Source organism: Thermomicrobiales bacterium, assembly GCA_037045155.1.
Classification (GTDB): Bacteria; Chloroflexota; Chloroflexia; order Thermomicrobiales; family CFX8; genus JAMLIA01.
Genome location: JBAOIG010000002.1, coordinates 57,672 through 288,357 on the forward strand (window position 1 = coordinate 57,672; position 230,686 = coordinate 288,357).

Here is a 230,686-nt window from a genome sequence, read left to right on the forward strand (position 1 = left end):
TGCTGCCGCCATAGTTGACATCGACGACAGCAAGACCGCGGCTGGTCCAGTACTGAATGCTCAGATTGAGCGCCCCGGTCGTCTGTCCCGTCGGGCCGCCATGGCTGAAGACGAGCAGCGGCGGCAGCTCGCCCTCCGGCGCGGCGGCATCCCGATTGCGCGGCGCATAGTAGAGCGCGTGCGCAGTCTTCCCGCCGGTCGTCGGGAACTCAATCGGTTGGGCCGGCGAGAGATATCCAGGGTCGATCTCGGCCGCGTTGCTGCGCTTGACGACCTCGGTCGCGCCGCTCGCCATATCGATCAGCGCGACCGAACCAGGAATTACCGGACCACCAGCAACGACCGCGACGCGCTCTCCGCCGTCCGTGTCGATGCTGGCGAACGCGGTGAACGGCGTCGCCACTTCGCGGATCTCCGGCTTGCCCGGCTCGATGACACCGAGGTGATGGATGCCATCCTGTCCATAGACACAGACGATCCGTCCCCCGGAGAGGAACGCATATTGCCCCGCGTCGAGCGACCAGGCCGGCCCGCCGAATTCGGCATCCATCGGGGTCAGGGGGATCAGATCAGTTCCATCGAGCTGGTAGAGGTTCCACCAGCCTGTCCGGTCGGACACGAGATACAGCACACCCTCTGGCGACCACTCCGGCTGATAGATCGACTCGGCCGGCCCGCCGGCCATCCTCCGCGCGTTCGACGCCGTGCCGTCCGCAGCCAGGTCGGCGACAACGAGCTCCGTCCCGTCCCACGGCATATTCGGGTGATCCCACTCCACCCACGACACCTTTGCGCCGTCCGGACTGACACGCGGGAAGGCGTAGAAATCTCGACCAGACCCGATCACGACCGGCTCGGTCGTGCCATTGGCCGGGAGCGTCACGATCTCGTTGACCGCCTCACCCTCGGTTGCATGCCGCTCGCGGACACAGACAATCGTCCTGCCGTCCGGCGTCAGTTGCATGTCGGCGTAGCGCAGGCCGGCTGGGACCTCCGGCGCGGGGGTAATCGCGATCGGATCATCGCCACGATCTCGACGGTAAAGCCGCTGGTCGGCGTAATTACTGAAGAACGCGACATCCTCCGCGACCATATACGACGCTCCGCCATATTCGTGGACGCGCGTGCGGGCATTCGTATCGGGCGGGTTGATGTCTTCGCAGTCTCCCCGGGAGTCCCGGCGGACGACAACGTAACGCCCACCCTCCGTCGGGCGCGACTCGAGCCAGCAGAGGTCATCGCCGCGCAAGGACACTTCGCTGAGTCGGATCGAGCCCGTCGCAATCAAGTCGGCTGTGATCGGTGACGACCATGCGCCAAAAGAAACGGGAGTCCGGTCGGTCATGCAATCTCCTCCAAACTGTCGTGCCAAGTTCGCGCCGTGGACAGGGTACCGCCAGTTGTCAACGCGCGCACCAGCCTCTGACAACAAGAAACCGGCGCGAGACGCCGAGCGTTTATTTCAGTAGCACCCACCGATGTCGGAAGCGGCGTACCCGCCCGTTCGATAGCCGGTGGCCAAGCTCGCGAAGGGAGACTCCATCATGGCCAGGAAGCGATCGCTCGCCTTCCTCCTCTCCACCGCGCTCGTGCTCCTGCTTGCTGCGTGCAGTGGAACGACACAATCGACCGCCACTGCGCAGCCCACCGGCACGTCAGGGCCAACGGCAGCCCGAACTGAGACTCCGACCAGCGCTCCCACCACCACAGCGCTGCCAACGGCGACTGAGACCGCGACGAGCATCCCTGCCACCGCAGCGGCAACCTCGACGATCATCTCGACCGGACCAGTCCCGACCGATTCCGCAGCTTCCACCCCCGTGTCCGGACCGAAGATCTACCCGGCCAACTACCAGGACGATCGCAGCACGCCGATCACACTGCTGGAATCGCTCTACAACGCGATCAACAGCAAGCAGTACGCCCGCGCCTACTCATACTGGGAGCAGTCAGAGAATGTGCCGCCGTTCGATCAGTTCTCGAAAGGGTATGCCGATACCGACCATGTCGACCTGACGACCGGCACATTCGGGGTCGGCGCAGCGGCCGGCAGCCTGTACTACGACGTGCCGGTTATCCTGCACGTCGATCAGACCGACGGCAGCCAGCAGATCTTCGTCGGTTGCTACCTGTTGCACCTGGTCCGGCCCGAGATGCAGATACTGCCGCCCTATCACCCGATGGCAATCACGAAGGGCGACCTCCAGCAAGCCCAGACCGACGCCGACGCCACCGCCATCTTCAACAAGGGCTGCCCGCCGGGCTAAGAAGGGAGTCAGACGGGATAGCCGGAACCCTTGCTATACTTGCGTGATTGCGTCCCCGGCATGGGCGCGGCAGGTTCGTCATCCTCTGGAGCCAGGTCCGGCATGCATCCAGCTGATCGCCGACACAAATCACAGGCGCCGCTCGCCGGCCGCTCCGATCGACCATCGTCGGATGGTCATTCGTTGCGTATCTCCCAGCGCCTGTTCGACGAGATCATCGAGCATCTCGAGCTCATGCGCCCGAACGAGGGTTGCGGGCTGATTGCGTTCACAGACGACGAGCCGGTGCAGATCTACCCCGGCACGAACATCCTCGACAGCCCGACTCGCTACCGGATGGACGACGCCGAGGTTCTCGAAGCAGTAGCCGACATGAACGCGCGCGACTGGTGGCTCGGGGCGATCTTTCATTCCCACCCCACTTCGCCGCCGGTCCCGTCGTCAACCGATCTACGCGAGGCCAACTGGCCCGATGCGCTGATGATCATCGTCTCGTTTCAGACAGACGAGCCGGAAGCCCGCGCCTACGCGATCCACGACCGGGGATATACCGAGATCGCAATCGAGGTTATCCCGGATCGTCTCGACTGGCTCGCGCCACTGCGCCGCTGGTCGACCGCGTACGCCGGCCGCTGGCCCGCCCAATCTCCTCTCTGGCAACCGGTTGTCGCTGGCTTTTCGACGACAAACGAGGATCTTGAGGATGACCCGCTCATCGACACCTTCGAGCCGCCTCGGCGCGCGGTCATCGGCATCCTCGGCGGCATGGGACCACTCGCGACAGCTGACCTGTATCGGAAGATCATCGAGCTAACCCCGGCCGATCGCGACCAGAGCCATATCCCCGTCATCATCTACGCCGATCCACGCGTCCCCGATCGAACCGACGCGCTGCTGCACGGCGGCGAGAGCCCGATCCCGTGGCTTGTGCGTGGGGCGCGAGCGCTGGACGCGCTCGGCGCGGACTTCATCGTCGTGCCGTGCAATACGGCTCATGCGTTTCTTGACGAAGTCCAGCCACGAGTGGAGCCGCCGATTCTGAGCATGATCGACGCCGCCGCCGATGAGATTCGTCTCGATTGGCCAGACGCCGAGATCGTCGGGCTGCTGGCGACAAGCGGCACGATCTCCGCCGAGATCTATCAGCAAGCGCTGCTGGCACGCGGGATCGACGCAATCGTGCCGGATGACGACATCCAGGAGCGCTGCGTCATGGCCGCGATCCGGGCAGTCAAGGCCGGTCGGTCGGTGGACGAGGCGACCGCGCTGCTCGTGGAAGCAGCCGAACATCTCGCCGACCGTGGAGCTGAGGTGCTGCTGGCGGCCTGCACCGAGATTCCGGTCGCGCTCCAGCAGCCGAATATCGAAACACCGCTGGTCGACGCCACGCTCGCGCTAGCACGCGCTGCGGTGCAGACAGCACTCCATCTCGACGGTTCGGCCCAGTGGGAGACATCGACAACGGGTTGGGGGCTGCCGGACAACGCCGGATAGCCAGCGCACGAACGAGCCGAACAGACTACAATGGGTGCCAGCGGTCGTCGGATGAACGAGGCGAGGATGGGGAACCTGCCGATGATGGACGAGTACGAGCAGATTACGATCCGCCTGGCGCACATGATCAACTACCTGTCGAAGCGGGTTACACCCCAGCGCGACATGTCACGCGTGGATCGCGCTCCCGAGCGCGGAGAGTGGTCGGTTCGCCAGATCGTCGCTCACCTGCGCGACACCGAGGCACGCGTCTATCCAAAGCTGTTTGCAATCGCAAACTACGACTTCCCCGACCTGCGAGAGCTACCACCTCCAATCGTCACCACGGACAATCAGGAGATCTCGATCTTCACCGTCATGAGTCAATTCCGACGGCTCAGGCAGAGCACACTCTCTCTGTTGCGGGCGCTACCGGATGACGCCTGGATCCGCGCTGGCACTGATATCGATAACCGCACCGTAACGATCAGGGATCTGGCTCTCTCCCTGCAGACTCACGATGCCGAGCATCTCGCTCAGATCGACCAGACACTGATCGCACGCGACGCCCTGCCGCACCACGTCACGCCGCTCGTCCTCTCCTGAGCCTGGAAACGGCCGGATGCGCCAACAACGGACCGGAGGTTGCGAATGAGCTCGCAGCCGTTTCGCCATACTGCCGAACAAGTCGACAGGGTCAAGCAGTCGATGCGTCAGGCCTGGAATTTGCCGGGCGCCGGATACGGTGAGATGGCGGAGACGCTTCGTCCAGCCGTCGAGCGACTGATCGACGCCGCCGGAATCGCGCCGGGCGCACGCGTGCTCGACGGCGCGACCGGCGCCGGGATCGCGGCGATCGAGGCGGCCCGTCGTGACGCTATCGTCACTGGCGTCGATTTCGCCGAGGAGCTGATCTCGGTGGCGCGAGAGCTGGCTGGCGCGGCCGGCCAGCCAGCGATCCATTTCGATGTCGGTGATATCGAGGATCTCCCGTACGACGACGCGTCGTTCGATGTCGTGATCTCCTCGTTCGGCTCAATCTTCGCCCCGCGTCATGATGCCGTCGCGTATCAGCTCTGCCGGGTCTTGCGGCCGGGTGGCCGGCTGGCCTTCACGGCGTGGCTGCCGGAGGAGCCGAACTGCCGGCTGATGACGATCACCGCGAGGTACACCCCGCCGCCGCCACCGGGCAGCTTCAGTGTTTTTGACTGGTCAGATCCAGCCCACCTCGACGCGATGCTCGGCCCGTACGTCGAAGACATTTCATTGATCGTGGACGACGTGCCGTGGGTGGCGTCATCGCCGTCGGACGCCTGCGACTTCCTGTTCCAGCGCGCGCTCGGTCCGACGATGTTCGTCTTCCAGCGGCTTGATCTACCGCAGAAGCTGGCGCTGCATTCGGATGCGATCGAGCTGCTCAGCACCTGTATGCAGGCGGACGGCACGGTCCGCCTCTCCCGGCCTTATGTCATCGTGACCGCTCGAAAGCCCGCATGAGCGGCCGGCACGAACTCATGGCAACCCGGCGATTTGGCGCTATCGCCAGCCAACGTTCATAGCGCGAACGCTCGCTGGCGGGATGCCTGCCGGCACGGCCGGACATCCTGTCCCCCGTCCCCATTCCCGACACGATATAATGAACGGTCGCGGTCCGTGCGGGCCGCAGTCGTATGTCAGCGCCAGCCGAACGGGGACCCCTTTACAGATGACAGCATCCTCCACCACCTCGACTCAACCGACGACGGGCCAGGCCCGCCAGGACCTGCGCAATATCGCCATCATCGCCCACGTCGATCACGGCAAGACGACCCTGGTGGACGGGTTGCTGAAGCAGACCAATACGTTTCGTGATCCGGACGCCGCTGGCGAGCTGATCATGGACGCCAATGACCTCGAACGCGAGCGCGGTATCACGATTCTGGCCAAGAACACGTCGATCCACTGGCGCGGCGTCAAGATCAACGTCATCGACACTCCCGGCCACGCCGACTTCGGAGGAGAGGTCGAGCGCGTGCTGAACATGGCTGACGGGTGTCTGCTGATCGTCGACGCCGTCGAGGGGCCGATGCCGCAGACGCGGACAGTTCTCCGGCAGGCGCTCGGCCTCGGATTGCGGCCGATCGTCGTCATCAACAAGATCGATCGCCCGTTCGCCCGCATCGCGGATGTCGTCTCGCAGACTCAGGATCTGTTCCTCGACCTGGCAATCGACGCCGAGCAGCTCGACTTCCCTGTCATTTACGCGATTGCCAAGCAGGGCCGTGCCGGCTTTACGCCGGACGATCTCGCTCCCGATTTCGTGCCGCTCTTCGACACGATCGTCGATCACATCCCCCCGCCGATTGTTGACATCGACGGGCCACTCCAGCTACAGGTCGCGTCGCTCGATTACAACCCACATCGGGGCCGGATCGCGATCGGCCGCATCCGCCGTGGCCGGCTGCACGCCGGGGAGACGCTCGTCCAGCTCGGCGCGGGCGGAGAAGAAGATCGACAGAAGGTGACATGGCTGGCAACCCACGAGGGGTTGACGCGGCTCGAGGTTGCCGAGGCGCAGGCCGGCGACATCGTCGCCCTCACCGGCTTTCCTGCAGCACACGTCAGCGCAACGCTTGCCAATCCGGCAGCGCCAGAGGCACTACCCGGCATCGAGATCGATGAGCCGACACTGAAGTTGACGTTTGGGGTCAACACATCTCCATTCGCCGGCCGAGAGGGGGACTACCAGACCTCCCGCCAGCTCGGCGAGCGGCTACGACGCGAGCTGGAGACGAACGTCGCCCTGCGCGTCGAGCCGACCAGTCTGCCAGATGTGTTCTCCGTTTCCGGCCGCGGCGAGCTGCACTTGTCGATCCTGATCGAGACGATGCGCCGCGAAGGGTACGAGTTCCAGGTCTCGCGTCCTGAGGTCATCACCCGGGAAGAGGACGGCGAGACTGTCGAGCCGGTCGAGCAGCTGGTGATCGACACGACCGAGGAGTTCGTCGGCGCGGTCACCGAGCTGGTCGGCGGACGTCGAGCGCGGATGGTCGACATGGTCAACGACGGGCGTGGCAATGTCCGACTGGAGTTCGAAATCCCGACACGCGGGCTGATCGGGCTGCGCAACGAATTTCTCACGCGGACAAAGGGGAACGGATCGCTCTCCTCTCGTCTGATCGGCTTCGAGCAGTGGCAGGGGGCAATCTCCTCGACGCGGACTGGCGCGCTGGTCGCATGGGAGGCCGGCACTGCCCTCTCCTATGGCATCGCTGGCGCACAGGAACGTGGCATGACCTTCGTGTCTCCTGGCGAGGAAGTCTACGAAGGCCAGATCGTCGGCCAGCACGCGCGTGGCAACGATCTGGCGGTAAATATCTGCAAGGCCAAGAAGCTGACCAACATGCGTGCCGCAAGCGCCGACGCCAACATTCGGCTGACCCCGCCCGTCATCCTCTCACTCGAGCAGGCACTCGACTTCCTGGCCGACGACGAGCTACTCGAAGTCACACCCAAGGCATACCGCCTGCGCAAGCGCATGCTGAAGGAGCACGAACGCGCTCGCGCGAAGAAGCAGGCCGAGTCACGCGAGGCGAACCGGGGGTAGCGGGAATCACAGCGGGAGAAACACGACGCGATTCACGAAATCGGGCTGATTGCCGGCCTTAGCAATCAGCTCCAGATCAGAGATACATCCCGCAACCGACACTCGCAGTTGGTGAGCGAAGATAACGCCTCCGAACGAAACGCCATCGCGCTGTCGTCGTGTTGCTTCGACGAGCAGATCGGTATCTTGCGAGAACAGAACACGTCCAAGCGCTGTCGCACGGTCGAGCAACCGTGAGTCGTCAATCTCTGTTGCCGCATTCTCGGCAGCTGTGATGACGTCAACTCGCCGCGATAATAACGCCGACGGCACTGCTCGTGGAACGTGGTGATCCATATAGAGAGCGATCAACTCAGCGCAATCGGAAATCGCGAAGTGCGGCGACGAATGGTGGTTCCACCGTCTCCCGACAAAGTTCGTCCACCAGAGCCAGGCCGCGCGCGATCTCGTCATCGAGCTCCTGCTGATGATCCCAGTAATAGGCCAACGCCGAGTGAATCTGGCCGAGCGTCAGATGAGGGAACTGAAAAGCCAACTCATCCGGGCTCCAGCCATATGCTTTCTGTGCTGTCACGAGTTCGGAAACCTTCATCGTCGTGCCAGCAATGCGTGGTACCCGGCCATCATCAAGGACGATGTGCTCATAACGTGTTTCTGTTGTAGACACGCCCATCGCTCCTCTCTGAGATACACGATTCGCTGGGCAACACTCGTCTGGGTCCAAGTATAGGATTCCAACGCAACGCTCACCGAATCCGTATCAGCGATTATGTCCGCTGATACGTCGCCACCATCATCCCGTAGTACGTCGGGGCCTCGTAGGACAGGAATGTCCCCTTCATCGGCACGACCTGCTTGACTCCCTCCAGCATCAGCAGCTGCCAGAGGCCGTCGATGGCGGCGTTGGAGATCGTCTCGTCGTCGAGCTTCAGCAGACCGAGGATGTCGTCATCCTTGATCGCCTGGACGACCGCGTCATCGACCCGCTTCGCGTCAGGGTGATAACCGTTGGCGTGATTGGGGTCGTGGCGGTGCGCCCAATCGCAGGAGGCAATGAACGCAATCCGGCGCTCGTCTGCCTCGGCCGCCTCAGCGACCGCCTTGCCGAACGCGATGTTGACTTCCTTCGGCAGCAGCCGCGATGGCTGGACGACAACGGCGGCCGGCCCCTCATCCTCCGGCAGCCCATCGAGGAGGGCAGCGAGGACATGCCCCTTGCCCGGCAGGTTGCGATCCTGGCCGGCAAACCAGAGCGGGGTCATCGTGCCCCAGTCCAGCGGCATGATGCTCTGAGTCCGGTTCGAGCCCCCGTAGCCGACCTGGGCCACCGGTATCTCCGCCGCCCGCGCCCGCTCGACGATCGCATCGGCCAGCCGCAGGTCGAACGGCACGTTCATCTCGACCTTGCGGTCGCCGAGCGCCATCGCGCCGGCTCCGCGGGCGCAGTCTGCAATCGAGATGAAGCCATTCACTCGAAACCCGTGTGGTGTCGAGATAACGACGACATCCGGCTTCGCCGCGGCGAACTCGCGCTGCATCTGCTGCATCGACGCGCGTGTTGTCAACGCCCCCTCGGCGTCCTCGCTCAGTTCGGGGATAATCGGAAATCCGTGTGGCGCTACCGCGCCGGCAACAATCGGCATCTCGCTCTCCTCTGTGTCATGTCACGGCAGCGTAATCACCCTGGTCTACGGCGTCCGGGCTTCAGGATGGTCGTCATGGCTCACAGACCACCGCGCGGCGTACGAGTCCGGTTCTGTCCCTACGCCACCCGATGCGTCCATCTGTCTCGCCTCATCCCCCATCCCTCGGTCACAACAACGTTACTCCGTTGATTGTGATGTGGAACTCGCAGCCGAGGAACTCAGCGGCGCGGCGGCTCATCAGCATACGCGGCAGGAAGATCTCGAAGTAGTGCATCACCTGGGCAACCGAGGTGTCGATCGCCAACTCCAGCGTGATTGTCTTCTCCGGCTCGTCTACTCGCAGAAACGACGTCTGGGCAGCGTAGTTGACGCGGTCGTGCTGGTCGAACGCATTCAGATCCGGATTGCGGACGCGCGAACGATGCACGTCGGATTTATCGGCCAGGATCAGTGCCGCGCCGACCGGGTGAACCGCCTCGCCAAGCCGGCCGGAATCATCGCCGTGGCTGCCGATCGCGCCCATGATGATGGCCACGTCGGTCGGCGGCATACCCATCCGGATGAGAATATCGTGAGCAAGCAATGCGCTCGTATACGCGTGGTCGTAGCGGCTGATGACATTGCCAACATCGTGCAAGTAGCCCGCTATTGACGCCAGCTCCTGATACTCGCTGTCGTAGCCAAGATACCGCAGCACATTCCGAGCGATCCTGGAGACCAGCGTCACATGGCGAACGCCGTGCTCGGTGTAGCCCAACACGCCGAGGCTCTTGTTCGCCTGCTCGATCAACGCGACGACTTCGGGATCGCTGCGGACGAGATCGAACGTGACGATGTCTGGCGCGGGGTCAGGGCGCGGCGCAAGCTCCGGTCGGACCGGACGCTCCCCCAGCCGAGGGCTGCGCGCTGGCGAATCCGGCGGGTCCTGGTCTGCAGTCATAACGCGATCCTTCCACGAACAGGCCATTGCCTGCTCGATATCGTACCGCGTTGGCCTACCAGCTCCAGCGCTCCCAGGCACGCACCTCCTCGCGCGGCTTGCGGGTCCGCTCGCGGAGTTCGCGCTCCAGAGTGCGCTCGTCGAGATCCTCCAGCCGGCCAGCGTGTCCGATGCCGACCAGTGCCAACACCCGGACATCCTCCGGAATGCCGAGCGCGGCGCGAACCTTCCCCTCGTCGAACCCACCCACCGAATGCGCATGGAGGTCCATCGCGAACGCCTGGAGCAGCAGGTTCTCGATACCGAGGCCAGCGTCGAGCAGATAGTACTCCTTGCCGTCGACGATCTGGGCATCTTCCGGCCGGCCGCAAACAGCGATCAGCACCGGCGCGGCGCGCAAGTAGGCGTTGCCGCGGGTCAGCGCCTCGTGGACGGCGGCCAGCGTCTCCGGATGGCTGGCGACGATATACCGTGTCGGCTGTCGATTGCCGTAGGAAGGGGCCCAGCGCGCCGCCTCCAGCAGCGTCTCAACGATCTCCGTAGCCAGCGGCGTCGCCGCGAACCGACGGCTGCTATAGCGATCGACGATCGGCCCCAGCAGCGGTAGCGTGTCGTCGCCAGGATTCATCGGGCCACGCCAGTCGGTGAGTGCGCGGCGGATCGGTGAATCATTGCCCTGCTCCCTGGTGTTGCCGGCAAAGATCGCTGGCTCGCGGCAGAATAGGACGCTCCCGAACAAAGGTCAACCCGGATGTGGCTGAGGTCGACGCTTGCGTAAGAACGATCTCGCTGTACACTGGGAGAAACTATGCTCATCGTAGATTAGAAGCGATGGAGGAGCGCTATGTCTTGGCGTTTCCGAGCTCCGTCGACCGCTGCGCTGGTTGCGATCTGCCTGGCTATGACCTTCGCCTCGTGCGGCGGGTCGTCACCCGCGCCGACCGCACAGCCCAGCCCTGCGCCTACTTCTACCGCTCGGCCGGCCGTCGTCACCAGCGTCCCCCGGCCTGTCGCAACCCGGCCACCGACCAGCGTTCCTATCCCAACAGGCGCCACTCCTGGTCCAACGCCCGGCGGATCGCCAACCGCCGTGCCTTCCGGCAGCCCCACCACCACAGCGGAAGATCGCCAGGTCCTCTACGTCGACTTCTCCAACGGCCCCGGCCCGTTCCCAACGAACACCAGCGACAACTCCAGCCTCGCGATCGCCGTTGCAAGCTATATGGCGTCGGTCAACGATGGCTACTGGGTCAGCGCTGTTCCTCAGTCACCAACGCTCGATCTACAGGATGGCGTCGTTCACACCGAAGTCCAGCTCACCGGCAGCGGCTTCGCGGGCGTAATCGGACGTCACGTAGTCAATAATGACAGTAGTGAATCGTTCCTGCTCTGCGGCATCGGCGACGATGGGTCGGCCAGTTGCTGGGAATGTGTCGCTGACCACTTCACGAAGGTGCTCGCCGTCGATCCCGGCGCATTCACCCTTAGGGACATCAACTTGTTGACGATGACGATCGTCGATACGTGGTTTGCCTTCGATATCAACCAGCAGATGGTTGGCGAGGGGTCGATGACCCGCGATGAATCCGGCAACTGGGGAGTCTATGCCGAGGGCGAAGGCGGTCAGATTGTCGCCGCCTTCCAGTGGCTCTCTGTCAAAGATCCGGTCGTCGTCAGCAAGAACTTCGACGATGGATCGGCCGACCCGTTCACAGTCGGGACAAACTCCTACGGAATCACCACTTCGATAGAGGATGGCCAGTTCGTCGCCACCATGCCCAGCCTCGACGAACGCATGAGAAGCACATTTAATCCGCCGCCCGAGCAACCGTTTGGCAATGGGCTGATCGAAGCCAGGGTATCGATCGATGGCAATGGCAGTGTCGGGCTATTTGCGCGCTGGGAGCTTGATGCTGCTGCCAACTCAGCCGTGTCCAGTTATGCATGCTATCTGCATTTCGACGGCTCCGGCAGTTGTTCTCGGTATGAATCCGGCAACTGGACCGTCCTGATCACATCGGCTCCCGGCACATTCGTCCCGACCGAGATGAACACGATGACAATGCGCGTGACCGGCACGCGGCTCGAGCTCGTTATCAACGGAAAGTCTGTCGGGACGATCGACGACGATGCACTCAGCTATGGCAAGTGGGGCATGTTCTATGTGACGCACTCCGACGATCCGGCCGAGAACGCCGTCGCCCGCTTCGACTCGATCCTGATCCTCGACATGGATCCGTAATAATCAGGCGAAGCGCGACAGCGCCAGGTCGTCGATCGGGATCGCCGTCGCGCCAGTCGCGACAAGATCCGCCATCAGGACACCGATGTAGGGCGCCAGCGCGAAGCCGTGGCCGGAGAAGCCGCTGGCCATGATGAACCGATCGATCGGCGTAACCGCGCCGAGAATCGGGACGACGTCCTCTGCCTTCGCCTCCAACCCGGCCCAGACACGCTGCACCTGCGTCTGACGCAGGATCGGCCAGACGCCGGAGGACGCCTTGGCGCTGCCGACGATGCTCGAGTACTGGTTGAGGCCGATCGGCTTCGCCTGGTCGAGATAGACGGTCGCCGGCCATCCGCCACCGATCAGGTACTTACCGTTGCTGAGCTGCTTGAGGCTGAGCGGCCGGCCGACGCAGCCGACGACCGGGTCGAGCCCATGCGGTAGCGGCGTCGTCAGCATCATCTGCGGAGCGACCGCCTCGATCGGCACATCGAACCCCGCCATCGCGCAGATCTTCGGGCTCCAGGCCCCAGCCGCGTTGATCACCCAGCCCGCTTCGATCTCACCATCGGGCGTCATAATGCCACGCACCCGGCCGGAATCAGTCAGCAGGCCAATGACTGGAGTGCGCTCGCGCAGCGTCGCGCCTGCGCGAACGGCCGCGGCGGCGAACGCCTTGGTTGCCGAGATTGGGTTGGCGTGGCCATCGGTCGGGCAGTACGCGCCGGCCAGCATCGACTCATGGGCGCCGGGCGCAACCGCGCGCACCTCATCGCCATAGAGCATCTTGATTCCCAGCCCGGCCGCCTGCTGCTCGGCGACGCGTTGTTCGATCTCCGGCAGGTCCGCCTCGCGTTCCACCAGTGTCAGATGGCCGTCCTGGTGGTAATCGAGGTCGGCGCCCAGCTCGTCGGAGAGGGTTGGCCACATGGAGATCGCGCGCTTGGCGATCTCCAGCTCACGCGGGTCGCGGCCTTGCTGGCGGACACCACCGGCGCTTGCGCCAGAGGCAGCACAGGCAACTTCGCGCGCCTCGACAAGCGTCACCCCGATGCCCCGCTTCGCGAGCTGATAGGCGATCGAGCTGCCGATCACCCCGCCACCGACAACGACGACGTCTGCTCCGCTAGCCATGCGCCCCTCCCCCTCATCGTCACTCGCGCGTACGCGCTGGCGGGATAGTCGCACAGCGCGCGCCCGGCGACCAGCCCCCCGTCTGGCCCAGACTCACAGCGTTGGCCCAAGGCCGGCCACGTTCACTGAGACCACGTCTTGCCCACCGTCCGGCCCGCGATGTGCTGGCGCGACTCGTGCGCGGTACCTGCACAGGCGGCTCAGCCCCGAACGAGCGGGGTGAGACAACGCCAACAGTGATGTGAGAATGCCAGCGTGACCAGCATCACGTTCGAACACGTGACGAAGCGCTTCCCCGGGGCGAACGCGCCTGCGATCGCCGATGTTTCGTTTGATGTGCCATCGGGCGCTATCTGCATGCTGCTTGGCACGTCGGGTTCGGGCAAGACGACGCTGCTTCGAATGGTCAACCGGCTAGGGGACCCAACATCTGGTCAGGTCCTGATCGACGGCATCCCGACGGTCGAGCAGGACGCGATCGCGCTACGTCGTCGGGTTGGCTACGTTATCCAGCAGGTCGGACTGTTGCCACACCTGACCGTCGCCGAGAACGTGCGGATTGTGCCGGCGATCATCGGAGACCGCTCGCCGGCCTCGCACCAGCGCGTGGATGCGCTACTGGAACAGGTTGGGCTCCCACCCGACGAGTATCGAGCGCGCTACCCGGCACAGCTGAGCGGCGGGCAGGCGCAACGGGTCGGGCTGGCCCGCGCATTGGCGGCCGATCCGTCCTTGCTTCTGATGGATGAGCCATTCGGCGCGCTGGACGCGATAACACGTCACCGGATGCAGGACGAGCTGCTGAACATTCAACGGACGATGCAGAAGACGCTTCTCTTCGTGACGCACGATGTCGATGAAGCATTCAAGCTCGGCGACCATATCGCGGTGCTATCCGAAGGACGCCTCGAGCAGGTCGGCTCGCCGGTCGAGCTCCTTGCCGCGCCGGCCACGCCCTTCGTGAGCCGCCTCGTCGGCGCCGACAACATTCTGCGCCAGTTCGAGTACTTGCCAGTCACGACGGCACTCGAGCCCGGCATCGCGCCTGATGCCCTCGCCGAGCGCATCCCGGCGAGCGAGACGCTCCTGCCCGCGGTGCTGCGGATGATGCGGTCGGGTCAATCGACGCTGGCGGTTGAAGCGGATGGTGAGATCCGGGGCGTCGTCACGCTGGCCGGTATCTCCCGTTCGGTCCGGGCGCGCGGCGGCGACATCTCCGAATCGGGCCACCTGTGAGCTATCTCCTGGACGCTGGTCACTGGAGCTGGTCCGATCCAACCAGCATCGGCCGGCTGCTCATCGACCACCTCATCCTGACCGGTCTGAGCATGATGATCGCCATGGCGATTGCCGTTCCGCTCGGCCTGATCGCAGCGCGGTACCGGCGCCTCTACCTGCCGGTTATCACCGCTGCCGGGATCATCTACACCTTGCCAAGCCTGGCCTTCATGGCAGCGCTGATACCGTTCACCGGGCTTTCATCGGCGACAGTCGTCATCCCGCTCGTGCTCTACGCACAGGTCGTTCTGATTCGCAACATCGTTGCGGCGATCGACGCGGTTGATCCCGGCCTCGTCGATATCGGACGAGCGATGGGCATGGATAGCCGGCAGATTCAGCGCTACGTCATCCTGCCGCTTGCCCTGCCTGTCATCGTCGCCGGCCTTCGTGTGGCGACAGTCACGACCATTGGCATCGCGACAATCGCGCCGCTCTTTGGGGTTCGCAACCTCGGCTATCTGATCTTCCAGGGCTTCAACACGAGCTACAAGGAGCAGGTGATGGCTGGTGTCATCGCCGTATCGGCGCTCGCCATCATCGCTGACGTGGGGTTGTTGCTGGCTCAGCGGGCGGTCCAGCGAGGTCGACAAACGAGCGTCGTGGCGCGAGGCTGAGAGGCAAACGTGGGACAGATTCTCGATTTTGTGCGTGACCCACAGAATGACTTCATCGGCCACACAGTCGCCTATCTACGCCTCTGCGCGCTGCCAATCGGGTTGGCGATCGTGATCGGGCTGGTATTCGGAGTCGCCGTTGCCCGTCGTCCGACCGCCGCGTTTCTGATTGGGAGCGCCAGCGGACTGGCCCGCGCCATCCCGACGCTTGCCTTTCTCGCAGCAGTCCTGCCCTACCTCGGCATCGGCTTCCGGCCAGCCGTCATTGCGCTCACCGCGCTTGGAGTGCCGCCGGTGTTGCTGAACACCATCGCGGGCCTGCGTGGCATCGACCCTGCGGTTATCGATAGCGCGCGCGGGATGGGTATGACGCCGCGTCAGGTGCTGACGCGCGTCGAGATCCCGCTCATGTTGCCGGTGGTGGCGGCCGGTGTTCGCACAGCAGCAGTCCAGATCGTCGCGACCGCGCCACTAGCGGCACTGATCGGCGCGGGGGGATATGGCGACTATATCCTGGCGGGAGTGAATCTGTTGCAGCGTGTGCCGCTGCTCGTTGGGGCCGGCAGTGTCGCAATACTCGCTCTGGGAGTCGAGATTGCGCTAGCCAGCGTGCAGCGGGCGGTAACGCCGATCGGGTTGCGGATACGGGCGAACGATGAGCGGCCGGCAACGCCGGCCAGCGCGTGAGGATCACAACGGCTCCAGGAGGAGGAGATTCATGGGACATCGACGAATGCAACGCATGGCAGCCATCGCGCTTGCCGTGGTTATGCTGCTCGGGCTGGCAGCATGCGGCAAGGGGGATTCCAGCGCCAGCGCCGTCAAGCTGACGATCGGCAGTAAGCTGGACGTCGACGGCCAGCTCAACGCTGAGATGTACGCGCTACTGCTGAAGGAGAAGGGCTACGACGTCACGACAAAGCTCGGGCTGGGCCAGACTCCCGTCCTCGATCAAGCGCTCAAGAGCGGTTCGATTGACATTTATCCCGAGTTTACCGGGACGGCGATCAGCACACTGAAGCTGCAGCCCACCCAGGATGCGAAGCAAGCCTACGAGGAAGTCAGAACTGCCTACAAGGATCAGTTCAACCTGACAATGCTCGATCCGGCGTACCAGCTGAACGACAGCTACGCGATCTGCACGTCGCAAGACATGGCCGCGAAGCACAATCTCAAGTCTCTCGACGATCTGGCCGCGATGGGAAGCACGTTGTCGATCGCTGCCCAGCAAGACGGAGTCGACGCTGCCGTCAAGCCGGTCCAGGACGCCTACGGTTTCCAGTTCGGCAAGGTGGTGCAGATCAGCGAGCAGCTCTCCTTCGACGCAGTCAAGAAGGGCGATGTCGATCTCAACGTCTGTTACACGACCGACCCGGCCATTGTGGTCGACAACTTCGTGGTGCTGACGGATTCGAAGAACGTGTTCCCGATCTATAATCCCGCCCCGCTCATCCGCAGCGACGTGCTGGCGAAGACGCCCGATATCGCCACAACGCTCAACGCGCTGCAGCCACACCTGACCACCGCGGTCGTCCTCGACCTCATCAAGCAGGTCAGCGTCGATCACAAGTCGGTAGAGGAAGTTGCGCGCGCGTTCCTCCAGCAGCAAGGGTTGCTGAAGCAGTAGTCAAATCATCACGACCGGGACCGCCCGCGTGGTCCCGCGACGCGCGATCGCGTACGCACGGAACCGAAAGGCGGCTGACAATGGCGGCGGCGCCGACCTGTTCACATGTTGCCCAGATACAGGACGTTGAACCCAGTGGGCAGGGGTGTGAGGAATGTCTGAAAACGGGCGATTCGTGGGTGAATCTGCGTATCTGCCTCATCTGCGGCCATGTCGGCTGCTGCGACTCGTCGAAGAACAAGCACGCAACCAGGCACTTTCGCGAAACCGGACACCCGATTATGCAGTCGTTCGAGCCGGGTGAGGACTGGCGCTGGTGCTATATCGACCAGATCTATGTGTAGCCCCGGCTCCCGTCCGCCGATTCGCCGCGTGGCCGGCAACAGTCGCGCTATCGGAGCGGGGGGCGCGGGCTGGCTGCCCAAATCCAAGGCGCTGACGTTGGCGGACAAGCGAAACGTTGCGATCCCGCCTGACAGCGGCGTTCAGTGGATCCGGCGCGTTACGGCTCTTCCAGCGAGTCGCGGAGGATGTCGAAGTATTCCAGCGCGAGGCCGGTGCCGACAGCAACAGCGGAGAGGGGATCGTCGGCAACGTAGCAGGGGACACCGGTGACCTCGGTCAGCAGGTCATTGAGGTGGCGCAGGAGCGCCCCACCGCCGGTCAGGATCATGCCCTTGTCGATGATGTCCGAGGAGAGCTCGGGGGGCGTGCGCTCCAGCACGTCGCGGACAGCGCCGATGATCGCCTCCAGCGGCTCGGTGATCGCCTCGACGATCTCGTTGGAGTGGACCCGGATCGTTCGTGGCAGGCCGGCGACCTCGTCGCGGCCGCGGACGTCCATCGCCTCGTCCTCCTCTAGCGGCATCGCCGAGCCGATGGCGATCTTGACCTCCTCGGCCGTGCGTTCGCCGATTCGGAGGTTGTACTTGCGCTTGATGAAGCTGGTGATTGCCTCGTCGAACTTGTTACCGCCGACGCGGATCGAGTTGGCGACGACGATACCATTGAGCGAGATGACCGCCACCTCGGTCGTGCCGCCGCCGATGTCGATGACCAGATTGCCGCTCGGGTCGGCTACCGGCACTCGCGCGCCGATCGCGGCGGCCAGCGGCTCGGAGATGAGGTAGGCGCGACGCGCCCCCGCCGCTAGCGCAGCGTCGCGGACAGCCCGCCGCTCGACGCCGGTGACGCCGGCCGGCACGCAGATCATCACGTCCGGGCGAGTCAACGAAAAGCGCCCGACCGCCTTGTTGATGAAGTAGCGCAGCATCTCCTGGGTAACGACGTAATCCGCGATTACCCCATCGCGCATCGGCCGGACGACCTCGATCGTCTCGCGCGGCTCGCGCCCGAGCATGTTACGCGCCTCAAGCCCGACCGCCTTGACCTTGCCGTCGCGCGCCGAGATGGCGACGACGGATGGCTCGTTGATAACGATGCCCCGCCCCCTCAGGAAGACGAGGACGTTCGCCGTGCCAAGGTCGATTCCGAGCTGCTTGCCCAAGTAGGCTCCCAGGGATTCGCGAGGTCACTCGCGATACACACATGTACGGACACCCCGTGACGAGCATCCATAATCATGGATTCTATCATAGTATGGTTGCGCATCGTGCCGCGTACGTACGCGTGTGGAAGCAGTGCGATCTCCGCCGAACAGCCACAGATCCTGTTGCGTGTCCGGCGTCACGGTGCTCCGGAAGAAGCCTGCTCTTCGAGCGGCTGTCGCCTACTCGTAGCGTATCCGCGCGCCGAGCTGCTGGAAGCGTCCGACGATGTCCTCGTAACCACGACGGACGTGGTGGATATCGTGGACACGGGTCTCGCCCTCGGCGACGAGGCCGGCCAGGATCAGACAGGCGCCCGAACGAATATCCAGTGCGCGGACATCAGCGCCGCGAAGCGGGCTTGGGCCAGTGATGCTCGCTTCCTGCGAGTTGACCAGTGTGATCTTTGCGCCGAGCTTCTTCAGCTCGTCGGTGTAGCGCAGTCGGTCGTTGAACACGCGCTCGAAAATACGGCTGGTCCCCTCGGCCTGAGTCAACAGCACAGCGAACGCGGCCTGCAGATCCGTCGGGAAGCCCGGGAAGGGCAATGCCTGGATCTCCAGTGACTCAAGCTTTCCGCGTGGTCGCACCATCATCGAGTCGTCACTCCACCAGATCCCCGCGCCGGCTTCACGCAGCTTGTGGGTCAGCGGCAGCATGTCCCGCTCGTTCACTCGGTTGAGAATGATCTCGCCGCCGGTTATGACGCTGGCGATCGCGAACGTCCCGGCCTCTAACCGATCGGGAAGGATCGATGTATGGAAGCCTCGTAGCCGCTCGACTCCCTTGACGGTGATATATGGGGTGCCGATCCCCTCGATCCTCGCGCCCATCTCACGCAGCATATGGCCGAGCGCGACGATCTCCGGCTCCGAAGCGGCATTGGCGATCGTTGTTGTTCCCCTCGCCAGCGTCGCTGCCATCAGCAGATTCTCGGTGCCGGTGTGGCTGGGGTAATCCATATAGAGGTCAGCGCCCTCCAGCCGCGGCGCGGTCATCCGATAGAACCCGTCACCGACGTAGACGCTGGCGCCCATGCGTTTGAATCCACGGACATCGACATCCACCGGCCGACTGCCAAGCTTGCAGCCACCGGGAGCAGGAGTCTCCATCTCGCCAGCGCGAGCCAGGACAGGGCCGGAGACGAGAAATGATGCTCGCATGCGTTCGACCAGCTCGGCCGGTGCAATCCGATTGGCAAGCTCGGCAGCATGAATGCGAACGCGGTGCTGCTCGGTGTCCAGCTCGACGTCTGCTCCGAGGAATCGGAGCAGATCCACCATGACGAAGATATCTTCAAGGATCGGCAGATTTTCCAGGACGCAGGGCTCGTCGGTCAGCAGCGCAGCCGCCATCATCGGCAACGCGGCGTTCTTTGCCCCGCCGATGCGGATTTCGCCGGTGAGTGGCGTGCCACCCTCGGTGACGATCGTGCGGGCAGAGTTGACGGCGGGAGTGTTGATCCCGCGTGTGGTGGATAGCGTCACGTGGTGGCTCCTCCTGGGTCGCAGCTGGCGGCGTCGTACCGCCTCTAGTCTACGGGTTGTCGCTCATGTTCGTCGGGCCCGGCCGCACACGACCGTGCTGGCGACGCTGGGCTACCCGCAGACGGACCGCTGCGCGCTGGAGCGACTGCTCGGCGCGAGCCAGATCGAGCCCTTCGCCGCGCTGAGCCAGCCGCGCCTCTGCACGCTGGCGGGCGGTCTCGGCGCGCTGCATGTCGATCTCGACGACCCGCTCCGCCGTATCGGCCAGAACGATCACCTGGTTGTTGAGTACCTCAAGAAAGCCGCCGAAGACGACAAGCGACTCCTCGCTGCTCCCGTGCTTGACGCGCATCTCTCCTGCCGCGAGCAGTGAGAACAGGGGCGCGTGCTTCGGCAGGATGCCGAGTTGCCCCTCGGCCCCCGGGGCAACGACCATATCGACGTCGTCGGTCTTGTAGACCACCCCTTCGCCGGTGACCACCTCGACGCTCAGCTTCGCTGGCCTGGCCATGTTTCCTCCGTGTCAGAGATGAGGGACAAGGGCGGGATACCCCAAGTACCCCCCGCTCGCCCCTCGTCCCTCGTGCTAGCCTTCAGCCGCCATCCGCTCGGCCTTCGCAACGGCTTCCTCGATCGGGCCGACCATGTAGAACGCCTGCTCTGGCAGCGAGTCGTGGCGACCTTCGAGGATCTCGGTGAAGCCTCGCACTGTATCCTCGCGGGTGACGTACTTGCCGGACTGGCCGGTGAACGCCTCGGCGACGAACATCGGCTGCGACATGAAGCGCTGAATGCGGCGCGCCCGAGCAACTGTCTGCTTGTCTTCGTCGCTCAGCTCCTCGATGCCGAGGATAGCGATGATGTCCTGCAGGTCGCGATAGCGCTGCAGCAGCCGCTGCACCTCGCGGGCCACCCGGTAGTGCTCCTCGCCAACGATCAGCGGGTCGAGAATACGCGAGGTTGAGGCGAGCGGGTCCACCGCCGGGAACAGTCCTTGCTCGGCGATCGCACGCTCCAGCGAGACAGTCGCGTCGAGGTGGGCGAACGCTGTGGCCGGGGCCGGGTCGGTGTAGTCGTCGGCAGGGACGTAGACAGCCTGCACCGAGGTGATCGAACCCTTGCGTGTCGAGGTAATGCGCTCCTGCAGCTGCCCCATCTCGGTGGCCAGAGTCGGCTGGTAGCCGACGGCGCTCGGCATCCGGCCCAGCAGCGACGATACCTCGGAGCCGGCCTGGACGAAGCGGAAGATGTTGTCGATGAACAGCAGCACGTCGCGGCCCTCATCGCGGAAGTACTCGGCCATCGTCAGGCCCGAGAGCGCGACGCGCAGGCGGGCGCCCGGCGGCTCATTCATCTGGCCAAAGACCATTGCGGTCTTGTCGATGACGCCCGACTCCTCCATCTCGCCGTACAGCTGCGTCCCCTCGCGGGTCCGCTCGCCGACGCCGCAGAAGACGGAATAGCCGCCGTGCTCGGCGGCGATGTTGCGGATCAGCTCCATGATAACGACCGTCTTGCCGACGCCAGCGCCGCCGAACACACCGGTCTTGCCACCCTTGGTGAACGGCGCAATGAGGTCGACGACCTTCATGCCGGTCTCGAATGGCTCGACCGACGTGGACTGATCGACAAAATCAGGCGCCGGGCGGTGGATGCTGTTCGTCAATGACCGATCGACATCCGGATTGCCATCGACCGGCTCGCCGACGACGTTGAAGATGCGCCCCAGCGTCGCCAGGCCGACCGGCACCCGGATCGAGCTGCCGATGTCGACCGCCTTCGCGCCGCGGCGCAGGCCGTCGGTCGAGGACATTGCGACGCAGCGGACCCAGTCATTGCCGAGGTGCTGCTGGGCCTCGAGGGTCAGCGTGTTACCACCGGGCATATCAACCTCGATGGCGTTGTAAATTGCGGGGAGGTGATCCGGTGGGAACTCGACATCCACCACCGCGCCCTGCACCTGGACGACCTCTCCCGTTGCTCCACGTACGGCTGTCGTTGCCACTCTCTATCTCCTGCCTGCCTGCATCGAATCCGGGATGATGCTCCGCATTGCGACCAAACGTCCGTCTATCCGCCGAGTGCCGCGGCGCCGGCCGCGATCTCGGACACCTCGCGCGTAATCTGCGCCTGGCGCGCCTTGTTGAGCGACAATGTCAGCTCGTCGATGAAATCGCGGGCGTTATCCGTCGCCGCGCGCATCGCGACCATACGCGCCGAATGCTCGCTGGCCAGCGATTCGAGCATCGCCTGGTAGACCTGTACCTCGACATAGCGCGGCAAAAGCGCCTCAAGGACTGTCCGGGGGTCTGGCTCGAAGATGAAGTCGGCGGATGCCTGATCGGCCGGGATATCCTCCGGCGGCTCGATCGGCAGCAGTTGCAGCACCTCTGGCCGCTGGGTCAGCGTGTTCACGAACTGCGAGTAGATGAGGTGAACCGCGTCGATCTCGCCCTTGATGAACGCCTCGGTTGCGACACCGATGATCGGCCGCAGAATATCCAGCGACGGGTTATCGCCCAGCTGGGTAAATTCGGCGATCACGTTCTGGTCGGTCCGAGCGAAGAAATCGCGGCCCTTGCGTCCGACTGTGACGAGGTCGGCCGGATGGCCGGCCTCCTGAAGGAAACGCACCGACCGACGGATGATGTTCGCGTTGAACGCCCCGGCCTGGCCACGGTCGGCAGTCACAATAATGACGCCGACCCGGTTGATCGGGCGCTGCTGAAGCAGCGGGAACTGTGAGACATCGACCGACTCGCCAGCGACGGCGAGGCCAGCAATGATCGTGCGCAGGCGCTCGGCGTACGGCCGGGCCGCGCGCACTCGCTCCTGGGCGCGGCGCATCTTCGATGCCGAAACCATCTCCAGCGCCCGCGTGATCTGCGCTGTGTTTCGAACCGAACGTATGCGCCGCCGAATCTCTCGTGGGCTCGCCATCCTGTCTCCTTCAGCGTGCGACCAGCCGCCGGGCCGGCGACTAGATCGTCACCTCAAGCTGATCGACCGAGATCGTTCTGGCGAACTCGTCAGCCGTCTTGCGCATCAGCGCGGTCAGATCGTCGTCGAGCGCCCGCTTCTCCTTGATGGTTGCCAGAATGCCCGAGCCGCTGTTGCGCAGATAGTCCATGTACTGCCGCTCCCACGAACGGACCCGGTCGACCGGAATATTGTCCAGGAAGCCGTTAGTCGCGACCCAGATCAGGGCCACCTGCTCCTCGACCGGCATCGGCTGGTACTGCGGCTGCTTGAGCACCTCGGTCAGCCGCATGCCGCGGTCGATCTGGCGCTTTGTCGCGGGGTCCAGGTCCGACGCCATCTGGGCGAAGGCCGCGAGCGAGCGGAACTGCGCCAACTCGAGCCGCAACGAGCCGGCCACCTGTCGCATCGCGCGAATCTGGGCAGAGCCGCCCACCCGCGAGACCGAGATACCGACGTTCAGCGCCGGCCGGACGCCAGCGTAGAACAGATCAGATTCCAGGAAGATCTGGCCATCGGTGATCGAGATGACGTTGGTCGGAATGTAGGCCGACACGTCGTTGGCCTGCGTCTCGATGATCGGCAACGAGGTGAGCGATCCCCCGCCGCGCTCCTCGTTGAGGCGCGCCGAGCGCTCCAGCAGACGCGAGTGCAGGTAGAAAACGTCGCCCGGGTATGCCTCGCGGCCCGGCGGGCGGCGCATCAGCAGCGAGACCTGCCGGTAGGCCCAGGCGTGCTTGGAGAGATCGTCATAGACGATCAGGGCGTCGCCGCCCGTCTCCATGATCTCCTCGCCCATCGACGTGCCGGAATATGGAGCGAGATATTGCAACGGGGCCGGCTCGGAGGCCGAGGCGGCGACGACAATCGTGTGGCCCATCGCGCCGTGGCGCTCGAGCGTCGCCACGATCTGGGCGACCTGACCCTGGCGCTGGCCGATAGCCACGTAGATGCAGATGACGCCGGAATCCTTCTGATTGATGATCGTATCGATCGCCACCGCCGTCTTGCCGGTCTGGCGGTCGCCGATGATCAGCTCGCGCTGGCCACGGCCGATCGGGATCATTGCGTCGATCGCCTTGATGCCGGTCTGCAGCGCCGTGTCCACGTTCTGCCGCGCGACGACACCGGGAGCGATGCGCTCCATCGGACGGAATGTCTCGGTCTGGATCGGCCCCTTGCCGTCGATCGGCTGGCCCAGCGCGTTGACAACGCGTCCTACCAGCGCACGGCCGACGGGAACCTCGGCGATACGGCCAGTCGAGCGAACCTCGTCGCCCTCCTCAATGCCTGTGTACTCGCCGAGGATGATGACGCCGACCGAATCCTCCTGCAGGTTGAACGCCATGCCAATGACGCCCTGCTTGGTGAACTCGACCAGCTCGTTGGCCATCACGTCGCTCAGGCCATGGACGGACGCGATACCGTCACCGACCTCGACGACGTTGCCGACGTTGGTCACCGTCATCCCGGCTTCGAATGACTGGATCTGATCCTTGATGATGTCGCGAATCTCGGTGGCGCGTACCGCCATATCGGCCTCCTGCTCCCGCACGACCCGTGCGCGCGGTGTCGTTCTCGTCCTGTCCCGCTGCCTCTCGCGCCTCAGCGCGCGAGTGCTGCCCGCATCTGCTGAAGTTGCGACGTGACGCTAGCGTCAATCAACCGATCGCCAATGCGCGCGACAAGCCCGCCGATCAGCGATGGATCGGTCGTCGTGCGCAGCTCGATCTGTTTGCCAACGATCTGGTGGAGCTGTTCCCTGACCTGCTCTCGCTCGGCCGCCGTCAGGTCGACCGCGGTCGTCACATCGGCGATCGCGATCCCCTGGGCATCGAGGACCATGTCGCCGTAGACCGACAGCAGCTCGGGGAGGATGTCAAAGCGGTGACGCTCGATCAGCATGTAGGCCAGGTTGCGCACGTACTGCTGCGTGTCGCCCGGCAACAGCCGGTCGATCGCGGCGCGTTTGCCCTGCTCCGACACGTTCGGGCTGGTAAAGAACTCGCCGGCCACCACATCGCTCGCTGCGTTAGCCAGCGTGGTGAGGTCGGCCTGCCACTGATCCCGCGTGCCGGCCTCCGACGCGATGTCGAAGACGGCCTGCGCGTAGCGCTTGGCTACCCCGCGAATCGCCATCGGATGCCCCTCCTCTCGCGCTGGCGCGTGTTGTTAGTCATCCGTCACCGGCGCGCTGCCATTGCTGCTGGCCGCGCTAGCCTCGGCCAGCGCCTCCTCGATCAGCTGCGACTGTGCGTCGCGGTCGAGGTTGGCGCGGACAATCTTCGAGGCCGCCAGCACGGCAAGGTCGCCGACCTCGCGTCGCAGGTCGGCTCGCGCCTGGGCAGTCTCGGCGATAATCGTCTCGCGAGCCTTGGCGATCAACTCATCGCCCTGCGTCTGTGCCTGCTCCTTCGAGCGGGCGATGTGCTGGTCGCCGACCTCGCGAGCGCGGGCAATCAACGCCTGCCCCTCGCGCCGGGCCTCGGCCATGATCTCTTCGTTTTGAGCACGGGTTTTCTGGAGCTCGTCCTCCATGCGTTGGGCGGCCTCGATGCTCTCGCGGATGCGCTCCTGGCGCGTGTCGAGCATGCCGGTGATCGGCCCCAACGCGAACTTCCAGAACAGCCAGATAAAGATCAGGAAGGCCACGATCTGGACGAGCAGATTTGCGCCGTTAATACCTAGTGCGCCCATGAGTCCCCTCGACCTGTGTGCAGTCGATCTGCCAGCCAGGGTTGTTAAGCCCCAGCCGTTCGACGCATGCGTCGAACGCCCTGCCGGCTCGCCAGCGTCTCGCTATGGCGGAGAGGGGAGGCAATGCCGCCCCTCCAGCCCGCGTGCCAACGACGGTCGTCAGCACGTCACATCAGATGCTAGATCACGAACGCGATGATGATGGCGATAACGAAGGCGTAAATTGCGACGGCTTCGGCCAGACCAGCGCCGATGATCATCGTCGTGCGGATATCGCCGGCAGCCTCAGGATTGCGACCGAGGGCCTCCATCGCCTTGGCAACGGCCATGCCGATGCCGATGCCAGGGCCGATCGCGCCCAGGCCGATCGCCAGCGCCGCGCCAATCGCCTTGGCAGCGCTTACGGCATCGGGACCGGTAACACCACTGAACATGCTGCAGTTCTCCTCTCGCCGGAAGGGCCAGTCCCCGACCCGGCTCTCCAATCGATCGGAGCCACCCCCAACGGGGCGCCCCCTCCGCCCAATAACCCCTTGGGCCGGTTGGCCCGCAGACCCGTGATCCTGGAGAGAGCATGCTCTCTCCGGTTGCTAGTCACCCGCGCTCGTCGCGGGGACTGCCGCTCGATGCGGCTCCTCACCAGGCTCGTGTACGTGCCCGTGCTCGTCACTCCCCGCTGTTGCCAGCGCAATGTAGACCAGCGTCAGCAGCGCGAAGATCAGCGCCTGAATGAAGCCAAAGAGAACCTCGAGCAAGAGGAAGATCGTCGGCAGGCCGAACATGATGACGACCAGCCACTTCGTCTTCTCGAGGATCGCCGCGGACATGGAGATCATGACCCCGACGAGCACCTCGCCCGCGAAGATGTTGCCAAAGAGACGGAACGAGAGCGAGATAATGCGCGAGACCTCGGAGATCACTTCGATCGGGAACATGAACGGCGGATCGGCCATGTGCTTGATGCGCCCACCAAAGCCATGCGCTGCGATGCCAGCGATCTGGACTGAGACGAACGCGATCAGCGCCATCGCCAGAGTCATGTTCAGGTCCGCGTTCGGCGCGCGCAGCAGCGGGGGCGCAGGCTCGTGCTCGGCCTTCGTCGAGGCCAGCGTCACAACGCCGTCGCCGGGGTGTTGGGCCGAGGCGACCATCGCCGATGTTTCGTTGCTTTCCGACCAGCCACACAGGCTCTTGCACTGGATCGTGCCGACGCCCGGCAGCAGGCCGGAGTAATTCGCGAGAATGATGAAGATGAAGAGTGAGCCGATCAGCGGGAAGATCTTCCGGCCAACCTGCCGGCCGGCCGCGCCCTCCACCAGACTGAGCAGGAAGTCAGCGACCATCTCGAAAATGCTCTGCGCGCGACCGGGGATCAGGGTGGCTTTCCGGGCGATCAGCGCGCCGACGATGATGATCACCGCCATGACGATGACCATCTGGAGGAAAGAGTTCGTGATGTTGAGCGTGCCGAGTGGCCCGAGGTCAGCAGACCAGAGCGATTCCGCCTTAACCGAGACGTGGACTTCCACTCAGTGTCCCCCTCCGCGCGGCTTCGCGGCGTCCGTAGGGCGCGACCGCGAGCCTGAATCCCCCTGCGTCTGGGCGTCCGTCTTCGACTTCAGCTGCACTCGTCCCCGTTTGGGATCACCGAGCATAGCCAACTCATAGAGTGAATACCCAGCCGCCCCAAGACCGAGCACTACACCAATGAGTGTAAAGATAGGCATGGTCCCAAGCCAGCGGTCGAGAAGAATTCCTCCCCCGACACACAATAAGAGACTGCCCACGACGGTGAAGCCTAACCCTGAGGCGGCGCCAATCGCTTGCCAGTCTCTTTTAGTCTCCGGACCTAGCGGGTTATCCATGATGGTCCCGCCCCTCACACTCCGTGCAGTGTATCACAATGCCCCGGCACGCCAGAACCCCAGATATTCGCCGATCAATCGTAAACGGAATGCGCTTCGCGCGGCTCGGATCGCTCAATCGGCAACGGCCGCTGCTCGCCCTCACGCAGGATCTTCGTCGCGGCGGCGACAAAGTCGCGGAACAGCGGGTGCGGCCTGGTCGGCCGTGATTTGAGCTCGGGATGGAACTGGACACCGACGAACCATGGGTGATCGATCAGCTCCATGATCTCGGCCAGCCGGCCATCCGGCGACTCGCCGGAGATGATCAGCCCACCCTCCTCCAGCGCGTCGCGATAGGCGTTGTTGATCTCGTAGCGATGGCGGTGACGCTCGGTAACCAGGTCGGTTCCGTAGGCTGCCGCTGCGCGGGTGCCGGGGACCAGCTTGCAGGGCCATGCGCCGAGCCGCATTGTGCCGCCCATCTCGACATCCTTCTGATCGGGCATGAGGTCGATGACCGGGTTGCGGGTCGCCGGGTCGATCTCGGTCGAGTTTGCGTCGGCCAGGCCCAGCACGTTGCGGGCGACATCGATCGCCGCCATATGGAGCCCGTAGCACAGCCCGAGATAGGGCACGTGCTCCTCGCGGGCATAGCGCGCCGCCAGCACCTTGCCTTCGATCCCGCGCGACCCGAAGCCGCCAGGGACGACGATCCCGGCGCTGTGGCTGAGCTGCTCGCGCAATTCCGCCTCGGTAAGCTGCTCGGAGTTCACCCACCGAATGTCGACTGCGACATCGTTGGCCAGCCCGGCGTGCGTCAGCGCCTCGGCGACGCTCATGTAGGCATCGTGCAGCTCGACGTACTTCCCGACGAGGGCAATCTCCAGCCGCTTCCGCGGCGTCTTGATGTGCTCGACCAGATCGGTCCACTCGGCGAGATCTGGCTCGGAGGGCCAGGAGAAGTGCTGGGACAGGTAGTCGCCCAGTCCGGCCGCCTCCAGCATCAGCGGCACCTCATAGATCGTCTCCGCCGTCTCGAGCGGGATGACTGCGTCCTCGTCCACGTCGCAGAAGAGGGCGATCTTGGAGACGATGTCGGGTGTCACCTCGCTATCTGCGCGCACGATGATGACATCCGGCTGGATACCGGCCGCTCGCAGCTCGCGGACCGAATGCTGCGTCGGCTTGGTCTTCATCTCCCCGGTTGCGCCGACACGAGGCAGCAGGGTGACGTGCATATAGAGGACGTTGCGCCGGCCCTCGTCCTTGCGCATCTGTCGAATCGCTTCCAGAAAGGGCTGCGACTCGATATCGCCGACGGTGCCACCCACCTCGACAATGACGACGTCCGGCTGGTGCTGGCGGGCGAGGTGGTGGATGCGATCCTTGATCTCGTTGGTGATATGCGGGATGACCTGGATTGTGCCGCCGAGATAGTCGCCACGACGCTCCTTGGCAATGACCGAGGAGTAGACCTGGCCGGTCGTGATGTTCGACCCGCGCGAGACGTTCTCGTCGGTGAAGCGCTCGTAATGGCCGAGGTCGAGATCCGCCTCAGCGCCATCCTCGGTGACGAACACCTCGCCATGCTGATACGGAGACATCGTTCCTGGATCGACGTTGAGGTACGGGTCAAGCTTCATAATGGCGACGCTCAGACCGCGCGCCTTCAATAATCTGCCGATCGAGGCCGTCGAGATGCCCTTGCCGACCGACGACACGACGCCACCCGTGACGAAAATATACTTGGGCACTACACGATCCTCCGCCCACGCCATTCCGGCAGCCCCGCCCGGAGCGCCGGAGGCTCCTCGGCCCCCACAACCAGACCCGAGCTCGCACTCGCCGGTCTGGCAACTGCGAGCTGATGAACAAACACGCCGCCCGGCCGCGCACTCAGCGCGCGGCCAGACGCTACAGGCTCAGGATGACCACTTCTGGCGACTCGCCGAGATCGCTCGCCCGGACGACGAGCTTATCTCGAGGGGTAGCCGCAGCAGCTCCCATCTCCGCCAGAAACTTTTCCAGCGGGTCTCGTTGCGCATCGCCATTCGGCGTGCGGTATTGCATCGGGATAACGATCTTCGCATCCAGCAAATTGATGACCTCAACAGCCTGCTTGGCGTCCAGAACCGGGCCGCCGCCGACTGGGATGATGACGATATCGGCCGCGCTGAACTTTTCGATTTCGTCCTCACCGGGCTGGTGGCCAAGGTCACCGAGATGAAGGACGACGAGGTCCTCAATCTCAAACAGATAGGCCGTGTTCCGCCCGAGCTCTGCGCCGCGCTTATCGTCGTGATACGTGCGAACGCCGGTGATGAACACATCGTTCATCTCGTATTCGCCGGGTCCATCGACGATCTTCGGCTCGTTGGCAACGATTTCGAGCGCGGTGTGCCCGGGGTGCGCATGAGAGAAGGTGACGATGTCGACCTTCTGCTTCTCGACCTTGTAGCCAAAGGAGCGCGGGACCGGGTCGGTCAGGATGGTCGCATCTCGCGACCGAATACGGAAACAGGCGTGGCCAAACCACTTGATCTCAGCCATCGTCCCCCAACTTACCAGGACGCACTTCAAGTGTTCAGGTGGGCCATACCGATGTTTTCGGGGTGCCTAGACGAGGATATCACACGCCCGTCGGGACGGGCTATTCAGACTCCTCGCCCTCGCCGCCATCGTCCCCTGGTCCATACAGTCGATCCAGTACCGGGCGGATGACGTCCCACCCGTAGCCACGGCGGCCGAGGAAGGCGGCTAGGCGACGGCGCTGGGTCGGCTCGTCGAGCGCGGACAGGCGCGGCAGGCGTTTGCGGGCCAGCGCCAGCGCTGCGTCCTCCTCGCCGAGGTCGATCTCCTCCAGCACGTCGCCGGTCACGTTGCGGTCGACTCCCTTGGCCCTCAGCTCGGCCTCCAGCGCACGCCGGCCACGCGGCGAGTGCTCGGCGCGGTTCTCGACCCAGTATTCGGCGAAGGCGCGATCGTCGAGGTAGTTCCAGCCACGCAGCTTCTCGACCGCCGCGTCGATCGCGGACGGGGCGAACTCGCGCCGCCGCAGCCGGTCACGCACCTCGCGCTCGGAGCGCGGTCGGTAGGCGACGAAGGTAAGCGCCGCTTCGGTCGCTCGCTCCGCCTCGGCCAGCCCCTCCAGCTCACGAACCGCTGCCTCGTCCAGCTCGACCCCGCTCCGCAGCCCGCGCTGGACCGCGACGATGGCCGGCAAGGCGAGGGCGAATACGCCGTCGATGAAGACGCTCACCCGCTCCGGATCGCGCTGAGTCGCCTGCACCTGAGTGATCGTGCCGGCTGCGATCGGGCGTTCCTCGCGCGGTTGCCGGCGCTGTCCCGTCGTGTCTCGTCGCATCGTCGCCACCTGACCTAGAACGAATGTGCTGATTCTACCATGAGCAATACGTGATGTCTGTAGTGGCACGGATTTTCGGTGGCGAACGATACTTGCTAAGATTCTGACGCCATCTACGGTCGGAGGACTGGATGCCCGCCTCATCACTGCCGCCTCACATGGATCGCAACTCCATGATCAGACTACCGGAGAGTCTCGCGCAGAATTTGCCCGCATCGCGAACCCCGATCGTCGGGCGAGATGATGAGCTCGCCGCCATTCACCAGACGCTGGTAGATGGTCGCTATCGGCTGGTGACACTGACCGGCGTCGGAGGTTGCGGCAAGACGCGACTAGCAACCACCGTTGCCGCCGCGATTCACCCCGTCCTCGCCGATGGCGTCTGGTTTGTGGACCTGGCCAGCATCAGTGATGAGGCGCTTCTCGCCGATACGATCGCCGCGGCGCTTGAGCTTCCCTTGCTCGTCGATGGCGCTACCGTCGACGCAGTGATCGTCTTTCTCCGCCGGCGAGCAGCGCTCCTCGTGCTGGACAATTGCGAGCATCTGATCGATGGGTGCGCGGTCCTGGTCGAGCAACTGCTGACCGCCTGTCCCCATCTGCGGGTGCTGGCGACCAGCCGCGAGCCACTGCAAATACCAGGCGAGCGACAACGGCGCATCGGCCCGCTCACTCTCCCCGATCCTGCAGGTGGCATGGAGCTGAATGAGGCGGCTGACTCGCCCGCCGTACAACTGTTCGTCGAGCGCGCGCAGGATGGCGCGCCTGACTTCCATCTGACCGCCGACAACGCCTCGGTCGTGGCCGCGATCTGCATCCGGCTGGATGGCATCCCGCTCGCGCTCGAGCTGGCCGCGGCTCGCGTTCGGATGCTGTCCGTCGAGCAGATCCTCGCGCGACTGGACGAGATGTTCCAGCTGCGATCCGGCAGCAGCCGCACCGCCCCGACTCGCCAGCAAACGCTGCGTGCGACGCTCGACTGGAGCTACGACCTGCTGACGCCGGGCGAGCAGGTTGTCTTCCGGCGGCTTTCGGTCTTCGCCAGTGGCTGCGACATCGAGGCAGCCGAAGCGGTCGGCGTTGGTGATGAGATCAATGCTGCCGTCGACCGGGACGAGGTCGTCGATCTCATCACCAGACTGGTGGACAAGTCACTCATCGGTGTCCACCAACGCCCACCCACCGCGTGGTATCGCATGCTCGAGCCAGTGCGACAGTATGGCATTCAGCGGCTCACGGCAGCCGCCGAGACGGACGCCGCGCTTGCCAGACACGCCGCCTACTATCTCGACCTCGCGCTACGCGCCGAACCAGAGCTCAGCGGGCCGAGCCAGGTCGAATGGCTGGAGCGGCTGGAGGGTGAGCGGGACAATCTCCGGAACGCGCTCCTCTGGGCAGCCGAGCACGACAAGGCCGATATGGCACTGCGCATGGCAGTGGCGCTCTTCCATTTCTGGGAAGCTCGCGACTATCTGACCGAAGGTCGCGGGTGGCTGGAGCAGGCGATCCAGGCATCCCGGTCGAGCAACAGCGCCGAGTCGCGCGACCTTCGCGTGAAGGCGCTGCGTTGCGCCGGCCGGCTCGCACACCAGCAACGCGATCTGAGCGCGGCGGAGTCATTCCACTCGGAAAGCCTCGGCCTCGCGCGGGAACTGAATGACCAGCTCGGCATCGCGGCGGCATTGAGCGAGCTGGCGATGGAGGCTCGCCTCGCCGGGCGGCTGGAACAATCGACCGCGCTCGCCGAGGAGAGTCTGACCCTCTGCGACGAGATCGGGGATCACGCCACAACCGCCTACGCGCTCCTCGAAAGCGGAATCACCTGGAAAGACCGTGACGATCTTGCTCAGGCGCGTCAATATCTCAACGAAAGCCTGGCGATGTACCAGACGCTCGGCGATGTGCGGTTCATCGCCATCACCCAGGCGATGCTCGGGCTGACGGCCCTCAAAGCCAACGAGCCAGCCAGCGCCGAACAGCATCTACGGAGCGCAATTGCCGGCCACCATCGCCTTGGCAACCGCTGGTTTGTGATTTACGACCTGCAGTGGCTTGCCACCGCCATCCTCGCGCGCGGCGAACCGCGCCAGGCGGCGCTGCTCCTCGGCGCGGCCCACGGTCTCGGCGACGCACTCGGTGAGGTGATCACGCCGATCGGCGGCGCGAACGCCGCGGCTCTGGCCGCACAGGCCCGGGTCGCGCTCGGTGACACCACGTTCGCCGCGGCGAGGGGCGAGGGGCTGCTGATGTCACGCGAGCAGGCCGTCGCGACGGCGCTGGCCGCGCCCGACACGCACGAGAAACCGGTTCGTTCGATATCCGGGTCCCCCGCCGACGATACGCGACTGACGCGCCGCGAACTCCAGGTGGCGTCTCTGCTTGCGCGCGGCTACCGTGACCGGCAGATCGCCGACGAGCTGAGTATTTCCGTCGCCACGGTCGGCGTCCACGTCCATCGGGTGCTGGGGAAGCTCGGCATTCGATCGCGCTGGCAGGTAGGCGAAGCACTGGCCGACACCAGCCAGCGCCAGCAGACGACTCAGACATAGTGGGCCGGCCATCGGCACAACCTGCTACAGGAAACCTGTAGCAGGTCGATCCCCAGAAAATACAGAACGTTCCTACATCATCTCTGGACGCGGCCGCGCTGGCGACGGCCTATGCTCCGGGTGATCTCATTCGGACGATCTGTTCTGCCGAGGCGCCGATGCACGCCACGATTCACCGGTACGAGGGACGAATCGAATCACCGGAGACACTCGCTGGACTCACCCGGGGGCTTGCCTCAACGTTGAGCGAGGTCCCCGGCTTCGTCGTCTACCTCGCGCTCGAAGACGACGGCAACGGCTTCTCGGCGCTGAGTGTGTTCGAGGACGCAGCAAGCCGGATGGCCGGTGATCAGATCGCTGAATGTTGGTTGCGTGACCGGCTGGCTCTCCCCGGCCAGCTGTCGCGCGTCTCCGGTGAGGTTGTCGCGCAACGCGGCCTGTAGCGTCGCGCGAGATCAAACACCACAGGGCGGGCACCCGGATCGTAACGCGGACAGGAAATGAAGCATGAAGCACCATACGGCTGTCGGTCGACGCGTCTGGCAGATCGAGGTCCTCGTCGGGCTCCTGCTGGCCCTCGCGCCGATGCTCAGCATGGTTCCGGCCGGCGTAGCGCGGGCAGCGATCGACAACTGCATCGACAACGGAACGACCGTCACCTGCACGTTCGACTACACCGGCGATACGCAGACATGGGACGTGCCGGCAGAGGTTACCCAGGCGACGTTCGACGTCTACGGCGCGAGCGGCGGAGTAGCGGGCGCCGTCTCGGGGGGATCAGGTGGCCGCGCGACGGCGACGATCACGCTTTCACCCGGCGCCGAAATCACGATCGTGGTCGGTGGCGAGGGTGAAAGCGCCGCGAATCCAGGCGGGGACGTCTGTGGCAAGGCATCGACCGCCGGTGGATTTAGCGGTGGTGGCAACAGTGGCATTTCCACGAGCACACCTCCATGCCCCGGTGGGGGCGGCGGTGGCGCTTCGGATATCCGGATTGGTGGGACAGACCTGGCGCATCGTGTCCTCGTCGCTGGTGGAGGTGGTGGCGCGGCAAACTGGAATGTCTATGGAGGCCAGTCCACCGGTGGCGCTGGCGGCGGGCTGATCGGCGGCCCCGGCTTGTCAGCACTGGAATCCGGATTTGGTGGCCAGGGCGGGAATCAGGACTGCAGCGCGGGCAGCGGTCAGGCAGGTGTCGGCAGTGCCGGCGCAGATGCGAACGTCAATTCGTTCTACAAGCTCAGCGGCGGGGGCGGGGGCGGCGGCTGGTGCGGTGGTCAGGGTGGCAGAGTCAGCAGCTACAAGTCAGCGGGCGGCGGTGGCGGCGGCAGTGGTTACGGGCCGGCCGGCGTCGTCTTCGAGACCGGCGTCCAGACCGGAGATGGCAAGGTCATCATCACCTACACGATGCCAGACACCACACCACCGACGACGACCGCAACCTTCAGCAACGGTTACGTCTCCGGCGCCTGGACTAATCAGCCAGTCACCGTAACGTTGAGCGCGGTCGACAACACAGGCGGCAGCGGCGTCGCGAAGACCTACTATGCGATCAACAACCCTGCATGCGACAAGACACACGTCGCGGGATGCACTATCTACTCCGCGCCCTTCACGGTCGGCGCGAGTGGTGGCGACGGCACGACAACGATCATCTTCTTCAGCGTCGATGTCGCCGGCAACGTTGAAACCCCGCAGACGACGGTCGTCTCGCTGGATTTCACAGCCCCTGTCGCCAATCCGACGACCAGCGGTCCGCTCGGCCAGAACGGCTGGCACATCGGTGATGTCACCGTCACCTGGCACTGGAGCGACGAGTCTTCGGGAATTGACGCAACCCAGTGCCCGGCCACCGGCGGCGCTAGCCAGGATGGCGCCACGACCATCACTGGCGGCTGTCACGACAAGGCCGGGAATGTCGGCTCAGCCTCAGTCACGGTTGGCATCGACCGAACACCGCCAACTGTGACCTACGGCGGCAACGCTGGCGTCTACGGCGTCGATCAGCAGGTGACGATCACCTGCCTGGCTGCCGACGCGACCTCGGGAGTCGCCACGACAACCTGCCAGGGAATCAGCGGCCCGGCATGGTCCTTCGGCCTCGGTTCGCACAGCTATTCCGCGACGGCAACCGACAAGGCAGGGAATGTCGGCAGCGGCTCGACGACATTTACGGTCGGCGTGACCTACGACAGCCTGCGCGCGCTCACTCGACAATTCGTCACGAATCCGTGGATGAGCTCCACGCTCACCTATCAGCTCTCTGGCGCTGAATGGGCCGAGCAACGCCACGTCACGCGACTGCAATCCCAGTATCTGGACATCTACAAGACGATGGTCTGGAGCATGCGCGGGCACGGTCTCACGACTCAGCAGGCCCAGCTGCTGATCGCTCTGGCCAACACGCTATAACGTCATGACGGGTTGACGCACTACGTTCGGATGCGTACGCTGGCCGGCGCTACGGCAAATGGGCCGTAGCGCCGCCTGGCACACGAGCAGGAACCGAGTTGAGCGTCGCACCATCGACCACCGCGCCAACAACCAGCGTCCTCCGTAATCGCCCGCTGATCACGCTCTTCCTCGGCCACATGACGATCGATCTCTACGCCGGCCTGTTGCCGGTGCTGTTCCCCGTCCTCTCGCGCAAGTACGGTCTCGACCTGGCGACGGTCGGGCTGGTCGCGCTGGCCTACAGCGGCGTCGGCTCGGTCTCGCAGCCGCTCTTCGGCTGGCTGGCCGACCGCTACGGCACCCGGCTGACCGGTGTGGCGCTGGTCTGGACGGCGGTGATGTTCTCGGCAATCGCCGCCGCGTCGTCGTTCTGGATGATCGTCGCGCTGGCGGGCGCGGCCGGCCTCGGCTCGGGCGCCTTCCATCCGTTCGGCGCGCTCAACGCTAACGCCGTCATCGACGATCGCCGCCGCAACAGCGCAATGTCCGTCTACGCATCCGGTGGGACGATCGGTTTCGCCATCGGGCCACTGATTGGCGTTGCCCTGCTGGCGCTGTTTGGCATCCGCGGTATCGGGCTGATGGTCGTGCCAGGCGCGGCGATCGCGATCTGGCTGTTGCTGGAGATGCGGCAGATCGCCGTCAAGGGAACCGGGTCGCGGCACGGCCGGACTGGCCTTCCTGCCATCCCCTGGGGACTATTGGCGGCCGTCATCATCGTGATGATGGCGCGCTCGTGGACGATGAGCAGCCTGCAGGCGTTCATCCCGACCTGGTACGACGATCTGGGTTACTCGAAGGCGTTCTACGGCTTCCTGGCCACGACGATTACGCTGGCCAGCGCGGCCGGCACGCTCGGCTCCGGCTCGCTGGCCGACCGCCACGGCCGGCGGGCGCTGATCATCGGCTCGCTGATCGCGACGATCCCGGCGATCCTGCTCTTCACCCAGTTCACCGGCGGGATCGCGTTTCTGACCGGCGCGCTAGTCGGAATTCTGGCGGCATCGACCGCTCCGCTGCTGTTGGTAATGGCCCAGCAGTTGATGCAGGGTCGCGCCGGTGTCGCCTCCGGACTGATTCTCGGCCTCGGCTTCGTCACTGGCGCGATCGGCGTCCCGATCACCGGCGCGATTGCCGACGCCTTCAGCATCCAGACCGCCATGCGCGCGCAGTCGCTCGTCATCCTGCTGGCGATTCCGATCGCGCTACTCCTGCCAAGCGAGCTGCGAATGCGCCAGATCCAGGAGCGCGGCAGCGACCGGCCCTAGCGCCGGTCAGGCCGGCTTCCAGTAGTCGTACTCCATCAGCCGGGCAGAACCGGCGGCGACGTCGTGGCCGCAGAGGCGCTCGATGACGTGCAGCGACATGTCGATGCCGGCCGAGACACCGGCCGATGAGACGACCGTTCCGTCGTCGACGAACCGGACGTCGTGGCGCACATCGAGGCTGGGGTAGGTATCGCGCAGCCGATCGATGCTGGCCCAGTGGGTCGTCGCGACGCTGTGTTCGGCCAGCACACCGGCTTCCGCCAGCAGGAACGCGCCGGTGCACACCGACGTGGCCAACTCGGCCTGCTCTGCCACGTCGGCGATCCAGCCAACCAGTCGCGGATTGTTCACCTCGCGCCGCGTGCCCTGCCCGCCGGGAACGACCAGAACGTCGATCTTCGGCGCATCGTCAAGGGTGTAATCCGGCATCACCCGCAGGCCAGCGCGAACCCGCACCTCGTCCAACTGCTCGGCGACCGTGAACACCTCAAACACCTTCTCGCCGGCGCCACCGTAGTTCGCGGCAGTGAACGCCTCGTAAGGGCCGGTGAAGTCCAGCAGCTCCACGTCAGGAAAGATGAGGATACCGACGTTTCGAATCATCTTCAGTCCTCCGGACTCGCGATCGATTTGTTACTGATCGGTATCCACCTATCCTCGTCTATCTTTCGATGACGCGCTGTGACTCAGATCACGCTCCCGAGGACTGGCGCAACGCAACGCCGCTCGCCCGCAAATCGGCGAAGCAGGCAGCGGTCCGGCGCAACCCCTCGGCAAACACTGCAGGATGCTGGCCAATGCCGACACGCAAGTGATGCTCGTAGCCGAACGCCGAGCCGGGCGCAAGCATGACGCTGTACTCGGCCGCGAGACGATCGGCCAGCTCCGACGACGGGATATCGAGCTCGTAGCGCAGCAGCGCCAGCAGCCCGCCGCGCGGCGGCGTCCAGGAAGCGATATCGGCGTGTTCGGCAAACCACTGTTCGGCGGTCGCCAGGTTGGCGACGACGATCCCGCGTGTCCGCTCGACAATCCGGTCACGGTTGCGGAAGGCAAGGACGGCCAGCGCGTCGTTCAGCTTGCCGGGGGAGAGGGTGATGTAGTCGCGCATCCACCAACAGCGCGCGACGATGTCGGCCGGCGCAGCCAGCCACCCAATCCGCAGCCCGGGCAGTCCGAATGGCTTGGAAAACGTGCCGACGCTGATCGCCTGCCCGCCGAGGTCACGCACCGGCGGGGCAAGCACATCGCCGCCCGGCACATCCAGCCAGCGGTAGGCCTCGTCGCACATCACCCAGCAGCCTCGCTCAGCCGCCAGCGCGTGAACTCGCGCCAGATCGTCTGCCGAGAGCATCGAGCCAGTCGGGTTATGCGGCGTGTTGACGACGATCAGCTTCGTGTTCGGCCGCAGGAGCGACTCCAGCTCGGCGATGTCGTAGCGGAAGCCATTCTCCGGCCGCAGTCGCCAGAGCGAGACATCGCAGCCAATCGCTCGCGGGACGCTGTATAGCTGCTGATATGCAGGGTAGACAGCCACGACGTGATCGCCAGGGTCGAGCAGGGTATTGAAGGCCAGGAAGTTCGCCTCGATCGCGCCGGTCGTCACCAGGATCTCGTCCGGCCCGGTGTCAAGGTAGGTTGCGGCCAACAGCGAGCGCAGCTCCAGCGACCCTGGCGCTTCGCTGTAGCCCAGCCGCGTATCGAGCAGGCCGGCCAGTGTCCCTTCGCGTTCGCCTTCTGGCAGCAGATCGAGCAGATCGTTCATCGTCATCGGCAGGATGCCGCTCTCGGCGATGTCGTACTCGACCTGTGTCTCCCAGGTTGTCATCCAACGTTCCAGCTCGAAGGTCTCGATCTTCATGGCAGGCGGTTCTTCCTCATCGTTATCCGACTATCTTCAGCCCTACGCCGGCCGCAATGCGTGCATGAGTGGCTCCAGCTCGTAGAGCAGGAAGCCGAGGACGAACATCAGTCCGAAGTAGATGACGCCGATCGTCAGCCGCTCACTGGGCGAAACGTCGTAGTAGTTCGTCTTGCCGCGTTCGCGGAATATCCGGAACAGCTCGGGTGCGCCGAAGAGAAGGATGAGGAGCAGGATCGGACTGGGCCGCAAGATCATCAGCCCGAGCAATCCGGCGATCCCGACGAGCCACAGCCAACGCGAGATCGCGCCGACTGCCCGGCCGCCATCCAGCGGCAGGACCGGCAAGAGATTGAACAGGTTCAGCAGGATACCGACGTAGGCGAGCGCCAGAAACAGCCGATGGCCATCGAGCAGGTAGATGCCATACGCGGCCAGCGCGCCGAGCGAGCCGATCACCGGCCCACCAAGCCCGACGTATGCCTCCATCACGGCGTTACGCGGCAACTGCTTCATCCCGATTAACGCCCCCATGAACGGGATGAAGATCGGCGCGGTCGCCCGCACGCCGTAGCGACGGAGAACGACGACGTGCCCCATCTCGTGGATGAAGATCAGTGCCACCAGGCCGACGGCAAACTGCCAGGGGAACAGCAGCGCATAGGCCCCGATGCTGACCAGCGCCGTGATGCCGGTGCCGAGAAATTTCACACCCTTCAGCCCGATCAGCAGGAACTTCAACTTGGTAGCGATGAACAGCAACGCCGCGCCAGCGGGACCCAGTACACGCTTCAGCCACGGATCACGCCGGGCCGGCGCGCGAACGACATCCCCCTCGGAGGAGACCCGGTAGTCCGCTTCATAGATTTGATCGGGATCGAAAGACATCACAATCTCGATTCAGCAGGCATCCCGCCATTCACATCGTCGTGTCGCGGGACGCAGAGTTGAGTCAGAACGACTCAAGTATATCATCGCCGGTGACGATATTTCACCAGCCTAGCCCACCTTGCTGAAATCGGCATGAACGGGCGGTGAACGTTTCGGAGGCCGAGCTCGCCGGACACTTGCCGCCGCTGCCGCCTTAGCAGGATGCGGCAGCCAGTAGAGACAACAAAGCGGGCCGCGTGCGCGGCCCGCTTTGCCATCCATGACGTGGGTGAGTGGGGAGAAGGCTAGAACAATCGCCACAGATGCTGGTTAGTCACCTCGTGATGGAACTGAATCTCGCCGGTCTTGATCATCGTCCCGAGGGCCCGAGGAGACCGAACGGCGACAGCCTTCTTGAGCTCGCCGAACCGGTCGCGAACCTCAGGACCGAGCAACTCTGCCGCATGATTGCTGCCACACAGATGTGTGATCGCATCATAGATATTGTCCGGCAGGATCGACGTCGTCCCGCGAACCCCTTCGACCAGCGGCCCTTCGAGGCCGGTGCTAAGCAGCGAGTAGATGACCATGTACGGATTGGCATCCGGAGCGATTGACCGGACCTCGACCCGCGATGATTTCCGGTCGGCAATCGGGATACGGACCATCGAGCCGCGGTCGCTCGGCGAAGCCTTGATCGCGTTGGGCGCCTCGAACGCTGGATCAAGCCGTCGGTAGCCGTTGACGCTCGGGTTCAGCATCAGGCACAGGTCGAGCGCGCTGCTGAGAATCCGATCGACGAACGTCCAGGCGTACTCGGACAGATTCTCTTCGCCGTCTTCATCCCAGAACAGGTTGACGCCGTCCTTCGCCACCGACAGATTGGTGTGCATGCCGTTCCCATTGACGCCGACGATCGGCTTTGGCAGGAAGCTGGCGGTCATCCCGAGCCTGTTGGCCACCTGGCGACAGGCGAGCTTGTAGAGCATCACCTGGTCGGCGGCGATCGTCGCCTCGGTGTACGAGTAGTTCAGCTCGAACTGCGACGGGGCGACCTCGGGGTGGTCCTTCTCGTTCTCGAAGCCCAGGGCCCGCTGCACCTCGGCGGCGGCGTCGATGAACTGGCGCAGGTCATCGCTCGGCAGCGAGTGGTAGTAGCCACTGGTGGTCACCGGGTCAAACACGCCGGTCTCGACATACGTCTGTTCGGCATGCCGACCCTTGAAGAGGATGCCCTCGACCTCGTTCGAAACGTAGCAGGTCAACCCCTCGCGCGCGCGCTTCTCGTCGGTAAATGCCTTGAGCCTGGCACGCATGTCGGCGCGATACGGGGCGCCATCCGGCTCCTGAACCTCGCCAAACACCAGCACCTTGCCAGCCCCGAATGCATCGGCCGGCAGCCAGTAGAACGCCGACCAGTCGATGCCGAGCCGCAGGTCGGATTCCTTCTGGCGCGTGAACCCACGCACCGACGATCCGTCGAAGGTCAGGTTATCCGGGGACTTCAATAGGAACTTCTTGTCGTAGTCCAGCATGTGAAGCCGGCCCTCGAGATCCGAGAACGCGACTGTCACCGCCTTGATACGCTGCTCGCCGGCCAGATAGCGAAGGCGTTGTTCCTTGATCTCGCCCGGGTCGCGCCGAGCCACACGGTCTGCCTTTGCGGCCAGATTGAGCTCCTCGAGCTCATCGTAGTGGATGTGAAGAAAGTCGCGCAGCCCTTCGATCACTGTGTATCCCTTCTCGTCGCGCTGCGATCCAGCCGACCGCTCGTCCGGTCTGGATCGATTCTGCCGGTTTATCAACCCGGCGTGTATGTGCGTGGAAATGAGATTGGCGACGAGTTTTTGTGCATCTCGCACAACCGAGGAGCCGCAGCGTGTGTTCAACGCCTGCATCGACTCGCAAATACCGGGATGAGGTCGAATTCGTGGAGAAATGCCGGTGCCATATGGGCACAACGCACGAAGGCGAGACGAGGCCGGCCCCCAGCGTCAACCCCCTGCCCGCATCAGCAGCACCTCCAGCAGCTGCCGCGTCGTCTGCTTGGCGAAGGGCAGGGCCTCGTCGGTCGGGCGAACTCCCACACAGCTGGGGCAGCCGTCCTGGCAGCCGCAGCCGCGGACGTGGTCGAGGGCGGCGCGGAGCAGGAGATCGTGGGCGTCGTAGAGCTTCTCGGCAAAGCCGATGCCGCCCGGCACCTTGTCGTAGATGAAGACGGTCGAGGAGTCCGTGAATGGCGACTTCACCTGAGCGTAGACGCCGAGGTCACGCGGGTCGCACATCAGGTAAACCGGAGCGATGTTGCCGATCAGGTTGGCCAGGCCGGCCAGCGCGCCGTTCAGCGTCGCCTCGTGCATCCGCTCGGAGAGGTAACGCGGCAGGCTCAGCCAGTATGCCGAGGTATGCATCTGCGATTCCGGCAGGAACACCTTGCCCCAGCCGAGGTTCTCGTGGGTATGCATCCGGATCTTCTTGTACTGGGTGACGATCGCGCCGACCAGCACCTCACCATGGGCGCGCTCCGAATCGGCCGGCCCGTCGGAAAGCTGCTCGATCACCTCGACTCGCACCGACAGGCTGGCGTCGGTATAGTGCTCGACATTGACCGGCCGGATGTACGCCTTCTTTGATTCCCAATCAAGCTCGTCGACGTGGTACTGCTGGCCGTCGTGGATGTAGATCGCGTCGGTGTGGACCAGCATCGGCGCGGAGAAGGCGTCCACCTCGCCGACGACACGCGGGCGCGCCCGGTCACCATGGTCAATGATGACGACGTTCTCCCGCGCCGCCGTCCGCAGCGAGATGTCCTCGGCGGGGTATGTGTCGGACATCCAGTGCCAGACGCCACGCACCTCGTGGAGCAATTGCGCCTCGGTCAGATATTCCAGCGCGTCGGTCGGCTCGTAGTGGCCGAACCACTCGCCACGCTTGAACGGAAGCTCGAACGCAGCGCACTTGATGTGGTTGACGACGATCAGCAGATTGTCGGGATTGATTAGCCCGTTCTCCGGCGAGCCCTCAAAGAAGTACTCGGGATGATGGACGAGAAACTGGTCGAGCGGTGATGACGAGGCGACCATGATCGCCGCCGAGACGTCCTCACGCCGGCCAGCCCGGCCGGCTTGCTGCCAGGCGCTGGCGATCGTGCCGGGGTAGCCGGTCATCACGCAGGCGTCCAGCGAGCCGATGTCGACACCCAACTCCAGCGCGTTGGTCGAGACGACCCCGCGGATCGTGCCGTCACGCAGGCCGGCCTCGATCTCGCGGCGCTGGCGCGGCAGGTAGCCGCCGCGATAGCCACGGATCGCGTTGGCCTGGCCGAGCTTCGGCGGCAGCGCCTCGCGTAGATAGGTCAGCAGCACCTCGGCGGTCGTCCGGGCGCGGGTGAAGACGATCGTGTGGACGCCGGAGCGGATCAGCTCGCTGGCCAGACCACTGGCCTCCAGCACTGACGAGCGGCGGATGCCGAGCGCCCGGTTGACGACCGGCGGGTTGTAGAGGACGAACTCCTTGCGGCCGTGCGGCGCGCCGTTGCGGGTGATGACCTCGACGTCGAACTCGATCAGCTTGCCGGCCAGCTCGCCCGGGTTGGCAATCGTCGCCGAGGCGAGTATGAACTGCGGGTTGGAGCCGTAATGCCGACAGATGCGCTTCAGCCGTCGGATTACGTTCGCGACGTGCGAGCCGAAGACGCCCCGATAGCCGTGCATCTCGTCGATAACGACGTAGCGCAGGTTCTCGAAGAGCTGATGCCAGCGGGTGTGGTGCGGCAGGATGCCGGAGTGCAGCATGTCCGGGTTGGTGATGATGATGTGGCCGGCCTGGCGGATCAGTTTCCGTTCGGCCGCCGGGGTGTCGCCGTCGTAGGGGTACGTCTTGATATCCACGCCGGCGGCGTCAATGATCGCCTGCAGGCCGGCGTACTGGTCCTGGGCCAGCGCCTTGGTCGGGAAGAGGTACATCGCCCGCGCCGTCGGATCAGCCAGCAGCGTGTTGAGGACCGGCAGGTTGTAGCAGAGCGTCTTACCTGAGGCGGTCGGGGTGACGACGACAGTGTGGCGACCTTTCTCGATCGCATCGAAGGCGTCGGCCTGGTGCGAGTAGAGCTGGGTCACGCCGCGCTGGGCCAGCGCCCCCGTCAGTCGGGGGTCGAGCGCCTCCGGCATCGGCGCGGTGACTGCCTCCTGGGCCGGGATCGTCCGCCACGCCGCGATGCACGGCGCATAGCGCGGCTCACGATTCAGCCGGTCGAGAAAGTCGTCGAGCGACATCGGACGTCCTTCGCGGGCGGCGCGTCCGCCCCGATCGCACGAATGTTCTATGCGATCAGTATAGCGGACGCCTCCTGCCGACCGAATCGCCTTGCTACGGCTGGCGCTTGCCGAACAGCTTGCCGGCCAGCGACTGGAGATCATCCACGACGCTGCCGTCCTTGTTGGTGTCGAGGTACTTGCTGACCAGATCCATCATGTCTGGATTGGCGCCCGCCTCCTGCTTTTGCTCGTGCTGAAGCATGCTCGAGAGGTCATTCGCGCTCATGCTCTGCTCGCGCTGACGCTTGGCCAGCATGCCGAGGACGAGCGGCGCGGCGAATTGCAGAAGCTTCGCAACCATCGCCGGGTCGAGGCCGGTCGTCTGGGACATGCTCTGCTCGACCGCGGACTGGTTGCCGCCGAGCGCGTGCTTCACGATGCCAGCCCCGTCGTCGTAGCCTGGGTTGCTGAGGTAGGCCGACAGGTTGTCCAGAACGCTGCCGTCGTGGTCCTTCGCAATCGCCTGATGCAGCGCGTCTGCGCCCTCCGGCGACTGCGCATTGCGCGACAGGGCGGCCATCAGCAGCGGAACCGCCGTGGCCAGACCGGTCTGGGCAGCCTGCGGATCGACGCCACCGGGCAATTGCTGCCCGGGAGTCTGCGCTGCGGCGGTTACCTGCTGGACGAGCATTTCGGCAAGGGATGCCATACTGGACACTCCATCTCTCAATACAGGGCCGGCCTGTTCCTGTCCTGCTATCGTGATAATACTGGCAGGATCGGATGATACGTAGCCGCTACATTGCGACTACGAGCCATCGCGGCAGACACAGACCTTGACGGAGGAAACCACGATGCTCCACGGACCGCGTATCACGCTCCGCGCCATCGGGCGCGACGACCTGCCGCGGCTCTGGCGGTTCAACAACGATCTGGCCGTCGAGCTGGCCGGCGGCGGCGACCCGCCAATGCCGCAGGCGTTCGAACGGCTGGCCGCCGACTTCGAGCGCGACTGGGCAGCCGGAGGGCGTGACGGCTCGGTCTTTGCCATCGAGACAGACGGCGAATTCATCGGCATGTGCCAGATCTCCCATTTCGATCGGACGGCACATACCGCCGAGCTGGGCATCGCGATCGGCGACAAGGACTACTGGAGCCAGGGCTATGGACGCGAGGCTATCGGTCTGCTGCTGGAGTACGCCTTCCGCTACCGCAACCTGCGGCGCGTCTGGCTCTGGTGTCATGCAGCGAACGCGCGTGGCATCGCCGCCTATCACGCCTGCGGCTTCATCGAGGAGGGCCGGCTGCGCCAGCACGTCTGGAGCAACGGCCGCTACGACGACGCCGTCTACATGGGCGTGCTGCGCGCGGAGTGGGAGGCGCGCCAACCCGGGGGCTAACCACCGTCCGCTACGAGCCGTAGCGCCGCGGCCGTCTCGGCATCGGCGGGCAAGAACGACTCGATTGCCAGCTCGGACAGCGTGATATCGGTCGCCGTGCCGAAGACCGTCGTCGCGGTGAAGAACGAGAGCACACCCGCGCCCGTGCGAATACGCAGCGGGAAGATCACCCCACTGTGGACGATCGGCTCGCGATGGCGACCCGCGTCCGGCGTTGAATACGCCCGCACCTCTTCCAGGAGCGCTGTGAGGACCGGGTCGCCGGTCGTCTCGACCTGCTGACGAAGACGACCGAGTGCGTGCTCTCTCCATTGGGCGAAGTTCTCGACCCGAGACGCGATGCCATCCACCCGCAGACTGAGACGCAGCACGTTCACCGGCGGCTCGAGCAGCTCCGGCGCGACGCCATCGAGCAGCAGCGCAACCGCCCGGTTGGCGATGACGAGGTTCCAGTAGCGATCGATCGCCAGCGCCGGGTACGGCTCGTAGCCGGCCAGCAACATCTCGATCGCCTGTCGCGCCGCGGCCATCGCCGGCTCGTCGAGCGGCGTTGCGAGATAGACCGACGCGTAGCCCGCCGCTGTCAGCAACGTGTTGCGCTCGCGCAGTGGCACCTCCAGGTGATCGAACAGGCGCAACAGCATCTCCCGGCTCGGCTGGGCGCGACCGGTCTCGATGAAGCTGATGTGGCGCGTCGACACCTCGGCGTCGAGCGCCAGGTCGAGCTGACTCCTCCTCCGGCGCTGCCGCCAGTCGCGCAACAGCTCTCCGATGGGCCGATTCATCGTCTGCATGGGACGCATTCTACTCGGGTCGCGCCGGCCGGCCATTACCTGTGAGGTAATGGATTTCTATCGTCTTCGGAGAAAGAATCGAACCAGATCGATTGTGACCACTGCCTCGAAGAGACGAGATAGCGACTGTGACCATAACCGGAACCATCATTGAATCGCCGACCGACCGACCCGATTTGCTCCGCAACATCATCATCGCCGACGCGATCGTGACAGGGTCGGCCGCAACACTGCTGGCGCTGGCCGCTAGCCCGCTGGGCAGTGTTCTTGGCTTGCCAGCAACGCTATTGCGCTTCGCGGGGGTCGGCCTGATCCCCTACGCCGCGTTCCTGATGTGGGTGGGGCTACGGAAAGCTTCGTCGCTAGCGCTCGTCCGATTGTTGGTCACCGCGAATCTGCTCTGGGTCGTTGGCAGCGTCGCCCTGTTGTTCAGCAGCAGGATCGACCCAACAGCACTCGGAGTCACGTTCATCCTGATTCAGGCAGCCATGGTCGCAGCCTTCGCCACTCTCCAGCACCTCAACATCCGCAGCCTCCCTCATCCCACGATTTCCCGGAAGACACGGAGATAGTTGAGGCCGAGCAGCTTGCGCAACTCATCCTCGGTGAAGCCGGCCTGGGCGAGGGCGACAGTGATGTTCGGCCAGTCGGCCAGGCTCTCGTAGCCGGCCAGCTGGTACTCGTTGCCGATCCGATGATCCTCGACGCGGAAGCCCATCCAGTTGAACTCGCCGGCCAGCTGGGGGCGCATCGACGTCGGGTACTCGACCTGCGAGCTGGTGCCCGGGCCGGGGCCGGCCTTGTCGGTGCCGATCCCGACGTGGTCGATCCCGCAGATATCGACGAGGTGGCTGATCTGGCGCACGACGTCATCGAGCGACGCGCCCGGCGTCTCGCGGATGAACCCCGGGAGCGTGACGACGCCGAAGTAGCCGCCCTGCTCGGCAACGGCGCGGGCCAGCTCGTCCGACTTGCCGCGGTCGTGTTCGGCGACCGCCTTGCTCGACGAGTGCGAGACGATCACCGGCGCGGTCGAGATCGCCATCGCGTCCCAGCCGATCTGCTCGCTGCAGTGGCTGACATCGACGATGATCTTCGCCGCGTTCAGCCGCCGGACCATCTCCTGGCCGAAGTACGTCAGCCCGCCCTGATATCGGTCGGTGCAGCCATCGCCGACGAGCGTGTGCAGGTTGTAGGTGAGCTGGACCATCCGCAGGCCGAGGCCGTAGAACAGGTCGATGCGGTCCAGGTCGTCGCCCAGCGCCAGTGTGTTCTGGAAGTCGATGATGACCCCGTGGCGTCCCTCGGTGTGGGCGAGCTCGATGTCGGCGGCCTGGCGCACGATCAGCATGTCGTCACGCAGGGCGTCGACGATTGCCTGAGCGTTGGCGATCCGGCGGGTCGAGCGCTCGAATGCGGTCGCCAGCCGGTCCGGTCCAGCGTAGGTGCCGCAGGCGACGGTCACGCCCGAGCGTCGCCACATGTCGAGGTACATGTCGCGTCCCTGCTCGGTGGTCTGGATATCGCGCACCAGCGCGGCCTCCAGCGCCGGCCCGACCTCGGCGATCGTCCGTCCCTGCGCGGCGAGTGCTCCCAGCGTTTCGCGCATGCCGGGGGTGAAGACGATCCCGGAGGTGATCGGTGGTTGTTGGGTGTCGATGACTAGCGATTGGCGATGTAGCGCCCGCGCCTCCTCGGGCGTCAAGCTCGGCGCATGTCCGGCCGGCATAGATGGTTCCTCCTTCTATATCAGTGATATACGGGTTGGGGAAGGCATGGGGTGTGGACCATGTCGACTGGCGCTTCCCTCACCTCCCCGGCTTCTCGGTCAGGGAAGGGTCACACTGGAGCGCCGCTTCCCACCTCGACGAGGATCGCCTCGACGAGCATCGCGGCCCGCCGGCCGACTTCCAGCTCCTGCTCACCCAGCGACGGCCAGCCACGCTCGGTGGCGCCACCGGTCGCCTTGAGCAGCTCGTTATTGGAGACATCCTTCACTGGCAGGAACGGGATGCCGTAGATCGCCGCAACCTGGGCGATGGCGGCCGCCTCCATCTCCTCGCAGAGCGAGTCGTGCAGAACGTGGAGCGAGAGAATCGTCTCGCTATGCTGCGTCCAGATATCGGCCGACGCAACCGTGCCGGTATGGACGCTCGGCATAGTCTCGTAGCCTGGCCAGGCTGGCAGGCGCACCTGCGCAGCGCAGCGCTGTGCAAGCGCGACCAGTTCCGGCGCGGTCGGGATCGAGCCTGTCTGTACCCGTGCGCCATCCGCCACGTAGTCGAACCCCATGTAATCCCGCGTGCCGTCGGGCCGGACAATCTGCGCCGAGAAGTGGACGACACGGTCGCCAATGATCACGTCCCCGGGGCCAAGGTCCAGACGGTGCGCGCCAGCGCAGCCGTAGTTCAGCAGGAGATCGGGAGGATCGAGCAGGCAGAGCGCCGAGGTCGTCGCGCTCGCGCTCACCATCCCGATGCCGGAGACGATCAGGTCGACGCTGACCCCGGCCAGCGTCCCGCGGGTTCTCCGCCAGCGGGCCAGCGGCTGCTCCGCGGCTCCCACCAGCTGCTGGCGGAGATGGGCAGCCTCCGAGTCCATCGCGCAAATGACGGCGACACGGGCGGTCACTTGTAGAGCGCCCTTACGACCGTCGCGACGAAGAGCAGGATCAGCGCGGCGCAGACAGCGATGAAAAGCCTGTCTCGCTGTCGAAGGAACGTCAGCAACGCGGCGGCGACGTAGGCCAGCGGAGTCAGCAGCAGACCGAGCAAACCGATATCAACAAGCCCGCTGGGGTTGAGATTGACAGCCTCACGCAGGACCGTCTCCATGTGGTGCGTCGTGTCATTGATGCCCTCGCCGCGGACGAGGGCAAGCAGCAGGCCGGCGACGATGACGGCGATGCTGGCCCAGAATCCGATCGCCAGGATCTGGGCAATGCGATCGTAGAGGTGCTCGAGCTGCGGATCCGGGGCGTCGGCCGACGATGACTGCGGATCGACCGCCGAATCAGCCATCAGTAGACTCCAAACGCATTGAGCAACATCGAGATCGCCAGGCCGGCGAGGACGAAGACAAAGACGGTATTGAGGTGGGCAGGGTGGATCCGCCGGACGACTCCCGCGCCGACGCGCGCCCCGCTGATGATCCCCAGCACGGCCGGGACAGTCACGATCGGGTTCACCAGGTCGTTCTGGTAGTAGACCAGGGCCGAGGCAGACGCCGTCAGGCCGAACATGAACGCGCTGGTGCTCGTGGCTGCCTTCATCGGCAGTCCCATCACGATCGTATAGAGCGGGACGGTGATCGGGCCGCCGCCGATGCCGAACATGCCGGATGCGACGCCGGCCAGACCCCGCGCCGGGCAGGCCAATCAGAAGCTTCCGCGGCACATAGCGCACAATCCCTCCGGTCGCCGCGTCGAAGTAGCGTCCGCCGAGCCGGTGCGGGTCTTCGGTCGCGGTTGTGTCGGTCGGGGCCGCGCGCGCCGTCCCCCCGCGTCCGCGCCGGAACATGACCGCCGAGACGTAGAGCAGCAGCAGGCCGAACGAGCCCTTCAGAATCGACTCCGGCAGGCTGACGGCCAGGAATCCGCCGGCAATCGCGCCGGCCACCATCGCGACGAGCATGACCAACGCCAGACGGACATTGGTGAATCGCGCCTTCAGATAGACGGCCGAGCCGGACGCGGAGTTCGAGACGACCGCGATCGCGCTGGCAGCGATCGCCGTCTTCAGCGGGACACCGAAGACTAACGAGAGGATCGGCACGAGAAACACCCCGCCGCCGAGACCGAGCATTGAGCCAAGGACGCCCGCGCCGAGCGCAACGGCCGCGATCAGGATTGCTTCGACCAGTGGGAGCCACCTCTCAGCTATCCGGGCTCGCGTCCACCAACGCCGACGCATCTCAGCACCACGTCGGACTCGCTGGTTGTCGTGACCTCCGGGACGAGCATGTCAGGCGCGAACCGGCCACCCCCAGCAGCCCGGAACAGCACGCCTGGGGCAATGGTGCATCCACGGCCGTCAGTTGGCAACTACTCGCCGATTACCACATCGGTTGACCGCGCGAACCGCACGAGCATTGCTCGCGCGGTCGTGATGGCGACGAGGTCATCGCGCCCCTGGCTGACGGTGGCAAACGCGTCGGCCAGCGCCTGCTCGACCGTTGTCGCCAGCGGGGTGGGAGCCAGTCGGATCGTCTCCTCATGTCGCGAGCGACCAACCGGAACCGCGATCAGAAAAAGAAACATCATCATCATCAGGGTCAGAACGAACTCGACACTGATCGACAATGCATAGAGGAGAAAGAAGGAGCTCATCGGATCGCTCGCTCCTCGACGACTGCCGCCGCGTAGCGATCGAGCGCGTCGATCGCCTGGCTGCTGGCCGACCCAGCCTGGCCGGCCGCGACCTCGGCCATCGCGCCGCGCAGCGATCGCAGCGTCGAGTCGAGCAACGCCTCACGCCGGCCACGCGCGGCGGCGGTCCGGAAGCCGCGTCCGGCATCGTGGCGCTCCTCGCCCGGCCGATGTGGCGTGGCGCTATCCAGGACATATTTCAACACCCATGTCGTCATCGCGATCCGGACGAGCTCCAGAAACAGGACGATGCACAGGATCCCAACCCAGAACGTCGGCGTCAGCATGTGCTGCTCCCTCTCAAGCCGCCGTCGATTGACGATACGGCGGCCGCATGCCAGACTGACGGGGCGGCGCCTCAGCGCCTGCAAGAAGATCAATAAGGCGGCAGCGGGTCCTCATCGGCGCGTCCGGTGGGGTCACAAGGGGAAAGCCCGGTGAGATTCCGGCGCTGTGCCGCAACTGTAACGCGTGATTCATCGCGCGGAGCCAGATAGCCCTTCGCTGCCGTTCCAGTTCGCTTCGAGCACGAGTGAGCAGGACGGCCGGACAACCCGAGCCCTCCACTCCCCACCCGCTCGAAGGTGGGTTTTTTCTTTTTGGCGTCTGAGGGCGCTCATCGGTGGAGGGTTTCGTGGCTCATCGTCTCGGTCGCGTAGTACCAATTGTCCTCTTGCTCGCCAGCCTCATCCTGGCAATACCCGTCGCAACTGCCGCGCCGCCATCCGGCGCGGAGGCAAGCGCGACAACGGCAGCCAGCTGGTTGCGCGGACAGATCCAGCCGGACGGCGGCTTCGCCGGCTTCGGCGGCGCCAGCGACCCCGGCGCAACCGCCGATGCGATTATCGCGCTAGCGGCGGCCGGTATCCATCCGGCAACCGTGATCTCCAGCAACAACGTCGACCCGCTGACCTGGCTCGGCACGGCCGCACCCGCTGTGACCGATCCGGGGGTTCTCGCGAAGGTGGCGCTCGCGTTCACTGTCGCCGGACAACCAGTCCCCGATGGGTTGCTCAAGAAGATCGGGCAGAGCGCCGATGCGAAAACCGGCTGGTACGGTCCCAGCTTCTATGGCCACCTCCTGGCCGTCATCGCGCTGAGCGCGGCCGGCGATGATGTGCCCGCTGCCGCGGTCGCGGCGATCCCGGCCGCTCAGGCAAAGGACGGCTCGTGGGGCTTCACCGGTGATCCGGCCGGCGCGGGAGACTCCAACACGACGGCGCTGGCGATCCAGACGTTGGAGCATATGAAGGCCAGCCCGGACTCCGTTGCCTCCGGCCTCGCATACCTCGCCACGCTCCGTGACCCGAACGGGGCGGTTGGTTACGACGCGAACAGCCTTGCTGGCGGTGGAGACGCCAACTCGACGGCGCTGGCGATCCAGGCGGTCATCGCGGCGGGTCAGAACCCGGCGTCATGGCAGGGCGTCGACCTCATTACGGCCCTGCAGTCGTTCCAGAACTCATCGGGCGCGTTCCAGTTCCAGCCGGCCATGCCGGGAGATTCGCTCATGGCGACCGTCCAGGCGATCCCTGCGCTCCTCGGCGAGCTGACGCCGACGCGGCCACTGGTTGCGGCCACAGCGAAGGAGGCAGCAACTGCGGCAGCGCCGTTGCCGGGTTGCGAGCTCTTCGTTGAGACGAGCCACAACCTCTGCGAGCCGTTCGGCGCATTCTGGCGCGCGCATGGCGGGCTGGCAGCGTTCGGCTACCCGATCAGCGAGATGCACGAACAGGACGGATTGCTGGTCCAGTACTTCGAGCGGGCGCGCTTCGAGTGGCACGCCGATCTGGCCGGCACCGAGTGGGAGATCCTGCTCGGCCTGCTCGGCGCGGAGACGCTGACAGCCGACGGGGCGACTACTGCCGCCGCACAGCCGGCCGCCGACTGCGCTTTCGTCGGAAATACCAACCACAACATCTGCGGCGACATGCGCTCGTTCTGGGAATCGCATGGCGGCATCCCGATCCTCGGCTACCCGCTGACCGAGGCAACACAAACATGTGGCACGGAAGGTTGCGTGACAACCCAGGTGTTCGAGCGCGCTCGCGTCGTCCAGCGTGGCGGCGAATTCGATCTGGATCTGCTCGGCATTGGAGCACTCGACCGTGCGCTGGCACGCTAACACTCCACGATGGCTGGCGATCGCGCTAGCCCTGACTGTCGCGCTGCTGCTGGGCGGCAGCGCGACGGCTGCCGGGCCACACAGCGCCGGCATCGTCGTGCGCCACGGCGACGGGACACTGGTCTATGTCTGGGTTTCGTTCGAGGAAGACTCGATCACCAGCGAGGAGCTACTCACCCGGTCCGGGCTGGACGCCGTTGTGACGCCGTTCGGCGGGCTCGGCATGGCGGTCTGTTCCCTGGACGGCGAGGGGTGCCCGTCCGACAACTGCTTCTGCAAGTCATTCTCGAACCCGGCCTATTTCTGGCACTTCTACACATCGCGCAATGGCTCCTGGGTCCAGGAGCTCAGCGGGCCATCCGGCCGCGAGGTCCACGACGGCGATGTCGACGGCTGGTCGTGGACGGCGGGCGACGCCGGCCTGCCGGCAGTGACGCTCGACGAGATCGCCGCGCTCAACGGTGTCCGCTCACCACCCGCCGCGTCCCCGGTTGAAGCAAGCGCCACGACGGCGGCAGCAGCTACGACACAGCCTCAGCCGGCCGCGTCGCCGACTGTCCGCGCGATCGTCATTCCACCCGGCGGCACGCCCGCCACGCGAGTTGTCGCGCCGGAGACCGACACCAAGGGGACGAGTTGGCCAATCTTCGCCGGGATGGCGGCGGCGGCCATCGTCGCTGGCGGGCTCGTGATCGTCCGCCGCCGGAAACCGCGCGGGCCATGAGCGCGGTGAAGCATGTCACCCTCAGCAACGAGGGGACGGCGAACGCGGCGGCGTGGCTCGCCTGGTTCGCCGCGATCGCGCTCGTCCCGATGCTCAGCCGTAATCCGCTTTACCTCGTCATGGCGCTGCTCGTCGCGCTGGCCGTCTACCTCTCGACCCCGCGTTCTAGCTCGCTCGCTCGCGCCTGGCGGCTGGTGCTGCTGATCGGCACAACACTGGCGACGTTCTCGATCGGCTTCAACGTGTTGACCGTCCATGCGGGAGATCGCGTCTTTGCCCGGCTGCCGGACGCCCTGCCGATCGTTGGCGGGCCGCTGACCTGGAACGCGCTGGTCTACGGCGTTAGCTCGGCGCTGGCGATCGGGACGCTGCTGGTCGCCGCCGCGACACTCAGCGCGGCAGTCCGCCAGGCCGACCTGATCCGCCTGCTGCCGTCGCGCGTCGCCACGCTCGGTGTGGCCGGAGCGGTCGCGCTGACCCTCGTCCCACAGACGATCGCCGCCGCCCGCGATATCTACGATGCCCAACGCGCCCGAGGCCATCGTTTCCGTTCCCCGCGCGATGCCATCAGCCTGCTGGCGCCGCTGCTCGGGGCCGAGCTGGAGCGCGCGCTGGTGCTGGCGGAGGCGCTCGAGACGCGCGGCTTCGGCAGCAGCGCAAGGCAGGTCGCGCGTCCACGACGCTGGCCGGCGCTGGCCGGCGCGGCCGGGGTGACGATCGCCGCCGTCGCGCTGATCGGCTTCGGGCGGGTTCTGCCCGGCGTCGCGCTGCTGATCGCTGCGATGGCGCTGGCAGCGGCAAGCGCGCCGGCCCGGTCGCAACGCACGCGGTTCCGTCCGCTCGTCTGGGACATTCCGTCGGTCGTCCTCGCTCTGGTAGCCGGGCTGGCAATCATCCTGCTGGGGCTCGCGCTTATCGACGGGATGCTGACCTATAACCCATTTCCCCGCCTGACCGCGCCCCCGTTCGATCCGTTGATCGGCGGCGCGATCCTTCTGCTGCTGACGCCAACGATCTGGAGCGGCCAGTGAACGCCGTCGTCGCCGAGGAGCTCTCCTACCAGTTCCCCCGCGCCGCGCAGGCCGCGATCGAGCGCGTCTGCTGGCAGATCGAGGCCGGCTCGGTCACGCTTATCGTCGGGCCGTCTGGCGCGGGCAAGACGACGCTGCTGCGCTGCCTGAACGGACTGGTTCCCCACTTCCACGGGGGGCGATTCGCCGGCTGCGTCATGGTGCTGGGCCATGACACCCGCGACGCGGCCCCGCGCGATCTGGCCACCGATGTCGGGTTCGTCTTTCAGGACCCCGAGGCGCAGGTCATCGCCGACCGTGTCGAGGACGAGATCGTCTTCGGCATGGAGAACCTCGGCGTCGACCGACGGACGATGCGTGTGCGGCTGGAGGAGACGCTCGACCTGCTCGGCATCCATCACCTGCGCAATCGCGAGACGGCCACGCTCAGCGGCGGCGAACGCCAGCGCGTCGCCATCGCCGCCGCCGTCGCCACCCGTCCAAACCTGCTGGTGCTGGACGAGCCAACCTCGCAACTCGACCCGCTGGCCGCCCACGACGTGCTGGCCGCCGTGCGGCGGCTCAACGATGACCTGGGGATGACCGTCGTCATCGCCGAGCACCGGCTCGACCGCGTCCTGCCGTTTAGCGAGCGCATCGGCGTGCTCGATCGCGGCCGGTTCAGCGAGGGCGCCGTCCAGGAGATGCTCGACAGGCTCGACGACGTCCCCCCGCTGGTCGAGCTCGCTCGCGCGCTCGGCTGGCGCCCAACGCCACTGACCGTCCAGCAGGCCCGTCGCCGCCTCGATCTCCCTGCGCTAGCCACCACCCCGCCGCGTCCCTCTCCCGCCCCTGGCCCGGAGCTGATCCGGCTGGAGGGTGTTGGCCATCGCTACGACGGCACGCCGGCCCTGCGCGACGTGTCGCTGGCCGGCCATGCCGGCGAGGTCATCGCTCTGATCGGGCGCAACGGCTCCGGCAAGACGACGTTGCTCAAGCACCTCAACGGCCTGCTGCGGCCGGCCAGTGGTCGCGTGCTGCTCGATGGTGTCGACATCGCCCGCCGGCCGGTTCACGAGCTGGCCCGCGAGGTTGGCTACGTCCCGCAGAACCCGACCGCCATCCTCCACCAGGAGACGCTGGCCGACGAGCTCCGCTTCACCCTGCGCGCCCAGGATCGCAAGGCCGACAACGCGCCACTGCTGGCAGCGCTCGGCATCGCCGCCCACCGCGACCGCCACCCGCTCGACCTGTCAGGCGGCGAGCGCCAGCGGGCCGCGCTGGCTGCGATCGCCATCGCGGAACCGCGCGTCCTGCTGCTCGACGAGCCAACCCGCGGCCTGCCCGGACGCGACAAGGCGGCGCTGGCGCGGTTCGTCCGTCAGTACGCCGAGGCAGGACGGCTGGTCATCGTCGCCACCCACGACGTCGAGTTCATCGCCACCGTCGCCGACCGCGTCATCATGCTCGCCGACGGCGAGGTCATCGCCGACGACACGCCGCAACGCACGCTGGCCGGCTCCCTCACCTTCGCCACGCAGATGAATCGCCTCTTCGGCGGCGAGGTGCTGACGATCGCGGATGCGCTGGCGACGATTGGCAGGATGGATCTTACGATCGGCTGATGGCCAAATGAGCCACACGCTCATTAGCATTCCGCGTCGGAATGAGTACAGTGCGTCCTTAGACATGGCAAGCGGATCAAACACATATACAATACCAACAAACTTGAATCGGCAAGGGCGCTCCCCTGCACTCGGACGTCCACCAGTTTACGGTTGTAGTGGCAGATCAGTCTATGGAAGTGAACGGCGTTAAGGCACAGATTTACTTCTCGGACTTCTTCGGCGTTCCGCCGGTAGTCCTCGAGGACTACGGCGCGTTCGACGTGTCTCTGATCAACGACCTGCCACTATTCGTTGATCCCTTCCTACTCTTCAATAGCGATAAGCCAGAGTATCGCGAGTTGCACGAGGGCATGATCAACTACCTTCGCTTCCTGAGGGATCACGCTCGCGAAGCCGAGCGCAATCCCGGGCTGCTGGCGAGTTGGTACCAGTTTCGGGAGATCAAACAGAACTGGCTTGGGTTCTCGCGACAGGGCAACAGTGGCAGTGGCCTAGGGATAACGTTCGCCCGATCACTGCAGCGCAACCTAGGCACGATCTTCAGTTCGTTCGGCGACGAGCGGATCACGCGGGGAAGCCATCTCGAAAAGGTGTGCCTCGTTGAAGACGGCGTCGGTCGTGACAACATCAGCGACTTCACAACCAACCTCATCAAGGAGTACCTGCTCGAGTACACCCAGCGCTTCGCACGCGAGCATCTGCTGTCCGAGCAGCGTAGTTGGTTCAACGTTGAGAAGGTCCGCTTCAACTATCAGACCCGCTCCTGGGAAACACGTCGTTACGAGCTTCCCAGCATCGGCGTCGATTTCGCACTTCTCACCCCGAAGGACATGCTGACCCGCGACGAGACGTGGATCAGCCGTCCTGACCTGCTCCATAACTTCGAACGCATCGCGGCTTCCGTGTCCGATCCCCAGCTTCGGGCGCTGCTCAACGAATACCTCCATTCCCAACTGTCGCGCGATCCGAAGCTGACGGAGAGGGAGAAGGAGAAGGACAAGCAGCGCGCCATCGTCCGCACGATCGCCGCACACCCGCAACTCATCGAGTACTACATTCTGGAAAAGGAAGAGTCCGGCGACGAGGCGACCAGCATCAGTTCAGAGAAGGTCGAAGAAACGGAAGCGTGGCTGGTCGATGAGGTTCGCGCTAACGTCGCGATGTTCCTCACAAACACTACCTTCTACACGATGCCGACGAACACGCGCGACGAGACTCGTGACCGCATCGAGTTCCTCAAGCACGTCATTGAGGACCAAGGAGCCCATCGCCTCTTCTACCACGAAGGAGAGCCAGTCAAGGCTGAGAGATTCCTGCAATTGATCTTCAAGCTCGTCTGGTTCGCCTCCCCTTCCGCTGTGGATGCCGAGGTCAACAACGGCCGCGGTCCGGTCGACTTCAGTATCTCAAGGGGCAAATTGGACAAGACGCTAGTTGAGTTCAAGCTCGCAAAAAACTCGCAGCTCAGGCGCAACCTCGAGAAGCAGCTGAGCATCTATACTGCCGCTGGGGATGCCACGGCGGGCTTTAAGGTGATCTGCTACTTCTCGCAGCAGGAATTAGAGACAGTGAAGACGATCTTGAAGGAACTAGGGATGGAAGACGATCCGAACATCATCTTGATCGATGCCAGAGCGGACAATAAGCCGTCTGGGTCGAAGGCGACCTAGAAAGTGTCTTGACTCTGTCTGAGGAGGCTATTTCCGGACTCTGCGCGCCATGAGATGCATCATTGCGATCAAGATCATGACTTCACTCATCTCGCGATTTGCCTCACAATCCTTACCCAAGCGCCAGTAACGATTCAGCCAGCCAAACGTGCGCTCGACGATCCAGCGCTTTGGTTCGACCCACGCGCCCTCCAGGTCGGTCACCCAGCGCGCGATCTCCAGCGTCCGGCCACCCAGTGTCCGCAGCCAGTCCGCGAGCGGCTGGCTGTGATAGCCGACGTCCGCAAACCGGGTGACGAGCCGGGCGAAGCGCCGACCAAACGCCCGGCCACCAACCGCGCGCCGGTGCGATCACCCACATTCGCGGCCGTGACGACCACCACCAACAGCAGCCCGAGCGTGACCACTTGGCGCGAGCGCGCTGCCGAAGCGGATCTGGCTGGTATCATTAGCAGTCGCGCCCGCGCGCGGGGGTTGGACTCGCCCGCATCGAATGACGCCCCGCGCGAGACCCGCTGTTCATTGAATTCGCCGCTCAACTCAAGGACGATGCATGCCCCGACGTTCGACCGCTAGCCAGACGACTGCCGACCACGAGATACCTGTCATCGACGAGCCTGTCGCCGCCGAAGCGGCGCATGACATCGTCGCCGCGCCGATCAGCACCCTGCCGGTCCTGATCCTCCCGCAGACGCTGCTCCTCCCGCATATGTCGCTACCCTACCCGCTGGACGACAACGAGGAACTCCACGCCGTCGACCACGCCATCGCTGGCGACCGTCTCGTCCTCGTCCTCGCCACCCGTGATCAGGACGAGGAGATCGACGAGGATTTCCTGCCGGACGAGGACAGCCCCTCCGGCGGCTCGACGCAGGACATCGCCAGCTACGCCTCGCTGGTCAGCAACGACGAGCTGTGCGAGGTCGGCGTTATCGCCGAGGTCGGCCACAAGATCAGCCGGCCGGGGGGGCCATCGCACGTCATCCTCCAGGGCGTCGCCCGCGGCAAGGTGCTCGACATCGAGCAGCGCGAGCCGTACACCCTCGCCCGTGTCGAGCGCCACGACGACCCGTCGGTCTCGACGCTGGAGGCCAAGGCGGCGATGTCGCATGTGCTGGAGCAGGTCGAGAATTATGTCGCGATGCTGCCGAACGTGCCGGACGAGGTCCTGACGATGGTGCGCAGCATCGACGAGCCGGGCTGGCTGGCCGATCTGATCGCCTTCTCACCCGAGTTCCAGTCCGCCCGCCGTCAGGAGGCGCTGGAGATCTTCGACCCGGTCCAGCGACTGAAGACGATCAGCGCGATTCTCCACGAACGCCTGGAGTTCCTGACCCTGCGTCACCAGATCCAGAGCGACGCACAGGCCGGCGTGGACCGCCAGCAGCGCGAGTACATGCTGCGCGAGCAGATGCGCGCCATTCAGCGCGAGCTCGGCGAGCTGGCCAGCGAGGAAGAGCTGGTCGAGGAGTTCCGTGAGAAGATCGAGGCGGCCGGCATGCCCGAGGATGTCGAGCACAAGGCGCTGCTACAGGTCTCACGGCTCGAGCATCAGCACCCGTTTTCGCCGGAGATCGGCGTCATCCGCAGCTATCTGGAGTGGCTGACCGACCTGCCCTGGGCGGTCGAGACAGCCGACCAGCTCGACCTGGCCGAGGCGGCCCGCATCCTCGACGAGGACCACTACGGACTTCAGAAGGTCAAGGAGCGCATCGTCGAGTTCATCGCCGTCCGCAAGCTGGCCGGCGACAAGATGAAGGCGCCGATCCTCTGCTTCGTCGGCCCGCCGGGCGTCGGCAAGACCAGCCTCGGACGCTCCATCGCCCGCGCGATCGGCCGATCCTACGTCCGCATGTCGCTGGGCGGCGTCCGCGACGAGGCCGAAATCCGCGGCCACCGGCGCACCTACGTCGGCGCGATGCCGGGCCGGGTCATCAAGGCGCTGCGTGACGCGAAGACGAAAAACCCGGTCATGGTCCTCGATGAGATCGATAAGGTCGGCTCCGACGCCTTCCGCGGCGACCCGTCATCGGCGCTGCTGGAGGTGCTCGACCCGGAGCAGAACCACTCCTTCTCTGATCACTATCTCGAGGTGCCGTTCGACCTGTCGCAGGTCATCTTCATCACCACCGCCAACCTGCTCGAGCCGATCCCGGCCGCGCTACGCGACCGGATGGAGATCATCGAGGTCCCGGGCTACACCGAGGTCGAGAAGCTGGAGATCGCCCGTTCGTTCCTGATGCCGAAGGCGCTCGAGGCGCACGGGCTGACGACGGAGCACCTGGCGGTGACCGACGACACCATCCTGCGGCTCATCCGCGAGTACACCCACGAGTCCGGCGTCCGCAACCTCGATCGCGAGCTTGGCGCGCTCTGCCGCAAGATCGCCCGCAAGGTGGCCGAGACGGACGAGCCGGAGCTGACGATCGTCGAGGCCGGCGATCTGCCGAGCTACCTCGGCATCCCGCGCTTCGAGTACGGGCTGGCCGAGGAGAACGACGAGGTCGGCGTCGCGACCGGCACGGCGGTGACTAGCGCCGGCGGCGATCTGCTCTCGGTCGAGGTGAGCATCACCAAGGGCAAGGCGGAACTGATCCTGACCGGCCAGCTGGGCGACGTGATGCAGGAGTCGGCCCGCGCCGCGATCTCCTACGCCCGCTCGCGCGCCGACGCGCTCGGCATCCCCGAGGGCTACTTCGACACGCACACCATCCACATCCACGTCCCGGCCGGCGCGATCCCGAAGGACGGTCCTTCGGCCGGCGTGACGATGGCCACCGCGCTCATCTCTGCGATCACCGGCATCCGGGTCCGCAAGGACGTCGCGATGACCGGCGAGATCACCCTGCGCGGCAAGGTGCTGCCGATCGGCGGCTTGCGCGAGAAGGTCCTGGCCGCCCACCGCGGCGGGATCACGACAATGATCGCCCCGGCCCGCAACGAGAAGGACCTGGTCGAGCTGCCCGAGTCCGTCCGCGACGTCCTGCCGGTGCGGCTGGTGAGTCACATGGACGAGGTGCTGGAGATCGCGCTGATCAGCGCGCCGCACGCCGTCACCAGCCTGGCCAGCGCCGCCGGCTAGCGAAGCGATCAACCCAACCTGATGCCGCGCCGAATCGGCGCGGCATTGCTATACTCCCGGATACCGGTATAAGCGGTTAGCAGAGGCAGGCGAGATGAAGCTGATCTTCGCGATCGTCCAGGACGAGGATGTTGACAACCTGACCGATGCTCTGATCGCCGACGGCTTCCGGGTCACGCGGATCGGCAGCACTGGCTCGTTCCTGCGCATGGGCAACAGCTCGCTGATGACCGGCGTCGAGGACCACCAGGTGCCGCAGGTCAACGCGATCATCCGGCGCGTCTGCCGGCGGCGCAAGCAGATGGCCGTCCCCTACTCGCCGGCGCTGGAGCCGGGCCTGCTTTACATGCCCGAGAACTTCGAGGTCGAGGTCGGCGGCGCGGTCGTCTTCGTCCACAACGTCGAGCGCTTCGAGCGGTTGATGCCGGCCTGATCTGACTCACCCACCAACGGCCGGCAATTCGACCGGCTCCGGCGCCGGCACAGTCAGACCACCAGCGATGAGATAACCCCCGAAGACCATCAGTGCTGCGGCCGGCCCGGCCAGCCGGATGCCCAGCGGGTTCGCAGCCGAACTGCCCAGCAGCAGCAGCAGCCCGAGGCTGAGCGGCGCCAGCGAGGTCGCCACCTTCTCGACGAACGCCTGCGCACCGTAGAACACTCCCTCGCGGCGAGTCGCCGTGCGAGCCGCGTCCAGATCGCAGAGGTTCGCGATGATCGGACCGGGGAACAGGAATATTCCTGCCAGCGGCGCGCCGACCAGCACCAGCGCCGCCAGCGCCTGCGCCTCGACCGGAATTCCGGGCGCCAGGCCGGAGAGGAAGAGCAGCGGAAACGTCGCCGCCGCCAGCAGCATTGCCGCCCGGTAACCGCGCAGTGGCGTCGTTCGCCGGGCGAGCCGGGTGAATAGCGGGATTGCCAGCACCATCGTCCCCAGCCCGACGGCGGTGAGGATCGGCACCCAGATACCCTCGGCGTCGCGCCGCAGGATCCCGCCGACGTAGTAGGGCAGCAGGCCGATCAGCATCGTCAGCGCCGCCTGGAACAGGACGAACGACGCCATAAATCGTAGGAGCTCGCGATTCTGCAGCATGAGCTGAATTGACGCGCGCAGCCCCACCTGCGACGAAGCGACACTCCTCCGCGCCGGACGCCAGACGCCAAACAGCCCGAGATAGCGGCTCGCGAACGCCAATAGCGCCATCACCGCCGCCATTACTCCAAAGCCGAACCTGGCGACCAGCAACCCGCTCCCGACCATGCCGACCGCTGCGCCGACCACGCCGAAGTAGACGCGCCGCGCCGAAAGGTCGACCCGCTCAGCGTCCGTCGACGCGATCTCCGGCAGGAGCGCGTCGTACGGCGCGCTGGCGAACGTCGCCGAAAGGTAGAACAGCTCGAGTATCAGAAACAGATAGAGCGCCGTCACCACCCCGCCCGAGTGCGCCGGCGGGACGAAGAGCAGGAAGCCGAACAGCGCCATCAGCGGCGTCCCGGCCAGCACGAACGGGATGCGCCTGCCCAGCCGCCCGCCGCTCCGATCGCTCCACCAGCCGATGAGCGTATCGTCGAACGCCTCCAGCAGCTTGCCAGCGAAGATGATGATGCTGATTGTCGAGAGCCGTAGCAGCGCCACGCGATCCGCGCCGGCCGGCGGGGCGTAGCAGTAGAGCAGCCAGACATTCCGCGCCTGGGTCAGCGCCTCGACGCCCAGGTAGCCCATGGGGTAGAAGATGCTCGCCCGGCGAGAAAGCGCCAGCGGCCTCATGCAGCCACCCTGCTCTGTTCCCCGCTGTTCACGAGGCGCAACCAACCACTATCCGGTGACGAATGGGCGTACAATCTGCGTGACAGCGACACTATACGATGCCGCCAGCCATACAGCATCTCCGCCGGGCACAACAGCACAATCGAGCAGCGAACAAATGCCAGATGACCACTCGCGCGCCGGATGTGAAACGCTCGCCGAAATACTTTCGCGTCATGTCGGTGGCCGAAAGCAGATCGACGTTGCGCGCAACGCTGGCCTTCCGCGAGCAACCCTCAACCGCTGGCTCCGAAGTGCGTCGGATGCGCCCTATCACCGCGAAGGGTTACTGCGGCTGCTAGCAGCCCTCCAGCTGAGCCGCGCGCAGGCGAGCCGGGCGCTCCGCGCGGCCGGCCTGCCCACCATCGACGCGCTGGCAGCCGACCCCGAGCTCAGCGCGCTCGTCGCCCGCTGGCGGGTCCGCGCGCCAAACAATCTGCCGGCCGACCTGACCTCCTTCATCGGTCGCGAAGACGAGGTCACCAACCTGGCCGAGCAGCTTTCCGACCCGGCTGTGCGCCTCGTCGCACTCACTGGCGCGGGCGGCAGCGGCAAGACCCGGCTATCGCTCCGCGTCGCTCGCGAGCTGTTCGACGTCTTCACCGACGGCGTGACGTTCGTCGCGCTTGCCAATGTGCGCGACCCAGGGCAGGTCTTGCCGGCCATCGGCGCGGCGCTGGGTCTGGCGGAGACAGCCGGGGCATCGCCGGCCGTGCGTGTTACAGCATGGCTAGCGCCCCGACACACTCTGCTCGTGCTTGACAACCTCGAGCAAGTCATCGACTGCGGACCGGCGCTCGCCGCGCTCCTGCGCTCCGCGCCCCGCCTCACGATCCTGGCGACGAGCCGTGTGCCGCTTGCAATCTCCGGCGAGCACCGCTGGCCGGTCCGGCCATTTACCGTCCCATCGCCCGATCTCCCGTTCGAGAAGCTGGCCAGCAGCCCAGCGGTCGAGCTCTTCACCCAGCGAGCCCGCGCCGCGGACCCAGCCTTCACGTTGACGGCCGCGACTGCTTCGGACGTGGCCGCGCTGTGCGCCCGACTCGACGGTCTACCGCTGGCGATCGAGCTCGTCGCCGCGAGGATCGGCGATTTCAGCCTGCCCGACCTCGTCGCCACCGTGCCAGACCCGCTCGATCTCGCCAGCGACGGGCCCCGCGATGTCGCCCTCCGTCACCGGGCGTTGCGTGAGACGATCGCCTGGAGCGAGCGACTTCTCCCAATCACCGCCCAGCAGCTATTTGCCAGCCTCGGCGTGCTCCACGGCTTCGACGAGTCGCTGGCAGCTGGTGTTGGCAAAGGGCCATCCGTTGCAGCCGAGGCGATCCCCGAACTGCTCGCGACGCTGGCAGACGCGAGCCTGATCGAACGTGTGGGCGACGACAGTGCCCCCCACTACCGGATGCTGGCGACAATCCGCGAATACGCGCTGGAGCGCCTCGACGCCCTCGGCGAGCACGAGGCGGCCGCCGCCCGCCACGCCAGCGCGATGCTGGCGCTGGCTGAGGACGCGCCGCCGTATGTGCCGAAAGCGACGCGCGCTGGCTGGTTCCAGCACATAGACCGCGAGCGCGCAAACATCGATGCCGCGCTCGACTGGGCGCAGTCCACCGGCGACAGCCTGTTGCTGGCCCGCCTCGCCAGCGCACTCTGGCCCTACTGGCTGGAGTACCCGCTCGGGCGCATTGGCTATCACTGGGTCACCACCGCGCTGGAACACGCAGACGACCTGCCGGCCCGGGTCCGCGCGGAATTGCTCACCGGCGCATCCCACTTCGAGTTGACTTTCAATAGCCACGACCTCGCGTATGCCCACGCAACCGAGGCGCTGGCACTCTGGCAGAAAATCAACGACCCAGTCGGCCAGGCGCACATATTCGCGACACTCGGCTGGGCCAGGGCCACCACCGATGGTCCGCGCGAGGCGTTCACCATGTTCCAGCGGCAGCTGGAACAATGGCAGGCGGCCGACAACGAGCTGGGGATCGCAGCCGGGCTGAACGATATCGCCATGCTCCTCATCGCGATCGGCGAATTCGACACCGCGTTGCCCTATCTCCGACAGCAGCGTGAGATTGCCCAACGGACGGGCGACCCGCTCTCCCAGTCACATGCGCTCCACAACATCGGGCTCCACGCCCTGCTGCGTGGCGATATCCCGACCGCACTCAGAGAGCTTGGCGAGGCAGTCACTACGCTCGAAGCCTTGCGCCCGACCTTCCTGACCACCACCTCAAAGCTGTATCTCGCCACCGCGCAGTGTCTCGCCGGGCAACTCGACACCGCCGAGGCCGGCTATCGTGAGCTCCTGAAACTGCACGAGCGTACCGGCGACCACTGGCAGCAATCGCTCGCCATCCTCGGCCACGCCGCCGTCGCGCACCGCCGTGGCCAGGCCGAACGCGCCGCCTGGCTCTGCGGCGTCGCCACCACCCTGCAACACGCCAGCGGCCTCAGCCCAATGCCGGCCGTCCAGGCCTTCTACGAACGCGAAACCCAGCTCGTCGTCGACCAGATCGGCCCCGACGCCTTCGCCGCCGCCTTCTTCCGCGGCGCGGCAGTGCCGGCGAGCGAGGCGCTGGCGGCGGTGCGGATTACCGCTGGAAGAGAATCAGCCGAATTCCACTCTCGTTAGCCGTGCGCTGCCCCGCGCTGGCACCCTTGACCAGCGCTCCTGGCTTCAGCGCTGTTCCAGTTTGTTCCAGTTTTGCGTACAACTGGGGGTGCCCCATTGACGCCGGCCCTGTGATGCGTAGCATGAGCTCATAGGCAAAGCATACGAGAGGGCTCCCGGTGCGACGCAACGTCGGGCCTAGGTAATGATCGATGCCCCGCAAGACGGAGGGGTGTATGACGCATAGTTCATCAGTTTCAGAATACGCCGTTCGCCTGGGACGCCCCGGCGAGCGCGAACCCATCGTGACACACGTCCGACGCGAACGCGAAACAGCACTCATCCACGACAACAATATCGAGCCGGAATGGGTTCTGTTTGTCGAAGGGGTTCTGATCGGATTGTTTTCGCGCCGCGACGAAGCCATCGCCGGGCTGAATCGCTTCGAACGTTTGCAGGCTCAGTTGATGGAACTTGTTGTGTGGGCAGTTCAGCATGTGCTGAGTCGAAGCACAGACCCGACGTATTACGGTGAGAATGGATTCTTCCAACCCGTGCCAGCACTTGCAGCCGCAGTCACGTACCAGCGCGGTATTTATCTGCTCTATGGCCCCGCAATCGATCAGGGCGATGGTAGCTTCCCCGGCACGTCAGATCAGAAGGAGGCGATTTCGGATCTGCTCGGTCTGTGCCTGAGTGAGATTTACGAACGCTACATAAGTTCGACGGTAGCCGGATGGACCATGGCCGACGAGATGGAGCCGCTGCTCAATGTAGGACTGCAGAGGATGCGCTTGCGCAGGGACCTTGACGCTCAGGCGAATTCGATCATCGCAGATGTGATGCGCCGCATGGGACAGGTGTAACGCGGTCGCTCAGGACGAAGAAAGGACGAACTAGATGTGGCTGTATTGTCATCGCTGTGGCCAAGATCGCATCTTCGATCACGTGTTCAAGGATCACGGCATATTCGGTGGCTCGCATACAGATTGGCATTGTACCCATTGCGGGAGTTGTGAGTATGGACCGGCCCGGCAACATTAATGACTTTCGGGGCACCATCTGGCGCACCATTTCAGGACCGCGGCAAGCTGGTGACGTAGACCGGGCAAGTTCTCTCAACATAGGCAATCGATTCACAAGAGAGGACTAGCATCGCTTGAACCTTGTGCTGATCCGACGACAGGCAAAAGGTATGATGGGAGGTGTTTCCTTCGAGATTGTTGGGAAGATCACATTGTCACAGGAAGAAGCTAATCTAGTCAAGCATTACAAGTTGGAAAACGAAGAACTCGTGCGCAAGCCGTTTATCGTATTTGGAGTCGAGACTGGTCGAGTTCTCTCGGTCTCAGTTAAGAATCTCTTAAACGGTGACTCATTCAAGGCCAAAGACCTGAGTGAGGTCGTTGCGCATACGGACAGCCTTTTAACTGCGTGCGAGGCCCTAAAGACCTACCTAGAGGTCGCGCGTAAATTTGGTGGCGAAGAGATTTTGGAGTTTTGATACATGTCTTGCGAGTGTCTCGCCCGGAAAGTATCCGGACGTAATGTCACGACTGAGTCAGCAACTTGCCTATAGCAGACAGATGGCAATTGTCCGGAAGTCGCCTCGTGGCCGTCCCTGCACCCTCCATTATGGGCTTTGTCGGGTTCTGTTTGACATCAATTGCGAAGAATCACTGGGTCTTTCAGAGTGAAAATAACGAACCTCATGCACTCGACACTAAATGGCACGGACGATCCGTAATTTGTGAAAGTTGGGGATAACGAGCTGTCATGAGCAGTCATGTCTTGATCATCTCCAATCCAGAGGACCAGCACACCACAGTGGTCGCAAGCCACATTACTTCGCTCGGGGGTACTGCTACCTTGTTCTACCCTGAGATGCTCGGTCATACCGGACATTATCTTCTTCGTATGAATCACGGCGATCTGTGTCTCAGGCTGTCGCACTCGAGCGCACGTGAAGCAATTGACTTCGACTCTATCGACTCCGTCTGGTACCGCCGTCCGCGCCGAGTATATCGGGCACGAAGCTCGCTCGATGATGAGACAGTTGCATTTATTCGCGATGAGTGGGAAGCGACGCTTGAAGGCGCTTACGCTTTGATGAACGAAGCACTCTGGGTGTCGCATCCAGATCGGCTGCACACCGCAGCAAGGAAGCCTGTTCAACTGCAGCTCGCGCGCGCTCTTGGCCTGCGAGTGCCTGAAACACTCATTACAAATGATGTGGTGGCTGCGTCCAAGTTTGTCAAACGTTATGAGCAGGTAATCGCCAAGCCTAGTGGATCAGGATGGATGTTTGCCAATGAAGGGCAAGATATCTCCTACGTGCTGGCGAACCTCCTTCAAGAAGACGACAACCACTTCGCAGGCTTAGAACTCTCTCCCGTCACTCTTCAGGAATACATTCCTAAGGCGTATGAGGCACGAGTCAATATCGTCGGCCAGGAGGTCATGGCGATTCGGATCGATAGCCAGCGAAGCGCAATATCTCGAGTTGATTGGCGCCGCTACGACTTGGCCAACACACCGTATACACCGCTCCAGTTGCCAGAGCACGTAGAAGCGGCCTGCGCGTCTCTCGCCAAATCTCTTGGCCTGGAATATGGCGCGATCGACCTCATCTGCACACCTGATGGAGAGTACGTGTTCCTGGAGATTAATGGCAACGGCCAATTTCTCTGGGCCGAAGTTCATTCCGGCGTCAGCGTAAGCAACGCGTTGGCGCGCTTGCTAGTGGGAGCTACTCCTCCGCTTTCGTCAACCGCCATCCGAGAAAGGGCAATTGTATGACAGACACCGTTGCGACTGAGCCGTTCCTGCTTCGATTCAAGGAAACCGAGCCAGTAGAGGGTCGTCCGCTCTACGCAAGCCCGGAACAAGGAGGTGAGAGCAATCCCAAGGAAGAGACACCACCGAAGGAGCAGACCAAGAAGGGGCCCTGGGGCGACTAGCTAATCGGCAGCAGCGCGGGAGTAGCTCTCCAAGCATGCAAGCAAATACACCTGTAAGAATGGAAGAATACATCCGGTGATACGAGTCACGATCGTGGCGCTCCTCGTCCTTCTGACGTGCTCTGGTTGTGGCGATGTCATAAGCAACCCGTCTCCATTACCGGCACAACAAGCCATATCGTCATCGACCCCGTCAGATGGTGGCAGCATTCAGTCGGCTGACACCGTGATGTTCTGCCTTGATTCGACTAACACCTACGATCGTGATCTCTTTCGCTCGGCACTGAACTTTGCCGCCGACGGCATAGATGCTCTTGTCCGTCCGCGGGAACAGCGAATAGTGTTCTATTTCTCAGCAATCACCGCCAACTCCTACTCCACCGACAACGACTTGCTCACTGTGAGCATTCCGATCATCGCAGGGCCTCCGGAACCACCCGTGTATGCGACCGCCGTGAATCCCTACGGCTCGGCTGAGAAGACAGCCGTCGCGGAAGACAACAAACGACGCGAAGAGATCTATCAGCAGGCGCTTGAGGAATATCAGCGACATGTCGGGGGAGTGAAAAAGGCTCTTGCTGAAAGGACAGCCGCTTTGCGCCACCTGAATCCGGGCGTTGACACAGGCGGGAGTGATAACTATGGCTGCATTGCTCGCGCGGCCGATCGTTTCCAGGAATCAACCGGCAAACACGTGCTCATCCTCGCTACGGATCTCCTGGGAATCGGACCACAGCAGGATCGTGAGATCGTTAACCTGAACGGTGCTTCCGTGAGTGTGATCTTCTATCCATCCAAATATGCGACTGACAATCAGTATCGCATGGATCTGTGGCGCGGCTACTTCCAACTCAACGGTGCTGAGCGCGTCACCTTCTATGACACGGCACAGTCGCAAATCATCACGTTAGACGACTTGTTCAAGTAAGTAGAAGGAGTTGCTGAACATGGACTTCGACACGCTCATAGTCATTGTCCTTGGCACTCTGCTTTTCCTGATCGTCATTCCTCATTTTCACAAATCAGTCGTGCGTATGTTACAAGCGCTTTTCTCTCTTCCCTTCTATCCAGCGACTCTTGTTGCCAACGCGCTCAATAACATCTGCAATGACGCTTCCGAGCGCATTGAGCACACAGTTCAAGGGATGCGAGATAATTACGGGAAGAACGAAGCACGTCCCGTGAACGACATGTGGCTCGTGATTGAACCACTCCTGCATGCACTGCTCTTTTTCATCCTGTTTACCGGTGACGCGATTCTCGCCATGCTGCGCTTTGCCGGCCTCCTGAACATCCCAGTTCATGACCTCCCGACGAATCGGCTCGACATCATATTCGGGTTCATCTGGACCGTTGCTATCTTCGCGCTTGGAGAGATCTTCCTGCATCCGCCGACGTGGCTCAAAGTCCCTGATGATTGGCAGCGCAAGTTTCGCATCGGCCTGATCGTGACGATTGTTGTCGCAGCAGTGACTACCGTGCTGCTATTTGTCTTTGCGGCGATGGCCATTTCAGGAGAATCATCGCAGGCAATGAACATCAGTATCAACGGAGGTGTCGGGTTTGTTCTCTTTGTCATCACGGGGTTGACCGCACTCTCCATGAAGGCAGCTCTCGCAAGTGTCTGGGTAGTCATCCTATGGGGATTCATCCTGGTGGCTCGGTTAGGTAGCCGGCTACTGGCGCTGTTCGCAACCATTATCGAACGACTCTATTGGCTCGTCGTTCGCATTGTCGAGATTCCGATCGATCTCGGACGCCAGTTTCACAACTACCTATGCCACTATCATGTACTTTCCACATATCTTCATCTAACCGAGATACAAGAACTGGATAAAGAGCAGTATACGTTGAAGGGAGCAGCAACTGAGTGAGACTTTCGAATCGTCTACGAGTATAGACTGATCCTCTTGATTGAAGCGCCACGGAGATCGCCCCTCCTTATGCAGCGAGAAACGACTTGCATTGGAGCATCATCATGTGGTCTATAGCCATTGGCATCTCATCAGGTCTGGCAGCGTCTGCTCTGTTTCTCGCCGCACTCACGCTGATCCGGCCCCGACTCTCTCTCTCCAAGGACATCGCGCGAGAAACGCTGAAGGATGGCTCGCTCTATTATCAAATCAAGGTGATCAACCACACTCGGTTCCCGCTGGCTCGCGTTCAAGCGGAACTGTTACACAGTCACCGAACGATTTTACATAGCGACTATGGTGGCTCGCCTTTACTGCAAACTCGCCCAATTCAGCTCAAGAGATCGTATCTCTTGCGTCTTGCACGATACGATCGACGAGACTGGACTGCCAGTTATGCATTTCGGTTCGTAGCATATGATATAGAGGATCATGCTGACCCTTCCGACCAGTTCCTGTTTCGTATCTATGCCGAGCATACTATTACAGGATTCGGGGCTACATTTGAACATACATATACTTTGAAATCGCTTGTAGATGGGGATTTCGAAGGCGGCGACTCTCTCAATATCGTGCCAGTTACACAGCCGTTCCGAAAACCAACCAGAGTCCAGGACGATACACACAGAATGCTTGGAGAGATTGTTGATTGGATCCGCAGCCAGCCAGGCGCTGGCGTTCTTGTCGACGCACGGACTGACGAAGCAACCGTTACGTCCTCAACGATAGATACCAACTATCCGCGCTGAATGCTCGAGAATCGTCCAGCTCCCAGAAAATGAGCGCGTCACCAGAGAAATCAGCCCTACCTCGATCTGTATCACGACGCGCTTCCATGGATTGAGTACCACTGCAGGGGCCTTCTGAAATGTGGGACACTGCCTCCAATAGCCATTCGCCGCTACTGAAAGGCATACGCAGCATGTCCGAGGCAGTCCCGCAGATCGACCGCGACCGGCTGGTGGAGTTGGTGACCGACCTCGTCAGTATCCCGAGCGTCTCGGGCAACGAGCTGGCGGTTATGCAGCACGTGGCCGGCATCTTCGAGGGGGCGGGCATCGACTACGTCGTCACCGCCCGCGACCAGGACCGGCCGAACGTCGTCGCCTGGATCGGCGATGGCAACGGGCCGACGATCGCGATGAACGGCCACCTCGATACGGTGCCGGTCTCCGATCCCGACCGCTGGCGGACCGACCCGCTGACGGGCGTGCTGTCGGAGGACGGCAAGAAGATCTACGGTCGCGGCTCGTCCGACATGAAGGGCGCCGTCGGCGTGATGATCTACACGATGCTGGCGCTCAAGGATGCGCCGCTGCATGGCACGCTGCAGGCGCATATCGTCTGCGACGAGGAGCGCGGCGCGGACTACGGCACGATCCACGTGCTCGACGAGATCGAGGCCGGCCGCATCCCCCGGCCCGACTATGTGCTGATCGGCGAGGGGAGCCAGCTGAAGGTGCGCAATGCCGAGCGCGGCATCTGCGGGTTCCGCGTGCGCTTCATCGGCAAGGCGTCGCACACCGCCGCCGCGCGGGTCAGCGGGATCAACGCGATCGCGCTGGCAGCCAAGGGCATCCTGGCGCTGGAGGGCGACATCGACCGCGAGCACCCGGCCGTCGGCAAGCCAGTGATCAGCGTCAACAAGATCGAGGGCGGGATCGTCTCGAACGTCGTGCCGGGCGAGTGCACCATCACCGTCGACCGGCGCACGATCCCCGGCGAGACCGAGGAGAGCGTCATGTCCGAGGTGCGCGCCAAGCTCGACGCGGTCAAAGCCGAGGACCCGAACTTCAACTACGAGATCCTGCCGTCGAAGGAGGACGCCTACACGCCGGCCAACATCACCGAGGACACGTCGCCGATCGTCAAGGCCGTGCAGGAGAGTGTCCGCGAGGTCCTGGGTCGCGAGCCGGAGTACTTCGCCACCTGGGCCGGCGCGACCGATGGGCGGCTCTATCGCTTTGCCGGCATCGACACCGTTGGCTTCGGCCCCTCCGGCGAGGCCGCCCACGGCGCGAACGAGGCGGTCTTCGTGGATGACCTCGTCACGCAGGCGCAGGTGTATGAGACGACGATCCGCCGCCTCCTGAGTTGAGCGGCGACTTCAACAGGCGGTATCGGAGTTGGTCGGCCACGGTTGACATGTGAACGTGCGTCTTCACGCATGCTACCCGTGGCCCCAGATGACCTGTTAACAAGAATGCCCGGGAATTACACACTGGGCAGAGGCGCATCTGTCAACCGGAGAAGTCCGTCTCACAACCGAACATAGTCTTTGTGAAACAGCACGAGATCCTGGAACGGATTGCCAGCCGCGCCCTCGGGGAGGTGCTCGACCAGCGTCAGGCCGCGTTGCATCTGTTGCTGGACGTAGGCGGGCGGGTGGAATGTCGTGCAGCGGTTCGTGCCTGCGACGATTGCGTGACGGACCACGAGATCGTCAGCGTCGAATACTGCCCGTTCGGCGTCAGTCAGCTCCGGCCGGTAGTGCTCGCCGTGCAGCGTCAGCAACAGATGGCCGCCGGGTCGCAGGACGCGAGCAAGCTCGTCGAGCCAGGCATTCTGTAGCGCCTCGGGCAGGTGCGTGAACACCGAGAGCGCGTAGACCAGATCGAAGGACGCATCGCCGAATGCCAGCGGCGGCGCGAGCTGATTGACTTGAAACGCGCCGAACGGGAGATTCTTCCGGCACCAGCCGATCAGCTCCGGATTGTAGTCGACGCCCGACATGGTCGCGCCGCTGACTCCCGGCCAGTGACGAACCACCCGCCCGCAACCACAGCCAAAGTCGAGCACTGTGTCGAGGTTGCCGGCCGCAACCCCCTGACGGTCGAGCGCGTCGGTGATGCTCGTGAGCGCGAGCCGCCCCCCTTCCAGGAACCAGCGAACATTCGGCGACCCTGCGACTCGCATCAGCAGCGCCGCCGGCGGGACGGGCAAGTCGGGTGGATTGGCGCGAAGATAATAGCGATTCCGCCTCCGGAGTAACGGATTCACTGCAGTCAACGTCTCGGCTATACGTAGATGTAGACGACTTACGCCGCTCGCGACGTCAAGTATAACCGGCGCCACTACATTCAACCTCTCGTTCAGTGGAGTCGTCATCAGGATACAACAAGGATCATACGCGAGATCTAGCGATGTCGGCGCATCGCTCTTACTCTGGACATCGACTCCGTATCCTTTCCGTCGTTAGATGTGTTGCTATATTCGTATTATCAGCATAATTGGTAATTGCTATCGTCAGTATGGAGATTACATCTTCAAACATTTCGATATCGCGATCGTGCATTGGCTTTCCGTATTCGATAATGACTCAAACACGTTCTCGAAAACTGAGTCCACAGAATACATGTCCAGGTCGCCATAGATCTGTTGCACGATATTCGAGACCCGACCGACGACGTCCTCATCCCAACCGTTCATGACAATGAAGCGTCCGGACTCATCCACTTCGAGATAGACGCCGCGTATGCTGCCTCCATCGAGAACGAACCGCTGTTCCCATGCCTGATCATCTCCGTTCAATCGGTAGGTTCGCGTTGGATCCACTCCGTTGAGGAAAGGAGTGACTGGCATATCCCAGTTCCCAGGTTGCACCGAAGTGAACCCAAGGGATTTCAATGTGGCCGCATCGACGGCAAACGGGGGAACAACACGGGGCATGGGGTTTGCGAACGCTTCTCGGCATGCAGACGACGCTCTGGAGACATTATTCCCATATCTGACCGTCTCCATTCCATCGCGATAAAGGCTTTCCTGTGTGACTACCCCATCATTGGCTCTGAATACCTCGTGTGATCGGAGGAGTGAACCATCACTATCGAGCTCGATCCAGAATTCGCCGGTTTCCCTCTTGTCGATGATCCCGCCATCCGTCGTAGGTGATTGCATCGAGTTGGCGACCGTACCGTGAAGAATCTTTCCAGCGAATCGGGGAGGAGAAGTGAGCCACAGTGGGCCGCTACCGGGCGGAACACCGTCGGCCGACGACACAGCTGCCGGAACGCCGTGGGTACGAAGAGCCACCAGCATGACGACGATCAGGCCGGTTACGATCACCATCACCCCGACGTATCGGGCGCGCATTGGCATCTCCTTTCGGAAGTGATTGCTTGTTACCATAATACGTTCTTGGGGCAGTTTGTCAAGCGTTATGTTGCGCCATTGTGCCGTTTTCGAAGCCCTCCGACTCTGTCGTTCCCAACGCCTCGGGGATATCATCACCCCATGCAGGGGATGGTGATGTTGAATGTCCGATCTCGGACTCGATTGTTGAGCCCTCCTTGGATGCTATCTCCGGTAGCTCAACGCCGACGAGGTGCGCCCTCGATCACCGATTGACCCGATGCTCTTGACGCGGTAGAATGTTGTTGGTGATTAGAACATGCATTCTATTCGAGTCGTCTGCGCGGGATGGATTCAAAGACGAAAGGCACACGATCGTGACGGAACGCGACAAGGCAATCGACCTGGCGATGACGACGATCGAGCGGCAGTTCGGCAAGGGCTCGATCATGAAGATGAACGACTCCGCCGGCCGAATGCACATCGAGGCCATCCCGACTGGCTCGATCGCGCTCGACCTTGCGCTGGGGATCGGCGGCATCCCGCGCGGCCGGATCACCGAGATCTACGGGCCGGAATCGAGCGGCAAGACGACCCTCGCCCAGCACATCATCGCCGAGGCCCAGAAGATGGGTGGCGTGGCGGCCTACATCGACGCCGAGCACGCGCTTCGATCCGCTCTACGCCGAGCGTTGCGGTGTCGATGCTGGACGATCTGCTGATCTCACAGCCGGACACCGGCGAGCAGGCGCTGGAGATCACTGAGACGCTTGTCCGCTCCGGCGCGATCGATGTCATCGTCGTCGACTCGGTCGCCGCGCTGGTGCCGCGCGCCGAGATCGAGGGCGACATGGGCGATTCGCACGTCGGCCTGCAGGCCCGGTTGATGAGCCAGGCGCTGCGCAAGCTGACCGGCGCCATCTCTCGCTCGACGCACCTCGGTCATCTTCATCAACCAGCTGCGGATGAAGATCGGCGTCATGTTCGGCAGCCCGGAGACGACGACCGGCGGCCAGGCGCTGAAGTTCTACGCGTCGGTGCGGCATGGATATCCGCCGGATCGAGACGATCAAGTGCTGGCACCGATTCGATCGGCAGCCGGGCGCGGGTCAAGGTCGTCAAGAACAAGGTTGCCCCACCATTCCGCCAGGCCGAGTTCGACATCATGTACAACGAGGGCATCTCGAAGGCCGGCAGCGTCGCTCGATGTCGGCGTCGAGCTCGGCATCGTTCGCAAGAGCGGCGCGTGGTTCTATCTCGGCGAGGAGCGACTGGGCCAGGGCCGGGAGAACGCCAAGGAATTTCTCAACAACAACCCGGACGCCCTCGCCGACATCGAGAAGCGCATCCGCGCTACATCGCCAGAGCTCTCCGGCCGGACGGTGATGGACGAGGTCGCAGCCGTCCTCAGCGGCGCAAGCGAGGACGACGAGCTCTAACGGCGGGATCGAGAACTCAGGTAGCCAGTGAACGGGGACGGCGCTTGCCGTCCCCGTTCGTCGCGCTCAGGCAGCCTCGAATGCCAGCACCTCACCGTTCATCGGGATCCGCAGCTGGCCGGCGACGCCCGCCTCAGTGGCTGCGGCGGCCAGCGCGTGGCGGGTGAGCAGGCAGTGGTTGATCGCATCCATGTGCGTGGCGATAACGGCGCTATCCGGCGCGGCATGGCAGACACGGATGACATCGGCCGCTGTCATCGTGATCGGGTCGCCGACGAGAAATTGTGCCGCGCCGCTATTGACGACGATGATGGCTGGCGCATATGCCCCGAGTGCGTCCTCCACCTCAGCGCACCAGATGGTATCGCCGGCGAGGTAGAGGACTGGCTCACCCGGCGCGCGCACGACGAAGCCGGACACCTTGCCCATTCGCTCGCCGATCTCGCCGGTGCCATGGCGGCCTCCGGTCCGCGTCAGCTCCAACCCGTGCCACGCGAACGTGTCGTCGATCGGGGTCACGTCGGTGAACCCGTCGGCGCAGAGCCGCTCTTCATTCCCCGGTTGGCACAGCAACGGGAGGTCCTTTGGGAGGAGTTCCGCCGCGCGGCGGTCCCAGTGATCGCCATGCAGGTGGGTGACGATCGCGCCGTCGAGTGTGGCGATGAGCTGAGCGAGCGTCGCTTCATCGTAGGGCAGCTTGACTGTCGGGTTACGCACCTGGTTCGGCGTGTTCGGGATCGGGTCCGAGTTCTCCCGCGCGCCGAGCATCGGGTCGATCATCAGCCGCTGGCCACCGACCTCGACAACGAGCGTGGCATGGCGGAGAAGCTGAATCTGCATCTGCCTCCTCTGGCCGGCCCGACCGGCCTCTTCGACTCAGATCGTTCGAGCAGTGTACTCCAGGCCCGCGATGCCATCCCCCGGTCGGTCACTACGCGAGGGAAGAAAGACAGTGGGTCAGTCTACGCGGCAACGAGGGACGGCCCGGCAACTGCCGGGCCGTCTCTCATTCATTGTCGTTTCGGAGGGGTTAGCCTACGCGGCGAGCAGTGTAGTATCGCGAACCCCAATAGCTGTCCCAGATGCTGGCGATCGCAACGCCGACATTCTCACTCTGGGCATTGACCATCTTGCCGCCGCCGATGTAGATGCCGACGTGTGACAGGCCCCACTTGTAGGTGTTCTGCTGGAAGACCAGGTCACCCGGCTGCAGGTTCTCCGGATCGACGTAGGCGCCGCTAACGGACTGAACCTCTAGTGAGCGGGAGAGACCGGCATCCGTCACCCGGTTGACCACGTAGTAGGTGAAACCGGAGCAGTCGAAGCCCGCCGGAGTCGTGCCGCCCCAGACGTAGGCCAGACCGACGTAGTTGAGCGCTTCGGACACGATCGCATCGCCAACACCGCTAACCGGAGCAATCGGCGCGGCAGGCTGCTCAGCCGGTGGCTGCTCGACAGGCTGCTGGGCCGGCGGCGTGACGGATTCAAGGGTTGGCGAGGTCGGCGCGGCATCAGTCCACGCCAGGTATCCGCCATGAACCCAGCCGACGGTGCTCAAATAATCGACCTGATACCAGCCATTTCCCTCGCCATCCCAGGCGGGGCCGTCGACGATAACGACGACGTTGCCATCTGGGACGACGGTCAGCACGCCTGCGCCGTAGTACGCCTCGGAGCGGACGTTCAGCCCGCCACCGCCGGTGCCAGAGACGGTCGCCCGGTCACCAACGCTCAGCCCGCTTGTCACAGGGTGGCTGGCAACCACTGCTGGCTCGACAGAATCCCCGTTGCCGTCGCCGATCGACAGATAATCCATCGACGCGTAGCCGGTCATGCCGCCATAGGTAACCTGCGCCCAGCTCCCGCCGTCGCTGCCGGTGAGCCACGACTGGATAACGCCGACCGACGCGCCCTCTGGCATGACAGCGATGACGCCGGCCGCCGTCGTTGCGCCATCGCGCAGCCGCAGGCCGTAGCCATCGGTGCCGACGACCGCGGCCGAGCCGGAAGAAACCGCCGCCCCGGCAACAGCCTCGTAGCGAACTACGGATGGGTCGCCAGAGATGTAATCGGCGATGGCCCAGCCTTCAACCCAGCCGTCCGACGTGTCGACCGAGATGTAGTACCAGCCGGAGCCGTCGTCGGCCCAGACGGGGCCATCGACGACGGAGACCTCAATCCCCTCATGCAGGGTTGTGATGATCGCGCCGGAATATCCCGCCACGTCGCGCACGTTGATGCCGTCACCGTTGGTGTAGGCAATCTGAGCGGAATCACCTGGAACGAGGTTGAGATCAGCGGCGACTGGGATTCCAAGCGCCAGCGTCATCGTGATCGCTGCGACAATCGCCAATAACGAGCGACTTCGTCTCATGCGTCGCAATAGAGTTCCCTCCTAAGACACCCCACGAGAGAATCCGGCGCACGCCCTACGAGCGTGGCGCGCATCGCCAACCAGGCGGCTGATACGGTTGTCGGATTCTCTTCGAGCAGATCGCCGTGTCACTCCACAATCGTGGTGCTACGTCAGCGACTGCCCAGCCCCTCCCGAAGGCTGTCCTGGGTGTTGGCGGTTCCGAACATCTCCAGCGCCGCACTCCCCTAGTGCGTGCCCTGCCACTCGCGGCAGATATGCAGGAACCTGACGATTACAGCCCGGATTCGCGTCGTTGCCCCACAACAGCATCGAATCCAGTTTCACTGCTAGACGACCTTGCCGTCCAGCCGGGTCTGTTGGCCGTTTCCAGAACGCGTCCCAGACATCATCGTCTCAGGAACGAAGGCACCTTAGCACAGAATTCGAAGGCATGTCAACCAATTCACAAACTATGTACGTACACTCTTACGCACCCGATCAGGGCCAATCGTCGGCGTCGCGTTCGGCCACTTTTCGGGCCAAATAGCCCGTCCCCAAGCCAAAACCGAGGGCGGACACACTCGCCAGCAGCACCCCGGCGCAGAGGAATAACACAAGCGTCACAATCGACCGAATTGGCCGTCCGCCGGTGTCCAAACCGGCCCCCAGGCCAGTTGACAACATGGCACAGATTGCAAGTGACGCGAATGCGGAAATGACGGCCAGAAGTGTTGCGCGCCTTGCGCCGCGCCCGTGACCGATGAAGAAGGCCTCGCCATAGCCGAGCGCAACCGCGGCCGGAACGAGCAACACCCATCCGGCGATGACGATCGCGCGCGCGGCCCCGCCGTCGACGAAACCACCAGCGAAGACAGCCGCACCCAGGACAAGCACGGTCACTGCCGCGCGCTTGCGGAGGACAATCGGGTCGAAGAATCGATTCCGCGCATGCATCCAACGGGTCGACCGCACATCCACTGGAGACGATCCGTCCTAGGACATTCCGGCGTGGAGATCGATCGCGATGGCGATCGAATACCCTCGGCGTCGGGTCACGTCCCGGCCTCCCGGCGCTCGGGGGCCAGCTCCTGTTCGGTCGCGCGACGCGCGTCGGCAACCGACTCCAGCTCCGCCTGCGCCTGCTCCAATCGCATCCGTGAGCGCGACTCGTGAAGGACCCATAGCTCGCGGCGCAGCTGGCCGGAGAGTTCGCGCGTCTCCTCAATTCGCGTCTCGAGCGCAGTGGTCCTGGAGGCTAGCTCGCGGTCGATATCATCGAGATCCCCGAGGCGCTGGCCGAGCCACTCGTCGCGCTGATCGATGGACTGGCGCAGGTCATGCCACTGCGTCTGGATCTGCCGGCGGATCTCATCGATCTGCTCATCAATAAGGTCATCCCGCTCGGCAGACTGTGCGGCGAAACGGCTGATCTTCTCCTGCAGGCGAGCGTCAGCCACCCCCAACGCATCGAACAGCGGGTCCAGGTGGGCGATCGAGTCGCGCATATCCTCAATTGCGACAGCGTGCCGATCGAAGATAGCCGGCAGCTCGTCGATTCGCGCGGAGGCGTTGAGCGATTCCTGGCTGACTTCGGCGATGCGCCGCCGGAAGTCCTGCTCGACGATCTTGATCGCGTCCTCGGACAGCTGTAATCCGCGGCGGGTCTCGTCCAGCTCAGCTCGCAGCCCCTCGATCGATTCGCGCGCCGCCTGAACAACGCTCGCGTTGCGCTCCGTCTGCGCGGCGATATGGTCGATCAGCGGCCGCAACTCATCGAAGCGGCGCTCGCCCCTGTCGGCGTCTTCTCTGCCGCGCCGCAGTGCCTCCCCAAGCTCGCTGACATGCGCCTGGATCGAGCGCAGCGGGCGGACGAATCCATCAACGCGCGCATCCAGGTCGGTGAGCTGCTGACGCAGTCGCTGGTCGTCCAGATGATGCGTCTGCAGCGTCTGGGTGGTCTCGTGACGCTGCTGCTCGACGCCGGCTCGCACCTGGCCAAGCGCCATCTCGTGTGACTTGAACAGCTCGTCGCCGCGCGCCTGCCGGGCCATCAGCTCGTGAACAATCCCGCGCAGCTCATCGATCTGCTGCTGAAGCGCGATCATGCGGGTCTCATCGCCGGCATTCGCGCGCAGGTCCGGCCCTCCGCTCATGCTCTCCCCATCTCTGTCCAGACCCGACGATCCGGTCGTCCGACTCCAGACGCGCGTGGTCGACATGGTGCGCGCCCGAGGATTGCGGCCCGACCGGCATCAGCGCCGGCACGACATGTCGCGATCATCCAGTCGCCGCTCATCGAGCTTGACGCTCAGGCGCCAGACGATGTCGGATGATCGAGTGCCTCAATAGTCGCCACCACACTGTCGCCGAGGGCCTTGAGATTGTAGCCACCCTCAAGGATCAGCACGAGCCGGCCCGCGCAGAGCTCATCGGCCACGTTGCGTATCCTGGCAGCCATCTGGCCGAAGCTCTCGGTTCGCAGGCGCATCTGGGCCAGTGGGTCGTCGGCATGAGCGTCGAAGCCGGCCGAGATGAGGATCAGCTCGGGAGCGAAGGCGCGCAATGCTGGCAGGATCACGCCATCGAACGCCGCGAGGTAGATATCCTCGCCCGTGCCAGCCGGCAACGGAATGTTGATCGTCGTCCCACGGCCTGGCCCGCCACCCTCTTCCTGTCGCGACCCGCTTCCCGGGTAGAACGGGTACTGATGCAGCGAAACGAACAGGACGCTCGGGTCTTCCCAGAAGATGGCCTGGGTGCCATTACCGTGGTGAACATCCCAATCGACGATAGCAACCCGGCCCACACCGTGGGCAGACTGTGCGTAGCGGGCAGCGATGGCAACAGTGTTGAAGAGGCAGAACCCCATTGCCCGATTCGGCTCGGCGTGGTGACCGGGCGGACGGGCAAGCACGAATGCCCGAGGCGCGCGCCCTGCCAGCACGGCGTCGACTGCGAGACAGCCCCCGCCGGCCGCCAGCAGGGCTGTTTCGTAGGAGTGCGGCGAGACCCAGGTATCCGGGTCGAGCCACGCCCCACCCTGTTCCGCCGCCGATCGAACTCGTTCGACCAGCGCCGACCCATGGACCGCCAGCACACGCTCGACCGCTGCCGGCTCGGGCGGCAGCAGCGGCAGCGTGTCGAACAGGCCCGCCTGTCGCAACGCCCGCTCGATCGCCATCCAGCGCTCCGGTGATTCGGGGTGCGACCCCGTTTCATGATCCAGATACGCCTCTGACCAGACAAGCGCTGTCCGCGTCGTATCAGTATTCATGGCGAGAGTATACGGGCAGGTGGAAAACGGGAATGTCGGAGCTGATCAGCCGATTCGCCAGGGTCGGTCAATCCCTGTTTCCGCGAGCTGGCTGCTTACGATTCCTGAGCGACCCGCCGATTCTGACACAACGATCAGGGCGTGCCGCGCCAGGTCTCGGGGTTTGCCCGGGCCGCATAATCGGATGGGTGAGGGTGGCCGTCGAGCGGACGTCGCATGACGACCTCGACGCGATCTTCAGCAAAGCCAGAGCGTTTGTAGAACGCGTGCGCTTCGGGGTTGGTGACGTCGACCGTCAGCTCGACAAAGGCGCAGCCATCGGCGAGGCAGCGCTCGGTTGCCGCGTCGAGCAGGGCAGCGCCGATCCCTTTGCCGCGCCAGCCGTCTGCGACGACAAAGCGGCGAATAACCCCGAATCGGCCATGGTTGGACTTCCAGGCGAGGAAGAGCTCCAGTGTGCCGACGACCTCGCCGTCGACCTCGGCAACCAGCACCGACGATGGCTCGTAGGCGTCGTCGTGATATTCAGCCAGCGTTGCGCGCTCGTCGAAGCACCAGTCGACACTGCGATGCATCTCCGACCGCCGCGCGACATCCTCGTAACGACCGGGCCTGATGGTGATCTCCAGATCGGCCATATGCTGGATCCCCTTCTCCGAGCGTTCGCGCTACCGCTCCGGTTCGCGGCGCGTCCCACCGTAGATTCGCACTGTCGTCGACTCCATCGCAACCCGGACGATGTCGCGCCGCCCGACCACGACCTCCAGCCGTTCGGGCGGGCCGTCGGATCCGGTGACGATGGCCAGCGCCGCATCCCCACCGAGCCGCGGCTTGTCGGTCACCAACACCTGTCCCGGCGCGGAGACCCGCCCCGCGGTGAGGGCGAGAACGATGCTGGTCTCTCCACGACGAACGACGACTGCGGCAGCCTGCCCCGACGCCTGCGTGCCGATGACTGCGATACGCAGGGTTACCCCATCGAGCTCCATCATTCCGTCACTGAAGCGGAGGTCCACGCCCAGTCGGCGGCTCATTTGCTCGACCATAGTCCAACCCGATCCGGCCCCCGGGACTCCGGCGATGATCACCTGGGCTGGCCGAAGCTGCTCGATCACCGCCAATAGCGCCGGCACAATGTCGTCGTCGGCTGGCGCAATGACGACCCGTGGACGCGGCGACATCGGCCGCGACAATCTGCTTGTCAACGCCTGCGCCTCTTCGCGATCCCTGGTGTTGAGCACCAGTGCCCGCCAGTCGCCATCTTCGATCATCGCGCTGGGCCGATCGTCCACGTTGACGATCAACATCTGCGTCCCGCCCGAGTTCATCAGCCAGAATGTAATCGGCAGGCCGGCAGCAACGATGAGCAGCGCAAACGCGCCCGCAATTGCCACGAATCGTCGGTCTCGCCACGGCGGGGGACGATCCCCGGCGCCGCCAGGCCCGTTCATTGTCCCGGGTCGTAGTAGGTGAGATCGACCGGGGAACCGACCGGGACGCTCGTCCCCCAGCCGAGGGTGCTCGTCAGAATGCCGCCGGCCGGGAAGCTATCACAATCGAATGTCGCGTCGATCAGCTGATGGACGCGGACGCACGAGAGCGGCGTGAGGTTCGCGACGACGAGGCCGGCCGTCCGCATTTCGGCCACCGCCGACTGATAATCCAGTCCGTAGACATAGGGGACGACCGCCATCTGGGCAGCCCGCACGAACATCGTCACGGTCGCCCCGACCGGCGCAGAGCCAGCGGGGTCGGTCCGGATGACCGCGCCGGGCGCGACGGTGTCGCTCTCCTCTTCAGCCCGCTCGACTGTGAAGCCGAGAGCCTCGAGCTGTGCCCGCGCCGCTCCCGGCTCCATGCCGGCCAGATCGGGAATCCCAACTGTCGACGCGCCGATGCTGATGACGATCGTGATGACCTCCCCACCAGCCAGTATCGTGCCGGTCGGCGGCTGCTGGCTGATGACGCGCCCGGGGGGGACATTGGCGCTCGCCTGCTCGCGAATCACCAGATCCCAAGTATCCCCCACAGCGGACGTAGCCTCCTCCTGCGACATCCCGACCAGCGATGGAACCCGGCTGGCGGCCGGCCCCGGGGTTTTCGTCGCGGGCGAGATTGGCGTCGTCGGGACAATAGCCGGCGGCGTTACAGTTGGTCCAGTGGACGGTGGCGCCGGGGTCGGAGTCGCCAGAATAGCCGCGCCAGACGGACGCGGCGTCGCAGTCGGCGCGAGATCGGCAGCGAAGATTCCGGGCCCGACCCGGAATGCCAACAGGATCAGGCCAACAATCGTCAGCAGGATTGCCGAGCCTATCAGCCAGGTGACGCAGCCGACGTCGTCCCGGTTAGATCGCGTCGCTGGCGCCGGGTGGCCGCGATAGGCGCGCACGTCACGCTGCGCGGGGGCCTGTCGTGTCGTGAGCTGGCCAGTCTGCTGACGAACGCCGCCGCTGCCGCGCACCGCTGGCGGATGCACGACCGGTCGGGCTGCGCTCGGAGTCGGAGGGAGCGGCGCCCTGGTTTGTGGCGCTATGCGGGGAGGATCGACGGGTGGGGCCGGCGGGCGGATTGGGAGATCCCAATGTCGCAAGGCGCCCGCCAGAGCTGCGCCGGTTGGATACCGTTGGGCAGGGTCTTTCGCCAGCGCCTTGAGGACGATCGCATCGACGGCCGGAGGAATCGCGGGATTGTGAGTCGACGGCGCAAGCGGCGGCGTGTTCACATGCTGCATTGCCACGCCGACCGGCGTATCCGCGTCGAACGGCAGTCGCTTGGTCAGCATCTCGAACAGGACGATTCCGGTCGAGTAAAGGTCGGAGGCCGGCGTCGCTGGCTCGCCACGCGCCTGCTCCGGAGAGACGTAGTGAACGGTGCCCATGCCGGTGCCGGTCTCGGTCAGATTGACATCCTGCGCGCCCTTGGCAATGCCAAAGTCCACAACCTTGGCGTTGCCGTCGCGATCGACCAGGATGTTCTGGGGCTTGATATCACGGTGGACCAGGCCGCGTTGATGGGCATAATCGAGCGCCGACGCAACCTGACTGATGATGAAGATGGCCCCATCGACCGAGAATGGCCCCTGGCGGCGAATCAGCTCCTTGAGGTTCGGGCCGCGGATGTACTCCATGACGATGTAGTGGCGGTCACCATCGGTGCCGACATCGTAGACATTGACGATGTTCGGATGAGAGAAGCGGGCCGCCGCCTGCGCCTCACGCTCGAAGCGGCGCAAGAACCCTTCGTCAGTCGCATACTGACGGCGCAGGATCTTCATCGCGACGGCGCGGTTCAGCAGCAGATCCTGGGCACGGTAGACAACCGCCATGCCCCCCTCGCCAAGGACCTCGCCCAGGCGATATCGTCCGTTGAGCACCGCGTCCTGTTGCTCCACCAACCGACCTCCAGCGGTCAGTCCCGCCGACCGCGCAGCGCCAGCGCCATCCGCCCGGCGGCGTCGCGATCCGGAGCATCAGCCGACCGCGCGAGCCGGATTGCCCCGGCGCATGTCGGCGTCCGAGCCGCAATCATCTCTGCCTCGGTCCGACTCGCCGCAAGAGCAAATACCGTTGGCCCCGCGCCACTCGCCGTGACTCGCGTCGCTCCAGCCCGCCACAAGCAATCGTAAGCGTACCGTACCTCCGGGCGATCGAGGAGCTGGCGGAGAAACGAATTCGGTAATTCCGGCGGCCATGCCCTGCTCGTCACCGAGGCGCGAACCATCGATCCGTCCGAGAAATCGTCGGGCAACAAGCCACGATATAGCGCGGCAGTCTTCCCCACGATCTCCAGCGTCGGCGTTACCAGGACAACCCAGAGCGGCGACGGCGCCAGTGGCGCCAGCGTCGTGCCGGTTCCAGTCGCCAGCGCCCGGCCGGTCGGCCCCAGAAAGAACGGCACATCGCTGCCGAGCTGCGCAGCATCGTCGGCCAGCGTCGCATCGTCCGCGTCGGGCAACGCCAGCCGCAACGCCAGCGCCGCATCCGACGATCCGCCGCCGAGCCCCGCCGCGGCGGGTATCTGCTTGATCACCCGCAGCTCACCAGTCCAGCAATCGCGGTCCGTCGCACGGGCCAGCGCGCGGGCGACGAGGTCAACTTCTGGCGGCACGCCAACAGGGCCATAATAGATGAAAGGCCGGCCAGTCTCCCGCCATTCAAAACGATCGAACAGATCGATCGCCTGCAGGACCGTGACGATCTCATGGTAACCACCAGGGCGACGGGCAACGATCTCCAGTCCGAGGTTCACCTTGGCCGGCGCGAACGCCACCAGTGTCGCTGGCCGGCTCATCCCAGCGCCCCGACCGCGATCAGCGCCCGGTAGACCGCCACCCAGTCGGTCACCCGCAGCCGCTCGGCGCGCTCCTCCGGCCTCACCCCGGCAGATTCCAGCGCGATAACGACATCATCGCGCCCGGCAGGAAGACCGTTCGCCAGCGCGTTCGTCAACTGCTTGCGGCGCTGGGAGAATCCGGCCTGGACGACGCGGAAGAATGCTGCGTGCTCGGCTCGCGGCAGCGGCGGCTCGCGCGTCTCGATCCACACAACGGCCGACTCGACTCGTGGCGGCGGGATGAACGCGCCCCCGCCGATACGGAACAGCACACGTGGCCTTCCATAGAATTGAACGGCGACGCCTAGCAGACTCATCTGCGGCGGCGCGGCGGTCATCCGCTCGGCCACCTCGCGCTGGACCATCACCGTCAGCGCCCGTGGCGGCGGATCGGCCTCCTGCAGTCGCCGGACAATCGCCGTCCCGACCGAGTACGGCAGGTTGGCAACGACGGAATAACGCGGCCCGGCCAGCCCGGCCAGATCGAGCGTCAGCGCGTCTCCCTCGACGATCTCTACGTTGGCCGGCATCACATCCGGCAGGTGCGCCGCCAGCCGCCGGTCGAGCTCGACCGCGACGACGCGGCCGGCCCGCGCCGCGAGCTCCTCGGTCAGAATGCCCAGCCCCGGCCCGATCTCCAGCACCGTCTCGCCCGGCTCGATCCCGGCAGCCTCGGCGATCCGCCGGACGATCCCCCGGTCGTGCAGGAAATTCTGACCCAGCGCCTTGCTCGGCTCAACTCCCAGCGCCGTCATCCGCTCTCGCCAGGTAGTCATGGGAGGGACGCGAGGAGGGACCTCACCCCCCCGCCCCCCTCTCCCGCGGGGAGAGGGGGGTGTGTTGCGTGTGACGGCCCCGTAGGGACAGGCCCCGGCCTGTCCCGCGGCCCGCAGGCCGCCACCCCCGCGCCTGTTGCGCGCACATTCGGGCCGCCCCGCCCCTGCATCCGCCCCGCCTACCGCACGACGATGCCCGCGCCGGCGCGGGCACGGCCGATCTCCCAGAACGGCAGGCCGGCCTCATCGAAGGCGGTGACGAGCGCACCGGCGTCGCGTTCGCCGATCGTCACCAGCAGCCCACCGGACGTCTCGGGACTATAGAGCAGCCGGATCGTCTCCTCGTCAAGCTGGGCGGCATGAGACACGCCGCACTCGGGCAACGGCTCGTAGTAGCCCCGGTTCCGGTCACTACCGCCGGGGAAACGACCCTCGGCCGCGTAGCGCATCGCGCCCGGCAGCCAGGGAATCGCCAACGAATCGAGATCGAATCCCACCTCGCTCTTCACCGCCATCTCGGTCAGGTGTCCAAGCAGACCATAGCCGGTGACATCGGTGCAGGCCGTCGCGCCGCTGGCGCGGATCAGTCGTGACGCCGCCTGGTTGAGGGTCAGCATGCTCGCGATCACCGCGTCGGCATCCGCAGGATCCGCCGCCTGCTGCTTGATCGTCGTCGTGATGACGCCCACGCCGAGCGGCTTGGTCAGAAACAGCCAGTCGCCCGGCTGCGCGCCGGCCTTGGTCAGAATCCGCGCCGGATCGATCGTGCCAGTCACGACAAGCCCATACTTCGGCTCGTCGTCGGTCACAGTGTGACCACCCGCGATGATCATGCCCGCCTCGGCCGCCTTGGCCGCGCCACCCTCGAAGATGCGAGTCAAAATATCGAGCGGCAAGTTGTCCGGAAACGCGGCGATGTTCAGACCGAGCAGCACGTCGCCGCCCATGGCGAAGACATCGCTCATCGAGTTCGCCGCGGCAATAGCCCCATACAAGTATGGGTCGTCGACGACTGGTGGGAAAAAGTCCACCGTCTGGACGATCGCCTGCGCGTCCGACAGCTTGTAGACGGCCGCGTCGTCGCTCGTCTGCAGGCCGACCAGCAGATTCGGATCGGTCGCCGCAACCGATAGCGGCGCGAGCACCTGCGCCAGGGCCCCTGGCGCGAGCTTGGCTGCTCAGCCGGCGCAGGACGCCAGCGTCGTCAGCCGGATCTCATCGCGGGTCTGCATCCCTGACTCTCCATATTCATCAATGCCAGACGACGGTTGTCACCCGCGGTAATGATGGGTGACAACCGTCGTCGCGCAGCTTGTGGCTAGAACAGCACGTTCTCCAGCTTGCGCTGGAACTCGCGGGTCAACGTCGCGTCCATGCCCAGCAGCTCGAAGATCGCCAACATCGACTTGCGCGCCGCGCCGTCCTCCCAGTTCCGGTTCAGCCGGACCGAGGCCAGCAGCTCATCCAGCGCCTCGCGATACTGCTCGTTGGCAGCGAGCAGTAGCCCCCAGCGGTAGCGGGCGCGCGGGTCGGACGGCGCGGCCTGCGCCTCAGCGGCCAGATCTTCCCCGGCGTGCTTCTTCGCATAACGCTCCAGGAAGATCCGGTGCTGAAGAACCTTCACCTCGCGGTCCGGCGGCAGGCGCTTCAGGAGGGATTCGGCCTCGTCGTAGTCCTGCCGGCCGGCCAACAGCCCGGCCAATCCCACCACCGCGCCGCGGTTGTCCGACTGCTGGCCCAATACCGATCGGTACGCCTGCTCGGCGCCAGCCTCGTCTCCCTGCGCCAGCAGCGCCTCGGCAGCAGCGACTGCCTGGTCGGTCGCCGACGGCAGCAGCGACTCGAAGAACTGGCGCACATGTGGCTCCGGCAGCGCGCCGGTGAACTCATCGACGACGCGCCCATCGCGGAACGCCTTGACCGCCGGGATGCCCTGCACCCGATACTGGCCGGACGACATCGGGTTCTCGTCGACATTGAGCTTGGCGACAACGATCGAATCAGCGTAATCCTCGGCGACGCGCTCGATCACCGGCCCGAGGATGCGGCACGGGCCGCACCACGCTGCCCAGAAATCGACGACGACCGGCCTGGTCCGCGACGCCTCGATGACTGCCGTCTGAAAATCCGCGTCCGTCACATCATGGACGACCTGCTGAGTTGCCATCCTGTATCCCACCTCTGACCACATCTCCGGCGGATCCCCATCGATCCTGCCGTCATTTTGCAACACCCCAAGTGTACGCCGTGTTCCCGACTCCCTCCGGATACACTGCTGGTGTCGCGGCCCATACATAGGTTGTCAACGTCAGACTGTCCGATCGACAGCCACCTGCTTGTCTTGTCATCTTCCGCCCAGGCGATGGCGCCCGACAACCGAAAGATCTCCCCCAGGCATGTGACAGTCCAACGCAGGAGAGATCTTTCGCGTGCGCGCTCAAGATGACAAACTACAGAAGTGGCTGCCGTGCCAACATATGTGCCACTTTGACGTTGACAGCCCATATATGTCGCACGCTCGACCATACGCCGACAGTTCAGGACGCGATCGACGGACTGCTGACGCTCCCCGAGCTGGCCGACGCCGACACGCGCATCGAGGTTCCGGTCGGCAATCCCGACAACCCGCTCGGCAGGATCGCCGTCGTCCACGGCGCAGGCACGAACGGCGGCGCGCGGGTGGCTCGCGCCTATTTCGACAACGGGGTCGGCACCGTGCTCTATATCCACTGCGCCGGGGACCAGGTCGCGCAACTTCGCGAGCACGGCAACGGCAACCTGATCGTCACCGGCCACATCGCCAGCGACCTGATCGGCATCAACCGCTACGTCGCCGCCATCGAGGCGCGCGGCGTCGAGGTCATTCGGATGAGCGGGCTGTAATCACTGCATCCACACAGCAAGCGCCGGATTAGCACCCGCGAAGGGCGGCTGCTAAGGCCCCTTGCGTTTTGGCGCAGATTCCCCTATAGTTTGCGGTGGCTTAGCACTCTCCGTGCGAGAGTGCTAACACTTGCAGGGAGCAGGCGGCGCTGAAGCCGCGAATTGGTTTGAACTAGAGGAGGTTATCACAGGTGGCAACGACTCAGACGACACTGAAGCCACTCGGCGAGCGCGTCATCGTGCGGCCGCAGTCGCGCGAAGAGGTGACCAAGAGCGGCATCGTGCTGCCGGACACCGCCAAAGAGAAGCCACAGCGTGGCGAAGTGCTCGCCGTCGGGCCGGGCCGCTTCGACGACGATGGCGAAAAGCGCATCCCGATGGATGTCAGCGTCGGCGACAAGGTTCTGTTCGCCAAGTACGCCGGCACCGAGTTCAAGGCGGACGACGAGGAACTGCTGATCCTGTCCGAGAAGGACATCCTCGCCATCATCAACGAGTAGGAACCAGGCTAACCGCCGTCCAGCCGGGCGCGCGGTTCTGTCGTTCGAGGCTTATATAAGGAGGAATCCAGCACGTGGCTGCGAAGATCATTTCATTCGACGAAGACGCACGTAAATCCCTCAAGATCGGCATCGACACGCTGGCCAACGCGGTGAAGACCACGCTCGGCCCGAAGGGCCGCAACGTCGCGCTCGACAAGAAGTTCGGCGCGCCGACCGTCACCCACGACGGCGTCACCGTCGCCAAGGAGATCGAGCTCGAGGATCCGTTCCAGAACATGGGCGCCCAGCTCCTCAAGGAGGCGGCGACCAAGACCAACGACGTTGCCGGTGACGGCACGACCACCGCAACCGTCCTCGCCCAGGCGATCGTCCACGAGGGTCTGCGCAACATCGCCGCTGGCGCGAACGCCATGCTGCTCAAGCAGGGCATCGAGCTCGGCGCCGGCAAGGCCGTCGAGGCCGATCAAGGACATGTCCAAGCGAGGTCCGCGGCAAGGAGGACATCGCCAACGTCGCCACCATCTCCGCCGCTGACAAGGAGATCGGCGAGCTGATCGCCGATGTCATGGAGAAGGTCGGCACGCGACGGCGTCATCACCGTCGAGGAGTCCCGCGGTCTGCAGTTCGAGACCGAGTACACCGAGGGCATGCAGATCGACCGCGGCTACATCTCGCCTTACTTCGTCACCAACACCGAGCGCATGGAAGCCGTCCTCGACGACCCGATGATCCTGATCACCGACAAGAAGATCTCGGCCGTCGCCGACCTCCTGCCGGTGCTCGAGAAGGCGCTGCAGGTCACCAAGAGCTTCCTGATCGTCGCCGAGGACGTCGACGGCGAGGCGCTGGCGACGCTGGTCGTCAACAAGCTGCGCGGCACGATCAACGTCCTGGCCGTCAAGGCCCCCGGCTTCGGCGATCGCCGCAAGGAGATGCTGCGCGACATCGCCATCCTGACCGGCGGCACCGTCATCTCCGAAGAGGTCGGCCGCAAGCTCGATAGCGCCGCGATCCAGGATCTCGGTCGCGCCCGCCGCGTCGTCGCCACCAAGGACGACACCACGATCGTCGAGGGCAACGGCGACGAGGCGGAGATCAAGGGCCGCATCGAGCAGATCAAGGCTCAGATCGAGACGACCACCATCCGACTTCGACCGCGAGAAGCTCCAGGAGCGGATGGCCAAGCTGGCCGGCGGCGTTGCCGTCATCAAGGTCGGCGCTGCGACCGAGACCGAGCTCAAGGAGAAGAAGCATCGCGTCGAGGATGCGCTCTCGGCCGCCCGCGCGGGCGTCGAGGAGGGCATGGTCCCGGGTGGTGGCGTCGCGCTGATCCGCGCTGCCGCAGCTCTGGAGAACGTCGACGCCGAAGGTGACATCAAGACCGGCGTCGCGATCCTCAAGCGCGCCCTCGAGGAGCCGATGCGCGGCATCGTCGAGAACGCCGGCCAGGACGGCGCGGTCGTCGTCTCGACCATCCGCCGCCTCCAGGAGGAGCAGGGCAACCCGAACCTCGGCTACGAGGTCATCCGCGGCGAGTACGGCGACATGTTCGAGTGGGGCATCATCGACCCGGCCAAGGTCACCCGCTCGGCGATCCAGAACGCCGCCTCGATCGCTGGCATGATCCTGACCACCGAGGCGCTCATCACCGAGAAGCCATCGGAAGCGTCGGCCATGCCGGCCATGCCGGGCGGCATGGACTACTAGTCCAGCCCCAGGCAGCAATCTGCGCCGATAAGAAAGCCGGTCTCGCTTTGGCGGGGCCGGCTTTCTCTATGGCATGCTGGCCTTTTCCCCGCCAATCGGCCATCATTCCAGCAAGGGCGCATGATGCCGAGCGGGACGATGGGCAGGAATGGAGCGACGCATGAGTGACGAGGCACAGGAAACGACGACCGACGCCGAAGAGGCAACGGAGACCGGGGTGAGCCTCGAAGGGGATACATTCCCGATCGGCGTCTTCATCACCACCGAGAACGGCGACATCTACCGCCAGGCGACCCCCGGGTCCGGCTTCTACGGCTCCGGCGCCAACCGCGGCAGTGGCAACGACAACCACGCCCGCTGGACCACCCCCGGCTTCCAGAAGGACAAGTGGGAGCGCGGCCCGCTGATGCCGCGGTAGCCGAGGGTCATAACGCGGGTTTCGCGAACCTGATCATCGATAGCGACGCACGACATCCAGCATCATCACACTCCGTGGTCTGCGCCCCTCAATCCGCCGCGGCCGGCGCCTGACGCGCTCCCGGTCGCCAGACGTGTCCCGGCTTCACCTGCTCGGCAAGCACCTCGGCGATGTGCTTCACAGGCCGGCCGGTGCTCCTGGCAGCAGGAGATACGGGCGATGGCGTTCATCCAGTGCGGGGATCGACTACCCGATGAACGGCCCTGGTGGCCGGCGGATGCGCATGCGGCCCGGCTCGACGATGACAAGCAGCCCAGCGAGCTCCTCGTTGCGCAGCTCCTCTAGCGCCCGCGCTAGCTCGTCGTTCAACCTCGCGACCGACACCTCGTTGGGAACTCTCACGACCACGATTCCCGCGTGCGAACCCAACGGGTACGTCAGGGGGTTGGCGAAGCCCAGGTCTGCAGTAATGACTGTGAAGGAATGCTCCTGCGCGTAGGCAAACACATCGGCGTCGCTATGCCCACGAAGCCCAACATCGCGAACGTCTTCGGCAGCGTATCCAGCCTCCCGCAGAACACGCACGGTCGAGCGTGGCATGTCTTCGTCGATCAGAAACGCCACCACTCAGGCCGTCACTCGCCATTCTTCCGATTCGAGCACGTGAGCTGCATAGTGAAGTGCTGCGGTCACATCCTCGACGGCGATCCCGTACTCCTCCGCGATCTCGGTCGCCGTCATACCGCTGGCCAATCGTCCAACAATGACATCGACCGGGACGCGGGTACCCTCGATGACCGGCTTCCCCGAGCGCACCGCCGAATCGACGGTGATCCGCGGCGCGATAGTCTGGGCCATCCGATTCGCTCCCTTCGTCAGTCCGCCGCTTGCGCCTTCCCCACCCCCGGCCGCCAGACGTGCCCTGGCTGGACCTGTTCGGCCAGGACCTCGGCGATGTGCTGCACCCGCCGGCCGGTAAAGTGCTCGATCTGCTGGTGGCAGGAGACGCCGGCGATGGCGATCGTCGTCTCGGGCGGGGTCGTGCGGACCCGCGGGAAGAGGCGTTCCTCGCCGACCTTGCGCGAGACGTCGTAGTGCTCGGCCTCGTAGCCGAACGAGCCGGCCATCCCGCAGCAGCCCGCGCCGGACTCCTTCGCGTCGATCCCGGCCAGCCGCAGCGCATCCATCGACGCCTTCATGCCGATCAGCGCCTTCTGGTGGCAGTGGCCGTGGAAGAAGACGGAGCGTGGCTCGCTGCGCCACTCGATCCCCAGATCCTCGGTCGCAGCGACGCGGGCCAGGAACTCGTCGATCATGTACGAGTTGGCGGCGACGTGCGCGGCGTCCGGGTCGCCGGGCATCAGGTCGAGGTACTCGTCCCGCAGGGTGAAGATGCATGACGGCTCGGAGCCGACGATCGGGATGCCCTGGCGGGCGTAGGGCGCGAGGTGGAAGACGTTTTGCCGTGCCAGACCGCGCGCCTGCTCGACCAGCCCCTTCGAGAGCATCGGCCGGCCGCAGCACGCTCGCCGCGTCTCGACGATCACCTCGTACCCCGCCGCCTCCAGCAGCCGGACGGTCGCCCGGCCGACGCGCGGGTAGTTGTAGGTCGCGAAGGTGTCGTGGAAGTAGACGACCTGGCCACGAGTGTAGCGCGGCTCGGTGGCCTGCCGCGCGTCACGACGGGCGACATGCTTCGCCCACCATGCCTCGAACGTCTCCTCGGCGAACGGCGATATCTCGCGCTCGGTGGCGATGCCGACCTTACGCATCGCGATCTTCGCCGCGGGCGAGCGCATTGCCGCGTTCGCCAGCTTCGGCGTCTTCGACGCCAGCTTCGACGAGGCATGGATGTTGGCGAAGATGCGCGTGCGCAGCGGGACGCCGTGCTCTTCGAGGTAGTGGGCCAGGTACTCGGTCTTGATCTTGGCCATATCGACGCTGGACGGGCACTCGGTCTTGCACGCCTTGCAGGAGATGCAGAGGTCGAGGACGTCGTAGACCTCCGGCCCGAGCAGCTCCTCCGGCGAGAACATCCGGCCGGAGAGCGCGTTGCGCAGCGCGTTGGCCCGCGCGCGGGTGGTGTCCTTCTCGTCGCGGGTCGCCATGTACGACGGACACATCGTCCCGGCCCCGACCTTGCGGCAGACCCCCGCGCCGTTGCACATCTCGATCGCGCGGGCGAAGCCGCCCTCCCTCGAGAAATCGAGGAAGGTCTGAATCGGCACGGTCTGGTAGCTCGCGCCATAGCGCAGGCTCTCGGTCATCGGCGGCGCGTTGACCACCTTGCCGGGATTCATCAGCCCCTGCGGGTCGAAGATGCCCTTCAGCTCGCGCATCGCCTGATAGAGCTCGGGACCGAAGATCGTCTCGTTCAGCTCCGAGCGCTGGAGCCCGTCGCCGTGCTCGCCACTCAGCACGCCGCTGAAGCGGTGCGCCATCTCGGCGGCAGCGCGGGTAACCTCGTCCATCACGCGGACACCCTCGGCGTCCTTAAGGTTGATCAACGGGCGGATATGCAGGCAGCCGGCGCTGGCATGGGCGTAGTAGGCCGCGACGGTGCCGTATTCGGCGCAGAGTCGCTTGATCTCGGCGACATATTCGGCCAGGTGCTCGACGGGGACGGAGACGTCCTCGATGCCGGGGATCGGCTTGGCGTCGCCCCGGATGCTCATCAGCAGCCCGAGGCCGGCCTTGCGGACTGTCCAGACGTCGGTCTGGCCCTTCGCGTCGAACACGCGGACGATCGGCGTGTGGGGCAGCAGTCCCTTCTGGCGCAGGTGATACTCGAGCTTGTCGACCTTGTCGCGTAGCTCCTCGTCGGTCTCGCCGTAGAACTCGACCGCCAGCACTGCCTCCGGATTGCCAGTGATGTTGGCGATCTGGGCGGCGTAGCCCGGCTGCTGACGGGTCAGCTCGATCAGCATGCGGTCCATCAGCTCGACCGCCGACGGCTCGACCTCGAGGATCGACGTCGTCACCTCCATCGACTCGACCAGGTCGTCGAACTGCAGCAGCGCCAGCGCCGTCTTTGTCGGGCGCGGAACGAGGCCGACCGTTACGTCGAGCAGCGTCCCGAACGTGCCCTCCGATGAGGCCAGCAGGCGAGCCGGATTGAAGTCGTCCTTCAGCAGCTCGTTCAGCGAGTAACCGGTCGCGCGCCGCCAGTGGCGCGGGAAATCGCGGGCGATCAGTGGCGCGCGCTGCTCCTGGAAGGCAACGATCTTCGTCATCAGCCGGCCGAGCGCGTCGTCCTGCCCGGCCCGCGCCAGCGCGGATCGGTCGAGCGCGACGGTCGCGCCATCGGCCAGCAGCAGCGAGACCTGCTGCAGGTGGTCGGCGGTCATCCCGTAGAGGATCGAGTGCGCGCCGGCCGAGTTGTTCGAGACGACCCCGCCGACTGTCGCGCGGTTGCTGGAGCTGGGGTCGGGACCGTACATCAGGCCGTGCGGCAGCAGCTTCGTGTTCAGCAGGTCGAGGTTGATCCCCGGCTGGACGCGGGCGGTGCGCTCCTCGGGATTGATCTCCAGCACGTCATTCATGTACTTCGAGAGATCGATGACGAGCGAGTGGCCGACGGTCTGGCCGGCCAGCGCCGAGCCGCCCCCGCGCGGCAGGATCGAGATGCCGTGCTTCGCCGCCAGCTCATGGGCGGCGCGCACGTCGTCGGCGTGGCGCGGGATGACGACGCCGACCGGCTCAATCTGGTAATTGCTCGCGTCAGTCGAGTAGAGCATCCGCGACGTGCGATCGAAGCGCACCTCGCCATCGATACGCCCGCGCAGCTCCGCCTCGAGCATAACCGTCGCCCCGTCGGGCTTCGCCATCGGTACTGTCGTCGCCATGAAAGCCTCCCGCGTGGTCTCCTCGCCCTGCCCAGAGATCGCAGTGTACAGCAGGATCGGAGGGTCGGGTCATCGCGTAGACACGCGAACCCGTCGGGGAGCCGTCGGCGGTGGCGGACCAATGCGTCTCGAATGGTCGACGTAAGCTGTGTACGGACGGGACAGCTTTCGATGCCCCACACACTTGTGATTGACGTTGGGGGTCTACTTGACAGAATACAAGTCGTTGCATACTATTGAGTTAACAAGCATTCGTAATCGACGCGTGTCATCAGGCACTGTCGCAATCTCGTCCCATGCTGACAACCCCGCCAGTGCTTTGATAGGAGGCTCCTCCTGGGCAAGAGCACCTTCGCCATCGCGCTTCTCGCGATATTGACAGCAGTGCTCCTTGCAGTTGTCACTGCGGGTGGCGACCGTGACTCGATCGCGGGACACATCCCTGGGTCACGACCGCCACTACCAACAACTGGGCTGGTTCCAGAGGGTAACAATCTGCCAGTGCTAGCCACAGTCGCACCACCGGATGCTGATTCTCGACCTTGGCTGATGCAGAGTCCGGTCCGTGCGAACGCCGTCCTGCACTGGGTGGAATCCAGCGCGGCGTCGGGAGAGTCGACGATCGTTTCCGAGATCTGGGTGCAGCTCGATGGCGACGGTGTCATCAAGCGTCTGCACACCATCTCCACCGATAGCGACGGCGGATTTGTGCAGGAGAACGGGTATGAGGACCGGACCGCCTACACCGTCTGGGCAGCCGGCACGAACCAGCTACATCCGGGAGGCGCCGCCTGCGTCGAAGCCGGCAGTTCGCCACCACCACCGGGGCCGGCCGGTCCGCCGTTTCTCGTCGATGCGGTCACGCTGCAACAGTACGGATTTTCCCTGGTAACGGGCGACGCTCCGATCGTGCCAACGACGCCACCTCTTGATGGCGTCGAACCACGGCAGTCGTTCTCGGCGAACGGCCCGTTGACGACGTGGGAGAAGCAGTTGGAGCGACCAGGCGGCGGCACAACCGTCATGCGAGGGTCGATTGGCGCGGCGCAACGTGGCATCTCCAGCAGCCTGACCGAGCTGGCGGCGGATGGATCCGTCATCCGGATGTCCGAAGGCGCCTATGGCCGGCTCGATGTCTACGACCCTGCGGTCGTGCCCAACGCCGTGTTCGCAAAGGTCTCGACTATCGAGGAGCAATGTCATGGACCACGATAAGTGCAGATATCTCCTAGCGGTCGTAGTTTTAGCCACAGTGCTTGCAGGCGCCCTTTTTGCACCGTCGACAGCGCATGCCGGGTGGACGCCATGGTCATGTGGATGGGCAGTTCAGGATTACTATGTACAAGGAGGCGATCTCGACGGCAGCGCTTGTGCGCGCTGGAATGACACATTCGGTTGGGATGTTTGGGGACAAACGTGGGTTCCAACGTCGTACCGGATTGACACAATGGTTATTGGACAGAGGATACGTGCACCAGTTCTTGGACGAATCAAATGACGGGATCTGGCACCGCGTATAATGCCACCTATGGAGATAGTGGATCGGCAGCGTTTGGATACTATCAATCCTGTAAACCATGGGAGGTTCATCAATATCGCGTATACTATTCCGGATCGCGCATGAGATATAGCACATCCTCATGGGAAGGAACATATGGCTTTTGGTATCCATGACGCGACGACGCTATTGCGTCGACCCCTCGATAATACCTTGGCAAGCGCGATCAATGGCTCGCATCGATCGCGCAGAGCATCCGCGACGTGCGATCGAAGCGCACCTCGCCGTCAATGCGCCCGCGCAGCTCTGCCTGCAGCATCACCGTCGCCCCATCGGGCGTCGTCTTCGGTAGTGTCGTCGCCATGAAAGCCTCCCGCGTGGTCTCCTCGCCCTGCCCAGAGATCGCAGTGTACAGCAGGATCGAAGGGGCGGGTCATCGCGTAGACACGCGGAACCCGTCGGGCAGCCGTCGGCGGTGGCGGACCAATGCGTCTTGTGGGTTGTCAACGCCTCACTGTCCGATCGGCAGCCTGCTCCTCCCCCTGTCATCCTGAACCGCAGTGAAGGATCTCCCTCCCGCTCGATGCAGTCCAACGCAGGAGAGATCCTTCGGCTGAGGCCTCAATAGTCAACCGCAGTGAATATGTCACCCTTGAGGGTGTCACTGGCTCTGTCATTCTGAGCGAAGCGAAGAATCCGTCCCTCCTCGGTGGCAGCGAACGCGGGGAAACGGATCCTTCACTCCGTTCAGGATGACAGAAGACCGGGAGGCTGCCGACCTGACAAATCCCCTGCGGGTCGACTACTCAGAATGACAGGCCACGGGGGTGGCTGCCGCGCCAACATTCGTGCCACGTTGACGTTGACAGCCTACTTATGATGACAGTCGGGAGCTACTTGACACAACAGGAGTCGTCGACTATTATCGAACCAACAAATAGTCATAGTTGCCAGGTTTTGTCTGGCACTGTCGCCATCTCGTCCCATGCTGACAACCCCGCCAGTGCTTTGATAGGAGGCTCCTCGTGGGCAAGAGGACCTTCGCCATCGCGCTTCTCTCGATATTAGCAGCAATGCTCCTTGCAGTTGTCACTGCGGGTGGCGACCGTGACTCGATCGCGGGACACATCCCTGGGTCACGACCGCCACTACCAACAACTGGGCTGGTTCCAGACGGTAACAATCTGTCAGTGCTAGAGGGTGTTATGCACTTAAGCGAATGCTCGGTGCCCTTGGGCCAAGGATACCAGAACACTTCGCAATCCCTACCCGAGTGATGTCAGCGACGACGAACAGGGGTATACGGGGCGGAACGCGGAGGAGGCTGCCGCCGGCTGGGGGATCCGGCTGGAGGTGGTGAAGTTGCCGGAGGCGCGACAGGGATTTGTGCTCTTGCCGTGGCGCTGGGTGGCCGAGCGCTCGTTCGCCTCGCTGCGCCGGTTTCGGCGTCTGGCCAGGGATTATGCGCGCATGCCGGGGACGGTCGCGGGTTGCATCTGGTCGCGTTCGCCGCGTTGATGTTCGGTCGACTCACGAAGATCCTGCTAGTGATGAGTGCACAATACCCTATTGTAAATCGGTGATCAAGTGAAGTATACCCGACGAAGGACAAAAACTCAACTGGAAAGGTGCGCACCATGAGGAAGGTATCGGTGTTCATCATCATCGCTACAATCGTAGCGACGACGGGATACGCATGGGCAGCCACCGGGGTAACGTGGAAGGGGCCAAAGTATCGAGGGACCGCAGGTCTCAGTTGGTACGCGCCTTCGTGGATCAATTATTGGGGAGGCTATAAAACATACAGCCAACTCGGTGCCTGGGGCCATCATGTTTATGCAAGCACAGACTCGACCTATTACGACGCCAATCGCCGGTCGAGCTTGTATTCCTATTGGCAAGGAACCAACTACCAGTATGTCCCGACGACGATAAGTTTTGATGACCAAGCAGTTGGCGGCGGCTACCATGCTGGAGGAATTCATGCCACAGGTTGGTATTACACGAACTTCCCTAATATCGAGAAGTGGAGCCAAGACGATAACGGCGACGGCCGGCACGAGGAGGTCAAGTTCAGATGGTCACCATCGTTCTCGCCAGGAGGCTACAACATAGAGGTTGAGTATTGGGATCCTAACTTTAACTTCAACACTGGACTGGGGGACACGGGAGAGATCAACGTTTCTTCTTATATAACGACAGCGATCGGTCGATATAGAGTGGGATCGACCTGGCTCTGCAAGTTCACATACCCGAGTTCTCGTGCGAACTCTTGGCCATTCAATTGTTGATCGATTTCCGTCGCGATCATACCTTTTAAGGAGGCGAAATGCGCGGTCTTAACCGACAACAAAGGATTCGACGCGGCGCTGCAACATTCGCTATCGTGGCGTTCGTCTCGCTAGCGATCATGAGGATGAGCGACAAGGCGACCATTGCCGAGCCGGAGTTCCCGCCTCTCGCAAGCGATACGCTGCAGCAGGGTCCTGGATGGACGATCCGAACCGAGGAGTTCGACGGCAATGTCGCCGCTGGCGTTATCTTCAGCTCATACAGCCGCGAATCCCTCCTGTCATACGCAGACGCCGCGAGGTCGAACACAGAGGCAACATTCAGCCAGCACGAAACAGTGCCGGCGCTGGTGACGTTTCGTCGGCCAGTTCCCATTGATGAGTTCGCGGGACTGATTGAGCCCTCGGGCGCAACGGTCATCAGCTACCAGATCCGCACGATCGAGCCAGATGGGCGGCGTGGCACACTCGGTGGTGCGCCCGAACCGAACGGCGTTGTGCTAGACCTCGACCATGTCGCCGACTTTGCCGCGCGGCAGGAGAGTAAAGGTGCTAGCCCGCTACGTATCCTCGGCGTCATCGATGCGGAGGTTGTCGTTGATCGACAGTCGTATGACGCGCTGTCCAAGCTCGATGCGGTATTTCTCGTCGACCTGACTCGAGCAACGGTTGTTGATTCATTATCGATGGATCTTCGGGAGAAGATCGCCATCAGCGACGTGCGTCTGGAACCGCTCTATTGGCATCTCGAAGACACGGGGCTGGTGTCCTCTTCGGTTGAAGGTCCATAATCCATAGCCTTCGCTGGCACGCGTATTCCAGGCGGATACGCAGGGAGAGTTGTCCCGGATGCGAAGATTCGCCTTCATCGTTCCGACGACCATTGGCAGCGCGGCGGCTCCACCTGCGCCTCTCCGCTACTACCCTGCGCCCGACGCTGGAGGTGGCGCTGGCTGGCACGACCGTCGTCCTCTCCAACGAGGTTGCCGAGGCGTACGACCGGCTCCTATGCGCGCCGACCGGTCCGTCGCCGGCGATGGTCAACGCCGTCCTCGACGCGCTGACTCCGGCCGGCATCACCTACCTCGACATGCCGCTGTCGGCACCGAAGGTGTGGGCGGCGTTGCAGGCAGGTGGGCATGCATGTCGAGCCGAAACGCTGGATCGTTGAGCAGACGTTTGGCTGGTTGAATCGATACCGGCGGTTGAGCAAGGATTACGAGGCACATCCCGAGACGAGTGAAGTCATGATCTTGATCGCGATGACGCACCTGATGGTTCGCAGAGTTCGAACATAGCCTTCTCAGACAGGATCATAACACCCTCTAGCCACAGTCGCACCGCCGGATGCTGATTCTCGACCTTGGCTGATGCAGAGTCCGGTCCGTGCGAACGCCGTCCTGCACTGGGTGGAATCCAGCGCGGCGTCGGGAGAGTCGACGATCGTTTCCGAGATCTGGGTGCAGCTCGATGGCGACGGTGTCATCAAGCGTCTGCACACCATCTCCACCGATAGCGACGGCGGATTTGTGCAGGAGAACGGGTATGAGGACCGGACCGCCTACACCGTCTGGGCAGCCGGCACGAACCAGCTACATCCGGGAGGCGCCGCCTGCGTCGAAGCCGGCAGTTCGCCACCACCACCGGGGCCGGCCGGTCCGCCGTTTCTCGTCGATGCGGTCACGCTGCAACAGTACGGATTTTTCCTGGTAACGGGCGACGCTCCGATCGTGCCAACGACGCCACCTCTTGATGGCGTCGAACCACGGCGGTCGTTCTCGGCGAACGGTCCGTTGACGACGTGGGAGAAGCAGTTGGAACGACGAGGCGGCGGCACAACAGTCATGCGAGGGGCGATTGGCGCGGCGCAACGTGGCATCTCCAGCAGCCTGACCGAGCTGGCGGCGGATGGATCCGTCATCCGAATGTCCGAAGGCGCCTATGGCCGGCTCGATGTCTACGATCCTGCGGTCGTGCCCAACACCGTGTTCGCAAAGGTCTCGACTGTCGAGGAGCAATGTCATGGACCACGATAAGCGCGGATACCGCTCGGCAGTCGGCCGCAGGATAAGAAAACGCCCCGGGAGCAAGGGCTCTCCCGGGGCGTTGGACGTGCTAGTGGGTAGTGCCTACCAGCGGCTGTAGCTGCGCTGCTCGCGGCGCGACTGGAAGCAGTCGGAGCAATAGACCGGCTTGCCGCTCGTCGGAACGAACGGAACCTGGGTCTGCTTGCCGCACTGATCGCAGACGGCGTCGTGCATCTCGCGCGCGCCACCGCCACGGGAGCCGTAGCTGTCGCTGCGGTATCCCGAGTCGCCACCCTGGCGGGACGCCTTGGCGGCGCGCCGGCAGTCTGGGCAGCGGGTGGGCTCATTGGTGAAGCCCTTCTCGGCGTAAAACTCCTGCTCGCCAACCGTGAACACGAACTCGTTCCGGCAATCGCGGCAGGTCAGGGTCTTGTCAGTCAACATCGTTGTAGCGTTCTCCTCGCTGAACAGTCCCCGCCCAACATGGACGAGGTGACATCTGGGTTTAGTCGGACAGGTCTTTCAGCGAGATGAGGAAGGCGACAAGCCCTTGGTGTCACCGGAGACATCGGCGCGGAAATTCGTGACCGTTGATAGCAATCGTACCAGAAACACGGGTGTCAAGCAATACATCATGACAAATTCCGCGACCGGCGCGTCACTCCCCGACGTACCCCCAGGCCACCCAGGCCGACGCCGTCTCCGCGTCGACGAGGTAGACGGAGTGGTTGTAGTTGGGAGGCGGCGTGCACTCGGGGCAGCCGGCCCCGATGAAGAACGTATTGCCATAGTCGACGACCCACATCCGCCGTCCCTCGATGTGATCGAGCGTCTTGCCGTCCGGCAGCGGGAGGTTGCGCAGCCCGACCCATGGCTTGCCGCCCTCGCCGGCTTGACCGGCGGTAACGAGCCCATAGGTCGCCACGACCGTCACCGTCCGTCCCTCCCACTCGCCGCCGTTGCCCCACGGGACGCCCAGTCGGCTTACCGCCTCCATCGCCTCCGCCTGCGAGATCAGCGGCGGCGCGTCCGTCCGGACGACCGTCAGGTCCTGGCCGGCGAAGGCGGGGTTGTCTGGATACGGCTGGCCAGGAGCGGGAGTCGCCGGCGGCTCGGGCGTGGCGGGCGCCGGTCCTGCGGGGGCCTCGACGGTCTCACATGAAACCCAGCCGCCCTCACCGGATGGCGTCGGCATTTCGCGTGGGTCGCGATCCGGCAAGCTTGGATCACGTAACGCAGACTTGAAGATCGACCCGTCCTCAGAAGTGATGATCCCGGACAATATGCCCGACTCGACGTCGTAGACGAAGCCGATGTATGACGCGGGTGGACGGTGGAGGAACCCGGGAGCGAGGTATTCAATGTTGAAGTCGCCACCAACGATAACCAGTGCCATCTCACGCTTGCACGTCGGCGGGTAGGGCGTTCCAGCGAGCCCGAAGTCAAGCAGCTGCTGCTGGAAGACTGGCTCGGCGAACAGAACACGCGCCTCGCCGCTTCGCACTGCGTCCGTCACGCCAAGGTAGTAGTACACCGTCTTGAGTGCTGCATCCACGTTAGCCCGCTCGTGATCGGTGAGCGCCGTCGGTGTGGAGTCAGGCACGGCGGGGGTTATCAGCAGCAACGCCACATCAGTGCTGGTTCGCGCCTGTTGCCTGGTCGCATCGTTATCACTGCTTCTCGGCGCAAGCAACGCATAGAGCGCTACCATGCCTACCAGAACACTGGAGAACCCGATAGCGACGAGAGTCAACCGCGAAACGCGGTTCATCGGTGCGCCCCCATCTCCTGACGGTATAGCAGGTCGAACAGACGAGCGGCGACGCTCTGCCACGGTATCGTCCCGTCAGACACCAGCAGCGTCGTTCGAGCGGTCATGACAATCCTCACTTGGGACGCGTGAGTCGTGCCGCAGTCGGAGGTAGAGAATGGGCGTGTCACGAGTATAGCGCGATTCATCAAGCTATCGGCCGCCTGATCTGACCGTCACGCGGTCGTCCTGCACTGAGAACAGGAATCCCGCGCCCAGCGTCTTCGTTCCGTGACGAGAGCAGGCCCGACATCCTCGCCGGCCCGGATGCTGTGGCATGATCCGACCATCGTCGCGGGTGCGCCGCGGCAGGCAGGGATGGATGGAAACAATGGAAGTGCGACCCGGCGAGCCGGTGCCCGTCGTCGTCTTTTCCGACTACGTCTGACCGTTCTGCTACATCGGCTCGGTTCGAGTCGATCAGCTCAAGCGGGACTACGATGTCGTCGTCGAGTGGCGAGCGTTCCTGCTCGCCCCGGATACGCCGCCAGAGGGCCGGCCACACCCGTACCCACCGGAGGTCCGTGAGGAACGCGGCGCTCCGCTGCGTGAGATGGCCGCCGCGGCCGGCCTGCCGATCGTCGACCGCGACTGGGTCTCGAATTCGCTCCCGGCGCTGGAGGCGGCAGAGTTCGTCCGCGAGAACGGCGATTTCGACGCATTCCATCATGCGGTTTTCACCGCCTACTGGGCCGAGGGCATGGACATAGGCAAGATCGAGGTGCTGCAGGAGATCGCCACGTCGGTCGGGGTCGACGCCGAGGCGATGGCCGCGGCGGTCGAGGACGGTCGCTACCGCGAGCGGGTCATGGCCGACTACGAGCTGGCCCAGCGGGTCGGCTTCAGTGGCGTACCGGCCTTCATCCTCGGCAACCGGGCGATCGTCGGCGCTCAGCCGTACGCGGTGTTCGAGCAGGTCATGGCGCAGCTCGGACGCGATAAGCGCGACGCCGCGGATTGACGCAAGGTGGCAGGGCGTCCCGGCCGCGCCGCAGCCAGGACGCCCGACCCAACCGCCGGGTGGTAGCATCGGGGTTTGACACCGGATGAGCTGGGGAGTCACGAGCGCCGGATGACGGTCCTTCTCAAACGTCTCGACATTCAGGGATTCAAGAGCTTTGCGACGGCGACGCCGTTCGTCTTCGACCGTGGGATCACCGCGATCATCGGGCCGAATGGGTCGGGCAAGTCGAACGTGGCCGAGGCGTTGCGCTGGGTGCTGGGCGAGCAAGGCCACGCGAACCTGCGCAGCCGCCGCACCGACGACGTCATCTTTGCCGGGTCGGACAAGCGCGCCCAGCAGGCGCTAGCCGAGGTCGTCCTGACTCTCGACAATACTGACGGCGACCTGCCACTCCCGTTCAGCGAGATCACGGTCACTCGCCGCGCCTTTCGCGGCGGCGAAAACCAGTATCTGATCAACGGCAGCCGGGTGCGGCTGAAGGATGTCCAGCAGCTCGTCGCGCCGATCGGGCAGTCGTACACGATCATCGGCCAGGGGCTCGTCGACGCCGCGCTCAGCCAGCGGCCAGAGGAACGACGCGGGCTGTTCGAGCACGCGGCCGGGATCGCCGGCCTCCGGCTGCGGGCTAATGACGCCGAGCGCGGGCTGGCCGAGGCGTCGGCCAATTCGGTGCGCCTCCGCGATATCCTCTCCGAGCTCGAGCCACGTGTGCGCCAGCTGGAGCGGCAGGCGAAGATGGCGCGCGAGTACGGCGCTGTCCGCGACCGGCTGCACGATCTCCAGCGCCGCCACTACTATGCGCTCTGGGCTGAATCGACGGCAAAGGTTACGGCAGAGCGAGACGCACTCGATACCTCCGACGATGCATTTTCGGAGCGCGAGCGCGCTCACACCATCGCCGCCCAGCGGCTGGCGGAGCTGCGAAACGAGGATCGACGCCTGTCCGACGACCTGGCCGCGCTGACCCAGCGAGCCGCCGACCGCGACCGGGCCGCGTCCGATGCCCGCCACCGACTGGAGCTTCTGGATTCCCGCACCCGTTCGGCCGACCAGCGAGCGGCCGATATCCGCGAGCGCTGCGCCGAGCTGGAGCGAGAGAACGCCGCTGCGATCGCCCAATCGACCGGGTTGGCTCACGATCGGGAGCGACTGTCGGCTGAGGTCGCCACCCTTGAGCACGACCTGGCAGCGCGCGACGCGGCACAGGAAGAGGCTCGCCGCCACCGCGCCGGCCTCCGCACGGCGCTGGAGCTTGCCGACCAGCAAGCGTTGACATTGGCGCGCAGCGGGGCCGAGCTGGAAGGCGTGTTGGCCGGCCTGGCCGAACGACGCGCGGCGGTCGAGGCGCAGTCAGCCGGCGCAGACGCGGCGATCGCTCGCGAACAGGCTCGGCGTGATGCCGCCAGCGCGGCGATCGCGGCCGCCGAATCGCGAGCGGAGGAGCACGCGAGGGAGCGCGAGCGCGCTGTGGCCGCGCTCGTCGCGGCCGAGAACGACGCGCGGGCGATTCGCGCGCGGATGACTGACGAGCGTCGGTTGGCAGACGACGCCGCCCGCGACCTGACTGCGCTACAGGCGCGGCTGGAGCTGCTGGACCGCACGCATGCCAGCGGCGAGGGACTCTATGCCGGGGTTCGCGCCGTCGTCCGCGCCGTAAGGGGCGGCACGCTGGACTTGCCGGGGCTGGTCGGCGCTGTCGCCGAGGTTATCGAGACGCCGAAGGAGCTCGAGACGGCGATTGAGGTCGCCCTCGGCGGGCATCTGCAGGATCTGATCGTCGAACGCTGGGACGATGCCCGCCTCGCGATCGACTTCCTGAAACGCACCCAGAGCGGCCGAGCCACTTTCCAGCCGCTCGACACCGTTCGCGCCCCACGCCCACTGGCGCTCGAGATCCGCGACCCCGACCTCATCGGCGTCGCGTCTGAGCTGGTCGCATTTCCCGAGCGCGTCCGGCCGGTCGTCGAGCAAACAATCGGCCGGACGTTGATCGTCCGCGATCTGGACGCCACCCGACGTCTGCTCAACCGCGCGCGCGGATGGACGCTGGTGACGCTTGCCGGCGAGATCACGCGCCCATCCGGGGCAGTGACAGGCGGGGGACGGGCCAACGAGGCCGGGCTGCTGGCTCGCGAGCGCGAGCGACGCGCGCTGCCCGGTCGCGTCGCGTCCGCGATCGAGAGGCTGGCAGATATTCGCGATGAAATCTCCGTCAGCGGGCGTGAGGAGGCCAACGCTGCCGAGCGGATCGCCGCCGAGCGCAGCCGGGTCGAGTCACTCTCGGGCGCGCAACGCTCTGCCGATGCGGACCTTGCGCGATCGCGGGCAGACCTGACCACGATCGAGACGGCCATGGCCAGCGCTGGAGATCAACAACGCCACACTGCAACCCGGTTCGCCGAGCTGGACGACGCGGAGGCGCGGGCACGCGAGCAGATCACGCTGCTGCGCGCCGAGCACGACGCGCTGGCTGCCGAACGTTCCTCCCTGGCCACTCAGCTGCGCGACGCTGACACGATCGAGGTCGATCGCGCCAGCGGGCTACGCGCCACGCTGGCCGAGATACGCGAGCGACTGCGGGCAACCAACATCGCGAGCCAGCAGGCGGCCGACCGCATAGCGGCCACCGAGCGCGGCATCATCGCCCGACGCAGGGAGATCGAGCAGATCGAGTCCACGGCACAGCAGGATGCCGCAGCGGGCAACGAAATCGAGCGAGAGATTGAGCAGCTCGCGACATCACTCGACGAGGCGAACGCCGCGCTGCCGGCGCTGCGTAAGGCTCGCGACCACGTCCACGAGGCATTCGCCGGGGCGGAGCGCGCGCTGGATCTGGCAACCGAGCTGATCCGCGCCGCCGAACGCGACCGCGACCAGTCCGCTCTGCGGCTGGCCCGCGTGCAGGACGAGCAGGTGTTCCTGGTCGAGCGAATCCGAAACGACCTCGGCGTCGACGACCCGACCACGCTGGCAACAACTGGCGACAACGACGAAGCTGCGGCCGATGAGGCGGAGATTGCCCGGCTGCGCGACCGGCTGCGCCGGATGAGCGCCGTCGGCGAGGATGTGCTGGAGCAGCACGACGCGGAGTCGGCGCGTCTGGCTCACCTCCTGCGGCAACTGGAGGATGTCGAGCAGGCCGCCGGCAATCTCCGCCGGGTGCTCGCCGACCTGAACGGTCGGATGGCGACGCAGTTCAACGAGACGTTCCGCGAGGTCGCCGTCGCATTCGAGCAGACCTTCACCCGCCTGTTCGGCGGCGGGATGGCGCGGCTGGCGCTGACTACCAGCGAGGATGGCGCGGCCAGCATCGACATCGTCGCCCAGCCACCGGGTAAGCGGCTGCAGAACCTGACCGCTCTCTCCGGCGGCGAGCGCTCGCTGACTGCCGTCGCGCTGCTGATCGCGATCCAGCGAGTCAACCCCAGCCCGTTCTGCCTGCTGGACGAGGTGGACGCCGCGCTCGACGAGTCGAACGTCGTGCGCTTCCGCGACGAGCTGCGCGACCTCGCCAGCGCGACCCAGTTCGTCGTCATCACCCACAACCGCGGCACGATCGAGGGCGCGGACACACTCTACGGCGTCACGATGAGCGGCGACGGCGTCTCGCGCGTCCTCTCGCTACGTCTGGAGGAGGCCATCGAGGCCGTCGAAGCGTACGAGACAGCCTCGGCTGGCGGCTGAAGCAGCCATCCTCATCGGCACGAAATAGTTGCTGCCAATCAGGCCGGCGGCAGCCAATCGCGCACGTCCGGCTCATCCGCCAGTCGCCAGACACGGGCGACGATCGCGTCGATCTCGGCTTCCGTTGCGCCGTGGTCGTAGCCGGCCAGCAGGCGGGCCTTGTCCTCCAGCTCGCCGCGCGTCAGCGGATTGCCGGGGTCGCCCTTCGGCACATCTACCCGCGAGACGAGCGTCCGGCCATCGGTCGTCTCGACCTCGACCAGCCCGATCCACTGGCGCGGGTAGGCGGCGTCGATCTCGGGGTCGAGCGCCATCTCGACCCGGTCGTGGAACGCGCGAACCGCCGGATCGGCCAGCGCCGCCTCGGTGAAGTCGGTCACGCTCGCGTGCCCGCGCGTCGCCGCGACGGCCAGCACGAAGCCCATCGAGAACTTCGACTGGTGGATCGTGCGCGGGTCGACGACCGGCCCGAGCACATCGATCGCCCCCTGGTGGACGCGCGCCCGGACGTGGGCGATGTCGTCCGCCCGCAGCCCCTCGTCGCGCATGAGCGCGAGCAGCGCGTCGGCGGCCGGATGGGTATGGCGGCACGACGCGTGGTACTTGAACGAGGTCTCCAGCAGCGCCCAGCGCGTGCCGAGCCCGTCGGTGAGCCGGCTCGGGTCGGCGTCCTGCGACATGCCGGCCGCCATGCCCTGCGGCCCCTCCAGGATGCGGCGCGCGCCGGTCAGCCCGTCGCGGGCGACGCAGGCGGCCAGCAGGCCGTCGGCCGACGCCTTGGCGGTATGGAGCTGCTTCGAGTCGGCGGCGTCGCGGAGGAACTCCCAGAGGCCGGCCGCCTGCGTGCCGGCCGAGCCATAGGCGTGCAGCGTCTGCTCGGCGTCGAGCCCCAGCAGGCGCGCGACGCCGGCCGCCGCCGCAACCGTCCCGGCCGTGCCGGTCGTGTGAAAGATCGTGTAGTGCGAGCGACCGAGGAGCTCGCCGACCCGGATGCCCGCCTCGTAGCCCGCCACAGCCGCGACGATCAGATCGCGCCCGGACGCTCCGGTCTGCTGCGCCATCGCCAGCACCGGCGGGAAGACGACCGCGCCGGGGTGGAAGACGGAGCCGTTGTGGACGTCGTCCTGCTCGACGACGTGCGACGCCGCGCCGTTGACCAGCGCGGCGAACAGCGGCGAGGTGCGCCGCCGCGAAGTCAGCAGCTCGCTCGGCCCATCGGCCGGCCCCATCTGCTCGGCAAAGCGCTCCAGCGCCCGCACCGGCCGCGCCCCGCGCCCGGCCAGCGTCGATGCCAGCCAGTCGAGGAACAGATCCTCGGCGCGCCGGACAACCGCGCCGGGCAGGTCGGCGAATTGCAGGCCGGCAGTGAATTCCGCCAGTTCGCCAGTCGTGCCACTCATCGCTCCCCCTCCGGATGCAGCCGCGCGATCTTCGGCCCCTGGCCGCGCTTGTAGACCAGCAGCGTGCGCGTGAACTCGATCACGACCGTGCCATCCTGGTTATAGCCGGTCGTCCGCACCGTCACGATGCCGACGTTCGGCCGCGACTTCGACTCGCGCGTCGCCAGCACCTCCGACTGCGAGTAGATCGTGTCGCCCTCGAAGACAGGATTCGGCAGCCGCACCTCGTCCCAGCCGAGGTTGGCGAAGACGTTCTGTGAGACGTCGGTGACGCTCTGACCGGTGACCAGCGCCAAGGTGAAGGTGGAATCCACCAGCGGCTTGCCGAACTCGGTCTGGGCCGCGTAGTGGTGGTCGAAGTGGATCGGCGCGGTATTCTGGGTCAGCAAGGTGAACCAGATGTTGTCGGTCGTCGTCACCGTCCGTCCCAGCGGATGCTGGTAGACGTCGCCGACCACAAAGTCCTCGTAGAACCGACCTGCCCAGCCGGGCCTGATCGCCATGCGCTTCCTCCTGAACAGAATCGTCTTCGGCGCCGCCGGGCCCGGGCCGAAATCGCCGAGTCTGGCGTCGCTCGTCGACATCCATCCCTATTATGGACCGACCAGCTGCTAGAAGATCCCGAGGAAGGTGGCAACCATGGCTGTGTCTCACATCCAGGGGTGACCAGGCTATCACGCCAGAATCTACTGCCAGACATCCGATAACGAGTGTTGGTGGCAATACTTGTGATATTTAATCGAACATGAATTGTCTCTGCAATGACAAAGTCAACCACATCGTGATACGATTGTTTGCGCCAACATCACTTTGATATACCTCTTCCTGATTCAACACTATCGTTGGTATCGCGGTCAGGCCGCGAATTCGATCGGAGGACAGGATGTCGCAAGCGAAAGACGCGACGCGATTCACCCAGTCTGCCAATGACACGCTGCGCGATGAGCTGAATTGGGAGGATGTCCGGGACTTCGAATCGGCCAGTCGGGGCTTCATCGCCAGCCGTGATAACCCGGTCATCACGAATGCTGACGGCCGCCCTGTCTGGGACCTGAACGCTTTTCCGTTCCTGTCGGAAGAGACCGCTCCGCCGTCAGTCAACCCGAGCCTGTGGCGTGTGTCACGCCTCAACGCGCTCTACCATGGCCTGTTCAAGGTCACCGACGGTGTCTATCAGATCCGCGGGTTCGACCTGTCGGTCATGAGCATCATCGAGACCGATAGCGGCTACGTCGTCATCGATCCGATGATTTCGGCCGAGCCCGCGCGGGCCGGCATGGATCTTGTCTACCAGCATGTCGGACGGAAACCTGTCGTCGCGGTGATCTATACGCATTCCCACGTGGACCACTGGGGCGGTGTGAAGGGCGTTATCGACGAGGCCGACGTCAAGGCAGGCAAGATCAAGGTAATTGCCCCCGAAAACTTCGTCGAATATGCCATCAGCGAAAACGTTATCGCCGGTAACGTGATGAGCCGCCGAGCCAGCTACATGTACGGTAATCTGCTGCCGAAGGACACCAAAGGACAAGTCGGCGCCGGTCTGGGTCAGACGACGTCGGTCGGGTCAAACTCCCTCATCATCCCGACGGACTCCATCACGCATACTGGCCAGACGATGACCATCGATGGCCTTGATATCGAATTTCAGCTCACTCCCGACACCGAGGCTCCGGCTGAGATGAACTTCCTGTTTCCCCGGTATCGCGCGCTGTGCATGGCCGAAAACTGCTCGCACACTATGCACAATCTCTACACCCTTCGCGGCGCGCAGGTGCGCGATGCCAAGGCCTGGGCCTACTACATCGACGAGGCCATCGACTACTTCTCTGGCCGCTACGACGTCGTCTTCGCAAGCCATCACTGGCCCACCTGGGGCGCGGACGAGAGCACGGCCTATCTCAAGCTGCAGCGGGACATGTACAAGTACCTGCACGACGAGACACTCCGTCTCGCCAACCAGGGGTACACCCTGCTGGAGATCCCGGAGATCATCCACCTGCCGGCCGAGATCTACCGTGCCTGGCATAATCGGGGCTACTACGGCAGCATCAACCACAACGTCAAGGCGATCTACCAGCGCTATCTCGGCTTCTTCGATGGCAACCCGGCGACCCTGCACCCCCTCCCGCCCGAGGCCGCCGGCCGGAAGTACGTGGAGTTCATGGGCGGCGCCGACGCGCTGCTCGCCAACGCTCGCAGGGCCTTCGACCAGGGCGAGTACCGTTGGGTGGCGCAGGTGGTCAACCACCTCGTGTTCGCCGACCCGGACAACGAGGCCGCTCGTGATCTCCAGGCCGACGCGCTGGAGCAGTTGGGATACCAGGCCGAGTCGGGGCCATGGCGCAACTTCTATCTGAGCGCGGCCAAGGAGCTGCGCGATGGCGTGATCGACATCGCAACGCCCAAGTCCACGAATCCCGACATCGTACGGGCAACGCCACTGGACATGTTCTTCGACCTGCTGGCGGTGCGGCTCATTGGCGAGAAGGCCGAGGACACGGTCATCACCCTCAATGCCCACTTCACTGACATCGACGAGCAGTACGTGCTGCGCATCGAACATGGGGTGTTGAACTACGCCAAGGGTCGCCAGGCCGACGATGCCGATGCCACCCTCACGACAACTCGCGTCGTCCTGGACGCCGTCGTGCTGGGCGAGGCGACAATGGCCGACAAGCTGGCGACGGGGCAGGCCCGCATCGACGGGGATCCAGCAAAGCTGGTCGAGTTCCTGTCGATGCTGGATACGTTCGAGTTCTGGTTCAACATCGTAACGCCGTAACCCGTATCCAGGTCAGGCGCTTTGCCTTCCAGTGTCGCCAGCTCTGGCGGGCAAAGCGCGTGAGCCAGTCCGAACCGACTGGCCCAGCGGGCACGGAGGCCAGGGTCAGCGTACCTTCTATTCGCATGGTAATTCACGAATTGGTGGCCACCGATGGTATTGCGCCGACGACGTGACGCGCGCGACGAAGCTCGTAGCGCGAGAACCCGCTACCAGATGAGACAGAAGCTGATCAGCATCGGCGACGACTTCTGGATCGAGGACGACCGGGGACAGCGTGTCTTCAAGGTGGACGGCAAGGCGCTTCGAATCCGTCAGACCCTGATCATCGAGGACATGAACGGCAGAGCGCTGTGCAGGATCCAGGAGCGCATGCTGCGAGTCAGGGACACGATGGAGATCGAAGGGCCAGACGGGCAGCGAGTGGCAATGGTCAAGAAGGCACTCATCTCGCCCATCCGCAACCGTTGGGCTGTCAAGATCGGCGATGGACCTGACCTCGCGATCCGGGGCAATATCGTGAACCACGAATACACCATCGGCGATGGATCCAATCTCGTCGCCGAGGTCTCCAGGAAATGGTTCCGTGTGCGGGATAGCTACGGCGTTCAGATCGAGCCAGACCAGGATGACGTGCTGATTCTGGCGATAACCGTTGCCATCGACATGATGCGCTAGCGCCGTACGCTGCTCGCGCCGACGGGACAGTTCATGGCAAAGCGACCACGCGGCAAGGGCCAGTGGCAGTCGGATCTGGTGGCCGGCTTTACCTTCGCGGCCGTCAACATCCCCCAGGGCATGGCCAACGGCGCTCTGGCGACGGTCAATCCGGTGTTGGGCCTCTACAGCCTGATGATCGCGACACCTATCGCCGCCCTGTTCTCCGGCGCAGTCTTCTTGAACGTCTCGACCACCAGCGCCCTCTCGGCGGCAACGGCGAGCGCGCTGGTGTCTGTTCCCGGCGAGCAGCGAACGGCGGCGCTCGTCACACTCGTGCTGGCGATGGGGCTGTTTCAGCTGGTGCTGGGCGTCCGGAAGCTGGGCTGGCTGATCCGCTACGTGCCCAACTCGGTGATGATCGGATTCACGAATGGCGTGGCCATCCTGATCATCCTGGGGCAACTGGGCGACCTGACCGGTTTTCGAAGCGGCCAGAACAATGCCGTGTTCCGGGCGCTAGACCTGGTGATTCACTTCCAGCATGTCCAGCTGAGCATCTTCGCAGTTGGCGCGCTCACGCTGGTCGCCATCCTGATGCTCCAACGCAGCCTGCTCAGGAATTATGCGTTGCTCCTCGCGCTGCTCCTCGCCAGCGCCGTCGTCTTTCTGCTCGACACAGACCAGATTCTCATTGTCCGCGATATCGCCGAGATTCCCCGCGCCCTCCCCAGCCTCAGGCTACCCGTGCCCCTGCTGAACATCAACCTGATCGTCTCGGGAATGGCGCTGGCCATCGTCGGGCTCGTGCAGGGCGCGGGGGTGAGCCAGACCTACCGGAACCCGGACGGCAAATACGCGGACACGTCTCGCGACTTTCTGGGGCAAGGAGTCGCGAACATGGCAACCAGCCTGGTGCAGGGCATTCCCACCGGCGGGTCCATGTCTGGCTCCGCGTTGATGGTCCAGGCCGGCCAGCGGACCCGCCGGGCGAATGTCGTTGCCGGTGTCTTCGTCGCCGGGCTCGTGCTGCTGTTTGGCAACCTCATCGGGCTGATTCCACAAGCAGCGCTGGCTGCCCTGTTGATCGTGGTTGGCTTCCAGCTGCTGACGATTCCCCAGATGCTCACGGTGGCTCGCACCGGACAGATCCCGATGGTCGCGATGCTGATCACATTTGCAGCGACCCTCTTCGTCCCCCTCCAGTACGCCGTCTTCACCGGGGTAGCCGTCTCGATCCTGCTGGCTGTGTTTCAAATGGCCAACAAGGTCAATCTCGTCGAGATCGTTCTCATGCCTGACGGGTTCCTTGAAGAAGCGCCCGCCCCCGCGCAACTGCCCAGCAACAAGACGACAGTCCTGTATATCTACGGCAGCACCTACTTCGCCGCGGCCTCGACGCTGGAGACCCTCCTGCCGAGCGCGGAGGACGCCCGCCATGCGGTCGTCATTCTCAGCCTGCGGGGCAGCGGAGAGGTGGGCAGCACCTTCCTCACCGTCGTTCGGCGCTATGCGGAGGCACTACGCGCCAGTGAATGCGAGCTGATGCTCGCGGGCGTGGACGAGCACCTTTACGACCAGATGGAACGGACGCACCTGCTGAGCTGGCTGGGCCCCGACAAGGTATTTCGAGTCCAGCCCCGCCTGGGCGCGGCGGTCGAACAGGCGATGGAAGCCGCCAACGTCTGGATGGCTACGCAGTCAGCTGCCCCAGACACGGAGGGACGCGCCCCGACCGGTCAGTAGCGCGGATCAAAGGCCGCTTCCACCTCAGCCGCCGGACTCCCTGACAACCAGGGATCGGCTGACTGGAGGCGGAAGCGGCCGTATGGCGATCAGTCGCCTAGTAGCGCAGGATCATCGCGATTCGACTGTGCTGTTCCAGCTCGCCATCCTCAACGAAGACGACGCTGCCGCCCTTGCGCAGCACGGCGGTGATCGTCTCATCCACCGCGTCGTCGAGCACGTCCGACGCGCTCGGATCGTCGACGTCGAGATCGAGCAGGCCCATCTCGTTGATCCGCGCCGCCTGATGGTAGCTATCCTCGACGATGAGAGTGTCGCCGCGCCCGATCTGCGCCGCGCGCCACACCTCGCCGAGCGTCGACGACGAGCGTTGCGCGCCGACAGCCGTCCCCAGCCGGTCGAGAACCTCAAGCCGCCGGGCCATGAACTGCTCCTGGGCAACCGGCCAGACGAGCTGCGCTACCTCGTGCGGCGTCGCGTGGTCGTAGTTGCCCAGGACCGTCGCGATGATGTCGTTGGTGACTGCCGAGACCTCGCCGAAGAACGACAACCAGCGATCGACACCGACCACGATCAGCGGCAGCGGGTCGGCGTCGAGGAACGGCTTGAACGCCTCGTCGATCGCCCGGAAGAACTGGCGATGCCGCTCGTCCCGGTGCGCGGACCGCCGGATGCCAAAGCCGCCCGGGAGTGATTCCTCGCCGCCCGGCCCTGTATGGACCATCGGGAAGCCGCCGACGGTCACCTCCTCCAGGCTATCGCGGCTCGCGGCGAACAACCGTGTCGGCTTCTCACTCAGCACGAGCACCCAGTAGCGCCGGAACCGATTCATCGCGCGGACGAGATCACGGATCAAGAAGGTGTCGTCGATGATGACTCGTTCGGGGAGCGTGTGCGACACGGTGTGCCACTCCGCCACGTCGGCCGAGACGAACAGCGCGGTTCCGTCGAGCAGGTACGGATAGTTGATATCCGCGGCCAGAGCGTCCAGACGGGTAAGCAGCGGCTCGGCCTCGCGGCGCGTCATTTCGCCGAGCAATCGGTTTGTCGCCTCGGTCACCAGGTTCTTCACCCGGATCGGATCCTGCTGGTTCTCCGGGGATGTGCGATGTGTCGGCAGCGTGATGGTGATCGACGGGTACGATGTCGCTGCCTTGAGCCTCTGGAGTTCATAGTTATTCATGATCTGCCTCCCTGAAACGCAATGCTCGCGACCTGGCGCGAGCAGAGTGGGCCCCATGGGAGGGACACACGTCACGTCAAGTGTAGCCTCAGGCTGACGACCCGGCGAGGGATTCAGCATTGCAATGTCGTATCAGCTCAGACCACCCCCGCCGCGCGCAACCCCGCGATCCGCGCATCGTCGTAGCCCAGCTCGCGCAGGATCGCGTCGGTGTGCTGGCCGAGGTCGGGGACATCGCCCAAGGTGTACTCGACATTGCCGGCCACAACCGGCGGCAGCAACGCGCGCAGCGGGCCGACCGGGCTGCCGATCTCGCGCCAGCGGTCGCGCGCGGCCAGCTGCGGGTGGTCGGCAACGGCGGCGACGTCGTTCGCCCGTGCGTTGGCGATGCCGGCCGCGTCGAGCCGGGCGACAACCTCGGCGGCGGTGAGCCCCGCGAACGCCGCGACGATCAGCCCGTCGAGCGCGGCGCGGTTGGCGACACGCTCGGAGTTCGTCGCAAAACGCGGGTCGGCAGGATCGAGCGCGCCGCCCAGCGCCCCGGCGCAGAACCGCGCCCACTCGCGCTCATTCTGCACGCCGAAGAGGACCAGCGCGCCGTCGCCGGCCGGGTACGGGCCGTAAGGCGCGATCGCCGGATGGCTGGCCCCGGCGCGGGCCATCGGCCGGCCACCGTACATCGTGTAGTAGAGCGGGTAGCCCATCCACTCGACCAGCGCGTCCAGCAGCCCGACATCGAGCACCGCGCCCCGCCCCGTCCGCTCGCGGGTGTAGAGCGCCGTCAGGATGCCGGAATACGCGTACATGCCGCCGGCGATGTCGGCAACCGAGATGCCGACCTTCGACGGCGTCTCCGGCGTGCCGGTGATCGACAGGATGCCGGCCTCGGCCTGGATCAGCAGGTCGTACGCCTTGCGGTCGCGATACGGCCCGTCGTCTCCGTAGCCCGAGATGCCGCAGTAGATCATCCGCGGAAAGCGCTCCAGCAGCGCCCCGCCGCCCCAGCCGAGCCGCTCCATCGCGCCGGGCGCCAGGTTCTGGACGACGACATCGGCCCGCTCCAGCAGCGCCTCGACCACCGCCCGCCCCTCGGGGTGCTTGAGGTCAAGCGTCAGCGACTCCTTGCCGCGGTTGGCCCAGACGAAGTAGCTGGCGATGCCGTGCACCGTCCGGTCGTACCCGCGCGCAAAGTCGCCCACCCCCGGCCGCTCGATCTTGATCACCCGCGCGCCGAGGTCAGCCAGCTGCCGCGTCGCATACGGCCCCGCCACCGCCTGCTCGAACGCGAGGATGGTGATGCCGCGAAGGGGCGCATCCCGCTCCTCCCCGCGTCCCTCGTCCCCCGTCCCTCGTCCCCCATCCATCAGAAGCTCCTCGGCAGCCCCAGCACATGCTGCGCAACATACGACAGGATGAGGTTCGTCGAGATTGGGGCGACCTGGTAGAGGCGCGTCTCGCGGAACTTGCGCTCGATGTCGAACTCGGCGGCGAAGCCGTAGCCGCCGTGGGTCTGGACGGCGGCGTTGGCCGCCTCCCAGGAGGCGTCGGCGGCCAGCAGCTTGGCCATGTTCGCCTCGGCGCCGCAGGGCTGGCCGGCGTCGAACAGGGCCGCGGCGCGCTGGCGCATCAGGTCGGCGGCGCGGATGTTGACATACGCGCGGGCGATCGGGAAGGCGACGCCCTGGTTCTGGCCGATCGGCCGGTCGAAGACGATGCGCTCCTTCGCGTAGCCGGTGGCGCGCTCGATGAACCAGTCGCCGTCGCCGATGCACTCGGCGGCGATCAGGATGCGCTCGACGTTCATCCCGTCGAGGATGTAGCGGAACCCCTTGCCCTCCTCGCCGACGAGGTTCTCGGCCGGCACCTCCAGCCCGTCGAAGAAGACCTGGTTCGTCTCGTGGTTCATCATCGTGTCGATCGGTCGCGCCTCGAATTTGTCGGCCGGCGCGTCGCGCAAGTCCACCAGAAAGGTCGAGAGCCCCTCCGACTTGCGCGCCACCTGGTCGCGCGGCGTCGTGCGGGCCAGCAGGAGCATCAGATCGGAGTGCTGGACGCGGGAGATGAAGATCTTCTGGCCGGTGACGACGTAGTGATCGCCGCGACGGACGGCCGTCGTCCGCAGGCTGGTCGTGTCGGTGCCGCTATCCGGCTCGGTGACGCCGAACGCCTGCAGGCGCAGCTCTCCGCTGGCGATCTGCGGCAGGTACTCGCGCTTCTGCTCCTCGGAGCCGTGCCGCAGCAGCGTGCCCATCGTGTACATCTGAGCGTGGCAGGCGCCCGCGTTGCCACCGGAGCGGTTGACCTCTTCGAGGATGATCGCCCCCTCGGTCACGCCGAGGCCGAGGCCGCCGTACTCCTCGGGAATGAGCGCCGAGAGGTAGCCGGCCTGCGTCATCGCCCGGACGAACTCCTCGGGGTAGCCGCGCTCGCGATCCAGCTTGCGCCAGTAGTCGTCGGGAAACCGGCGGCACAGCTCGCCCACCATCGCCCGCAGGTCCGCGTGCAGCTCGGCCTGGTCCTTCTCCGCGTCGCCCATGTCGCCATCCCTCCCTCTGCGCCCCTGCCTCGTCCGGATGATCACAGAAAGACGCCACGGTCACAACCCACGCCGTTGCGCGACCGGCGGCCAGCAGATACCATCTGCCACGTATCGACCAGACAACGACAACGGAGAGACGGCGTAGCGGCCCCGATGCACTGACACGTCCAGACCAGCCATTGACCGATGATGGACGACCGCCCACAGCCGGGGGTTCTGGCATGGGCGACACAACAGGAGCATCCACCGTGCGCCACTCCAATCCCTCCGGACTTGCCCGTGAGATCGGGCCACTTGTTATCGCTGCATTCGTCGCCCAGCTCAGCGTCGGCACGATGTCGCCATTCCTCGCCGCAGTCGCGACAAGCCTCGACACGAGCCTGGCGATGCTGGGGCTGGTGTCGATGGGCGCGCTGGCCGCGACCGCGGTTGGCGGACTGATCGTCGGGCCGCTCGGCGATCATCTCGGACACCGGACGATGCTCCTCTGGGGGTTGGCGCTGATCGGCGTGGCTGCGGCCGGCACGGCATTCGCGCCGGGCGTCATCGTCCTCGCGATTGCCCGCGCCACCGGCGGCGTCGGGTTCGCCGGGGCCAGCGGCATGCCGAACGCCATCGCCGCCAGCCATTCCGATGGCGCGCAGCGCCGCCGAGCGCTGGCGATCCTGGCGACGGCGGGAACGGTCGCCGGCCTGGTCGGCGCTCCGCTGATGACGACCATCGGCGCGGCATCGAGCTGGCGGGTCGCTTTCCTCGTCGTCGCGGCGGTCGTCGGCATTGCCTGCGTCGCCACATATCTGACAGTCCCGCGGCCCGACTCTCCGCCCGCCGGCAGAATTACCCGCCGGGACATCGCGGAACGCTACGCGCCGATCCTCGCCGACCGGCGCATCCGCCTGCTCTACGGCGCGACCGCAACCCAGATGTTCTGCCTGATCGGCGCGTTGACGTTCACCGGGGCGTTCCTCGCGGGCGACCGAGGCTTCTCCCTTCGGGCGATCGGCTGGGCATATATGGCGCAAGCCGCCGGGGGCATCCTGGGCGGGCTGCTGGCGGGAGGCCGTCTCGGCGGGCTGGGGTTGACCAGGGCGTATGTGGTCGCGATGCTGGCGATGGGCTGCTTCTTCCTGCTGTTCTTCGCCGCGCCGCTGGGCGTCTGGAGCGTCCTGCCGTTGGCTCTCACCGGCCTCGCCCAGGTGGCCGGCTGGATCGTGCTCTCGACGATGCTGGCCGAGCGAACGAGCGCCGGCCAGGGCACGACGATGACGCTGAACGGCTCATTCCTCGGCGTCGGCGGGGCGCTCGGCGCTGCGGCCGGCGGTGTGCTGATCGATACCGCCGGCTACACGACGTTCGGCGCGCTGATGTTGCTCGCAGCGATGGCATCTGCTCTGCTGGGTTGGAGAGGATATCGGCTCGACGCAACGCCAGCCGTCTACAATGTCGACGCGGTCACGGTAGCGGGAGAGAAGAGGGGGATAGATGACGGTCGCGACAACGCTCCGCCCAACGATGGATGAGGTTTACGCGGCGCGAGCGCGGTTGCGCGGCGTGACGGTTCGCACGCCACTGCTGCAACTCTGGGGGAGCGATTCGATCTGGGTCAAGCCGGAGGTGCTCCAGCCGGTCGGCAGCTTCAAGATCCGCGGCGTCTACAACGCCGTCGCCTCGCTCGATCCTGACGAGCGCGCCAAAGGGGTCAGCACCGTCTCGTCCGGCAATACGGCACAGGCGGTCGCCTGGGCGGCGCGGAGGTTCGGCGTCCCAGCCCGGGCGATCATGCCGACGACGACGCCGGAGAACAAGCTACGCGCCACCGAGGCCTACGGTGGCGTGCCCGACCTGCGGCCGGCCGGCGAGGCGTTCGACTACCTGCGCCACGGCGGATATCGCGACTTCGAGGATGCCTTCATCCACCCGGTCGCCAACCGCGACCTGCTGGCCGGCCACGGCACGATCGCGCTGGAGATCTTCGAGGATATGCCGGATGTCGAGACGGTCTACGTCCCGATCGGCGGTGGCGGGCTGATCAGCGGCATCTCGAACGCGCTCAAGGAGCTCGCGCCGAACGTCCGGATCGTCGGCGTCCAGCCGGAAGGTTGCACGCCGGTCATCGCCGGGCTGGCGGCGGGCGAGCCGGTCGACGTCGAGGTGCACACGATCTGCGACGGCGTCGCGGTCAGCTTCATGTTCCCCGAGATGTACCCGCTGCTGCGCGACCTGGTGGATGAGATCGTGACGGTCTCGGACGACGATGTCATCCGGGCGATCCGGCATCTCGCGCTGCGCAACAAGCTCGTTGCCGAGGGGGCCGGCGCGCTGGCCACCGCCGCCGCGACGAAGTACGGCGACGATCGCAGCATCGCCATGATCAGCGGCGGCAGCATCGACCCGGCGAAGCTCGCCGAGATCATCACCGCCGAGGATTGAGCCGGCGACCCTGGTAGGGGGCGAACACGAGGTTCGCCCCTACCAGTCCCTTATCCCTCGCTGGACTCCTTGTTCGGGTAGGTTTTCTCGCCGGCCCGGATCGGGACCTTCAGCCAGTTCCCCATCGGCGGGACGGTGCAGACCCAGTTGTCGTTGTACTGGCAGTACGGCGCGTAGGCGTAGTTGAAATCGACCGACAGCCGGCCGTCCGGCCGCTCCTGCGGGTCGACGGTGCGGCCTGCTCCATAGGTCTCGACGGTGTTCGTCGTATCGCGGAATGGGATCAGTAATCGCCCGCGCTCTGGCTCCCGATAGACCGTGAGCGTCGCCTGCTGGCCCTCCACCTCGAAGGTGATCCGTCCGTGGGGCACGTATTCACGGCTCTCGCCGGTCGTCGTCGGCAGCTCGACCGGATCGTGCGGGATGTCGGTGTCGACCTCTAGCACGAGAGCCAGGCTGGGATCCTCCTCGAAGTAATCCAGCGGAACGAAGCCAGCCTTCTGCGTATCGGTCAGCGGCGAGTGCTCGCCGGTGCGCATGAACTCGTCGCGTCGCTGGCGGTAGCCGGCAAGCCGCGATGGTCGTGTCGTCGTCATTGGGTCAGGCTCCTTTCGGGTCGATGATACCCCCCGGGGGTATGATATCAGATCCGACTAGTCCTTCGCCGACTGGTCAGGTTCCCCCTCGATGCGAAGCCAGGCCTTCATGCGCTGCTTCATTCCCTCGACCGACTCCTCGTCCGACAGCTGATGCTTGACAGTCGACCAGCCGCCCCGCGCGGTCTCATAGATCGACTGGCCGCCGTGGGTGCGGAAGAACGCGGCACGGTCTGCGTACTGAATGAGGAACCAGTCGTAGAGCATCGCAGGCTCTGGCGCTGCGCCATGGAGGTAGAGTGGGTGGAAGGCGCCATCGACCTGCTGGTCGTCGACGTAGATCTCGCGGGCGGCCACGACGCCAGGATGCTCGATGATCAGCTCGGTGACGGCGGCGTAGAGCCGAGGGTAGTTGCGCTGGCGGTCGCGCCATCGCATGCCGAGATCGAGCGGCATCAGCGACGCGGCCTGGACCTCGCGGACAACCTCGATAACCGCCTTGCCCGGATCGTCGCGTAGCGCCTTGCCGAGCGCCATGCGCTCCTCGCCGCCTGGCTCTGTCAGCCGGGGCGGGTTCTTCCCGTCGATCATCAGCATCCCGAAGCGATTGGCGATCTCGTTCGCAAACGTCTTCCCCGTCGTCCTGCGAGTGAGCAGGAAGCGATCCCATCCATGCTCGGGATGATAGACGGGCAGCGCGTCGATCCCCGAGGTGGCATAGCGCGCTGTTACGACCGCGTTGGCAACGACCCAGCCGAGCGCGAAGCCCAGCCGGCTTGGCGTTGCCAGGTAGGCGACGTCCTCGGGGATGTCGTCGGCCAGCGGGACCTGTTCGAGCTCTCCGTAGTTTCGGATCGCCAGATCGACCAGTTCACGGATCTCCATCGACAGTTACTCCACCTGTTTTACACAACGGCAGACCGCGCCACCGAGCAATTCCACCGGCACATACGCCTCGGAATCCGATAGAACGCGGTTATCATCACTTATGATGATAGACGTTCTCGCCGTCAAGAGGCTCGTTATCTCGTCAGAGACGGCGTCCGAACCCCGACTCCGCACGCATGAACACCTGTAGAAGGGCCGTCGCTACATGCCCGAGCCACAAAACGACCGGTCGATCTTCGGTATCTATACCGGCTGGGTCGTCGTGATTGCCGTGATGCTGACGCTCGCGATCAGCTCCGGAGGTCGGTTCCTGTTCGGGGTCGTGCTCAAGCCGGTGAGCGACGAGTTCGGCTGGGATCGCGCCGACATGGCGCTCGCGGTGACGATCAGCGTCGTCGCGCTCTCGCTGCTACAGCCGATCGTTGGCTGGATAGTGGACCGCTACGGCTCGCGACGCATCCTGATCGCTGGCGTCATCATCACCGCGCTAGCGATGCTGCCGATGACGGTCGTCCATAGCCTCTGGCAGGTCTATGTGTTCTACGGGCTGCTCGCGGCATTCGGCTTCGCCGCAACCTCGCCGGTCAACACCACCGCGCTGGTCAACGGCTGGTTCGAAAAGCGCCGCGGGCTGGCGCTGTCGATGGCGACCTCCGGCTCGGCCTACGGCCAGCTGCTGATCGTCCCGATCGCCACGGTCATCCTCATGCACTGGGGCTGGCGCGCCAGCTACCTGGCGATCTCCATCGCGCTGCTGGTGCTGATCCTGCCGATCGCGATCCTCTTCGTCCGCGACGCCCCGCGAGACCGGCCGGCCCGCGGCCGTGATGGGCAGATCGACAATCGGCCGAAGGTGACGCTCGGCAGGGCAATCCGGACCCCGGCCTACTGGCAGCTCTCGTTCGGCATGTTCGTCTGCGGCTTCACGATGGCATTCACCTCGGTCCACATGATCCCGTATCTGACCGACATGCCCGAGCATTCGACCCACACGATGCAAACGACTGCATCACTGGCCCTTTCGGTCGTCGGTGCCTGCAGCATCATCGGCGCGATCGTGATGGGCTTCCTCTCGGATCGGGCCGGCCATCGCCAGATGCTGGCGCTGACCTACTTCCTGCGCGGGCTGTCATTTCTGATCCTGCTGGCAGTCGGATCGTGGATTCCTGGCATCTTCCTGGCGGCAGTCGTCCTCGGGATCTCCTGGACATCGACAACCCCGCTGGCCTCGGCAATGGCCGCAGATATCTACGGGCGCGCGTCGCTAGCGACGATCTTCGGCTTCATCTTCACCGCCATGAACGTCGGCTCCGGCGTCGGGGCGTGGTTGGCCGGCCTCGACTACGACATCACCGGCAACTATCACGCCTCGCTGCTCGCCAACGTCGCGATGGGCGTCGCGGCAGCGGTCGCGACGTTTGTCATCCGCGAGCGACCGATCGAGGCGTTGCCAGTTCCAGCCGGCCGGACGCCCGAGCTCGCAGGGGCGACATCGTCCGTCGTCGGCGATTGACGCCGCGGCCGGCTCATCGAGGCCGCTCTGTCTCCTCCGGCTCGTAGTAGGCCGACCGACGGCGCTGGATGATCGCGGCGACCTGCCGCTGCTCGAGCCCGTGGGCGTGCAGCACGTGGCGCACCAGCTCGAGCCCGGCCTCGAACTCGGGCTGGACGATCTCGTCCGCTCCGAGGTCTCGCAATCGTCGCATCTGTTCGCGGCTTCGCGCGCGCGCGACGATATCCACCCGCGGGTTGAGCCGCCGCGCGACAGCGACGGCCACCTCGGCCGCCAGCGGGTCGGAGATCGCGACAGCAAGTGTCCGAGCGTGCTCGACTCCCAGCTTCGTCATGAGGTTCGGGTTCCCGGCATCGCCAAAGATGGCGGTGACCCCCCTCCTTGCGCCGACCGCACGGTTGGCAAGTCGTTGTCGATGACGATGAAGTGGAAGCCCCGACGCTGCAACGCATCGGCCAGTTGCGCACCGATCCGCCCATACCCGCAGATGATCGTGTGCCGGCGCATCGACACGTCGACGATAGGCTCGAACATCGGCTGGCCGGCGGCGGCCGCGCCAGGCGTTGGCAGAAGTGCCAGAATTCCCGGCGTCGCATTGACCATCAGCGGCGCGACGATCAGCGTGCCGAGCGATAGCGCCAGGATCAACCGATACTGGTCACTGGCGATAATCCCGTGCCCGAGCGCCTCGCTGGCGACGATGAACGACACCTCGCCAACCTGGGCCAGTAGCACACCGGCCATCACCGCGCTGGCTCGCGAGAGGTTGAATAGCCGAAGAACCCCCGCCAGGATCACTGTCTTGCCGAAGACAACGAGTAGCACCAGCCCGGCGACTGCCCACGGATGCTCGGCGACAAGCCGCAGGTCGAGCAGCATGCCGATCGAGACGAAGAAGAGCGTCGCGAAGGCATCGCGCAACGGGGTGATGTCCACCAGGACCTGATGCGAGAAGTCGGATTCGGACACGATCAGGCCGGCCAGGAAGGCGCCAAGGGCGATCGAGAGGCCGGCCCATTCGGTCACCAACGCCGCGCCGAGCGCGATCACGATGATCGAGAGCACGAACAGCTCGCGCGACTTCGTCCGCTCGACCAGCTCCAGCAGGATCGGAACGAGGCGCAAGCCCAGGATCAGCACCGCCGCCAGCACTGCGACCGCGACTCCGACCGACCGGGCGATGACGGCCAGAACATTGCCGTCTCCGCTGCTGGCCAGGATCGGCAGCGTGATCAGGATCGGAACGAGAGCGAGATCCTGGAAAATGGCGACACCACCGGTCGCCCGCCCGTGGCGCGTCTCCATCTCGCCGCGAAGCAGCAGCATCTTGAGCGCGACGGCCGAAGACCCGAGCGCGACGACCATGCCGAACACGGCCGCGGCCTTTCCCGACCAGCCCAGTGTCAGCGCGACCGCCGCTCCGGCAGTCAGGGTCAGCACAATCTGGAGCGCGCCTGCGCCAAGGGCAATCCGCCGGATGCGGAGCAGCTCGCGCAGCGAGAACTCGGCCCCCAGCGAGAACATCAGGAAGGCGACGCCCAGCTCGGCGAGCGTCTGGACGATTTCGGAGTTGAGGTCAATCCCCGGCGTCGACGGCGAAATCAGGATTCCGGCAACCAGATAGCCGAGAATGACTGGCACGCGTAAGCGCCGCGCGACGACTCCGCCAACGAACGCCGCCGTCAGGGCCATGCCGATCGTGGAGACAAGCTGCGGGTGATCCAATCGGTGTCCCGTCGGTGCTGGTCAACAATCGGGCGCCGCCGGACGGCGCCTCTCCTCAGTCGTTCAGCCCGGTGGCTGGCTGTGCCGGCCGCTGATCTGATCGGCCCGAATGACGATCAGCACGCGCGGATCGGCTGAGAGCGACTCGACATAGCGCCCGGCAGCATCGCCTATGTAGCGCGCAGCGATCTGCCGTAGCTCGGCTCGCGCCGCGGCATCATCGTGGATGAGGCTGGCCAGACCGCGCACCCCGACGTAGGCGTAACCGTTCCCCGGATCGGTGACAACAACCGTCACGCGGCCATCGCGCGCGATATGCCGCGCCTTGACCGACGCGGCCGGCGCAATCATGCGCACCTCATCGTCCACGAGCCTGAACCACATGACTGTCGACTGCGGGCTGCCGTCGGCGCCCAGCGTCGTCAGCACCGCGAAGGCCGGCCGCTCCAGCAGCTCGCGATCCTCGTTCGTGTAGCTCGTCATTCGACGCTCCCCCCGGTCGCGACGCCCGGCGTCATGGCCCGCGGCCCCACCCGGACCTCGAATGGCGCGCAGGACGCAGGTTCATGATAGCCGGGATCGACCATCAGCGGCATTTCACGACCGGCACAGACATTGCGACGGTTACTCAGGAATATTGTCAGCGCGCCCCGAGTCGGGGCGTTCAGCATGAGGAACGCAGATGATGACGATGAATGCGAACCAGCGGCGAGCATGGTCCGACCGGCTCAATGCCGAGCTGCGTGAGACGCTGGAGTCGCTCCAGCGGATCGAGCAGGAGATCCCGGCGCTCTCGCGTGACGAGGATGAAGAGGGCGGGGTGCCGGCCAATCATCTGGCCGACGAAGCCAGCAACGTCTACGAGTTGGAGCGATTGGCAACGATTCGCGCAGGTCTCACCGACCGCGAGTATTCGATTCGCGATGCGCAGACGCGCCTGGCGAACGGGGTGTACGGCATTTGCCAACGCTGCGGCAAGCAGATCGACCCCGGCCGGCTGGAGGCGCTGCCCTGGGCGCTCTATTGCATCGAGTGCCAGGAGATCGTCGATCGGGAAGTGGACTAGACCGGCCTGCCACCGTATCCGCAGATCGAGCCGGCATAGGGCGGGACGGCCGGCGGCGCGCGCCGCACCGCGCGGTTCGCTGGCTACGGCATGTCTCTGCAACCGGTGCTTTCCACAGACAGAAGGGCGGCCGGACTGGGGAGAGTCCGGCCGCGAGGAAAGGGGTGGGATGGGGTGGGTGGGTATCAGGATCGGCGGCCGAAAAACTTCCGGCCATCGCGCCGGCCATGCGTTGCCAGGTCTTGTCGGCGCGCTTTGACCAGCACATCCAGCGTCATCGGGTCATTCATCATGCTCTCCTGCTTCATTGCATCACGCCGCATACGGCGTTGGTCGGGCCGCCACATCGCGGCTACCGAGGCGGCTTTCCTGCACGCCTCACCGACTGTGATGACAGTCTAGAACGCGGCCGGCGCGGGCGCATCGGCGCTTCGGCCTGTTCCGCGCCTGTCCAATGGTTCAGGGGCGCAACCGCCAGATGGGCAATTGGGGCGGGGATGTTGCTATCGGCAGTAACGCTCGGCGAGCCGAACCACCTCGGCGCGCTCGTCGGGGCCAAACCAGGGTGGGTCGCCGGCCTCGGCGTTGTCGCGTAGATGTTCGCGGCTAGCCGTCGCCGGGATCGCGACCGTCACACGCGGGTCGCTCAGGGTCCACTTCAGCAGCACCTGCGACCAGGTCCGACACCCGAACCGGACGAACGGCGCCAGCGCCGCGGCCGGCGGCGCGTTGCGGACGAGGCTGCCTTCGCCGAATGGGCGCATGACGATCACACCGATACCCCGCTCGGCCGCCAGCGGCAGGATCTCGCGCTCGGCCACGCGATCGAGCGGGTTCAGCGGGATCTGGACGGTGTCAACGTCTTCCGACCGGAGGACGTCGGCCAGCTCTGAAAACGCCGAATGCTGGTAGTGAGTAACGCCAAGCGCGGCAATTTGCCCGGCGTCCTTCATACGCTGGAAGACCGGCAGTAGCTCTCGCCATCGGACGAGGTTGTGGACCTGGTAGACATCGACACGGCCCTCGAAGTAGTGCAGGGCGCGATCGATCTGGGAATGACCCTCCACGTCGTCCCACGTCCAGACCTTCGTTGCGACGATCGCCCGCGAACGCCGGCCGGTGAGCGCAGCGCCAAGGACTCGCTCGGCTTCGCCATACATCGGCGAAGAATCGAAGAAGCGCACGGACAGATCGAGCGCCTCGCTCACGACGCCCACGCGGTCAGCCTGCTCTTCCTTGCCGTAGACATCGAACGTCCGCCAGGTGCCCATCCCGACCACCGGAACCCGCAGGCCAGTAAGGCCGAGCTCGCGCCACTCCATCAGCGCAACCCCACGGGCTCATCCGGCCCGCCGAGCAACAGGTCGGCCAACTCGACGAGGGTGTGGACGCGGATGTCCGGATCGAACCCCAGCGGGTCGAGCGGCAGGCCGTGGCGATCGACCCAGCAGACGGTCAGGCCGGCCGCCTTGGCGCCGGCCACATCGAACCCATTCGTCGTGACGAACAGCACCTCGTTCGGCCGGGCCATGAAGCGGTCGGCAGCGACTGCGTACAGATGGCGGTCTGGTTTGAACACCTGGACCATCTCGCTGGTCAGCACATCATCGAAGACGCCGGCAAGGCCATTGCGCGCGATCAGCGGGTCGAGCATGTCGTGTGTTGCGTTCGACAGGACGGCGATGCGGTCGCCAGACTCGTCGAGACGTCTGAGCGCCGGGGCAGCATCGGGAAAGGCCGGCAGCTCGATCCAGCCACGCATCAGCCGGCCTCGCTGGGTGGGGTCGATCGAGAGTCCGAAGATGGTGGTTGTGTAATCCAGCGCGTCCGACGTGATCTGGCCCCAGTCGCTATACCGGTCCAGCACCGTGCGCAAGGTGGCGTACTCCAGCTGCTTGACCCGCCACATCCGCGAGAACGCCGCCGGGTCGGGAGCGACGGCGGCGCAGATACCCTCCAGCGCGCCAAGATCGAAGATCGTGCCATAGGCATCGAAGACAATTGCCTCGAACCCGCCGAACCGTGTCGATGTCATTCCGACCTTTTCCTGTCCGTCGCTGGCGACAACACATCATACTGTTGCACGATCGATCGGCGGCCCCGGTAGACTCGCGCAACGACCACGGCTGGCTCATGCTCATGTACACTCAAAGGTCTAACGTATTTGTCCGCGTCATGCTAACGTCGCCGCCACGTCCGCGGAGAGCGCCAGATGTTCCCGGCCGCCTGCGACGAGTGCTGGCGCGAGACGATGGCGTCGTTTCAGCCAGGTGGCAACACGCCCGCCTACTGTTCCGACTGCTTCGCCAATCGCCGTCAGCAGCCCTCCCACTCACGCTACCAGCCGCAACCAGGCAGCCAACAGTCGGATCAGCGGGGTCGGTTCGCCGGCCCCGCTTCTCGTTCCTGCGCCGGGCTCAGACGCGTGACTGCTTGGCCGGAGTCGGCGTCACACCGGCGCACTGATCCTCGAAACGCGCCAGAATGAACAGCAGCGACGACAGCCGGTTCAGATAGGCCAGCAGCTGCTCGTTCTCTACTTCGCCATCGTGAATCAGCCGCACTGCCAGCCGCTCGGATCGCCGGACGATGGTCCGCGCAACATCCAGCGCAGCGCCCCCCTGTGAATCTCCCGGCAGGATGAAGTGTGGCGGCAGCGGCACGTCGGCTTCCAGCGCGTCCGTCTCGGCCTCGATCCGCAGGACATGCTCGGCAGTGACGTGGTAGCGCTTCTGGTGCACCTCGGGAGTAAACGCCAGCTCGGCCATCATCAGATAGAGATCGCGCTGGACGTCGATGAGAATCGACTGCGTGCGCTCGGAGCTTGCCAGCGAGCGGGCGAAGCCAATCGACGACGTCGCTTCATCGATTGCGCCCAGCGTCTCCGGTCGCGGAGCGTACTTGGGAACGCGCCCGCCGAGCAGGTCGGTATATCCCTTATCTCCACCGCGGGTGTAGAACGGCACATGGCCCTCCATTTCCTCGTTGCCAGTATCCACGAACCGTACCGGCGGTGGGCGCGGCGCGCAACCCGGCCAGAAAGGGGGAGAGCCCGCCAGGTGCGCGACTGGCGAGCTCTCAAGGGGTCCGATCCCGATTACACGCGGGACCGACGTGTGGGGGTAGGGGGTGGTTGGTTGTCAGCGTTTATTAACGCTGAACCTACTATCTACCCTGATGCTGAACCTCGCATGACCCGAACCTGAAATCTGGCTGAATTATTCTGGCAGCGTTAGCGATGCGATCGCTGCTCGTATACTTGGCTGGTTCGCGCCGCCGGCGGCGGCGACCAGATGCCCGCGAGACATCCGCTCCAAGCAGAGACGACAACACTATGAGCGCACCCGGACACCCCCACGAGCCGCCGGCCGGAGACCAGCCAATGGCCGCGCCACCATCGCCAGAGCAGCCACGACCAGGCCACCGACAATCGCCAAGAGGCGCAATCAGGGCGATTATTCTGTTTGTCGCCCTCAGTGTGCTGCTGTTCACCTTCTCAGGTGGGATGCTCTTCCAGCGCTTCGTCGTCAGCCCGCCCAGCGGCGGGGCCAGCGCGGCGCCGAACGCCCAGGCAGGCGGCCCCGATGCGATCAACCAGGCCTGGCAGCTGATCCAGGACAAGTACGTCGACCAGAAAGCGGTCGATGCCAACCAGATGACCGAGGCCGCGATCTCGGCGATGCTCGCAACGCTCCACGACGAGGGCCACACCCGCTATCTGACCGCCGAGGAGAGCCAGGCGCAGACAGAATCGCTCTCTGGCGAGTACGTCGGCGTCGGCATTCAGGTCGAGCAACGCACCGAGGGGATCGTGGTCGTCGCGCCGATCGATGGCTCGCCAGCGATGGAGGCCGGCGTTCGCCCTGGCGATATCCTGGTCTCGGTCGATGGACAGGATGTCTCGACCCGCACGGTGGACGACGTGGTCAAGATCATCCGTGGACCAGAAGGATCGAAGATCACGCTCGAATTCCGCCGTGCCGGCGAGGCGAATCCGCTCAGCTTCACGCTGACGCGGCGCAAGATCGAGGTGTCACCAGTCGCCTGGGTGATGCTGGACGATCACATCGCGCTGATCCGACTGTCGCAATTCTCGACTGGCGCCGGGGACGACATCATCAAGGCGCTGGATGCGGCGAAGAAACAGGGCGCAGAACGGGTGGTCCTCGATCTCCGCAATAATCCTGGCGGTTATGTCAACGAAGCGATCAAGGTTGCGTCGACCTTCGTCCCCGAGGGGTCCACGATCTTCGTCAGCCAGTTCCGCGACGGCAGCCGGCAGGAGCACAAGGCCGAGCCCCAGGCAGCGAACATCGGCGACCTTCCGCTGATCGTGTTGATCAATCAGGGGTCAGCATCGTCGTCGGAGATCACCGCCGGCGCGATTCGGGCGAACACGCCAAACGCGACGCTGATCGGTGAGCGAACATTCGGCACCGGCACTGTTCTGAGCACGTTCGAGCTGGATAACGGTGGCACGATCCTGCTCGGCACCGAGCTCTGGCTGACGCCGGACGGCAGGATGATCCGCGACCACGGCATCCGGCCAGATGTCCAGGTCGGGCTGCGGGATGGACAGTATCCGTTCATTCCCGTCAACAACGCCGGCCCACTGCCGGACAACCTGAACGATTTCCAGCTCGAATGGGCAATCGACGTCCTTCGAAACACTAGCGCGACGACCCCCTAGCCGACTGCTGGCGGGGCTAGCCGCGCCAGATCGGCGCGAACAATGCGGGATCAGAGACGCCTTCCAACCGGTTCGACCGCCGGGGCATTCACCGCGGCGGCGGCCGGCATCCTTGTCGCCGGCCTCTGGGCCGGCCTCGCTCAGCTCGGGCTCGCGACCTACCCACCCTTTGACCTCGCCGACCTGCTGATCCGCGCATCCCCCGGCGGCCTGGCAACCTGGGCAATAGAGACATTCGGCCACACAGCCAAGCGTCTCCTGTTGGCCGGCGGTGTTCTGCTCTGGGTAGCGGCCTGGCCGGCGCTGACGCTCGCGGTCGGGCGGGACCGCGAACGTCCAGGGATGATTACCGCCGCCATATCGTTCGCCGCGGGGTTCGGGCTGGCATGGTGGGATGGCGCCCAGGGTGGGCAGCTCGCGTGGCTGGTCATCACGCTCGGGCTGCCGGCCGCGCTCGGCGGGCTACTTCTCGATCGCTGGCTCGCGGGCCTCAAAGCGCTGGACGCCGAGCGGACACGGGAGGCAAGCGACCACTGGATCGACCAGCCGGGAGACTACGGCCGCCGCGAGCTACTGGGCCGTATAGCGCTGCTGACTCTGGGGCTCGGCCTCGGCGGTGTTGCCATCGGCCGCGCGCTGAGTTGGCTCAGCGGGCCAGAAACGCCGACGGAAGCCGGCGAGCCGCTGGCAGCCGTAGCCGCCAGCCCCGAACCATCCGTCGCGACGCCGGCCACCAGCGGCTTCATCGCGCCCGACGGCGTGCCGCCGCGCTACACCGATAACGCCGCGTTCTACAGGGTTGATATCTCCACCCGCGCCCCGAACATCAACCAGGATAGCTGGTCGCTGACCGTCGCCGGGCAGGTCGATCGCGAGGTCGTCCTTGCCTGGCAGGACCTGCTGGCTATGCCGGCTGTCACGCAGGACGGCACGTTGATGTGCATCTCTTTTACGTACGACAGCGGGCTCATCTCCACGACCCACTGGACCGGTGTGCCGTTGCGCGATGTCCTCCAGCGCGCCGGCATCGGCGATGGGGTTGCCCGCCTCGTCTGTCACGGCGCGGGTGGCTATTCCGACTCAATCCCGCTGGCGAAGGCTCTCGACCCGCGAACACTCCTGGCCTACGGGATGGATGGCACGACGCTGCCGCGCAACCATGGCTTCCCCTGCCGGCTCTACATCCCCGACCTCTACGGCGAAAAGAACGTCAAGTGGCTGGAGAGGATCGAGCTGATCGACGCCGACTATCGAGGCTACTGGCAGGAGCGCGGCTGGACGAACGACGCGACGATCCAGATCATCTCGACGATCGAGACACCGCGCGGGACAGTCACCCCGGGAGCAGACGGCATCGTGCCGCTGGGCGGAATCGCCTTCGCTGGTTCGCGAGGCATCCAGCTCGTCGAAGTGCGGATTGACGATGGACCATGGCAGCCGGCCGAGATCGAGCCATATCAGCCGGAGCTCGTCTGGCAGCGCTGGCGCTACGACTGGCGGCCAGCCGCCGGCCGCTATCGCGTGACAGCCCGCGCGACCGATGGAACCGGGGCGCTGCAGATCGCAGCAGAAACAGACCCGCACCCGGATGGGATGACTGGCTATCAGACGGTGCGGCTGGAAGTCGCCTGACCCGGTTCGCGCCAGCGTGCCCGGCGCGTTGTCAGCAACCGAGTTACCAACGCCTCGTACTCCTTCTCCCGACCCCGGCGGCGCTTCGGCTCGTCCCAGTGGACGCCCTTCTCGTAGTTGCAGGCGGCGTGGGCCAGCCCGAGGTTGAGCAGGTCGTTCGCCCCGCCGGCCGTTCGCGGGACGATGTGCTCGATCGTCGCCCCCGCGCCGGTCTGCGCATCGAACCGCAGCGGCCCGTTGCAGATCAGGCACTTGCCGATCCAGTCGCCCTCGACCAGGCGAAATGTGCGATCGGTCTCGGCGACAGCGCGCATGATCTCGGCGCGAGATGGCATCGGCGGGGGTTGCTCCAGACTTCCGTGATAGGCTAGCGATGCGCCGCACTCGGGGAGCCGACGTGGCCCAGATTCAATCACGAAATGCAGGGTATGGACGATGACTGACACCAGCGGGCCGCTCGACGGCATCCGCGTGCTGGACCTCTCGCGGGTGCTGGCCGGGCCGTATTGCACGATGGTTCTCGGCGACCTCGGGGCCGACGTGATCAAGGTCGAGCAGCCAGGCAAGGGGGATGACACACGCGCCTGGGGTCCGCCCTGGGCAGGCGGCGAGGCCGCCTACTACCTGGCGGTCAACCGCAACAAGCGCAGCATCACGCTCGATATCAAGAGCGAGCAGGGCAAGCAGATCATCCGCGACCTGGCTCGTGAGAGCGATATCGTCGTCGAGAACTTCAAGCGCGGGACATTCGAGCGGTTGGGGATCGGCTACGACGACCTTCGCAAGGACAACCCCGGCCTGATCTGGGCGAACGTCAGTGGCTACGGTCCGACCGGCCCGCTGGCCGACAAGCCGGGCTACGACTTCATCGCCCAGGGCGAGGCCGGGATCATGGCGATCACCGGCGAGCCGGATGGCGAGCCGATGAAGGTCGGCGTCGCGATCGTCGACATCACCACTGGCCTGTTCACTGCCGTCGGTGTGCTGGCTGCGCTGCAGGCGCGCCAGACGACCGGCGCCGGCCAGCGCGTGGACGCGTCGCTGTTCACCTCGGCAGTCGCCTGGCTGGCCAACGTCGGCGAGAATCATCTCGTCTCCGGCAATCCGGCCAAGCGGTATGGCAACGCCCACGCCAACATCGTCCCCTATCAGACGTTCCGCGCCCGCGACCAGCACATGACCCTCGGGGTCGGCAACGACCGCCAGTTCCAGGCGCTCTGCGCAATCCTCGGCCGGCCCGAGCTCGGCGGCGACGAACGCTACGCGACGAACTCGGCCCGCGTCGCTAACCGCGACGAGCTGGTCTCCATCCTGCAGGAGCGATTGCTGACGAAGGACGCCGACGACTGGATCGCCGCCTGCGACGCAGCCAACATCCCCAGCGGCAAGATCAACACCATCGAGCAGGTCTTCGCACACCCGCAAACACTGGCCCGCGATATGCTGGTCGAGGTCGAGCACCCGACGGCTGGACTGCTGAAGCTGGCCGGCATCCCGTTTGCATTGTCGGAAACTCCCGCGAAGATCCGGCTGGCCCCACCGACGCTTGGCCAGCACACCGACGAGGTGCTCCGCGAGCGCCTTGCCTACGACCAGAGCACGATCGACCAGCTCCATAGAGACGGGATCGTCTGATGACCAGCGACCAGGAGTCGACCCAGCAGCCCGACGAGCCGGCCGCCGAAGAGCAGCATCCCACGCCAGCGGCGCCGTCGGCCTCACGCGAGGTAATCCTCGAGAGCATCAGTATCGACCTGCTCAACGCCGGCATTGTCATGCCAGCCGCCGAGTTCGTCGCGTCCGTCCGGCTCGCGGCCGGCTACCGCGTCAATCCGCGTGAGATCGCGGTGGCGCTTTCCCACCTGCGCCAGGCCGGACGCGAGATCGACCCCGAGCAGGTTGCCCGCCTCCTGATCGCGACGCGCGGCGAACGATCCCAGCGCCAGCAGCGCCACTCCGATGACTGGCGTGCGCTGGGGGCAACCATGTCGTTGAAAGGCCAGGATGGCAGCCCCGAGGGCCAACGCGCGCTGATCGGCGCGGCACGGACGGTCGCCGGCCCGCGCGCAACCGACACGCTGCTGCTGCAGGTCGCGCTGGCGCTCGGGACGCTGAACGCGCCGTTCGACGCGGCGACGATCGGAGGCGTGGCGAAGCGACTAGCGCATAGCGCGCCCGACCTCAGGCCAGAAGACATGCCGGCCCTTGTGAGACGCGAACTCGGCGCGCTGCGACGCGGCCAACGCCCCCGCTCGGCGCGCCAGTCATCGGTCGGCGGTCGCCGCCAGGGCGGCAATCCCGGCGCGCGCAAGCTCAAACCCGGTCAGCGGCGCGGCGCGGGCCTGAAGCGATCGCTCCGAGAGGGAATCCCGGATGACGAATGACAAACGGAGCGAATCGACGTTTCCCCACCTTTTGGTATCGAAAGTGTGATAATTCTCACAGCCACCAGCGGCCCGACAGGGAAGGATTAGGGCCGTTGTGTTGAACTGATTCCTGAATGGAGGAACGAGATATGGCAACCGTTCGACCTGATGTCGCAACGATCGAGGAGATCCGGACCGAGAAGATCCGTGTTCTCGTTGAGCGTCACCCACAGTTGATGGAGCCGCTGGCCGAGTATGGGTTTGACCTGTGCTGCGGCGGCGAGCACCCGATTGCCGAAGCGGCTCGGCTGCATGGGCTCGACGCAGAAGAGATCTTCACGAAGGTCTTCGATACGCTCGACATGAGCATCCCGACCGCCTGACCGATGTTTCCACGGCTCGTCCCAATCGGCGCTCTCTCGGCGGTCCTCGCGTTCACGGTCGCGGCCGGCTGTGCCGCGTTCGTGCCGGGGCATATGGCGCTCTGGAGCGCGATTGTCGCGCTTGTCGTCCTCGGCGCGATCACACCGATGATCCTGGCGATCAATGTCCGGATCGTTCCGGTCTTCAGTCGCCGCGCCTGGCAGCAGCCGCGAATGATGGCTGCCGCGCTGGTGTTAGCCATCGCCGGTGGCTGGATAACGTTTCTGGGGCGAGCCGTGCCGCTCGGCTGGCTGGAGACAGCCGGCACGGTGCTGGCGCTCGGTGGCGGACTGTGCTTCATGATTTCGATCATGCGGCTGTTCCGCTCCGAGCCCGTCACGAACGTCGGCCCGCCGCTCCCACACCCCGAGCAGGCGCTTGCCGACAAGGTCGGGGTCGGCTTCACCCGCCAGGCAGGGATGTACCTGATCGTCGGCCTGGCAATCGGCCTGATGCTGCGCTTCTGGACGCCCGGCCACGGCCGTTGGGAGCTCGTCTGGGCGCACTCGATGCTGCTGGGCTGGTTCCTGAACATGGCATCAGGGGTCTGCTACCACACCCTCTCGCGCTGGACCGGCCGGCCCTGGCGCTCGCCGCGGATGATCACCCTGCACCTTCGCATCACGACGGTGGCGTTGCCGCTGATGATCGTCGCGCTGGCGATCGACAATCGAACGCTGTTCGCCGTCGCGGGGGTGGCGCAAGCAGTGATGCTGCTGCTGTTCGTCGCTAACGTCGCGCCGATGCTGGTCGGGCTGCCGCTCGTCTCGAGAATCGGGACGCTGGCCGCCTGCACGGCGCTGTCCACTGGCGTGCTGCTCGGCGGCTGGTTCGCAATCGATCCCACAGCTGGCTACCGTCTACGAATCGCCCACGGCTCAATCAACCTCTTCGGGTTCTCCGGCCTGCTGGTTGCCGGAGTTGGCTACTACCTGCTCCCACGCTTCATGGGGCAGGCGCTGCGCTGGCCGCGCCTCGCCATCGCCCAGATCATCATCCAGATCGCCGGGGTCGTCATCCTCGCGCTCGGCTGGTGGTGGCGCCAGCGTGGCGGCGATGGTGGAAGCATCGTCATCATGATCGGCGGGTTGACCACAATGGCCTCGCTGATGCTCTGCGCGACAATCCTTGCCGCAACCTTCCGCAAGAAGGTGCGTGGGACAGTGTCCGCGATGACGCTCAAGCCCTCGGCTCGTCCGGCCCGCTAGCCTGTGGACCGAGTCAGCATCCTCTACACCCGCGCCGCATTGATATGGCTCGTCGCTGGCGTCACGCTCGGCGCGCTGATGCTGTCGGATAGTCTCGTCCCCGGCAGCTGGCGGCTGTGGTTCGCGCCGACCCACGGTCACATGCTCTTCGTCGGCTGGTTCCTGCAGTTCGCCATCGGCGTCGCCTACTGGCTGCTGCCGCGCAAGCGCAACACCTCGCTGCCCTACGGCTACAACGAGCGGATCGCGACGGCCGGCATCGCGCTGCTCAACCTGGGGCTGGGCGTCCGCGTCATCGCCGAGCCACTCGGCCGCGCCGGATACGACAGCACCGCACAGCATCTCGCGCTGGCGCTCTCGTCCGTGCTCCAGCTGGCGGCCATTCTGATCATCGTCGCGCAGATCTGGAAACGGCTCATTCCCCGCCCCGCCAAGCTCGTCCGCGATGGCAAGCCCGTCGGTGGCGACACCGCGGAGCGGCCCTGATTGGTCCGCCCGATCAGCATCCCGAACGCTGCCGCACGCAGTAGAAGATGAAGCTGGCTGGAAAGATGGGCGACCGCACGACCATGTGTTGTTATCGCGAACTTCAACACAGGCGCCAGAGTGGCATCCGTATTATAGTAGCCACCCACTTCCTATAATAGAATCGGTTTACCGAGCCGCTTATTATTGTCGGCCGTTATAAGGAGCTGGTTCCGTGACGCTTATTACGCGCGCGGGTAAATATGTGAGACAGCCGCAGGGATACCGGGCGTTCATATCGGCTCCCCTACCGCCCGACCCGCCGGTGACGGTCGATGCCACGATGCTTCGTTTGCTCTCGCGCGCGGACCAGGCTCTCGGGCGACTCGACGGGATAGCGCAAACACTGCCGAACCCCAACCTGTTTGTCGCGATGTACGTCAATCGCGAGGCAGTCTTCAGTTCGCAAATTGAGGGAACCCAGAGCACTCTCGACGATGTTCTGGAGTTTCAACTAGGCGCGACCGTGCGCGACCTGCCGACTGATGTGGAGGAGGTCGTCAATTATATCCGCGCCATGAACTACGGTCTCCAGCGTCTCGAGACGTTTCCTCTATCGCTCCGGCTGATCCGCGAGATTCACGCCGAACTGCTTCACGGAGTGCGAGGCCAGGATCGCACTCCTGGTGAGTTTCGCACGACCCAGAACTGGATTGGCGCTGCCGATTCGCCCCTCAGCCGAGCTGCCTTCGTCCCGCCGCCGGTCTCTGAGTTAAACGTCGTGCTCGGGGACTTCGAGCGATTCCTACATGCCGATCACGACTTGCCGATTCTGCTCGTCTGTGGACTGGCGCATGCGCAGTTCGAGACAATACACCCATTTCTCGATGGCAACGGACGGGTCGGACGACTGCTCATCACGTTCCTGTTATGCCAACGCGAAGTGCTGCATCGGCCGCTGTTGTATCTGAGCTACTTTCTGAAGCGCCACCGCACTGAGTATTACGACAGATTGATGGCAATCCGTGACTCAGGAAATTGGGAAGGATGGCTAGCGTTCTTTCTTCGTGGCGTCGCCGAGACGGCCGAGGAAGCCACACAAACGGTCCGCGCAATCGTGTCGATTCGAGAGCAGCACCGTTCATTGCTCCAGGAACAACATCTCGGGACCAACGCAGTGAAGCTACTCGATCTTCTGTTCGAAAAGCCGATCATCAACGTCGGCTACGCAAAGGAGCATATGAAGGTCTCGTTCGCAACAGCGAACAAACTGATCGATCAGTTCGTGACGCTCGGACTGCTCCATCAGATCACCCCTGGACCGCGTAAGCGTGTCTTCCGCTATGCTCCATACCTGACACTCTTTGACGAGCGAGCACCTGACGACGGTGAATCGGTGCCACCACAGCGGACGGTGTCTGAAAGATAACGACGCCACCTGTCGTCTGACGCCTCACCGACATGTACGAGCGCGGCATCCCACGCGACGCTAACTCCGTAACAATCGTCCTCTATCCGATCTGCCGTCACGATAATACGGAGCATCCGACATCGTTAACAGGTCGGAAATCTGGTTGGCGCCGCCCAGGTCCGCAGCGTGCAAGCGTAGACGAACCCCATCCGCAGGTAGACGGGGAGCCCCATTTCGGTGGCGGTGAGCGTGATCGCGATGCAGCCGCGCTGCCTGGCCGCGTCGATCGCCGCCCAGGTCATCGCTGTGCCGATCCCGCGGCGGCGGAACGCGTCGTCGGTGACGACGCCCATCACCTCGCCGACCGCGCCGAGACACGACACACGCGCCGCCGCAACTGGAGCGCCGTCGACGTATCCGACGAAGAGGGCGACATCCGGGTCGAGGGCCGCAGCAAGCGACGGAATATAGCGGCGCGGGGTGCGGGTGATCGCAAAGAAATCATCCAGGCCGCGCTGCGTCGCGACGCGCCGGATCGCCAGTTCCGGCGGCGGCAATGGGCTTGGCGGGATCGGCGCGAGAACGAGTGCCGGCTCCTCCTCGTCGACGATCCAGCCGCCGGCCCGCAGCGCATCGTCCAGTAGCGCGGCGCGCTCGACATCGAGCATGACGCCGTACACCGCGCCATCGTAATAGGCAGCCGCCAACGACAATAGCCGCCGCGATGTCGCCGGCCCGGTCACAATGACCACGTTGCCGTCTGGCCCCGGCTCGTCGCTGGCGACAAAAACCATGCCGTCGCGCTCCATCCGGCGGGCCGGGTGTGACTGATAGCGATCCAACGGCGATGGCGTCAGCAGCGCCACGTAGGCGACGGCACGGAGATCGGTCATCCCCTGCGCCTTATCCTTCATCCCCCGCAAGCTCGACGAAGCGGTCGATATCGGCGCGGATGATATCGAGGCTGGAGCGCCAGAAGTCGATCGAGCGGATGTCGATGCCGAAGCGGGCAGCCAGCGCGGCGGCGTCGGCGAGGCCGGTCGAGGCGAGCAGATCGTCGTAGCGTTCCCGGAAGCCCTCCGGCTCCTGCCGGTAGCGGGCGTAGAGGCCAAGGCCAAACAGTAGCCCGAACATGTAGGGGTAGTTGTAGAACGCTCGATCGCTGCTGTAGTAATGCGATTTGACCGCCCACATGTACGGGTGCAGCAGATCGGTGTCCAGCCCGTCGCCATAGGTCTCACGTTGGGAGGAGAGCATCGCCTCGTTCAACTCGTCGACCGATAGCTCGCGTTCGCGCCGGCCATCGAATACGGCCTGCTCAAACAGAAATCGGCTGGTGATATCCACCACGACCTGGGTGCTGCCTTGCAACGACGCCTCGAGGATCGCGAGCTGCTCCCCCGGGTCCGATGCGGCCAGCACTGCGTCGCGGATGATCGTTTCGCAGAAGATGCTCGCCGTCTCGGCCAGCGTCATCGGAGTCTGGCGCTGGAGTGGAGTGCGGCCGGCCAGGTTGAGGTTGTGGTACGCATGACCCAGCTCGTGGGCAAGCGTGCTCATCCCGGCGAAGGCGGGCTTGAAGTTCGCCAGGACACGCGACTCATCGGCCCGCAGCGGCATACAGAACGCCCCGTCGCGCTTGCCTGGGCGCGACTCGGCATCCACCCAACGCTCGGCGAATGCCCTCGCGGCCAGAGCGCCCATTCGCGGAGCGTAGCCGTTGAACTGCTCCACGACGAACGCGGTCGCCTCGTCCCACTGCCAGTCACGGCTGCTCGCGCCGACGGGAGCGAACAGGTCATACCAGGCCAGCCGCTCCAGCCCGAGCAGACGCGCCTTCGCACGGAGATAGCGGCGGAAGTCGGGGAACGCCTCGTGGGCGGCCGCCAGCATCGCGTCGAGCGTCGCGCGGTCAATGTGGCTGTCGAAGAGCGCGACATCCAGCGGGGAGTCCCAGCCGCGCCGGCCAGCGAGCGTGACGAACTCCCCTTTGATCGAGTTCAACGCGGCGGCGATCGGCATCTCGACGCGCTTCCAGGCAATTAGCTCCGCCTCATAGCCACGGCGACGTATCTCTCGATCGGACTCGTAGGCCAGGTTGCGGACTGCGCTCATCGGCAGTTCGGCAACGTCGCCATCGCGCTCGATTTCGACGAGAAGCTGCGACGACACATTACCCTGGAGCTTTCCCCAGGCTGACCCGCCGGAGAGATTCAGCTCGGCGGCAAGGGCCTCTTCGGCCGGCGACATCTGCCGGCTCGCAGCCTCGGCGGCATGGCGCAGCGCGAACTCGTGCGACCTGGCCACATCTGACATCGCCAACAGCGCATCGATATCCAGCGACCCGACCCAGGCGGTGAAGCGCGTTTCCAGCTGGGACAATCGCGCCAGGTGCTGCTCGAGCTGGGAGTAGGCGGCCTGCGCGGCAGTGTCACGCGAGTCGGTCGTCACGAAGCTGGCGAGATATGCGCCGAGCGTCCCGACCTCCCGCAAGACAGCGTTGAGCCGTGAGACCACCTCGTCGAACGACACGACGGCAGCGCCATCGGTCGCGAGATGCTCGTGCCGGCCGACATCGTGCGCGTCGAACAGCGCCGCCAGCCCGGCGATCGCGTCGATGGCAGACTGAAAGCCCGCGCGATACTCCGCCGAGTCGAGGCTCGGATAGACGACCGTCATGTCCCATCGGGGAAGCGGCTGAGTTGCCAAGAACACGCTCTCTTCCGTGAGGCTCCGCGGCAGCGCCCACATCGCGCGCCGCAGAACGAGGATACGACACGCGGGATGTCAGTCGTGCTCCTCGAGGATCCGCAGAAGGAGTGGTGTGACGGCGTCCGGTCGTTCCCATGCGGGGAACGCGCCGGCCCCGGGGATGAGGTAGCGGCGGGCGTGGGGCAGCTCGCGCTCCAGCTGCCGGGCAGTATCGAGAAATTCCGTCAGGTCATCCGCGCCATTGATCAGCGACACCGGCTGGCGCAAGCTGCCGAGACGATCGACGATCGGCGGGACCGGGGACTGGCCAGCGTCGGCGCGCCAGGGGGCTCCCGAGAACTCGTCCATGATCTCCCGCAATTCAGCGGCGTTCGCCTCGCGACGAACACCGTCGAAAAACGGCTGCTCGAACCAGCTGGCCCGCGCCGCGACAACTCCCCGATCCCGTGCGATCTCGCGCATGCGGATCAACGCGGCATCGTTTGGCGCCAGCGGCATTCCGGGGATCACGGCGCCCTCGAGGATGAGCGACGCCACCCGGTCGGGATGCTCCAGCGCCAGCAACAGCCCGACGCCAGCGCCGGTGTGGGTGCCGAGGATATGAGCGCTGGCGACGCCGAGTCGATCGAGCAGCCGGATGACATCGACCAGGTGCTCGACGGGGCCGTAAGCAATATCGATCGGAGAGGGCGATCCGCCGTGCCCACGCAGGTCGGCCAGGACGAGCCGGCACGAGGACGCAAGCGGCCCGCGCTGCCACCGCCAGTAGCGATGATCGTGGCTGAAGCCGTGCAACAGCAGCAGCCACGGCCCGTCACCTTCGACGACGGCGCGCAGATCAACCGGGTCGGGCTGCATCGGCATCTCCTCCTCGGCGCATATACCCACGATCTCAGTGTAGGCGACCGATGGCGCCGCGCGGCAACAGCCCACTCCGATTTGTCGACTCCGGGGTGATAACTCGATATACGATACTGATGTTATGTCGTATAATCATCCGGCGACGGTCTCACCCCACCGTCGTGTGAACCCCACCTCATCCCCACAGAGTCGCCCGCCGTGTTGGCGGGCGACTCTGCGTTTCCAGGCAAACTGCCGGCCGTGGCGCTCGATCGCCGGCTTCGCGGTTCGCCGGATTGACGCCGATCTGTCACCGCGCATTATCATGGTCGGCGGGTGACGCGAAGGACTACGTGCGCCATCCGCTGTGCGCCGAAAGAACGCGAAGGATGGGGAGTATCATGCTCAATATTCCAACAGCAGCCCTGATCGCCATCCTGGCGCTGGCTGCTGTCCAGCTGGTCGTTCAGATCTACGCGCTGGTCGATCTCGCCCGGCGGCGTCAGGTGACCGGCGGCAAGCGCTGGGTCTGGCTGATCGTCATCCTGTTCGCCAATCTTGTCGGCGCGATCGTCTATCTCGCCATCGGCCGCTCGGCCACGCCCGCCGCCGAGCCGGAGCACGAGCCCGGCGACAACGCTTCCGACCGCGCTCGCGCCGCCGCGGATCTGCTCTACGGGCCGGACAAACGTCGGTGACAGCAGCCACCGCGATCGAGATCCGCGGATTGACGAAGGTGTTCGGCGCCACTCGCGCGCTCGACGGCGTCGATCTCGACGTGCCGGCCGGCTCGGTCTTCGGCTTTCTCGGACCAAATGGGGCCGGCAAGAGCACCGCGCTGAATATCCTCGCTGGGCTTTCCCGGCCGACATCCGGGATGGCTCGCATTTTCGGTCACGACGTGACAGCTGCCCCAGATGCCGTCCGGGCATCGATCGGCTACCTGCCAGACGTGCCGGGCTTCTACGGCTGGATGACCGGCGTCGAGCTGCTGCGCTTCAGCGGCGAGCTATTCGGCTTGCGCGGGCAGGCGCTCGAAACGCGCATCGCGGCGCTGCTCGATCTGGCCGGGCTGACCGGCGTCGCCACTGCAGTCGGCGGCTACTCCCGCGGGATGCGCCAGCGTCTGGGGCTCGCGCAGGCGCTGATCAACGCGCCGCGGCTGCTGCTGCTCGACGAGCCGACCAGCGCGCTCGACCCGATTGGCCGCAAGGCGGTGCTGGATATGATCGCCGCGATGGCTGGGAGGACGACGATCTTCTTCTCGACCCATATCCTCGCCGACGTCCAGCGCGTCTGCGACCGGGTGGCCATCCTCGACCATGGCCGGCTTGTCATCGAATCGCCGATCGACGAGCTACTGAGCCGCGCCGGCCCGCGCGAGCTGCGACTGGAGCTCGGCACGCCGGAAGAGGCGGCGACGTTGGCCGGCGCCATCGTCGGGGCTGGCTGGCTGGCTGAACGTCATCTCGAGGGCGCGCGCCTGGTTCTAACGGTGACCGACCTCGACGCCGCGCTGCGGGCGACCCCACGATTGATCGTCGAGCGTGGGCTGCTGCTCCGCCGACTGGAGCCCGTCGAGGCGACGCTGGAGCAGGTCTTTGTCGACCTGATCGGGGAAGGCAGCCGGTGAGCGTCTTCAACGTCCTGCTGCGCAAGGAGCTCCGCGAGATTCGCCGGACCTGGCGTATCTGGGTTCTGCCGGCCATTCTGTTGTTCATTGCCATCACCAGCCCGATTCTGGCCCAGATCACTCCCGCCCTCGTCCGCTCGCTAGCCAGCAATCAACCCGGCGTTGTCATTGAGCTGCCCGATCCGACGCCGCTCGACTCCTATCGGCAGTTCGCCTCGCAACTCTCGCAGATCGGGCTACTGGCGTTGATCATCACGACGGCGGGGATCATCTCCTCCGAACTACGTTCCGGCACGGCGATCCTCGTCCTGACCAAGCCCGTCTCACGTCGCAGCTTCGTGCTGGCCAAGCTCGCCGCGCAGCTCGCGTTGTTGACCGGGGCGACGATCCTGGCGACGCTCGTCTGCTGGGTCGGGACGCTGGCGATCTTCGGCGAGGCGGCGATCGGTGAGCTGGCAGCAGCGACCGCGCTGTGGCTACTGGTCGCTGCCGGATTCCTCTGCCTGATGACGATACTCTCAACGCTGATCACTGCGCAGGCGGGAGCGGCCGGAGCAGGGATTGCTGCCTATTTCATCCTGTCGATTCTGGCCGGCTGGGGGCCGGCCCAACGCTGGACGCCGGCGGGGGCGCTCCGTGCTGTCGCGGCAGTGATCGACGGCGCCGCGCAGCCGCTCGTCGCGCCGGTTCTGACGACCCTGACGCTCGGCGCGATAGCCGTCGCCGCAGCTATCTACCGCCTCGACCGCTCCGAGCTCGCTGCTCGCGCCCGGGAGAGCTGAACGAGAGACAGTCCGATCAGCCGATGATGAATCGCCGGCGGTGCTCGCCCTGCCCCATCGCAATGTCCTCGCGTTCCGCATCGCGCAGGGCCTGCTGAACCAGCTTCTCGTCGCTCAGCTCGGTGACCCGCAGCAGCGCCAGCGCAATCCGCGGTAGCTGAACCTCCGAGGCGAAGACGATATAGCGTGGCTCCCAGCGTGGCTGGAACTTGTTCTTGTAATCACGCAGCCCCTTGTATGAAAAGAACCGGTTGAAGCGCTCGTAGAAGAGGTGAACCGCCCGCTCGGGGATCGTCGCACCCGGTTCAGTGCCAACCTCGGCGAACGGCGCCATGCCCAGTGAGAAGGTGCGATACCCCCGCTCACGAAGAAGCTCGATCAGTCGCACCTGCAGCACGTCCATCGAGCCGCTCGGCTCCTGCCGACGACGCATCAGGTCGATTGTCGCCTCCCCCTCGACGCCATCGGAGACGAGGTTGGTGAACGCGACCACCCGTCCGTCCGCATCCTCGATGGTCATGATCGGCGTCGAGCGGATGTAGGCATCACTGTACTGACCGAGCGTGAAGCTACGCTCACGCCGGCCGTCGATCGTCAGCCACTCGTCGGAGACCTCACGCACCCGTTCCAGAGTCGCGTCGTCCAGCGGCGCGTCGTGCCAGACCGCTCGATAATCATTCCGATCGAACTGGTTGACCGTCGCGCGCAAGTGCTTCATTGGCTTGCCCGACAGGCTGAACGTCGTCACGTCGACGATCGCGTCCTCGCCGATCTTCAGCATCGACAACCCGGCTCTGCGGTAGGCATCGCGTCGTGTCTCCGGCGTCTGGTGGAACGCAACGAGCCAGTCGTTGGCATCGCAGAAATCCAGGAACTCGGCCAGCACCCGGTCGAACTCCTCGTCGTCGGTCGCGACCGGATCGCCAAGCGCGATAGCGCACGACAGCGCCACCCGATACGCGATGACACCGTTGCCGGTGGATGAAAAGAAGATCGTCTTGTCCGGCCACGTCTTGAAGAAGTCCAGCGACGAGTCGCCATGCGCGGCGATCAGCGCTGCCGCGTGGGCGCGCTCGCGCGGCAGCGTTCGCCGCCGCCATACCACCGGCCGGATCAGCGAGAAGAGCGCGAAGGTCACCGACAGCACGCCGACAATCTGCAGTGAATCCAGGAACCAGTCTGCGTAGCGCGTGTGTGGGTGAAGACCAGTGCTACCGAGTGTGAAGAACTGGCGCAGCGTCTCGCGAACCGCTTCACCCAGCGTGAAATCGATCCTGAACGCTCGCTTGTCGATCAGAAAGAATCCCAGGGTTCCGTAGGCAACCGCGAACAGCAGACTCGCCACGAACTGGAGGATTCCCCGGCCGATCGTGGGCAGATCACTGCGGACGCGGAAATGGTGGCGTTCCACGACCAGCAACGCCAACGCCCCGATCGCAAGAGCAAGAGCAAATTCGTCGTCTCGTTCGACGAGATAGGTCGGGATCATGACAATCAGCATTACGGTGGAGACGATCCAGGCAATTCGTTTGCGTCGCCACAGCGACCAGGAGAGGAAGAGCAGAAAGAAGCCAGCAATCAGGGTGATGTGCCGCGAGAGATCGGCCGGGTCGGTCAGCGAGTAGTCGCGGATATGGTTCAACCGCCGCGAGAGGCTCGGCTCCAGGACGGACAGGACGGCAAGCAGGCCCGAGACGCCGGCCAGCACGGCCGGCAGCCGCTCGGTGACCCAGCGCACCTCGCGCTGCTGGCCGCCCTGCAGCACCACACCGACGACGAACGGCAGCCAGATATCGGCAATCCGATACAGGAGCACGGCGGCCAGCGCCTTGCCCGATGGCACCCCGAGGCCGGTCAGCGCAACTGTCATCGAGAGCTCGACGGCGCCGAGCCCCTGGAACACCGGCGCGATGAGCAGGAAGAGCGTGCCCACTGCGTAGCCCACCAGAGCCTCGCTGAGGGTTGCCTGCCAGCCAACGGCCCGAAGCGCGGCGAAGAGGACGCTGATCCCGACGATCTCGACCACCAGGTTGATCCCCAGCGGCGAGACAAGATCGCGCGCGCGGACGCCATGCTGATGCGATTGCGCGACGAAACCGCGCGCCCACTCTGCCAGCCCGCGCGATGGCAGCTTGTCCAGCAGCCTCTCGCTCGCCGCCGAGCCGCGCAGCAGGACGACGAGACCGACCATCAGCACCGCGACGATCACCAGCATCGCCGCCGACCCGATGACAATCAGCCTGGACAGGCTGCCAGCAACGGAGATCACAATGAGCGCCGGAAGCAGGACCAGAACGAACGACCCGTACCCGAGCACCGAATTGACCAGCGCGACAAAGAGCGCGTCGGACGAATCGACGCCGGACCGGCCAAACGCCCGAACCCCGGCATAGACCGATGCCGGCCCGCCTGCTGGCACAACCGTGGCGACAATTATGCGCTGGATCTGGGCGTTGATCAGAGCACGGACGGGGATTGGTGATCCGATGCGTTGCAGAATTGGCAGGAATGTGAGCCCGAGCACAACCTGGAGCAGCAGACCGCCGGCAATCGCCAACGCCAGCCAACCGGGCGCCGCCGTCCGTATCGCGCTAACAGCGTGGACGAGCTCTCCGCGTTCGCGCTGGATAAACAGCGCGAGAACCGCCGCTCCAACCAGCCACATGACGGCGGTCTTCGCCACAGATCGCAACCCCGGCCAACGAAGTCTGCTCTGGGCGGGTACGATATCCATCACAGCCTCGCCTGCGCGTACGATCGATCCGTGGGCAAACCAGAACCGCGGGAGCATCGCATCATGATACACACCCATCGCAGCCACATGGTCGCCACAGAGACCAGCAAGCAACCGACCCCAGTGCCAGTGAGCTTTCGCAACATCCCGTTCACGATCGTCTCGCTCATCATGATCCTCGTCGCCTCGACCGCTGCCGGGGTCATGAGCGGTCCGATATCTGAGACGCAGACCAACCGCTGGGGACTCGGCGACGAATCGATTTCCAGGCTGCGATTATGGGGACTGTTCACCGCCAACTACCTCATCGATAAGCCCGTCGCGATCATCTCGACGTTCGTGATGGTCATCGTCTTTCTTGGCTGGATCGAAATCCGTTATGGAACGATGGCGGCGGTCGCGACCTGGTTCACCGGCACATGGGTGGCGACGGTGGTGGCTGCGATCATCTGGTGGCCGTTTGCCCTCCTGGGTATTGCCCAACCGCTCGCCGATGTCGCGATACCTGAGGTCGGATCGTCGGCGGCGACGTGGACGGCGCTGGGGGTCGTGCTCGGCTGGCCGGGCAAATGGTCGAGAGGGTCATTGGTCGCCGGCCTTGCCTCCACCACATTTCTGACCGCTCTCCTCATCGATCACCGGACGTTCACTTCCGTCGAGCATCTCGTCGCGTTTGCGTTCGGCATGCTCGTCGTCGCGCCGATGCTGGCCGGCTGCGCTCGCCCGGTCTATCTGGATCCCGCGTTCGCCGCACGGTTCCTCGTCGGCTTGTCTGGCGTCACGGCATTGCTGACCGCCGTGTCCGTCGGCGGCACTGGCTGGCCCGTGATGGTGATTGCCGGGGTGGCGCTGGTCATTCTCGGCGTGTGGCCGATATCACCGATCCCAACGCTTGCGCTGCTCGCCGTTGGCGGCGTCGCGAGCGTCCTGGCGACGCCAAACCCGGCGACGATTGTCGTCTTCCTCGGGGCGGCCGCGATCCTGGTCTGGCCCGATATCTTCGACCGCGACATACTGCGGGGAGCGAGCTAAGCGGTTTCGTTACGACGCTGGTGACGGCGGCGTCTCTGCCTCAACGAGAGGCGCTGATCGCTGCTCCGCCTCCCGCACCCGCCGGATCAACAACGTCAGGCTTATGATGGCGATACCCAGACTGATCAGCTCGACACCGAGCCAGTCGACAAACGTCGGGCCACGCAGGCTATTGAACATGTCCCACAGCGCGTGTAAGACAACCGCCAGGGCGAAGGCCCCGACCACGGCACGGTTGATAACCGGCCGGCCCAGTCGCGCTCGCTCTCGCCAGAGGGTGGCGCAGATGAGGCCGGTCCAGGCTGCGTGCCCGGCCGGCGAGAGAAGTCCGCGCACGAGCAGTGTCTCTTCGAGGGTGCCGATATTGCCACCCGACTGGATGAACGCGACAAACGCGTACCCCATCGTCTCCAGCGCAGCGAAACCCATGCCGGCGGCGACGCCGAAGGTGATCCCGCTCATCTCGCTCCGGTAGCGACCCCGAATATAGAGGATCAGTGGCACAAGGAGCTTGGCGCTCTCCTCGATCACTCCAACCCCAAGGAGCGTCAGCGGCCCCAGATCGCGCAGCGTCCGGTACTCAAGGATCCCGGCAATGATCACGCCGCTAGCGCCACCCCACAGGAAACAGACAGCCACTGTCGACAGCGGCAGCGGGTCGCCCTGCGCACGCCCGCCGAGATACGAGACGAGCGTCACCGGCACAAGGAACGCGCCGACCAGGATGAGTGAGGGAATGAAATTCGGGTTCCGGGTGCTGACCATCGTCTTGTCGATCAGATAGAAGAGCACGAGGCCGCTGACGAAGATCTGGAACCAGCCGGCCCGAAGAACTCGCACAAGAAAACGTCCGTCTGTCCTTCGCGATTCCGGGGTAGCGGACGTGTCGAGGCTCATTGTCCCTGCCTGTCGATAGCGATCCGACATCTGGCCGCCCGTGCGTTGATCGACAAGCGAGCGGTGAACCCTACTATGGGCTATCCCGAGAACACGCACAACAGTTGCCAGCAGATGGGAAGCCGTAGCGACCGGGGCGTTGTCGCAACGTCAAGAATGTCGCAGGAACCGAAGGTAAATCAATGCGAACACCACGACGATCGCGATATTGCCGATGAGCCGTTTCCCGATCTGATGCCTGAGGAACAGGAAATCGACGGCAACGATCGTGACGATCATCAGCGCGACGAACAGCACATGCGAGGCTCTGATCTCCATTGTGCCTCCAGGAGCTGGTGGCCAGGCCGAACAGCCGACAATGAGCCCGACCACGGTGACAATACAGCGATCGCGCCGGCAGCGCTATTGGACTGTCAACGTCAGACTGTCCAATCGGCAGCCTGTCGTTTGTCCTGTCATTTTGAGCCTCAGCGAAAGATCTCCCACCCGTTCGATCCAGTCCAGCGCGGGAGAGATCCTTCGGCTGCGCGGGCGCCATCGCCCATGTATAGACCGGGGACATAGGTAACACCCGGGCAGAGGATGACAGATCGAAGGGGTGCCTGCCGCACCAACGTACTCGTCACTTTGACGTTGACAGCCCACTTTGGCCGGGCGGCCCGTCTCGTTCCCGATCGTGGGGGCTGGCCGAATCGTTCGATCTGCGGGTAAGATGAGCGGAGCGTCTCGTGGCAGCAACGCCGGGGACGCGAGCATGAGACAAACATCCAGAGGAGGGGGTTCCGGTGGGCAAACTGTTCCCGATCGCGCTGCCGTTTATCGCAGCCGGCACGGCGCTCATCATCGCCATCTCGATCGGCGTGGCCTTCCTGGCCATCACCGATGCGGCTGGCGCCAACGCCACGCTCGTCTTCGGCACGCTGCTGACGATCGCCGTCATGGTGGTCGCGGTGCTGATGTCGATCCGCGTTGAGAAGGCGTATCACGAGGGCACCGCAAAGCGTGCGCTCAGCGACTGATGAGCGATGAGCGTTCGCGACAGATCGCCGCGCTGGCCGAGCGCTTTCGCGACTATCTGACGCACCAGACCGACACCGATATCCTGGAGATCGAGGCCGTGGCGACCGACCACGGCCTCTGCATTATGGCATTCGACCGGCTCGATGTTGCGTTGGAGCTGCTGCTGGACATGGCCAGCGTCTATAGCGACGCTGGCCCGGCGCGCGGCGCGCTCGAGCCGCTGATCCTGCCGGCCGCCGCGCTGGCCGGCGAATACCTCCGGGCAGCCGGTCTGGCCAGCTGGCACGAGCCGGGAGAAGATGACCTTGCCATCGAGGCGCTCGTGATCGTCTCTGGCGCCACCGCGATCGACCTGGACGGCGTCGCCCGCGCCGCGCTCGCCTCCGGACGCCCCAGCCTCAGCGCTGTCGCCCGGCGGCTGGCCGACCTCGACCACTAGCGCACGACATCCACCGAGCGATAGGTCAACGCAACGCTGGCGCCAGTGTGGATACGCTGGATCGTCTCGCCGATCAGCGTCCCGACCGAGAGCACCTTCAGCTTGCTGATGCGCTTCTCCGGCGGGATGGTAACGGTGTTGGTGACGACAACCTCACGAATCGGCGAGGATTGCAATCGTTCGATCGCCGACCCGCTGAGGATGCCGTGGGTGCAACAGGCGTAGACCTCGGTCGCGCCGTTCTCGATGCAGACGCGCGCCGCCTGAACGATCGAGCCGCCGGTGTCGATCTCGTCGTCGACGAGGATGGCCGGCGAGCCCTGGACAGAACCGATCAGATTGAGCACTTCGCTCTTGTCATCGTTGCCGACACGCCGCTTTTCGATCACCGCCAGCGATGCATCGATCGCTTCGGCGAAGTTGCGCGCGCGCTTCGTGTTGCCCAGATCTGGCGAGACGACGACCGGGTTGCGCAGCCGCTTCTCGTTGAAGTAGTTCGACAGGATCGGGAACGCGCTCATCTCATCGACCGGGATGTTGAAGAACCCCTGAATCTGGCCGGCGTGCAGGTCGATCGTCAGGACGCGGTCGGCCCCGGCCACGGTGATCATGTCCGCCAGTAGCCGGGCGGTGATCGGGACACGCGGCTGATCCTTCTTGTCCGTCCGCCCATAGGCGAAGTACGGCAGGACGGCGGTGATCCGGCCCGACGAGGAGCGCCGCAGCGTGTCAATGATGATCAGGAGCTCCATGATCGAATCATTGACGTTGGCGCCGAGCGACTGGACGACGAAGACATCGTTCTCGCGCACGCTCTCGCCGATCCGGACGAAGATATTCTCGTTCGAGAATTTCAGGATCTCGATCCGGCCGGGCGGCAGGTCGATATGACGGCATATTTCGTCCGCCAACCCGGGGTTGGAGGTGCCGCTGAAGATCGTCAGCTGGTCATAAAGGCCGGCCATCGGTCTCGACAATCCCTTCTAGAGACAGGCGCTCCAGCGCGTCCCGCGCTGCATCCTGCTCCGCTGCGCGCTTGTTCGATCCGCTACCGGCGCCGAGAATTCGATCTCCCAACACCGCCTCAACAACAAATGTGTGTGCGTGGTCCGGCCCGCTGACTGACACCGTCTGATACCCCGGCGTCAGGCGCTCGCGATCCTGGATCAGCTCCTGCAGCCGCCCCTTATAGTTCATCGTCTCGCTATCGTCGATCACCCGGTCGGAGTCGGCGTCGAGCAGCGCGCAGATGAATTGCCGCGCGACACGGATGCCCCGATCCAGATAGATCGCGCCGAGGATTGCCTCGAACGCGCCGGCCAGGATACGCGGTCGCACCTCGCCGCCACTCCCCACCTCGCCCCGCGCCAGATAGATCAGATCCGGCAAGCCGAATCCGATCGCCCACTCCGCCAGCGTCTCGGTCCGCACCAGCGCGACGCGGTAGGAAGTCAGGTTGCCTTCCGGAAGATCGGGGAATCGACGGTAGAGCCAGTCGGCGGTGACCAGCCCGAGCAGCGCGTCGCCAAGAAACTCGAGCCGCTCGTTCGACGCGACGACAGTTGCCGCCGCATCCGCGCCCAGGTCATTGAGCCAGGAGCGATGGACGAGCGACAGCCTCAGCAAGTCCGGATCGCGAAAGACGACGCCGAGGGCAGTCATCGCCCGCTCGGCGCGGTCGTCATCCGGCAGGCTGAGCCTCAGATCACCGATCGTCACCCGGCCGCCTCCCGGCCAGACACCGTCACCCGGCTCGACCGAGGATGTCGCGCAGGTCGACACGCGCCTCGCGGGCCACGCGGTCGAGCGCCGTCCAGTCAACGGAGATTGTGTAGATATAGTGGCGCGCGTCGGTCTCTCGCGAGGTTGAGGTGGCGAGACCTGCGCGGACGAGGAACTGGATCAACGCCTCGGCCTGGCGATCCTGGTCGGGCTTGCGGTCGTCGAGCGAGATCGCGTTGCCGCCGGCCCGCCTGGCCGAATCGGCGCGGCGCAGCCCCTCGCGAAAGGCGACGGCCAGCGTGTCTGCCCGCTGCTCTTCCTCGCGCGCGGCGCGGCGTTGGCTGGCGACGATCTCGCCCGCCTCATCGGCAGCAGTCGCATCAAGCTCGATGCCGATGGCCTCCTGGCGCGCGAGGTAGTGTCGGCCGATGTATCGCAGCAGCTTCCCGACATCATCCGCCACAGGCGCCCCTTATCGCTCGTGCTCGCGTCGAGGAATCGCGGAGTTCTGCCTGCGGCCGCGCACCCGGCCGCCTCGGACACTCGCGATTATAAGAGGTTGTCGAAAGAGCCGGCAATTCGCCGACTACTCACGAGGGTGTCTGGTACGATCAGTTGCCATTCGGCCACCCAGGCAGGACGAGGATCGCACATCGTGACAGGCAAGGCGATGACGATGGAATCTGGAATACGACGCCGCGTTGTTGTAACGGGCGTCGGCGCGCTGACGCCGCTGGCCCAGGGCGCCGAGGCAAGCTGGCAGCGTGCGCTGGCCGGCGAATCCGGCATCTCCTGGATCGAACGTTGGGATCCGGGCGATTTCCCGGTCCGCATCGCTGGCGAGGTGAAGACAACACCGGAGCTGCCCTGGATCGACGCCAAGGCCGCGCGCAACGTCGCCCGCTACGCCCGCTTCGGGCTGGCCGCCGCCGCCGAGGCGTTCGAAGCGGCCAAGCTGGACACGACGGAGTTCGACCGCACACGGGCCGGGGTCATGCTCGGCACCGGGGCCGGCGGGATGGAATCCATCGTCGAGATGACGCGCACCTTCGACACTCGCGGCTACGGGCGCGTCTCGCCGTTCTTCATGACGACCTTTCCCCACAACATGGGCTCCTATCACATCGCCCAGGCGTTCCAGCTCCACGGCCCGAATGCGACGGTGTCGACTGCCTGCGCGACGGGCGCCCAGGCGATCGGTGACGCATTCGACGTCATCCGGCGGGGCCAGGCAGACATCATGGTGGCCGGCGGGGCCGAGCATGCCGTCTTCCCGCTCTTCGTCGCCTCGTTCATCGTCCAGAAGGCCACCTCTCCGCGCAACGACCCGCCCGAGCGGGCCAGCCGGCCGTTCGATGCAGGCCGCGACGGCTTCGTCATCGGCGAAGGGGCCGGCGTCCTTGTGCTCGAAGAGATGGAGCACGCGATCGCGCGCGGCGCAACGATCTACGCCGAGATCCGTGGGGCCGGCACCTCCAACGACGCCTATCACCCGATCGCTCCCGATCCAGACGGCCGCGGCGCGGCCCAGGCGATCACCGCCGCGCTGGAGGATGGCGGCATCGACCCCGCTGAGGTCGATTACATCAACGCGCACGCTGCATCGACCCCGTTGGGCGACGCCGCCGAGACGCTCGCGATCAAGCGCGCGCTTGGCGAGGAGAACGCTCGGCGAGTGGCAATCTCGTCCACCAAGTCAATGACCGGCCATATGATGGGCGCCACCGGCGGCGTCGAGTCGGTCATGACCGTCCTCAGCATTCGCGACGGACGCGTGCATCCCACGCTCAACTACGAGACGTCCGACCCGGCCTGCGACCTGGATTACGTGCCGGGCAAGGCTCGGGACCTCAACATCCGTGTCGCAATCAAGAACTCCTTCGGGCTGGGTGGGCAGAATGCCTGCGTCGCCTTCAGCAAGTGGACGGGAAGCTAGCAACCCAATGACGATCACCAGCACCGATAACCCTCTCATGGGGCGCATCCCCCGCCGCGCCGCGCAGGTGCGGCCGGCCAAGGCGCAGGCGTTCGAGGTGAACCAGGATCAGTTCCTGCAGATCACCGACATGAATGGCAAGCAGGTCGCTTGCGTCATTCTCTTCAACCTGCAGGACTTCGACGAGATGCTCTCGGTCGCGCAGACCCGCTCCGCCAACAACTCGCTGATGTTGCGGCGCGACGATGGCATCTATTCCAATCGACGCGAGCGGATGTTCACGGTGATCCAGGACACGGTCGGCCGGCACGACATGCTGATGCCAACCTGCAACGCGCGCCGCTACCTCGATGACTACGGCATCCAGGGCCATCTCAACTGCCACGACAACTTCGTTACCGCGATCCGGGAGCGGGGCTACGACATCGACCCCGACCGCATGCCAGATCCGATCAACTTCTTCATGCACGTGGCGTTCAAGGGCCGCGGCGAGCTGGACATCCGCGAGCCGCTCTCGCAACGCAACGACCACGTCCTGCTCAAGGCACACATCGACACGCTCGCCGTCATCTCTGCCTGCCCGCAGGATCAGAATGCGACCAACGCATTCGACCCGACCGATATCCTCGTGCGCGTCTACGCCTGAGGAGCCAGCCGCCGGCTTCTCGCGGCGTGCCACGGCCATCAAGCACCCCCGGCCAGCCCGGAGATCATTGCGCGTCCGGCTGGCTGTCGCCCCTACGTACATCGACTAGCATGAAGTGTCACGATGACAGCCGTCCTTGCGCCCTGTCATCCACTTTTTAGGCGATGCCGCCCGCACGGCGAGGAATCTCCCTCGCGCTGGGCGCGTTCGGACGCCGGAGAGATCCCTTGCCTGCGGCCTCAGTAGTTGACCGCAGTGAATGTGTCAGGCCGGCCGCTTCCCATTTCTCTGTCATCCTGAACGGAGTAAAGGATCCGGTTCCCTGCGTTCGGTCACAGCCGCCGGGGAGGAACGGATTCTTCGCTGCGGCTCAGAATGACAGAAGCGGGGAACCCACGAGAATGACAGGATCACTGCGGTCGACTACTCAATGCTCCGACCAGCGTGATGTGTCCTGTACTGTGGTGCGACAGGCGCCACCGCTCGTTGTCATTCCGAGCCGCAGCGAAGCATCTCCTCCCGCTGGATGCATTCAGACGCAGGAGAGATCCTTCGGCTGCGGCCTCAGGATGACAAGGTGCGGGGAGGCTGTGTCCTGTATTGTGGTGTGACAGGCACCACCGCTCGTTGTCATTCCGAGCCGCAGCGAGGAATCTCCCCTGGCTGGGTAGAGTCGAACGCAGGGAGATCCTTCGGCTGCGCGGGCGCCCTCCGGGCAGAGGATGACAAGGGACAGGGAGGCTGCCAACCTGACACTTCATGCTGGCCGGAGCACTCAATGCTCCGACCAGCGTGATGTGTCCTGTACTGTGGTGCGACAGCCACCCCGGCCGTTTGTCATGCTGAGCCTCAGCGAAGCATCTCCTCATGCTGGATGCATTCAGACGCAGGAGAGATCCTTCGGCTGCGGCCTCAGGATGACAAGGTGCGGGGAGGCTGCCAACCTGACACATCATGCTAGTCGAAGCACTGAGGCGGCAGCCGCGGACGTCTGAGGGCACTGTTTTCAGAAACCCCTTGACAAGCTGGCAAGTGTACGTACAATAGTGGCAACGATGTACGTACAGCGCCCCGATCGACCGGAGTGGTTCTGGTCGGATTGGGGGCACCGCCCGACGGCGGTGACCTGGACGCAGCGGGCCGCCAGTCCGCGCACAGCCAGGCGCACGTCGTCTGGAGCTTCGAGGCGCGAGACTCGCGCGAGGAAGCCGGGCGGACGGCATCGGGATGGGCCGGCTGGAATCGACGGATGCGTCTTCCCGGGATGCGTCAGTCATTCGCGCCGGAGCAGCGGCCGGACGTCGGGACGCGACAGACGGCAGGTCACCCAGGTGGCTCGGCTCCCGCCTTATCCCTCGCCGGTGAGGCGGGCGGCGCGGGCCGATGGCCGGCCGCGGATCCCCATCCTCCACCATCGCAATTCTCTTCCCTCCCTCCCTGTACCCGGGGCCGTCCCAGCGGCCCCATTTTCTTGTGCGTTGCATGGCGACGGAATATGTCCGCCCACAATGTGGTTAGGTTGGATGAACGCCGCGGTCGTGTGGTGACGTGAGATAGACCCCGGAGGAGGGAATCGCCAGGATGTCGATCAGCAAGGAACAGTTCGAAGGCGGGATCTCGGTCGACGCATTCGTCGATCAGATGAACGTCAACAAGGAAAAGTTCATCGAGAATATCGAGGCGTTCAACGTCACCGATGAGGATCGTGCGTTCTTTGCCGACCACCCGGTGTCAATCGCCGCGTTCGGCGAAGACTGGTGCACCGACGTGATCCAGTTTCTGCCCGTCGTCGCGAAGCTCGCCAATGACGTGCCATCGGTCACGCTCCGCGTCTTCAAGCGCGACGACAACCTGGACCTGATGCAGCCCTACCTGAAGGAGGGCAAGTATCAGTCGATCCCGGTCTTCGTTGTCTATGGCGCTAACTGGAACGAGCTCGGACACTTCATCGAGCGGCCGGCGGCAGTCACCGCCGAGATGGCCGTCGAGACACGACGCTTCGCCCACGAGAACGCCCACCTCGAAGGCATCAATCGCACCTACGAGCACATGCCCGAGGAGACGCGCCAGGCAGTGCGTGAGAATTCATCGCGCTTCCGCTGGGGCAGCATGGACGCCTGGAACCGCATCTTCGTCGACGAGCTGAAGGCCCTTGCCGCCAGCGGCGCGACCGCCGGAGTAACGGCGTAGGATAGCGCGTCACCTCCGCACACCTACTGCGGCCCCCTGCTCACGAAAACGGGTCCGCAGTGATATTCGTCACTCCCACAGCCCCATCTCGACCGCGACCTCGCGGACAGCTGGGGCTGTATTGCCGTCCGCGACGCTGCGCTTCATAAGATCCCAGGCGCGCGACTCGAGGGACGGAGAGATGTCCTGCAAGCGTAGCCGACGTGGGTCGAGGTCGTGGATGCGGACGCGCTCGAGCCCGTCGGCGTCCTTGAGGATGCGCAGCTCGTCGCTCCAGTAGTCGATCAGACGGTCGGGGCACTGGTGGCCGACGCAGAGCTCGGCGACAAAGCTAAGGTCGAGTCCCGCGGCAGCGGCGGGGCGGACGTTGGCGAACTCCGCCAGCACCCACGCGGATGCACGGACGCCATGGTCTCGATCGCCCCCGTCGGTCCAGCGCTTGATGTCGTGCAGGCCGGCCGCCCAGAACAGCTCCTCACGGCGTAGCGCTTCTGGAAATCGGTCAGCGATCTGGGCCGACCAGACCAGCACACGCGTGATGTGTCCGATGCCGTGCATCCCGGCGTAGTCGCGCGTCCTCTGCCGATCGAACCAGGCCCGCTCGGGGATGTACTGATCGAGCGCGCTCATCCGACGAACCGCAGGTCCAGTGTCGAGCGGATATCGCCGACGTGCTGGTGGCGGTTGGACTCCAGCCGTTCGCCGAATGCCGCCGCCAACGCGGTATCCTCGCCGGGCTTCAACGCGTCCAGCCGCCTCAGCAGGTCGCGGACGATCACGCCGTGGGCGCGGAACGACCCGTCCTCGAGCTTGACGGTGACACCGAGACCCTTGTCGCGGATCGCCAGACAGACCACCCCCTCGGCGCCATCCTTGGCCAGCACACGGCCGCCGGTGACATCCATCAGGATCGTGTTCAAACCCGCCGTGCCGGCCACCATGAACGGCTCGCGACCCATCGCCTCGCCGATTCGGCGGATTGCCTCGCGGTGCTCGGCCGGGGCGCTGTCCGGGTCGGCGATCCGCGCCCAGCCGGTCGCGACATTGCGGATCGGCGCGGCGAAGGCCGGCAGCGTGCAGTTATCGAGCCCTGCCACCAGCTGGTCCTCCGGCACGTCCCAGTATTGCGCGACGATCGAGCGGATCGCCCGCTGGTGCGGGTGGTCGGCGGCATCGTAGGTCTCGGTTGGGTATCCCAGCGCGACGCAGGCGGCCAGCATCCCGGCGTGCTTGCCCGAGCAATTCTGAGCCAGCCGTTGGGCGACCTCGTCGCCAGCCTCGGCCAGTCGCTCGCGCTCGGCGTTATACGGTGGATCGATCGCGCCGAGCAGCGCAGTCGCCGGCTGGCCGATCTTCGCCAGTATCCCCGCGACTGTCTCACGGTGTCGCCGCTCGCCATGGTGCGAGCCGCAGCAGATCGCCAGCTCCTCGTCGCTGAACGCAAACCGGTCTGCCGCGCCGCTCTCGACGACAGCCACCGCCTGGAACGGCTTCATCGCCGAGCGCGGAAAGGTGAGCTGCTCGGGATCGCCAGCGTGTGCCACCAGCGTCCCATCCCCCCGCGCGACCGCCACCCAGCCCCGGTGTCGGCTCTCAGGCGTCCCATTGCGTGTCAGCTCTGCAAGGATCGGTGGCATATCACTCATCCCTTTTGCCTCATCTCTCATCCCTTACGTTCCCTATCCCGGATACGGCACACCGCGTTCGTCGCCCAGCTCCCGCAGCTCGTCGGTGACCGAAGGATGCAGCGGGATACCGCGTTCGAGACGGTCGGCGAGGGCGATTGCCTCCGGATCGCCGGGGATCATCACACGCTGGCCCGGCTCGACCGGCTCGGCGTTGCGGAGCGTCGCGAACATCTCGTCCACGCTGGCGGCGTACTCATCCAGTGGGCGGAACGCCTGAATGTCGATCGCCATAAAGGCGTGGCTGGTGTCGGCATACTGCGGCCCCTCGGCGTTGGAGTAGGCGATCTCCTTGCTCCAGAGCGATCCAGAGAGCTGCGAGCAGAGCATTTCGACGAGCAGCCCCAGCCCGTAGCCTTTCTGTCCGCTTGTCTCCCGTTCGCCGCCCAGCGGCATCAGCGCCCGTGCCACGAACGGATCGGTCGTCGGCCGGCCGTGTTCGTCCACCGCCAGCCCCTCCGGCAGTGGCGCGTTCATCCGTCGGGCGATCTCGACCTTGCCCCAGGCGACCGTGGTTGTCGCGGCATCGAGGACGAACGGGTCCTGCACGCCGGCCGGGAAGGCTGCCGCGATCGGCGCGGTCGAGAGCATCGCCTCCTTGCCGAAGGTCGGCACCATCAGCGGGGTCGCGTTCGTCATCGCGATGCCGGCCATGCCAGGGAAGCGCAGCGCCATCGTCGCGTAGTAGCCGGCAATGCCGAAGTGGTCGGAGTGACCGACCGTCGTCAGACAGACTCCCGCGTCGCGCGCCTTTTCGATCGTGCGTTCCATCGCCTTGTAGGCCATCAGCGGTCCGAGGCCGTGTCCGGCGTCGAATGTCACCGTCGCCGCCGTCTCGCGGACCACGGACAGCTTCGCGTCTGCCCGGATCGTGCCGTTGAGGAGGCGATCGACGTAGAGTCGCCGCAGTCGTGGCACGCCGTGGGAGTCGATGCCGCGCAGATCCGACTCGACGAGGATATCGGCGACGATCTCGCCATCCTCGCGTCCGATCCCGCATGTCTCCAGAATGTCGACCACCCAGTCACGCAGCATCTCACCGGGAATCCTGGGGACGTCGTCCCCCTCCTCGTAGCCGGCCATGATGTCTCCCCTCGCGCTCGATGCGAGCGCCTAGTCGCCGATCGTCGGAACCGCGGCCAGCCGGTCGCGAACCGGGCCGGCCGTCTGGTCGTGCTCCTCACTTGCCGCGCGGAGATCCTCCGGCCGGCAGAGCAGGTCGATCGCCGTCATCGCCATGATCTTCGCGCCGCGCAGAATCGCAGCATGCCCCTCCGGGGTGATCGTGCTCGCGGCGACCTCCTTCGAGTGCCAGCCGCACTCCTCGCCGCAGATGCGCAGCGTCGCCTGGGCTGCCGGGACGACGTGGCTGACGTTCCCGAAGTCAGTCGAGCCCGCGCCTTCGCGACTCACCCGCGCGCCGCCTCCCCCAGCTGGACCATGTTGCGCGAGATCGTGTCCCCAACGACGTGGTTGGTGATCATGTTCTGGTACGGCTTGATGTATTGCCGCCACTCCAGGCGTGCTCCGGTCGCCACCGCGCCGGCCTCGGCGCAGCGGACGACCTTGTCGACCACCTCGCGGGCGTAGACCGGGTCGGACGCGCGAACTCGGAACCGGGCGGCCGTGTAGGGTGGGATGACGTTCGGCGCGCCGCCACCGTGGGTGATGATGCCGTGGATGCGGACATCCGGCCGCAACTGCTGACGCAGCAACCCGACGGCGTTGAACATCTGGATGATGGCGTCGAGCGCGTTGATGCCCTCGTGTGGCGCGGCAGCGGCGTGGGCCGGCTTGCCGAAGAACTCGAACGACAGCCCGTAGGCGACGAGTGTCGAGTCGAACGGCACGTAGTCCTCGGTGCCGGGGTGGATCATGATCGCGGCGTCGACATCGTCGAAGTAGCCTTGCTCGACCAGCGGGATCTTGCCGCCAGCGTCCGGCACGGCAGACTCCTCGGCCGGGCAGCCGAGGACGATGACGCGCCCGGGAAGCTGGTCGGCCAACGCGCCGAGCGCGATCCCAGCGCCGATCGCGGCAGTGGCGATGATGTTATGTCCGCAGCCATGGCCAACCTCGGGCAGCGCGTCGTACTCGGCGAGGATCGCCACCGTCGGCTCGTTCACCGGTCCATCGAAGCTGGCCCGAAAGCTAGTTTCCATCCCGGCGGTCTGCCGCTCGATCGTTGCGCCGTGCTGCTCGAGGGCCGCGGTCAGTCGGGCGACGGCTTCCCGCTCCTGGTGACCAAGCTCGGGATGCTCGTACATCCAGTCGCTGATCCCGATCAGTTCGCCGGCAATCGCCTCAACCCGCTCGGCCGCCGCTTTCTTCAGCTCGGCGACGCGCTCTTCGGTCACATACCCACCGCTCACTGGTCGCTCCCTCCCTGATTGCTCTTCAGCATCCCCGTGCGCGCCGACGATAGCCGAGGCAGACCGTTCGCGCAATTCCCCTGCCGGCAGCGAGTACACTGCGACGATGAGACGGCGCGCAATGGGGAGGATCGAGCGTGGGCCAGCAGGAGTGGTTTCAGGTGCGGCAGTTGGACGGCGGGATCACGATCATCGCTGAACCACTGCATGAAGAGGGTGTCAAGTCATATCTCGTCGAGGGTGAACGCGATGTCGCGGTGATCGACACCGGCCTTGGCGTGGCCGACTTTGCGACACTGGTCCGCGGGCTGTCGAACCGCGATCCGATCGTCCTCCAGACGCATGGGCACTGGGATCACATCGGCCACACCTGGGCATTCGAGCGGCGGCTGATTCACCCCAGCGAGGCGTACACCCTCCGCCGCGGCTTCCCGAACGCGATATACAGGCCGCTATTCTCGCCAAGGCGGCTACGCAACGCGGTCCTGCCGCCGGAATTCGACCCCGAGACCGCCGCGATCCCTCCGTGCGAGCCGACCGGCACGCTGGAGCAAGGCGATATCGTCGACCTTGGTGGCCGCACGCTGGAGGTGTTCCATACGCCCGGTCACTCGCCGGGCGGCGTGAGCTTTCTCGACCGTCAGACTGCGACGCTCTTCGCTGGCGACGCGATCAACTACGGCGGCATCTGGCTCTTCCTGCCGCGCAGCGACGCCGCCGCGTTCCGCGCGACGCTGCAACTGCTGGCCGGGATGGCCGGCCAGCTACGCGCCGTCTACCCCTCGCACCAGCGCGCGCCGATGCCGCCAGAGCATCTGCAGCTGGCCCACGAGGCGTTCGAGGAAGTCTGGGCCGGCCGCGCGCCGGATAGCCGACTGCGTTGGGACATCGGCTTCCCGGAGAAGGTCCCGGTTGACGTCCACGACGTCGGCGAGTTCCGTTTCCTCCTCCGGGAAGGGGCATACGGCGAGACGCGCAAGGACGGCTAGCCCTCGCTATCCGAGCTGCGATCCTCGCTCGAAGAGCTGGCCGGCCACCGTCGCGAACGCTTTGCTCATCGACGTGTCGGCGTAGGTCTCGGCGGCAATCTGAAACTGCGCGCCGGCCGCGAAGTAGTCGAGCGGCCCGATCCCCTCGTCGCCCTTCGGCGGGGGGATTGGCCCGTGGCGACGAAGCCATTCAAACAGATCAATCATTCTGGGACAGAGTTCGGGGTCCTCGACACTCGCATTGACCGATCCGCTAAGCCTGCCGGCGAACTCGAGCCCGATGGCCTGATCGATCACCATCCGGGCCGCTCGACCAGCCACCTGCGCCTGTCGCCATGGTTCAGGGTGAGGCCCCCGGCGCAGCCCGTCGGAAACTGGCGGCAGCGGCTGCGGATTCAGGGCAGCCCACGATACGGTGTCGAAGATGAACTGGCGGATATGTGGTCCCAATGGCCCGTATGGTCCCCAGGGATTGTTCGGGTCGCCGGGATCGTCGGGATTCGGAAAGAAGACGCTGCCGAAAGCGCGGGCGAAGACTACCTTGTCGATCGTGATGGTGTCAGCCACAGTGTGTCTCCTTCGTTACGATGTGTGACGGTGGCCAAACAGCGGTGTCGGTGATGCAAAGCCTTCGACGATGATCTCTCCTTATCCACCATGCCGCGCTGGATATTGTGAAGATGACGCACACTATGTGTAGTGGATAGATACCTCACTCTGTGTGCCTTGCGTCGAATGATCCTGATTCTCAGCACACAAGAATCTTGCTCTTGACGGGGAGGGTCGTCACTGTCCGTTCGGACAGCGCCGTGCGGACCAACCGATCAGATCGAGCTCACGCCCGCCGGTAAGCCGCTCCATATACTGGCGAGGAGCGGTGTTCATGGATACGTGACACAATCTCACTCACTATCGGTCGATCCTGTGGAACACAGTGCTGAGGACGAGGGGGTACGCGCATGGCAGATAGCTGGTTCACTGTCACGCCGCTGGGCCATGGCATCACCGCAATCGCCGAGCCGCTGCGCGAGGGGGCAGACGTGAAGTCGTACCTCATCGAGGGGCAGCGCGAGGCGGCGATCGTCGACACCGGCGCCGGAGTCGGCGACTTCAAGGGGCTCGTCGAGCAGCTCACCAGCCTGCCGCTCGTGGATGTCCAGACCCATGGCCATTGGGACCACATCGGCGCGTGTCACCAGTTCGAGCGGGTGCTGATCCATCCCGAGGACGTGCCGTTCCTACGGCGTGGCGAGCCGGCCGATCTCTACGCCACCCACTTCGGCCCCGACCAGATCCGCGACGAGTGGCTGCCAGCTGGATTCGTCCGCGAGGGCGCGTCGATCCCCGGCTGCCGGCCGACCGGCCTGCTGAACGACGGCGACACGATCGACCTCGGCGGGCGCGCGCTGGAGGTCGTCCACACTCCCGGACACGCGCCGGGCGCGGTGGTTCTGCTGGACCGCGACGCCCGCATACTGCTGGCCGGCGACACACTGCGGTTCGGCACGATTCTGCTGATGCTGAAGAAGGGCGACCCCGTCGCCTACCGCCAGTCCCTCGACCGGATCGTGGCGCTGCTCGACGCTGTCGACGTGGTCTACCCCGCCCATGGCGCGCCGATGACGCCGGACGATGTCCGCGCGCTGCGTGATGCCTACGAGTCAGTCTGGGCAGGCAACGTGCCGAGCACGCCCGAGCGCGCGCCGGCGATGTGGGCCGGCGATATCGACGCGTACCAGGTCGATCGTTTCCTCTTCCTCACGCCGCGCGACTCGATCGGCGTCTAGCGGACCAGCCACGACGCCTCCATCACGCAAGGTATCCTGCCCGGCCAACGATCTCGATGCCGGGCGGGATTGTTGCGACGCCCGCGCTCGATGACACAAGCAGCCTGGACGGGCCGGCCGTGCGGAAGCGAATGGCTATCGGCCTGGGCTGCAATCCCTCATGCGCGAAAGACAGGCGCATTGGCGAACATAGCCGGGCACACGGGAATTGACCATCCTTGAGTGATGTTACGTCAGTCTTGCCTCTGTGTCACATCCCGTAAAAGCTATTCACAGCCCATCCTCGATTGTGCCCTCGCATTACCTCGCCTCTACGCTTCAGTGACAATCTCCTTTCACACCTCACCAACCACAACATATCGTCTCTCGGCGCCGCGTTCGTTCGCGGATATTCTGATCGCAGCCGCCTCTTCACGCCGTCGAATGGCGCGGATGATCCCGTCGCGCGTCAATCTGATGAACGTGTCCCAACCGCGCCGCAATACTGGCCATCGTCATTCGAAATCGTTTCTGTACAAAATGTAATGTGCAGTGTATGATGGGCCAAATCGCGACGTATGACTGACGCGTGGGCTCGAATAGCCCAACCTGAACGCACCAATCTTGCTTGGCAGATGGGGGTCTGCCGAGCCGGGGAGGCGTGCCGTCGGCGTGCGCGCGAGCGGGGGTGTGGGCGGAGATTCCGGATCGAGCGAGGCGCTAGACACAAGCCGGATCTCCGTTATGTGAGGACGGTCAGATGTCACGAATCCTGAATCTGGTGGCGCTTGCCGGGCTGATCGCGTTGTTGCTTGCGGGGTTGGTCCCAGAGCCTGCGATGGCCCGCAGCTCGCCCGAACGGTTCGTCCCCGGTGAGATTCTGGTGAAGTTCCGCAGCGGGGCCACCGGCGCGTCGATCCTGGAGGCGCACAGGGGCACCCGAGCGACGGTTCGACGAACACTTCCCCGAGTCAATATCGATGTGGTGTCGGTAACGCCAGGCCAGGAAGACGCCACGCTTGCCGAGTACCTGCGTAATCCCAACGTCGAGTTCGCGGAGCGCAACGGCTTCTACTCCGCGGTGGCAATGCCGAACGACCCCCAGGTTGGCCAGCAATGGCACCTGGAGAACGGCGGCCAGAACAGCGGCATAGCAGACGCCGATATCGACGCATACGCCGCCTGGGATGTCACCCAGGGGAATAGCAACGTCGCGGTGGCGATTCTGGACACCGGGATCGACGAGCAGCACTCGGATCTCATCGGGAAGGTCCAGAAGAGAGTCAACTTCAGCAACAGCACCTCGGACCAGGATGTCAACGGCCACGGCACCCATGTCGCCGGCATCGTCGCCGCTTCGACGGGCAACGGGGTCGGGGTCGGGGGAGTGTGTCCGAGCTGCGTGCTGTACAACGTGAAGGTCCTGGGCGACGACGGCAACGGCTCATGGTCGAGCATCATCTCCGGGATCAACTGGGCGGTCGACAACGGCGCACGGGTTATCAACATGAGCCTTGGCGGCAGCGCGGGATCGCAGTCCCTCGCGTCGGCAATCGACAACGCCTGGAGCAGGGGCGTCGTCGTCGTCGCGGCCGCCGGGAACAACAGCTCCGACGCCGCGTTCTATCCCGCCTACTACGCGAATGTGATCGCGGTCGCCTCGACCAACAACCGCGACCAGAAATCCACCTTCTCCAACTATGGGACGTGGATCAACGTCGCCGCGCCGGGTGAGAGCATCCTGTCGACGACCAAAGGGAGCGCCTACGGCCTCATGAGTGGCACGTCGATGGCCTCTCCGGTAGTGGCTGGGCTGGCCGGCCTCCTCTGGTCGACCTCCTGGGGAACGAGCAACGCGAGCGTGCGATCGCGGCTGGAGGGCACGGCCGAATCGATCGGCGGCACTGGCGTGAGCTGGTCCAACGGTCGCGTCAATGCCTGCAAGGCTGTCGGGGGGAGCTGCGATGGCGCGGCCGGCCCGATAGTGACGCTGGTGACGCCGAGCAGCGGAACCGTCATGAACGATGACGGATCGACCCAACGGCTGCAGGTGCGGACTGACGATACGATCACCCCCGAAGGCGCGCTGAGCGTCCAGTTCCGGATCGACGGGGGCGTCTGGAACCAGGCGAGCTACAACCAGTCGCGCAAGCTCTACGAGTGGAGCTGGTCGCTGACCGGAGTAGCCACCGGCGCGCATTCCGTTGATGCCCGCGCGACGAACGGCGCCGGCGGCGTCACCATCACGCCACCAGCGAGCGTTCGCGTCACCCGCTCGGTATCGATCCCCAATTCGTTCGACGCCAAGGATTACTACCGCTTCTACGATCTATCGGCCGGCAACAGCGGCGGCGCATTCTGGGCCGACGATGTCGATAAGCAGACCTGTGCCGATGGGTCCGGCTGCATCGCCATCACCGACATTGAGCCCGGCGAGTGGCTCTCCTACAGGATCGAGAGCGCGAACGAGGGCGACTACGTCTTCTCATTCCGCGTGGCAACGCCGCAGAGCAACGCGACGATCACGGCGCTCATCGACGACGTCGACGTTTCCGGGGCTATCAGCATCGCCAGCACGGGCAGCTGGACCACATGGGGCGATCGCGCCAGCTCGCCGATCCATCTGCGGGCTGGTAGCTACACGCTCAAGCTGCGCTTCGGCTATTCCGGCGCAAATCCGGGCATGCTCATGAACCTCAATCGCGTCAGCATCACGCCATCCGGCGTCGTCGGAACACCGCCACCACCACCGCCGCCAGCGTCGCCACCATCGGTGGCAGTCTCCAGCCCGACGCAGGGAACGACGCTCGGTGGATCGGTGAACGTCACGGCCAGCGCGAGTGGCGACAAGGGTGTTAGCCGCGTCGAGTTCTTCGTCGACGGCGCGTCAATCGGCGTCGACACCAATTCGGCCGATGGCTGGTCGATGCCATGGAACTCGGCGGCAATCGCCGACGGCGCGCGCTCTCTCACCGCGAAGGCGACGGATACTGCCGGACAGGCGACGACGAGCACGCAGGTCGTCGTTACCGTCAAGAACAACGTCAATCAGTTGCCGGTCGCCAGCTTCACCGCAAGCTGCAACAGCCTTGCCTGCTCGTTGGACGCGAGCGCGTCGAGCGACCCCGACGGCACGATCGCGTCGTATGCCTGGACATTCGGCGACGGCGTCAGCGGCACAGGCAAGACGATCGGCCGCACCTACAGCAAGGCCGGCACGTACACCGTGACACTGCGGGTCACCGACAACGCTGGCGGAGTCGCGTCGCTGTCGCGTGTTGTCACCGCAACCACGCCGCCGCCACCCCCGCCGACGACGCTCCACATCGGAGACATCGACGGCGTGCTGAAGGCCGCGACACGAACTAGCGGGACAGCCACGATCACGATCCTGGTGGAGTCATCAGCGGGAGCAACGGTCGCGAACGCCACGGTCTCCGGCACGCTCACCTATACCGGAGCGTCGCGCAGCCTGTCGTGCAAGACCGGAACGGCCGGCACATGCTCCGTCTCGGTGACATCGATCCCGACGCGTGTGACCAGCGTGACCTTTGCGGTCACCAAGGTGACGCACGCGACACTGGCGTACAAGGCGGCCGACAACCGCGACCCCGACAGCGATAGCAACGGCACGACGATCGTCGTCCGCAAGTAGACGAACGCGGAGCCAACAGGACGCCGCCCACCCTGCAAACCAGGGCGGGCGGCGTCCACATACGTCACAAGGTGGCGCTACCCTAGCGCGTGCTGTGGGGATCGAAGGCGTCGCGCAGGCCGTCGCCAATATAGTTGATGCTCATCACCGTCAGGAAGATCATCAGGCCGGGGGCTATGGCGAAGAGCGGCAGCTGCTGCATCTTGCCCTGAGCGTTCTGCAGCAACGTGCCCCAGGTGGCCGTTGGTGGCTGGACGCCGAAGCCGAGGTAGGACAGGCCCGACTCGGTGATGATCGTTGCCGCAACCAGTAGCGTGCCCTGGACAATGATCGGGCCGAGCGAGCCGGGCAGGATATGGCGGATCATGATCCGGCTGTTGCTCGCGCCGGCCGCGCGCGCCGACTCGACAAACTCCTTCTCGCGCAGGCTGAGGAACGTCGCGCGGACCAGCCGCGCCAACGCCATCCACGACAGCCCGCCGATAACGATCGCGATCGGCCAGATGCTGCCCGAGAACTGCCGCAGGACACTATTGGTGCGGATAACCGTCGCCAGAACGATCAGAATAAACAGCGACGGGAATGACAGGAAGATATCGACGACCCGCATCAGCAAGCTGTCGATGAAGCCGCCAAAGTAGCCCGATACTGCGCCGACGACGGTGCCGATCAGCAACGACACTGCCGTCGCGGCGACCCCGATCAGCAGCGAGATACGACCGCCGTAGAGCACGCGCGAGAAGATGTCTCGGCCAAGGTCGTCGGTGCCGAGCCAGTGCCGTGTGGATGGCCCCTGCAGCCGTTCCGTCGTCGAGAGCGCGTCGGGGTCGAACGGTGCGATGATCGGCGCCAACGCCGCGCTCAGGGTGAGAAGCGTCAGGACGACGAGGCTCGCGGCCGCCAGCCGGTGACGCAGGAAGCGGCGCAGGATCAGCCGGGTCATTGTCTCGGTCCGACGATTCGCGTCGGTTATCGGCTCTTCTGCCGGTCGTGCCGAGGTAACCTGAGTGTCTGACATGAGCTCCATCCCCGAAATGTCAACGCCCTAGCGAAAGCGAATGCGCGGATCCAGCCAGGCGTAGAGGACATCGGCCAGCAGGTTGGACAGGACGATCAACGTGGCAGTAATCATGATGATCGCCATCAACAACGGGTAGTCGCGCCGATCGGCAGCGGTAAAGAACAGCCGGCCCATGCCTGGCCAGGCGAAAATCACCTCGGTAAAGAGCGCGCCAGAGAAGATCAGCGGCAGGTCGAGCGCCATCAGCGTGATCAACGGGATCGCCGCGTTGCGGAAGGCGTGACGCATGATGACGACTCGCTCGCCCAACCCTTTGGCTCGCGCCGTCCGGATGTAATCCTGATGGATGACCTCCAGCATGCTGGCACGCAGAAAGCGCGTGTACCAGGCCACCCAACTGGCGGCCAGCATCGTCACCGGCAGTATCAGATGGACGATCCGATCCCAGATCGAGAAGTCCGCGCCGAGCGTGTACATTCCGCCGGCCGGCAGTAATGGTCCACCCTTGAACGGGTTGTCGAGCCAGATATAGAAGATCAGGATCAGGATCAGCCCCAGCCAGAAGATCGGCACCGACTGACCGACAAATGTCAGCCCGGTGACGACATGATCGAACCACGAGTACTGTTTGATCGCGGTGATGACGCCGACCGGTATCGCAATCAGGATCGTCACGACCCAGGCGGTTGCCATGAGGTAGAGGGTGTTCGGCAGCCGGTCGCGGATCGACTGGATGACCGGCCGGCGCTCCGAGATCGAATCACCGAAGTCGAGCTTGACAACCCGGCCCAGCCACTTGCCGTACTGGACATAGACCGGGGCGTTCAGCCCCAACCGATCCTCGATCCGGCGCAGATCCTCAGCGCTGAAGTTGCCGCGTCGGACATAGGCGCCCATCGGCCCGCCCGGCGCTGCCTGGAGTAGCCCGAAGACCATCATGCTGATGATCAGAAGTAGCGGCACGGCCAGGATCAGCCGGCGGATGACGTACTGTCCCATAGATCGCTCCAGGTGCGAGGCCGGAGGCGCGACGCTGACCGCGTCGCGCCCCGTCGTTCAGGATCCCGAAGGCCGCTCAGGCCTTCGCCAGCCACCAGTTCTGGGCGTCCCAGGTCGAGTATTCCCACGTGCTGACCGCAAATCCGTGCAACCGTGTCGAGTAGGCATTGCCTTCGAGGAACTGCACGACCGGGATGACGACGACATCATCGCGCAGAGCGTCGGCGACCTTCTGATAGTTCTTCCGTCGCTCATCGCGATCCGGCGTCGCGCCTGCGGCGTCGAGCCATTCGCCAACGTCCTTGCGCACCCAGCGCATGAAGTTCTGGCCAGATGGGTTCGTCGCGCTCGGGACCTGGTCCGGGTGATAGCGCAGCACGATGCTGTTGTGCGGCTCGATGAAGAAGCCACTGTCGTAGAACAACGAATCGAAGTCGCCGATCATCCGTGGCGACTTGTCGGCCCAGGTGCCGAAGATAACGGCGAAGTCCTGGTTCTCGATCTTCATCGAGATGCCGATCTTCTTGAGATCCTCCTGGATAGCGAGCTGGGCCAGCTCGTTCGGCAAGTAGCCGGTATAGCCGTTGCAGACGAACTCGGCCTTGACGCCATCCTTCGCGCGGACGTCACCATTCAGCTTCCAGCCGGCTGCCTCCAGTGTCGCAGCGGCCTGATCCGGGTCGTAGACCCACGGATCTACCTGAGACATAATCCAGCCGACCGCCAGTGGCGAATCGATCAGCACCGACTCACGCAGCACCTCGTTGGCAATCCGGTCGCGATTGATCGCCAGCCCCACTGCCTTGCGGAACTCGACATCGCCGAAGAGCGGGTGTGGCGGTGTCACTCCCGGATCATTGTCGAACGGCTTCGACAGATTGAAGATCATCGCCAGCGTCCAGATTCCCGGGGCGGTGCGTGACTGGACGACGGTGGAATCGCGGAACTTATCGCCCGCCTCACCACCCGGCCACAGCATCACGTGACCATCGCCCTGGAGCATCTGCGCCGTCCGCGACTCTTCCGACGGGATGACCAGGAAGTTGATCCCATCGAGATATGGCTGGCCTGCGTCGCGGAAGTCCTCGTTCCTGACAACGGAGACATGATCGGCGGCGGCCCACTCCTTGAACTTGAACGGGCCGGTTCCGATCGGAGCGCGGTTGAAATCCCAGTTCATCATATCGGCGGCTTCGCCGGTGGCATGTCGCGGGATGACGTACTTGAACTGATCGACAAACGCCGGGTTGAACGAGGAGTACTTCACGACAACGGTATGGTCGTCAGTCGCCTCGACCGAGGTGACCTTGTCGAACTCCGACGCGAATGCCGAGCCGGCCTCGCCATCCTTGCCGATCTCCCACGAGAACTTCACGTCGTCGGCAGTGAGCGGCTTGCCATCGTGCCACTTGACACCCTCGCGGAGCTTCCAGGTGACCGTCAGCAGGTCGGCGGAGATACCGCCGTTCTCCAGCGAGGGGATCTCGGCGGCCAGGCGCGCGCTCCAGTCACCGTTCGGCAGTGTCTCTGCCAGCGGCTCGAGAATAACCGTCGTCACCTGGACAGCAATGCTCGTCTGACCAACGTAGGGGTTCAGCGAATCCGGGTCCTCGTAGAGCAGGTAGTTGATCGTGCCGCCCGATTGCGCCGGGCCTGGGGACGGGTCAACGTACCAGGCGGTTTCGCCAGCGCCGGCCGATGGCGAGCCACCGGTGGCCGGCGTCGCCGCCGCGCTCGTCGGGGATGCGCCTCCGGTGGCCGCGGTCGGCGCCGGGGTCGACTTGTCCCCGCCCCCGCAGGCCGCCAACAGACCAGCGATAACCGGCGCGCTCAGCCCAAGCGCGAGACCACGCCGCATGACATCGCGGCGCGACATCTGGCCGGCCATGTGAAACAGTTCGCCGCGCTGCTCGCTCAACGATCGTTCATCCATGCTTCAGGTTCTCCCCACCTCATCCTCGACACCGCCAGACTAGCCGTGCGATCGTGCGAAGGCAACCAGCAGACCAGACAGATCGATGCGCAATCCACTGTCGCCGGTACGCCCGCCGTCGGTTCCTGTCGTAACAGGTGAATACCAATATGTACGCACACGTTGGCCAGATGGCCATCAGGACGCGGGCGAAGATCGCAAGACGTTCGTATGATATCAATTCCTGGATTGTGGGTTACGCAATGCGACTGGTTGACATCAACCGGTCGGGCATGCAAGCATCTGTTGGTCTCCAGACCACGATGATTACGCGGACGCGCCCGACACCGGGCTCGGGCGACAGAGACACATGCAGGCGTTAGGCTCGCGCGAGGAGAGGGAATACGATGAAGGACTACGCTTCATACAGCTTCTGGCTGGAGAACAGCGGCGACCTGACGCCACGGCCGGCGCTGGACGGCTCGATTTCGGTCGACGTGGCGATCCTCGGGGCCGGCTTTACCGGGCTCTGGACGGCATACCATCTCCTGCAGCGCGATCCGTCGCTGAAGGTCGTTGTGCTGGAGGCAGAGATCGCCGGCTTCGGCGCGTCTGGTCGCAACGGTGGCTGGTGCTTTGCCGGGTTCCCCTATCCGCCGCTCGAGCTGGTCGATGAGTATGGGCGCGACGCAGCCCGCGCCGTCTCCCTGGCAATGTACGACTCCGTCGACGATGTCGGCCGGGTGTGCGAGCTGGAGGGTATCGACGCGCACTATGCGAAGGGCGGCGAGCTGGAGATTGCTCGCGCCGGCTACGACCTCCCCAAGATGGAGGAAATGTACGACGAGTTCCGCGCGATCGGGCTCGAGGATCATTACCGACTGCTCGACAAGAACCAGACTGAGGAACGCATCCGGGTGGCCGGCGCGCTAGGCTCGTTCTGGAACAAGGAGGGCGCGGCAGTCCAGCCGGCCCGGCTCGCGCGCGGGTTGGCCCTCACCGTCGAGCGGCACGGCGGAACGATCTACGAGCAGACCCGCGTCACCGATTATGTGCCCGGCCCGCTGCCGCGGCTCGACACCGAACTCGGTAACGTCTCGGCGAAGGTCATTGTTCTGGCCGGCGAGGCCTACCTGTCGCGACTGCCGAAGATGCGACGGCGGGTCGTCCCGGCCACCTCGCACATCGTCATCACCGAGCCGCTCCCCGATGCTATATGGCAGGAAATCGGCTGGGGGGCCCGCGACGTGCTGGGCGGGTTCGGCTCGGCGGGCGGCTACCTGAACCATACCGCCGACGGCCGGATCGCCTTCGGCCCCTACCGCGGAAAGGTGCCGTTCAACTCGACAATCACCGACGCGCTCGACCGGGATGAGAATGTCTTCGAGCACGGACGCAAGTCGGCGCTCGAGTGGTTCCCGATGCTGGAGGGTGTGCGCTTCACTCACTCCTGGGGCGGGGTGCTGGGCATCCCACGTGACCACATGCCGATCATGCGGTACGACCGGAGCACCGGCATCGCGATGGGCTATGGCTATACCGGCGAAGGCGTCGCGACAGCCAACCTCTCTGGCCGAGTGCTGGCCGATCTGATCACCGAGGCGGACACCGACCTCACACGCCTGCCGATGACCACGCACGCGCCCGTCGACTGGGAGCCAGAGCCAGTGCGTTGGGCGGGCTACTCACTGGTCCGACGCGGTCGCTACCAGATCAATGAAGAGGTCGAGCGAACCGGAAAATACCCGGAGAAGCCCAGCATCCCGCAGCGGCTATGGAATATGTACCCGCCGCGCGCGTGGCGGTCGATCTGGAAGATGGGGGGGCAGGACTGATGGCAACGCTGAAGATCGGCGCGGAAAGCGCCGCAACAACGGCGCTCGACGAGTGGGGCACAATCGGCTCGGCGCTGGATGGGCCAATGGGTATTCGTGGCCGCGAGGTCTGGGTCAGCCCGGACAAGCGTGTCGGCACCGGAATCTGGGAATGCGACGCCGGCAGGTTCCGCGCCAGCTTCTCCGGCAGCGGTGAGTTCATCCAGGTCGTCAGCGGCCGGATGACCTGCACGGCCGAGGATGGCACATCCGTCGAGCTTGGCCCCGGCGACGCGATGACCTTTCCGCCGGGCTGGGCCGGCGAATGGCATGTCCACGAGCCGCTCCGGAAGCTGTACTGCGAGTTCAAGCCGGAGTAGGCCAACGATCGACCGATTGACGGACTCTGCCCCGCAGGCGTAAGGTGCGACCGTTCGACCCATGATCCTCCAATCATCGGAAGGAACCGGACGCAGCATGAGGAGCAGAGTCTTCAATCGAGCGTGGTTCGCGGGCATCGCAGCCGCACTACTGATCGCAGCCAGTCTCGCAGGACTGGTGAGCGCAGAGGAGCCGGCCACGGCGGCGTTCCAGCGCACCTGGGCACGCACCGACCAGCCCGTTACCAGCGGTCAGGCCAACCGCACATGGATGTGGGGTCCCAGCGCCAACACCGGCCCGCTCCAGGAACCCTACGCCGACGCCCCCGGTGGCGTCCGCACCGTCCAGTACTTCGACAAGTCCCGCATGGAGGACAACTCCTGGCGCGCCACTGCCCCGTGGGACGTCACTGACGGCCTCCTCGTCGTCGAGATGGTCACCGGGCAGATGCAGGTCGGCGATACCCAGTTCCAGCCCCTCGCCCCCGCCGTCGTTAACATCGCTGGCGACCCGGGCGAGCATCCCACCTACGCCGACATCAACACGTTCAACCTCCAGTCTCAGCCGGCCACGCCCGTCGGCACGGTCCTCACAACCTGGATGGACGCCACCGGCATCCTCCCCAGCGGCCCGACACCGCCTTCCGCCGTCACCGCCGCCGAGCGACTGACCGTCACCAGCATCGACCACACGGTGGCCTCGGTGTTCTGGACGTTCATGAACTCCTCCGGCACGGTCTTCGAGAACGGGCAGTACGTGCAGGGGCCGCTCTTCGAGAACCCGTACTACGCCACGGGGTATCCGATCACCGAGGCGTACTGGTCGATGGTGAAGATCGGCGGGACGCCGCAGACAGTGCTCTGGCAGTGCTTCCAGCGGCGCTGCCTGACCTACAACCCGGCGAATGGCCCGGGCTGGCAGGTCGAGGCCGGCAACGTCGGCCAGCACTACTACGACTGGCGCACCGCGTCGACCCCCATCGAGCCAACGCCAACGAGCACGACAACCCCGCCGGGGGTAACGCCAACCGTATCCCCCAGCCCGACATCCGACACCGGCTATAAGACCTTCACCGACGGCGTCTGGAAGGTCGGCAAGGATATTCAGGCCGGCACCTACCGCAGCAGCAAGGGAGACTCCCACTGCTACTGGGACCGCCTGAGCGGATTCAGCGGCATGCTCGACGATGTCATCGCCAACGACGTTGTGTACGGCCGGGCTGTCGTGACGATTGCCACGAGTGACGCCGGCTTCCAGTCCGAGGACTGCGGCACATGGTCCAGCGATCTGTCGCCGATCACAACCAGCCAGACGGCGTCCTTCGGCAATGGCGCATGGATCGTCGGCGTCGACATCGCGCCGGGAACCTGGAGCAACAACGTCGCGGCAGCTGGCTGCTACTGGGAGCGCGTTAGCGACTTCTCTGGAGACGTTGTTCGAATCATCGACTCCGGTGATACGCACGCGACCGGGGTCAAGACCATCACGATCGCGCCGACCGACGCCGGATTCAAGTCCTGGGACTGTGGAACCTGGACGCGGGTTGGCGGCTAGAGACCAGCGAACCCCGGCCAGTCCGGCCGGGGCTCGCTATCCGCGGGTCTGATTTCCAGCGGCGATCCCGTTGTCAGGCAGCCTTGAGGTCGGACGTGCAGGCCGGGCAGCGGGTCGCCGCAAGCGGCACGGCGGTCAGGCAGTAGGGGCAAGCGCGAGTAGTCGGATCTGACGCGGCCTGCTTTGCCCGCCGCGCGTTGATCATGTTAAACGGCTTGATGACGAAGAAGAAGACCGCTGCCGCCACCAGCAGGAACGCGATCATCGCATTCAGAAACGCGCCGTACATGACCTGACTGTTGTTGATCGTAAAGCTCAGGTTGGAGAAATCCGGCTTGCCGAAGATCGCGGCGATGATTGGCGTAAGAATGTTCTCGACCAGCGAGGTAACGACCGCGCCGAACGCCGCGCCGATGATGACCGCGACGGCCAGATCGAGAACGTTGCCGCGCAGAATAAACGCGCGAAACTCATCCGCGATTGATTTCAATACTTCCCCCTTCGCTCTTCACCCATGGCCGGCATCCCCGCAAGCCAGTGTGTTATCACCACGCGAACGTTCGCGGGTTTGTGCGTCATACTCTATCATCCACGTCAGCAGCCGTATACGTGTTCCGCCAACCCGGCGCGTGAGTGCGCAAGAGCGGGGAGTAACCAGGCAGGAGAACCCGGCGTGATCCACTTCATCGTGCGCTGGCTGATCATTGTCGCGTCGGTCTGGGTGGCGGCCTGGATCGTGCCGGGTATCAGCATCGAGGACGACCGTGGCGTCTCGGCCATTCTGATCATGGCGGCTGTGCTGGCGATCGTGAACTTGTTGGTCAAGCCGGTGCTGACGGCGCTCTCCTGCTGCCTGATCGTCATCACGCTCGGCCTCTTCCTGCTGGTGATCAACACACTCACGTTCTGGCTCGCCTCGGGGATCGCGTCGGACTGGTTCAGCGCCGGGTTCCACGTCACTGACTTCTGGTCCGCGTTCTTCGGCGGCATCATTGTCAGCGTCGTCTCATGGCTGATGACCGCGTTCATCGACGACAGCTGGGTGCGCTGAAGCGGGCTCCAAAGAATCGGTGTACTGGACCGATCAGGCAAACACGTCGGAGACGCGCAAGCGGAAGCCCGGCAGGACATCGCCAAAGTCGATCTCGTCCGCTTCGCGGTAGACGCGAGCGCGCTGGTCAGGCGTCCAGACCGCGATTGAGCGAAGCTCCGGCTGGACGACGAGGACGAGCTGCGTGCCGGCCCGAAGATACTCCGCGACCTTCGCATCGACAGCGGACGCGCGATCCGACGGCGAGACGATCTCCACGGCAACATCCGGAGCCAACGGCAGGAAGCCCTGACGACCGCCGCTGGGAGGAAGTCGATCGTTGCGGACGAATGCTGCGTCCGGACTCAACAGGACATCGGGATCACGTGCGAGCAGGAATCCCGCATCAGGGCCGTATACCCGACCGACTTCGTCTCTACGCACGTGTCCCCACAGCAGATAGATGAGGTTAACGCCAATCTCGCTGTGGTCTCCCCCGGCTGGTGGCATCTTCAACAGCTCCCCGCGGATGAGGTCGTAGCGCCCCGGTTCCTCGATCGCGGCGAGGTCGTCGATGGTGTAGTGCCGCGTCGTTGTCATGCTGGCCTGCCTTCGGTCGCGACTGGCGTTCGATGCATTGATCGTAGCACGCGTCGCGCCCCGGCCGAAACGAATCGACCGGGGCGCGACGATGACAGCAGGATGAGTTAGAGGACGCGGTTGGCGATGCTCCAGTGGTGCGCGTGATACCCCTGGCCGGCCTTCTCCAGCTCGGCGATGACGACCTCCATGTCTCGCCGCTCGACTGGGAACGGCTCGACGGTGGCGAGATAGGCTGCCACCCGGGCCGCCGTCGCCGCGCCACCCTGCAGGCCGCGCAGCGTGACCTTATCGACCGTGTCCGCTTCGGTGTGGCCGTAGCCGCGACCGATCATCCCAACGGTCGAATCCCTGGTGTTCAGGGTCGCTGTCGGGAAGCCCGCCCGGAAGAACGGGAAGTGGTCGGAGTGCGTGCCGACCCGGTTGCGCACCTCCATGTTGTGCTTCAGGTCGCCGGAAAGTCCGCGGAACCAGCCGGTCAGCGTCTCGTCGCCAGTGACAGTGATCTGGTCTGTGCCCTCGCGGCCAGCGCCGTCGAGATTGAGCGCGATGACCAGCTTCTCGTTGCCATTGAGGTAGCGCTCGTGGTGCTTCCAGCTGCCGCCGAGGCCCAGCTCCTCGTAGGCGAAGCAGATGACCCGCACCGTCCGGCGCATCTGACCGGCAAACGGCGCCAGCACCCGGCCGGCCTCCAGCCCAACCAGCGTCCCCGCCCCGTCGTCCGCCGCGCCCTGGGCGACGTCGTGGCCGTCGTAGTGGCCGCCCATCAGCACGATCTCCTCGGGGTGCTGGCCGGGGATATCGCCGATGACGTTGTAGGAGCGCGAGAGGTACGTCTTGTTCTCGGTATGGATCTTCATCCGCACTGCGCCGCGCTCGGCCAACCGCCGGATCATGCTGCCGGACTCGTGGTTGATGCCGATGCCCGGGATAGCCGCCTCGTGGTCGCTATCCTCCGGACCCTGGGGATTCTGCGCATAGAGCGAGCCGGTGATGTGCAGCATGCCCGGGTTCTTGTTGACGAAGATGCAGCCGATCGCGCCGGCCGCGACTGCCAGTCGGAACTTGTCCGTCCGATGCAACGTCACCTCGCCCGGCTTGTTCGTCTCGGCGGCGGTCAGGATGATCTTTCCGCGGATCGCCTCGCCGGCCCGCTCGAAGTCGGCCGTCTCGCCCTCGCCGATGTCGATCATCTCGCCCTCGATGACGCCGCTGCCGGTGAACGGCATCGAGATCGCCGAGAACGTGCGCTCCAATGGCGCCAGCATCGTCAGATCGCAGGTCCCGCGCTCCCACGTGTAGACCGGGAACTCCTCCAGATGCGCGTTCTGCAGGCCGTATTCCTTCATCTTGCCCAGCAGGAACTGGCCGGCCTGATGCTCGCTCTCCGAGCCGCCGAAGCGCGAGCCGAGGTCGTCGCAGATGTAGCGCAGGTTCGTGTAGATCTCGTCCGACGTCCAGACCTCACCCAGCACGTACTTCTCAATGTCGCGAACGGTTGACTGATCTGCCATGTCTCACTCCTCACTTGATACCGTATCGACGCTGGCGGCAGCATCGCCCCAGTGCAACTCCCTGTCAACGCCCTGGATATGGCTCGACCAAACCGTCGCCAGCAGCGATGATTGATCGTGGACAGGTGGATGATCTGGAGGAACACATGACCGAGCGCATCGAGGTCGACCCGGCGGTCGTCGAACACTACCTGACAGCGCTGGCACAGTTCGGCGCATACGGCGAGACGGGCATCTGGCGGCTGGTCTACTCGCCGGAGTGGGTGGCGGCCCAGGAGCAGGTCCAGCAGTGGTGTCGCGAGATCGGGCTGACGGCCCGCATGGACGGCGCGGGCAATGTATGGGGCCGGATCGACGGGGCCGAGGGCGGCAAGTCGATCGTCACCGGCTCGCACATCGACTCGCAGGCGCCCGGCGGCCGGTTCGATGGCGCGCTCGGCGTCGTCGCCGCGCTGGCGGCGGTGCGGACGCTGGTCGAACGCTTCGGCCCGCCGAAGCGGCCGCTGGAGGTGCTGTCGTTCTGCGAGGAGGAATCCAGCCGTTTCGCCTCGACCAACTTCTGGGGCTCGCGGGCGATTACCGGCGTCATCGGGCCGGACGAGACAGAGACGGTCGTCGGCTTCGACGGCATCCCGATCGGCGAGGCGATGCGCGCCGTCGGTCTGGACCCCGACACGCTGCCCGGCGTCGAGCGCTATGACATCGACACGTTCATCGAGCTGCACATCGAGCAGGGACCGATCCTCGAGCAGGAGGGTCTGCCGGTCGGAATCGTCACCGCGATCACCGGCCTGCGCCACTACGTCGTCGAGCTGACCGGCCGCTCCGACCACGCCGGCGCCCGGCCGATGGATACCCGTCGCGACCCGATGCCGGCCGCCGCCGAGATCATCACCGACGTCGTCACGACCGCGCTGCGTTTCGGCCGGCCGGCCGTCACCACCATCGGCAACATGCGCGTCGAGCCGAACCTGCCGGCGGCCGTGCCGGACAAGGTCACCTTCATGATCGACGCTCGTCATCCCGACCCGGAAGTGCGCCAGCGCCTGTTCGCCAAGCACGAGCGCACGATCGCGGAGGTCGCCGCCCGCCACGACATCGACGTGACATGGCGCGTCGTTGCCGACCACGATCCGGCCGTCTCCGACCCCGGCGTTGTTGCGACGTTGGAGGAGGCGGCGCGAACGCAGGGCATCCCCTACCGGCTGATGCACAGCGGGGCCGGCCACGACACCCAGCGGATGGCGAAGAAGGCCAAGGTAGCGATGATCTTCGTCCAGAGCAAGGACGGCCGCAGCCACACCCCCGCCGAGTTCACCTCCATCGACCACGCCGTCCAGGGCATCAACGTCCTCACCGAAGCGCTGTATCGGTTAGCGTATGAGTAGGGATGAGGGACGAGGGAGACGAGCGCAATAAGGTCGTAGGGACAGGACCCGGCCTGTCCATCGCCCGCAGGCGACCACCCCGCGTAAGAGCTGAGATACAGGAAGGTTAAGTCATTATGACAACCAACAAGCCGACCCGCCCAACCACCCCCGAGGTCCGGCTGGAGCGCCTGACCGGCGGGCCGGTCGAGGCGGGCAAGTTCGACAAGGCGATCCTGGGCCTCGGCGCGACCGAGTACCACGGGCCACACCTGCCCTACGGCACCGACACCGTTGCCGCCGAGACCTGGGCCGAGGCGGTCGCCCGCGAGCTGGGCAACACCCTCGTCCTGCCGACACTGGCCTACGGCGTCAGCCACCACCACCTCGCCTGGCCGTGGACGCTCTCGCTGCGCCCCGACACACTCTCCAGCGTCATCGTCGATATCGGTGAGTCGCTGCTGCACAACGGCATCACCAAGCTCATCCTCGTCCCTGCCCACGATGGCAACCCCGCCCCGGCCGAAATGGCCGCGCGCCTGCTCAACCAGAAGCACGGCATGGCCGTCGCGCTTGTCGAGCGTGTCATCGGCAAGGCGAGGGAGATGCTGGCCGGCCAGTACGACATCGACGGCGACCACGCCGGCCGCACCGAGATGTCGATGGTCCTCTACGGCGCGCCCGAGACCGCCCGCCACGACCTCGCCACGACCGAGAAGACGCAGTACGTCGACCTGCCGGTCCTGCTGGTCGACAGCTTCAAGGGCACTGTGCCGAAGGGCTTCTCCGGCGACGCCGCGGCCGGCTCTGCCGAAGAGGGCCAGGCGATGACCGAGGCTGTCGTCGCCATCCTCGTCCCCTTCCTCCGCGAGCTCGACGCGCGCGGCTGGAAGCGCGGCACCTGGATGAGCCGGATGGAGGATTGATGGGCGATAAGTCGCGGCGCAGGGAGCTGCGGGACCAATACCGGGAGACGCCGCCCGAGGCAGGTGTCTACCGGATCGTCAACCGGGTGACGGGCCGAGCGCTGCTCGGCTCATCCCCCAACCTGCCGAGTATCCGCAGCAAGCTCGACTTCGCCCGCTCGACCGGCTCGGCCGGCGTCTTCGACCACCGCCTCCGCGCCGACGTCGCCCGCTACGGCATCGCCGCCTTCGATCTGGAGGTCCTCGAAGTCCTGGACATCACGCCCGCGATGACCCGCGCCGACATCCTCAGCGACCTCGCCGCGCTCGAAGCGCTCGTCCGCGAGCAGCTGGACGAGGGGATGCTGTACTGAGCGGCCTGGCGGCGCCAACATGTCGGGCCGCCAGCCAACCCCGTCTCCTGTCAATCACTGTCCCGGGTATACCGGATATATGGATAGATACGGACATCAATCGACACGTCACGCCCGAGCGTATCAACCAGATGATCGGCGAGCACTGACGTCCGTGGAGGCTCATCAGTGCCAGTCAGTTCCACAATCACCTGATCGTGAGAGAACCTGATACTCATGATCTCCAGGTCTGTCCCGGCGGCCCATTCGGTCACCACGTCCTTGGCGACCGAGGCCTCGCGTGCGCTACTCCAGACCTGTCGTGACACCTGGACCAGCGGGATCGCGAGCAGAACCACCATCAAGACAGAGACAGTCAAGCCAACCTTCACGCGACGAGGCAGCGCTCCACCGCCAAGACCGGGGAGGAATCCTGAGAGCACCAGGACCAGCGAGCCCGCTGCAAGGATCGCGGCGAGGTTAACCAGGAACAACAGGAATGCGCTGCCGACCAGATCGGGACGATTCTGCGCCATCATCATCCCGGCGGCGGCGAGTGGCGGCTCCAGCGACAGTCCGATCGCGACGCCTGGCAGCACGAGTGAGGACTCAGTATGAACCAGGCAGTAGATTCCGACTGCCCCAGCGACAAGTGCGATCAGCACGTCGGTCAGCCGTGGATCGGTAAAGTCGAGCAAGATAGCCGACGTCAGCCAGTGACCCGGGCTGATGCTGCTGACAAACCACGCCATCACGAAGATGAAGCCGGTTGCTGCCATAACGAGCGCCAGTGTCTCAACCTGACGCCGCGGTCGCCCCGTTACGAGTGCCAGCGTCAGCCCCATGATCGGCGTCATCAGTGGCGCGACGATCACCCCGGCAACGACGACGACAGCCGAATTGCTTTGCAACCCAAGCACGACCAGGGCGATTGAGAGAGTCAGCAGAATAAAGAACCGGCGCAGATAGACGAAGCTCTCCGCGCCGCTGAAATAGACGGCAGCCTCCGAGCGGGTCAGCACCTCCGGCTCGGCACGCATTCGCCAACGATCGTCCATCAATCGTTGCAGCCGTGCCAGGGGCGCGCCGACCCGGCTGCGCTGCGAACTGGCTCCAGTGCCCGACGATGACACACCTGCCGGCAACCCGAAAGTATCATCAACACGCAGCAGGACCGATATTTGCGCGCAGAGAACGCCGACGCTTAGCGCAATCGCCGTGGTGAGAAGAATGCGGAATACGAGGCCGCTCGCGCCGCTGAGATGCAGGCCTGGCAGCCAGCTTGCCATCACCGCAGCGATACCGACGACGATCGTCGCCCAGACACTGCCGACGATGACACCGAGACCGAGCCCCCAACGCAGCCAGCCAACCCCATCGAGCGATTCGAGCGGAGGGTCGATGCTCCCCGCCACACGTGCCTTCAGCGTGCGACGAAGGACAATTGGCCCCTGAACAATCGGCATGAGGAATGCCGGAGGAACGTAGAGCTGGATGAACGACGCGCTATCGACCCCATACCAGGAGATGCTGCTGCCGCGTATTCCCACTGTGTACAGATAGTGGATCGTCGCAATGACCAGGGCCGAGGCGAGCGCAGACGGCACGGTGTAACGCAACGCAAAGCGCGCCAGACGAAGCTGGTCCTCACTCATATAGACTTCGTCAGGCGCCGCGTTATCGCCTGACGTGTTGTCAGGATCTGCTATGTCTTCTATCAATGCGGGATCGTTCGATGTCATTGCATTTGTGATTCCGGCTCATTGCAACTCGTGCCCATGCCCGGCCAATTTCGCTGGCAGTACTACAATCGCGAACCGGCTCAGTCGGTCCGCCAACGCCATGCGAATCTGACCGCTCCACGGCCGCATCCCAGCGCGCCGACCCTCTTGGTCAGCCTGTCAAATAAGGTTGTGGCAATTGTACGGTGTGAGGGACGGGGCGGCCTGTCGAGCGTTGGCCCGTGCCCCCGGTCGTGACTTCCAGCACCGCTAACTCAGGAATGAACCAATCGCAACGGGCGCGACAAGCGGGCTGGCGATGTGGCCGCAGACGGCGCCGGGCGTCAACGAACGGTGAGACTCCGCACCTCGGCCGGGTGATCCTCAACCGGAATAGGAAGATGCCGGGCGATGAGGGCTTCCAGATGCCCTGAGATAGCATCCTCAGCCATCTCAAAAGCTTCGTCAGCAGTCGTGCCAAACGTCATGATCCCTAACGTCGGCACGTTGGCCAGCCAGGTCTCGCTCTCCGCGTCCCATGTCACGATTACGCTGTAGCGGCGGGGTGGTAGTAACGTGGTGTTCATAGCAAGTTCCTGAACTCCTCTTCGGTCAGATTCGCTTGCTTGAGGATCGAGCGGACAACTAGCAGGGGAACGTCGCGACCTGAATGTACCGGGATGGTGACAATTCCCGGCTTGTAATCATGAGAAAAATGCTGGTGGCTACCACGGGTTCGCTCCAGATGCCACCCGTCGCGACGTAATGCCCGGATGAGCTCCCGAGCAGTTAATTGTGGAAGTTTATCACCGGCCAGTGGGGGCCACCTTTGTGACAGCTCTCTCATCACGTCGTGGGGTTCCGATGCTGGGCTAGCCCTCACACGAGGACCAGCCCAGCATCGTGGCGTGCTTCAGGCTACGAACAGCCCAGGCTGTTGCCGCAGTTGAGGCACTTGTAGCAAGCGCCGTTGCGGACGGTGATGTGGCCGCAGACGTCGCAGAAGGGGGCGTCGCCCATCATGCCGGCCAGTTGCTGGCTAACGCCGCCGTCGAGCACTGGCGCGGTCTCGGTGGCGATGCTGGCCTGCGGCGCGGCGGCGGCCGGCTGGGACTCGGCCTTCGGCGCGGCGTGGCTGCCGTTCTTGTGGCCGTTGCCGTTGCCGTTCGTCAGCGTCATTCCGCCGTTGGCCGGCGCGGGGGCTGGCGACGTCGGCGCGGGCGTCGGGGCGGCGGACGACTTGACCTCCGGCGGCAGCATCTCGCCGAAGTTCGTCGCCGATTCCTGCGGTGGGATCTGGACGAGGTCGGTCCGGCCAAGATACTCCAGCCCGAGGACGCGGAAGACGTAGTCGATGATGCTCGTCGCCATCTTGATATTCGGGTGGCCGTCGACCATGCCCTGCGGCTCGAAGCGCGTGAAGGTGAAGGTGTCGACGAACTCCTGCAGCGGCACGCCGTATTGCAGACCCTTCGAGACGGCGATGGCGAAGCAGTTCATCAACGAGCGCATCGCTGCGCCCTCCTTGTGGAGGTCGACGAAGATCTCGCCGAGCTGCCCGTCGTCGTACTCGCCGGTGCGCAGGTAGATCTTGTGGCTGGCGACGCGCGCCTCCTGGGTGAAGCCGCCGCGCTTGGCCGGCAGGGTTCGGCGTGTCGGGCGGAAGCCGGTCGTGACGGTGCGTGGCACGCCACCCTGCGCCGGGTCGATCTGCCCGATAACCTTACGCATCTCTGCCAGCTCGGTTTTCAGCCGGGCGATCTCCGCCTTCTGCTCGTCGGCTGCCGCGTCTTCCTTCTTGTCTGACGTGCTGGAGAGCGGTTGCGAGAGCTTCGAGCCGTCGCGGTAGAGCGCCATCGCCTTGATGCCAAGCCGCCAGGATTCGTGGTAGGCGTTCTCGATGTCGCGGATCGTCGCCTCGTTGGGCATGTTGATCGTCTTCGAGATCGCGCCGGAGAGGAACGGCTGTGCGGCGGCCATCATCCGGACGTGGCCCATGTAGTGGATAAAGCGCTGGCCGTGCTTGCCGCAGCGGTTGGCGCAGTCGAAGATCTGAAGATGCTTATCCTTCAGGTATGGCGCGCCCTCGACCGTCTGCATGCCGCAGATGGCGTCGTTGGCCTCGTCGATCTGCTGCTGGCTGAAGCCGATTGCCCGCAGCAGGTTGAAGCCGGGCTTCGACCATTGCTCCTTCGTCAGCCCCAGCCGGCCGAGCGCATCCTCGCCGAGGGTCCAGACGTTGAAGGCGAACGGCAGCTCGAACACCCCCGGCAGCGCCTTCTCGACCTTGGCGATGTCTTCCGCGTTGAGCCCCTTGGCCGCCAGCGACTCGCGGTTGATGTGCGGCGCGCCGTCGAGGGTGAGCGTGCCGAGGACATAGCGCATGATGTCGTCGATCTGCGCCTTCGGATAGCCAAGATTCTCGAGCGCCGGCGCGACTGACTGGTTGGCGATCTTGAAATAACCACCGCCGGCCAGCTTCTTGAACTTCACCAGCGCGAAGTCTGGCTCGACGCCGGTCGTGTCGCAATCCATCAGCAGCCCGATCGTGCCGGTCGGGGCCAGCAGCGTCGTCTGGGCGTTGCGGAAGCCGTGCTCGGCCCCGAGCAGCAGCGCGCGATCCCAGGCATGGCGGGCGGCTTTCAGCAGGTCGTCCGGGCAGAACTCCGGGTTGATCGCCACCGGCAGGACCGAGAGCAACTCGTAGTCGCTGGCCGGCGCATTCCAGGCCGCGCGACGGTGGTTGCGGATGACCCGCAGCATGTGTTCGCGGTTCTCGGCATAGCCGGGGAACGGGCCGAGCTCGCGCGCCATCTCGGACGAGACGGCGTAGGACTCGCCGGTCATGATCGCAGTCAGCGCCGCCGAGATCGTGCGGCCCTCCTCCGAGTCGTACGGCAGGCCCATCGTCATCAGCAGCGAGCCGAGGTTGGCGTAACCGAGGCCCAGCGTGCGGAAGATGTACGACAGCCGGGCGATCTCGGCGCTGGGGAACTGGGCCATCAGCACGCTGATCTCCAGCACGATCGTCCAGAGTCGGATGGCGTGCCGGTAGTCGTCGAGGCGGAACGTATTGGTCTTGGTGTCGTAGAACGTCATCAGGTTCAGCGAGGCGAGATTGCAGGCCGTGTCGTCGAGGAACAGATACTCGGAGCACGGGTTGGACGCGTTGATTCGGCCCGATGCCAGGCTGGTGTGCCAGTCGTTGATCGTCGTGTCGAACTGCACGCCCGGGTCGGCGCAGGCCCAGGCCGCCTCGCCCACCTGCCGCCACAGGTCGCGGGCCTTGACCGTGCGCGCCACTTTGCCATTTGTGCGCCAGGTCAGGTTCCAGTCACCGTCGTTCTGGACTGCCTTCATGAACTCCGAGGTGACGCGGACGGAGTTGTTCGAGTTCTGGCCAGAGACAGTCGCGTAAGCGTCGCCGTTGAAGTCGCTGGAGTACCCGGCCGCAATCAGCGCGGCGACCTTCTTCTCCTCCTCGACCTTCCAGTTGATGAACGTCTCGATATCCGGGTGATCCATGTTGAGGACGACCATCTTGGCCGCTCGGCGGGTCGTGCCGCCCGACTTGATCGCGCCGGCCGCCCGGTCGAACACCTTCAGGAAGCTCATCAGGCCCGACGACGTGCCGCCGCCAGAGAGCGGCTCCCCCTCGCCGCGCAGCTTCGAGAAGTTCGAGCCGGTGCCGGAGCCGTATTTGAACACGCGCGCCTCGCGGGTGGCCAGATCGAAGATGCCGCCATCGGAGACGAGGTCGTCGTCGACCGACTGGATGAAGCAGGCGTGCGGGGTCGGGCGCGAGTATGCGTCGGCGGACTCGCGCAACTCGCCGCTGAGCGCGTCGACGTAGAAGTGGCCCTGGCCCGGGCCGGTGATGCCATAGGACCAGTTCAGGCCGGTGTTGAACCACTGCGGCGAATTGGGCGCGGCCATCTGGTGGACGAGCATGTAGCGCAGCTCGTCCTCGAACGCGGCGGCGTCGGCCTCGCCGGCGAAGTAGCCATGCTGCTCGGCCCACCAGCGCCACGTGCCGGCCAGCCGGTCGATAACCTGCTTCGCAGAGCGCTCTGGCCCGAGCTGCGGCGATCCGTCGTCGTTCAACAACGGGTTGCCCTGCGCATCGCGCTGCGGGACGCCGGCCTTGCGGAAGTACTTGGAGACCATGATATCGGTCGCGATCTGCGACCAGTTGGCCGGGATCTCGGCGTCCTCCATCTCGAAGACGACCGAGCCGTCCGTATTGGCGATGCGCGAGGTGCGCCTGGCCCACTCGATGCTGTCGTAGGGGTTGGCCCCGGTAGTGGTGAAGCGCCGCTCGACACGCAACCCGGCGCCCTTGCGCTCGTGGGCAGTTGGGCGAACCAGTGCGTAGACGCGAGTGTTAGCCAGACGAGTCGAGTCAACCACCATGAACGATCTCCTCACAACTGGCGCGCAACCTGCCGGGCGCCACCGCTAGCGTCGCGTCGCATTCGCGCGACGACCGGGAACCGAATCTGCCTTGATCAGGGGGAGCGCCAACTCTGGCAAGAAACCGCTCGCCTCGCGCCACGCCTCCCGGCCGGCCGCAACGTCGGAGTGTCCCCCGGGAATCGCCACGCAGCTCGCGCGATCCATTCGCGATAGCATATCTGGTAGAGCGCGACCCACGCCACCGCAAGATGTAGTGTACAACCGCCCGCGCCGCCCGTAAAGACGTGACACGGAGTCATCGCCCATCAGAGTGTACGTACACTCTATCCACTTCCAACGTCGCGCGCAAGTGGGAATTGTCGCCCGCTGATGACTCGCCGGCCCGAAGCCAGCGCGGGCGGGTCTGGCGGGGTTGTCGTATCCTGCCGGCATTCGTGAAATGAAGGAGAGTCAGGGCCACCGATGAGCAGCGAGACGACCAATACCAGGCCGGCCGCCGTGGCGACGCGGCAGATCGAGAACGAGCGGGTGATTGTGACCGAGTGGCGCTTCGCGCCGGGGGCGCACACCGGCTGGCACCGGCACGAGTACGACTACGTCGTCGTCCCGATGACGACCGGTCGGCTGCTGCTGGAGACGCCGGATGGACAGCTGACGGCGGATCTCGTGGCCGGCCAGTCGTACACGCGCGGCATCGGCGTCGAGCACGATGTCATCAACGACAACGATAGCGAGTTCGTCTTCGTCGAGATCGAAATCAAGGCGTAGGTCAGTGCCGGTGGCCGGCGTGGGCCGGCGGCGCGGCGCGCTCGACCCGCGAGCGGCAGGCCAGCACGCCCTCCGGCGAGTCGAGCGAGCAGCCACGGAACGCGTCCGGCAGCGCGCCGACGGTCTCCGGCTGCAGCGTGATGTGGCCGACGCCGAAACGGTCGGCCAGCAGGTCGGACGCCTCCGGCAGGAGTCGGTCCCAGTCGCTGCCGGGCGCGACCTCGACGTGGGCGCTCAGGGCGACCAGGCCCGAGGTCACCGTCCAGACGTGCAGGTCGTGGATCCCTTCGATCCCGTCGATCTCGCCGAGCGCGTCGCGCACTGCCGCCGGGTCAATCTCTGGCGGTGTCGCCTCCAGCAGCACGTCGACCGACTCACGCAGCAGTCGCCAGGCGTTCCAGAGCACCAGCAGCCCGATCCCAGCCGAGAGCAGCGGGTCTGCCAGATACCAGCCGGTCGCCAGCATCACCAGCGCGGCGACGATCGCGCCGGCCGAGCCGAGCATGTCGCTGATGACGTGGAGAAACGCGCCACGGGTGTTGAGGTTGTGGTGGTGGCCACCGCCACGCGAGAGCACCCAGGCGCTGGTGGCGTTTGCCAGCAGGCCGGCGATGGCGACGACGAGCATCGGGCCGCTGTCGACCTCAGGAGGCGCGCCGAGGCGACGGATCGCCTCCCAGAAGATGAGGAGTGAGATGGCAATCAACGCCGCCGCGTTCGCCAGCGCGGCCAGCACCTCTGCCCGCAGATAGCCGAACGACCGCGTCGGAGTCGCTGGCCGCTGCGCCAACCAGATGGCGAACAGCGCCAGCGCCAGCGCGGCGACGTCGGTCAGCATGTGGCCGGCGTCGGCCAGCAGCGCCAGTGACCCCGTCAGCAGCCCGCCGGCCGCCTCGACCACGAGGAATATTGCGGTGATCGCCAGCGCAATGGCCAGCGGTCGACGCTCGACTCGCTCGGCCGGCGCATGCTCTGAGTGAGGCTCGTGGTTCACTGTGTCCAGCCCCTTCCCGCCTCGTCGGATGCACGATTCGCGCCATGCGCCGCGCTCGAGGAGTTCGAGGCGATCCAGACAGACCTCGCGGTCATCAGCGACGATTGACACACGCTGTTCGGCCTCGCATTGCCAACCGGGGGGGAGGGCGCCTGCGGGCGCCGGACAGGCCGGGTCCTGTCCCTACGAAAGCCCTGCGCCACCGCCGCTCCCCTCATCTCCCCGACGACTGATACGCGCTCCACCGTCTCGCATTGCCAACCGGGGGGGAGGGCGCCTGCGGGCGCCGGACAGGCCGGGTCCTGTCCCTACGAAAGCCCTGCGCGACCGCCGCTCCCCTCATCTCCCCGACGACTGATACGCGGCGCACCGTCTCGCATTGCCAACCGGGGGAGGGCGCCTGCGGGCGCCGGACAGGCCGGGTCCTGTCCTTACGAAAGCCCTGCGCGACCGCCGCTCCCCTCATCTCCCCCTCTCCCAGCATTGGGAGAGGGGGCAGGGGGGTGAGGGCCGTCCACCGGCAACCGCACCGTAAACGTCGCCCCCTCGTCCACGGCGCTGGTGGCGGTGATATCGCCGTGGTGCGCTTCGACGATCTGGCGGGTGATGAACAAGCCGAGGCCGCGACCGGGGGCGTCGCTGGACGCGACGTTGGCGCCGCGGGAAAAGGGTCGGAACAGCGCCGGCAGATCGGCAGCCGGGATGCCGACGCCGTAGTCGGCGACGGTCAGGACTGCCGCGTCGCCATCGCGGGCAAGGCGGACATCGACCGGCCTGTCGGGCGGCGAGTACTTCAGCGCGTTGTCGAGCAGGTTGAGGACGACCTGCTCCAGCCGCAGCGGGTCCCACTGGCCCGGCAGCTCCGGCGGTAGATCCAGCAGGATGCGGTCGCGCGATGCTTCGGGCAGCGTTCTGGCGACGCCAGAGACGAGGGCGGCGAGGTCGATCAGCTCGGGTCGGAGCGCGATCCGGCTGGTCTGCATCCGCGAGACGTCGAGCAGGTCATCGACCAGCCGATCGATCCGCGCCGCCTGTGTGTCGATCGTGTCCAGCGAGCGCGCCGCGCGGTCGAGATCGAGGCGGCCGGCCGCGTGCAGCTTCAGCAAGAGTTGGGCTGTGCCCTTGATCGCGGTCAGCGGCGTCTTCAGCTCGTGCGAGGCGATGCTGATGAAGCGATCCCGCAGCGCCAGCGCCTGCTCGGCCTGCCGCAGCGCCTCACGCTCGGCGGTGACGTCGAGGAGAATGATCAGGTGACCGGAGAACTCGCCGGACTCGAAGACCGGCGCGGCAATCCGCCGCAGCGTCTGGTCGGGCGCGCGGAGCTGAAAGTCATCCACCAGCACTTCATTGCGCGTCAGCCGGGTGGTATTGATCAGCTGCAGGAATCGATCTGGCTCGCCACCCCAGCGACGATGCTCTAGCTGGCCCGCCAGCTCTGTCCACGACCGGCCCAGCCGCAGCTCGCCCTTCGGCAGCAGGTGAAGCGCGTCGGAGAGTGGCGAGTTGGCGAACGCCAGCCGGTCTTCCCGGTCGAAGAACAGCACACCCATCGGCGCGTGCTCCAGAATCGCCTCCAGGCGGGAGCGTATCTGATCGAGCGCGTCACGCAGCTCGATCTCGAACCGGTAGCGCGTCGCCAGCTCGATCGGCCCACTGATGATCGTGCCAACGGTCTGGAGCAACAACAGATCGGTGTGGCGGAACGCGCCGGCCGCCTCGGCCACGAGCTGGAGGAGGCCAAACGGCTTGCCATGCCAGACGAGCGGGATCGCGAGGTAGGAGCCGGGAAGCTTTCGAGAAGAGGGGAAATGCCCCCGGCGCGGGTCAGACGCCACGTCGTTGCTGAGGATCGGCTCGCCCCGCTCGACCACGAGCCAGCCGAGCCCGACCCCACGTGGCCGGCGATTTCCGTGGCTGTCGGAGACGAGCGGGTTGTGCGCCGCGCGGACGACGAGGTCGTCACCCTCGACCAGCGCGATCAGCCCGCCGGTGAAATCCAGCACGGTGGCCAGGCGGGACAGCGTCTCGCGGAGGATCATGTCCAGATCGGTTTCGCCGGCCACGGCCACGGCGATCGAATGCAGAAGCGTCATCTCGCGGGCGTGCCGGGTCAGCTCCTCTTCCATCCGGGCACGCTCGACGGCTGCGGCGATCCGGTCGCCGACCTCGCGCAGCAGGCGCGTCTCGTCGGGGGAGAATGCGTGCTCCTCGCCGAGGTTGTAGACGAGGACGCCGAGCGTCCGGCCGGCGGCGACCAGTGGCACGGCAGCCGAGGCATGGATGCCCATCCGGTCGGCAAGCTCCAGGCTGAACGCGATCTCCGGTGGCGCCTCGGCTCGCGAACCGATCGTCACTACATCGCTGGTCAGCAATGCCAGGGTCGACATCGAGGGGATGTCGAGCGAGATATCACGGACGCGCTCGAGGACGTCGGGCGGGTAGTTGACGGTGTAGGCCGGGCGGGCGACGAGCTGGTCGAAATCCGTGAAATAGACTGCCGCGCTCGTCGCTCCGACTTCGGAGACGAGCGCGTCGAGCGCGGCGCGGACGACGATCTCCGGCCGCGATTCGAGGACGAGCGCGCGGCTGAGCCGGGCGAGCAGCCGCGCAACGCCGTGCTCCAGCGCGTCACGTCGGTCGTCACCGCGTTCGTCAACCATTGGCGCGAGCTCTCGCTGGCTGCGGCTGCGGATCGATCGGCGCGCTGTCATCGACGGCGATCCACGGGCGCCAGGTGAAGCGATCGCGGTAGCGATCGAGCAGGCGAACGAGCGGCCGGCCAAGCGCCAGGATGAGCGCGACGTTGGCAGCGGCGCGGAACGCATCGTAGAGCAGCGACGTCGTCAGATAGAACCGGCCATAGGCGGCCAGCGCCTCCCCGACGCCCATGCCGGGAACCCAGTAGAGGCCGGCGCTGGTGTCCAGCCCCGGCGCAGCCCAGGGCCACTCGGTCAGGTTCAGGATCGCGCCATACAGCAACCCCCAGGCAGCGCCGAACGCCGCCAACCGGAGGATCTCGGCGCGATCGCCCGGCTCGCGCCCGCGCGGCAGCCAGGCGGCGGTGAGACCGACCCAGCCCGCGCCAAGCATCTGGTAGGGCAGCCATGGCCCGACTCCGCCGGTCAACAGCGCGGAGACGAGCATTGTCAGCGCGCCCATCAGAAAGCCCAGATCCGAGCCATAGGTGAAGCCGACCAGGATGATCAGCAGGAAGATCGGGGAAGCGCCCAGCAATGTCGGAACCAGGCGCAACGTCGCGTCGATCGCAACGAGAGCGCCGAGCAGCGCGACCATCCGCGACGCTCCGCGCGTCCCGGCGGCCGACTCCTGAACCACCAGCAGCAGCGCCACCAGGCAGCCGATTCCCAACGCGGTGAACACCAGCTGGGCTTCGAGACCACTGCGCCCCGCCTGACCACCCACTCCGGCCAGCGCCGGCAGGAAGAACGGGTAGAGGAACGACGAGACGCCGAGCAGGCTGATGATGGCGATCAGGATGCGTGATGAGCTCCTGCCTCCACTGCTGCTCATCTCGATACATCCGGCGCAAGCACATGCGAAAGCACCGGGCTCTCGAACTCGGTCGCGAGGCAGTCCATGTAGATCTCGTCGTAGTAGACGCCGTTGACCCTGTCGGATTGACGGCGGCGGCCGAACTCGCGGAACCCTGCCTTCTGATAGGCGCGGACGCCGGCCGGGTTGTACTCCGCGACTCTCAACATCACGTTATGCATCCCGAGCGCGGTGAAGGCGTAATCGAGCATCAGTCGCGTCGCCTCGGCGCCGTAGCCCTTGCCGCGCGCGTCCGCCTCGCCGATCAGGATGCCGAACTCGCAGGCGCGGTAGCGATATTCAATGTCGAACAGGTCGGTCGTGCCGATCGGCCTCTGCGTCTCGCGCTCGTAGATCGTGAACCAGCGCGCCTCGCTGGATACCTGCCCGTCGAACCAGCGCGTCTGCTCCTCGATCGTCACTGGTTGCAGCGAGTTGCCGAACGTGATCTGGATCGCGAAATCATTCCGCCAGCGCGCATAGAGCGGGATCAGGTCACGCCGCAACGGTCCGAGGGCCACGCGCTCGCCGATGATGTTGAAAATTGGCTGGTCCGCCACGGCGAATCCTCTCGGTCGATGGTCCAATGATAGCCCGTGGTATGTGCCCCACGTCATCAGCCGATCGACGGATTGGCCCCACGGGCAACGAGGAGACGAGTGATCGCGTCGCCACCACCGTCTGCCGCCAGGTCGAGCGGCGTGTGGCCGTTGGCATCGCGGGCGTTCGGGTCAGCTCCGACCGCCAGCAGCAGCCGCGCGCTGTGCAACGCCCCGAAGCGCGCAGCCAGCGCCAGCGGCGTGTATCCATCCGCGCTCCAGCCGTCGATCTGGCCGCGCGCGCCCTGCAGGAGGATCGCCAGCCGATCGGCCTTGTCCATCGCAGCGGCAGTGAAGATGTCCAGCCGCGCACCCATATCGGCGAGCGCCTGGGCTATCCGTGGGTGACGGAAGTAGACCGCCAGACGGACAACCGGCACACCGTCCTCCTCGGTATCGATCAGCTCCGGCGACAGCGACGCGATGGCCCGCACGCGATCCTCATCGCCGGCCTTCACCGCGTCGATCAGCTGCTGCTCGGTATAGAAATCCCGCATCGTTTCCTCTTCAGTGTATCGCCCATCAGACCCAACAGATGATACCGGGCGAGACGAGGCTCGTCCCCGATCGTCGTACACTGCCCCGAGGGATTGGTACGCGAGAGGAGTGAGGCATGGCTGGAATAGACGTCTTGATCCGCGGCGCGAAGGTGGTGGACGGGTCGGGGAACCCGTGGTTCTACGGCGATGTCGCCATCGCGGGGGACAGGATCGCGGCGGTCGCGCCGGCCGGCAGGATCGACCCGGCCAGCGCGGGCGAGGTGGTCGAGGCGGACGGGATGGTCGTCTGTCCCGGATTCATCGACATCCAGTGCGCACTCGATCATCCCGCTGATGCGCGACGGGCGCTGCCTGTCGAAGATCACGCAGGGGGTGACGACCGAGATCATGGGCGAGGCGTGGACTCCGGCGCCGGTCGGCGGGCGTTTCACCAATCCGATGGCCGGCCGCTTCTCGACGCTCCCCGGCATCGACGAATGGTCCGAGCGGGCGCGCGACTGGACGCGGTTCGCCCACTGGCTAGAGGCGTTCGAGAACCACGGCGTCTCGCCGAACGTCGGCTCGTTCCTCGGCGGCGGCACGCTGCGCCGCTACGGGCGAGGCATGGACGTCGGGCCATCCGGCGACGATGAGATCGACGACGATGCAGCGGGTGATGGATGAGGCGATGGCGGACGGCGCGTTCGGCGTGTCCTACGCGCTGATCTACCCGCCGGACGTCTTCGCCGACACCGGCGAGGTGGCCGACATCTGCGAGGTCGTCGGGCGCTACGGCGGCGTCTACATCACCCACCTGCGCTCGGAAGCGGACATGTTCCTGGAGGGGCTCGAGGAAGCGATCGAGATCGGCAATCGCTCCGGCGCGGCGGTCGAGGTCTACCACCTCAAGGCGGCCGGCCAGCGTAACTGGCCGAAGATGGCGCAGGCGATCGCCCGCATCGACCGCGCCCGCGCCGAGGGGCTGGACATCACCGCCGACATGTACCCCTACGAGGCGGCCGGCACCGGCCTGACCTCGGTCCTGCCGCCGTGGATCGCCGAGGGCGGCAAGACCTACGAGAACCTGCGCGACCCGGAGGCGCGGGCGAAGATCCGCGCGGCGACCGAGAAGCCGGACGGAACCTGGGAGGCGATGGGTGATCTGGCCGGCCCGGAGGGGGTCATGCCCGTCTCGTTCGCCAAGCCGGAGCACCGTCACTACGCGGGGATGCGCCTGTCGGAGATCGCCGCCGAGCAGGGCAAGGATTGGATCGACGCCGCGATGGACCTGCTCATCTCCGAGGAGCAGCGCATCTCGACGATCTACTTCATGATGAGCGACGACAACCTGCGCCTCCAGCTCCAGCAGCCGTGGATCAAGGTCAGCTCCGACGCCGGCGGCATGGGCCCCGAGTGGGCTGCCGCCGACGGGCCGACCCATCCGCGCGCCTACGGGACCTGGACCCGCGTGCTGGGCCACTTCGTCCGCGACGAGGGGGTTATCGAGCTGGAGGACGCCATCCGAAAGATGACGTCGTCGGTCGCCGACCGGCTCAGCCTGCGTGATCGCGGCCTGCTGCGCGAGGGCATGCTGGCCGACGTGGTCGTCTTCGACCCGGAGACCGTGCGCGACAACGCCACCTTCACCGACCCGCACCAGCTCTCGACCGGCGTCCGCGACGTCTGGGTCAACGGCGGCCGCGTCCTGAAGGACGGCCAGCACACCGGCGCAACGCCGGGCCGCTTCGTGAAGGGGCCGGGGGCGTAGGGGAGCAGCCCCAGAATTCATAAGCGCGGCAGGTAGAAGGATGCCTACCAGCTAGGAGAAGTACGGTGCCAGCAGTTGTCATCAGCGTCTTGGCTCTGCTCTTCTCGGTCAGCAGCTTTTGGTGGATGTACTGGAGACGGGGCAATCTCCACGTTGGGCCGCCACGTAGTTATGGTGCGTATGCCAGTGCTGATCGGCAGATGGTCCTCTATTTGCCGCTTGTCTTCTACAATGATGGACCTATACCCATCATGATCCAAAATCTCCGCTTGACGTTCATCAACGAAGCCCCTGATAGACCACTGGGGTTCGTCGCTACGATTCACAAATTGATTTCGAGCGACGACCGTCGGCTGGCGGTGCAGTTTCCAGTACGTGGGCGTGAGGCGCTATCGCTCATTTGCGAGTTTCAACGCCGCCCAGCGCCTTTCCTGTTTCAGGAGGGTAGCTACTGGATCCGCCTTGAAGCACAGCTCTGGGGTAAACGCAAGCGAGATGCGTACTGGGAAGATCTTGTTACGTTCGAGCTGAATATTTCGGCCCAAGCAGCCACTCAAGCTCCGGAGGTCGCCGTTGCGTATGACAATCTTAGAGAAACGCTAGAGCGGAATCTAAGTACTTAAAGGGCCTTACACACTTATCGCAAGCAGCATCCTCGTGAGTCAACTGAATATCAAGACCGAAAAAGCGACGAGCTGCAACCCCGTCACCGTCCCCAGCAAACGTTCATAGTCATTGGCCAGCCGTCGGAAACAGGACAGCCAGGCGAACGACCGGACCACCACTCAGCGGCGCGGCAGCAGCACCGGCGCACGAAGCAGATCGGCGACGACCATCGCCAGCCGCTGATCCCAGCGATCGGAGAATAGCCCCGCGACCCATCGGTCGCGACGGTCGAGTCCGTCAGCCGGTAGACGTGCAGCGGCAGCGCCACGACCAGCGCGAGGTCGGCAGCGATCGAGATCAGCCCGGCCAGCCCGAGCAGGCCGAAGTCGCGGACCCGCAGCAGGGCGAACACCCCACCTCCGGTCGTTCGGAAAAGGCCAGGGATCATATCACAGCGAATGGAACGAGGAACAACTAGAGGAGATCGAACGCGGAACCCTGAGCGATGCCGGTCAGTCGCTGGTACGTATCAACAACCTGATGTTCGGTCATCGACGCAATCAGGTCGATCACAAGACGTGTGCGCTCGGCATCGTCCGCAGCCTGCTCCAGAAGTTCGCGGTAGTATGGAGGGAAGAGCGTATAGCGCTTGTTTTTCCCACCGGAGGTAGCGTGTGCGTCGTCGCGCAGCGTCTCGAACAACGTCCGGATCATCTTCCGCTGTCCATACTGCTGCGTGGCGAGTGATTCCCGCTCAATAACATAGTGCCAGGTAAGTTGCTTCAACATCGCAACTTCGAGCTCAGCCCGCGGGGCAATCGCAAGGTGCAGGTGACCGTTGTCAACGACCGACCACGTCATCGCTCCGATGTACCGTCCGATGAGCGTTGATGTCCAGCCACGGAGAAGGGCACGTTGCTCGCGAGTACCCGCGTATGGTTCTAATAGAGGGATGACTTCTGTGAACTCATCAAGAACCTGAGTTATGTTTGTCTCACTTTTCCCTAGAGACAAAGCGCCCGTGCGGGCATCGAGCAGGCGACGCCGTTCCGCTTCATCGGTCGCAAGACGATCGAGAGGTATGAGCCCAGCACGGTAAAAGTCCTCAACGTCATGGACAGCATATGCAATATCGTCAGCCCAATCCATGATCGAGGCTTCCGGGCAAGGCTGAGCAGAACCGTCCCACGAGTCATCCGGGCGAACCCAGCGTGCGAGCTCCTCCTCCGAATGATAGGCACCCCATTTGAACCGATTGGATCCAGCGGTAGGACGAAACCACGGATACTTCAAAACGGCATCCAGCGTAGCGCGTGTGAGATTTAGTCCATCTGCGCCTGTGGTGCGAACTGCGAGCTTCGCCAGGATGCGAAACGACTGCGCGTTGCCGTTGTAGCCATCATGATCGTCGCTACTGGTAGCAAGCCGGTCTAATTCGGCTTCTGCTATATGCCCGAATGGCGGGTGCCCGAGATCGTGGGCAAGCGCCGCCGCTTCAACAACGTCCGGATCGATTGGACACGCACCATGAGTGCGAGCACTCACGATCTCAGCACAAATCTTTTCCGCCAAGCGCCGTGCGACCTGGGCAACCTCAAGGGTATGTGTCAAGCGATTATGGACAGGAGGCCTCTCATTAGGCGAGACAACCTGTGTGATCCCCGCCAGGCGCCGAAAGGCTGTCGTGTAGAGGATTCGGTCACGATCACGCTGAAAAGGCGAGCGCTGATCGTCGGGAAGATCGTCATCGTAACGTCGCGCAGATCTCTCGGCCACCCTCGATCACGAGGCTGGCTTTGGAACTGCGGCAACCCGCCAGTTCGGCGTCAATACAATCGACCGCCGATCGAGAAGAAACCAGAGTGCGGCACGTGCAACATCCTCGCGGATATCGCTCCGCTTGCGCACAATCCTCACTACCTCACCGGGCGTATACGAGCCATTATGATCTCTGACAGCCTCAAGAATCATCTCTTCGGCCTCGGCTATAGTGCGTCCGCGCGTCACGCTCACATCAGACTCCAAATCCACCTAGCACGAACCACCCGAGTGACCACGGCACGGCTATAGTACAGCATTCGTTCGGTTTTAGTACTGTGCTGATCGCATCGAAGGGTACGCCAATGCAGATCAACCAGGACGCAGGTCTCTCAGCGCTGATCCGTGGCGAAGCCCAGCGCCTCTGCGGCGGATTCGCCTTCACCGAGGGGCCGGTCTGGGTGGCGGCGGATGACTGCCTGCTGTTCACCGACATCCCCAACAGCACGATCCATCGCTGGCGGCCGGGGTCGGAGGCAGCCGAGGTCTACCGCGCGCCGAGCGGCCATGCCAACGGGCTCACGCTCGACCGCGATGGCAACCTGCTGGCCTGCGAGCACTCCGGTCGGCGCGTCTCGGTCACGACCTACCGTGGCGTTGAGGTCCGCGCGATCGACCGTTTCGAGGGCCAGCGCTTCAACTCGCCGAACGACATCGTGGTCGATGCCAGCGGCGCGATCTGGTTCACCGACCCAACCTACGGGCTGACGATGCCGTCGATGGGCGAGCCGGGCGCGCAGAAGGAGATCGACGTCCAGGGGGTCTACCGCATCGCGCCGGACGGCGTCCTCACCTGTGTCACACGCGATTTCAGCCAGCCAAATGGGCTGGTGTTCACGCCAGACGAACGGCGACTCTACATCGGCGACTCGCACGACAAGATCATCCGGCGCTACCTGGTCGGCGATGACGGCACGCTCGACGCTGGCGAGCTGTTCGTGGACATGCGCAAGGCTGATGGCCCCGGCGCGCCGGACGGCATGGCGGTCGACGAGGCCGGCCGGCTCTGGACGACGGGGGTCGGCGGCGTCTGGGTGGTCGAGCCGGACGGCCGCTTGCTCGGCATCCTCGCCCTGCCGGAGAATCCCGCTAATCTCTGCTTCGGCGGGCCGGCCTACTCGACGCTCTACCTCACCGCCCGCGCCAGCGTCTACGCGATCGAGACGACCGTCCGCGGCGTCGCACCCGGCTCGCGCTGATCGGGCGCGAGTGGACCCTCACAGCGGCGGGAACCTGGGTGAGGATGGGTTCGTGCCTGAGCGCAACGGCGGATGGGAGAGCACGTGAACCACGATACGCGCGAGCAACTGATCGGGCAGTACGCGAACGGCTACGACATCATCGTCGAGGCGTTGCGCGACATCACCGCCGAGGAGATGGACGCGCGCGAGGCGCCGGGCGAATGGTCGCCGCGCGAGGTGATTCACCACCTGGCCGATTCCGAGATGACCAGCGCGATGCGGCTCCGCCTGCTGCTCGTCGAGGACAACCCGCCGATCCGCGGTTATGACGAAGCGGCGTTCGCCCGGCGACTCTGGTACGACCGACCGGTCGAGCTGTCGCTGGACGCGTTCCGTCTCGCTCGAGCAACGACCGTCCAGATCCTCGCCCGGATGAGCGATGCCGACTGGCAACGCTCGGCCATACACAGCGAGAGCGGGCGCTTTTCCGCTACGGACTGGCTGGAGAGCTACGCGGCGCACGCCCCGGAGCACGCCGACCAGATTCGCCGCGCGCGGGCTACGGTCACGGCCGGCGTGAGCACGACACGCGCCTCCTGAATCAGCAACGCGCGGCGTCGTCATGCTGGCCGGAGAGCATGACGACGTTCGCAGCCGGCGGGGCCTATCCGCCGGCCATCGCCCCGACGATCGAGAACGGCTCCTGGCCGGACGCGACGGCTGCCGGCAGTGGCGCGTCGGGCGGCTCGTGGGAGAGATCCTCGGAGCAGGCGAAGAAACGCAGAAACGGCCGGCGCGCCTGCGTCGCGTGGTCACGGACTGTTCCTCGCAGCATCGGGTAGTCCGCCTCGAGCGCGTCGAGGATGGCCCGCTGGGTAACAGGGCCATCGACAACCAGCTCGACCTCGCGGCCTACCTGGGCCAGGTTGCGCAGGTGGTAGGGCAGCTCGACGCGGATCATGGCAGCGTCTGCACTTCGATCGACGTCACGGCCGGCAGGTCGCGGACGATCGCGTTCCAGGTGTCGCCAGAGTCGGCCGAAGCGTAAACCTGGCCGCCTGTCGTACCGAAATAGACGCCGCATGAGTCGAGCCGGTCGACCGCCATCGCGTCGCGCAGGATATTGACGTAGCAATCCTGTTGCGGAAGGCCCTCGGTCAGCGCCTCCCATTCGTTGCCGCCGGTGCGGCTGCGGTAGACCCGCAGCTTGCCCTCCGGCGGGAAGTGCTCGGAATCGCTCTTGATCGGAACAACGTAGATCGTCTCCGGCTCGTGGGCGTGGACGGCGATCGGGAAGCCGAAGTCGCTCGGGAGATTGCCGCTGACCTCGTGCCACAACTCGCCGGCGTCGTCGCTGCGCATCACGTCCCAGTGCTTTTGCATGAACAGGACGTCCGGCCGCGTGGGGTGCATCGCGACGCAGTGGACGCAGTGGCCAACATCGGCGTTCGGGTCGGGCAGCTCGAAGTCGGAGCGCAGGCCCCGGTTGATCGACCGCCAGGTCTGACCGCCGTCATCGGTGCGGAACGTGCCGGCCGCCGAGATCGCGACGACGATGCGGTCGGGGTTGGCCGGGTCGAGGACGATCGTGTGCAGACACATGCCGCCCGCCCCCGGCTGCCAGAGGTGACCCTTGACATCGCGCAGGCAGGCCAACTCCTGCCAGCTCTGCCCACCGTCGGTCGACTTGAACAGCGCGGCATCCTCGACCCCGGCGTAGACAGTATCCGGCTCACTGAGCGAGGGCTCGAGGTGCCAGACGCGGTTGAACTCCCATGGGTGCTGGGTGCCGTCGTACCACTGGTGCGTGCCGGGGTCGCCGACATACTGGAAGGCGTTGCCGACTGGCTCCCATGTCGCGCCGCCGTCGTCGGAGCGCTGGATCGTCTGGCCAAACCAGCCGCTGGACTGCGAAGCGTAGATACGGTCCGGGTTCACCGGCGAGCCTTTGAGGTGATAGATCTCCCAGCCGGCGAAGAGCGGGCCTTGCACGTCCCACGCCTGCCGCTGCTCGTCCGATGTCAGGATAAACGCCCCCTTACGCGTGCCGACGAGGACTCGTACTCCGGGCATGTGTCGTCCCTTTCGGTGAGGTGTGTCACGCGGCTCATCGAAGATTCGGGCGCCGATGGGTCGCGTACGTTCGCGGAACACGTCGCCGATTGTAGTAATAGGTTGACCGCCAGTCAACCTGTCCAACAGGACGGGCTGTAGCTGTCCGACCACGCAGCACGGGTTATCGCCGGGGGCAGCTGAACCGGCGCAATGAGCCCCCTCATGATCGAAGGATGTCCCGTCGTCGACCTCAATCTCGTGGGTAATCAACGAGACGCAGACTCGAGCGACGGACAAGGATCGCGCCCGTGGCCTATCTCGGTGTCATTCGCTTCGACCAGGTCAGCATCCTGACCCGCAAGTCGCGGCGGGTCGTTTACACTGCCACTGGTCGATAGAGTGTTGGAGGAGTGGGCAGATGGCGACGTACGATGCGCTGATTCGTGGCGGCAGGGTGATCGATGGGTCGGGCAACCCGTGGTTCTACGGGGATGTTGCGATCGCGGGCGGCAAGGTCGCGGCAATCGCGCCGGCCGGCAGGATCGACCCGGCGAGCGCCGGCGAGGTGATCGACGCCAGCGGGCATGTCGTCTGTCCCGGCTTCATCGACATCCAGTCGCACTCACTGATCCCGCTGTTCAGCGACCCGCGGTCGCTGTCGAAGATCACCCAGGGGGTGACGACCGAGATCATGGGCGAGGGCTGGACGCCGGCCCCGTTCGGCGGGCGGATCGAGAAGCCGCTCGGCGGCTACGACCGCGCGCCAGAGGGAATGGTCGAGGTCATCCGCGGCTGGACGCGCTTTGCCGACTGGATCGACTGGCTCAGCAACCGCGGCGCGTCGGTCAACTTCGGCTCGTTCCTCGGCGGCGGCACGGTGCGCGAGTACGTCAAGGGCTGGGAGATGGGCGACCTGACGCCCGCGGAGATGGAGCAGACCCGCCAGGTCGTCCGCGAGGCGATGGAGGACGGCGCGTTCGGCGTCGCGACGGCGCTGATCTACCCGCCGAACTCCTACACCACCGACGCCGAGCTGTACGCAATGTGCGAGGTGATCGCCGAATACGGCGGCGTCTACATCACCCACATGCGCTCGGAGGCGGACACGTTCCTCGAGGAGCTGGAGAAGACGCTCGACCTGCCACGCCAGACCGGCTGCGCGCTGGAGCTCTACCACCTGAAGGTCGGCGGCCGGCGCAACTGGGACAAGATGACGCGGGCCATCGCGATGGTCAACGCGGCGCGCACCGAAGGCCTGGACGTGACCTCGGACATGTACCCGTACATCGCCGGCGGGACCGGGCTGGCATCGTCGCTGCCGAACTGGGCAGCGGCCGACGGAAAGCTGATGGACAACCTGCGCGACCCGGTGATGCGGGAGAAGCTCCGCCACGAGCTGGTCGAGCCGACCGGCGGCTGGGAGGCGCTGGCGACGCTGGCCGGCCCGGAGGGGGTGCTGGTCACCGAGCTGACCGCCGAGCAGAACCAGCAGTACTCCGGCAAGCTGCTGGGCGAGATCGCCGACGCACGCGGCCAGCACTGGGCCGACTGTCTGATGGACCTTGTGCTGGAGGACGGCGACCACTGGATCAGCGCCATCTACTTCATGATGAGCGAGGTCAACCTGCCGCTCCAGCTGCAGCAGCCATGGATGAAGGTCTCGACCGACGCCCCCGGCGTCGATCCCGAGGTCGCCCGGGCGCACGGCCCGGTCCACCCACGTTCCTACGGCACCTACCCGCGCGTGCTGGGCAAGTACGTCCGGGAGGAGGGCGCGCTGGAGCTGGAGGACGCCGTGCGCAAGATGACCTCGGCGGTCGCCGACCGGCTGATGCTGCGCGACCGGGGATTGCTGCGCGAGGGGATGCAGGCCGACGTGGTCATCTTCGACCCGGCGACGGTCGGCGACAACGCCACGTTCGAGGACCCGCACCAGCACTCGACCGGCATCCGCGATGTCTGGGTCAACGGCGGCCGCGTGCTGCGCGACGGCCAGCACACGGGGGCCACGCCGGGGCAGGCGGTGTATGGGCCGGGACGGGGGTAGGGGGGTCAGGAAGACCGGGTTCGCCAGTTCAGGAACGCCGCCTCAGTCCGGTTAAGTTCGTCGACCCAGTTTCTCTTGAGCGGGATTGCACCGAACTCGGTGATGGCGAGGCGGATGATTGCCTCGACAGAGACACGGCCGGTTGGAATGTGGATCTTGTGGAAGTCCCGTGGGCGAATCGGTGCGTCCTGGGCGATGATCGCACTTCCGGCGTGCAGGTGGGGAAATGTGACAACGCCATCGCCTTCGGCCTCGGGAGTCCAATGAAATGTCAGAAGTTCGGTGTGGTCATCAGACCGCAGGTCGTAGAAGTACTCAACTATCTGGATCTTGTAGGGGCCGCGAGGATCTGAAGGTTCTTCGGTCTTGATGATGCGGACCTGTTGCCCGACGGACATGTACACGGGCAGGATACCGGCTGCCGTTCGCAAGCGCACCGGGTTGAGATCGTTCAGCAGAACGGAGTAGATCGTCCCGACCTCGTATGTATGCTGGCGCGACGCCGTGAGGCGTTCCTGCGTCACGCAGTTCAATGCGCTTCTGAGTGGATCGATAAACTGCTGAAACGCGGCGTTGGGATTCCGGCCGGCCACGGCTCAGGCGTCGGTGAGTGGGATCAGCATCGCGACGCGGCGAACCTCGGAGCGATCAGGATCGGGGATCCGGCCGGCGCGATACTCACGCACGAACACCTCGCCGCTCATGCCAAGGTACTTCCGCGCCTGACGGTCGAGAATCTCGCGTCCCTCCTCAGAGGAGACATACTTCATCCCGCGATCTGTGCTGGTGAATGATCTCGATGGATACCTGATCGCCATGTTCTCCTCCTCTCGCTACGCTGCACTAGTAGCGTAACACCGGTCAGAATTCGACACCAAAGTACGGCGCAGGCCGCTGGGGCCGATTGATGGACAGATATCCCGCGCCTCACCGCCGGACGCAGACATACGCTGCCAACGTCCCTGAGGAGCGGTCGTCGGACTGCTGGATGGCGAAGCCGGAGCGTTCGAGGATCTGGGTGTATGTGCTGTGCTCGGCGCGAGTGAGACGACAGGCGGGATCAGGGTACTCGTCGCCAGCAAGAGCACACTCAGCCGGGGTGGGGCGTTGGCGCTCCTTGCAGGTCAGACGGCCGCGGCTACCACAAGGCGGCGGACAGGGCCGGGCGGGGCCGAGCGCAGATCCACGACGCGGCCTGACCGCAGCCGAGCGGAGGAGATCCTTCGCTGCGGCTCGGAATGACAAAGGGCGGGACCGGCTGTCACCCGGCTGGCTTGTCATCCTGAGCGCGCACGCGAAGGATCTCTCCTGCGATCGACTGGCGCCAGCGTGGGAGAGATTCCTCGCTGAGGCTCGGAATGACAAGTATCAGGGGTGGGCGCCGCGGTTGACAGAATCACTGCGGTCGACTACTCAGTACAGCGACTAGCATGAAGTGTCCAGTTCAGGGACCGGATACAGCCGGCGTAATTTGATGCGTGCGTGCTCCACCATGAAGTGCCATTGCACCGGTTTGGCGCGGCTGTTGCGCCGGGTTGTCCAGGCATCAACCGCCTGCTGCAAGTCCGTCGGCGTGGGGATGCGCTGATCCAGACATTGGCGCACCAGCGCACTAAACTCCAGTTCGGCGATGTTCAGCCACGAAGCATGCTTGGGGGTGTAATGCGGTTCCAGCTTGTCGCGAATGCGCTTTGCCTCCCGGGGCGGGAACGCCGCATAGAGTGAGTGGTCGGCATGGATGTTGAGATTGTCGAGCACCACCACGATCCGCTCCGCCGTCGGGAAGACCTCATCGACGAGATGGCGCATGGCGACGGCCCAGTCGACCCGGGTGCGCCGCTCGGTGACGGTGATGCCTCGCTGTCCAAGATGGGGCGCACACCAGAGAAAGAGGTTGGCACTGCCGTGGCGGATATAGGCCGGATCTTCCCGCAGCGCGTGACCGGGTCCAGCTGGCTGACTGGGACGGACATCGCCCCGGAGTGCTTTGCCACTCTCGTCAAAGCAGACTAGTGGGGACGCAGTGGGTCGATCGGTCGAGCATAGACGTCGAGCACATCTTCCATGGCTGCGACGAATCCCGCATCAGGCTTCCCGGACAGACACCAGCTGCGTTTCAGCCACGGCTTGAGGACGTTTTTTTAAGTGTCATGCGGACCGTCTCCGGGCACACCTGGGGGACAATCTCCTGCTCCACCACGGTATCGGCCAGCAAGCGCAGCGTCCAGCGGGCAGCACCCGCTGGTGCAGGACTACAAGCAAGCGTGGTCAGCCGGGCTTCCGCTGCGCCATCAAAGCGTCGCCGATAGACCCGTGTCGAGGGACGTCGCCCCAGACTGGCGGCCAGACCCTCACGACAGCATCGTTCCCGGAGTCGCGCGACCGTCCGGGGACTGCATTCCAGTGCCTCCGCAATCTGGACATCGGTCCACCGTGGTCCGGCGATACTGGCATCGGCTTTGAGCAGGATGCGGGCGCGTTTAAGGCGCCTGGCATGGGCGGACCCTGTCTCAATGAGCTGGCGCAATTCCGTTCGTTCCGCTGCCGTCAGCCGTACCACGTGTTGCTTATTACTCATGCCAGACCCTCCCGCTGGTGCACACAAACTGCGTTGCATCCCATCAGCCAGTTCTGTGCCAACAAGTCACTTCATGCTAGTCGCTGTACTCAGTGCTCCGACCAGCGTGATGTGTCATGCAATGTGGTGCGACAGCCACCCCGGCCGTTTGTCATGCTGAGCCTCAGCGAAGCATCTCCTCATGCTGGACACAGTCGAACGCAAGAGAGATCCTTCGCGTGAGCGCTCAGGATGACAGCGTACAGGGAAGCTGCCAACCTGACACATCATGCTAGTCGAAGCACTCAGGATGACAGGGCAGAGGTGATGCCACGTGCCTCACGGGGTCTCCAGTCGTCGCGGTCGAGGACGGCAACGAGGGCGAACGACATCAGCAGGTCATCGTGGAGGCGCTGGTCCTCGACGCCCCAGCGCAGAAGCTTGCCGGGGCCGGGGAGAACGGTGTAGCGGCAAGCGGCGAGCTGCTGCCAGAAGCGACGGTCCAGACGGTGCTGCTCGGCGTCGGCGTCGGGGTCTGGCGCGCAGACCTGGACGCGGCCGGCGTCGATCAGGCCGAGAAGGTCCCAGGCGAGCTGGCTCTTGGAAGCCGAGGAGAAGACGAACGGGGTGACGACGCGCTCGCCGAGGGTGACGGCGAGGAAGCCGGCCAGCCCGGCCCCGACGCCGGTCGCATCCACGACGACGCGCCGCACCCGCCAGACTCGCGTCGCCAGGGCGACGATGCGGTCGTGGAGGACAGGGTGGGGCGTGCCGGTCCACTCGTAGCGGGCGATGATGTCGTACGACGGAAGGGACGGGGGACGAGGGACGGGGGACGAGGAGAGACCGGGAGGTGAGAGGATGCGGACGACGGTGGCGACGGTGGAGTCGCGGCGGGGAGCGAGGGCACGGAGGGCGGCGTCCTGGAGGCCGGATTCTTCGGGGCCGGCCACGTCGATGGTGAGGGCGTACGTCGCGCCGGGCGGGTCGGTGGGGTCGGGGCGGGAGAGTGGCGGGAAGCTGCCACGCAGCGGCTCGCGACGCTCGGGCGGGAACAGGATGCCATCGTCATCGAGCTCCTCCAGCTCGTACTCGGTGCGGATGTAGGGGTGATGCTCGCCGAGCAGCGCCATCTGGCGCCGAACATAGTCGCCATAGGGCGGCAGCTCGGCGGCGACATCGCGCCAGGGGACGAGGAAGCGGCGACGGACATCGTCGGCATGCTCGAGGCCGGCCAGCAACCGGAGCTGGCGAGCCAGCAGGGTGGAGCTATTCCAGACGGTGCCCATAAATAGCGTGGTCGCGTTCGTGGAAGCGGCCATCGGGGCGAAGACGGCGTCCCAGGTGTCCGGCGCGATGTCCTGCGCCTCGTTGGCGACAAGCAGCAGGTCGGCGGTGTTACCGCGCGAATGGGCGGTCGGGGCAGCCGAGAGGTAGCGGACCGAAGCGCGGCCCATCTCGACGATCGTGCCCTCGCGGACGCGGTACCGACCGGCGGTGTACGGGCCATCCAGCCGGGCAAGCAGACGATCGCGGGCGATGATGCCCTGCGGCCGCACGGCCGGGAGGGCGACGACAACGTTGCCACCGATCTGCTGGTAGCGCCAGAGCAGCCAGGCGCACAGCTGGGCCAGCATCTCGTCCTTGCCGGACTGGCGGGCGAAGACGGCGGCGAACTCCATGCCGCGCCCATCGACGACACTGCCGGCCACTGCCCGCGCGACCGGGGTCTGGTAGGCGCGCAGCCGGTGCGCTGGCGCCTGGACATGGCCGAAGCGGACGACATCGTCCAGCCCAGGACGAACGTCGGCGGCGAGGGGGTGCGGCATAGCGGCGCTCCGTTCGAAACTGGGATGGGGGAAGACGGCCCTCACCCCCTGCCCCTCTCCCAATGCTGGGAGAGGGGGGAGTTGGGCAGCATTGGCGAGCCGTTCGCGTTTGCCTCGTCCCCCGTCCCTCAAACAATCCGCGAGAGGATTTCGCCGATGACGGCGGCGACGACGAGGTAGAAGAGGGAGTCGACGCGCTGGCGGGTGGCGGTGACTTCACGGACGAGGTCTTCGACCATCTGGCGGGTAACGACTTCGTAGACGCTTGCCGGATCGAGATCGACGGGCCGGCGCGGCGGCTCGGGCCGGCGGCCGAGGAGGACACGGGCGAGTCGGGGTATGCGGGTCGTGTCGATCACGCGTCACCTCCTGGGCGTCGAGCTCGTCGAGTGCGCGGGCGATCTCGCCGTCGAGCTCGCTGGCGGGGTTGTCCAGCCGGGACTGCGTCTGGATGGTGCGGACGATGACGTTGCACAGGCTCGCGACGCCCTGGGCGAGGCGGCGGTCGTCGCTGGCGTCGTCCATCGCATCGAGCAGCCGGCCCAGGACCAACCGCGCCGCGGCGAGCTCGTTCGCGAGGGAAGGATCCTGGCCGAGAGCGACCATCTCGGCATGGCGATCAGGGGGCATATGACGCGCCTTTCGTCGAAGCGGGAGACGAGAGGTATTCAGGGCCTCTACTATTCGAACGCGTTCTGGGACGAAAAATGGGACATTCGGGGGGATGGGGGACGAGGGACGGGGGGACGGCAGCGCCCCCACCCCCTCCCTTTGTCATCCTGAACCGCAGTGAAGGATCTCCCCCGGCCGGCTGCGGTCGAACGCAGGAGAGATCCTTCGCGTGCGCGCTCAGGATGACAAGGCGGCGGGAGAGGCTGCGCGGCGCCTACGTCCGGTACTTTGTCGGGGTGATGATGAGGGGGGCGGAATAGGTGGCGGCGAATTCGGGGAGGGTGTAGCCGAGGTCGATGATGTGTGCTTCGTACTTGGCGACGTAGGCGGGAGAGGCGTCGCAGGCGGGGTGCGACTCGTCGATGGCGGCGGCGCCTTCGATGCGGATGACGTCTGCGCCCCCGTGGGTGTCGTCGACGACGAGGGAGACGCGGGGGTTGCTGGCGACGTTGCGTAGCTTGACCTGGTTCGGCCGGCTATAGATGACAGCCGTCGCGCCATCCCAGAGGAACCAGACGGGGACCGTGTCCGGCTGGCCGTCGGGGCGGACGGTGGTGAGCCAGGCGACGATGTCGCCGCGCAGGCGGGCTGCGACGTGGCGGCCGCGTTCGGTGCTGGTGTCGAGCGTGATGTCGGGCACTGGTTCTCTCCTTCTCGTCGGGCGCGGGTCGCCGGGACGAGAATAGCATGCGAAGGGATGATGGGTTGGAGGTGGGGCGCGCACGAGGTTTACCCTTGCGAGAAAGTCACGCCCTTCTTTGCTGGCACGGGAGTTACCGGTATTCTGGGGGCCACTGAGAGGTGAGAGGAGAGCGCGGATGGTGGTGCGGCTGGAGCTGGATGTTTCGCGTGATCCCCTGCGGGTGCTGGAGAGCACGCAGCCGATCGTCGAGCAGGCGAGGCAGGTGCGGATCGATCAGCAGCAGGTTCAGCGTGCGGCGGCGTTGATCGAGGGGCTGCCCGCGCCGACGGCGGACTGGGACAGGATGCTTCATCCGATATCGGACGATCCGGCGAAGCTGGCCAATCTGGTTCTGGTGGTCGACGCGCTGAACTTCTGCTTCTGGTCGTTGCCTGGCTCCGACCGACCGCGCTGGCAGGTGACCTATCAGGGCACGACCTACGACGGCTACGCGGCGCTGGCGGTCGCGCTACGGCGGGCCGTCGAGGGGGGCTATCCGCTGTGGGATGGCGACCTGCTGGGCACGATCACCGAGGCGGAGGTGACCGAGCTGCTGGCCGGCGACCCGGGGAGCGAGGCGATCCCGCTGCTCCACGCACGGATGACACATCTCCGTGAGGTCGGCGTGGCGCTGGTCGAGCGCTGGGACGGGTCGTTCCTGCACGCGATCCGGGCAGCTCGCGGATCCGCGCCGAGGCTGGTTGCCGAGGTGCTGCGGGCGCTGCCGTCGTTCCGCGACACTGCCCCGTGGGGTCAACGCGAGGCTCGGTTTTACAAGCGCGCGCAGATCCTTGTTGCCGATGTGTTCGGCGCGTTCGCCGGCCAGGGGCTGGGCGCGTTCCACGACCTCGACACTCTCACCGCCTTCGCCGATTACAAGGTGCCACAGGTGCTGCGCCAGTTCGGGGTGCTGTCCTACGAGCCAGATCTGGCGGGCAAGATCGCGCGCTGCGAATTGATCCCGCCGGACAGCGACGAGGAGCTGGAGATCCGCGCCAGCACGGTCTGGGCGGTCGAGCTGCTGCGTCAGGAGCTGAGCCGTCGGGGCCGGCCGACGCCGTCCTACGCGATCGACTGGGCGCTCTGGCAGGCAGGCCAGTCCCTGCCGGCGAACACAGACCCATATCACCGAACCCTGACGGTGTATTACTGACGAAGGGATGAGGCTCGCAGGGACGCCTCTCGTATTCGCCGCCATTGCCGCCACGGATGCCGCGCGCACCCCCATCCTCACCTCTCCTCATCCCCTTTGCCTCATTCCTCATCCCTCGACTTCCCCCATCCCTGCTACGCTTCGTCGGTCGTGGAGTCGGGTGGGGAGGGCGCGTGCGGGCAAAGGGGTCGAGAACAACGGTGGCGGCTGAACACTGGCGGCCGGGGCCGGCCTTCGGGCTGATCCTCAGCCACTTCGCGTTGTTCGGGATCATCGCCGGGGTGCGCGGGGTCGTCTGGGCGGAGATGGTCGACGCGCTGCGGATTGGGTCCGGCGCGTTCGGCACCGCCCAACTCGCGGCATCGTTCGCCTCAATCGCCGCGGTCGTCCTCTATGCCCGAGTGGCGGCGAGGACGGGCACTCGGAGCATTGCGCTGGTTGGGCTTGCGCTGATCACCGCATCCATGCTCGGCCTGGCGGGGGCAGGATCGCTGGCCACGCTCATTGTCGCGCTGGCCATCCTCGGGGCCGGCACCGGCCTGCTCGATGGCGCGATGATCCAGGGTTCGGTGGATTGGGAGCGGTTGGCCCGGCGGGCGCGGATGAACGTGATGCACGCGGGGTTCAGCATCGCCGCAGTGGTTGGCGCGATCGGCGCGGGGATCGGGTTGGCGGCCGGCGCCAGCTACAACGCTCTCCTGGTTGGCGCGGCTGGCTTCAGCCTGCTCACCTTCGTTGCCACGCTGTTTATCGCCTACCCGCCGACCGGCGAATCGGCCAGGGAGGAGCGCGGCGACTGGCGGGTGGTGTTGGCCTCCGGCGCGGTGCGCACGCTGATCGGGATCATTCTCTTCGGCATCGTCGTCGAGAGTGTCGCCTTCATCTGGGCCGTGATCTATCTGCGCGAAGAGCTGGGCGCTTCGGCTGCGGCGGGCGGGGCGAGCTTCGCGCTCTTCAACGCGACGATGTTCGCCGGCCGGCTGGCGAACACGCCGCTCGTCGCCCGATCCGGCCCACGCGTCTCGCTACTGGCGTCCGGCATCGGGATCGGCGCTGGCGGGCTGCTACTCGTCGTCGCCGGGAGTGTCCCGCTGGCGATGGCGGCGCTGGCGCTCGTCGGGCTCGGTGTGGCCGGCATCTTCCCGACTGTCATGAGCGCCGCCGCTGCTCGCCTTCCGGATCGGAGCCGCGAGTTGACGGCGGTCGTCATGATCGTCACCTATCTCGCGTTCATGGTGACCCCGCCCGCGATCGGCTGGGTCGCCGAGCTGAGCTCGCTGCGAATCGCGATGATCCTGCTGCCGGTGAGCGGCGGGGCAATCGTCTGGCTGGCGGCGCGAGGGCGTGAAATGACGCAGGCATAAGCTCTTCGACCCTAAATGTCCCATTTTTCGTTCCAGATCCCGTTCGAATAGTAGAGGGGTTGTAACGGACGACCCCAACACCATCGAACGGAGGACCGATGAGCGACCACGATGCGATCGAGGCGGACCGGGATCCGGAGCCACGGATCGGCGATGACGCGGCGCTGCTGCGCGATCTGATCGTGCAGGCCAATCCCGATGTGATCCCGGAACTGGTCCAGGGGGCATCGCTGCGCGAGATGCTCGATAGCCTGCCGGCCGCTCGCGCCGCCTTTGCCCGCGTCGCCGAGGTGACGGCAGCCACGACCACTCCCCCTGTCCCCTCAGGCAATGTGATCCGATCACGCGAACTGAACCTGGCTGACCTCGGGCCGGCGGCCAAGGTGCGGGCCGGCATCGACGCGATCCGGCGCTAGCAGGGCTCGACCACCAGATTTCGACACGAAGGGAATGTCCAGATGGCGATGACGAAGGTTGAAGCGGCGAAGCTGACGAACGACGTGCTTCTCGCGGGCGTGATCGAGACGATCATCATGGAGTCGAGCGTGTTGCAGATGCTGCCGTTCGAGGACGTGATCGGCACGGCGATCACCTACAACCGCGAGAACGCGGCGCCGACGATCGATTGGTACGCGCCGGGCGACACGTGGAACGAGGGCACGCCAACGTTCACGCAGAAGACTGCCGTGCTGAAGATCCTCGGCGGTGACGCGGACGTCGACAATTTCCTACAGCAGACGTACCGGAATCCCAACGACCTCGAAGCCGAGGTGTTGCTGTCGAAGGCGAAGGCGACGGCGTATGAGTTCAGCAAGAAGTTCTACCAAGGGGACTCGGTTGGTTTTCCCAACGAGTTCGACGGGCTGGCGAAGTTGACGGCGGCGGAGAGCCGGGAAACGACGGCGGGCGCGAACGGCGCGGCGCTGACGCTGGACATGATGGATGCGCTGGTCGACACGATCATGCCGGGCCGGCCGGACGCGCTGCTGATGTCGAAGCGGACGCGGCGGAAGTTGAGCGCGCTGCGGCGGGCGAGCGGTAATCTGCTTGAGACGGGGGTCGACGCGTTCGGCCTGCGCGCACTCTATTACGACGGCATCCCGCTGTTGGTCGATGACTGGATCCCGACGAACGAGGTACAGGGGTCGAGCGGCGCTGTCTGCTCGAGCATCTATGCGGTGAAGTTCGGCCGGCAGGGCATCACTGGTCTCGAGAACGGCGGCATTCAGGTCGAGCAGGTCGGGGAGCTCGAGACGAAGGATGCGACGCGAAACCGGATCAAGTGGTATTGCGGGCTGGCGCTGATGGGTCCGCTCGGTATCCAGCGGTTGAAGGGCATCAACGCGAGCTGATCTCGCTCCCCTGCATATTCCACGGCATCTCGTGTCTCGAAAGGAGTCCCGATGCACCCCGTCGCCGCTCCCACGGCCGGCCGGCTGGCGGCATGGCTGCTGACCCAGGATACGCAGCGGATGAACCGCTATCAGGAACACCTCGATTTCTACGACGGCCGGCAGTGGACCGGCGCCCGGAGAGCCGGGGAGACGCGAATCGTGCTCAACTACGCGCGTGTCCTGGTTCGCAAGGCGGTCGCCTATCTGATGCCCGCGCCGGTGACGTTCGATGTCCTGCCCGGAACGTCAGACGTGCCGGAGGAGACCATCCGGCTGGCCGAGCGGGCGTTGGCGGCCGTTTACGACGAGATCGACCAGCACGCCGCAGATGTGCAGTCGGCACTCGACGCGGCCGTTCTCGGTGATGGCGCATTCAAGGTCACCTGGAGCGATCGCCACCGTCGCCCGGTGGTCGCGCCGGTCGATCCGGCCGGCCTTTGGGCGTGGTGGGAGCCAGACGACCCGCGCACGATCTACCGCGCTATCCAGCGCTACCGCGTCCTGCCGGCGGAGGCCGAGCGGCTGTTTGGCCGGCCGCTGAACGCGGCCACGGGCGGTGGCCGGCCGCTCACGGTCATCGAGGACTGGCTCGCCGATCGATATCGTGTCGAGGTCGACGGCGCGGTGGTCATCGACGCGGCGAATCCCTACGGATGGGTGCCGTATGTGATCTATCCGAACGTCCCCCGACCGCACGAGTTCTGGGGCGCGTCCGACCTCGAAGACCTGGTCGACGTCTGTCGCGAGCTGAATCAGCGAATGACGACAATCTCCCACATCCTCCAGGTCAGCGGCTACCCGGTCACCGTGCTGGAGAACGTCTCCGGCAGCGAAGGTATCCGCGCCGAGCCGGGCGCAGTCTGGGAGCTCCCGGAGGCGTCGAAGGCCTACCTGCTCGACATGCTCGGCAGTGGGATCGGCATGCATATTGATTACGTCAACTTGCTCTATCGTCAGCTGCACGATCTTTCCGAGACGCCGCGGACTGCCTTCGGCGATTCGGGCCGCTCGCTCTCTGGCGTCGCGCTGGAAGTCGAGATCCAGCCGCTTGTCCAGAAGGTGACGCGTAAACGGCGAGTGTGGGACGCCGTCTACGCCCAGCGCAACGCATTGGTGCTGGACCTGCTGGAGCGCTTCGGCGGTCTGCCACTGGCCGGCCTGCGCCGGACCCGCCCGATCTGGCAGGAGATCCTGCCGAGCGATCGCGAGAAGCTGGTTCGCGGCGAGTCGCGCCTCGTGGCCAGCGGCGTCCACTCGCGCCGGCAGGCGATGGCTATCCTCGGCGAGTCCGATCCCGACCGCCGCTGGGCCGAGGTTCTCGACGAGGCCGCGGCGCTGCACACCATCGGATACGAAGGGGTGCTGGATGGGGGATGAGGGAGATGGCCCTCATCCCCTGCCCCTTCTCCCAATGCTGGGATAAGGGAATGTCCGGTCGTTTGCTGATACCCGTTCCCCTGGATCGAAGGGACGATCGAAGGCCGAAAGCGATCCTGCCCTCATCCCCATCCCTCGATTACGCGATCTCCTCCATCTGGACATACCGCAGCGTCTCGGCCGGGCGATCCGGGCCGTTGGCTCGGTCGCCAATTGCCTGCCAGCCCGCGTCGGCCTGCTCCTTCGCCCGGATCTCGCGGAACGCCTCCAGGCCCTCGTACTCGATTGCGATGCTGACATTGCCGGCGTCCGGCCCGTCTACCACGCGGAAGACACGCACCGTCCGGCGTGAATCGACCCGTAGCATCTCCTTCTTTGCGTCGCGCATCAGCTGAACGAGATCATCCTCCCGCCCCGGCTCGGCCCGAAACGTCTTCATCGATAACAGCGCCATCGTGATTCCCCAATCATTCGAATCGAATGTAGCCCGGACAGGATACGGCACGCCGGGAGAAGTGGAACACCCGTATGACCACCCTCAACGCGCTCCGTGCGCGGCTGCGGACCCGGCTAGAAGAGGCGACCCCGGCCGTATGGACCGACACCGAGCTCGACGAGTGCCTGACCGGCGCGCTGGAGCAGTACTCGGACCGGTATCCGGCGGAGATCGAGAGCGTCGTCGCCGTCGGCAACGGGGACAAGAGCGTCGCGCTGCCGGCCGGCGCATTCGCGGTGCGCCGGGTAACGCTGGCGAGCGGCGAGGTCGTCCCACGCCGGGGAGCGCCGTCGGGATCGATCGCCGGAGAGCGGTTGGCCTGGGAAGTATTCGCCGGGCTGCTGCGCTTCTCCCGGCCGCTGGCCGCGCAGAACGTCCGGGTCTGGCACCTGTCGCCGCAGTCGGTGACCACCCTGCCAGCCGCCGACGAGGGTCTCGTCGTCCTTCTGGCCGTCGCGGCCGCCGTCGATGCCCGGGCCATCCAGAACGCCAAGCGCGGGATTCCGACCGACCACGACCTCCTGAATCGCGCCCGGGCCGCGGCCGAGAGCGCGCTGAGCGAGAGATCGCGGCGACTCCGCGCGAGCGTCGTGGGGTAGGCCCTCACCCCCCGCCCCTCTCCCAACCCTGGGAGAGGGGTGTCATAGATCGGACGCATCGGCTGTCGTCTCCCTCGTCCTCGCCCCCAAAGATGGGAGTGGTGGCCGCGATCAGCGGCGACATCGACGCCGCTCTTCTCTCCTCTCCCAGCCTTGGGAGAAGGGAACAGAAACGCCACAGCAACACGTCCGATCCATGACACCCCCCTCTCCCAAGGTTGGGAGAAGGGGAACAGGAACACCGCAGCAACACGTCCGACCCATGACACCCCCCTCTCCCAAGGTTGGGAGAGGGGGCGGGGGGGGGTGAGGGCCGCCCACCCAACTCTGAAAGGAACCCCTCATGCCCGACTACGACATCACTCTCGGCGGCGCGGCCTACATGATCATGCCGGGTGGTTACCGATTGGCAGCCGGCAGCCCGGGAGGCGCTCGGGTCGGACGGCAGCGGGTGACGGCGGCGGATGGCGTCCTCGCCAGCCTCGGCGCGTTACCGGACAGGGCTGGCGGAGTCGGTCCTGGGCCGGCGGCTCAGATCGTCGCTGGCAGCATCACCTCCGGCCAGCCTGCGCTGTGCGCCAGCGACGGGGAGTATCTGTTCATCGCCAGCGGCACAACGCTGTATCGCTGGGATCGCGCGGTCGGTCACGCCCCCGCCACCCGGGCGACCCTGCCGGCCGCGGCAACCTGCCTGACCCGCGCGAACGGCCTGCTCTTCATCGGCTTCGGCGCGACGGCCGATGTCGCCAGCTGGAACGATGCGACAACGACCCTGACATCGTCGGCGCTCGGCGCGGGCGTCAAGGCGTCGATGCTCGGCTCGCACAGCCGCGGCGTCGTGGTTGTCGGGCCTACCGCGCCGGCCAACCTCCATATCTATTTCGGCAGTAGCCTCGCCTATCGACGCTCGTGGAAGCTCGACGCTCGAATTCGCGCGCTCGCCTCGTTCGGCGACGGCATGGTTATCGCCACCGACGCGGGCCTGCATCGTCTCTCCGGCGAGTGGTATCAGGAAGCCGACCCGCCCCCGCCGGACGACAGCCTCCGCCTTGCCGCCTGGAGCACCGTCGCTGGCCAGCTTCAGGACACCGACGACTTTGCCTGGCTCGTCGTCTTCCACGGCCGGCTTGTGGCCTGGCTCGGGAAGCGCGTGGTCTGGCACGACACCGCGCGCGGGTGGTGGCTGCCGGCCGGTCTGGACGGCGCGGCGACATCCGGCGCGGCAGTCGTCAACGGCTGGCTGATGGTGAGCGTCACACCACGCGCCACGCCGACGGCCACGCAGCTGTGGGGCTACGACGGCACAGGCTGGTGGAGGCTCGCCGTGGCCGATCCCGGCGGTCCGCTCGGCACGCCAACCGCCGATGGCGGCGGGAGGATCGTCACGATCGACCGGTCGACCGGCGTCCTTGCCGCCAGGAATCTCGACGACAGATTGACAGCTTGCGGCCCTCGTCAGCTCCGTCACGATGACCACCCACCCGATCGATGCTGGCGAGCCGGAGCGAGAGAAGCGCTGGAGTCGGGTCGGGGTCACGCTGGGCCGGCTGGATGGCGCGACCATTGGCGAGTGGACGATCGCGCTGGACTACTCGACCGACGGCGGAGCGACGTGGCAGAGCGCCGGGCCGGCGACGAGTGTCACAACCAGTGCCGCTTCTGTCGAGTTGGAGATCGACGCAACCGCCCCGGCAATCCTGCTGCGGGCCACGATGACGCGCGTCTCCGGCCTGCCCCCGGCCGTTCGGACCATCTGGGCCGAGCACGAGACGCCCGGCGATCCTCGCCGTCGTTGGGGCAACTCCGCATCCGCGCCCGCGACCGGGCGATCAACCGCGCTGGCCAGCTCGATCCCCGGACGCCAGCGCAGGTCCGCGCCGCGCTCTGGGCGCTCTGGCAGGCCGGTGGCACGACGACGTTCCAGGACATCGACGGCTCGCCCGCCCGTCCTGTCCGCATCGTTGCTCTCCGCGAAGAAACCCCGCGCCCTTCCGACCACGACGCCATCGCGGTATTCGAGGTCGAGATGGTCGGAACGGTAGGGACGAGGGATGGATGGGGAAGACGGCCCTCACCCCCTGCCCCCTCTCCCAATGCTGGGAGAGGGGGTTAGAGGTTGTGCGCTCTGAATACCCGTCCCTCGTCCCCCGTCCCCCGTTGACGACTGAAAGGAACAATCGTGCATATCACCGAGCGTGATTCCTTTGTTGCCACGCCGCGAATGACGCGGGACCGATTCGTCGGCGTGCTGGCCGAGGCCGGCTCGCCGTGGGCCGGCCAGGCTGGCGAGATCCACGACCTCATCGTCGGCGCCGGCCACGATCCAGCCATCTGGCTGGCGATCTGCGCCCGCGAGCATAGCTACGGGACGAACCGCGACTCCGTCCTCTGGCGCAACGACACGCGCTCGTGGACCAACGCGCGGAGCGTCCGCGACCCATCGATCGGCGGATGGGAGGTCGTCCACGATTCGATCCGTAAGTCGGACTACGTGCGCTACGCCACACATCTTCGACTCGGTCCGCGACGGCATGTACCGCGTCACCGACCCGGGTTATCGCTATGTAAAGGAAGGGAGGACGACGATCGGCCAGGTCCTGGCGATCTGGACGGAGTCGGACTCCGCTGCCTACACAGCCGCCGTCGTCGCGCTGATGAACTCGTGGCGCGACGCGACCACCCAGGGAGGGGTCGTTGAGGGGCTGGGCCTCACCGACGTTCGCCACCTGCTGGCGCGTCGCTCTCCGGCCGATGGCGTTCCGGCCGGCCCGTACGCGCGCAGGCCGCTTGCGGAGAAGCGCGGTGTCGTCGTCCACTACTCCGGCCCGGAGGTGCGCGACCGGGCCAATACGCTGGCCGTCCTGCAGGCCGAAGCACGCTACCACGTCGACAAGGACTGGGCGAAACCTGAGCGGCCGGCCTGTTATGGGGACGGACTGATGTACCACGTCGCGATCGGCGACGACGGCGCGCGCTATCTCTGCCGCGACCTCGAAGATGTCCTCTGGCACTGCGGCGTGACGGCACAGAACGAGACCGCCCTCGCGGTTCACGTCCCGATCGGCGACAAGCAGCGCGCCACGCCAGCGCAACTGGAGTCGTTGCGCGGACTGATCGACACCTGGCGCGCGCTGACCGGTACGCCGGTCGAAGAGGTCTGGGGACACCAGGAGCTGTCATCGACCGACTGTCCCGGCACGCTGATGGCTGATTTCGTCGTGCCGTATCGCCGAGGGAGGCTTGCGCCGGTGGAGACGCAGCAATGGTTCCCCGAGACCGGCCACTCGGTCGGCGGGGCGTTCTGGCAATTCTGGCAATCGCGCGGCGGTCTGCCGATCTTCGGTTACCCGCTAACCGACGAGCTGAGCGAGAGCGGGCAGACCATCCAGTACTTCGAGCGCGCCATCTTCGAATGGCATCCGGAAAGCGACGACCTCTGGAAGGTGCAGCTCCGGCGGCTGGGAGCGAAAGCGCTCGCCACGGCCCTCACCCCCCATCCCCCTCTCCCAATGCTGGGCGAGGGGGAGTAACTGACCCATGACACCCCTCTCCCAGGATTGGGTGAGGGCGAGTAACTGACCCATGACATCCCTCTCTCAATGCTGGGGCGAGGGCGCATGACACCCCTCTCCCAGGGTTGGGAGAGGGGCAGGGGGTGAGGGCCAGCCTCCCCATCCCCCCATCCCTGACACCCCGAAAGGAGAAACCATGACCACCATCGACCTGACGATCTACACGATCGCGCTGCCGCTGACGCTGGGGCTCGTCCAGGTGGCGAAAGATGCCGGGCTGGCCAGCCGCTGGGCGGGGGCCGCGGCGGTCATCATCGGAGCGCTGGCGGGGGTGTTCGCGAATCTCGCGGGGGCCGGCGAGACGAGCGCGGCGACGGCCCTGCTGAGCGGGATCGTCGCCGGCCTGTCCGCAGCAGGGTTCTGGTCCGGCGCAAAGGCGGGAGCGGGAATACGCTGATCATTCCGACTCTTGTATAGGTCAATACCTCGTCGTACGATGCGCGGCGGCACTCGGGAAAGGAGATGGTGGTGGTACCACGGCTAAACACGGGGAAAGCGAACCCCCAGGTGACCGAGCCGATGATGGCGATGAGTCAGGCCGTCGGCGACAGCGAGCTGGACAGATCCCTCATCGAGCTGATCGATATTCGCGCCTCGCAGATCAACGGGTGTGGCTTTTGAATAGACATGCACACGATCGATGCCCGTGAGGCAGGCGAGAAAGAACATCGGATCTATCTGCTGAGCGCCTGGCGCGAAGCGCCCTACTACACCGACGCCGAACGCGCGGCGCTGGAGCTGACCGAAGCGGTCACCAATATCTCCCATGCCGGCGTGCCGGACGACGTCTACGAGCGCGTCCGTCAGCACTACGACGAGGCGCAGTACGTCGCGCTGCTGATGGCGATCAATACGATCAACTGCTGGAACCGGCTCAGCATTGCGAGCAACACCGGCGCCGGCAACTACAAGCCGCACCTGCGGCGCTAGGACAGGCTCGGCATCAGGCGCCCCCCATCCCGGAATCCGGGATGGGGGTGTTGCGTGCTGGCGGACATGCGTCGCGCCGGAAATCACACCCGGCATGCATCTTGCTCGCGTTGAATCATGACCAGAGAGTGTCTGGCAAACACCTGGGGAAGGAACGTGTAGTGGAACCACGGATGCGGGCCATGCAGGCCAATCCGGACGTAACGAAGCCAATGCTGGCGATGAGCCAGGCGGTCCATGACAGCGGGCTCGATCCGGCGCTGGTCATGTTGATCGACATTCGCGCCTCGCAGATCAACGGATGCGGCCAATGAATAGACATGCACACGATCGATGCCCGTGAGGCAGGCGAGAAGGAACATCGGATCTATCTGCTGAGCGCCTGGCGCGAAGCGCCCTACTACACCGACGCCGAGCGCGCGGCGCTGGAGCTGACCGAAGCGGTCACCAACATCTCTCAGCGCGGCGTGCCGGACGACGTCTACGAGCGCGTCCGCCAGCACTACGACGCGGCGCAGTACGTCGCGCTGTTGATGGCGATCAACGCGATCAACTGCTGGAACCGACTCAACATTGCGACGAACACCGGCGCAGGCCACTACAAGCCGCACCTGCGGCGGTAGGACAGTATGGGGACACGAAGACGGCCGGGGCGCGGTGTTGCGTTCCGGCCGTCTTCATTCCAACAGGAAGGTCCTGGACGATGAGGATCAGGACCAGCAGGCCTCCCCCGATGTACATGCTCGATGATCCCTCTCGTTTCGTGGCATCGGCAACGACTCTGCTGTTCACCGGGGATGTACTGCTCGTGCCATGATTTGGAGAGGGGAGTAAACAGGCCGGGATAGTCGTCTGACCGCCCCGGCCTGTCGCTGTGTTCTCCGGCTATCCAGAGACAGAATGAGTTACCCGGCGACGGCCGGGATGCTGGCCTGCTGGACGGCGGCGTTGAAGGCTGGGACGTCCGTCGCGACGACGGCATCGAACGCCTTGAGCTGCTCGCCGATTCGCCCGGCAAGGTCTGCGTAGAGATCCTCCATCTGGCGGGTCGGCGCGGCGTCGGCCGTCTCCAGCGCGCCGCCGAGGGTGGCAAGCTTGGTGTTGAGCCTGACCGGGTAGTTGAGCGTGTCCTGGACGGACTGCACCTTGACCTGCAGCAGCTCGCCCTCGATCGCGTCGAGCTTGTCGACGAGCGCCTTGCCGGCCGCGGCGATCGCCTCGCCCGACGCAGCGTCCTTCGCGCGCCCGACCCAGCCGTTCGCCTGCTCGCGCAGGGCGCGGATGCGGTTCACCGCGCGGTTCAGCTCGCCGTGCGTGTCGCGGATCTTCAGGCCCAGCGCCGTCTGGGCGGCGAAGTCGTCGGCCGTCGTCGTCAGGCGTGGATCGGGAGTGACGACAATCGGCACGGTCAACGTCTCGCCGCCGGCTGTCAGGCGCGCCTGATAGCTCCCCGGCGCGGCGAGCGGGCCGCCGACGCCGGGCTGGTCGCCGCCCTTGGTCGCGATCTTCTCGGCATTGGCGTAGCGCAGGTCCCAGACGAAGCGATTCAGCCCGACGCTGGTTGGCAGCTTCGGCTGGCCGTCGTCCTCGGCGTCGTCGGCGTCGGCCGCTGGCTTGCTGGCGTACTCGCGGATGACGTTGCCGCTGGCGTCGAGGATCTCCAGCCGGATCGGATCGGCCGGCGTCTCGGCCAGCGCGTAGTGGAGCAAGACGCCATACGGCGGGTTGTTGCCGGCGTCGGTGTAGGTGAACTTGGTGCCGCCCTCGGCGGTCTTCTCAACGTTGTAAGACGGGATCATCCCGCCGACGAACCAGTAGTTCCGGCCGGGAACCGGCGCGTGGCCGAAGCCCCGCCAGCTGGCCCAGGCGCAGCGTCTCGCGCGGGGCGAACAGGCGCGTCTGGCCGGCGGCGTCGCCCATCTGGCGCAGGACCTCGAGGTCGTCGAGGATCCAGAAGCTGCGGCCGTGGGTGCAGACGACGAGCTCGTCGCCGCGTGATGATCAGGTCGTGGATTGGCACGACCGGCAGGTTGCCGCCCAGCCGCTGCCACGAGTTGCCACCGTCGTCCACGAGATGTAGATGCCGGTCTCGGTGCCGGCATAGAGCATGCCGCGCCGCTTCGGATCCTCGCGGACGACGCGGGTGAAGTCGTCGTGCGGGATGCCGTTGGTGATCGTCGTCCAGGTCTTGCCGCCGTCGGTCGTGCGGAAGAGGTAGGGGGCGAAGTCGTCGAGCTTGTAGCGTGTGGCGGCCAGCGTAGGCCGGTCTGGTCGTCGTGCGGGCTGGCGTCGATCAGCGAGCATGAGCGCCCAGTCGGGCAGCCCCGTCGGGCTGACGTCGGCTGCCATGTCTGCGCCGCCGTCGCGAGTGACGTGGACCAGTCCGTCGTCGGAGCCGGTCCAGATGACGCCCGGGCGTAACCGGCGACTCGGCGATGGTGAAGATCGTGCCGTAGTACCTCGGCGCCGGTGTTGTCCTTGGTGATCGGGCCGCCGGACGAGCCCAGCGTCTCCGGGTCGTCGCGGGTCAGGTCGGGGCTGAGTCGATGTCCCAGCTGACTGGCCCTCGTTGGTCGTGCGGAAGACGTAGTTGCGCGCCGACGTAGCAGGCGTGTCGGGTCGTGCGGCGAGAGGACGATCGGCGAGGTCCACTGGAAGCGGTACTTCATGCCTCGGCCGCAGCGATCGCCGATGGAAGTTCTCCGGCCAGACGGCTGATGTTGCGCGCTCTGCTCGCGGCCGTGGTCGTAGCGGGTCAGGAAGCCCTGCATCGAGCCGGCGTAGACGATATCGGGGTCGTCGGGGCGAATGGCGATGTAGCCGCTCTCGCCGCCGCCGATCTCGCGCCATTCGTTGATGATGATGGCGTCGTAGTTCGACCGGCTGGGCAGCGACATCGTCGTGTTGTCCTGCTGCGCGCCGTAGACGCGGTAGGGCGTCCGGGTGTCGGTGGCGACGTGGTAGAACTCGCCGGTCGGCTGGTTGTAGAGGGTAGACCACGAGCCGCCGCCGTTGAAGGTGACCATCGTCGCCGCCGTCGTTGCCGAGGATCATCCGGTCGGTGTTGGTCGGGTCGATCCACATGTCGTGGTTGTCGCCGTGCGGGGCGGGGACCTGCTGGAAGGTCTTGCCGCCATCGACCGAGCGCCAGAGCTCGACGTTCAGCACCCAGACAGTGTCGGCGTCGCACGGGTCGGCGACGATGTGCGAGTAGTACCAGGCGCGCTGGCGCAGGTTGCGGTCGTCGCTGGTCCGCTCCCAGGTCTCGCCGCTGTCGTCGGAGCGGAAGACGCCGCCCTCCTCGTGCCTCGAACATGGCGTAGACGCGGCCGGGCTGGCGGCGAGGCGACGACGGCCGATCTTGCCGAGAATCCCCTCTGGCACGCCGGGCCGCTCGGTCAGATCCTGTCCAGGTGTCGCCGCCATCGAGCGAGCGGAAGATGCCGCGAGCCGGGGCCGCCGCTGAGCTCATGTAATGCGGGCCGCGCTCGGCCTCGCAAGAGCCGGCGTAGATGATCCGCGGGTTGTTCGGGTCGAGCGACAGGTCGTTCGCGCCGGCGTCGGTCGGAGACGAAGAGGATGCTGCTCCCAGGTCTTCGCCGCCGTCCTTCGAGCGGTAGAGCCCGCGCTCGGGGTTCGGGCCGTGGGCGTGACCGAAGGCAGCGACGTAGACGAGGTCGGGGTTGGTCGGGTGGACGCGCACCTTGCCGATGTTGCGCGTCTTCGGCCAGCCCGAGGTGCTGCCAGGTCTTGCCGCCGTCGGTGGACTTGTAGACGCCGTCGCCGTGGGAGACGTTGCCGCGGATGGTCGACTCGCCCATGCCGACGTAGATGACGTTGGGGTCGGACTCGGCAACGGCGATCGCGCCCACCGAGGCGCGCTTGAAGAAGCCGTCGGAGATGTTCCTCCAGTGTTGACCGCCGTCGTCGGATCTTCCAGACGCCGCCGCCGGTCGAGCCGAACCAGGCAGTCGCGGGCATCGACGCGTGGCCGGCCACCGTGACGACGCGCCCACCGCGCGTCGGCCCGATGCTGCGCCACTCCAGCCCGTCGAGAAGCTTCTGATCCATGCCGTTCCCTCTCACGATCACTCATGCCATCTCAGCAGCCCCGAGTATAGGCCGGATGGATGTACGGGGGAACGAGAGGGTCGGAGATCTGGCGCAACCTTATGCTGTCGCGGCAGTAGATATCCATCAACCACTGCGCGGGCAAGATCGTAGATGGCTGCCGGCTACGACGTGATCGGCGGGTGCACAGCAGCCCCTGACGATACTGTGCTTGCGGCTGAGCATCACCAGCCGTCGGAGCGCGTTCACAGACACTAGCTGTCACAGCTACGGCATGTTTCGCAGTATGAAGCCCACAAAAACGCGGCACCGGCAATCTCGCCAGGGCCGCGTGATGTCTCCGACAGGCAGGGCTACCGCATGCGGAACGTGACGGTGTGCTCGACCGGGTCGCCAGCAACGGTGAACGTGATCGCCCAGACGCCGGCCACACGGCCGCGAATCTGGAAATCGTAGACGTACCCGCGGAGCCGCGAATCGTAGCGGAAGTTACTATCCCGGTTTGCGCTGATGGCGGTGTGGGGACGTGTCGCGGCGCCACCATCGAGCGTCGTCAGCTGCACCGCGTTGAGGATGATCTCGGCGTCCGATACGTTCGCCCCCTTCGCGTCGGTCAACCGCAGCCGGACCGGCAGCGAGCTACCGGGCCGGTGCGCCTCATCCTGATCGTAGAGCGTGGCGATGTTATAGGTCACACCATACCCGACGCTCACGGTGGCCGCGTTGCCGACGTTGTCGATGGCATCGACGGTGAACTGCTTCGTTCCGGCCGACGCCGTGTCGATCGCCGCGCCGCTGGTGACCGGCCCAGTGCAACCTGCGACGCCGGAGCCGCCGTCGGCACAGGTGTAGCTGGCGATGACGGACTGGTTGAGCACGTAGATCGTGTCAGTGGGGGAGGTCAGCGTGATCTCTGGAGCATTCTTGTCAACCCTGTTCCCGCTGACCGGACCCGCGATGGAGCAGTTGCCGGCAACATCGCAGACCTGACGACTCCCCGTGGCCGCGCCGGTCGTCTCAGTTCCGAACGTGACATTGGTCGACAGCACAAACGCGACGTCACTAGCGTTGTCCAGACCGGAGGCGGCATCGCTGGCGACGCAACGGATACTGACGTCCGCGGCGTGCCACTGGCCGTCGGCGGCGTCGCAGAAGACAGCCGGCTGGGTCTTGTCGATCTGAACGATGAGCGTCTGCTCGGCGCTGCGCCGGCCGGCCTGATCGACTGCCTGGTACGTGATCAGGTATTCACCCTCGGCCGCTGGCAGAACCGTGCCGGGGTCGAGGACCATGCCGTCCGGCAGCGTCCACCCCTCGGCCGGCACGACCTTGTCCTGGCCGAAGCTGGCAGACGCGCCCGGACCAGCGCTGAAGCGCGTATCGCCATCCAGCAGCAGGCTGTGGTATTCGATCAGGGCCACACCCGATCCGCCGATTGTGTCACGACCGTCGAATCGGACGTCGACCGCCGAGCGATACCAGCCGTTCGCGCCGGGCAGCCCGGCGACGACCGTAGCGGTCGGGGCGATCGGGTCGTGGAGGTCCACCTTCGCGTCGTACTGGAATGTCGAGCTTGCGCCGACCAGATTACTGGCGGCGAACGCAAACTGGTGGATACCGTCGGCAGCGATCTCGATCGTCCAGCGGTACACACCATCGCTGCCGAGCGCCGCGGCGCAGGTCACGCCCGCGACGGCCGCGCAATCTGCGCCGTTGACAGTGAGGCTTGCGCCGCGGAGGCCGGCCGCGTCGAACGTGGCGATGGTCAGCACCGCCCTGTCCGACGCGCAGCCGCCGCCCGCGTCACAGACGCCGGTCAGCCAGCCAGCAGCCCCGACTCTGGAGGCGATGGCGCCAGACGTGGTGGACGCGGTAAAGCTTGGGCCAGGGCCGTCAGCAGCCGTGAGGGCCTTGACGACCTGACGGGCGTAGGCGCGCTGGCCGGCCGCGTTGGGGTGCATCGTGCCCTTCTGCTCTCTAGCTCAAGCAGGAAGATCGGCCCCCACGAAGTCGTCGTCTTCCAGACAGGTCCCTGTTGGCGCGCCGATTCGTACGGTCTCACGACCCAGTTGTCGTTGGCGCAGTAGCCGTGTCGGGCGAACTGCTCGGAGATGCCGGTCACGAAATGCCAGCCCTTATCGGCGTGGCGTTCGGCAGCGTCGCGGATCGCATTGTTGAGCGGGATGATGACCGAGTTGCGCGCCCACTCCGCCTCGTCGCGGTCGATGTGGATCTTGGCGAAATCGAACGGAGTGGCCGGGACAATCTCGCCTAGCATCGAGCTACAGGTCTCGCCGTTGGCATCGCCCGTCGGGTCGGGGTATTCGGTGATGTAGACATTCTTGATGTTCAGCGCCGGCCGACCATCAGGGGTTGGGTTTGTCAGGGCGTTCGCCAGCCGGTCATAGCGGTTCGGCAGTTCCGCCATATCGTCCCGCAGACGGTCGAGGACGGCGGGCTGCTCGTGACAACGGCCGCCAGTGCCGAAGACGCGCGGCATGTTGTGCCAGACGCAGTCGGCGATGATGTCGGCGAAGTGGATGTCATTGCCGCCGCCGCTGACGATCAGCGCGTCGATCTCACGCCCATTCGCCACCTCGGAGAGCACCTGGAGCTGTGACTTCAGGTAGGCGCCGGGCGAGTAGTCGTCGGGATTCGGCGGGACGGTTCCGCGGAACGGCCCGAGCATTCCGCTGCCCTCAAATTTGTCGCCGTTGTAGATTGGTGCGTCGATCGTGCCGCCGGAGCAGGCCAGCGAGATGAACGTGACCGACGACTTCGAGTCGCCGCGCTCGATCGCCATCGCCGCCTGCGCCGCGCCGGCCGTCGCCGAGCGGTGACAGCGCTCGTCCACCCACTTCGCGCCCGCGCTGACGAAGCCGAGATCATCGAACTTCTGCGGTATATCGGGGTTGCCCTCGCCCGACCCGTAGGAGTCGCCGATCGAGACGATGAACACGTCCTTGACCGTCACGATCTGGGAGTGGCTCATCGTCGCGCCGGCCAGCGTCGTGATCGTCACCGCCACGTCGTAGTCCCCCTCGGCGGAGAACGTGTGCTGCCAGAGACAGCTGTTGGTCGGCGCGCCGGCATCTGCGCCATCGACCGCCCAGGCGTACGTGTTGGCCGACAAGCCGGAGGCGGCCTCCTCCTCGGTCTGGCAGCCGTCGAAGTTCAGGACAAAGCCGCTCGGGTTGACATATGCATGGTCGTAGGTCGCTGTCGCCGGATCCCAGTGGTAATCGATGATGCCGTTGCCGTCGGCATCAAGGCCGAAGCGGCTCGGCGTGCTCCAATCGAACCCAGCTGCGGGCGGGATAAATGGTGGATTGGGAACATCGTCGATCGGACTTGGGTCGAGCCGATCTTTCGGCAGCGCACTGGTCGCGGCAGGGAAGAGCCCCGAGATCAACGTTACCGTCGCGAACAACACGAGTAATCGGCGAGGCATGCAAAGTGTCCCTTCATCAACCAGCGAAACGGGCGAGAGAAACCCATGTTCTCTGAAAAGTCACCAGCCGAACCGGTGATGGTGTTGGTGATGTGATGTGGTGGTGAAGTGATGAGGATGCGTGAAGGCTTCGGGAGCCTCGCCAAGCATACCGCACAAATCAGCCCGACCGGCGCTTCCACGGCCCGGAACGCGGCTCAATCCCGCTGCCGGACGCCTGACAATACGCACTCGACGCGAGCAAGGATAGCGAGGACGGGGTCGGAGTCGGAGAACATCCCGGCCCGCGAGGCGATGAATATCGGCCGGGTAACGCAAGATCTATCGAGAGATCAGCAGATTCATTCCCGTGCTCTTAACGACCCCGCCACAGCAATCCCGACAGCCACAGCGGAAGAGCGTTACTCGAATTGCGAGTCAGTGATGCTGGCCGGGCGACCGATCGATGCCCCATTGACCCGAGCGGGCGTCGGGCGTATTCTGGTTCCATCGCAGTACTGCAAATTCGTTATTCCGTTGTGTAGCCTCCGCAGCCGACACAAATCATTCGTGTTCCCTCAAGCACTGAACGATCAAAACACCAGTGGATCGGAGAACGCACAGGAGGCGCCACATGTCACGCCATATGGTCCGCATCGCCGTAGTCTTGCTCCTCGCCTGCTCTGCGCTCGCAAGCAGCGCCGGCGCCACGCGAGCCTGGGACGAGCCAACGCTGGTGGCAGCCACCGGGAACGCGGTCTCGATCACCCGGCTGAGGACGGACGGACGGTTCGTCATCTGGATCGTCTATTCCTCACAATCTCCGGGCTCCACGACAGCCACGCTCGACGGTATCGATCGGTTAACCGGCGAACCTGTCAGCGTTGACATCACGGGCGACCCCGAGAACCCTTCGACTCTCTGGGACGCTCTGGCCGTCGACCTCGATATCGACGGCGGGCTGCTGGCGCTGTCCACGACGTGGAACCACTACCACGGCGAGGGTCCGCACGGCGTCTTCGCCAAGAACCTGTATACCGGCGAACAATGGCAACTCTCGTCAGCCAAGGTCCCAGGACCGGTTGGCGTCTCCGGCAGCACCGTCTACTGGGTCGAACGGATTCCTGGCGGCGGCGATCGCGATGTCATCCGCGCCCAGGGTGCTTATCCTGGCGCCGACACGAGCAACCTCTACACCGCCGCAACCCGGGAGACGTTCGTGAAGGATCTCAGTGTCGCCGAAGGGCACGTGATCTGGCAGGAGCACGACGAGGCGACGGATTCCTGGCGGCTGGCGACGCTGGCTGCCGGCGACGACCTGACAATTGCCGAAGGCACGCAGCGGATCCCATTCGACGCACGCGGCGATGTGCTGGTGTATCGGGAAGCCGGGGGCCTGTCTGTCCGATCGCTGACGACGGGGGTGACACGCCACATCGCGATCGACGCCACGCAGTTCGCCACCGACGGCCGCTACATCGTCTGGAACGCCAACCCGTTGATTCGGATGTACGACCTTCAGACGGACGCCTCGTTTGTCGCGGTCACCTCGAATATCGTCGATGGCGCGGGCGGGCAATTCGGGCTCGTCGCGGCGTCTGGCGGAGCACTCTCCTGGACACGGACATTCCCATACGTGTACCCACCGCCATACGATCAGGTGACCAACGAAATTCACGCGGCGCCGATCTCCACCCGCCTGCCGAGCGCGCCACGCCCCAACCCGGACGCAATCGGCGCCACGTGGAAGTATTTCCCGGAAACCAGCCACTACCTGTCGTGGAGCTTCCTTGAGTATTGGCAGGCGAATGGTGGCCTGCCGGTGTTCGGCTTCCCGCTGACCGAGGAATTCTCCGAGCTCAATGCCGACACCGGCGTGGACTACACCGTCCAGCTCACGGAGCGGCAGCGCTTCGAGTACCACCCCGAGAACGCGCCGCCGTACCACGTGCTGCTCGGCCGCCTCGGCGCGGAGCTGCTGGTGAGCCAGGGTCGCGACTGGACCACGTTCCCGACCGCTGACCCCAGCGCCCCACACTACATGCCCGCAACCGGGCACGCCATCGACGAACGATTCTGGGACTGCTGGTCCGGCCGCGGCCTCGACGTCGGGGATCCGGGCGTCTCGTTCCGCGAATCGCTGGCCCTCTTCGGCTACCCGCTCTCGGAGCCGATGATGGAGACGAACGCGGACAACGACACCGTTCTGACGCAGTACTTCGAACGCGCCGTCTTCGAGTGGCATCCGGACAACCCGCCGGAGTGGCGGGTGCTGCTGCGCCGGCTGGGCGCGGAGGCGCTATCGGACAGGGGCTGGTAGGGGCCAGCGGCACAGGCGAGACGAGATTGCCTCAGCTGACGTAGCCGGCCATCCCCGCCGTCTCCTCGCTGGCAAACAGCTCGGCCTGCTCGATGACGAGCTGGGTGGCAACCGCATCTCGTCATCGAGTGGCTCATTGTCCTCCCCGGCCCTCGCACGGTTGCCAGAGTGTTCGGCGGGCTGCGGGGCGCGCTCGTATACAATCCGTTCCCACGATGTGGCTCGCGAATGCGTCCAGCAGGAGTGGAAGACTAGTCGATGGCCCGGCACAACGCTTCGCCGCGCCTGGCATACGAGGAGCCGGCATGAGCCATCACCCGATCGCGCCTCTGCGCGGCTATCACCACCTGACGATGGTCACCCGCGACGCGCGGGAGAATGCCCGCTTCTATCGCGATCTGCTGCGGCTGCGGCTGGTCAAGCAGACGGTCGATCTCACCATGCCGGATGTCCGCCACGTCTGCTACGGCGACGAGATCGGCGCGCCGGGGTCGCTGCTGACCTTCTTCGAATGGCCGGACGCCCCCCATGGCCAGCGCGGCTGGGGCGGGACGGAGCACATCGCCCTGCGGGTTGCCAGCGGGGCGGCGCTGGCATGGTGGCGCGGCCATCTGGAGCGCGAGGGGGTCGACCTGGAAGGGCCGTTCCACGACCACACCAGGCCGGCCATCCGGTTCCGCGATCCGGACGGGCTGATCGTCGAGCTGGTTGCCCCAGCCGGGGATGACGTGCCGGATGGCGCGCCGGTCTTCTTCGTGCCCGCGATGGCGATCGGCCGGATCGACCACGCCGCGCTGCTGGCGACCGATCGCGAGACGGCATCGGTCTACTACCAGCACATGCTGGGCTTCGACCTCGCCGGCGAATATCCAAACCCGATCAACCCTGGCCGGGCCGATCTCGTCTTCGAGATTGATGGGCCGGCCCCGGCCGAGCGGCTGATCGTGACACTGGTGGACCACGACGCCGTCGGGCGCGCCGTCGCCGGCCCCGGCCAGATCCACCATATTGCCTTCTGCGTGCCGGACGAGGCAGTCGAGCTGGTCTGGCAGGAGCGGATCATCAGCG

At 65.2% G+C, this 230,686-nt stretch carries 219 protein-coding genes, 3 pseudogenes and 1 riboswitch (2 of these 223 only partly in view); of the genes and pseudogenes, 105 read left to right on the forward strand and 117 right to left on the reverse strand.

Features of this window, described 5'->3' with window-relative positions; translation table 11 throughout:
- Nucleotides 1–1,345, reverse strand: partial view of a S9 family peptidase gene (locus V9F06_00435; GenBank protein ID MEI2616087.1) — the 5' portion only. The gene continues 602 nt to the left of window position 1, outside the view; only the first 1,345 of its 1,947 coding nucleotides appear in the window; it begins with the start codon at nt 1,343–1,345; its stop codon lies off the left edge, out of view.
- 199 nt (nt 1,346–1,544) lie between these two features.
- Between V9F06_00435 and V9F06_00440 the strand changes: the two genes are divergently transcribed.
- The 5 genes from V9F06_00440 (at nt 1,545) to typA (ending at nt 7,326) form a co-directional block, all read left to right on the forward strand.
- Nucleotides 1,545–2,267 (forward strand): hypothetical protein, encoded by a 723-nt coding sequence (locus V9F06_00440; GenBank protein MEI2616088.1) that lies wholly within the window; start codon nt 1,545–1,547, stop codon nt 2,265–2,267.
- 102 nt (nt 2,268–2,369) lie between these two features.
- Nucleotides 2,370–3,761: an amino acid racemase gene (locus V9F06_00445; protein MEI2616089.1), complete on the forward strand. Its 1,392-nt coding sequence runs from the start codon at nt 2,370–2,372 to the stop codon at nt 3,759–3,761.
- 66 nt (nt 3,762–3,827) lie between these two features.
- Nucleotides 3,828–4,346, forward strand: coding sequence for a DinB family protein (locus V9F06_00450; GenBank protein ID MEI2616090.1), 519 nt, complete (start codon nt 3,828–3,830; stop codon nt 4,344–4,346).
- Between the two features lie 45 nt (nt 4,347–4,391).
- Nucleotides 4,392–5,237, forward strand: coding sequence for a methyltransferase domain-containing protein (locus V9F06_00455; protein ID MEI2616091.1), 846 nt, complete (start codon nt 4,392–4,394; stop codon nt 5,235–5,237).
- Nucleotides 5,238–5,445: 208 nt separating this feature from the next.
- Nucleotides 5,446–7,326 carry a translational GTPase TypA gene (gene typA, locus V9F06_00460; GenBank protein ID MEI2616092.1) on the forward strand — a complete coding sequence of 627 codons (1,881 nt, stop codon included), beginning with the start codon at nt 5,446–5,448 and terminating at the stop codon, nt 7,324–7,326.
- A gap of 6 nt (nt 7,327–7,332) precedes the next feature.
- On the opposite strand, the gene V9F06_00465 is transcribed toward typA, so the two are convergent.
- From V9F06_00465 to V9F06_00485, 5 genes are all read right to left on the reverse strand, one after another.
- Nucleotides 7,333–7,662 (reverse strand): DUF5615 family PIN-like protein, encoded by a 330-nt coding sequence (locus tag V9F06_00465; protein MEI2616093.1) that lies wholly within the window; start codon nt 7,660–7,662, stop codon nt 7,333–7,335.
- Nucleotides 7,663–7,678: 16 nt separating this feature from the next.
- Nucleotides 7,679–7,999, reverse strand: a complete 321-nt coding sequence (locus V9F06_00470; GenBank protein ID MEI2616094.1) for a DUF433 domain-containing protein — start codon at nt 7,997–7,999, stop codon at nt 7,679–7,681.
- A gap of 94 nt (nt 8,000–8,093) precedes the next feature.
- The gene (locus V9F06_00475) at nt 8,094–8,969 is read right to left on the reverse strand and encodes an aromatic ring-opening dioxygenase subunit LigB (protein MEI2616095.1); all 876 of its coding nucleotides are present in this window, start codon (nt 8,967–8,969) and stop codon (nt 8,094–8,096) included.
- Between the two features lie 169 nt (nt 8,970–9,138).
- On the reverse strand, nt 9,139–9,912 hold the full coding sequence (locus V9F06_00480; protein ID MEI2616096.1) for an HD domain-containing protein: 774 nt from the start codon (nt 9,910–9,912) through the stop codon (nt 9,139–9,141).
- A 55-nt stretch (nt 9,913–9,967) separates the two neighbouring features.
- Nucleotides 9,968–10,651, reverse strand: a complete 684-nt coding sequence (locus V9F06_00485; protein ID MEI2616097.1) for a nitroreductase family protein — start codon at nt 10,649–10,651, stop codon at nt 9,968–9,970.
- A 351-nt stretch (nt 10,652–11,002) separates the two neighbouring features.
- On the opposite strand from V9F06_00485, the gene V9F06_00490 reads away from it, so the two are divergent.
- Nucleotides 11,003–12,154 (forward strand): hypothetical protein, encoded by a 1,152-nt coding sequence (locus V9F06_00490; protein MEI2616098.1) that lies wholly within the window; start codon nt 11,003–11,005, stop codon nt 12,152–12,154.
- Between the two features lie 3 nt (nt 12,155–12,157).
- Here the strand turns inward: V9F06_00490 and V9F06_00495 are convergent, their stop codons facing one another.
- Complete coding sequence (locus V9F06_00495; protein MEI2616099.1) at nt 12,158–13,273, reverse strand: FAD-binding oxidoreductase; 1,116 nt, start codon at nt 13,271–13,273, stop codon at nt 12,158–12,160.
- A 255-nt stretch (nt 13,274–13,528) separates the two neighbouring features.
- Between V9F06_00495 and V9F06_00500 the strand changes: the two genes are divergently transcribed.
- From V9F06_00500 to V9F06_00520, 5 genes are all read left to right on the forward strand, one after another.
- Nucleotides 13,529–14,509, forward strand: a complete 981-nt coding sequence (locus tag V9F06_00500) for an ABC transporter ATP-binding protein (protein MEI2616100.1) — start codon at nt 13,529–13,531, stop codon at nt 14,507–14,509.
- Nucleotides 14,506–15,168 (forward strand): ABC transporter permease, encoded by a 663-nt coding sequence (locus tag V9F06_00505; GenBank protein MEI2616101.1) that lies wholly within the window; start codon nt 14,506–14,508, stop codon nt 15,166–15,168. Before V9F06_00500 ends, V9F06_00505 begins: the two co-directional genes overlap by 4 nt.
- A 9-nt stretch (nt 15,169–15,177) precedes the next feature.
- Nucleotides 15,178–15,855 (forward strand): ABC transporter permease, encoded by a 678-nt coding sequence (locus tag V9F06_00510; protein MEI2616102.1) that lies wholly within the window; start codon nt 15,178–15,180, stop codon nt 15,853–15,855.
- 31 nt (nt 15,856–15,886) lie between these two features.
- Nucleotides 15,887–16,795: a glycine betaine ABC transporter substrate-binding protein gene (locus V9F06_00515; protein MEI2616103.1), complete on the forward strand. Its 909-nt coding sequence runs from the start codon at nt 15,887–15,889 to the stop codon at nt 16,793–16,795.
- Between the two features lie 80 nt (nt 16,796–16,875).
- Nucleotides 16,876–17,139 carry a UBP-type zinc finger domain-containing protein gene (locus V9F06_00520; GenBank protein MEI2616104.1) on the forward strand — a complete coding sequence of 88 codons (264 nt, stop codon included), beginning with the start codon at nt 16,876–16,878 and terminating at the stop codon, nt 17,137–17,139.
- Nucleotides 17,140–17,297: 158 nt separating this feature from the next.
- On the opposite strand, the gene V9F06_00525 is transcribed toward V9F06_00520, so the two are convergent.
- The 13 genes from V9F06_00525 to V9F06_00585 form a co-directional block, all read right to left on the reverse strand.
- Nucleotides 17,298–18,302: a rod shape-determining protein gene (locus V9F06_00525; protein MEI2616105.1), complete on the reverse strand. Its 1,005-nt coding sequence runs from the start codon at nt 18,300–18,302 to the stop codon at nt 17,298–17,300.
- Nucleotides 18,303–18,524: 222 nt separating this feature from the next.
- Entirely contained in the window at nt 18,525–19,829 is a 1,305-nt protein-coding gene (murA, locus tag V9F06_00530) for a UDP-N-acetylglucosamine 1-carboxyvinyltransferase (GenBank protein ID MEI2616106.1), read from the reverse strand.
- Between the two features lie 49 nt (nt 19,830–19,878).
- The gene (locus tag V9F06_00535; GenBank protein ID MEI2616107.1) at nt 19,879–20,340 is read right to left on the reverse strand and encodes a F0F1 ATP synthase subunit epsilon; all 462 of its coding nucleotides are present in this window, start codon (nt 20,338–20,340) and stop codon (nt 19,879–19,881) included.
- A 75-nt stretch (nt 20,341–20,415) separates the two neighbouring features.
- Nucleotides 20,416–21,834: a F0F1 ATP synthase subunit beta gene (atpD, locus tag V9F06_00540; GenBank protein ID MEI2616108.1), complete on the reverse strand. Its 1,419-nt coding sequence runs from the start codon at nt 21,832–21,834 to the stop codon at nt 20,416–20,418.
- A gap of 65 nt (nt 21,835–21,899) precedes the next feature.
- On the reverse strand, nt 21,900–22,769 hold the full coding sequence (gene atpG / locus V9F06_00545; protein MEI2616109.1) for an ATP synthase F1 subunit gamma: 870 nt from the start codon (nt 22,767–22,769) through the stop codon (nt 21,900–21,902).
- A gap of 40 nt (nt 22,770–22,809) precedes the next feature.
- Complete coding sequence (atpA, locus tag V9F06_00550; protein MEI2616110.1) at nt 22,810–24,342, reverse strand: F0F1 ATP synthase subunit alpha; 1,533 nt, start codon at nt 24,340–24,342, stop codon at nt 22,810–22,812.
- A 71-nt stretch (nt 24,343–24,413) separates the two neighbouring features.
- Nucleotides 24,414–24,947 carry an ATP synthase F1 subunit delta gene (gene atpH / locus V9F06_00555; protein MEI2616111.1) on the reverse strand — a complete coding sequence of 178 codons (534 nt, stop codon included), beginning with the start codon at nt 24,945–24,947 and terminating at the stop codon, nt 24,414–24,416.
- A gap of 33 nt (nt 24,948–24,980) precedes the next feature.
- Nucleotides 24,981–25,505 (reverse strand): F0F1 ATP synthase subunit B, encoded by a 525-nt coding sequence (gene atpF / locus V9F06_00560; protein ID MEI2616112.1) that lies wholly within the window; start codon nt 25,503–25,505, stop codon nt 24,981–24,983.
- A 179-nt stretch (nt 25,506–25,684) separates the two neighbouring features.
- Nucleotides 25,685–25,939, reverse strand: a complete 255-nt coding sequence (gene atpE, locus V9F06_00565; GenBank protein MEI2616113.1) for an ATP synthase F0 subunit C — start codon at nt 25,937–25,939, stop codon at nt 25,685–25,687.
- 156 nt (nt 25,940–26,095) lie between these two features.
- Nucleotides 26,096–27,034 carry a F0F1 ATP synthase subunit A gene (gene atpB, locus V9F06_00570; GenBank protein ID MEI2616114.1) on the reverse strand — a complete coding sequence of 313 codons (939 nt, stop codon included), beginning with the start codon at nt 27,032–27,034 and terminating at the stop codon, nt 26,096–26,098.
- A 410-nt stretch (nt 27,035–27,444) separates the two neighbouring features.
- The gene (locus V9F06_00575) at nt 27,445–29,106 is read right to left on the reverse strand and encodes a CTP synthase (GenBank protein ID MEI2616115.1); all 1,662 of its coding nucleotides are present in this window, start codon (nt 29,104–29,106) and stop codon (nt 27,445–27,447) included.
- A 160-nt stretch (nt 29,107–29,266) separates the two neighbouring features.
- Nucleotides 29,267–29,902 (reverse strand): MBL fold metallo-hydrolase, encoded by a 636-nt coding sequence (locus tag V9F06_00580; GenBank protein ID MEI2616116.1) that lies wholly within the window; start codon nt 29,900–29,902, stop codon nt 29,267–29,269.
- A 100-nt stretch (nt 29,903–30,002) separates the two neighbouring features.
- A complete protein-coding gene (locus V9F06_00585) occupies nt 30,003–30,716 on the reverse strand; it encodes a regulatory protein RecX (GenBank protein ID MEI2616117.1) in 714 nt (237 codons plus the stop codon).
- 173 nt (nt 30,717–30,889) lie between these two features.
- On the opposite strand from V9F06_00585, the gene V9F06_00590 reads away from it, so the two are divergent.
- The 4 genes from V9F06_00590 to V9F06_00605 all read left to right on the forward strand — a co-directional run bounded on the left by V9F06_00590 (nt 30,890) and on the right by V9F06_00605 (nt 36,987).
- Nucleotides 30,890–33,265 carry a LuxR C-terminal-related transcriptional regulator gene (locus V9F06_00590; GenBank protein ID MEI2616118.1) on the forward strand — a complete coding sequence of 792 codons (2,376 nt, stop codon included), beginning with the start codon at nt 30,890–30,892 and terminating at the stop codon, nt 33,263–33,265.
- A 158-nt stretch (nt 33,266–33,423) separates the two neighbouring features.
- Nucleotides 33,424–33,708, forward strand: coding sequence for a hypothetical protein (locus V9F06_00595; GenBank protein MEI2616119.1), 285 nt, complete (start codon nt 33,424–33,426; stop codon nt 33,706–33,708).
- Nucleotides 33,709–33,772: 64 nt separating this feature from the next.
- Nucleotides 33,773–35,677 (forward strand): glycine-rich protein, encoded by a 1,905-nt coding sequence (locus V9F06_00600; GenBank protein ID MEI2616120.1) that lies wholly within the window; start codon nt 33,773–33,775, stop codon nt 35,675–35,677.
- A 98-nt stretch (nt 35,678–35,775) separates the two neighbouring features.
- Entirely contained in the window at nt 35,776–36,987 is a 1,212-nt protein-coding gene (locus V9F06_00605; GenBank protein MEI2616121.1) for an MFS transporter, read from the forward strand.
- Between the two features lie 6 nt (nt 36,988–36,993).
- Here the strand turns inward: V9F06_00605 and V9F06_00610 are convergent, their stop codons facing one another.
- The 6 genes from V9F06_00610 to V9F06_00635 form a co-directional block, all read right to left on the reverse strand.
- Nucleotides 36,994–37,590: a DJ-1/PfpI family protein gene (locus V9F06_00610; GenBank protein MEI2616122.1), complete on the reverse strand. Its 597-nt coding sequence runs from the start codon at nt 37,588–37,590 to the stop codon at nt 36,994–36,996.
- Between the two features lie 88 nt (nt 37,591–37,678).
- Nucleotides 37,679–38,848 carry an aminotransferase class I/II-fold pyridoxal phosphate-dependent enzyme gene (locus V9F06_00615; GenBank protein ID MEI2616123.1) on the reverse strand — a complete coding sequence of 390 codons (1,170 nt, stop codon included), beginning with the start codon at nt 38,846–38,848 and terminating at the stop codon, nt 37,679–37,681.
- Between the two features lie 42 nt (nt 38,849–38,890).
- Complete coding sequence (locus V9F06_00620; GenBank protein ID MEI2616124.1) at nt 38,891–39,736, reverse strand: site-2 protease family protein; 846 nt, start codon at nt 39,734–39,736, stop codon at nt 38,891–38,893.
- Between the two features lie 287 nt (nt 39,737–40,023).
- Nucleotides 40,024–41,448, reverse strand: coding sequence for a glutamine synthetase family protein (locus V9F06_00625; protein MEI2616125.1), 1,425 nt, complete (start codon nt 41,446–41,448; stop codon nt 40,024–40,026).
- A gap of 264 nt (nt 41,449–41,712) precedes the next feature.
- A complete protein-coding gene (locus V9F06_00630; protein ID MEI2616126.1) occupies nt 41,713–43,992 on the reverse strand; it encodes a DEAD/DEAH box helicase in 2,280 nt (759 codons plus the stop codon).
- 94 nt (nt 43,993–44,086) lie between these two features.
- Nucleotides 44,087–44,683: a DUF937 domain-containing protein gene (locus tag V9F06_00635; GenBank protein MEI2616127.1), complete on the reverse strand. Its 597-nt coding sequence runs from the start codon at nt 44,681–44,683 to the stop codon at nt 44,087–44,089.
- Nucleotides 44,684–44,828: 145 nt separating this feature from the next.
- On the opposite strand from V9F06_00635, the gene V9F06_00640 reads away from it, so the two are divergent.
- On the forward strand, nt 44,829–45,374 hold the full coding sequence (locus V9F06_00640; protein ID MEI2616128.1) for a GNAT family protein: 546 nt from the start codon (nt 44,829–44,831) through the stop codon (nt 45,372–45,374).
- On the opposite strand, the gene V9F06_00645 is transcribed toward V9F06_00640, so the two are convergent.
- The gene (locus tag V9F06_00645) at nt 45,371–46,168 is read right to left on the reverse strand and encodes a helix-turn-helix transcriptional regulator (GenBank protein MEI2616129.1); all 798 of its coding nucleotides are present in this window, start codon (nt 46,166–46,168) and stop codon (nt 45,371–45,373) included. The two genes, V9F06_00640 and V9F06_00645, sit on opposite strands and share 4 nt — an antisense overlap.
- A 128-nt stretch (nt 46,169–46,296) precedes the next feature.
- Here V9F06_00645 and V9F06_00650 point away from each other — a divergent pair, with 128 nt between their 5' ends.
- A complete protein-coding gene (locus V9F06_00650) occupies nt 46,297–46,740 on the forward strand; it encodes a hypothetical protein (GenBank protein MEI2616130.1) in 444 nt (147 codons plus the stop codon).
- On the opposite strand, the gene V9F06_00655 is transcribed toward V9F06_00650, so the two are convergent.
- From V9F06_00655 to V9F06_00680, 6 genes are all read right to left on the reverse strand, one after another.
- Nucleotides 46,707–47,897: a membrane dipeptidase gene (locus tag V9F06_00655; protein MEI2616131.1), complete on the reverse strand. Its 1,191-nt coding sequence runs from the start codon at nt 47,895–47,897 to the stop codon at nt 46,707–46,709. The genes V9F06_00650 and V9F06_00655 overlap by 34 nt on opposite strands.
- A gap of 110 nt (nt 47,898–48,007) precedes the next feature.
- Nucleotides 48,008–48,799 (reverse strand): 5'-methylthioadenosine/S-adenosylhomocysteine nucleosidase, encoded by a 792-nt coding sequence (locus tag V9F06_00660; GenBank protein ID MEI2616132.1) that lies wholly within the window; start codon nt 48,797–48,799, stop codon nt 48,008–48,010.
- On the reverse strand, nt 48,796–49,188 hold the full coding sequence (locus V9F06_00665) for a DUF1634 domain-containing protein (protein ID MEI2616133.1): 393 nt from the start codon (nt 49,186–49,188) through the stop codon (nt 48,796–48,798). Before V9F06_00665 ends, V9F06_00660 begins: the two co-directional genes overlap by 4 nt.
- The gene (locus tag V9F06_00670) at nt 49,188–49,544 is read right to left on the reverse strand and encodes a sulfite exporter TauE/SafE family protein (GenBank protein ID MEI2616134.1); all 357 of its coding nucleotides are present in this window, start codon (nt 49,542–49,544) and stop codon (nt 49,188–49,190) included. Before V9F06_00670 ends, V9F06_00665 begins: the two co-directional genes overlap by 1 nt.
- Nucleotides 49,545–50,210: 666 nt before the next feature.
- Entirely contained in the window at nt 50,211–50,495 is a 285-nt protein-coding gene (locus V9F06_00675; protein ID MEI2616135.1) for a hypothetical protein, read from the reverse strand.
- Nucleotides 50,492–50,821, reverse strand: coding sequence for a hypothetical protein (locus V9F06_00680; protein MEI2616136.1), 330 nt, complete (start codon nt 50,819–50,821; stop codon nt 50,492–50,494). The genes V9F06_00675 and V9F06_00680 overlap by 4 nt, the downstream gene beginning before the upstream one ends.
- Before the next feature lie 87 nt (nt 50,822–50,908).
- Nucleotides 50,909–51,055, forward strand: a riboswitch (cobalamin riboswitch).
- A 113-nt stretch (nt 51,056–51,168) separates the two neighbouring features.
- On the opposite strand from V9F06_00680, the gene V9F06_00685 reads away from it, so the two are divergent.
- From V9F06_00685 to V9F06_00705, 5 genes are all read left to right on the forward strand, one after another.
- On the forward strand, nt 51,169–52,659 hold the full coding sequence (locus V9F06_00685; GenBank protein MEI2616137.1) for a hypothetical protein: 1,491 nt from the start codon (nt 51,169–51,171) through the stop codon (nt 52,657–52,659).
- Complete coding sequence (locus tag V9F06_00690; protein MEI2616138.1) at nt 52,643–53,383, forward strand: LPXTG cell wall anchor domain-containing protein; 741 nt, start codon at nt 52,643–52,645, stop codon at nt 53,381–53,383. The genes V9F06_00685 and V9F06_00690 overlap by 17 nt, the downstream gene beginning before the upstream one ends.
- Complete coding sequence (locus tag V9F06_00695; protein ID MEI2616139.1) at nt 53,380–54,414, forward strand: energy-coupling factor transporter transmembrane component T; 1,035 nt, start codon at nt 53,380–53,382, stop codon at nt 54,412–54,414. Before V9F06_00690 ends, V9F06_00695 begins: the two co-directional genes overlap by 4 nt.
- Entirely contained in the window at nt 54,411–56,018 is a 1,608-nt protein-coding gene (locus V9F06_00700) for an ATP-binding cassette domain-containing protein (protein MEI2616140.1), read from the forward strand. Before V9F06_00695 ends, V9F06_00700 begins: the two co-directional genes overlap by 4 nt.
- A gap of 173 nt (nt 56,019–56,191) precedes the next feature.
- Nucleotides 56,192–57,691, forward strand: coding sequence for a hypothetical protein (locus tag V9F06_00705; protein MEI2616141.1), 1,500 nt, complete (start codon nt 56,192–56,194; stop codon nt 57,689–57,691).
- Between the two features lie 27 nt (nt 57,692–57,718).
- On the opposite strand, the pseudogene V9F06_00710 reads toward V9F06_00705, so the two are convergent.
- Nucleotides 57,719–57,982 (reverse strand): annotated as a pseudogene (locus V9F06_00710) (transposase).
- A gap of 262 nt (nt 57,983–58,244) precedes the next feature.
- On the opposite strand from V9F06_00710, the gene lon reads away from it, so the two are divergent.
- Together lon and V9F06_00720 are read left to right on the forward strand one after the other, a co-directional pair.
- Complete coding sequence (gene lon / locus V9F06_00715) at nt 58,245–60,773, forward strand: endopeptidase La (GenBank protein MEI2616142.1); 2,529 nt, start codon at nt 58,245–58,247, stop codon at nt 60,771–60,773.
- Between the two features lie 94 nt (nt 60,774–60,867).
- Nucleotides 60,868–61,206, forward strand: coding sequence for a cyclic-di-AMP receptor (locus V9F06_00720; protein ID MEI2616143.1), 339 nt, complete (start codon nt 60,868–60,870; stop codon nt 61,204–61,206).
- Between the two features lie 6 nt (nt 61,207–61,212).
- Here V9F06_00720 and V9F06_00725 read toward each other — a convergent pair whose 3' ends face one another.
- Nucleotides 61,213–62,541, reverse strand: coding sequence for an MFS transporter (locus V9F06_00725; protein ID MEI2616144.1), 1,329 nt, complete (start codon nt 62,539–62,541; stop codon nt 61,213–61,215).
- Nucleotides 62,542–62,698: 157 nt separating this feature from the next.
- Here V9F06_00725 and V9F06_00730 point away from each other — a divergent pair, with 157 nt between their 5' ends.
- The 9 genes from V9F06_00730 to V9F06_00770 all read left to right on the forward strand — a co-directional run bounded on the left by V9F06_00730 (nt 62,699) and on the right by V9F06_00770 (nt 72,165).
- A complete protein-coding gene (locus V9F06_00730; protein ID MEI2616145.1) occupies nt 62,699–65,215 on the forward strand; it encodes a tetratricopeptide repeat protein in 2,517 nt (838 codons plus the stop codon).
- A gap of 215 nt (nt 65,216–65,430) precedes the next feature.
- On the forward strand, nt 65,431–66,060 hold the full coding sequence (locus tag V9F06_00735) for a hypothetical protein (protein MEI2616146.1): 630 nt from the start codon (nt 65,431–65,433) through the stop codon (nt 66,058–66,060).
- A 293-nt stretch (nt 66,061–66,353) separates the two neighbouring features.
- Nucleotides 66,354–66,698, forward strand: a complete 345-nt coding sequence (locus V9F06_00740) for a hypothetical protein (protein MEI2616147.1) — start codon at nt 66,354–66,356, stop codon at nt 66,696–66,698.
- A 272-nt stretch (nt 66,699–66,970) separates the two neighbouring features.
- Nucleotides 66,971–67,993 carry a hypothetical protein gene (locus V9F06_00745; GenBank protein MEI2616148.1) on the forward strand — a complete coding sequence of 341 codons (1,023 nt, stop codon included), beginning with the start codon at nt 66,971–66,973 and terminating at the stop codon, nt 67,991–67,993.
- Nucleotides 67,990–68,154, forward strand: a complete 165-nt coding sequence (locus V9F06_00750; protein ID MEI2616149.1) for a hypothetical protein — start codon at nt 67,990–67,992, stop codon at nt 68,152–68,154. Before V9F06_00745 ends, V9F06_00750 begins: the two co-directional genes overlap by 4 nt.
- 94 nt (nt 68,155–68,248) lie before the next feature.
- Nucleotides 68,249–69,082 (forward strand): hypothetical protein, encoded by an 834-nt coding sequence (locus tag V9F06_00755; protein MEI2616150.1) that lies wholly within the window; start codon nt 68,249–68,251, stop codon nt 69,080–69,082.
- 19 nt (nt 69,083–69,101) lie between these two features.
- Nucleotides 69,102–70,028: a hypothetical protein gene (locus V9F06_00760; GenBank protein ID MEI2616151.1), complete on the forward strand. Its 927-nt coding sequence runs from the start codon at nt 69,102–69,104 to the stop codon at nt 70,026–70,028.
- Between the two features lie 104 nt (nt 70,029–70,132).
- Entirely contained in the window at nt 70,133–70,816 is a 684-nt protein-coding gene (locus tag V9F06_00765; protein MEI2616152.1) for a hypothetical protein, read from the forward strand.
- A gap of 173 nt (nt 70,817–70,989) precedes the next feature.
- On the forward strand, nt 70,990–72,165 hold the full coding sequence (locus tag V9F06_00770) for a M20 family metallopeptidase (protein ID MEI2616153.1): 1,176 nt from the start codon (nt 70,990–70,992) through the stop codon (nt 72,163–72,165).
- A gap of 161 nt (nt 72,166–72,326) precedes the next feature.
- On the opposite strand, the gene V9F06_00775 is transcribed toward V9F06_00770, so the two are convergent.
- Entirely contained in the window at nt 72,327–73,067 is a 741-nt protein-coding gene (locus V9F06_00775; protein ID MEI2616154.1) for a class I SAM-dependent methyltransferase, read from the reverse strand.
- Nucleotides 73,068–73,325: 258 nt separating this feature from the next.
- Nucleotides 73,326–74,159 (reverse strand): hypothetical protein, encoded by an 834-nt coding sequence (locus tag V9F06_00780; protein ID MEI2616155.1) that lies wholly within the window; start codon nt 74,157–74,159, stop codon nt 73,326–73,328.
- A gap of 356 nt (nt 74,160–74,515) precedes the next feature.
- Here V9F06_00780 and V9F06_00785 point away from each other — a divergent pair, with 356 nt between their 5' ends.
- Nucleotides 74,516–74,860, forward strand: a complete 345-nt coding sequence (locus V9F06_00785) for an ATPase domain-containing protein (protein ID MEI2616156.1) — start codon at nt 74,516–74,518, stop codon at nt 74,858–74,860.
- A 2-nt stretch (nt 74,861–74,862) separates the two neighbouring features.
- Here the strand turns inward: V9F06_00785 and V9F06_00790 are convergent, their stop codons facing one another.
- Complete coding sequence (locus V9F06_00790; GenBank protein ID MEI2616157.1) at nt 74,863–75,120, reverse strand: hypothetical protein; 258 nt, start codon at nt 75,118–75,120, stop codon at nt 74,863–74,865.
- Between V9F06_00790 and V9F06_00795 the strand changes: the two genes are divergently transcribed.
- On the forward strand, nt 75,104–75,577 hold the full coding sequence (locus V9F06_00795) for a hypothetical protein (protein MEI2616158.1): 474 nt from the start codon (nt 75,104–75,106) through the stop codon (nt 75,575–75,577). The genes V9F06_00790 and V9F06_00795 overlap by 17 nt on opposite strands.
- Before the next feature lie 66 nt (nt 75,578–75,643).
- Here V9F06_00795 and V9F06_00800 read toward each other — a convergent pair whose 3' ends face one another.
- The 12 genes from V9F06_00800 to trxA form a co-directional block, all read right to left on the reverse strand.
- Nucleotides 75,644–76,417 carry an MBL fold metallo-hydrolase gene (locus V9F06_00800; GenBank protein MEI2616159.1) on the reverse strand — a complete coding sequence of 258 codons (774 nt, stop codon included), beginning with the start codon at nt 76,415–76,417 and terminating at the stop codon, nt 75,644–75,646.
- 190 nt (nt 76,418–76,607) lie between these two features.
- Entirely contained in the window at nt 76,608–77,951 is a 1,344-nt protein-coding gene (locus V9F06_00805) for an SH3 domain-containing C40 family peptidase (GenBank protein ID MEI2616160.1), read from the reverse strand.
- Between the two features lie 480 nt (nt 77,952–78,431).
- Complete coding sequence (locus V9F06_00810; protein MEI2616161.1) at nt 78,432–78,833, reverse strand: hypothetical protein; 402 nt, start codon at nt 78,831–78,833, stop codon at nt 78,432–78,434.
- A gap of 152 nt (nt 78,834–78,985) precedes the next feature.
- The gene (locus V9F06_00815; protein ID MEI2616162.1) at nt 78,986–80,086 is read right to left on the reverse strand and encodes a hypothetical protein; all 1,101 of its coding nucleotides are present in this window, start codon (nt 80,084–80,086) and stop codon (nt 78,986–78,988) included.
- Between the two features lie 155 nt (nt 80,087–80,241).
- The gene (locus V9F06_00820) at nt 80,242–81,207 is read right to left on the reverse strand and encodes a histone deacetylase (GenBank protein ID MEI2616163.1); all 966 of its coding nucleotides are present in this window, start codon (nt 81,205–81,207) and stop codon (nt 80,242–80,244) included.
- Nucleotides 81,208–81,341: 134 nt separating this feature from the next.
- Nucleotides 81,342–81,845 carry a GNAT family N-acetyltransferase gene (locus V9F06_00825; protein ID MEI2616164.1) on the reverse strand — a complete coding sequence of 168 codons (504 nt, stop codon included), beginning with the start codon at nt 81,843–81,845 and terminating at the stop codon, nt 81,342–81,344.
- 30 nt (nt 81,846–81,875) lie between these two features.
- Nucleotides 81,876–82,601, reverse strand: a complete 726-nt coding sequence (locus tag V9F06_00830; protein ID MEI2616165.1) for a hypothetical protein — start codon at nt 82,599–82,601, stop codon at nt 81,876–81,878.
- A gap of 53 nt (nt 82,602–82,654) precedes the next feature.
- Complete coding sequence (locus V9F06_00835; GenBank protein MEI2616166.1) at nt 82,655–84,598, reverse strand: protein kinase; 1,944 nt, start codon at nt 84,596–84,598, stop codon at nt 82,655–82,657.
- 17 nt (nt 84,599–84,615) lie between these two features.
- Nucleotides 84,616–85,497, reverse strand: a complete 882-nt coding sequence (locus tag V9F06_00840) for a hypothetical protein (protein MEI2616167.1) — start codon at nt 85,495–85,497, stop codon at nt 84,616–84,618.
- Nucleotides 85,494–86,294, reverse strand: a complete 801-nt coding sequence (gene rsmA, locus V9F06_00845) for a 16S rRNA (adenine(1518)-N(6)/adenine(1519)-N(6))-dimethyltransferase RsmA (protein MEI2616168.1) — start codon at nt 86,292–86,294, stop codon at nt 85,494–85,496. The genes V9F06_00840 and rsmA overlap by 4 nt, the downstream gene beginning before the upstream one ends.
- A gap of 200 nt (nt 86,295–86,494) precedes the next feature.
- A complete protein-coding gene (gene selD / locus V9F06_00850) occupies nt 86,495–87,547 on the reverse strand; it encodes a selenide, water dikinase SelD (protein MEI2616169.1) in 1,053 nt (350 codons plus the stop codon).
- An 86-nt stretch (nt 87,548–87,633) separates the two neighbouring features.
- Nucleotides 87,634–88,482: a thioredoxin gene (gene trxA, locus V9F06_00855; protein ID MEI2616170.1), complete on the reverse strand. Its 849-nt coding sequence runs from the start codon at nt 88,480–88,482 to the stop codon at nt 87,634–87,636.
- 326 nt (nt 88,483–88,808) lie between these two features.
- On the opposite strand from trxA, the gene V9F06_00860 reads away from it, so the two are divergent.
- From V9F06_00860 to V9F06_00870, 3 genes are all read left to right on the forward strand, one after another.
- A complete protein-coding gene (locus tag V9F06_00860; protein MEI2616171.1) occupies nt 88,809–89,198 on the forward strand; it encodes a hypothetical protein in 390 nt (129 codons plus the stop codon).
- A 191-nt stretch (nt 89,199–89,389) separates the two neighbouring features.
- Nucleotides 89,390–89,698, forward strand: coding sequence for a co-chaperone GroES (groES, locus tag V9F06_00865; protein ID MEI2616172.1), 309 nt, complete (start codon nt 89,390–89,392; stop codon nt 89,696–89,698).
- Nucleotides 89,699–89,772: 74 nt separating this feature from the next.
- The gene (locus tag V9F06_00870) at nt 89,773–90,255 is read left to right on the forward strand and encodes a TCP-1/cpn60 chaperonin family protein (GenBank protein ID MEI2616173.1); all 483 of its coding nucleotides are present in this window, start codon (nt 89,773–89,775) and stop codon (nt 90,253–90,255) included.
- A 9-nt stretch (nt 90,256–90,264) separates the two neighbouring features.
- Here the strand turns inward: V9F06_00870 and V9F06_00875 are convergent, their stop codons facing one another.
- Nucleotides 90,265–90,909, reverse strand: coding sequence for a hypothetical protein (locus V9F06_00875; protein ID MEI2616174.1), 645 nt, complete (start codon nt 90,907–90,909; stop codon nt 90,265–90,267).
- Here V9F06_00875 and V9F06_00880 point away from each other — a divergent pair.
- A complete protein-coding gene (locus V9F06_00880) occupies nt 90,878–91,408 on the forward strand; it encodes a TCP-1/cpn60 chaperonin family protein (GenBank protein MEI2616175.1) in 531 nt (176 codons plus the stop codon). The two genes, V9F06_00875 and V9F06_00880, sit on opposite strands and share 32 nt — an antisense overlap.
- A gap of 160 nt (nt 91,409–91,568) precedes the next feature.
- Complete coding sequence (locus V9F06_00885) at nt 91,569–91,826, forward strand: hypothetical protein (protein MEI2616176.1); 258 nt, start codon at nt 91,569–91,571, stop codon at nt 91,824–91,826.
- 246 nt (nt 91,827–92,072) lie between these two features.
- Here V9F06_00885 and V9F06_00890 read toward each other — a convergent pair whose 3' ends face one another.
- From V9F06_00890 to V9F06_00900, 3 genes are read right to left on the reverse strand one after another with little or no spacing between them, the layout of a single operon-like run.
- Nucleotides 92,073–92,453 (reverse strand): DUF5615 family PIN-like protein, encoded by a 381-nt coding sequence (locus V9F06_00890; GenBank protein MEI2616177.1) that lies wholly within the window; start codon nt 92,451–92,453, stop codon nt 92,073–92,075.
- A complete protein-coding gene (locus V9F06_00895; GenBank protein ID MEI2616178.1) occupies nt 92,454–92,684 on the reverse strand; it encodes a DUF433 domain-containing protein in 231 nt (76 codons plus the stop codon).
- Between the two features lie 17 nt (nt 92,685–92,701).
- Nucleotides 92,702–95,671, reverse strand: coding sequence for an FAD-linked oxidase C-terminal domain-containing protein (locus V9F06_00900; GenBank protein MEI2616179.1), 2,970 nt, complete (start codon nt 95,669–95,671; stop codon nt 92,702–92,704).
- A 549-nt stretch (nt 95,672–96,220) separates the two neighbouring features.
- Here V9F06_00900 and V9F06_00905 point away from each other — a divergent pair.
- Nucleotides 96,221–96,886 (forward strand): hypothetical protein, encoded by a 666-nt coding sequence (locus V9F06_00905; protein MEI2616180.1) that lies wholly within the window; start codon nt 96,221–96,223, stop codon nt 96,884–96,886.
- A gap of 509 nt (nt 96,887–97,395) precedes the next feature.
- On the opposite strand, the gene V9F06_00910 is transcribed toward V9F06_00905, so the two are convergent.
- A complete protein-coding gene (locus tag V9F06_00910) occupies nt 97,396–97,533 on the reverse strand; it encodes a hypothetical protein (protein ID MEI2616181.1) in 138 nt (45 codons plus the stop codon).
- 926 nt (nt 97,534–98,459) lie between these two features.
- Here V9F06_00910 and V9F06_00915 point away from each other — a divergent pair.
- The 5 genes and pseudogenes from V9F06_00915 (at nt 98,460) to V9F06_00935 (ending at nt 101,496) form a co-directional block, all read left to right on the forward strand.
- Nucleotides 98,460–98,752, forward strand: a pseudogene (locus tag V9F06_00915) (transposase).
- Between the two features lie 746 nt (nt 98,753–99,498).
- A complete protein-coding gene (locus V9F06_00920) occupies nt 99,499–100,251 on the forward strand; it encodes a hypothetical protein (GenBank protein MEI2616182.1) in 753 nt (250 codons plus the stop codon).
- 92 nt (nt 100,252–100,343) lie between these two features.
- Nucleotides 100,344–100,631, forward strand: coding sequence for a hypothetical protein (locus V9F06_00925; GenBank protein MEI2616183.1), 288 nt, complete (start codon nt 100,344–100,346; stop codon nt 100,629–100,631).
- Nucleotides 100,606–100,758, forward strand: a pseudogene (locus V9F06_00930) (transposase). Before V9F06_00925 ends, V9F06_00930 begins: the two are co-directional and overlap by 26 nt.
- Before the next feature lie 72 nt (nt 100,759–100,830).
- Complete coding sequence (locus V9F06_00935) at nt 100,831–101,496, forward strand: hypothetical protein (GenBank protein ID MEI2616184.1); 666 nt, start codon at nt 100,831–100,833, stop codon at nt 101,494–101,496.
- A gap of 93 nt (nt 101,497–101,589) precedes the next feature.
- On the opposite strand, the gene V9F06_00940 is transcribed toward V9F06_00935, so the two are convergent.
- Together V9F06_00940 and V9F06_00945 are read right to left on the reverse strand one after the other, a co-directional pair.
- Entirely contained in the window at nt 101,590–101,931 is a 342-nt protein-coding gene (locus V9F06_00940) for a zinc-ribbon domain containing protein (GenBank protein ID MEI2616185.1), read from the reverse strand.
- Between the two features lie 214 nt (nt 101,932–102,145).
- The gene (locus V9F06_00945) at nt 102,146–103,258 is read right to left on the reverse strand and encodes a hypothetical protein (GenBank protein ID MEI2616186.1); all 1,113 of its coding nucleotides are present in this window, start codon (nt 103,256–103,258) and stop codon (nt 102,146–102,148) included.
- A gap of 439 nt (nt 103,259–103,697) precedes the next feature.
- Here V9F06_00945 and V9F06_00950 point away from each other — a divergent pair, with 439 nt between their 5' ends.
- Nucleotides 103,698–104,258, forward strand: a complete 561-nt coding sequence (locus tag V9F06_00950) for a DsbA family protein (protein ID MEI2616187.1) — start codon at nt 103,698–103,700, stop codon at nt 104,256–104,258.
- A gap of 111 nt (nt 104,259–104,369) precedes the next feature.
- Complete coding sequence (gene smc / locus V9F06_00955) at nt 104,370–107,945, forward strand: chromosome segregation protein SMC (protein ID MEI2616188.1); 3,576 nt, start codon at nt 104,370–104,372, stop codon at nt 107,943–107,945.
- A 38-nt stretch (nt 107,946–107,983) separates the two neighbouring features.
- Here smc and V9F06_00960 read toward each other — a convergent pair whose 3' ends face one another.
- Nucleotides 107,984–109,345, reverse strand: a complete 1,362-nt coding sequence (locus tag V9F06_00960; GenBank protein MEI2616189.1) for an MmgE/PrpD family protein — start codon at nt 109,343–109,345, stop codon at nt 107,984–107,986.
- Nucleotides 109,342–109,848, reverse strand: coding sequence for a MaoC family dehydratase (locus V9F06_00965; protein MEI2616190.1), 507 nt, complete (start codon nt 109,846–109,848; stop codon nt 109,342–109,344). The genes V9F06_00960 and V9F06_00965 overlap by 4 nt, the downstream gene beginning before the upstream one ends.
- A 380-nt stretch (nt 109,849–110,228) precedes the next feature.
- Between V9F06_00965 and V9F06_00970 the strand changes: the two genes are divergently transcribed.
- The 3 genes from V9F06_00970 to V9F06_00980 all read left to right on the forward strand — a co-directional run bounded on the left by V9F06_00970 (nt 110,229) and on the right by V9F06_00980 (nt 114,533).
- The gene (locus V9F06_00970) at nt 110,229–112,130 is read left to right on the forward strand and encodes an alkyl sulfatase dimerization domain-containing protein (GenBank protein MEI2616191.1); all 1,902 of its coding nucleotides are present in this window, start codon (nt 110,229–110,231) and stop codon (nt 112,128–112,130) included.
- A gap of 216 nt (nt 112,131–112,346) precedes the next feature.
- Nucleotides 112,347–112,808: an LURP-one-related family protein gene (locus tag V9F06_00975; protein ID MEI2616192.1), complete on the forward strand. Its 462-nt coding sequence runs from the start codon at nt 112,347–112,349 to the stop codon at nt 112,806–112,808.
- Nucleotides 112,809–112,841: 33 nt separating this feature from the next.
- Nucleotides 112,842–114,533, forward strand: a complete 1,692-nt coding sequence (locus V9F06_00980) for a SulP family inorganic anion transporter (GenBank protein MEI2616193.1) — start codon at nt 112,842–112,844, stop codon at nt 114,531–114,533.
- Nucleotides 114,534–114,630: 97 nt separating this feature from the next.
- On the opposite strand, the gene V9F06_00985 is transcribed toward V9F06_00980, so the two are convergent.
- The 3 genes from V9F06_00985 to V9F06_00995 all read right to left on the reverse strand — a co-directional run bounded on the left by V9F06_00985 (nt 114,631) and on the right by V9F06_00995 (nt 118,252).
- A complete protein-coding gene (locus V9F06_00985; protein MEI2616194.1) occupies nt 114,631–115,716 on the reverse strand; it encodes a hypothetical protein in 1,086 nt (361 codons plus the stop codon).
- Nucleotides 115,717–115,853: 137 nt separating this feature from the next.
- Entirely contained in the window at nt 115,854–117,080 is a 1,227-nt protein-coding gene (locus tag V9F06_00990; protein MEI2616195.1) for a CaiB/BaiF CoA-transferase family protein, read from the reverse strand.
- On the reverse strand, nt 117,080–118,252 hold the full coding sequence (locus V9F06_00995; protein MEI2616196.1) for an acyl-CoA dehydrogenase family protein: 1,173 nt from the start codon (nt 118,250–118,252) through the stop codon (nt 117,080–117,082). Before V9F06_00995 ends, V9F06_00990 begins: the two co-directional genes overlap by 1 nt.
- 224 nt (nt 118,253–118,476) lie before the next feature.
- Between V9F06_00995 and V9F06_01000 the strand changes: the two genes are divergently transcribed.
- Nucleotides 118,477–119,775: an MFS transporter gene (locus V9F06_01000; GenBank protein MEI2616197.1), complete on the forward strand. Its 1,299-nt coding sequence runs from the start codon at nt 118,477–118,479 to the stop codon at nt 119,773–119,775.
- A complete protein-coding gene (locus tag V9F06_01005; protein ID MEI2616198.1) occupies nt 119,738–120,685 on the forward strand; it encodes a pyridoxal-phosphate dependent enzyme in 948 nt (315 codons plus the stop codon). Before V9F06_01000 ends, V9F06_01005 begins: the two co-directional genes overlap by 38 nt.
- A 50-nt stretch (nt 120,686–120,735) precedes the next feature.
- On the opposite strand, the gene V9F06_01010 is transcribed toward V9F06_01005, so the two are convergent.
- Together V9F06_01010 and V9F06_01015 are read right to left on the reverse strand one after the other, a co-directional pair.
- Nucleotides 120,736–121,281, reverse strand: a complete 546-nt coding sequence (locus tag V9F06_01010) for a DUF1684 domain-containing protein (GenBank protein ID MEI2616199.1) — start codon at nt 121,279–121,281, stop codon at nt 120,736–120,738.
- 57 nt (nt 121,282–121,338) lie between these two features.
- Nucleotides 121,339–122,166, reverse strand: coding sequence for a hypothetical protein (locus V9F06_01015; protein MEI2616200.1), 828 nt, complete (start codon nt 122,164–122,166; stop codon nt 121,339–121,341).
- A 208-nt stretch (nt 122,167–122,374) separates the two neighbouring features.
- On the opposite strand from V9F06_01015, the gene V9F06_01020 reads away from it, so the two are divergent.
- On the forward strand, nt 122,375–123,682 hold the full coding sequence (locus V9F06_01020; GenBank protein ID MEI2616201.1) for an MFS transporter: 1,308 nt from the start codon (nt 122,375–122,377) through the stop codon (nt 123,680–123,682).
- A gap of 13 nt (nt 123,683–123,695) precedes the next feature.
- Here the strand turns inward: V9F06_01020 and V9F06_01025 are convergent, their stop codons facing one another.
- The 3 genes from V9F06_01025 to V9F06_01035 all read right to left on the reverse strand — a co-directional run bounded on the left by V9F06_01025 (nt 123,696) and on the right by V9F06_01035 (nt 125,890).
- Nucleotides 123,696–124,016, reverse strand: coding sequence for an NAD-binding protein (locus V9F06_01025; protein ID MEI2616202.1), 321 nt, complete (start codon nt 124,014–124,016; stop codon nt 123,696–123,698).
- Entirely contained in the window at nt 124,013–125,407 is a 1,395-nt protein-coding gene (locus V9F06_01030) for a cation:proton antiporter (protein MEI2616203.1), read from the reverse strand. The genes V9F06_01025 and V9F06_01030 overlap by 4 nt, the downstream gene beginning before the upstream one ends.
- Nucleotides 125,408–125,470: 63 nt before the next feature.
- Complete coding sequence (locus tag V9F06_01035; GenBank protein ID MEI2616204.1) at nt 125,471–125,890, reverse strand: PPOX class F420-dependent oxidoreductase; 420 nt, start codon at nt 125,888–125,890, stop codon at nt 125,471–125,473.
- A 199-nt stretch (nt 125,891–126,089) separates the two neighbouring features.
- Between V9F06_01035 and V9F06_01040 the strand changes: the two genes are divergently transcribed.
- Nucleotides 126,090–126,473: a TraR/DksA family transcriptional regulator gene (locus V9F06_01040; protein ID MEI2616205.1), complete on the forward strand. Its 384-nt coding sequence runs from the start codon at nt 126,090–126,092 to the stop codon at nt 126,471–126,473.
- 503 nt (nt 126,474–126,976) lie between these two features.
- On the opposite strand, the gene V9F06_01045 is transcribed toward V9F06_01040, so the two are convergent.
- The 3 genes from V9F06_01045 to V9F06_01055 form a co-directional block, all read right to left on the reverse strand.
- Nucleotides 126,977–127,795 carry an aldo/keto reductase gene (locus tag V9F06_01045; GenBank protein MEI2616206.1) on the reverse strand — a complete coding sequence of 273 codons (819 nt, stop codon included), beginning with the start codon at nt 127,793–127,795 and terminating at the stop codon, nt 126,977–126,979.
- Entirely contained in the window at nt 127,795–128,508 is a 714-nt protein-coding gene (locus V9F06_01050) for a haloacid dehalogenase type II (GenBank protein MEI2616207.1), read from the reverse strand. The genes V9F06_01045 and V9F06_01050 overlap by 1 nt, the downstream gene beginning before the upstream one ends.
- A 382-nt stretch (nt 128,509–128,890) precedes the next feature.
- Nucleotides 128,891–129,439 carry a cob(I)yrinic acid a,c-diamide adenosyltransferase gene (locus V9F06_01055; GenBank protein ID MEI2616208.1) on the reverse strand — a complete coding sequence of 183 codons (549 nt, stop codon included), beginning with the start codon at nt 129,437–129,439 and terminating at the stop codon, nt 128,891–128,893.
- Nucleotides 129,440–129,807: 368 nt separating this feature from the next.
- Between V9F06_01055 and V9F06_01060 the strand changes: the two genes are divergently transcribed.
- Both V9F06_01060 and V9F06_01065 read left to right on the forward strand, forming a co-directional pair.
- Complete coding sequence (locus V9F06_01060; GenBank protein ID MEI2616209.1) at nt 129,808–131,163, forward strand: S41 family peptidase; 1,356 nt, start codon at nt 129,808–129,810, stop codon at nt 131,161–131,163.
- A 42-nt stretch (nt 131,164–131,205) separates the two neighbouring features.
- Nucleotides 131,206–132,795, forward strand: a complete 1,590-nt coding sequence (locus V9F06_01065; GenBank protein ID MEI2616210.1) for a molybdopterin-dependent oxidoreductase — start codon at nt 131,206–131,208, stop codon at nt 132,793–132,795.
- Here the strand turns inward: V9F06_01065 and V9F06_01070 are convergent.
- The gene (locus V9F06_01070) at nt 132,768–133,130 is read right to left on the reverse strand and encodes an HNH endonuclease signature motif containing protein (GenBank protein MEI2616211.1); all 363 of its coding nucleotides are present in this window, start codon (nt 133,128–133,130) and stop codon (nt 132,768–132,770) included. The genes V9F06_01065 and V9F06_01070 overlap by 28 nt on opposite strands.
- 100 nt (nt 133,131–133,230) lie before the next feature.
- On the opposite strand from V9F06_01070, the gene V9F06_01075 reads away from it, so the two are divergent.
- The 6 genes from V9F06_01075 (at nt 133,231) to V9F06_01100 (ending at nt 138,686) form a co-directional block, all read left to right on the forward strand.
- Nucleotides 133,231–134,430 carry a CoA transferase gene (locus V9F06_01075; protein ID MEI2616212.1) on the forward strand — a complete coding sequence of 400 codons (1,200 nt, stop codon included), beginning with the start codon at nt 133,231–133,233 and terminating at the stop codon, nt 134,428–134,430.
- Nucleotides 134,430–135,179 (forward strand): hypothetical protein, encoded by a 750-nt coding sequence (locus V9F06_01080; GenBank protein MEI2616213.1) that lies wholly within the window; start codon nt 134,430–134,432, stop codon nt 135,177–135,179. Before V9F06_01075 ends, V9F06_01080 begins: the two co-directional genes overlap by 1 nt.
- A 131-nt stretch (nt 135,180–135,310) precedes the next feature.
- Entirely contained in the window at nt 135,311–135,544 is a 234-nt protein-coding gene (locus V9F06_01085) for a DUF542 domain-containing protein (GenBank protein MEI2616214.1), read from the forward strand.
- A gap of 3 nt (nt 135,545–135,547) precedes the next feature.
- Nucleotides 135,548–136,792, forward strand: coding sequence for a hypothetical protein (locus V9F06_01090; GenBank protein MEI2616215.1), 1,245 nt, complete (start codon nt 135,548–135,550; stop codon nt 136,790–136,792).
- A 3-nt stretch (nt 136,793–136,795) separates the two neighbouring features.
- The gene (locus tag V9F06_01095; protein MEI2616216.1) at nt 136,796–137,278 is read left to right on the forward strand and encodes a hypothetical protein; all 483 of its coding nucleotides are present in this window, start codon (nt 136,796–136,798) and stop codon (nt 137,276–137,278) included.
- 214 nt (nt 137,279–137,492) lie between these two features.
- Nucleotides 137,493–138,686, forward strand: coding sequence for a Fic family protein (locus tag V9F06_01100; GenBank protein MEI2616217.1), 1,194 nt, complete (start codon nt 137,493–137,495; stop codon nt 138,684–138,686).
- Between the two features lie 125 nt (nt 138,687–138,811).
- Here the strand turns inward: V9F06_01100 and V9F06_01105 are convergent, their stop codons facing one another.
- The 3 genes from V9F06_01105 to V9F06_01115 form a co-directional block, all read right to left on the reverse strand.
- Complete coding sequence (locus V9F06_01105; GenBank protein ID MEI2616218.1) at nt 138,812–139,561, reverse strand: GNAT family N-acetyltransferase; 750 nt, start codon at nt 139,559–139,561, stop codon at nt 138,812–138,814.
- A gap of 10 nt (nt 139,562–139,571) precedes the next feature.
- Nucleotides 139,572–141,377 carry a M3 family oligoendopeptidase gene (locus V9F06_01110; protein ID MEI2616219.1) on the reverse strand — a complete coding sequence of 602 codons (1,806 nt, stop codon included), beginning with the start codon at nt 141,375–141,377 and terminating at the stop codon, nt 139,572–139,574.
- 78 nt (nt 141,378–141,455) lie between these two features.
- A complete protein-coding gene (locus V9F06_01115; GenBank protein ID MEI2616220.1) occupies nt 141,456–142,238 on the reverse strand; it encodes an alpha/beta fold hydrolase in 783 nt (260 codons plus the stop codon).
- A 383-nt stretch (nt 142,239–142,621) separates the two neighbouring features.
- On the opposite strand from V9F06_01115, the gene V9F06_01120 reads away from it, so the two are divergent.
- Genes V9F06_01120 through V9F06_01130 form a run of 3 tightly spaced genes read left to right on the forward strand, consistent with a single transcriptional unit; the run spans nt 142,622 to nt 144,635 of the window.
- The gene (locus tag V9F06_01120) at nt 142,622–142,918 is read left to right on the forward strand and encodes a PLD nuclease N-terminal domain-containing protein (protein ID MEI2616221.1); all 297 of its coding nucleotides are present in this window, start codon (nt 142,622–142,624) and stop codon (nt 142,916–142,918) included.
- Nucleotides 142,915–143,853: an ABC transporter ATP-binding protein gene (locus V9F06_01125; protein ID MEI2616222.1), complete on the forward strand. Its 939-nt coding sequence runs from the start codon at nt 142,915–142,917 to the stop codon at nt 143,851–143,853. Before V9F06_01120 ends, V9F06_01125 begins: the two co-directional genes overlap by 4 nt.
- Nucleotides 143,850–144,635, forward strand: coding sequence for an ABC transporter permease subunit (locus V9F06_01130; GenBank protein ID MEI2616223.1), 786 nt, complete (start codon nt 143,850–143,852; stop codon nt 144,633–144,635). Before V9F06_01125 ends, V9F06_01130 begins: the two co-directional genes overlap by 4 nt.
- A gap of 16 nt (nt 144,636–144,651) precedes the next feature.
- On the opposite strand, the gene V9F06_01135 is transcribed toward V9F06_01130, so the two are convergent.
- The gene (locus V9F06_01135; GenBank protein ID MEI2616224.1) at nt 144,652–147,318 is read right to left on the reverse strand and encodes a phosphatidylglycerol lysyltransferase domain-containing protein; all 2,667 of its coding nucleotides are present in this window, start codon (nt 147,316–147,318) and stop codon (nt 144,652–144,654) included.
- A 174-nt stretch (nt 147,319–147,492) separates the two neighbouring features.
- Here V9F06_01135 and V9F06_01140 point away from each other — a divergent pair, with 174 nt between their 5' ends.
- Nucleotides 147,493–148,401, forward strand: a complete 909-nt coding sequence (locus tag V9F06_01140; GenBank protein ID MEI2616225.1) for a hypothetical protein — start codon at nt 147,493–147,495, stop codon at nt 148,399–148,401.
- A 9-nt stretch (nt 148,402–148,410) separates the two neighbouring features.
- Here V9F06_01140 and V9F06_01145 read toward each other — a convergent pair whose 3' ends face one another.
- A complete protein-coding gene (locus V9F06_01145; GenBank protein MEI2616226.1) occupies nt 148,411–149,328 on the reverse strand; it encodes a PrsW family intramembrane metalloprotease in 918 nt (305 codons plus the stop codon).
- Between the two features lie 120 nt (nt 149,329–149,448).
- On the reverse strand, nt 149,449–149,616 hold the full coding sequence (locus tag V9F06_01150) for a hypothetical protein (protein MEI2616227.1): 168 nt from the start codon (nt 149,614–149,616) through the stop codon (nt 149,449–149,451).
- A gap of 467 nt (nt 149,617–150,083) precedes the next feature.
- Between V9F06_01150 and V9F06_01155 the strand changes: the two genes are divergently transcribed.
- Entirely contained in the window at nt 150,084–150,317 is a 234-nt protein-coding gene (locus tag V9F06_01155) for a hypothetical protein (GenBank protein MEI2616228.1), read from the forward strand.
- The gene (locus V9F06_01160; protein ID MEI2616229.1) at nt 150,317–150,757 is read left to right on the forward strand and encodes a hypothetical protein; all 441 of its coding nucleotides are present in this window, start codon (nt 150,317–150,319) and stop codon (nt 150,755–150,757) included. Before V9F06_01155 ends, V9F06_01160 begins: the two co-directional genes overlap by 1 nt.
- Here V9F06_01160 and V9F06_01165 read toward each other — a convergent pair.
- The 3 genes from V9F06_01165 to V9F06_01175 are packed head-to-tail and all read right to left on the reverse strand — an operon-like array spanning nt 150,754 to nt 152,942.
- A complete protein-coding gene (locus tag V9F06_01165; GenBank protein MEI2616230.1) occupies nt 150,754–151,722 on the reverse strand; it encodes a ribose-phosphate pyrophosphokinase in 969 nt (322 codons plus the stop codon). The two genes, V9F06_01160 and V9F06_01165, sit on opposite strands and share 4 nt — an antisense overlap.
- Nucleotides 151,706–152,476 (reverse strand): ribonuclease III, encoded by a 771-nt coding sequence (gene rnc / locus V9F06_01170; protein MEI2616231.1) that lies wholly within the window; start codon nt 152,474–152,476, stop codon nt 151,706–151,708. The genes V9F06_01165 and rnc overlap by 17 nt, the downstream gene beginning before the upstream one ends.
- A gap of 25 nt (nt 152,477–152,501) precedes the next feature.
- Nucleotides 152,502–152,942, reverse strand: a complete 441-nt coding sequence (locus tag V9F06_01175; protein ID MEI2616232.1) for a hypothetical protein — start codon at nt 152,940–152,942, stop codon at nt 152,502–152,504.
- 192 nt (nt 152,943–153,134) lie between these two features.
- Here V9F06_01175 and fabF point away from each other — a divergent pair, with 192 nt between their 5' ends.
- The 3 genes from fabF (at nt 153,135) to V9F06_01190 (ending at nt 157,251) form a co-directional block, all read left to right on the forward strand.
- On the forward strand, nt 153,135–154,415 hold the full coding sequence (gene fabF / locus V9F06_01180) for a beta-ketoacyl-ACP synthase II (protein ID MEI2616233.1): 1,281 nt from the start codon (nt 153,135–153,137) through the stop codon (nt 154,413–154,415).
- Between the two features lie 7 nt (nt 154,416–154,422).
- Nucleotides 154,423–155,061, forward strand: a complete 639-nt coding sequence (locus V9F06_01185; GenBank protein MEI2616234.1) for an urea carboxylase-associated family protein — start codon at nt 154,423–154,425, stop codon at nt 155,059–155,061.
- Between the two features lie 1,581 nt (nt 155,062–156,642).
- Nucleotides 156,643–157,251, forward strand: coding sequence for a thioredoxin family protein (locus V9F06_01190; GenBank protein ID MEI2616235.1), 609 nt, complete (start codon nt 156,643–156,645; stop codon nt 157,249–157,251).
- A 69-nt stretch (nt 157,252–157,320) separates the two neighbouring features.
- On the opposite strand, the gene V9F06_01195 is transcribed toward V9F06_01190, so the two are convergent.
- The 5 genes from V9F06_01195 to V9F06_01215 are packed head-to-tail and all read right to left on the reverse strand — an operon-like array spanning nt 157,321 to nt 161,308.
- A complete protein-coding gene (locus tag V9F06_01195; protein ID MEI2616236.1) occupies nt 157,321–157,881 on the reverse strand; it encodes a hypothetical protein in 561 nt (186 codons plus the stop codon).
- Nucleotides 157,878–158,897, reverse strand: coding sequence for an asparaginase (locus V9F06_01200; GenBank protein ID MEI2616237.1), 1,020 nt, complete (start codon nt 158,895–158,897; stop codon nt 157,878–157,880). Before V9F06_01200 ends, V9F06_01195 begins: the two co-directional genes overlap by 4 nt.
- Nucleotides 158,898–158,930: 33 nt before the next feature.
- On the reverse strand, nt 158,931–160,019 hold the full coding sequence (locus V9F06_01205; protein ID MEI2616238.1) for an Ldh family oxidoreductase: 1,089 nt from the start codon (nt 160,017–160,019) through the stop codon (nt 158,931–158,933).
- Nucleotides 160,020–160,049: 30 nt separating this feature from the next.
- Entirely contained in the window at nt 160,050–160,349 is a 300-nt protein-coding gene (locus tag V9F06_01210) for a hypothetical protein (protein ID MEI2616239.1), read from the reverse strand.
- The gene (locus V9F06_01215; GenBank protein ID MEI2616240.1) at nt 160,346–161,308 is read right to left on the reverse strand and encodes an amidohydrolase; all 963 of its coding nucleotides are present in this window, start codon (nt 161,306–161,308) and stop codon (nt 160,346–160,348) included. Before V9F06_01215 ends, V9F06_01210 begins: the two co-directional genes overlap by 4 nt.
- Nucleotides 161,309–161,445: 137 nt before the next feature.
- Here V9F06_01215 and V9F06_01220 point away from each other — a divergent pair, with 137 nt between their 5' ends.
- Nucleotides 161,446–162,297 carry an MBL fold metallo-hydrolase gene (locus tag V9F06_01220; GenBank protein ID MEI2616241.1) on the forward strand — a complete coding sequence of 284 codons (852 nt, stop codon included), beginning with the start codon at nt 161,446–161,448 and terminating at the stop codon, nt 162,295–162,297.
- A gap of 6 nt (nt 162,298–162,303) precedes the next feature.
- Here V9F06_01220 and V9F06_01225 read toward each other — a convergent pair whose 3' ends face one another.
- Entirely contained in the window at nt 162,304–162,864 is a 561-nt protein-coding gene (locus V9F06_01225) for a hypothetical protein (GenBank protein MEI2616242.1), read from the reverse strand.
- Nucleotides 162,865–163,256: 392 nt separating this feature from the next.
- On the opposite strand from V9F06_01225, the gene V9F06_01230 reads away from it, so the two are divergent.
- Both V9F06_01230 and V9F06_01235 read left to right on the forward strand, forming a co-directional pair.
- Nucleotides 163,257–164,084, forward strand: coding sequence for an MBL fold metallo-hydrolase (locus V9F06_01230; GenBank protein MEI2616243.1), 828 nt, complete (start codon nt 163,257–163,259; stop codon nt 164,082–164,084).
- Nucleotides 164,085–164,823: 739 nt separating this feature from the next.
- Nucleotides 164,824–167,718: a S8 family serine peptidase gene (locus tag V9F06_01235; protein MEI2616244.1), complete on the forward strand. Its 2,895-nt coding sequence runs from the start codon at nt 164,824–164,826 to the stop codon at nt 167,716–167,718.
- Nucleotides 167,719–167,800: 82 nt separating this feature from the next.
- On the opposite strand, the gene opp4C is transcribed toward V9F06_01235, so the two are convergent.
- The 3 genes from opp4C to V9F06_01250 all read right to left on the reverse strand — a co-directional run bounded on the left by opp4C (nt 167,801) and on the right by V9F06_01250 (nt 171,671).
- Nucleotides 167,801–168,736: an oligopeptide ABC transporter permease gene (opp4C, locus tag V9F06_01240; GenBank protein ID MEI2616245.1), complete on the reverse strand. Its 936-nt coding sequence runs from the start codon at nt 168,734–168,736 to the stop codon at nt 167,801–167,803.
- 27 nt (nt 168,737–168,763) lie between these two features.
- Nucleotides 168,764–169,738 (reverse strand): ABC transporter permease, encoded by a 975-nt coding sequence (locus V9F06_01245; GenBank protein MEI2616246.1) that lies wholly within the window; start codon nt 169,736–169,738, stop codon nt 168,764–168,766.
- Nucleotides 169,739–169,814: 76 nt separating this feature from the next.
- The gene (locus V9F06_01250; GenBank protein MEI2616247.1) at nt 169,815–171,671 is read right to left on the reverse strand and encodes a peptide ABC transporter substrate-binding protein; all 1,857 of its coding nucleotides are present in this window, start codon (nt 171,669–171,671) and stop codon (nt 169,815–169,817) included.
- A gap of 386 nt (nt 171,672–172,057) precedes the next feature.
- On the opposite strand from V9F06_01250, the gene V9F06_01255 reads away from it, so the two are divergent.
- The 3 genes from V9F06_01255 (at nt 172,058) to V9F06_01265 (ending at nt 175,399) form a co-directional block, all read left to right on the forward strand.
- Entirely contained in the window at nt 172,058–173,485 is a 1,428-nt protein-coding gene (locus tag V9F06_01255; protein MEI2616248.1) for an FAD-dependent oxidoreductase, read from the forward strand.
- The gene (locus V9F06_01260) at nt 173,485–173,844 is read left to right on the forward strand and encodes a cupin domain-containing protein (protein MEI2616249.1); all 360 of its coding nucleotides are present in this window, start codon (nt 173,485–173,487) and stop codon (nt 173,842–173,844) included. The genes V9F06_01255 and V9F06_01260 overlap by 1 nt, the downstream gene beginning before the upstream one ends.
- Before the next feature lie 97 nt (nt 173,845–173,941).
- Nucleotides 173,942–175,399: a hypothetical protein gene (locus tag V9F06_01265; protein MEI2616250.1), complete on the forward strand. Its 1,458-nt coding sequence runs from the start codon at nt 173,942–173,944 to the stop codon at nt 175,397–175,399.
- Between the two features lie 73 nt (nt 175,400–175,472).
- On the opposite strand, the gene mscL is transcribed toward V9F06_01265, so the two are convergent.
- On the reverse strand, nt 175,473–175,889 hold the full coding sequence (gene mscL, locus V9F06_01270; GenBank protein ID MEI2616251.1) for a large conductance mechanosensitive channel protein MscL: 417 nt from the start codon (nt 175,887–175,889) through the stop codon (nt 175,473–175,475).
- Between the two features lie 183 nt (nt 175,890–176,072).
- Here mscL and V9F06_01275 point away from each other — a divergent pair, with 183 nt between their 5' ends.
- The gene (locus tag V9F06_01275; GenBank protein ID MEI2616252.1) at nt 176,073–176,450 is read left to right on the forward strand and encodes a phage holin family protein; all 378 of its coding nucleotides are present in this window, start codon (nt 176,073–176,075) and stop codon (nt 176,448–176,450) included.
- A 33-nt stretch (nt 176,451–176,483) separates the two neighbouring features.
- Here the strand turns inward: V9F06_01275 and V9F06_01280 are convergent, their stop codons facing one another.
- Both V9F06_01280 and V9F06_01285 read right to left on the reverse strand, forming a co-directional pair.
- Entirely contained in the window at nt 176,484–177,029 is a 546-nt protein-coding gene (locus V9F06_01280) for a Uma2 family endonuclease (protein MEI2616253.1), read from the reverse strand.
- Between the two features lie 107 nt (nt 177,030–177,136).
- Nucleotides 177,137–178,543: a M28 family peptidase gene (locus V9F06_01285; protein MEI2616254.1), complete on the reverse strand. Its 1,407-nt coding sequence runs from the start codon at nt 178,541–178,543 to the stop codon at nt 177,137–177,139.
- A 146-nt stretch (nt 178,544–178,689) separates the two neighbouring features.
- On the opposite strand from V9F06_01285, the gene V9F06_01290 reads away from it, so the two are divergent.
- The 3 genes from V9F06_01290 to V9F06_01300 all read left to right on the forward strand — a co-directional run bounded on the left by V9F06_01290 (nt 178,690) and on the right by V9F06_01300 (nt 181,189).
- On the forward strand, nt 178,690–179,931 hold the full coding sequence (locus tag V9F06_01290) for a hydantoinase/carbamoylase family amidase (GenBank protein MEI2616255.1): 1,242 nt from the start codon (nt 178,690–178,692) through the stop codon (nt 179,929–179,931).
- 116 nt (nt 179,932–180,047) lie between these two features.
- Nucleotides 180,048–180,836 carry a creatininase family protein gene (locus tag V9F06_01295; protein ID MEI2616256.1) on the forward strand — a complete coding sequence of 263 codons (789 nt, stop codon included), beginning with the start codon at nt 180,048–180,050 and terminating at the stop codon, nt 180,834–180,836.
- Complete coding sequence (locus V9F06_01300) at nt 180,836–181,189, forward strand: GIY-YIG nuclease family protein (GenBank protein MEI2616257.1); 354 nt, start codon at nt 180,836–180,838, stop codon at nt 181,187–181,189. Before V9F06_01295 ends, V9F06_01300 begins: the two co-directional genes overlap by 1 nt.
- Nucleotides 181,190–181,239: 50 nt before the next feature.
- Here the strand turns inward: V9F06_01300 and V9F06_01305 are convergent, their stop codons facing one another.
- The 4 genes from V9F06_01305 to V9F06_01320 form a co-directional block, all read right to left on the reverse strand.
- Nucleotides 181,240–182,823 (reverse strand): DUF389 domain-containing protein, encoded by a 1,584-nt coding sequence (locus V9F06_01305; GenBank protein ID MEI2616258.1) that lies wholly within the window; start codon nt 182,821–182,823, stop codon nt 181,240–181,242.
- Nucleotides 182,824–183,233: 410 nt separating this feature from the next.
- Nucleotides 183,234–183,476, reverse strand: coding sequence for a type II toxin-antitoxin system HicB family antitoxin (locus V9F06_01310; protein ID MEI2616259.1), 243 nt, complete (start codon nt 183,474–183,476; stop codon nt 183,234–183,236).
- Nucleotides 183,473–183,736 (reverse strand): type II toxin-antitoxin system HicA family toxin, encoded by a 264-nt coding sequence (locus tag V9F06_01315; protein ID MEI2616260.1) that lies wholly within the window; start codon nt 183,734–183,736, stop codon nt 183,473–183,475. Before V9F06_01315 ends, V9F06_01310 begins: the two co-directional genes overlap by 4 nt.
- 71 nt (nt 183,737–183,807) lie before the next feature.
- Nucleotides 183,808–187,302 carry a vitamin B12-dependent ribonucleotide reductase gene (locus V9F06_01320; protein ID MEI2616261.1) on the reverse strand — a complete coding sequence of 1,165 codons (3,495 nt, stop codon included), beginning with the start codon at nt 187,300–187,302 and terminating at the stop codon, nt 183,808–183,810.
- A 465-nt stretch (nt 187,303–187,767) separates the two neighbouring features.
- On the opposite strand from V9F06_01320, the gene V9F06_01325 reads away from it, so the two are divergent.
- Entirely contained in the window at nt 187,768–188,073 is a 306-nt protein-coding gene (locus tag V9F06_01325; protein MEI2616262.1) for a cupin domain-containing protein, read from the forward strand.
- 1 nt (nt 188,074) lies between these two features.
- Here V9F06_01325 and V9F06_01330 read toward each other — a convergent pair whose 3' ends face one another.
- The 6 genes from V9F06_01330 to V9F06_01355 all read right to left on the reverse strand — a co-directional run bounded on the left by V9F06_01330 (nt 188,075) and on the right by V9F06_01355 (nt 194,025).
- Entirely contained in the window at nt 188,075–189,067 is a 993-nt protein-coding gene (locus V9F06_01330; GenBank protein MEI2616263.1) for a cation diffusion facilitator family transporter, read from the reverse strand.
- 431 nt (nt 189,068–189,498) lie between these two features.
- Nucleotides 189,499–191,778 (reverse strand): GAF domain-containing protein, encoded by a 2,280-nt coding sequence (locus V9F06_01335; GenBank protein ID MEI2616264.1) that lies wholly within the window; start codon nt 191,776–191,778, stop codon nt 189,499–189,501.
- A complete protein-coding gene (locus tag V9F06_01340) occupies nt 191,720–192,598 on the reverse strand; it encodes an ECF transporter S component (protein MEI2616265.1) in 879 nt (292 codons plus the stop codon). Before V9F06_01340 ends, V9F06_01335 begins: the two co-directional genes overlap by 59 nt.
- Nucleotides 192,595–193,179, reverse strand: coding sequence for a GNAT family protein (locus V9F06_01345; GenBank protein ID MEI2616266.1), 585 nt, complete (start codon nt 193,177–193,179; stop codon nt 192,595–192,597). The genes V9F06_01340 and V9F06_01345 overlap by 4 nt, the downstream gene beginning before the upstream one ends.
- Before the next feature lie 56 nt (nt 193,180–193,235).
- Nucleotides 193,236–193,715, reverse strand: coding sequence for an ankyrin repeat domain-containing protein (locus V9F06_01350; GenBank protein MEI2616267.1), 480 nt, complete (start codon nt 193,713–193,715; stop codon nt 193,236–193,238).
- Between the two features lie 181 nt (nt 193,716–193,896).
- Nucleotides 193,897–194,025 carry a hypothetical protein gene (locus V9F06_01355; GenBank protein ID MEI2616268.1) on the reverse strand — a complete coding sequence of 43 codons (129 nt, stop codon included), beginning with the start codon at nt 194,023–194,025 and terminating at the stop codon, nt 193,897–193,899.
- A gap of 26 nt (nt 194,026–194,051) precedes the next feature.
- Between V9F06_01355 and V9F06_01360 the strand changes: the two genes are divergently transcribed.
- The 3 genes from V9F06_01360 (at nt 194,052) to V9F06_01370 (ending at nt 196,088) form a co-directional block, all read left to right on the forward strand.
- Nucleotides 194,052–194,381: a hypothetical protein gene (locus V9F06_01360; protein MEI2616269.1), complete on the forward strand. Its 330-nt coding sequence runs from the start codon at nt 194,052–194,054 to the stop codon at nt 194,379–194,381.
- Nucleotides 194,362–195,465, forward strand: a complete 1,104-nt coding sequence (locus V9F06_01365) for an amidohydrolase family protein (protein ID MEI2616270.1) — start codon at nt 194,362–194,364, stop codon at nt 195,463–195,465. Before V9F06_01360 ends, V9F06_01365 begins: the two co-directional genes overlap by 20 nt.
- A gap of 65 nt (nt 195,466–195,530) precedes the next feature.
- Entirely contained in the window at nt 195,531–196,088 is a 558-nt protein-coding gene (locus V9F06_01370; protein ID MEI2616271.1) for a hypothetical protein, read from the forward strand.
- Between the two features lie 83 nt (nt 196,089–196,171).
- Here V9F06_01370 and V9F06_01375 read toward each other — a convergent pair whose 3' ends face one another.
- Complete coding sequence (locus tag V9F06_01375; protein ID MEI2616272.1) at nt 196,172–196,483, reverse strand: hypothetical protein; 312 nt, start codon at nt 196,481–196,483, stop codon at nt 196,172–196,174.
- A gap of 62 nt (nt 196,484–196,545) precedes the next feature.
- A complete protein-coding gene (gene dgt / locus V9F06_01380; GenBank protein ID MEI2616273.1) occupies nt 196,546–197,847 on the reverse strand; it encodes a dNTP triphosphohydrolase in 1,302 nt (433 codons plus the stop codon).
- Nucleotides 197,848–198,194: 347 nt separating this feature from the next.
- Here dgt and V9F06_01385 point away from each other — a divergent pair, with 347 nt between their 5' ends.
- Both V9F06_01385 and V9F06_01390 read left to right on the forward strand, forming a co-directional pair.
- Nucleotides 198,195–199,088: an SMP-30/gluconolactonase/LRE family protein gene (locus tag V9F06_01385; protein ID MEI2616274.1), complete on the forward strand. Its 894-nt coding sequence runs from the start codon at nt 198,195–198,197 to the stop codon at nt 199,086–199,088.
- An 84-nt stretch (nt 199,089–199,172) separates the two neighbouring features.
- A complete protein-coding gene (locus V9F06_01390) occupies nt 199,173–199,670 on the forward strand; it encodes a DinB family protein (protein ID MEI2616275.1) in 498 nt (165 codons plus the stop codon).
- Between the two features lie 64 nt (nt 199,671–199,734).
- Here the strand turns inward: V9F06_01390 and V9F06_01395 are convergent, their stop codons facing one another.
- Both V9F06_01395 and V9F06_01400 read right to left on the reverse strand, forming a co-directional pair.
- Complete coding sequence (locus V9F06_01395) at nt 199,735–200,031, reverse strand: MoaD/ThiS family protein (GenBank protein ID MEI2616276.1); 297 nt, start codon at nt 200,029–200,031, stop codon at nt 199,735–199,737.
- Nucleotides 200,028–201,143 carry a hypothetical protein gene (locus V9F06_01400; protein ID MEI2616277.1) on the reverse strand — a complete coding sequence of 372 codons (1,116 nt, stop codon included), beginning with the start codon at nt 201,141–201,143 and terminating at the stop codon, nt 200,028–200,030. Before V9F06_01400 ends, V9F06_01395 begins: the two co-directional genes overlap by 4 nt.
- Before the next feature lie 400 nt (nt 201,144–201,543).
- Between V9F06_01400 and V9F06_01405 the strand changes: the two genes are divergently transcribed.
- Nucleotides 201,544–203,172 (forward strand): D-aminoacylase, encoded by a 1,629-nt coding sequence (locus tag V9F06_01405; protein MEI2616278.1) that lies wholly within the window; start codon nt 201,544–201,546, stop codon nt 203,170–203,172.
- Nucleotides 203,173–203,177: 5 nt separating this feature from the next.
- Here V9F06_01405 and V9F06_01410 read toward each other — a convergent pair whose 3' ends face one another.
- The 6 genes from V9F06_01410 to V9F06_01435 form a co-directional block, all read right to left on the reverse strand.
- The gene (locus tag V9F06_01410) at nt 203,178–203,696 is read right to left on the reverse strand and encodes a hypothetical protein (GenBank protein MEI2616279.1); all 519 of its coding nucleotides are present in this window, start codon (nt 203,694–203,696) and stop codon (nt 203,178–203,180) included.
- 72 nt (nt 203,697–203,768) lie between these two features.
- Entirely contained in the window at nt 203,769–203,990 is a 222-nt protein-coding gene (locus V9F06_01415; GenBank protein ID MEI2616280.1) for a hypothetical protein, read from the reverse strand.
- A gap of 607 nt (nt 203,991–204,597) precedes the next feature.
- Nucleotides 204,598–205,251 (reverse strand): IS630 family transposase, encoded by a 654-nt coding sequence (locus tag V9F06_01420; GenBank protein MEI2616281.1) that lies wholly within the window; start codon nt 205,249–205,251, stop codon nt 204,598–204,600.
- Between the two features lie 37 nt (nt 205,252–205,288).
- Nucleotides 205,289–205,750 (reverse strand): helix-turn-helix domain-containing protein, encoded by a 462-nt coding sequence (locus V9F06_01425; GenBank protein MEI2616282.1) that lies wholly within the window; start codon nt 205,748–205,750, stop codon nt 205,289–205,291.
- Nucleotides 205,751–206,034: 284 nt separating this feature from the next.
- The gene (locus V9F06_01430; GenBank protein MEI2616283.1) at nt 206,035–207,558 is read right to left on the reverse strand and encodes a hypothetical protein; all 1,524 of its coding nucleotides are present in this window, start codon (nt 207,556–207,558) and stop codon (nt 206,035–206,037) included.
- 128 nt (nt 207,559–207,686) lie between these two features.
- Nucleotides 207,687–207,917: a hypothetical protein gene (locus V9F06_01435; GenBank protein ID MEI2616284.1), complete on the reverse strand. Its 231-nt coding sequence runs from the start codon at nt 207,915–207,917 to the stop codon at nt 207,687–207,689.
- Here V9F06_01435 and V9F06_01440 point away from each other — a divergent pair.
- Complete coding sequence (locus V9F06_01440) at nt 207,907–208,341, forward strand: hypothetical protein (protein MEI2616285.1); 435 nt, start codon at nt 207,907–207,909, stop codon at nt 208,339–208,341. The two genes, V9F06_01435 and V9F06_01440, sit on opposite strands and share 11 nt — an antisense overlap.
- A gap of 103 nt (nt 208,342–208,444) precedes the next feature.
- Here the strand turns inward: V9F06_01440 and V9F06_01445 are convergent, their stop codons facing one another.
- Complete coding sequence (locus V9F06_01445; protein MEI2616286.1) at nt 208,445–208,870, reverse strand: TIGR03667 family PPOX class F420-dependent oxidoreductase; 426 nt, start codon at nt 208,868–208,870, stop codon at nt 208,445–208,447.
- Between the two features lie 178 nt (nt 208,871–209,048).
- Here V9F06_01445 and V9F06_01450 point away from each other — a divergent pair, with 178 nt between their 5' ends.
- From V9F06_01450 to V9F06_01470, 5 genes are all read left to right on the forward strand, one after another.
- Nucleotides 209,049–210,065, forward strand: coding sequence for a queuosine salvage family protein (locus V9F06_01450; GenBank protein MEI2616287.1), 1,017 nt, complete (start codon nt 209,049–209,051; stop codon nt 210,063–210,065).
- Between the two features lie 200 nt (nt 210,066–210,265).
- The gene (locus tag V9F06_01455; protein MEI2616288.1) at nt 210,266–211,429 is read left to right on the forward strand and encodes an MFS transporter; all 1,164 of its coding nucleotides are present in this window, start codon (nt 210,266–210,268) and stop codon (nt 211,427–211,429) included.
- A 98-nt stretch (nt 211,430–211,527) separates the two neighbouring features.
- Nucleotides 211,528–211,845 (forward strand): hypothetical protein, encoded by a 318-nt coding sequence (locus V9F06_01460; GenBank protein ID MEI2616289.1) that lies wholly within the window; start codon nt 211,528–211,530, stop codon nt 211,843–211,845.
- A gap of 42 nt (nt 211,846–211,887) precedes the next feature.
- Nucleotides 211,888–212,781: a major capsid protein gene (locus V9F06_01465; GenBank protein MEI2616290.1), complete on the forward strand. Its 894-nt coding sequence runs from the start codon at nt 211,888–211,890 to the stop codon at nt 212,779–212,781.
- A gap of 51 nt (nt 212,782–212,832) precedes the next feature.
- Nucleotides 212,833–214,200 (forward strand): phage portal protein, encoded by a 1,368-nt coding sequence (locus tag V9F06_01470; protein ID MEI2616291.1) that lies wholly within the window; start codon nt 212,833–212,835, stop codon nt 214,198–214,200.
- Between the two features lie 139 nt (nt 214,201–214,339).
- Here V9F06_01470 and V9F06_01475 read toward each other — a convergent pair whose 3' ends face one another.
- Nucleotides 214,340–214,654 (reverse strand): hypothetical protein, encoded by a 315-nt coding sequence (locus V9F06_01475; GenBank protein ID MEI2616292.1) that lies wholly within the window; start codon nt 214,652–214,654, stop codon nt 214,340–214,342.
- Between the two features lie 74 nt (nt 214,655–214,728).
- Here V9F06_01475 and V9F06_01480 point away from each other — a divergent pair, with 74 nt between their 5' ends.
- From V9F06_01480 to V9F06_01510, 7 genes are all read left to right on the forward strand, one after another.
- Nucleotides 214,729–215,295: a hypothetical protein gene (locus V9F06_01480; GenBank protein ID MEI2616293.1), complete on the forward strand. Its 567-nt coding sequence runs from the start codon at nt 214,729–214,731 to the stop codon at nt 215,293–215,295.
- Nucleotides 215,296–215,638: 343 nt separating this feature from the next.
- Nucleotides 215,639–217,408 carry a hypothetical protein gene (locus V9F06_01485; GenBank protein MEI2616294.1) on the forward strand — a complete coding sequence of 590 codons (1,770 nt, stop codon included), beginning with the start codon at nt 215,639–215,641 and terminating at the stop codon, nt 217,406–217,408.
- 418 nt (nt 217,409–217,826) lie between these two features.
- Nucleotides 217,827–218,825 carry a peptidoglycan recognition family protein gene (locus V9F06_01490; GenBank protein ID MEI2616295.1) on the forward strand — a complete coding sequence of 333 codons (999 nt, stop codon included), beginning with the start codon at nt 217,827–217,829 and terminating at the stop codon, nt 218,823–218,825.
- Between the two features lie 178 nt (nt 218,826–219,003).
- On the forward strand, nt 219,004–219,264 hold the full coding sequence (locus V9F06_01495; protein ID MEI2616296.1) for a hypothetical protein: 261 nt from the start codon (nt 219,004–219,006) through the stop codon (nt 219,262–219,264).
- Nucleotides 219,265–219,329: 65 nt separating this feature from the next.
- Nucleotides 219,330–219,797 carry a carboxymuconolactone decarboxylase family protein gene (locus tag V9F06_01500; protein MEI2616297.1) on the forward strand — a complete coding sequence of 156 codons (468 nt, stop codon included), beginning with the start codon at nt 219,330–219,332 and terminating at the stop codon, nt 219,795–219,797.
- A 161-nt stretch (nt 219,798–219,958) separates the two neighbouring features.
- Nucleotides 219,959–220,111, forward strand: a complete 153-nt coding sequence (locus tag V9F06_01505) for a carboxymuconolactone decarboxylase family protein (protein MEI2616298.1) — start codon at nt 219,959–219,961, stop codon at nt 220,109–220,111.
- 6 nt (nt 220,112–220,117) lie between these two features.
- On the forward strand, nt 220,118–220,420 hold the full coding sequence (locus V9F06_01510; GenBank protein ID MEI2616299.1) for a carboxymuconolactone decarboxylase family protein: 303 nt from the start codon (nt 220,118–220,120) through the stop codon (nt 220,418–220,420).
- Between the two features lie 282 nt (nt 220,421–220,702).
- Here V9F06_01510 and V9F06_01515 read toward each other — a convergent pair whose 3' ends face one another.
- On the reverse strand, nt 220,703–221,596 hold the full coding sequence (locus tag V9F06_01515; GenBank protein MEI2616300.1) for a hypothetical protein: 894 nt from the start codon (nt 221,594–221,596) through the stop codon (nt 220,703–220,705).
- A 202-nt stretch (nt 221,597–221,798) separates the two neighbouring features.
- On the reverse strand, nt 221,799–223,223 hold the full coding sequence (locus V9F06_01520) for a hypothetical protein (GenBank protein MEI2616301.1): 1,425 nt from the start codon (nt 223,221–223,223) through the stop codon (nt 221,799–221,801).
- Nucleotides 223,224–223,480: 257 nt separating this feature from the next.
- Between V9F06_01520 and V9F06_01525 the strand changes: the two genes are divergently transcribed.
- Entirely contained in the window at nt 223,481–223,801 is a 321-nt protein-coding gene (locus V9F06_01525) for a hypothetical protein (protein MEI2616302.1), read from the forward strand.
- A gap of 1,883 nt (nt 223,802–225,684) precedes the next feature.
- On the opposite strand, the gene V9F06_01530 is transcribed toward V9F06_01525, so the two are convergent.
- Nucleotides 225,685–227,319, reverse strand: a complete 1,635-nt coding sequence (locus tag V9F06_01530) for a hypothetical protein (GenBank protein ID MEI2616303.1) — start codon at nt 227,317–227,319, stop codon at nt 225,685–225,687.
- 613 nt (nt 227,320–227,932) lie between these two features.
- Here V9F06_01530 and V9F06_01535 point away from each other — a divergent pair.
- Together V9F06_01535 and V9F06_01540 are read left to right on the forward strand one after the other, a co-directional pair.
- Complete coding sequence (locus tag V9F06_01535) at nt 227,933–229,618, forward strand: hypothetical protein (GenBank protein ID MEI2616304.1); 1,686 nt, start codon at nt 227,933–227,935, stop codon at nt 229,616–229,618.
- A gap of 305 nt (nt 229,619–229,923) precedes the next feature.
- Nucleotides 229,924–230,686, forward strand: partial view of a VOC family protein gene (locus V9F06_01540; GenBank protein MEI2616305.1) — the 5' portion only. Its footprint extends 224 nt past the window's final position; only the first 763 of its 987 coding nucleotides appear in the window; the start codon lies at nt 229,924–229,926; its stop codon lies beyond the right edge, outside the window.

Bases quoted from the DNA above. Each gene is read 5' to 3' on its own strand.
- V9F06_00440 (MEI2616088.1), top strand. From the start codon at position 1,545: ATGGCCAGGAAGCGATCGCTCGCCTTCCTCCTCTCCACCGCGCTCGTG.
- V9F06_00445 (MEI2616089.1), top strand. From the start codon at position 2,370: ATGCATCCAGCTGATCGCCGACACAAATCACAGGCGCCGCTCGCCGGC.
- V9F06_00450 (MEI2616090.1), top strand. From the start codon at position 3,828: ATGGGGAACCTGCCGATGATGGACGAGTACGAGCAGATTACGATCCGC.
- V9F06_00455 (MEI2616091.1), top strand. From the start codon at position 4,392: ATGAGCTCGCAGCCGTTTCGCCATACTGCCGAACAAGTCGACAGGGTC.
- typA (MEI2616092.1), top strand. From the start codon at position 5,446: ATGACAGCATCCTCCACCACCTCGACTCAACCGACGACGGGCCAGGCC.
- V9F06_00465 (MEI2616093.1), bottom strand. From the start codon at position 7,662: ATGGATCACCACGTTCCACGAGCAGTGCCGTCGGCGTTATTATCGCGG.
- V9F06_00470 (MEI2616094.1), bottom strand. From the start codon at position 7,999: ATGGGCGTGTCTACAACAGAAACACGTTATGAGCACATCGTCCTTGAT.
- V9F06_00475 (MEI2616095.1), bottom strand. From the start codon at position 8,969: ATGCCGATTGTTGCCGGCGCGGTAGCGCCACACGGATTTCCGATTATC.
- V9F06_00480 (MEI2616096.1), bottom strand. From the start codon at position 9,912: ATGACTGCAGACCAGGACCCGCCGGATTCGCCAGCGCGCAGCCCTCGG.
- V9F06_00495 (MEI2616099.1), bottom strand. From the start codon at position 13,273: ATGGCTAGCGGAGCAGACGTCGTCGTTGTCGGTGGCGGGGTGATCGGC.
- V9F06_00515 (MEI2616103.1), top strand. From the start codon at position 15,887: ATGGGACATCGACGAATGCAACGCATGGCAGCCATCGCGCTTGCCGTG.
- V9F06_00520 (MEI2616104.1), top strand. From the start codon at position 16,876: ATGGCGGCGGCGCCGACCTGTTCACATGTTGCCCAGATACAGGACGTT.
- V9F06_00535 (MEI2616107.1), bottom strand. From the start codon at position 20,340: ATGGCCAGGCCAGCGAAGCTGAGCGTCGAGGTGGTCACCGGCGAAGGG.
- atpG (MEI2616109.1), bottom strand. From the start codon at position 22,769: ATGGCGAGCCCACGAGAGATTCGGCGGCGCATACGTTCGGTTCGAAAC.
- atpA (MEI2616110.1), bottom strand. From the start codon at position 24,342: ATGGCGGTACGCGCCACCGAGATTCGCGACATCATCAAGGATCAGATC.
- atpH (MEI2616111.1), bottom strand. From the start codon at position 24,947: ATGGCGATTCGCGGGGTAGCCAAGCGCTACGCGCAGGCCGTCTTCGAC.
- atpF (MEI2616112.1), bottom strand. From the start codon at position 25,505: ATGGGCGCACTAGGTATTAACGGCGCAAATCTGCTCGTCCAGATCGTG.
- atpE (MEI2616113.1), bottom strand. From the start codon at position 25,939: ATGTTCAGTGGTGTTACCGGTCCCGATGCCGTAAGCGCTGCCAAGGCG.
- V9F06_00580 (MEI2616116.1), bottom strand. From the start codon at position 29,902: ATGGCTGAGATCAAGTGGTTTGGCCACGCCTGTTTCCGTATTCGGTCG.
- V9F06_00585 (MEI2616117.1), bottom strand. From the start codon at position 30,716: ATGCGACGAGACACGACGGGACAGCGCCGGCAACCGCGCGAGGAACGC.
- V9F06_00590 (MEI2616118.1), top strand. From the start codon at position 30,890: ATGATCAGACTACCGGAGAGTCTCGCGCAGAATTTGCCCGCATCGCGA.
- V9F06_00595 (MEI2616119.1), top strand. From the start codon at position 33,424: ATGCACGCCACGATTCACCGGTACGAGGGACGAATCGAATCACCGGAG.
- V9F06_00600 (MEI2616120.1), top strand. From the start codon at position 33,773: ATGAAGCACCATACGGCTGTCGGTCGACGCGTCTGGCAGATCGAGGTC.
- V9F06_00610 (MEI2616122.1), bottom strand. From the start codon at position 37,590: ATGATTCGAAACGTCGGTATCCTCATCTTTCCTGACGTGGAGCTGCTG.
- V9F06_00615 (MEI2616123.1), bottom strand. From the start codon at position 38,848: ATGAAGATCGAGACCTTCGAGCTGGAACGTTGGATGACAACCTGGGAG.
- V9F06_00620 (MEI2616124.1), bottom strand. From the start codon at position 39,736: ATGTCTTTCGATCCCGATCAAATCTATGAAGCGGACTACCGGGTCTCC.
- V9F06_00630 (MEI2616126.1), bottom strand. From the start codon at position 43,992: ATGTCGCTCGACGACTTTCTCGACCGGCTGAATCGTGAGCCGCGCTAT.
- V9F06_00635 (MEI2616127.1), bottom strand. From the start codon at position 44,683: ATGGCATCCCTTGCCGAAATGCTCGTCCAGCAGGTAACCGCCGCAGCG.
- V9F06_00640 (MEI2616128.1), top strand. From the start codon at position 44,829: ATGCTCCACGGACCGCGTATCACGCTCCGCGCCATCGGGCGCGACGAC.
- V9F06_00645 (MEI2616129.1), bottom strand. From the start codon at position 46,168: ATGCAGACGATGAATCGGCCCATCGGAGAGCTGTTGCGCGACTGGCGG.
- V9F06_00655 (MEI2616131.1), bottom strand. From the start codon at position 47,897: ATGCCGGCCGGACATGCGCCGAGCTTGACGCCCGAGGAGGCGCGGGCG.
- V9F06_00665 (MEI2616133.1), bottom strand. From the start codon at position 49,188: ATGGCTGATTCGGCGGTCGATCCGCAGTCATCGTCGGCCGACGCCCCG.
- V9F06_00675 (MEI2616135.1), bottom strand. From the start codon at position 50,495: ATGAGCTCCTTCTTTCTCCTCTATGCATTGTCGATCAGTGTCGAGTTC.
- V9F06_00680 (MEI2616136.1), bottom strand. From the start codon at position 50,821: ATGCTGACGCCGACGTTCTGGGTTGGGATCCTGTGCATCGTCCTGTTT.
- V9F06_00695 (MEI2616139.1), top strand. From the start codon at position 53,380: ATGAGCGCGGTGAAGCATGTCACCCTCAGCAACGAGGGGACGGCGAAC.
- V9F06_00705 (MEI2616141.1), top strand. From the start codon at position 56,192: ATGGAAGTGAACGGCGTTAAGGCACAGATTTACTTCTCGGACTTCTTC.
- lon (MEI2616142.1), top strand. From the start codon at position 58,245: ATGCCCCGACGTTCGACCGCTAGCCAGACGACTGCCGACCACGAGATA.
- V9F06_00720 (MEI2616143.1), top strand. From the start codon at position 60,868: ATGAAGCTGATCTTCGCGATCGTCCAGGACGAGGATGTTGACAACCTG.
- V9F06_00725 (MEI2616144.1), bottom strand. From the start codon at position 62,541: ATGAGGCCGCTGGCGCTTTCTCGCCGGGCGAGCATCTTCTACCCCATG.
- V9F06_00730 (MEI2616145.1), top strand. From the start codon at position 62,699: ATGCCAGATGACCACTCGCGCGCCGGATGTGAAACGCTCGCCGAAATA.
- V9F06_00735 (MEI2616146.1), top strand. From the start codon at position 65,431: ATGACGCATAGTTCATCAGTTTCAGAATACGCCGTTCGCCTGGGACGC.
- V9F06_00745 (MEI2616148.1), top strand. From the start codon at position 66,971: ATGAGCAGTCATGTCTTGATCATCTCCAATCCAGAGGACCAGCACACC.
- V9F06_00750 (MEI2616149.1), top strand. From the start codon at position 67,990: ATGACAGACACCGTTGCGACTGAGCCGTTCCTGCTTCGATTCAAGGAA.
- V9F06_00760 (MEI2616151.1), top strand. From the start codon at position 69,102: ATGGACTTCGACACGCTCATAGTCATTGTCCTTGGCACTCTGCTTTTC.
- V9F06_00765 (MEI2616152.1), top strand. From the start codon at position 70,133: ATGTGGTCTATAGCCATTGGCATCTCATCAGGTCTGGCAGCGTCTGCT.
- V9F06_00770 (MEI2616153.1), top strand. From the start codon at position 70,990: ATGTCCGAGGCAGTCCCGCAGATCGACCGCGACCGGCTGGTGGAGTTG.
- V9F06_00780 (MEI2616155.1), bottom strand. From the start codon at position 74,159: ATGCGCGCCCGATACGTCGGGGTGATGGTGATCGTAACCGGCCTGATC.
- V9F06_00795 (MEI2616158.1), top strand. From the start codon at position 75,104: ATGAAGATCGGCGTCATGTTCGGCAGCCCGGAGACGACGACCGGCGGC.
- V9F06_00790 (MEI2616157.1), bottom strand. From the start codon at position 75,120: ATGACGCCGATCTTCATCCGCAGCTGGTTGATGAAGATGACCGAGGTG.
- V9F06_00800 (MEI2616159.1), bottom strand. From the start codon at position 76,417: ATGCAGATTCAGCTTCTCCGCCATGCCACGCTCGTTGTCGAGGTCGGT.
- V9F06_00805 (MEI2616160.1), bottom strand. From the start codon at position 77,951: ATGAGACGAAGTCGCTCGTTATTGGCGATTGTCGCAGCGATCACGATG.
- V9F06_00815 (MEI2616162.1), bottom strand. From the start codon at position 80,086: ATGAGCGGAGGGCCGGACCTGCGCGCGAATGCCGGCGATGAGACCCGC.
- V9F06_00820 (MEI2616163.1), bottom strand. From the start codon at position 81,207: ATGAATACTGATACGACGCGGACAGCGCTTGTCTGGTCAGAGGCGTAT.
- V9F06_00825 (MEI2616164.1), bottom strand. From the start codon at position 81,845: ATGGCCGATCTGGAGATCACCATCAGGCCCGGTCGTTACGAGGATGTC.
- V9F06_00840 (MEI2616167.1), bottom strand. From the start codon at position 85,497: ATGAGCCGGCCAGCGACACTGGTGGCGTTCGCGCCGGCCAAGGTGAAC.
- rsmA (MEI2616168.1), bottom strand. From the start codon at position 86,294: ATGACGGCGCTGGGAGTTGAGCCGAGCAAGGCGCTGGGTCAGAATTTC.
- trxA (MEI2616170.1), bottom strand. From the start codon at position 88,482: ATGGCAACTCAGCAGGTCGTCCATGATGTGACGGACGCGGATTTTCAG.
- V9F06_00880 (MEI2616175.1), top strand. From the start codon at position 90,878: ATGGCCAAGCTGGCCGGCGGCGTTGCCGTCATCAAGGTCGGCGCTGCG.
- V9F06_00875 (MEI2616174.1), bottom strand. From the start codon at position 90,909: ATGACGGCAACGCCGCCGGCCAGCTTGGCCATCCGCTCCTGGAGCTTC.
- V9F06_00885 (MEI2616176.1), top strand. From the start codon at position 91,569: ATGAGTGACGAGGCACAGGAAACGACGACCGACGCCGAAGAGGCAACG.
- V9F06_00895 (MEI2616178.1), bottom strand. From the start codon at position 92,684: ATGGCCCAGACTATCGCGCCGCGGATCACCGTCGATTCGGCGGTGCGC.
- V9F06_00900 (MEI2616179.1), bottom strand. From the start codon at position 95,671: ATGGCGACGACAGTACCGATGGCGAAGCCCGACGGGGCGACGGTTATG.
- V9F06_00905 (MEI2616180.1), top strand. From the start codon at position 96,221: ATGCAGAGTCCGGTCCGTGCGAACGCCGTCCTGCACTGGGTGGAATCC.
- V9F06_00910 (MEI2616181.1), bottom strand. From the start codon at position 97,533: ATGGCGACGACACTACCGAAGACGACGCCCGATGGGGCGACGGTGATG.
- V9F06_00920 (MEI2616182.1), top strand. From the start codon at position 99,499: ATGCGCGGTCTTAACCGACAACAAAGGATTCGACGCGGCGCTGCAACA.
- V9F06_00935 (MEI2616184.1), top strand. From the start codon at position 100,831: ATGCAGAGTCCGGTCCGTGCGAACGCCGTCCTGCACTGGGTGGAATCC.
- V9F06_00940 (MEI2616185.1), bottom strand. From the start codon at position 101,931: ATGTTGACTGACAAGACCCTGACCTGCCGCGATTGCCGGAACGAGTTC.
- V9F06_00945 (MEI2616186.1), bottom strand. From the start codon at position 103,258: ATGAACCGCGTTTCGCGGTTGACTCTCGTCGCTATCGGGTTCTCCAGT.
- smc (MEI2616188.1), top strand. From the start codon at position 104,370: ATGACGGTCCTTCTCAAACGTCTCGACATTCAGGGATTCAAGAGCTTT.
- V9F06_00960 (MEI2616189.1), bottom strand. From the start codon at position 109,345: ATGAGTGGCACGACTGGCGAACTGGCGGAATTCACTGCCGGCCTGCAA.
- V9F06_00965 (MEI2616190.1), bottom strand. From the start codon at position 109,848: ATGGCGATCAGGCCCGGCTGGGCAGGTCGGTTCTACGAGGACTTTGTG.
- V9F06_00970 (MEI2616191.1), top strand. From the start codon at position 110,229: ATGTCGCAAGCGAAAGACGCGACGCGATTCACCCAGTCTGCCAATGAC.
- V9F06_00975 (MEI2616192.1), top strand. From the start codon at position 112,347: ATGAGACAGAAGCTGATCAGCATCGGCGACGACTTCTGGATCGAGGAC.
- V9F06_00980 (MEI2616193.1), top strand. From the start codon at position 112,842: ATGGCAAAGCGACCACGCGGCAAGGGCCAGTGGCAGTCGGATCTGGTG.
- V9F06_00985 (MEI2616194.1), bottom strand. From the start codon at position 115,716: ATGAATAACTATGAACTCCAGAGGCTCAAGGCAGCGACATCGTACCCG.
- V9F06_00990 (MEI2616195.1), bottom strand. From the start codon at position 117,080: ATGGATGGGGGACGAGGGACGGGGGACGAGGGACGCGGGGAGGAGCGG.
- V9F06_00995 (MEI2616196.1), bottom strand. From the start codon at position 118,252: ATGGGCGACGCGGAGAAGGACCAGGCCGAGCTGCACGCGGACCTGCGG.
- V9F06_01000 (MEI2616197.1), top strand. From the start codon at position 118,477: ATGGGCGACACAACAGGAGCATCCACCGTGCGCCACTCCAATCCCTCC.
- V9F06_01005 (MEI2616198.1), top strand. From the start codon at position 119,738: ATGACGGTCGCGACAACGCTCCGCCCAACGATGGATGAGGTTTACGCG.
- V9F06_01010 (MEI2616199.1), bottom strand. From the start codon at position 121,281: ATGACGACGACACGACCATCGCGGCTTGCCGGCTACCGCCAGCGACGC.
- V9F06_01015 (MEI2616200.1), bottom strand. From the start codon at position 122,166: ATGGAGATCCGTGAACTGGTCGATCTGGCGATCCGAAACTACGGAGAG.
- V9F06_01020 (MEI2616201.1), top strand. From the start codon at position 122,375: ATGCCCGAGCCACAAAACGACCGGTCGATCTTCGGTATCTATACCGGC.
- V9F06_01025 (MEI2616202.1), bottom strand. From the start codon at position 124,016: ATGACGAAGCTGGGAGTCGAGCACGCTCGGACACTTGCTGTCGCGATC.
- V9F06_01035 (MEI2616204.1), bottom strand. From the start codon at position 125,890: ATGACGAGCTACACGAACGAGGATCGCGAGCTGCTGGAGCGGCCGGCC.
- V9F06_01040 (MEI2616205.1), top strand. From the start codon at position 126,090: ATGATGACGATGAATGCGAACCAGCGGCGAGCATGGTCCGACCGGCTC.
- V9F06_01045 (MEI2616206.1), bottom strand. From the start codon at position 127,795: ATGGAGTGGCGCGAGCTCGGCCTTACTGGCCTGCGGGTTCCGGTGGTC.
- V9F06_01050 (MEI2616207.1), bottom strand. From the start codon at position 128,508: ATGACATCGACACGGTTCGGCGGGTTCGAGGCAATTGTCTTCGATGCC.
- V9F06_01060 (MEI2616209.1), top strand. From the start codon at position 129,808: ATGAGCGCACCCGGACACCCCCACGAGCCGCCGGCCGGAGACCAGCCA.
- V9F06_01065 (MEI2616210.1), top strand. From the start codon at position 131,206: ATGCGGGATCAGAGACGCCTTCCAACCGGTTCGACCGCCGGGGCATTC.
- V9F06_01070 (MEI2616211.1), bottom strand. From the start codon at position 133,130: ATGCCATCTCGCGCCGAGATCATGCGCGCTGTCGCCGAGACCGATCGC.
- V9F06_01075 (MEI2616212.1), top strand. From the start codon at position 133,231: ATGACTGACACCAGCGGGCCGCTCGACGGCATCCGCGTGCTGGACCTC.
- V9F06_01080 (MEI2616213.1), top strand. From the start codon at position 134,430: ATGACCAGCGACCAGGAGTCGACCCAGCAGCCCGACGAGCCGGCCGCC.
- V9F06_01085 (MEI2616214.1), top strand. From the start codon at position 135,311: ATGGCAACCGTTCGACCTGATGTCGCAACGATCGAGGAGATCCGGACC.
- V9F06_01090 (MEI2616215.1), top strand. From the start codon at position 135,548: ATGTTTCCACGGCTCGTCCCAATCGGCGCTCTCTCGGCGGTCCTCGCG.
- V9F06_01105 (MEI2616218.1), bottom strand. From the start codon at position 139,561: ATGACCGATCTCCGTGCCGTCGCCTACGTGGCGCTGCTGACGCCATCG.
- V9F06_01115 (MEI2616220.1), bottom strand. From the start codon at position 142,238: ATGCAGCCCGACCCGGTTGATCTGCGCGCCGTCGTCGAAGGTGACGGG.
- V9F06_01120 (MEI2616221.1), top strand. From the start codon at position 142,622: ATGCTCAATATTCCAACAGCAGCCCTGATCGCCATCCTGGCGCTGGCT.
- V9F06_01145 (MEI2616226.1), bottom strand. From the start codon at position 149,328: ATGTCGGATCGCTATCGACAGGCAGGGACAATGAGCCTCGACACGTCC.
- V9F06_01150 (MEI2616227.1), bottom strand. From the start codon at position 149,616: ATGGAGATCAGAGCCTCGCATGTGCTGTTCGTCGCGCTGATGATCGTC.
- V9F06_01160 (MEI2616229.1), top strand. From the start codon at position 150,317: ATGAGCGATGAGCGTTCGCGACAGATCGCCGCGCTGGCCGAGCGCTTT.
- V9F06_01165 (MEI2616230.1), bottom strand. From the start codon at position 151,722: ATGGCCGGCCTTTATGACCAGCTGACGATCTTCAGCGGCACCTCCAAC.
- V9F06_01185 (MEI2616234.1), top strand. From the start codon at position 154,423: ATGACGATCACCAGCACCGATAACCCTCTCATGGGGCGCATCCCCCGC.
- V9F06_01190 (MEI2616235.1), top strand. From the start codon at position 156,643: ATGTCGATCAGCAAGGAACAGTTCGAAGGCGGGATCTCGGTCGACGCA.
- V9F06_01195 (MEI2616236.1), bottom strand. From the start codon at position 157,881: ATGAGCGCGCTCGATCAGTACATCCCCGAGCGGGCCTGGTTCGATCGG.
- V9F06_01200 (MEI2616237.1), bottom strand. From the start codon at position 158,897: ATGAGTGATATGCCACCGATCCTTGCAGAGCTGACACGCAATGGGACG.
- V9F06_01205 (MEI2616238.1), bottom strand. From the start codon at position 160,019: ATGGCCGGCTACGAGGAGGGGGACGACGTCCCCAGGATTCCCGGTGAG.
- V9F06_01230 (MEI2616243.1), top strand. From the start codon at position 163,257: ATGGCAGATAGCTGGTTCACTGTCACGCCGCTGGGCCATGGCATCACC.
- V9F06_01235 (MEI2616244.1), top strand. From the start codon at position 164,824: ATGTCACGAATCCTGAATCTGGTGGCGCTTGCCGGGCTGATCGCGTTG.
- opp4C (MEI2616245.1), bottom strand. From the start codon at position 168,736: ATGTCAGACACTCAGGTTACCTCGGCACGACCGGCAGAAGAGCCGATA.
- V9F06_01245 (MEI2616246.1), bottom strand. From the start codon at position 169,738: ATGGGACAGTACGTCATCCGCCGGCTGATCCTGGCCGTGCCGCTACTT.
- V9F06_01250 (MEI2616247.1), bottom strand. From the start codon at position 171,671: ATGGATGAACGATCGTTGAGCGAGCAGCGCGGCGAACTGTTTCACATG.
- V9F06_01255 (MEI2616248.1), top strand. From the start codon at position 172,058: ATGAAGGACTACGCTTCATACAGCTTCTGGCTGGAGAACAGCGGCGAC.
- V9F06_01260 (MEI2616249.1), top strand. From the start codon at position 173,485: ATGGCAACGCTGAAGATCGGCGCGGAAAGCGCCGCAACAACGGCGCTC.
- V9F06_01265 (MEI2616250.1), top strand. From the start codon at position 173,942: ATGAGGAGCAGAGTCTTCAATCGAGCGTGGTTCGCGGGCATCGCAGCC.
- V9F06_01280 (MEI2616253.1), bottom strand. From the start codon at position 177,029: ATGACAACGACGCGGCACTACACCATCGACGACCTCGCCGCGATCGAG.
- V9F06_01285 (MEI2616254.1), bottom strand. From the start codon at position 178,543: ATGGCAGATCAGTCAACCGTTCGCGACATTGAGAAGTACGTGCTGGGT.
- V9F06_01290 (MEI2616255.1), top strand. From the start codon at position 178,690: ATGACCGAGCGCATCGAGGTCGACCCGGCGGTCGTCGAACACTACCTG.
- V9F06_01295 (MEI2616256.1), top strand. From the start codon at position 180,048: ATGACAACCAACAAGCCGACCCGCCCAACCACCCCCGAGGTCCGGCTG.
- V9F06_01300 (MEI2616257.1), top strand. From the start codon at position 180,836: ATGGGCGATAAGTCGCGGCGCAGGGAGCTGCGGGACCAATACCGGGAG.
- V9F06_01305 (MEI2616258.1), bottom strand. From the start codon at position 182,823: ATGAGTGAGGACCAGCTTCGTCTGGCGCGCTTTGCGTTGCGTTACACC.
- V9F06_01310 (MEI2616259.1), bottom strand. From the start codon at position 183,476: ATGAACACCACGTTACTACCACCCCGCCGCTACAGCGTAATCGTGACA.
- V9F06_01315 (MEI2616260.1), bottom strand. From the start codon at position 183,736: ATGAGAGAGCTGTCACAAAGGTGGCCCCCACTGGCCGGTGATAAACTT.
- V9F06_01320 (MEI2616261.1), bottom strand. From the start codon at position 187,302: ATGGTGGTTGACTCGACTCGTCTGGCTAACACTCGCGTCTACGCACTG.
- V9F06_01325 (MEI2616262.1), top strand. From the start codon at position 187,768: ATGAGCAGCGAGACGACCAATACCAGGCCGGCCGCCGTGGCGACGCGG.
- V9F06_01335 (MEI2616264.1), bottom strand. From the start codon at position 191,778: ATGACAGCGCGCCGATCGATCCGCAGCCGCAGCCAGCGAGAGCTCGCG.
- V9F06_01340 (MEI2616265.1), bottom strand. From the start codon at position 192,598: ATGAGCAGCAGTGGAGGCAGGAGCTCATCACGCATCCTGATCGCCATC.
- V9F06_01350 (MEI2616267.1), bottom strand. From the start codon at position 193,715: ATGCGGGATTTCTATACCGAGCAGCAGCTGATCGACGCGGTGAAGGCC.
- V9F06_01355 (MEI2616268.1), bottom strand. From the start codon at position 194,025: ATGTCGATGAATCCGGGACAGACGACCATCCCGTCCGCCTCGACCACC.
- V9F06_01360 (MEI2616269.1), top strand. From the start codon at position 194,052: ATGCGCGACGGGCGCTGCCTGTCGAAGATCACGCAGGGGGTGACGACC.
- V9F06_01365 (MEI2616270.1), top strand. From the start codon at position 194,362: ATGCAGCGGGTGATGGATGAGGCGATGGCGGACGGCGCGTTCGGCGTG.
- V9F06_01385 (MEI2616274.1), top strand. From the start codon at position 198,195: ATGCAGATCAACCAGGACGCAGGTCTCTCAGCGCTGATCCGTGGCGAA.
- V9F06_01395 (MEI2616276.1), bottom strand. From the start codon at position 200,031: ATGATCCGCGTCGAGCTGCCCTACCACCTGCGCAACCTGGCCCAGGTA.
- V9F06_01400 (MEI2616277.1), bottom strand. From the start codon at position 201,143: ATGCCCGGAGTACGAGTCCTCGTCGGCACGCGTAAGGGGGCGTTTATC.
- V9F06_01405 (MEI2616278.1), top strand. From the start codon at position 201,544: ATGGCGACGTACGATGCGCTGATTCGTGGCGGCAGGGTGATCGATGGG.
- V9F06_01415 (MEI2616280.1), bottom strand. From the start codon at position 203,990: ATGGCGATCAGGTATCCATCGAGATCATTCACCAGCACAGATCGCGGG.
- V9F06_01425 (MEI2616282.1), bottom strand. From the start codon at position 205,750: ATGAGTAATAAGCAACACGTGGTACGGCTGACGGCAGCGGAACGAACG.
- V9F06_01430 (MEI2616283.1), bottom strand. From the start codon at position 207,558: ATGCCGCACCCCCTCGCCGCCGACGTTCGTCCTGGGCTGGACGATGTC.
- V9F06_01450 (MEI2616287.1), top strand. From the start codon at position 209,049: ATGGTGGTGCGGCTGGAGCTGGATGTTTCGCGTGATCCCCTGCGGGTG.
- V9F06_01460 (MEI2616289.1), top strand. From the start codon at position 211,528: ATGAGCGACCACGATGCGATCGAGGCGGACCGGGATCCGGAGCCACGG.
- V9F06_01465 (MEI2616290.1), top strand. From the start codon at position 211,888: ATGGCGATGACGAAGGTTGAAGCGGCGAAGCTGACGAACGACGTGCTT.
- V9F06_01470 (MEI2616291.1), top strand. From the start codon at position 212,833: ATGCACCCCGTCGCCGCTCCCACGGCCGGCCGGCTGGCGGCATGGCTG.
- V9F06_01475 (MEI2616292.1), bottom strand. From the start codon at position 214,654: ATGGCGCTGTTATCGATGAAGACGTTTCGGGCCGAGCCGGGGCGGGAG.
- V9F06_01480 (MEI2616293.1), top strand. From the start codon at position 214,729: ATGACCACCCTCAACGCGCTCCGTGCGCGGCTGCGGACCCGGCTAGAA.
- V9F06_01485 (MEI2616294.1), top strand. From the start codon at position 215,639: ATGCCCGACTACGACATCACTCTCGGCGGCGCGGCCTACATGATCATG.
- V9F06_01490 (MEI2616295.1), top strand. From the start codon at position 217,827: ATGTACCGCGTCACCGACCCGGGTTATCGCTATGTAAAGGAAGGGAGG.
- V9F06_01495 (MEI2616296.1), top strand. From the start codon at position 219,004: ATGACCACCATCGACCTGACGATCTACACGATCGCGCTGCCGCTGACG.
- V9F06_01510 (MEI2616299.1), top strand. From the start codon at position 220,118: ATGCACACGATCGATGCCCGTGAGGCAGGCGAGAAGGAACATCGGATC.
- V9F06_01515 (MEI2616300.1), bottom strand. From the start codon at position 221,596: ATGATCCCGTCTTACAACGTTGAGAAGACCGCCGAGGGCGGCACCAAG.
- V9F06_01520 (MEI2616301.1), bottom strand. From the start codon at position 223,223: ATGGCGGCGACACCTGGACAGGATCTGACCGAGCGGCCCGGCGTGCCA.
- V9F06_01530 (MEI2616303.1), bottom strand. From the start codon at position 227,319: ATGCCTCGCCGATTACTCGTGTTGTTCGCGACGGTAACGTTGATCTCG.
- V9F06_01535 (MEI2616304.1), top strand. From the start codon at position 227,933: ATGTCACGCCATATGGTCCGCATCGCCGTAGTCTTGCTCCTCGCCTGC.